This is a genomic window from Planotetraspora sp. GP83 (genome assembly GCF_041262585.1).
Taxonomy (GTDB): Bacteria; Actinomycetota; Actinomycetes; order Streptosporangiales; family Streptosporangiaceae; genus JAOEGB01.
The window spans coordinates 170,535-393,583 of sequence record NZ_JBGCBZ010000004.1 but is presented as its reverse complement, the minus strand read 5'-3'; the positions used below and the strand labels follow the sequence as shown (position 1 = coordinate 393,583).

Genomic DNA, 223,049 nt, shown 5'->3' with positions numbered 1-223,049 from the left:
ACGCCGAGCTCCGCTCTCGGTTGGAGGCGGCCGGTGCGGAGATCCGCCGTCGTGACGGACTGCGGGTCGCCGCCGACGCCATCGAGCGGATCGCCGTCAAGTGATCAAGGATGCAGCTCCCCGCGTTTTCTGGACCGACCAGCCCGGAGCCCCGGGGCCGTGGTCGCCGTTGCGCGGCCGTACGACCGCCGACCTGCTGATCGTCGGCGGCGGGTTCACCGGCCTGTGGGCCGCCGTCCTGGCCAAGGAGGAGAACCCGGCCTGCGACGTGGTCCTCGTCGAGGCCCACTCCATCGCGTACGGCGGGACCGGCCGCAACGGCGGCTTCATCTCCGACTCGCTCACCCACGGCCTGAGTCACGGGCTCAACCTGTGGCCCACCGAGATCGACACGCTGCTCGCGCTCGGCCGGGAGAACCTCGCGGCCATCGCCGCCTTCGCCGAGGCCCACGGCATCGACGCCGACCTCCATCTGGCCGGCAAGACCACGGTGGCGGTCGAGCCGTACCATGTCGAGGAGCTCAGACGGGCTGAGAAGCTGCACCGTGAGCACGGCGAGGACGCCGTGTTCCTCGACCTCGGCGAGATGCGGGCCGACGTCGACTCGCCCACCTACCTCGGCGGCCTCCGCGTCCGGGGGACGGGCGGCGTGCTCGACCCGGCCAAGCTCGCGTGGGGCCTCGCCCGGGTGGCAGACCGGCTCGGCGTGCGGGTCTTCGAGGGCACCAAGGTCACGGGCCTGCGGCGGGCCGGGTCCGCCGTCGAGGTCACGACCTCGGGAGCCGAGGGCGCCGCCGTGATCGGCGCCAAGCAGGTGCTGCTGGCGACCAACGCCTACCCGGCGCCCCTGCGCAGGCTGCGGAGCTTCGTGCTTCCGGTCTGGGACTACGTGCTCGTGACCGAGCCGCTGTCGCCGGGGCAGCGGGAGTCGATCCGCTGGCCGGAGGGCCAGGGGCTCACCGACGCGGGGAACCAGTTCCACTACTACCGGCTGACGGCCGACGGCCGCATCCTGTGGGGCGGATACGACGCGATCTACAACTTCGGCGGCTCCGGCGAGGAGCAGCGGGACGCCTCGCACAACCTGCTCGCCAGGCACTTCTTCGAAACGTTCCCGCAGCTCCACGGTCTGCGTTTCACCCACAGGTGGGGCGGGGCCATCGACTCGACCAGCCGGTTCACGCCGTTCTTCGGGACGGCGATGGGCGGCCGGGTCGCCTACGCCCTCGGGTACACCGGCCTCGGGGTCGGGGCCTCCCGGTTCGGCGCGCTGGCCGGCCTCGACCTGCTCGCCAGGCGATCCACCGAGCGGACGGGGCTCAGGATGGTCCGCCGCCACCCGGTGCCGTTCCCGCCGGAGCCGCTGCGCTGGCCGGTCGTGGAGTTCACTCGCCGGGCCCTGGCCCGCGCCGACGCCGACGAGGGACGTCGCGGTCCCTGGCTCCGCCTCCTCGACCGCTTCGGCATCGGCTTCGACAGCTGATCCGCCGTGATCATGCCCACAGAGAAAAGAGAACCCCATGGCAACTTTGATCAACCCCGCTGACGGGCGGCCCATCGGCGACGTGCCCGACACACCCGTGGAGGCCGTGGCGGCAGCCGTACGGACCGGGCGTGACGCCTTCGAGCAGTGGCGGGAGACGACGCCGGGGGACCGGGCGCGGGTGCTGCTGCGGCTCGCGGACCTGGTGGAGCGGGACGCGGAGGAGCTCACCCGGCTGGAGGTCGAGGAGACCGGCAAGCCCGCGGCCGTGTTCCGGGACGGCGAGCTGCCGTTCGCCGTGGACAACCTGCGGTTCTTCGCCGGAGCGGCCAGGTCGCTGGAGGGGACCGGAGCCGGGGTGCTCAGCGCCGGCTACACGTCGGTGCTGATCAGGCGGCCGCTCGGCGTCGTCGGATCGATCGCGCCGTGGAACTTCCCCTTCGTCATGGCGGTCTGGAAGGTCGGCCCGGCGCTCGCGGCCGGAAATGCGGTCGTCATCAAGCCGGCCCCGCAGACCCCGCGCACCACCCTGCGCCTCGCGGAGCTGTTCGCCAAGGCCGGGGCGCCGGACGGGCTGCTCCAGGTCGTGACGGGCGGAGCCGCCGTGGGCCAGGCGCTCGTCACCGACCCCGGCGTGGACATGGTCAGCGTCACGGGCTCCACCGAGACCGGCCGTGCCGTCATGCGGGGCGCGGTCGACGGCCTCAAGCGCGTCCACCTGGAACTGGGCGGCAAGGCCCCCGCTGTGGTGTTCGCCGACGCGGCCCTGGAGGACATGGCGGCCGGCGTCGTCATGGGCGCCACGTACAACACCGGCCAGGACTGCACGGCCGCGACCCGCGTCTACATCGAGCGGTCCCGCTACGCCGAGGCCGTCGAGGCGCTGCGCGACGCGCTCTCACGCGTACGGCCGGGCGACCCGTGGGCGGAGGGCTCCGACATCGGCCCGCTGATCTCGGCGGCCCACCGCGACCGGGTTCACGGCTTCGTGAGCAGGGCGTCCGGACGGGTCGTCACAGGCGGACAGCCCATCGACGGCCCCGGGTTCTACTACGCCCCGACGCTGATCGCCGACGCCGACCAGTCCAGCGAGATCGTGCAGGGCGAGATCTTCGGCCCGGTGCTGGTGGCCGTCCCGTTCGACGGCGAGGACGAGGCGGTGCGCCTCGCCAACGACACGCCGTACGGCCTGGCCTCCTCGGTGTGGTCCACCGACGTGTCCCGGGCGCTGCGCGTGTCGCACCGCCTGGACGTCGGCGTGACGTGGGTCAACGACCACCTGCCCATCGCGTCGGAGGCCCCGCACGGCGGCGTGAAGGGGAGCGGCTTCGGCAAGGACATGAGCCAGGAGGCCGTCCAGGAGTATTCGGCGACCAGGCACCTCATGATCAAGCACGCCGCGCCGCATGCCCGCGACTCCTTCCGTCCGGCCTGAGGACTGCGTTCGGCGGGGCGGGAGGGGCCGCATGATCACGCCGGGGGCGGGGTGGGGACGTTGCGCAGGGCCTCGCGCCGGGACAGGCCGGTGATGCCCTGGTGGTTCACGTAGCGGACGACCTCGGCGGGGTCGGTCTTGGCGTACTCGCGCAACGCCCAGCCGATGGCCTTGCGGGCGAAGAAGTCGATGTCCGACAGGCTCGGCTCGATGCACGCGTACAGCAGGCGGACGTCGGTGCGCTCCTTGAAGGCGTTCTGGCAGAGGATCGCCGTGCGACGCTTCCACAGGTCGGGATCGCGCGCCCACTTCAGCATCAGCGACCGCATCGTGTCGGGGTAGAGGCGCAGCAGGGTGCCGACGCGGTGCACGGCGATCTCGTCCACGAGGTCCCACCACGCGCCCGTGACGACCATCTCCTCGTACATCGGGAGCGTGTCGAGCGTCTGCCACGACCTGTAATGGCGGTGGCCGGACAGCTCGATCGCGGCGTACCGCTCCTCGCGGAACTCGGCCTCACGCCAGAGGTCGAGCACCGCCTCCCGCCACTCGGGAGCCGACTCCATGGGGTGCTCGGCGAACACCTGCCGCAGCGCGGCCCGCCGCGGCACGGCCGTCACCCCGAGGAACGGCATCTCGGACTTCATGTACGCCCGCATGGCGGGAGCGCGTGAGGGATCGGCGACCTCGGTCAGCGCGAGCCGTACCGCCTTGACGAGTGTCATGCCCGCTGGCTGGTCCGCTCGCCGGTCGCCAGGCCGTCGAACAGGACGGTGATGTAGTGCTCGGCGAGTCCCTCGGTGTTGAGCCGGCCGCCGGGGCGGAACCAGCGCACGGCCACCCAGATCGTGTCGCGGATCATACGGTAGGTCAGCTTGGGGTCCACGTCGGAGCGGAACTGGCCGGAGGCCTGGCCGCGCTTGATCTGCTCCACCCACATGCGCTCGACCTCGTCCTCGGCCCTGACGAGGTAGTCGAAGCGGTCGCCGGGGAGGGAGCGCAGGTAGTTCCAGTCGTTCTGCATGACCGTGATGGCCGCGCGGTGCGGCTCCAGCGTGCCGAAGCCGATCCGCACCATCTCCGACAGGATGGCGCGGGGCTCCCCGGCGTTCTCCAGCGCCACGCGGTAGCGGGCGATCAGATCCTCGAGGAAGGTGCGGAGCACCTCGTCGACGATCGTCTCCTTGGAGTCGAAATGATGGTAGAGACTTCCGGAGAGGATGCCGGCCTCGTCGGCGATCTCACGCACCGTCGTCGCCTGGAAGCCCTTGCGTGCGAAGAGTTCGGCGGCGAGCTTGACGAGGTGGTCGCGCCGCTCCGACGCCGCGCCCGTGGCGGCCGCGCGCTTGGCCTTCGCCGGGGCGGCGGTGGCGCCGGAGTTCTTTCGCTGGTTCACCTCTCCATTATGGGCCCACGAGCAAGGGCTTGTTCACATAACCGCTGCTCCGAACAACCTTCGGTATGCCTAACAAGCGCTTGGTACGATGCTGTTCATGGCTGAGGCATACATCGTGGGCGCGGTCCGCACACCCGTCGGCAGGCGGAACGGCGGCCTCGCCGCGGCGCACCCCGCCGACCTCGGGGCGCACGTGCTCCGCGCGCTCATGGACAGGACGGGCGTGGACCCGGCCGCGGTGGAGGACGTGGTGTTCGGCTGCGTCGACACCGTGGGCCCCCAGGCCGGCGACATCGCGAGGACGTGCTGGCTCGCCGCCGGGCTGCCCGAGGAGGTGCCCGGCGTCACTGTCGATCGGCAGTGCGGCTCGTCGCAGCAGGCCGTCCACTTCGCGGCGCAGGCCGTGCAGAGCGGAAACGCGGACCTCGTCGTGGCAGGGGGCGTGCAGAACATGAGCATGGTGCCGATCGCCTCCGCCATGACCGCCGGAGGCCACTCCGAAGGGCCGTTCAGCGGATCGCACGGCTGGCGGGCGAGGTACGGCACGCAGGAGGTGTCCCAGTTCCGCGGCGCGGAGATGATCGCCGCCCGGTGGGAGATCTCCCGAGAGGACATGGAGGCGTTCGCCTACGCCTCCCACCGGCGCGCGATCGCCGCCGCCGACGAGGGCCGGTTCGACCGCGAGATCGCCCCTTACCTGGGCGTGACGGCCGACGAGGGGCCCCGCCGGGACACGACCCCGGAGAAGATGGCCGCGCTCGGGACGCTGGTCGACGGGGGACGGCTCACGGCGGCCGTCTCCTCCCAGATCTCCGACGGCGCCGCAGCGCTCCTGATCGCCTCAGAGGAGGCGGTCCGCGTCCACGGCCTCACCCCGCGCGCCCGGATCCACCACATGTCCGCCCGGGGCGCCGATCCGATCATGATGCTTTCCGCGCCCATCCCGGCCACCGCGCACGCGCTGCGCAAGGCGGGGATGAAGATCGACGACATCGACGGCGTGGAGATCAACGAGGCGTTCGCGCCGGTGGTGCTCGCCTGGCTCAAGGAGACGGGCGCCGACCCGGCCACCGTCAACCCGAACGGCGGGGCGATCGCGCTCGGCCACCCGCTGGGCGCGACCGGGGCCCGGCTGATGACCTCCCTGCTGCACGAGCTCGAACGCACCGGAGGCCGGTACGGCCTGCAGACGATGTGCGAGGGCGGCGGCCAGGCCAACGTCACGATCCTCGAATCCCTCACATAGGCCGTGATCATGTAAGGCCGTGATCATGCGCAAAACAGCCGCCACAGGGCCGCGTTCTTGGGCAGGATCGAAGCTATGGCGAAATTGGGCTATCCGTTTACTTTGGGGGTGGCCTCGGGGGAACCGTTACCCGACGGCGTGATCCTGTGGACCCGTCTGGCCCCCGAGCCGCTCCACCCCACCCGGCCCGGCGGCATGCCCAACCAGGCGATGGCCGTACAGTGGCAGCTCGCCGAGGACGAGGCGTTCGCCCGGGGGGTCCAGTCCGGTACGGCGTCCGCGCAGCCCGACTGGGCCCACAGCGTGCACGTCCGCGTGACGGGCCTGCGACCGGGCGCCGAGTATTTCTACCGGTTCTCCATCGACGGCCACACCAGCCAGGTGGGCCGCACCAAGACCGCCCCCGACCCGGCCTCGACGGCCCCCGTCCGGTTCGGCGTCGTCTCGTGCCAGCGCTACGAGCACGGGTTCTTCACCGCTCTGCGCCATCTGGCCGACGAGCGTCCCGACGTGATCCTGCACCTCGGCGACTACATCTACGAGTACGGCAAGCCGGCCCACCCCAAGGCCGGCCGGTACGTGCGGCCGCTGGAGTCCGAGGCCGAGTGCAGGACGCTCGGCGACTACCGCAACCGCTACGCCCGCTACCGCATGGACGCCGATCTCCAGGCGGCGCACGCCGCCGCGCCGTGGATCGCGATGCCGGACGACCACGAGGTCCGGGACAACTACTCCGGCGCGCTGCCCGGCGACGGCACCAGCCCCGCCGCGTTCCTCAAGCGGAGGGCCGCCGCCTTCAAGGCGTACTACGAGCACCTGCCGCTGCGCGTCCGGCCCAGCGGCTCCAGCCTGCAGAACCACCGCTGGCGGCCGTACGGGCGGGTCGTCGACTTCGTGCTCGTGGACGCCAGGCAGCATCGCGAGGGCCGCGACATGCTCGGCCCCGAGCAGGAGCAGTGGCTCGCCGCGCGGCTGAAGGGCGCGACCGCCCGGTGGAAGGTCCTCGCGCAGGCGGTCTTCTTCGCCCCGCGCAAGTTCCCCCTGGAGCCTCCCAGCACCGACGCCTGGGACGGGTTCCCCGAGTCCCGCGCGCGCGTGCTGGCCGAGGCCCCCGACGGCCTCGTCGTGCTGAGCGGAGACGTCCACAACGGCTGGGCCTGCGACCTGCGCGCCGACTGGGCCGACCCGGCGTCCAAGGCGCTCGGCGTGGAGTTCGTCGGGACGTCCGTGACCAGCATGCCCGCGATGACGGACGCGAGCGCCATCCTGCCGCTGAACCCGCACATCGCCTTCTTCGACAACCGCAGGGGCTATCTGTCCTGTACGGCGAGCATGGAGGACTTCCAGACCGACTACAGAGTGGTGGATTTCGTCGACCGGCCGGGGGCACCGGTCTCGACGGCGGCGGGCTTCCGGGTCAAGGGCAACAAGCTCCAACGAACTGATCTGTAAAATCCAAGGTCAACCCTCTGGCGAATAGGAAAGTTTCCTATTAGATTTCGGGCATGCCTGACCGCTGCCCTGTGTGGCCTGCCCACCCCACCACAGCATGAAGCGAAGCCCTGGCCTGCTCCGGCTGGCCGACACGGTCCTCCTTCCCGGCTTCGTGGGGACGAACGCTCCCGACTGGGTGCGACGCCGGCTCGCCGACGGCCTCGCCGGTGTGGTGCTCTTCTCCAGGAACGTCGACACCCCGGCCCAGCTCGCGGGCCTCACCGCGGCCCTGCGCGCCGAGAACCCGGACATCCTCGTCGGCATCGACGAGGAGGCCGGGGAGGTCACCCGCCTGGAGGCCCGCACGGGCAGCTCCCGGCCTGGGAACTACGCGCTCGGCGTGGTGGACGACGAGGAGCTGACCGAGCAGGTCGGCCGTGACATCGGCCGGGACCTCCGCGCCGCCGGGGTCAACATCGACTTCGCCCCCGCCGCCGACGTGAACAGCAACCCGGACAACCCGGTGATCGGCCTGCGGTCGTTCGGCGCCGACCCCTTACTGGTCGCCCGGCACACCGCCGCCTGGATCCGCGGCCTGCAGTCGGCCGGAGTGGCCGCCTGCGCCAAACACTTCCCCGGGCACGGCGACACGTCGGTGGACTCGCACCACAGCGTCCCCCGCGTCACAGTCTCCAGGGAGGAGCTGGCCGAGGTCGAGCTGTGGCCGTTCCGGTCCGCCATCCGGGAGGGCGTACGCGCGATCATGACGGGCCATCTGCTCGTCACGGCGTACGACTCCGACCTGCCCGCGACGCTCAGCCCGCGCATCCTCACCGACCTCCTCAGGACCGAGCTCGGCTTCGACGGCCTCGTCGTCACCGATGGCATCGAGATGGCCGCCGTGGCCGGGGTCTACGGCCTGGGCGGCGCGAGCGCGCTCGCCATCGCGGCCGGGGCCGACTCCATCTGCGTCGGCGGGGAGAACTCCGACGAGGCCACGGTGGAGCTCATCCGCAACACCATCGTGGACGCCGTGGCGGAGGGCAAGCTGACCGAGGACCGGCTCGCCGAAGCCGCCGTCCGGGTGCGGGCGCTCGCCTCCTGGCAGGCCGGGGCGGCCGACGCCGCCGGCTCACGGGAGATCGGCCTCGCCGCCGCCCGCCGTGCCGTACGGGTCACCCGCCACCCCGGCGCGGCGGCCGTGCTTCCCCTGGCGGCGGCCCCGCACGTGGTAGAGCTCGCCCCCGAGACGAACCTGGCCATCGACAAGGGCATGCCGTGGGGCACCGGAGAGCCGCTGAGCAAGCTGCTGCCCGGCACGACGGTTACCCGCCTGCGCGAGCCCGAGGCCATGGACGGCGCCCCCGACCGCGCGCTCGGCGACGCGGCGGACCGGCCGCTGGTCATCGTCGTGCGGGACGCCCACCGCCATCCGTGGCAGATGCACGTCCTCGAACGCATGCTCTCCGTCCGGCCGGACGGCGTCGTCGTGGAGATGGGCCTGCCGGGCCGTACGGACCTGGGCGCCGTCCACATCGCCACCCACGGCTCCGCCCGAGTGTGCGGCCAAGCCGCAGCCGAGATCCTCACCGGCCTCCAGGAGGAATGACCCCCCGTCGGGCTGGGGCAGGTGCCGTTTCACAGACGGGCGAGCCCGTTGAGTACGGCTGTCGCCTCCGCCATGATCCGGTCGATCAGCTCCGCGCAGGTGGGCAGGTCGTCGATGACCCCGACCACCTGCCCGGAGGCCAGCACACCGAGGTCCGCCCGGCCGTCCACCATGGCGGCTTTGAGCAGCATGGGCGTGTTGGCCGCCTGGAGCACCTGCGCCCACCCGAGGTCTCGCCCGCGCCTCATGCGGCGGCCTTCCCGTAGCATGCCGGCCCACGACATGCCGCTGAGCCGTCTGAACCGGGCGGCGTTGAGGACCGCGCGGAGCAGCCGCAGCCGCGACCGCTCCAGCGACTCCACGAACGGCGTGCGCAGCACCCGGTGCGGCACGCCGTCCACCCGGGTCGTGACCAGCGTGTCCGCCGTGCCCAGGTAGAGCTTCTTGACCTCGTCGGGCACGGGCGAGTCCGAGGTCAGCAGGAACCGGGTGCCCATCGCGATCCCGGCGGCGCCGTACGCGAGGGCGGCCGCCAACCCCCGCCCGTCGAAGAAGCCGCCGGCCGCGACGACCGGGATATCGACGGCATCGACGACCTGTGGCAGCAGCAGCGTGGTGGGAATCGCGCCGGTGTGCCCGCCGCCCTCTCCGCCCTGCACGATCACCGCGTCCACGCCCCAGGCGGCGACTTTCTCCGCGTGCCTGCGCGCCCCGACCGAGGGGATCGTCACCACCCCCGCGTCCCTGAGGCGGCTGATCAGGTCGCGGCGGGGGGCCAGAGCGAAAGACGCGACCCGGACGCCTTCGCGGATCATCACGTCGACCCGTTCGGCGGCGTCGTCCGCGTCCGACCTGATGTTCACTCCGAACGGCGCGTCCGTACGCTCCTTCACCGCCCGGATGGCGGCGGTCATCTGGTCGACCGGCATCGTGGCCGCCGCGATGACGCCCAGTCCGCCCGCCCTGGAGGTGGCGGCCGCCAGCCGGGCGCCCGCGACGTATCCCATCCCGGTCTGCACGATCGGGTGCCGGCACCCCGCGAGATCGGTCAGCGCCGTCCTCACGCCCGGACCTCTCGCTCGCGCAGGTCGCCGGGGTCGAGGATGTCGCGGATGATGTGGAGCTCTTCCGTGGTGGGCAGGCGGGTCTCGGGCACCTGGTCCGGGACGATGAGCGGGAATCCGGTGTTGCCGGCGACGTCCGCCACGCTTACTCCGGGATGGACCGAGACCAGCCGCATGAGGCCCCCGTCGAAGTCGAGCACGCACAGGTTCGTCACGACGCGCCGCAGCTCGTGGTGGCGCAGCTTGTGGTGGCGTAGCTCGTGGTGGCGCAGCGAGCCCGCCCGGTCGTGACCCACGCCGCTCACCATGTCGACCTTGGGCACGAAGACGCGGGTCGAGTGCCTGGGGATCCAGTAGCTCGTCGGGTTGCACACCGTGTTGCCGGGCGCTCCGCGCACGCCGAGGAGTTGCGACGTCGGCCGCGCCCAGTCGCCGATGCAGGAGATGTTGGTGTTCCCGTGCCGGTCGATCTGCGAGGCGCCGAGCATGACGTGGCGTCGCCCGTGTAGCACCAGCCACAGATGGTCGCGGAACGGCAGCCAGCCCTCGATCACCTCGGGGTCGGCCCCGAGCGGCGGGACGTCGCCGGTCAGCAGGCACGTCCCGTCCGTGGTGATCAGGTCGGGCTCGAAGGTCAGCCGGGCCAGCCGGGCGGCGAGCACCGTCACCGCGCCTCCGACCCCCGCCGCGAGGATCTCCCCGTCGCCCCGGAACGCCTCCGCGCAGGCGACCACGCACACTTCCGCCCTGGAGGCGTTCACCTGGCCACCCACCGCGTGAACTCGCGCCAGGACTCGCGCCAGGACTCGGGGGAGGCCGCCGCGGCCACGTAGGCCCTCTGGAACTCCTCGTCACGGCCGTAGTCGGGCTCGCAGGACGTGAAGTGGGCTCCGCCGGGCGCCTCGACGACGCCCGTGACCATCGACCGGCTCACCAGCAACGACTGCACCGGACCCTCCTTCAGCAGGTCGGCCGTGTCCACAAGCCGCTCGCACGAGACGTAGCACCGGTCCGCGGCCTTGGCGTACAGGTCGTCGAAGTACGGGTCGGGGCCGAGATATTGGGCGTTTCCCCGCCGGTCGGCCCGGTTCAGATGGATGAGCGCCACGTCCATGGTGAGAGCCGGCACGGCCACCAGCTCCTCCCCGTCCTCGTAGGGCGAGCGCACGGTCCGCAGTGACGGGTTGACCCGCATCACGTCGGAGCCGAGGCCGGCCCTCGTCGGCAGGAACGGCAGCCGATGGGCCGCCGCCAGCAGCCCGAACATGAACATGCCCTCGTCGTACTCCACGAACTCGATCGCCCCCGCCTGCCGCGCGGCGCGGAAGTGCGGCTCCAGGGGGATCGAGTCGAGCGTCACGAACGGCGCGACGACCTTGCGCGCCTTGCCGTACGCGCAGAGCAGGCCCACGTCGGCTCCGCCGTACGAGATGATCGTGAGATCCGTCAGCCCGGACCGGAGGATGCCCTTGACCAGCGCCATCGGCTTGCGCCTCGACCCCCAGCCGCCGATGCCGATGGTCATGCCGCTCTCCAGCGAGCCGACGACCTCCTCCACCGACATGACCTTGGACATGGGGTTTGTCATCGGTCTCCCTTCACGAAGGCGTCCCTGTGCCTGTCGCCCGCGCCCATCAGGTTGAGCTCGAAGGTCAGGCCCTGCTCGAACCGGTAACTGCGCTTCACGTCGATCGGGTCGATGCCGTTGAGCGACTCCTTGGCCCTGCGGATGACGTAGGGATCCTTGGCGGCTATCCCCTCGGCGATCTCGAGCGCGGTGTCCCTGAGCCGGTCGCGGGGGACCACGCTGAGCACCGAGCCGTGTTTGTGGAGCTCCGCGGCCGTCGCCGTCCGGCACGTGTACACCATCGCGCGCACCAGATGCGGCGGCACCAACCTGGCGAGGTGGGTCGCCGCACCCAGCGCGCCCCGGTCGACTTCCGGCAGCCCGAAGTACGCGTCGTCGCTCGCCACCACGATGTCCGCGTTGCCGGCCAGGCCGACGCCACCGCCGAGGCAGAACCCGTGGACGGCCGCGATCACCGGCACCTCGCATTCGTAGACCGCCGCGAACGCCGCGTAGCAGCCCCGGTTGGCCGCGACGAGCGTCTCGAAGCCGTCGGCGCGCTGCATCTCCTTGATGTCCACGCCCGCGTTGAAGCCGCGGCCCTCGCCGCGCAGCACGACGACCCGCGTCGCCGCGTCGCGCCCGGCCCGCTGTACGGCTTCCGCCAGCTCGAACCAGCCGCGAGCGGTCAACGCGTTGACCGGTGGGACGTCCATGACGATCTCGACGACCCCGGCAGTCCCCGCTTCTCCGACGACTGAGATGCCCATCGCGCCCTTTCCTTCTAACCTAACGCTTGCTTGGTACGGTAGCATGGGCGAGTGGTGACGTACGACTACACCGGCCGCGTAGTGCTCGTGACAGGCGGCACGAAAGGCATCGGCGCCGGGATCGCCGCGGCCTTCCGCGACGCCGGAGCCGAGGTCGTCGTCTGCGCCCGTAAACAGCCCCCGGCGAGCGCGCCCCCGGGCGGCTCACTGAAGACCCCTCCGGACGTTTCCCCGGACACTCCCTCTGACGGCCGGCCAGTCGGTCTCTCTGGGGGCCTGTCGGCTGGTCCCCTGAATGGCTCCCCGCGCGGTCCCCGGTTCGTCGCGGCTGACGTCCGCGACCCCGCCGACGTCGACCGGCTCATCGGTGCCATCGAGGAGGCGTACGGCAGGCTCGACGTGGTGGTCAACAACGCGGGCGGCTCGCCGTACGCACCGGTTGCGGACACCTCCTCGCGGCTGCACGCGCGCGTCATCGAGCTCAACCTGACCGCGCCGCTGCTGGTCTCACAGCGCGCCCACCCCCTGCTCGCCGCGAGCGGCGGGGCCGTCGTCATGATCGGCAGCGCCAGTGGGGTCCGGCCGTCACCCGGGACCTCCGCGTACGGCGCGGCCAAGGCCGGCCTGCACCATCTGGCGGCCTGCCTCGCGGCGGAGTGGGCACCCCAGGTTCGGGTGAACACCGTGGTCGTCGGGCTGGCCGAGACCGAGAACGCGGCCGAGCACTACGGCGGCGCGGCAGGGATGGCTCGGACCGGCGCCGCCATCCCCGCCGGCCGGATGGCCCGCCCGGAGGACGTCGCGGCGGCCTGCCTCTGGCTCGGTGTGCCGTCCTATGTGACAGGTGCCCAGGTTCTCCTACACGGAGGTGGCGAGATCCCCGCATGGCGAGTGGACGCCTGAGTTAGGCCTGACGACTGGTTCCTTGATCATCTCCTCGGTTTGCGGGCCGCAACTGGCCGGGCCGGGTCCGGGCGGCCGTCGCGCCGACCAGGTTGACTCCCCTGACCGCCTCAGCGATGACATGTCCGTAGCATTGTTCGCTGATGACAGGAGATGGGAGCTCGATGAAGGTCGCGTACGTCACGTCCGCCGATCCGGTTACCCGGTTCGACAACGAGCGGGAGATCGCCCTGGCCGCCTGGCTCGGGGCCGGCATCGAGGGCACACCGGTGGTGTGGGACGACCCGCGGGTCGACTGGGCGTCGTTCGACGCGGCCGTCGTCCGTTCGGCCTGGAACTACATCGATCGCCGAGATGATTTCGTGGCATGGGCGCACCGGGTCGAGACGGTCACGCGGCTGTTCAACCCGGCGTCCGTGATCGCGACGAACACTGACAAGACCTACCTGCGCGAGCTCGGTGTGCCGATCGTCCCGACCCATTGGGCCGAACCTGGAGCCGGAGAGGGAGCGGTTAAGGAGCTTCCCGTCTGGGACGAGTACGTCGTCAAACCGACGATCTCGGCGGGGGCGCGCGACACAGTCAGGACCGCTGACCGTGAGATCGCGGAGGCCCACGCGGCCAAGCTCCTCGACGCCGGCCGGGCGGTCATGGTGCAGCCCTACATCGAGGCGGTCGAGCACGAGGGGGAATTGTCCCTGCTCTACTTCGGCGGCCAGTTCAGCCACGCGGTGCGGCGGCACCCGATGCTGAGCGGTACCGAGATCACCGCGGAAAACCAGGCTTCCCTGCGCGATCCGGACGACGACCAGTTCGCGGTCGCCGAACTTGTGCTGAGCAAGGTGCCGGAGAATCTCCTGTACGCCCGGGTCGATCTAGTCCGGATGCCTGACGGCGAGCCCGTGCTGATGGAGTTGGAGCTGACCGAGCCGTATCTGTTCCTCCGTTACGAACTGGATGCCCCCAACCTCTTCGCCCGCGCATTGGCCGACAGTCTCTGACCTATAGGGCTGATGGCGCCAATTCGTTTGGCATTACTGTTTCGGCTGCTACGGCAGCCGCGCGGATTCGCGAATCTGGCCGCCGTAGGTTGATTCCTGCGATGTCCCGGCAGGAGGAGCAAATGGACGACCACCGCCGTGATCTGTCAGGTGTGCAGAAAGCTGACAATCACGCGGTGGCCGCGTTGGTAAGAGTAGAGCACATGGCTCCTCCCTGTCTGCGCTCTCGGCTAGATGACGCGATCGGCCGATAGTCGGCAGGTTCGAAGATGCATTAACCGTGCTTATGCAAAGAACGGCATCGAGAGCAGAAAATAGCCTCCTGAGCGGGCAGGCACACGCAACACAGGGCATCCCAGTCGGAGATGGTGGATTTAGAAACCATGCTCAACAACGGTCGCGCTCGTAACCGAGGAATCGGTGGAGTGGGGTCGCGTTCCAACGGGACACCGTGCCCAGGCGTAGGGGGTGCATGGAGAAGTGGCGAGTGGACCCAGATCGGGCAATCCACGGTCAGAAGAGGGTCAGCGGCTCGGTCGGCATGGGGTCGGGCAGCGGCTCGATCTCTGGCAACAAGCGGTTGAGCGTGAGTACCATGCGGCATCATGACCGAAACGCAGCCCGTGATCCGGCAGGTCTCTTCCCGCATCGTCTACAACAACGCGTGGATGACGGTACGAGAGGACAGGATCGAGCATCCTGATGGCTCGCCCGGCCTGTACGGGTACGTGGTAAGGCCCGACTTCGTCCTGGTCATTCCACAAGAGGACGACGGCTTTCACATCGTGGAGGAATACCGGTATCCGATCGGCCGCCGTTCCTGGAGTTTCCCGCAAGGTACGGCGGAGGCCGACACGCGCGAGGACGAGGCCCGGCGCGAGCTGAGGGAGGAGACCGGACTCCGTGCGGCGCGGCTGTGCCTTCTAGGCCGGATGGACAACGCCCACGGGATGACCGATCAAGGGCTTCACGTGTATCTGGCCACAGGGCTCACCCACGGGCAGGCCAACCGCGAACACAGCGAGCAGGACATGCGCCAGCGCTGGGTGCACCGCACGGAGTTCGAGCAGATGATTCTCAGCGGTTCGATCACCGACTCGTCTTCCATCGCCGCCTACATGCTCTGGCTGCTCCAGCGAAGCTAACCGCGTCGTCTCTGTGCCTGGATTCCATGCTGGCGGCTCCCCCGAGCACCTGCACGCCCTCCGCGAATACATCGACGTCATGCGCGGCCACCCGGCAGCGCTCGGGCTCGGCGGTCCACGAACGCGGGATGTACAACTCCCGGTCCACCGCCGCGTGGCCGCGACGGCCCGCGTAGACGAGGTAGACGGCGACCTGCGAGTTCTCGATCCTGCCGCGGTGCCGGTGTACTGGCACTGGACGCCGACCGTGTGCGTGCCCTTCTTCACGTCCCCGGTCACACACCGATGATCAACGGTGGCCGCAGCCGTCTCCTCACCGGCCCCCGCCAGCAAGATCACGATTTATGGCTGGAGTATTAGGCAAGCGCCCGCCGTACGGCGTCGGCCGGGTCGGCGGCCTGAACCGGGCCGGGAACAGGGTTCCCGGCGGCGTCGAGGATGCGCCAGCCACCGAGTGTGATCAATGGGATGCCGCCGCGCTGGGCGAGGGCCAGCTCGGAAAGCGTTCCCCACGAGCCGCCGACGACGATGACCGCGTCCGCGGCGCGGACGATTAGGGCGTTACGCGCCTCGCCCATGCCGGTGGGGATCGCGACCGTGAGATCAGGGCTCGAACCGACGCGGTCGCGGCCGGACAGGATGCCGACCACTATCCCTCCGGCCTCGCGGGCGCCCGCCGCTACGGCGGCCATCACCCCGCCGTAGCCGCCGCACAGAACGACGGCGCCGTGCTCGGCGAGAAGGCGGCCGACCGTCCGGGCCGTCGCTGCCTCCTCCGGCGTGCAATCGCCCGGCCCGCACACCGCGACCTGCGTCATGGCGGGATTCTAGGCATGACTCGGCGGCCCAGCCGCCAAGCTCTCCACGATCAGAGGGGAGAAGCCGCGTCAGCCGGCACCGCGCCGGCACCGGCGGTCCGGCAAGCGCGAGCTCACTGAAGGAGCACCCTGTCACATGATCAGGGAACTCACCCTAATGCGCTCGGCGGCGTCGGGAGCCTGCCTGACGCCGGCTTGATACGCGGGGGCCCAGGCGCCGCGGTTGGTGATGTCCGGACCGAACGCCTCGATCGCCTCGGCGTCCGGAACCAGCCGTACGACCATCCTCTCGCCTGCCGCGACGCCGTTCGTGCCAGACATGTGCGCCATCGGCTCGGCGACGATCAACACACCCGCGTCACCCGCCAGATCGACGTTGATCCCGGCTCTGAGAGCACCGTCGATGTAACGACGCCCGTCGATGGTGATCGGGGGAGCGGTCCCGGGGAAGGCGATGCCGGCGGCCACGGCCTCGGGCAGCGATGCGGCGCCGTACCGGTCCCAGATCACCGCCTCGCCGGTCTCGGCGTCCACCGACGGGATCAGCAGCGGCCGGTCCGGCCATTCCACTCCGCCGACCAGGAACCGCATGCGGGCGATGGCCGCCTCCTCGCCGCCGGTCAAGGCGGTGACGGCGAGCCGGCCGATCCGGCGAAGGGCTTCGGCTCGCTCAAGCCCGGTATCGCCGAGCGTCGCGAACACTTCCGCGAGTCTCTCCGGATCAGTCCGGACGCCGTCCTCGGGATCGGTCGGCTCGGGCAGCGTGGCGAGCCGGTCGAGGTCTCCGCCACTGGCCAGGATCGCCCCCACGATCGCGCCCGCCGACGTTCCCACGATCAGATCGGCCGCGCCCAGGTCCACCCCCTCGCGGCGCAGCCCCGCCGCCAGTCCGGCCAGCCACGCCGTACCGACCGGGCCGCCAGGACCAAGGACGACTGCGCTCTCCACCGTCACTGGCCGGCCTCCTCAAGTGGGATCTCCTCAAGTGCGATCTCCTCAAGTGCGATGTCCCGAGCGTAGAAGCCCGGCTGGTCCGGGTGGATGTTGTAGGCGACGATCCGGCGCGGGTGGATGCGGATGAAGCCGCCGCTCACCTGCTCGCCCGGTGGTGCGGCCGGCGACGCCGACGCCGCCTCCGCCCGACCCCGGATCTCCAGGAAGCGCACGCCAGAGGCCCCTTCGCCGACCACGTCGTCGACCACGAAGGACACATCCGGGTGGACCTTGATGTTGCGGAACTTCGCCGACGACTCCATCCCGAAGCCGTAGATATCGATCGTGCCGAGCTCGGTGTTGTGGTGGAATCCGACGGGCTTGTTCTGCGGGGTGCCGCCGGGCGCGACAGTCGCCAGCCGTCCGCGTTGCTGAGAGGCCAGATACGTTTCTTCAGCAGTGTTGAAAGCCATGGCCAGACCCTAGAAAGGATCACCTCCACTCGCATCGGCCTTAAGCCCGACCGTCTTCGGGACGACAGACCTAGGGCTCGCAGCCGGCCCCGAAAGCGGACCGGTCAGCCGTGGGTGGTGATGCCGCCGTCTACGGGGATCAACGCGCCGGTGAGATAGGCGCCGGCGCGGGAGGCCAGGTAGATGGCCGCGCCGGCCATGTCGTCGGGCCTGCCGATCCTGCCGAGGGGGATGCCGCTCTCGATCGCGCCGCGCATGTCCGGGTCGTCCAGGGCGAAGGCCATCATCTTGGACTCGAACGGGCCGGGCGCGATGGCGTTGACCGTGATCGACTCTCGGGCGAGCTGGTGGGCCAGATGCCGGGTGAGCATGTGCACCGCTGCCTTGGCCGCCGAGTACGCGTAGTTCTCCATGAAGGGGACGCGGATCCCGTCGACGGAGCCGATGTTGATCACTCGGGCCGGGTCGTCGGCCGACGCGGCGGCGCGCAGCAGAGGCAGGAACCGGCGCGTGAGGAAGAAGACGCCCTTGACGTTGATGTCCCAGAGCTTGTCGAAGGCGTGCTCGGGATACTCCTCCAGTGGCGCGCCCCAGCTCGCCCCGGCGTTGTTGACCAGGACGTCGAGCCGGGTCTCCCGTGCCGCCACGGCCTCGACCAGGGCCTGGACCCCTTCAGGGGTGGACAGATCGGCCTGTACGGCGTGGCAGCCCAGCTCGGCGGCCGTGGCCTCCAGCTCGTCCTTCTTGCGTGAGGAGATGTAGACCGTGGCGCCCGCGTCGAGGAATCCGGTCGCGATCATCCGGCCGATTCCGCGCGAGCCGCCCGTGACGACGACCGTCTTGCCTTCCACCGAGAACAGAGTCATGCCCAGAGCATACCGACCGGTCGGTTCCTGGATCTCCCGGAGCGTCTCTCAGGGATGCTGGCTGGACACGGAGACGACCTCGCCGGTCATGTACGACGAGTAGTCGCTGGCCAGGAAGACGATCACGTTCGCCACCTCCCACGGCTCGGCGCCCCTGCCGAACGCCTCTCTGGAGGTCAGCTCGTTGAGCAGTTCGTCGCTCGTCACCTTGGCCAGGAAGGGATGCATCGCCAGCGACGGGGCCACCGCGTTGACCCGGACGCCATGGGGAGCGGCCTCCAGTGCCACGCATCTGGTCAGCGCCATCACGCCGGCCTTGGCCGCCGCGTAGTGCGCCTGGCCCTTCTGGGCCCGCCAGCCGATGACGGAGGCGTTGTTCACGATCACGCCGTGTCCTTGCGGGATCATCTGCCGCAGGGCCGCCCTGGTGCAGCGCATCGTGCCGTTCAGAGTTACGTCGATGACGGCGTGCCACTGCTCGTCGGTCATCTCGGCCAGCTCAGCCGTACCGCCCAGGCCCGCGTTGTTGACCACCACGTCGATCCGGCCGTGGGCCTCGGCGACGGCGTCGAACAGGGCGAGCACCTGAGCCTCCGAGGTCACGTCGCACGGCACGGCGAGTGGCTTGACGCCGGTGAGGCCGGTCAGCGACTCGGCGGCCTCCTCCAGCCGCCGCTGATGCCGGTCGGAGATCACGATCGTGGCGCCCTCCTCGGCGCATCGCCTGGCGGTGGCATAGCCGATTCCCGCGCCCGCCGCGGCCGTCACCAGCGTGACCCTCCCGTCCAGCAGCCCATGTCCTCGCGGGTAACCCGGTGTCATGTCGCCTCCTAGGCTCTGGGCAGGCCGAGGGTGCGTTCGGCGATGACGGTGCGCTGGATCTCGCTCGACCCGGCGTAGATCGTGTCGGCCCGGCTGAACAGGTAGAGCCGTTGCAGGGCGTTCAGGTCGTACGGCTCGCCACGCGCCACCAAACCCTCCCTGCCCTGGACGGCCTGGGCCAGCTCGCCAAGCGTGCGGTGCCACTCCGACCAGTACAGCTTGGCCACGGACGTGACGCCCCGCAGGGCGTTCAGCCGCATGATCTCCAGCTCCAGCCAGCACCGGACCAGCCGGTCCCTGAACACGGGGTCGTCGATCGCGCCCGTCCGCCGGGCGGTGTCGATGACCGCCGCGAGTTCCCGCGTGAAGCCGATCTGCTGGCCCAGGGTGGAGACGCCTCGTTCGTAGCCGAGGGTGGCCATCGCGACCCGCCAGCCTTCGCCCGGCCTGCCGAGGATGTTGGCGGCCGCCGTACGGGCGCCGTCGAAGAAGACCTCGTTGAACTCGCTCGTCCCGGTCATCTGGACGATCGGCCGGACCTCGACGCCGGGTTGCCGCATGGGGACGAGCAGGTAGGACAGGCCCGCGTGCCGCTGAGACCCCGCCTCGGTACGGCAGAGCACGAAGCACCAGCCGGCCACATGGGCGAGCGAGGTCCACACCTTCTGGCCGGTGACCACCCACTCGCCGCCGTCGAGGACGGCCCGGGTCCGGACGCCCGCGAGATCGGAGCCCGCGTCCGGCTCCGAGTAGCCCTGGCACCACAGCTCCTCGCCCCGCTGGATGGGCGGAAGAAAACGGTCCTTCTGCTCCTCGGTGCCGAAATCCAGAATGGTGGGGCCGATCAGGGTCTCGCCGATGTGGCCGACCCGGGCGGGGGCGTCCGCCCTGGCGTACTCCTCGTGGAAGACGACCTGCTCGTCGAGGCCCGCGTCGCGCCCGCCGTACCGCTTGGGCCAGCCGAGGCAGGTCCAGCCCGCGGCGCCGAGGTGACGCTCCCACGCGAGCCGGAGCTCGTGGCCCTCGTGTTCGCGGCCGGGCCCGCCGAGGCCCCTCGCGTCGGCGAACCTTCCGGTCAGGTTGGCCTCCAGCCACTCCCGGACCTCGTCGCGGAAGCTCTGAAGGGTCATGCGTGGAAACGCCCGTATCCGCCGCGGAAGAAGACGAGGGGCCCGCCGTCCTCGTGTTTGTCGAGCTGGTGGACCTTGGCCACGACGATCACGTGGTCGCCCGCGACGTGCTCGTTCTCCACGGTGCAGTCGAGCCAGGCCAGGGCGCCGTCGAGGACGGGGCCGCCGCCGGGGGAGCGGGTCCAGGACAGGCCGGCGAACTTGTCGCCGCCGATCGTGGCGAGCTGCGCGCAGACCTGCTGCTGGTGCTCCGCGAGCACGTTGACGCACAACGAGCCGGCCGCCTTGAGACGCGGCCAGCTCGTGCTGGTGTGGGCGACGCAGAACGCGACCAGGGGAGGATCGAGGCTGACCGACGTGAACGAGTTCGCGGCGAGCCCGCACGCCTTCCCGGTCTCCGGGTCGATCGCGGTGATGGCCACCACGCCCGTGGCGAACCTGCCGAGGATGTTCCTGAAGTGGTGTCCGTGCACGGTTGGGATCCTCTTGGCGCCGTCATGGCCGCGCAGCCGGGCCACCGGGGTGCTCATCGTGCGCTCGCCTCCTCAGTCGGTCCGTCCCGCCATACTAACAAGCGCTTGCTTGGACGGTAGAGGGATCCCCCAAATATCTTCCAAGGCGGTGTCGTAGGTCTCGCATTCCCCAATGCTGAGTAATGCGGCCATTGACACGCATCCGCACCAGTGCCCTAGCGTGGGGTTATGACCAAGCGATTGCTGGGTATCCGGGATCGCGCGGCCGTCGCCGGCGTGGGCTACACCGCCTTCTCCAAGGACTCCGGGGTCAGCACGCTGACTCTGGCCTGCGAAGCCGTCCTGGCCGCGCTCGGCGACGCGGGCCTGGAGGCCGGCGACGTGGACGGCCTCGCCACTCACCGCGTCGGCGACTCGGCGCCGCCGTCACTGGTCGGCCCGGCGCTCGGCCTCCGCCCGCCCGCGTGGTACCTCGACCAGTTCGGCGGCGGCAGCGTCTCGCACTCCGTCGTCGGCCAGGCCGCGCTCGCCGTCGCGTCGGGGGTCGCCGAGACCGTCGTCTGCTACCGCGCCATCAACGCCCGCTCGGAGTTCCGGATGGGCGGCACCGGACGGCCGCTCCCCACCAGTCCCGAGGTCCAGTACCAGGCGCCGTACGGCTACGTCGCCCCGCCGCAGATGTACGCGATGTACGCCCGCGCCCACATGACGAAATATGGCACTAAGGCCGAGCATTTCGGGGAGCTCGCGGTCGCCCAGCGGGCCAACGCGGTCAAGAACCCCCGCGCGCTGATGCGCACCCCCATCACCCTCGACGACTACCTGGGCAGCCGATGGATCGCCGAGCCGTTCCGGCTGCTCGACTGCTGCCTGGAGACCGACGGCGCGTGCGCGCTCATCGTCACCACCGCCGAGCGGGCGCGAGACCTGCGCAGGCCGCCCGTCCTCATCTCCGCCGCCGCCTGGGGCGGCGGCCACTCCGCGCTCTCCGGCGAATCCACCGACGTCACCGTGACCAGCGCCGCCGAGCTCGCCCCCCGCCTGTACGGCATGGCCGGGGTGGGGCCGCGCGACATCGACGTCGCCCAGATCTACGACTGCTTCACCTACTCGGTGATCGTGCAGCTCGAGGACTACGGCTTCTGCGCCAAGGGGGAGGGCGGGCCGTACGTCGCGGAAGGGCACACGGCGCTCGGCGGCCGGCTGCCGGTCAACACCCACGGCGGGTTCCTCTCGGAGGGCTATGTCCACGGGATCAACCACATCGCCGAGGCCGTCTCCCAGCTCCGGGGCGACGCGGGCGACCGGCAGGCGCCCGGCGCGGAGGTGGCCCTGTCCACCGCGCAGCCGGGTTACGTCCTCGCGGCGACCTCCGCCCTGATCCTCAGAAAGGGGTGACGGCATGAGCATCATCCGTCCGATCCCGGACCGCGACTCGGCCGCCTGGTGGGCGCGGGCCGCCCGGCACGAGTTCGTCCTGCAGGGCTGCGACGCCTGCGGCACGCTCCGCTTCCCGGCCCGCGCCTACTGCCATGCCTGCCGTTCGAAGGACTGGAGCTGGCGGCCGGTGGAGCCCACCGGGACGATCGAGAGCTGGATCGTCACCCACCAGGCGTTCACCCCCGGAGCCGCGACGCCGTACGTCGTGGTGATGGTCCGGCTCACCGCCGCCCCGGACTGCGTGATGTACGGCAACTGGTGCCGCGGCCGGGAGCCCCATCCCGGGGAGCTCGTCCAGGCGTCGTTCACGTACGTCGACGAGGAGCTGTCCCTGATCAACTGGCGGCCGGGGACAGAGTGAGGCCCGCGAAGCCGGGGGCGATTACGGTGCGGCGTCCTGGCGGGCGTGGGGGACCCGCCAGGACGCGCACCGCCCCGGCGTGAGGCTTCGACCCCGGCGAGGGTTGGGGTCGAAGCCTCGTCTAATCGCGCGGAGTCTCGGGGGACCAGCCGTCATCCTCGGACGGCTGCTCCGGCGTGCGGTAATGCCGCATGATCAGGCGGGTCGCGCCATCGGGGTCGTCGGCCGGATGGGTGACCACCAGGTCGCCCTCGTTCCAGACGAAAGACCCGTGCTTGCACCAGACAGTCAGCTCGGTCGATACCGACAGCACTGACATGCCATTCCCGTTGCTCTGGTAGGTGTGGGTGAATCCCTGCCGGTGCAGGGCGTAGCGGAGCATGCGCGTCGCCTCGCAGGGATCGCGCCATGGCAGGTACGGCGTGCCCGCACGGACCGCTAGCACCGACTCTCACCGCCCATTGGATGGATTTGTACCAACGTTTGGATAATGCGCGGCCCGAGCCGGTCGGGTCAAGAGGTTGTTCCTTGCCAGACCGAGATCCTCTAGATTTGTTGGAACAAAAGGGTAGATTGAGGAAAGATGGCACGATCATCGCTCTACCAGCAGGTGGCCGCCGAGGTGCGGAGAGCCATCTACACGGGGGCGCTCGGGCCAGGCGACCAGATCCCGACCGAGACCGACCTCATGGAGGCGCACGGCGTCAGCCGCAACACGGTACGGCTGGCACTGGGCGAGCTGGAGAACGAAGGTCTCATCCTCCGGATGCGCCGGCGCGGGACGTTCGTCCGTGAGCGCCGCCCCCTCCTCATGCGCCCCCAGGACGAGTTCCGCCCGCTGGACGAGGTGCATCCGCTGAACGCGGGCGAGCCCCGCTTCGACTCTTTCGTGCACGCGGTCACCTCGGAGGGCCGCCGGGCCGACCAGAACATCCAGGTCTCGATCGTCGAGCCGCCGGAGGACGTCGCGACCCGGCTCGCGCTCACCGACAAGGCGCTCGCCGTCGTCCGCCGCAGGCTGCGGTTCGTGGACGGCCAGCCGTACAACACCTATGACTCGTACTTCCCGTTGGATCTCGTCGGAGACTCAGAGATCGCCCGGCCGGGGGACATCAAACGCGGGGCCAACCGCGTGCTGGAGGAGCTCGGACATCCGCAGGTCAGAGTAATTGACGATATTTCGGCACGTATGCCAACTCCTGATGAAACGTTGCAACTTCAGCTGGAACCAGGTACGCCAGTTGTCGTTTATGTCCGAGTTGGGTACGACCGGGACGACACGCCGGTGCGTGTCGCCGTGTCGGTGCTCCCCGCCGACAAGCACTTGATCAGATACGAGCTGGAACGTCATTGACCGAACACGGATAACCCCTCTCCGGAGGGGTCGTCTCTGGCTGTGTATCCGCCGCGAGCGATCACCATGCCACGCTCGGGCGCCCTAGTGCTGCTTTCCCCGCTGTCTGACGTGTAGGCCCGTGCGCCATCGCGTCGTCACTCTCCGTGTTCACATCGACTCCCTTTGCTCTCGCTCGGATCGAAAGGACTCTCCCGTGCCCGTGAACAGCCTCACGCTTCGCTCCGCCACATCAGGCGACCTGCCCACCGTGCTCACCCTGCTCGCCGAGGCGGCCAAATGGCTGAACTCCCTCGGCGTACGGCAGTGGCCGGCCGGCGGCTTCCCCGCCGAGCGCATCGAGCCGCTCATCCAGGAAGGCGTGCTGTACCTGCTGGACGACGGAACCGACCCCGTCCCGGCCGCCACCGTGGCGCTGGACGGCCACGCCGACCCCGAGTTCTGGACCGGGTCCGACCAGCCCGGTGACGCGTTGTACGTTCACAAGCTCGCCGTCAGCAGGGCCTACTCCGGACAGGGTCTCGGCGAGGCCCTGCTCGACTGGGCCGGGCTGCGCGCCGCGGCCGAAGGGCGGCGCTGGCTGCGCCTGGACTGCTCGAAGGACAACGACCGCCTCCAGGCGTACTACCGCACGCTCGGGTTCCGGCACGTCCGCACGGTCGACCTTCCGCACCGCGCCTCGGGGGCCCTCTTCGAGCGCGGCGCGTCTGGGGCGCTCATCACGTCAGAGGCGCTTCTCGACCGCCCGGCCGGAGCGCGTACGCATGGCCGCGTTCTTGACATCATTCCCGACAAGGAGTTGATCGAGGCCTGAACAGGGCGGATGCCGCACGGCGTCGCAAACGGACCCGATACTGTTCACTTCATGACCGGATCTCTCCTTGAAGTGATCGCTCTGGACGTTCGCGACGCCGTGGCCGCCGAGGAGGGTGGGGCGGATCGCCTGGAGGTCGTATCGGACATCGGCTCAGACGGCCTCACCCCCTCGGCGGAGCTCGTCGCGGCTATCTCGAAGGAGTGCGGGCTGCCGCAGATGGTCATGTTGCGCCGCAACGCCGGGTTCACCGTCACGCCTGAGGAACTGGACCGGCTGCGCAAGGAGGTCAAGGAGCTGTCCGAGGCCGGCGCGGCCGGTTTCGTCTTCGGGTTCCTCTCCGCGGACGGCTCGGTCGACCGGGACGCGACCGACGCGCTCATCCACGCCGTCTCGCCCCTCCCGTGGACGTTCCACCGGGCCGTGGACCACGCTGCCGACGTCCAGGCGGGCTGGCGTGCCGTACGGCTCCTGCCGAACCTCGCCACCGTGCTCACGGCGGGCTCGGCGGAGGGGGTCGGCAGCGGCCTGGCCGTGTTACGCGCCCGGGCGGAGGCGGGAGACGCCCCGCTGGTGCTGGCCGGGGGAGGTCTCAAGCGGGAGCACGTCCCCGTCCTGCTCGACTACGGCGTCCGGGCCTTCCACGTAGGCAGTGCCGTACGGGAGTCGTGGAGCGACCCCGTGGACCCGGCACGCGTCCGCGAATGGCGCCGCCTCGTCGACCTCGCCTGACTCAGGCCAGCGCCTGACTCAGCACAGCGCTTGACTCAGCACAGCGCTTGACTCAGCACAGCGCCTGACTCAGCACAGCGCCTGACTCAGCACAGCGCCTGACTCAGCACAGCGCTTGACTCAGCACAGGGCGTGGTCGGCTCGGGCGAGGGCCGCGACGAGCGTCTTGATGGTGGCGGGTTCGTCCAGGACGCCGCCCACCCCCTCGCGCTGCTCCTCCCAGGCGCGGACCCGCTCCAGATAGTCCTCGTAGAGGGCGAGGTGGAAGGCGTAGACCGTCGCGTAACGGCTGATGAGATGCGACGGGTGCATGTCCCAGCCCTGGTAGTAGCCATTCGAGAGGGAGTGGCGGACCAGGGCGGAGTGCCGCCGCAGCAGGCCGTTCACGTCCTCGGCCGATTCGGAGGCGGGCGCGGCGGCCAGCGAGCCGTCCGACAGCTCCACGCCCGTGCCGGCGAAGACCGTCTGCATGACGTTCCGCGCGTAGTCGCACGCGGGGTGGTCGAGCCGCTGCTCGTGCGGCGGCAGCCCGATCGCCGCGGTGTAGTCGAACACCCCGAAGTGCGCCGCGGCCAGCCGTCCCCCGAGTGACGCGACCAGGTCGGCCGACCGCTGGAGCATCAGCACGGTCTGCGGCGCCTCGACCTGCATCTCGAACCTGAGCGTGCGCGGTTCGAAGCCCAGCGCCGTCTCCAGAGCCTCCAGGCAGCGCACGAACTGCCCGAGATGGGCCTCGACGAGCACCTTGGGAAAGGTCACCGTGAAGCCCCTCGGCAGCTCTCCGGCTCGCTTGACCACGGCGGTGAGGAAGCCGTCCAGGGCCCGGACCGACCGTTGCGGGTCTCCGTCCGCGAACGACTTGACCCGCAGCCCCCATCGCCGGGGCAGGGTCTGCGCCGCGCGCATCGCCGCGATGGCCGCCGCCGCGCTCTCGACGTGCCCGTCTTCCTCGCTCTGATCGCGAACGCCGTACCCGTCCTCGAAGTCGACCCGCAGGTCCTCGATCGGCTCGACCGCGAGCTTCTTCCTGAGCCGGTCGTGCACGGGTGTCGCCAGGTCGGCGTCGAGTTCGAACAGCGCGGCCAGCTCCGTGGGCGTGAACAGGTGCTTGTGCAGCAGCTCCGTGGCCGCGTGCCCCCAGTCCGAGACGACGCGCTCCGTCACCTTGTCGGCGGGGACGTAGACCGTGTGCACCGGCTGCCAGGCGATCTCGCGAGGCGGGCCCGGCTCCAGTTGGTCGAGTCGTGCCTCCCGATCGAGGAGCCTGTCCAGTCCCGTCAGAGTCGTCTCCATGCCGACGATCCTCGCAGACCCCACCTGCCTACGACAAAGCAGCACATTACTCATTGTGCTCGCGCGATAACGCCAGGTTGGCTAACCTGTGCATCGAACATAGTGGCGAAAAGAAACGGCCCCCTCGCGGGGGCCGTAGAGCCAGAGGGCGTAGCCCCTGGCGCGGTAACACCATGTTAGGACGTGATCACCCTGAGAACCAAGCAGAGTTCGAAGAGAGCTACACATGGCTACGATGTAGCCATGTCACCCACTCCGCGGTCCGTTCGCTTCGATGAGGCAGTGCTCGAGAAGCTCACCAAGTTCGTCGCCGAGCATCCGGGACTGTCGGTCTCGGCTGCGGTCAACTTGCTGATCACGGAGGCTCTGAGAATGGAAGAGCACCCAGGGGTGCTCTTCCGCACCGGTCCATCCGGCCGCCGGGCCGTGATCGTCGGAGGGCCGGATGTCTGGGAGATCATCCGGGCCGTCAAGGTGACCCGCGCGGCGGAGCCGGATGCCCAGCCGGACGATGTTGTCCGAATGGTCGCCGAATACTCCGGGATCCCGCAGCATCAGGTGCGAACCGCGATCCGGTACTGGTCAGCCCACTCTGACGAAGTCGACGCTCAGATCGAGGCGGCCGACATCGCGGCGCGGGAAGCCGAGAAGCGCTGGTGCCGCGAGCAAGACCTGCTCGCATCATGAGCGGACTGCTCACCGATGAGATGTTTCCCCCGCTGCTGGCCGTGACCCTGCGGGAGCGCGGTCACGATGTCGTGGCGATCCACGAGCGCCAAGGAGGGGCCGGCCTTCCCGATGAGCAGGTTCTGGAGATCGCGCTCGCTGAGCGGAGGTCTCTGCTGACGGAGAATGTGCGGGACTTCGAGGTGCTGAGGGCACAGCGGCTCACTGACGGACGGCGTTGCCCAGGCCTGCTCTACACCAACGCTGTGCGTTTCCCCCGGACCAAGCAGGCACTGGGAAAGCTGGTCCAGGCCTTGGACGAGATCCTGACGGAGCAGCGACTGCCGGAAGCAGGCAGGGTGCACTGGCTTCGGTAGTCACTGCTGGGGGTGGGTGGTGGGGTGGGGGAGGCGGCCGCAGGCGGCGAACATGGCGGGCCGGCCGACCAGCTTGACCCGCTCTCCCCGCTTGAGCTTCGTGGCGAGCTCCGTCTCGGCGGCCTCGATGGCGAGCCAGTCCTGGTAGGTCACCGGGGTGACGCCACGGGCGTCCAGGAGGTCGTCGAGCCTCGCCTTGGCCACGCCGGCAGTGGCCTCCGCGAGCAGGGTCCGGACGGTCTCGGCGGCGTCGGACTTGTTGGTGCCGATGACCCCGGTCGGGCCGCGCTTGAGCCAGCCCGCGACGAACTGCCGGTCCGACACCTTGCCGGCCACGTTCGGCACGGTCATCGACGCGGGGTCGAACGGCACTCCGGCGAGTGCCACGCTCTGGTAGCCGACCGACCGCATCACCATGTCGGCCGGGATCGTCTCGAACTCGCCGGTGCCCACGACGCGCCCGTCCTCCAGGCGAGTGCGCTCCAGCCGGATGCCCTCGACATGGGAGACGCCGAGGATCTCCACCGGGCGCAGCCAGAAGCGCACCTCCAGCCGCCGGGGCCGGTCCGCGGGCACCCGCTCCGACCAGGACTGGAGCACATCCACGTTGCCGCGGATCTGGCGGGAGAGCGCGGCGAGGTCCTCGACCTTGACCTCATCAGGAAATGTCAGGATGTCGGCGTTCAGCAGCTCGCCGAGCTCGCGCAGCTCCTTGAGGGTGAACTTGGCGTGTTCCGCGCCCCGGCGGCCGATCATGTGGATCCGCCTGACCCGTGAGGAGGCCAGCCGTTCGAGGACCTCCTCCGGCACGTCCGTCTCGCGCAGCTCGTCAGCGGTCTTGGCGAGGATGCGCACCACGTCGACCGCCACGTTGCCGACCCCGATGACGACGACCTCCTCGGCGTCGAGCGTGAACGCGTCGGCGGGGACGTCAGGATGGCCGCAGTACCAGTTCACGAAGTCGGTGGCGGCGACGCTGCCGGGCAGGTCCTCGCCGGGTATGCCCAGGTGCCTGTCCACCATCGCCCCGGTGCAGTAGACGACCGCGTCGTAGCAGGACAGCAGGTCGTCCACGGACACGTCCGAGCCGAGCTCGATCCCGCCGAGGAAGCGCACCCCTGGGGACTCCAGGACACGGCGGAGATAACCGGCGATCGACTTGATCGACGTGTGGTCGGGGGCGACGCCGTACCGGACGAGTCCGTACGGCGTGGGCAGGCGCTCCAGCACGTCCACCTCGACCGGCCCCTGGGCCTGCTTTATCAGCGCCTCGGCTGTGTAGATCCCGGCCGGGCCCGATCCCACGATCGCGACGCGCAGTGTCACCATGGCCTCCACAGAGCGGGGCGTCCTATCAGTGATTCTTTATCATCGGCCCCCCGCACCGCCAGGACCCTCGACCAGCGAGGCGCGTGAACGGATCGCTCGTTTGTCGATCTTGCCGTTGGCGTTGACCGGCAGGGCGTCGACGACGATCACGCGGCGGGGGACCTTGTGGCTGGACATGTTCTCCCTGGCCCACGCGATGACGTCCTCCGGGTCGACCGTGGCGCCCGGCCGCGGCACGACGTAGGCCCATCCGGCCTCGCCGGCCCGCGCGTCCGGCACGCCGACGACCGCGGCCTGCCCGATGTCCGCGTGGCGCAGCAGCAGCCCCTCGACCTCGGCCGGGGAGACGTTGAAGCCGTTGACGATGTACAGCTCCTTCTTCCGGTCCACGATCGCGAGGTTGCCCGATGGGTCGAGCGTGCCGACGTCGCCGGTGTACAGCCAGCCGTCCCTGACGACCTCGGCGGTCCTGGCGGGCTCTCCCCAGTAGCCCCGCATGACGCCGTAGCCGCGCACCAGGATCTCGCCGCGTTCGCCGGTCGGCGCCTCCTCGCCCTCGTCGCCGGCGATCCGTACTTCCATGCCCGGCACGGCCTGGCCGGTGGAGGAGGCGATCACCTCGACCGGGTCTCCGGCCCTGGTCATCGACACGACCGTGCCCTCCATCAGGCCGTACGCGTTGATCATCCGGTTGATCCCGACGCGGTCGACGAGCCGCCTGATCAGCGCCTCGGGCACGGCCGCCGCCCCGCAGATGGCGACCCGGAGCGAGGACACGTCCCATGGGCGGCGGTCGAGCTCGTCCAGGAGCCGATAGAACATCGGCGGAGCGCCCGCCAGGATGCTCACCTTGCTCGACTCGATGAGCTCCATCAGCCCGTCCGGGGAGAACGCCTTGAGCGGCATCATCGTAGCCCCGCGCATCACCGAGGCCAGCAGCCCCGCGTTGAGCCCGAACCCGTGCGTGAAGGGCGCGATGATCGGGTAGCGGTCGCCTTTCCGTAGTGTCACGATCTCCGCCCAGTCCCAGTAGCCCCGCAGGATCTGGGCGTGGTCGAGCATCACGCCTTTGGGCGCGCCGGTGGTCCCGGAGGTGGAGATGATCTCGCACAGGTCGCCGGGCCGCACGGCCGCCGCCCGTGCCTCGGCCTCGTCCTCGCCCACCCCGTCACCCAAGGGGGCGCGAGGAGTGATCACATGGCGAAGCTCCGGCAGGTCCGGTGCGCCGAGCACGTCGGCGAACGGGGGAGCGCCCGCCAGGTTCTGGCCCGTGATGAGCGCCGAGGTTCCGGTCTTCCGGAGCAGGCCGGCCGCCTCGATGCCCTTGTAGCGGGACGACAGCGGCACGAGCACCGCGCCCGCGTTCCAGACGCCGAAGGCGTTCACGACCCACGGGAGATCGTTGAGCCCCCAGAGCGCGACCCGATCGCCTCGCTCGACGCCGAGCCCGATGAGCCCCCTCGCCACCGTGGAGGCTCTCTCCCGCAGCTCCGCGAGCGACAGCCGTACGCCGTCTTCGAGGACCGCGGTCATGTCCGGATGCCGCCCGGCCCGGTCGCGCAGCATGCGGGGGATCGTGCCCCAGTCCGGAACGTGCTCCATGGAGCCCCCTAGTGAGCGATGGCCGTGCGGTCCCTGCCGAGATGCTGGCCTCTCAGGTCGTTCACGGTCCCGGGCCGCGCCGCCTCGGCGATGCCGTGGGCGACCTCGACGGTGATCGCGACAGGGGTGATGGCTTTCAGCGACTCCCGGATTCGCGCCTTCCACATCGGGTTGCCGACGAGGGCGGCCCGGTTGAAGGTCACCGTCAGCGTCGCGGCGTCGAGGGTGCCGGGCCGGGAGATCGTCAGCTCCCACGTCGCCACGCCGTCGATCTTGGCGAGGGCCTTCTCCAGCCGGGACAGCGCCAGCCAGACGCCCCTGATCAGAACGTGGTCGCCGACCGTGTGCTCGGGCGCCGGGACGAGGTCCGGGGCCGTGACCCGGCCGACCCGGGCGACCTGGCCCGTCCGCAGAACGCTGTCGCCGCGCCTGACGACCAGCTCGGCGGGCCCCTCCGGACAGGGGCCGTCGAAGATCTCGTCCTTGTCGAGAGAGGCCAGGCGGAGACTCCCGGACGGGGTCAGCGGTGCCGTCTCCGACGCCCGCCAGCCCAGCGCCGCGCCACTGAACGGCGACGCGAGGATCTCGGAGACCGACGCGTCGAACTCGCCGGCGAGCTGCCCCGGCGTGCCCCTCGACGCGATCTCGCCGGTCAGCACGATGTGCCGCAGTCCCAGGTCGAGGGGATCGAGCAGGAACTCCAGATGAAGGCGGGCGAGGAAGTCCATCGCCCCCGTCGGCGTGATCACCAGCGTGGTGGCTCCGACCGACATGAGCGCTTGATGCAGCCGCAGCCGCCCCCGGGGGCCAACCGGCGCCGCGGCCTCGGCGACCTCCGCCGCCGCCGAGGCCCACAAGGCCCCGTACGGCTCGGCCAGCGCGACCACCACCCGATCGCGCTCCGCCACCCCGGCGGCGCGCAGGGCCGAGGCGGTGGTCGTACGGTCGTCGGGGTCGAGTGGAACGGCGCTCGACCCGTCGGGGGAGACGAGCAGCAGGCCGGTCGCGTCATGCCCGGTCAGGTCACCTCGGGTCAGCCAGCGCTCGCCGCTCACCGCGCCACCTCCGTCATGAAGCGCCGCATCGAGTCGCACACGTGCCCGTGGGCGAGACCGCCGACCTGTGCCTGGAGGATCAGGTCGGTGGCCCCCGCCTCGGCGATCCTGGCGACGGCTTTACGAGAGCCGGCGACGTCGTCCACGACCACCATCAGATGCTCCCGGAGCGTCGCCATCGCCTCGTCGGGTGGCAGCCCGGCCGCGAGCTGGCCGAGCACTCTGTGCGTCGCGTGCCGGGCGTCGTAGTAGTCGGGCGGGGTCACGAGGTTGACCTGGCGGCGGATGTACCAGAGCACGGGATCGGCGGCGACCGCGATGGCCTCGTCACGGGTCGGGCCCACGAACCAGGGGATCATCAGGGCGATCCGGCGGGTGTCCGGGTCGAAGCCGCTGTCGGCGAGGCATTCCTTGTATTCGGCGATGTCCGCCGCGACGTCGCCGATGCCCTTCAGCATGGTCATGCCGAGCAGGTTGTACCCCTTCCTGGCCGCCGCCAGGTAGCCGTCAAGGGAGGTGGAGGCCACCCATACGGGCGGGTGCGGCCGCTGGACCGGGCGCGGGTAGACGCCCACGCCGGGGATCTCGAAGAACTCGTTGGACCGGCTGACCGGCTCCCCGTCGGCGTTCCAGATCGCGAGCACGGCCTCGAGAGAGTCCTCCCAGAGCGCCCGGGACTGCTCGAACGGCCGCTGGAAAGCCTGGTACTCCAGTGGAGAGGCTCCCCTTCCCGTGCCGAACTCCACCCGGCCGTCGCTCACGATGTCGAGCGTGGCGACGCGCTCCGCCGTACGGATCGGGGACTGGAACGGCAAGAGCACGACGCCGAGCCCGAGGTGGATCCGGGCCGTCCGCTGGGACGCGGCCGCCAGCACGAGGTCCGGGGCGGAGGAGTGGGAGAAACCGCGGGTGAAGTGGTGCTCCACGAACCACGCGGTGTCGAAGCCCAGCTCGTCCCCGAGCACCACCTGTTCGATCACGTTGTGGAACGCCTGCCGTTCGACCTCGCGGGTCCGGCCGCGCACCTCCAGCTCGTAGCCCAGGCTGATCCTCATGGCCCCGTCCCTCACATCGTTAACCAAGCGCTCGCTTGGCCGAGATTACACGCGAACCCGCCGCACGGGCAACGAGGGCTTGCGGGAGGGCGGTCGCCGCGATCAAAGTTGATGCTCGTGGGCTCTGGGGCTAAAAGACGGGGAAACCCGAGGACGAGACGGCCGATCGGTGGGACCCTCCCAGACATGAGGGGATTCCGCGGGGGGCGGGAGGAGCCCGGGCTTCTGCCGGGGCCGGAAGAGCACGACGAGGCGCGCACGCCTAACGCCCGGCGTTACGAGGCTCTCGGCAGGGTGATGGCCGCGCTGGCCGGCGAGGCCGAGATGCTGGAGGCCTGCCGCGACCTGGCCTGGTGGCGAGGGAGCGACCACTCCTGGCACGTGGAGTGGCGGGACGGGCCGCATGCCTCGGAGGTCGCGGCGCTGCTCGTCGAACGTGTCCACGAGCCCGGACACCCGGGGCCGCTGGCCGGGGCGGCCGGGCCCGCCACCGCCTCCACCGCGTCGCTGGACGTCATGGGGGTGAGCTTCGTGCTGCGGGCCATCGATCCGCTCGGCATGGGACGGCTGCGGGCCCGACCGGGGCTGTGGCGCATGTCCGCGACCCTGGACAGGACCGTGGCCGCGGCCAGGCGGCCCGCCTCCCGGCAGCACTGGGAGGAACTGCTCGGCGGCTGAAGAGACCCGGACGGCGAGGGCGCCGTCCGGGTCGTCATCGCAGGGCGTCGGGAACCGGCTTCTCAGCTCGTGGCGAGGGTGCCGGGGAAGCCGGAGTAGGCGTCCCAGATGTCGGTGAAGTACTCGATGCAGGGGTCGAAGGCGCCGCCCCAGTGGTCGGATCCGCCACCGGCCGCTCCGTTGTGGATCCCCTTGGCGACGCTCCTGCAAGGCCAGTCGATCCCCGCGGTGCTGTCGCTTCAGCTGTGGCTTCAGGGTCTGTTCACCCGCGAGAGCGGTGAATGCTGCGTGGCGGTCGAATGGGGCTATCCCTGGCAGGACTGGGCGGGCCTGGCTCTGGCCCTGGTGCTCGTGCTGCTCCTGCGGCCCACGCCACCGGCGCGGCTTCGGTCCTCGCCGTCACGGTCGCGCTGACGGCGCTGCTGGCCGGTCTGGGAAGGCTTCAAGGCCTCCTGTGAACACGGCCCGCGCCAGCCGGGCACGATGCGCCTCGGGCGGCCCGAAGAGCTGAGCGTCCGACGTCGCCCGCTTGAAGTAGCGATGGGCGTCGTGCTCCCACGTCACCCCGATGCCGCCGTGCACCTGGATGTTCTCGCCCGCCGTGCTCAGGTATGCCTCGGTGCAGTACGAGCCCGCCATCGCGGCGTAGACGGACAGCTCCTCCGCGCTCGCCTCGGCGGCGGCATAGGCGGCCGAGCGGGCGGACTCGACCCTGAGCAGCATGTCCGCCAGCTTGTGCTTGATCGCCTGGAACGAGCCGATGGGCCGCCCGAACTGGTAGCGCCTCTTGGCGTATTCGGTCGCCGACTCGAGGCAGCGGGCCGCCCCGCCCGCCTGCTCCGCGGCCAGCCCGGCGATGCCGAGGTCCCGCACCCGGGCGGCCGCCCGCGCGTCGCCGATCCCCCGTACGGGCACCGCGTCGAAGGTCAGCTCGGCCAGCGGCCGGGTCGTGTCCAAGGTGACGTACGGCCTGCGCGCCGACGGCTCGGCCTCCACCAGAGCTCCGTCGACATAGGCGAGCACGAGCTCGCCCTCCATGACGTACGGCGCGAGCCCGCTGAGCCGGTCGCCGTCCAGCGAGAGGTCCGCGTCGTCGGGGAAGATCACTGTGGCCGTGATGGCCCCTTCGGCGATCGCCGGCAGCAGCCGCCCCCGCGCCTCGCGGTCGCCCGACTCCAGGATCGCGGAGGCCGCCAGCACGACCGTTGACAGGTAGGGGAGGGGCGACAGGGCCCGGCCGATCTCCTCGCAGACGATCGCCACCTCAGGGAACCCGCATGCGGCTCCGCCGTACTCCTCGGGGACGGCCAGCCCGGCGGCGCCGAGCTCCCCGGCGAACCGCCGCCACGTGACCCCGGTGGCCTCTCCGAGGAAGGCCCGGACGGCTTCGCGCAGTTCCTTTCGCTCGTCCACGCCGCGAGGATACCAAGCGGTCACTTGTTGATGATAAGCATGGCCGTTATTGGGGTTATTTGACGTCCATATAGACTGCTCGTGACTGGTGCAGTAATTGAAGATCGGATCGCAGTCGATGAACATCCCGTCCTGCTTCGCCGAGGAGGAGACCTCGGAGGGAGACTTCGCCACCCTGGACCGGTGCGCACGTCGCATTCAGGGCCACATCCTCGTCGCGCTTCTCGCCGGCGTCCCGGTGGGCGTGGCCGGGACGCTGCTGTCCGGCGTCGCCTCCAGTCCTGTGCTCAGGATCGCGATGTCCGCTCTGCTGGTGAGCGTCGTCGCCGTGAGCGGCTACCTTTCCGCGGGATTGGGATGGGCCCTGCTCAACGCCGCCCTCACGACCTTCGGCGCGGTCTTCCCTGGCCTGATCATGAGCGTGGGCGGCACGGACTTCATCGAATTCCCCGGCGGCGGAGTCGCCGTGGACGGCATCCTCTTCCGGATGGTCGCCATAGGGGCGCTCGCGTATCTCGCCCGTTCACGCTCCCCCTGGGGCGACGTGGCCGCGGGCGTGCTCGCGCTGCTGTTCCTCACCGACATGGCCGAGAGCGCAAGCTTCAACGGAACGGTCAAATGGCACGGCATGGTGACCTGGGACAGGGGCCCCGCCCTGCCGTGGCTCGCCGGTACGGCGCTCGTGCTCGGGCTGCTCTGTGTGGTCCTGTCGCGGCGGTCGTGGGCGGGCCGTACCCGCGCCGCGGGCGTCGCCGCGGTCCTCACCGCCGTGTACGCGCTGTAGAAGGTGTACAGCCTATAGAGGAGGCGAGACGCGTCCGCGAGTCGATAACCTTGGCTCACGTCGTCTCTCTCGCGGTCTCTGTCGCGAGATCTCCAACGAGCAAGGAGTAGCCGTGCTGCTGCGTATGTCGACCCTGTTCCTGCGCACGCTGCGTGAGGATCCGGCGGACGCGGAAGTGCCGAGCCACAAGCTGCTCGTCCGCGCCGGATACGTCCGCCGTGTCGCCCCCGGCATCTACTCGTGGCTGCCGCTCGGCAAGATCGTCCTGGAGAACATCACGCGGGTGGTCCGCGAGGAGATGGACCGGATGGGCGCCCAGGAGGTGCTGTTCCCCGCGCTGCTGCCCCGCGACTACTACGAGGCCACCGGCCGGTGGACGGAGTACGGCGACACGCTCTTCCGCCTCAAGGACCGCAAGGGCGCCGACTACCTGCTCGGGCCCACCCATGAGGAGATGTTCACCGACATGGTCAAGGGGGAGTACTCCTCCTACAAGGACTACCCGGTGACCCTCTACCAGATCCAGACGAAGTACCGCGACGAGGCGCGCCCCCGGGCGGGCATCCTGCGCGGCCGGGAGTTCGTCATGAAGGACTCCTACTCCTTCGACCTCGACGACGACGGCCTGAAGCACTCCTACGAGACGCACCGAGAGGCCTACATCCGGATCTTCGACCGGCTCGGCATCGACTACCGCGTCGTCTTCGCCATGTCCGGCGCGATGGGCGGCTCGGCGTCGGAGGAGTTCCTGGCTCCCTGCGCCACCGGTGAGGACACCTTCGTGGCCTGCCACAACTGTGGCTACGCGGCCAACGCCGAGGCCGTCGTCACGCCCGCGCCGCCCGCCGTCACGACCGGGCACCCCGCGCTCGAAGTGCTCGACACGCCGGACACGCCCACCATCGAGTCGCTGGTCGGCTACGTCAACGAGCACCACGGCCTGGGGATCACCGCCGCCGACACGCTGAAGAACGTCGTGGTCAAGGTCCGCACGCCGGGATCCGACAAGGCCGAAACGCTCATCATCGGCGTGCCCGGCGACCGGGAGGTCGACTTCAAGCGCCTGGAGGCGGCGGTCTCACCCGGCGTCCCCGAGATCTTCGAGGCGGAGGACTTCGTCCGGTATCCCGGCCTGGTTCGCGGTTACATCGGCCCGCAGGTCCTCAAGTCGCTCGGCATCCGCTATCTCGTGGACCCCCGCGTGGTCGACGGCTCGGCCTGGGTGACCGGGGCGAACGAGCCCGGCAAGCACGCCGCGCACGTGGTCGCGGGCCGCGACTTCGAGGCCGACGGGACGATCGAGGCGGCCGACGTCCGGGCCGGGGACTCCTGCCCCCGCTGCGGCCACCCGCTGTCGATCGACCGCGGCATCGAGATCGGTCACATCTTCCAGCTCGGCCGCAAGTACGCCGACGCCGCCGGGCTCGACGCGCTCGGGCCGGACGGCAAGCCGATCCGGATCACGATGGGCTCCTACGGCGTCGGCGTCTCACGCGCGGTCGCCGTGCTGGCCGAGCAGCGCCACGACGAGCTGGGCCTGGTCTGGCCGCGCGAGGTGGCCCCGGCCGACGTGCACCTCGTCGGCACCGGCAAGGAGAACCAGATCGAGGTGGCCACCCAGCTCGCCGAGGAGCTGGAGTCGCGCGGCCTGCGCGTCCTGGTGGACGACCGCGCGGGCGTGTCCCCCGGTGTGAAGTTCAAGGACTCCGAGCTGCTCGGCCTGCCCACTGTGCTGATCGTCGGCCGCGGGCTCGCCCAGGGCGTCGTTGAGCTGCGCGACCGCGTGACCGGGACCAAGGAGGAGATCCCGCTCTCCGAGGCCGTGGACCGGGTCCTGGCGGCCTGCCAGGCCTGATCGCCGCCGCGTCGGCAAGTAGCCGGGCCCGGTCGACCGGGCCCGGCTCATTGCGTGTCGGCGGGCTCCTCGACCAGCGATGAAGGGTCGAGCGGCGGAGTGGGGTCGAGGGACGGCGTGGGGCCGGCGGTCGCCGTGGGTGACGCCCCCAGCCCGGGCATGCCGGGGAACGCGGTGATCGCGGGCCGCCAGCCGTACGCGCGGGTCGCGCACTCCTGGGCGGCGAGCGCGGCGAGGCGCCGCAGCGACGCGTCCGGGTCGGCGGCCAGCTCCAGATAGGCGGTGGTGAGCCGCTCCTCGACCAGCACGGCGAGGCGGACGGCGTCAGAGGCCGTCGTGATCTCGAACGGCAACTGGTAGGTCGGCCCGGGTTCCGACGGCGTGCCGCCCCGCTGCGCGATCAGCGTGCGGAGCTGGTCACGCCGAGCCCGATGGGCGTCGAACCCGATCGAGGCGCGGGCGCGGAGCCTGCCCGTGGTCTTCCCGCCGACCACCCCGTAGGCGTACACGGCGGCATGCTCGGCGGCCAGGGCCTTGGCGAGCGCGTCAGTCACAGTCAATCACGCAGCCTCCCCAGCGCGATCACGTGTACGGCCTCGCAGGCGCCGATGCCGGCCAGGAGCTGGGCGAGCGCGGGGGAGACGCCCGCCGTCTGAGCCGGCCGCCCGGCCGCCGCCCGGCGCTCCGCGTCGCGCAGCCGGCCGGCGGACACCGCCGATCCGGATGCTTGCGAAGGGGAACCGGATGCTTGCGAAGGGGAACCGGAGGCTTCCGAAGGGGAAGGGGAGGGCGAGGGGGTCGGCGCGGCGTCCCGGGGAAGCAGCTTGCGCAGTGCGGCGAGATGGGCGACATGACGCTGGCGGAACTGCTCCAGCGTGCCGGCCCGCTTGGCGTCCGACAGCGCCGCCCGCTGGTAGAGCGCGATCATCTGCTCCTTGGCCGCGATCAGGGAGATCAGCAGCACGGTCTGAGGATCCGGCGGCTTGTGGGCACCGGTCTTCCCGGAGCCTTGACCCGTGCGGAACGAGCAGCCGGAAACGGCCAGCCCGGCCGCGGCCGTGCCAAGCAGGGCACGCCTAGTCATCCGGGCCCCGCTCGTCTGTTCCACGACATAGCATCGTACGGCGCGCCACCCAGTGGTCATCGCTTCTCGCGATCATCGCGCCCGTGTCGGCTCGCCGCCCGGGTGTGGCGCTATTTCCGTCCCGCGTTGTCGATAGGCTGTTGGCACATCGGGCGAGGTACGCCAGTGAATGGGAGGTCGGCATGGGCAACGACGCTCGACGCGACCGCCTCGTGGAGCTTCTCGGCCCGGTGGTCGACGCCGAGGGGCTCGACCTGGAGGATGTGACGATCACTCCGGCGGGCAAGCGGCGGCTGGTGCGTGTTGTAGTGGACCGCGACGGCGGGGTGAGCCTCGACGACGTGGCCGACGTCAGCCAGTCGATCTCCAAGGAGCTCGACAACACCGACGTTCTGGGCGGCAGTCCGTACGTCCTGGAGGTCAGCTCGCCGGGAGTCGACCGGCCGCTGACCGAGCCGCGCCACTGGAGGCGTGCCAAGGGCAGGCTGGTCAAGGCCGAGCTGCGGGACGGCACCTCGGCGGAGGGGCGGGTGACCGGCGCGGACGAGTCCGGCGTGGAGCTGGACGGGTCGCGCCGCCTCGCGCTCGCCGAGCTGCTCCGAGGCAGGGTGCAGGTCGAGTTCAACCGAGCGGACGGCGACCTTGAAGACGGCCTTGAAGACGGCTCCGAAGAAGACTCAGACGATGTCTTCGACGGCCACCCAGCCAGCCATGCTGGTGACGCGGACATCGACGGCCGCACCGACGACATTGACGACGAGGGCTAAGGGGGAGCCTTGTGGACATTGACATGAGCGTCCTGCGCAGCCTGGAGCGGGAGAAGGACATCTCCTTCGACCTGGTCGTCAAGGCGATCGAGGACGCACTACTGATCGCGTACTTCCGCACCGAGGGCGCGGCGCAGAAGGCCCGCGCCGAGCTGGACCGGCTGTCGGGGCACGTGAGCATCTGGGCGGCCGAGCTCGACGAGAGCGGCGAGGTCGTCAGGGAGTACGACGACACCCCGGGCAACTTCAGCAGGATCGCGGCCACGACGGCCAAGCAGGTCATCCTTCAGCAGTTGCGCGACGCGGAAGACGAGATCAACTTCGGCGAGTTCGCCAGTCGCGAGGGCGAGCTGGTGGCCGGGATCATCCAGCAGGGCAAGGACCCGAGGGTCGTGCTGGTCGACCTCGGCAAGATCGAGGCGATCCTCCCGCACAACGAGCAGGTCCCCGGCGAGGACTACGTCCACGGCGAGCGCATCCGCTGCTACGTCGTGCAGGTGAAGAAGGGGCCGAAGGGCCCCTCCGTGACGCTGTCGCGCACGCATCCCAACCTGGTGAAGAAGCTGTTCGCGCTGGAGGTGCCCGAGATCGCCGACGGCACCGTGGAGATCGCCGCCATCGCCCGCGAGGCGGGGCACCGCACGAAGATCGCCGTCAGGTCCCGCAAGCCGGGGGTCAACGCCAAGGGCGCATGCATCGGGCCCATGGGCTCCCGCGTGCGTAACGTGATGACCGAGTTGCACGGCGAGAAGATCGACATTATCGACTGGTCGGAGGATCCGGCCGAATTCGTCGGGAATGCGCTTTCGCCGGCGCGTGTTTCCCGTGTTGAGGTGATCGATCCGGACGGCCGTGTCGCCCGGGTCACCGTGCCCGATTACCAGTTGTCCCTGGCCATCGGCAAAGAGGGGCAGAATGCCCGGCTTGCCGCGCGTCTGACCGGATGGCGCATTGACATCCGGCCGGACACTCAGGAGGCACCGGCCGATCCCGCAGATGCGTCGGCAAGGTAAGCTGGAACACGGTGGCCAGGCAGCCCCGCTCAGAACGTGTGTGGGCTGTCGGGTTCGCACGGTAAAGTCCGAGTTGCTCCGCCTGGTAGTGATCGAGGGCGTCATCGTTCCCGACCTGCGAGGACGGCTCCCGGGGCGTGGTGCGTCACTGCATCCGTCCCTGCGCTGTCTGGAGCTCGCCGAACGCCGCCGGGCGTTTCCTCGCGCGTTTCGCGCTGAGGGGGCGCTCGACGTCGCGTGTCTGCGGGCTCACCTGGAGGGGCTTGACTCGGAGTAAGTCCGGGTGAATGGTTACCACTGCTGTTCTCACAGCCGGTATCGGCATGGGATCAGGCAGCATTGGCCCCAGTATTCGGCCTGGGGCCGCGCACGAAGAAAAACTGTCATGTAGGACGCCGAGTTGATGGGCGGAGTCAGATTGCTATGAGCGCCTGATGAGCACGCGGCGATGAGTACGTCCAGGTAGCGACGGTCCGGCGGCACTGCTAGCCTCCCGGGCCGAGTTAGGGAGTGCAGTGGCGAAGGTCCGGGTATACGAACTCGCCAAGGAGTTCGGAGTTGAGAGCAAGGTCGTGATGGCCAAGCTCACCGAAATGGGCGAGTTCGTGAGGTCGGCGTCTTCAACGATAGAGGCGCCGGTCGTCCGCAAACTTACAGAGGCGTTCGGCAAGGGCGACGCCTCCAGGGGCGGCGGTAAGCCGTCTCCCCGTCCGGCGCAGCCGAGGCCTGCGCCGAGGCCGGCAGAGAGCCTGGCCAGTGGTGGCGCCGCACCGGCGCCCGTTTCCCCGTCCGCCGACGCGGCCAGGCCGGCCCCGAAGCCGGGTCCGCGGCCCGCTCCGCGTCCGGTTCCGATGCCGCACCCGGCCCCGCCGGTCGCCCAGCCCGAGGCGGCGCCCGAGGCCGTCCGTCCGCAGGCTCCGCGTCCGGAGGCGGCCCGTCCCGAGCCCCGTCAGGAGGCTCCGCGTCCCGACGTGGCCCGTCCCGCGGCGTCCGGCCCCCGTCCGGGGCCAGGCGCGCCGAAGCCCGGCCCTCGGCCGGCTCCGGCCCCGCGTCCGGCGTCCGCGCCCGGCGCGTCCGCCGGCCCCTCTGGTGGGGCTCCGCGTCCGGGTGCTCCCAAGCCGGGTCCCCGTGGCCCGCGTCCGGGTAACAACCCGTTCTCTTCCAACGCCAGCGGCATGGGACAGCGCCCGGCGCGTCCCGGCAGCCGTGACGGCGCCGAGCGCCCGGACCGTGGCGACCGGCCCGACCGCGGCGATCGTGGTGACCGTGGTGATCGTGGTCCCCGCGAGCCGCGCCGCGACGGCGCGCGTGACGGCGCCATGCCGCGTCCGCCGGGCGCCCGCGCGGGTGCTCCGGGTGCGGGTGGTCCGCGTCCCGGCCCAGGCGGCCCGCGTCCCGGCCCCGGTGCGGGCGGTCCTCGCCCGGGTCCCGGCGCCGGTGGTCCGCGTCCCGGTGGTCCGCGTCCCAACCCGATGATGATGCCGCAGGGCCGGCCGGCCGGCCCGGGTGGCGGCGCCGGCGGTGGCGGTCGTCCCGGTGGCGGTGGCGGCGGTGGCGGTCGTCCCGGCGGTGGCGGCGGTGGCCGTCCCGGTGGTGGCGGCGGCGGTCGTCCCGGTGGCGGTGGCGGCTTCGGCGGTCCCCGCACGGGTGCCGCGGGCACCGGTCGTCCGGGTGGCGCCGGTGGCGGTCCCGGTGCGGGCGGCGGCGGCGGTTTCGCCGGTCGTCCGGGCGGCGGCGGCCGCGGCCGTGGCGGCGGTACGGCGGGAGCCTTCGGGCGTCCCGGTGGCCGTCCGACTCGTGGCCGCAAGTCGAAGCGTCAGAGGCGCCAGGAGTTCGACAACATGCAGGCGCCGGCGATCGGCGGCGTGCAGGCTCCGCGTGGCGGCGGCCAGACGATCCGCCTCCCGCGCGGCGCGTCCCTGTCGGACTTCGCCGACCGGATCGGCGCGAACCCCGCCTCGCTCGTGCAGATCATGCTGCACCTCGGCGAGATGGTGACCGCGACCCAGTCGGTCAACGAGGAGACGCTGCAGCTGCTCGGCGCCGAGCTCGACTACGTCATCCAGGTCGTCAGCCCGGAGGAGGAGGACCGCGAGCTTCTCGAGTCCTTCAAGATCGAGTTTGGCGAGGACGAGGGTGACGAGGCCGACCTCGCGCCGCGTCCGCCGGTCGTGACCGTCATGGGTCACGTCGACCACGGTAAGACGAAGCTGCTCGACGCGATCCGGCACACCAACGTCGTGGCGCGTGAGGCCGGCGGCATCACCCAGCACATCGGCGCCTACCAGGTGTCGACCGTGCACGAGGGTGAGCAGCGCAAGATCACCTTCATCGACACCCCGGGTCACGAGGCGTTCACCGCCATGCGTGCCCGTGGCGCCCAGGCGACCGACATCGCGGTGCTCGTGGTGGCGGCCGACGACGGTGTGAAGCCGCAGACCATCGAGGCGCTCAACCACGCCCAGGCGGCCGACGTGCCGATCGTGGTCGCGGTCAACAAGATCGACAAGGAGGGTGCGGACCCGACCAAGGTCCGGGCCCAGCTGACCGAGTACGGCCTGGTGGCCGAGGAGTTCGGTGGGTCCACGATGTTCGTGGACATCTCCGCCAAGCAGGGCATGGGCATCGACGATCTGCTCGAGGCCATCCTGCTCACGGCGGACGCCGAGCTCGACCTCCGGGCGAACCCGGACATGGACGCCCAGGGCCTGGCCATCGAGGCGCATCTCGACAAGGGCCGTGGCCCGGTGGCGACCGTGCTCGTGCAGCGCGGCACCCTGCGGGTCGGCGACTCGATCGTCTGTGGCGAGGCCTTCGGCCGAGTCCGGGCGATGCTGGACGACAACGGCGACACGGTCGACGAGGCCGACCCGTCGCGTCCGGTCCTGGTCCTGGGCCTGACCGCCGTCCCGCGCGCCGGTGACAACTTCATCGTCGTCTCCGACGACCGGATGGCGCGTCAGATCGCCCAGCAGCGGGCGGCCCGGCAGCGCATCGCCGACATGGCCAAGTCCGGCCGCAGGCGCACGCTCGAGGAACTGTTCAAGGACCTCGAGAAGGGCCAGGTCGACGAGCTCAAGCTCATCATCAAGGGTGACGTCTCCGGTTCGGTGGAAGCCCTGGAGGACGCGCTGCTCAAGATCGACGTGGGCGAGGAGGTCAACCTCCGGGTTCTGCACCGCGCCGTCGGTGCGATCACCGAGTACGACGTCAACCTGGCGATCGCGGACGACAACGCCGTCATCATCGGCTTCAACGTGCGCCCGGAGGTCCGGGCCCGCGACCTGGCCGAGCGCGAGGGCGTCGACATCCGCTACTACTCGGTCATCTACCAGGCGATCGAGGAGATCGAGGCGGCCCTCAAGGGCATGCTCAAGCCGGAGTTCGAGGAGGTCCGGACCGGCACCGCCGAGGTCCGCGAGGTCTTCAAGGTCCCGAAGATCGGCAACATCGCCGGTGCTCTGGTCCGCTCGGGCACGATCACCCGCAACAGCAAGGCCCGCATCATCCGCGACGGTGTCGTCGTGGCCGACAACCTGACCGTCTCGTCGCTGCGCCGCTTCAAGGACGACGCGACCGAGGTCCGCGAGGGCTTCGAGTGCGGTATCGGTGTCGGGTACAACGACATCAAGATCGACGACGTCATCGAGACGTTCGAGATGCAGGAGAAGCCGCGCGCCTGACGTGTCGCGCCGCCGCCCCCGCCCGGGGGCGGCGGCCGCACGTCGGCATCGTGGTGACACTGCCATGTATGTCGGTGCCCTTACTTTGGACATCCTGCTCGGCGACGTGCATTCGCTGAAGCAGAAGCGCTCCGTGGTCCGCCCGCTCATCGCCGAGGTGCAGCGGCGGTTCCCCGGTATCGCCGTGGCCGAGACCGGCCACCTTGATCTGCACCGCCGCGCGGAGATCGGCGTGGCCGTGGTGTCGGCCTCGGCGGCCAACTGCGACGAGGTGCTCGACGCGTGCGAGCGAGTGGTCGCCCACCACCCCGAGATCGAGCTGCTGTCCGCGCGGCAGCGGATCTTCAACGACCACGAGGAATAGACGGCCAGGCCGGCGCGTCAGCCGTACATCGAACGAGGGAGCGTGAGCATGGACGCAGCGCGCGCCAGGAAGCTGGCCGACCGCATCCAGCAGGTGGTCGCCGAGATGCTCGAGCGGCGGATCAAGGATCCGCGGCTCGGGTTCGTGACGGTGACCGACGCCAGGATCACCGCCGATCTGGGTGACGCGACGGTGTTCTACACCGTCTTCGGCTCCGAGGCAGAGCGGGCGGACACCGCCGCCGCGCTGGAGAGTGCCAAGGGGATCATCCGGTCCGAGGTGGGACGGCAGACCGGCCTGCGGCACACGCCCACGCTCACGTTCGTCCACGACCCGCTGCCCGACAGCGCCCGCCACCTCGACGACCTGTTCGCCGTGGCCAGGGCCAAGGACGAGGAGATCGCCAAGAAGGCCGAGGGTGCGCAGTTCGCCGGGGACGCCGATCCCTACCGGTTCGAGGAGGACCTTGAGGGCGACGCGGCCGACCAGGACGGCGAGGACGAGACGTCCGGCCGTGCGGGTCATCGCACGACGTGACCACGCACGCTAAGGGGCACGGTACGGCTGTCGCCGAGGCCGACTGGGAACGGGCCGCCGAGCTGGTCCGCCGCGCGGGCTCGGTCGCGCTCGCCTGCCATGTGTCTCCCGACGGGGACGCGCTCGGGTCGATGCTGGGCTTCGGCCTGGCCCTCCGGGAGACCGGGAAGAAGGTCGTCGCGTCCTTCGGGGACCGCGGTTTCGCCGTGCCCCGGCTGCTGCGGTTCCTGCCCGGCCAGGAGCTGCTGGTGGAGCCCTCCGCCTACCCGGCCGAGCCGCCCTTGATGATCACGTTCGACGCGTCCACGATGGACCGGCTGGGCCTGCTCATCCCCAACGCGGGCAAGGCCGGAGAGCTCCTTGTGCTGGACCACCACGTGTCCAACACGGGGTTCGGATCGCTCCATCTCGTGGATCCCGGGGCCGCGTCGACCACGATGGTGACCGAGGAGCTGATCAACCGGCTCGGGCTCGCGGTCGGCGAAGACGTCGCCACCTGCCTCTACACCGGGCTGGTGACCGACACCGGGTCGTTCCGCTACTCGGCTACCACACCGGCCGCACACGCCATGGCCGGACGGCTGATCGCCGCCGGGCTCAAGCCGGACGAGATCGCCCGCGAGCTGTGGGACCGGTCGCCGTTCGCCTATCTGCGGGTGCTCGGCGCCGCCCTCGACCGGGTCACGCTGGAGCCGTCGGAGGCCGGTGGCCTGGGGCTCGTGTGGACCTACGTCACCCGTGCGGACCGGGCCGCCAACGCCCTGCCGTACGACGAGGTGGAAGGCGTGATCGACGTCGTCCGCCGGGTCGACGAGGCGGACGTGGCGGTGGTGCTGAAGGAGGGCGACGACGGCGTGTGGAACGTCTCGACGCGCTCCAAGGGCGCCGTCGACGTGGGCCGGGCCTGCACCGCCCTCGGCGGCGGCGGCCACCGCAGCGCGGCCGGCTTCTCGTCCCGGACCTCTCCCGACGAGACGATGGCGTCCCTCCTCCCACTCCTGGGGCCGTGATCATGCACGGGTTCCCCGGGACACCGCATGACCTGCCGAGACCTACGGCGTGATCATGCGCGTATTCCTCGGAAACCTGTGTGACCTGCGTATCCTCGTTTCGTGACCATGCATTGGACCTGTCATGAGTACGGCTAGGCCCCGGCGGACCCCTCCGCCGAGCGGGCTCATCATCGTGGACAAGCCCGCCGACTGGACGTCGCACGACGTGGTCGGCAAGATGCGCGGCATCGCCGGGACGCGCAAGGTCGGCCACGCCGGCACGCTCGACCCGATGGCCACCGGCGTCCTCGTCATCGGCGTGGAGAAGGCCACCCGCCTCCTTGGGCATCTCGCGCTTACCGAGAAGGTCTACGAGGCCACGATCCGTCTCGGCGTCACGACCAACACCGACGACGCCGAGGGCGAGGTCACCGCGACCACCCCCGCGGGGCACGTCGCGGACGAGGACGTGCACAAGGGGATCGCCGCGCTCACCGGTCCGATCATGCAGGTTCCACCGCAGGTCAGCGCCATCAAGGTGAACGGCGAGCGGGCCTACAAGCGGGCCCGCGCCGGCGAGGAGGTGGAGCTCGCGGCCCGTCCCGTCACGATCCACGCCTTCGAGGTCACGGGCATCCGCCGCCCGGGGGTCGCTGGGGATGCCGCCGGGGATGTTCTGGACGTCGTGGACATCGACGCGACGATCACCTGCTCCAGCGGCACCTACATCCGGGCACTGGCCCGCGACCTCGGCGCCGCGCTCGGCGTCGGCGGCCACCTCACCGCCCTGCGCCGCACCAGGGTCGGGCCGTACGGCATCGAGTCGGCCCGCACGATCGAGGAGCTCGCCCGCGAGTGCGTGATCCTTCCCATGGCCGGCGCCGTCGCCGCCGCGTTCCCGCGCAGGGACGTGACGGAGGAGGAGGCGCGTCTGGTCGCGCACGGCGGCCGGCTCCCCGCGACCGGGCTCGGCCCCGGGCCGGTCGGCGTGTTCGCCCCCGACGGGACGCTGCTCGCGCTTGTCGAGGAACGCGGAGGCGCGGCCAGGCCCCTCGCGGTGTTCGTGTCATAAAGACCGCATGTCCGGAGACCACTGTCCGGGGGCTGGCTCCCGCGATGGCGGCCGGGCATGGGAGGCTTGTCTACTGCTGGCAAGCCGTACAGGAATCGAGGTCGAGGTGCAGGGCTGGCACGGACTGGACGACGTGCCCGAGGACTGGGGCAGGTCCGTCGTCACGATCGGCGTCTTCGACGGGGTGCACCACGGTCACCAGCAGATGGTGGCCCGCGCGGTCGAGCTGGCCCGCGAACTCGGGGTTCCCTCAGTCGCCGTCACCTTCGATCCCCATCCCGACGAGGTCGTGCGGCCGGGGAGCCATCCGCCGCAGCTGACGAGCCCGCGCCGCCGGACCGAGCTGCTCTCGGCGCTGGGCGTGGACGCGGTGTGCGTGCTGCCGTTCACGCTGGAGTTCTCCCGGATGTCGCCGGACGAGTTCGTGCAGATGGCGCTGGTCGACCGGCTGCACGCGGTCAGGGTCGTGGTGGGGGAGAACTTCCGGTTCGGCCACAAGGCCTCCGGCGATCTGGAGACGTTGCGGAAGCTGGGCGAGAAGTACGACTTCGTGGCGGTGGGCGTTCCGCTGGTGAGCAACGGCGAGGCGATCTCGTCCACGCTGATCCGGGAGCGGCTGGCCGCCGGCGACGTCGCGGGGGCCGCCGACGCGCTGGGCCGCCCGCACCGCGTCGAGGGCGTGGTGGTCCGCGGCCACCAGCGCGGCCGCGCGCTGGGGTTCCCCACGGCCAACGTCGAGTCGCCGCAGCACACCGCGATCCCCGCCGACGGCGTCTACGCCGGGTGGCTGCACTGCACTCAGGCGCCTTCGCCGTACGAGGGGCAGCGGTGGCCCGCGGCCATCTCCATCGGGACGAACCCGACCTTCGAGGGGGTGGAGCGCACGGTCGAGGCGTACGCCCTGGACCGGGACGACCTCGATCTCTACGGGGCGCACGTGGCGGTCGACTTCTTCGAGCGGCTCCGCGACACGCTCAAGTTCGACTCGATCGACGCGTTGATCGAGCAGATGCACACGGACGTGGCCGAGGCCCGCCGTCTCACGGCCGAAGGCGGGCCCGCCGCCTGACGGAATTGTGCGGGTCGCTGAGCTGCGGTGGTAGCCTTGCATGTCGGCCATATTCAGGTGGCGCTCAGCGCCATCCGGCTGGCCTGTCACGGCGACTGTAGGCACGCACGGTCGTTCGCGGGCTGGAAGTGTTCCGCGTGCCTCCCATGAGAAGGAGAAGCAGTGTCGCTCGACACCGCCACCACGAAGGCCATCGTCACCGAGTACGGCACCACCGAGGGTGACACCGGATCCCCGGAGGTCCAGATCGCGCTGCTCAGCAAGCGCATCAGCGACCTCACGGAGCACCTGAAGACCCACAAGCACGACCACCACAGCCGTCGTGGTCTGCTCCTGCTGGTCGGCCGCCGTCGCCGGCTGCTGAAGTACCTGCAGGCGAAGGACATCACGCGCTACCGGTCGCTGATCGAGCGGCTCGGCCTGCGCCGATAGTGCGAAAGGAGCGGCGGTCCTCGCCGCTCCTTTCTCTTGGCCCGGCGAGTCGCCGATCAAGCGGCCCCGGTGCCGAGCAAACTGAATAGCCGACAACTGAATAGCCGACAGGGAGAGGAAGCCGGAAGGCCGACTCGACCCGACAGACAAGTGCCCCGCGTCCGCAAGCAAGCAGCACGCGCGATCCCGCGGCGTGAGAGGGCCGGTCCTCGGTAGTGGCCCCCGGTCAGCACGGCGACAGCCGTACAGACGGAACCGGGCGCTTCGATCGAAGACCGGCACTGCACCTGAACGGGGAGCCCGGCAGACGAGGACGCGGGAGACCGACCCGAGAAGGAGGTCCCCCGTGGAGGGTGTCCACAACACGGAAGCCGTGATCGACAACGGCTCCTTCGGCACGCGCACGATCCGGTTCGAGACCGGTCGCCTCGCGCGGCAGGCGGCGGGAAGCGCCGTCGTCTACCTGGACGACGAGACGATGGTCCTGTCCGCCACCACAGCGTCCAAGCATCCCAAGGAGAGCCTGGACTTCTTCCCGCTCACCGTTGACGTCGAGGAGCGGATGTACGCCGCGGGCCGGATCCCCGGCTCGTTCTTCCGCCGTGAGGGCCGGCCGTCGGAGGACGCGATCCTCACCTGCCGCCTGATCGACCGTCCGCTGCGCCCCTCTTTCGTCAAGGGCCTGCGCAACGAGATCCAGGTCGTCGCGACCGTCATGTCGCTGCACCCGGAGCACCTGTACGACGTGGTCGCGATCAACGCGGCCAGCCTGTCGACCCAGCTCGCCGGGCTGCCGTTCTCCGGCCCGATCGGCGGCGTCCGCGTCGCGCTGATCGAGGGCCAGTGGGTGGCGTTCCCGACCCACTCCGAGCTGGAGAACGCGACGTTCGACATGGTCGTAGCGGGCCGCGTCCTGGCCGACGGCGACGTCGCGATCATGATGGTCGAGGCCGAGTCGACCCGTGACACGCTCAAGCTCGTCGCCGAGGGGGCCGTCGCGCCCACCGAGGAGACCGTGGCGCAGGGCCTCGAGGCCGCCAAGCCGTTCATCAAGGTGCTCTGCGAGGCGCAGGCCAAGGTCGCTCAGGTCGCCGCCAAGGAGACCGCCGAGTATCCGATCTTCCTCGACTACCAGGACGACGCCCTGGAGGCGATCACCGCCGCGGTCAAGAGCGAGCTCGCGTCGGCGCTGACCATCGCGGGCAAGCAGGAGCGGGAGCTCGAGATCGAGCGGGTCAAGGCGCTGGCCGCCGAGAAGCTGCTCCCCGACTTCGAGGGCCGCGAGAAGGAGATCGGCGCGGCGTTCCGGTCGCTGACCAAGAAGCTGATGCGCGAGCGCGTCATCAGCGAGGGCGTCCGCATCGACGGCCGTGGCCCCAAGGACATCCGGCAGCTCAACGCCGAGGTCCACGTGGTGCCGCGGGTGCACGGCTCTGCCCTGTTCGAGCGCGGCGAGACCCAGATCCTGGGCATCACCACGCTGAACATGCTGCGCATGGAGCAGATGATCGACACGCTCAACCCCGAGCGGACCAAGCGCTACATGCACAACTACAACTTCCCGCCGTACTCCACCGGTGAGACGGGCCGTGTGGGCTCGCCGAAGCGGCGCGAGATCGGCCACGGCGCGCTGGCGGAGCGGGCGCTCATTCCCGTGCTGCCGTCGCGCGAGGAGTTCCCGTACGCCATCCGCCAGGTGTCGGAGGCGCTCGGCTCGAACGGCTCGACCTCGATGGGGTCGGTCTGCGCCTCCACCATGGCGCTGCTCGACGCTGGCGTCCCGCTCAAGGAGATGGTGGCCGGCATCGCGATGGGCCTCATCGGCGAGGGCGACCAGTACGTCACGCTGACCGATATCCTCGGCGCCGAGGACGCCATGGGCGACATGGACTTCAAGGTCGCCGGCACCAAGGACGTCATCACGGCCCTGCAGCTCGACACGAAGCTGGACGGCATCCCGGCCAGCGTGCTCGCCGCCGCGCTCAAGCAGGCGAGGGGCGCCCGGCTGGCGATCCTCGACGTCATGCAGGAGGCCATCGACTCCCCGGCGGAGATGAACCCGACGGCGCCGCGCATCATCACGATCAAGGTCCCGGTGGACAAGATCGGCGAGGTCATCGGCCCGAAGGGCAAGATGATCAACCAGATCCAGGACGACACCGGCGCCGAGATCACCATCGAGGACGACGGCACGATCTACATCGGCGCGACCGACGGCCCCTCCGCCGAGGCGGCCCGGTCCCTGATCAACGGCATCGCGAACCCGCACATGCCGGAGGTCGGCGAGCGCTACCTGGGCACGGTCGTCAAGATCGCCGCCTTTGGCGCGTTCGTGTCGCTGCTGCCCGGCAAGGACGGCCTGCTGCACGTCTCCCAGATCCGCAAGCTGCACGGCGGCAAGCGGATCGAGAACGTCGAGGACGTCATGAACGTCGGCGAGAAGATCCAGGTGGAGATCGCCGAGATCGACTCGCGCGGCAAGCTCTCCCTGGTCCCGGTCGAGGTCGTGGAGAAGGAGGCGGCAGAGAGGGCCGCCGCCGGTGACGGCGAGGGGTCGCCTGCCCCGGCCGCCTCGTCTGACGAGGCGTCCGAGCCCAAGGAGGAGCAGCGGTCCGAGAGGCCGCGCCGCAGCCGCACCCGCGGCGGACGGGATGACCGCAACTCGTGACGACCACGACTCTGTACCCCGGCAAGGACGGCGCGGGGGTCATCCGCCGCACCGTCCTCCCCGGCGGACTCCGGGTGGTGACCGAAACCATGCCGACCGTGCGCAGTGTCGCGGTCGGCATGTGGGTCGGCATCGGATCTCGTGACGAGGCCCCCGAGCACATGGGGGCCACCCACTTCCTCGAGCACCTGCTCTTCAAGGGCACGCCGACGAGAGACGCCATGGAGATCTCGGCGTCCATCGAGGGCATCGGCGGGGAGATCAACGCCTTCACCGCCAAGGAGTACACCTGCTACTACGCGCGGGTGCTCGACGAGGACCTGCCGCTCGCCATCGACGTGCTCGCCGACGTGGTGACCTCCTCCCTGATCACCGCCGAGGACGTGGAGTCCGAGCGCGGCGTGATCCTCGAGGAGATCGCCATGCACGACGACGACCCGTCCGACGTGGTGCACGAGCAGTTCTCGGCCGAGCTGTACGGCGACACGCCGATAGGGCGGCCGATCCTCGGCAACGAGGACTCGATCAACGCGCTCACCCGCGACCGGATCCTCGAGTACTACCAGCGCTACTACCAGCCGCCGCAGACCGTGGTGTCCGTGGCCGGCAACGTGAACCACGAGCGGGTGGTCGAGCTGGTGGCCACGGCGTACGAGCGGGCGGGCGCCCTCGGCGGCTCCGCGCAGCCGGCGCCGCCGCGTCTCGACGGGCCTGGGGTCGACGAACGCTCCGGCGTCCGGGTCGTCGACCGGCCCACCGAGCAGGCCAACCTGGTGCTCGGCACGACCGGCGTCTCCCGCACCGACGAGCGCCGTTTCGCGCTGGGCGTCCTGAACGCGGCACTCGGCGGCGGCATGTCGTCGCGGCTGTTCCAGGAGATCCGGGAGAAGCGCGGCCTGGCCTACAGCGCCTACAGCTACACCTCTCAGTACGCCGACACCGGCCAGTTCGGGATCTACGTCGGCTGCCTGCCGTCGAAGATCGACGACGTGCTGAAGATCTGCCGCGACGAGGTCGCCAGGGTCGTCGCCGAGGGCATCACCCCCGACGAGATCGCCCGTGGCAAGGGCCAGATGCGCGGCGGGCTCGTCCTCGGCCTGGAGGACACCGGCTCGCGCATGTCCAGGATCGGCAAGAGCGAGCTCGTCTACGAGCAGCTCATGTCGGTCGACGAGGTGCTCGCCCGGATCGAGGCCGTCACGGCTGACGACCTCGCCGTGGTCGCCGCCGACATCCTCAATCGGCCGATGACGCTCGCCGTGATCGGTCCGTACGCGGACAAGGACTTCCGCTTCGCCATCGCCTGAGCGCGTGTGAGAAGCCGCGCGGCACCCCTGTGGGCCGCGCGGCTTCGCTGTTACGGCTGTCGCCGGGTGGGGCCTCACCGCCGCCGTGGCGTCCCTCTCCGGCTCCGCTCCACGTCGCGCCCGCCGCCCGCCGTCACGCCATCCCGTCGGTATGGCTATAGCCTTGGGCCGTGATTAAGGTCGGTGTTCTGGGCGCTCGCGGGCGCGTTGGCGTGGAAGTCTGCAAGGCCGTGCACGCGGCTGAGGATCTGGAGCTGGTGGCGGCCGTCGACAAGGACGACCCTCTCGACTCACTGGCGAACGCCGAGGTCGTGGTGGACTTCACCCACCCGGATGTGGTCATGGCCAACCTGGAGTGGTGCATCGGCCACGGCATCCACACGGTCGTCGGGACGACGGGGTTCGACGCGGAGCGGCTGGAGACCGTGCGGGGCTGGCTGGCCGCCAACCCCGGGACCAACTCGCTCATCGCCCCCAACTTCGGGATCGCGGCCGTGCTGATGATGCACTTCGCCCAGCAGGCGGCCAAATATTTCGAGTCGGTCGAGATCGTCGAGCTGCACCACCCCCACAAGGCCGACGCGCCCTCAGGCACGGCTCGCCGTACGGCGGAGCTCGTCGCGGAGGCGCGCAGAAAGGCGGGTCTGGGGGCCTCACCCGACGCCACCACGTCGGAGCTGGAGGGCGCTCGCGGCGCGTCGGTCGACGGCGTTCATGTGCATGCCGTACGGCTGGCGGGGCTGATCGCCCACCAGGAGGTGATCCTCGGGGGTGAGGGCGAGATCCTGACAATTCGTCATGACACGATGAACCGGTCATCCTTCACTCCGGGCGTTCTTCTCGGCGTTCGCCGAGTTCGGGAGCTCGACGGCCTGACGGTGGGGCTTGACCGCCTCCTGGATCTATAAGCCTCATCCGCCGGGTGCGCGTGTCTTCACCACGCCCGAAGCGGCCTGTGGAAAACGCCTGCGAATAGCCGTGCGGGCCTCGCCATCCTTCGCCAAACTGTGGCGAGGCCGCCGGTCGGCGGCTTTCCGAGCGAACTCTCCAGGAGAAAGGCATGACCACCATGGTTGGCGAGGACTTCGAGGACCGCATCACCGGCCTCGAGATCGACGTGCAATCCATCAAGATCCTCATCGGCGGTGTCGACAACAAGGTCGAGCGCGTGCGGCTGGACGTGCAGCACGCGCAGGGCGCCAACGTGCGCATGATCCAGGCGCTCCGTGATGACATGACGGAGTTCCGTGACAGCGTCGAGGCGCGTTTGGCCGAGGTCAACCTCCGCTTCAACGCCATGGACCGCCGCTTCGACGCGGTGGACGATCGGCTCGACGCGGTGGACGACCGGTTCAACAAGGTGGACGACCGGTTCGACAAGGTGGAGGACCGGTTCGACGCGGTGAACCGCCGGTTCGATGAGGTGGACGCGCGGTTCGATGAGGTGATCGCGCTCATCAAGGAGATGGCGGGCGGGCCGGCTCAGTCCGCAAGCTAACTGACGATCGCGAAGGCCCTACCGCGAAGGGCGAACGGCTGCCGACCCGCGAGCGGCAGCCGTTGTTCATGTCTGGCGTCAAAGCGTCGCCCGAGCTGCTGCTCAGCGCGATGGGCCGGGTTTGGGCCGAGGAGGAGCCCAAGGCGACGCCCTGAAGGTCATCTTCAGAAGCTGAGGCCGAGGGCGAAGAGGGCGCCGAAGACGAGTTGGAGGCGCCCGGTGTGCTGCAGCGTGGCGATGAGCGCCGGACCGGTCGCCCCAGAGCGGACGGCCTTGACCGGCGCCACCGCGAGAGGAAGCGCCAGCACGGTCAGCACGCTGAACGGCCGCACCGGCACGAGGCCGAGCGCGACCACGAACGGCAGGATCAGAGCGGCCGAATAGAGGACCCGGGTGCGGGTGTCGCCGAGGACGACGGCGAGCGTGCGCTTGCCCGTCAACCCGTCGGTCCCGAGGTCGCGAAGGTTGTTGACCACCAGAAGCGCGCAGGCCAGGAGCCCTACGGGAACGGCGGCGGCGAGGGACAGCCAGCTCAGGCGCTCGAGTTGGACGTAGGTCGTCCCCGCCACCGCCACCAGGCCGAAGAACGCGAAGACCGAGATCTCGCCCATGGCGCGGTAGCCGTACGGGCGCGAACCTCCGGTGTAGAACCAGGCGGCCAGGATCGAGGCGAGGCCGATGAGCAGGAGCCACCACGCGCCGGTGGCTACGACGAGGGCGAGGCCGGCGACCGCGGCGGCGAGGAAGCAGCCCAGCGCGGCGGCGAGCACCGCTTTCGGCGTGGCCGCCTCCGAGCCGACCAGCCGCATCGGGCCCACCCGGTCCTTGTCGGTGCCCTTCACTCCGTCGCTGTAGTCGTTGGCGTAGTTCACCCCGACTTGGAGCGCGAGCGCCACGAAGAGCGCGGTGAGGGCCCGCCACCAGACGGCGCCGCCTTCCGAGATCGCCACCCCGGTGCCGACGGCAACCGGGACGACCGCGGCGGGGAGCGTGCGTGGGCGTGCGCCCGCCAACCACTGAGCCGGTGTGGCCACTTTTCTACCTGCCTTTCGGGGGCGTGCGCACATGCATGATCACGGACGGGGTGACCGCAGGTCACCGCGGTGATGTGGGAACTTGCGCATGATCACGCCCAGGATATGCGCACGTCAGAGAGCATCCGCCGGAAGGGGTGCATGATCACGGCGAGGGGGTGGGGGGTTAGCTGATGTCGGTGCTGAGGCGGACCATCCGGATGGGGCGGCCCATGTCGAGCACCCTCTCAGCCTCGTCCTCGCCCCAGCCGGCCGACTCCAGGAAGCCGAGCATTGGATGGTTGTCGGCGAAGACCCAGGTCACGACCGTGCTGTAGCCGTCCTCGCGGAGGTGGTCCACGGTGGCGTTGAGCAGGCGGCTGCCATGGCCGCGCCGGATGTGGTTGGGGTCGACCAGCAGCGTCAGCAGCTCCGCCGTCCTGGCGGGACGCAGGTCGGGGTCCTCCGCCGGACCGTGCGAGGCCAGCCCCACGACCCTGTCGGACGCGCGGGACGCCGCGCTGGCCAGGATGCCGCCCGGCCCGAGAGCGGCGAAGGCGTCGGTGTCGGGGACGACGCGCTCGACGGCCACGAGAACGCGGTGGCGCGGAGTGGGCGGCGAGAGGATCGCCTCGTCCCACTGGCGGCGCCACATCTTCTCGGCCGCGGGCCCGGTCATCTGCTCCAGGGGGCCGGGAGGCAGGAAGTCGCGATAGGCGGCTTTCCACGCCCGGATCTGGGTGCTCGTCACCGCGTCGACGTCTTCGAGACGGGCAGTTCTAACACCCATTCGGCCGGCTCCTTTCTGTGCCTGTAACACCGTACTGGTCAGGATGGCCTGGCCGTACCTTCAGACTGGCGTCGTGCCCGATATGCCCGTGTTTTTGTTCGGTTTCCGCACACTCGCATGGAGCACCAGGAGCGTGAACGGTTCTTTGACGAGTCGATGAACGCCCACTGACAGGTGCTCTCGACGCACACCTTGAGGCGGCGCCAGGTTCCGTCGGCGTGGGCGGCGGGGATCAGCGCCGCGATCCTCGCCAGCCCGGCCGCCACCCCGCACACGGTCGGCTCCAGCGTGGGCGCCCCTCCGGCGAGCGTCACCCGCATCGGAAGCGCCGCCAGAGCCGAGTCCAGCTCATCGGGGGTCTCGTACGGCACGCCGTCGTGGTTGTGGCGCAGGGCGCCGCGCAGCCCCTCGCGGAGGTGGGTGGCGACGGTGAGGTCGCGGTCGACGGCGCGGTCGGCCTCGCCGATCAGGCCCCGCTCGCGCAGCCAGACGGTGAGCTCGGCCGGCGAGGCGAGGTCGTCCGCGTCGCCCTCGACGTCGTAGGTGTTCACGAAGTCGCGGAGCAGCTCCGCTGGGCCCGTCATGTGCTCCATCACCCCTGCTCGCATCACTCCTGATCGCCCACCCTGTGACCACTGTACGGCAGTAGCGGGTTGCGAAATAACGACACCTGTGTAAGCCTTTTGAGGGTGTCTTAACTTCCCTTGGAGGAGCCATGCGCGTGAGCTACCTCGCCTACCTGGCGATGCGGGAGCGCGACCGCCGCGAGCGGCAGCGTGCCAGGGCGGCCAGCGACAAGAAACGCCGATAACCCTCTCTCAGCAGTCTTCGAGGGCGCGGGCGAGGCGGCGGACGCCGTCGTCGAGCTCCGCGAGGCCGGCCGCGGCGGTGTGCGTGAGCCGCAGCCGCGGCCCGGGAGGCTCGGACGGGTAGTAGATCCGTCCTGGGCTCACCAGGACGCCCCTGAGCCGGGCCGCCTCGACAACGGATTTCTCGTCCATGCCGGGCGGCAGCCGTACCCACACGTGGAGCCCGCCGCGGGGGACGAGGTGGATCTCCACGGCGGGGGCGTGCCGCGCGAGCCCCGCCAGCAGAGCCTCCTGGCGGGCGGCGATCTCCTGCCGGACCGTGCCGAGGTGACGCCGCCACGCCGGTGACGTGACGAACTCCAGCGCAGTCTCCTGCAGCGGCCGGGCGACGAAGAACGACTCCACGACCTGACTGGCCCGCAGGCGGTGCGCGGCCGGACCACGCGCTATCAGGCCCGCCACGCGAAGGCTGGGCGAGGAGATCTTGCTGAGCGACAGCACGTGGACGACCGTGCCGTGGGAGTCCATGGCCACCATCGGTGGTGGGACCGCCCCGGGGGTGAGATCGGGGGCCCCCAGATAGCGGGCCCCCAGGTAGCGGGCATAGTCGTCCTCGATCACGAAGGCTCCGGCCGCCCGCGCGACCGCCAGGACCTGATCCCTCCGTTCGCGGGTGAGCGTCGCGCCGGTCGGGTTGTGCAGCGTCGGCTGGCAGTAGAAGACCCGGGCGCCGGTCACCGCGAACGCCTCCGCCAGCAGGTCGGGCCGCACCCCGTCATGGTCCATCGGTACGGCTGTCGCCCGCAGGCCGGCGGCCTTGGCGGCGGCGAGCGCCCCCGGATACGTCGGAGTCTCCACGAGTACCGGCTCGCCGGGAGCCGCCAGCGCCCGGAAGGCGTGCGTGAGCGCGGACTGGCCGCCGCTGACCACGAGCACGTCGTTCTGCGTCACCGCGCCACCCGCGCCACCCGCCTCACCGGCGAACCACCTGCGCAGGTCCGCCAGGCCGTTCAACGGCGGCAGGGCCCAGGCGTCCGGTCTCCGTACGGCTCTCGCCGCCGCCGCCGACAGCGCCTTCACCGGCCGGAGCTCGGGGTTGAGGTAGCCGCCGGTCAGCGGGATCACTCCCTCGCCGGGCTGGGCGAGCAGGCCGGCCACGTCGGCGTCGTCCACCACCCGGTCTCCGAGGGCGACCGTCTGCCATGACGGGTCAGGCGCCTCGGCCACTGGGCGCCGGACGGGGGCGACGAAGGCGCCGCTGCCCGGCCGGGTCACGATCCGCCCCTCGGCGGCGAGCTGCGCGATGGCGCGGGAGACCGTCACGGGGCTCACGCCGTGGCGGCGCATGAGCTCCCTGCTCGACGGCAGCCGGTCACCGGGTCGCCCCCGATCCGCCTCTTCGCGAAGGATCCCGGCAAGACGGACGATACTGCTATCGTCATTCATGAAAGCCGACAATAGCGCTATCGTCACGGGGTCGATAGCGGCACCTCCCCTCACGCGCCGGCCCGCCTGGCGGGGCACCCTGCTCGCCGGAGTCGGCGTGCTGTCGTTCTCCGGCTCGTTTCCGGCCACCGTCTTCGCGATGCGCGGCTTCGATCCCTACCTGGTGGCCATCGGCCGGGCCGCGCTCGCGGCGCTCGCGGCCGTCGTCTGCCTCAAAGCCGCCGGAGCGCCGCTGCTGCCGCCACGGGCTCACCTCCGGTCGTACGCCCTGATCGCGCTCGGGGTGGTCTTCGGCTTCCCGCTGTTCAGCGGGCTCGCCCTGCACAGCGGCGCGAGCACGGCGCACTCGGCCGTCGTCATCGGCCTGCTCCCCGCCGCGACGGCGGCCTTCGCCGTACTGCGGGCGGGAGAACGGCCGAGGCCCCTCTTCTGGCTCGCGTGCGCGGCCGGGGCCCTGTCCATCACGGTCTTCACCCTCACGCGGGGGAGCGGGCACCTCGCCGGGGCGGACCTGCTTCTCGTGCTGGCGCTGCTGTCGGCGGCCGTCGGCTACACCGAGGGCGGCCGGCTCGCCCGGGAGACCCCCGGCTGGCGGGTCATCTCGTACGCGCTGGTCGTCGCGGCCCCAGTGACCGTGCCCGCGACGGCCGTACTGGCCCTGGTGACGGACCCTCGGCCGAGCGGCGTGGCGGTGGCCGGGTTCGCGTACGTCGGCCTGATCTCGATGTTCCTCGGGTTCATCCCCTGGTATGCCGGGCTCGCGATGGGCGGCATCGCCCGAGCCGGGCAGGTCCAGCTCACCCAGCCGCTGCTCACGCTGGCGTGGGCGTGGCTGCTGATGGGGGAGCGCTTCGGAGCCGCCACCATCGCGGCCGCCCTGGCCGTACTCGTGTGCGTAGCCGCCACCCAGTCCACCCGCCCCAGGGGGTGATCATGCACAGGCTCCTCGGTGTGGCCTCTGACCGGCGACAACCCCGCACGTGATCATGCGCCCGCCGTACCGTGCCCGGTTACCGGTGTGGGCGACGCGCGAGGGGACCCAACGTGCTTGCCCTGAACACGTGCTCGCTCTGAACCCCAACGATTCTTTGGCCCTGCTCGTCTTTAGAGAGTGACGCCGAGCGCGAGAGGTGACCGTGGCGACCTGGGATCAAGTCTTGGAGGTCTTGATCGTTGAACGCGGCTGGGCCTTGAAGCGGCATGCCGTCCTGTTGTGCGGGAACGAGTCCGAAGCCGAGGACTTGGTCCAGGACGCGTGCGTTCGGGTGCTGGGGCGCCCCCTCACGAGCGGGGACGTCTCGCAACTCGAACAGTACGTTCGCAAGACGATGGTCAATTTGGCCATAGACAGGCACCGACGGCTGTCTCTGTGGCGGAAGGCGATACCGAAGCTGTCAAGTCAGGGCGAGGTGCCAGATCCCTCCATTGACATCGCGGTCACACAGGATCTGCGCACTGCCCTCCAGCAGTTGTCCCCGCGTCAGCGGGCATGCGTGGTTCTCCGCTACTACGACGATCTGGCCGTGGGGCAGATCGCGGCTGTTCTGGGCTGTGGCGAGGGCACGGTGAAGCGGCATCTCAGCGAGGGATTGGCAAGGTTGGGGCTCGTTTACCGATCATCAGGAAAGGACGCCTCGTGTCCATCGACCCACGAGAACTGAGAGACGGTCTTCGTGACATCGTCGCGGAGACGCCGCCGCTGAGTTTCACCGCGGAACAACTGGGTCATCGGGTCGGGCGTCGCCGCCGTGCCTGGACGGTGTCGGCGGCGACGGCCGGGCTACTCGTCGCGACCGCGATCCTTGTGCCAGGCCTGGCTTCGAACCGAGGAGGCGATGAACGTGTAACCTCGCTCAGCCCGGCTTCCGCGCCCTTTCAGGGGCCCACTGGGGTGGGTCCGCAGGCGCTCAATGACTGGCGAGCGTTTCCCGTTCACCGCACGCCACGGCCCATCCTGCTGCTCGATGAACTGCCCAAGGTGGAGGGCGAGGCCGCCGGAAATGCGAAGACGGCACTGCTCGCGCGCCGGTTCGAGCTCGCGGGGACCTTGCCCGAGCACGCCGGCGGTAAGGTCACGGTGCTCCTTTCTGACGGAAGCGCGTCGTTGGACTCGATCACCGCCGCCGAGGCGTTCGAGGCCATGAACGCGCTCAAAGGCCCGGTCGAGGGCACGCCGTCACCGCCGCTGCGCATCACGGGAGCCACGTTGGGGTCGGCGCTGTTCAGCACCGATCGGGGCCCCAGAACCCTGCCCGCGTGGCTGTTCCACTCCCCGGCCGTCAGCGGGGACATCGCCTGGCCCGCGCTGACACCCGAGGTGTTCTGGCGGTTCGACAGGCTTCATCACCCGTCGGCCACCGTAGGCTTCGCCCGTCTCGGCGCTGACGGGCGGGCGCTCACTGTCACCATGCCCGCTCCGCCCACTGCGTGTCCCGGCGAACCGATCCTGCAGTACGACCCAGTTTTCAGGGAATCTGAAACCGCTGTCGCCATCGGGCTCACGACCAGGACCGTCGGCACCGCCCCGGGAACCGTCAAGGAGCACTGCACCACGCCGGCAGTGTTCCGTACACTGCCCTACCGGATCCGGTTGGCCGAGCCGCTCGGCGGCCGAGTTCTCGTGGACGCCGCTGGCGCACCCGCGACGGTGTCATCGGAGTGACCATGCAGGGCCTCGCTGTCGGCGCTAGCGGGTGGGTGTCGCCGTCGTAGTCGAGCACGGTCACACGGTACGCAGCGCCACTGACATCACCAGGCGTCCACCGGCCTCGTGTGGACGCGGTTCAGTTCAGTCGCGTGGCCACTTCTCCGGTGGTGAGACGTAGGTTCCGCGATAGGGAACGGTGAACACCCATCCCTTCTCGCGGAGAGCCGCGACGGCCTGGCGAGCGGTGACCTTGGCCACGCCGTACTGCTGCATCAGGGCCTTTTCGCTGGGGATGGGCCGATTGGGCTTGAACTCCCTGCGCCGGATGCGTTCGGCGATCTCCTCGGCGATCTGCTGGTAGAGGGCGATCTTGCGGCGAGCGCGTGGCGCTGAGTCGTCACCGACGAACGTGCCCTCGCCCTGAACCGTATAGACGAGGCCCTGCTCGCGCAGCTCACGCGCGACGCGGCGGGCCGTCGTCCTGGCGATGCCGTACTCCGCCTCAAGCTCGGCCTCGCTGGGCATGGGGTTGCCCGGCGGGAGCTCCCCGTTGTCGATGCGATCGCGGATGATGTCCGCGATCTGCTTGTAGACCGGTATGGGTCCGTCTCGGTCAAGCACAGTCGAACGATAGACCAAACCGTACATGTTTGCATAAAGCAGACACTCACTAACACCGAGTCATACGGGCTTATAGACCAGTAGTATCGAGAGGACTTAGAGTCAACTCTGCAATCCTGCGTCTGGAATCCGGCGCCAGGCGGTGTCGGTGACGATCACGTGGTCGAGGAGGCGGAGGCCGACGGTGTCGGCGGCCTCGTGGAGGCGGGCGGTGACTTGGAGGTCGGCGGTGCTCGGGTCCAGGGATCCGCTGGGGTGGTTGTGGGCGAGGCCGAAGGCGGCCCCGCCGGAGACGAGGACGGTGGTGATGATGTCGCGGACGGGCGCGGGAGTGTGGTCGCTTCCGCCTTCGCTGATGACGACACGGCGGATCACGGCGCCACGGGGGTCGCAGATCACCACGACGAGCCGCTCCCGCGGATATCCGTGGAGGAGGGGCGCCGCGGCGGCCGCGATGTCGGCCGAGCAGGTGATGCGGCTGCGCTCCGGCTCGGCCTGTGCCCGCCGTACGAGATGGAAGGCCGCGGCGACGCGCGCCGCCTTGGCGGGCCCGACTCCCGGCACGGCGAGCAGCCGGTGCGCCTCGGACCGGGAGAGCTCGCCCAGGTCGCCGCAGTGGGCGATGACCTGGGACGCGAGCTCGACGGCGCTGACGCCCCTGCTGCCCGAGCCGAGCAGCAGGGCGAGCAACTCCCGGTCGGCCAGCGCCGACGCCCCCGATGTCAGGAGCCGCTCACGGGGCTGGTCGGTCGGGGGCAGGTCCTTGACGCGCATCGGCACCTCCGGATGGGGAATCCGGGATGGTTGTACCAGTGGCCACCGACAGTCAGAGGTGGACGGGAATCCCGTAGACAAGGCGGAACCTGTCACCCGGGATCACGATGTCACTGGTCTCCACCGGGCGCTCTCCGGCCCAGTAGGTGCGCTCGACATGCAGGACCTGAACGCCGGCGGGGAGCACCAGCAGGTCGCTCTCGGTCGGCTGGGGCACCCGGACGTGGACCGTCTCGCCGATCTCGGTGACCGGGGTGCCGTTGGCCGCCATCCGGGACACCGCGCTCCGGCGCTCGTTCGTCCCCTCCTCCGGGGCCTGGCTCTGGCCGAACTCGACCAGCTCGTACGACGTGGCGAGCTGCATCGGCTTGCCGTCGCCGCGGAAGACGGAGCGGATTCTGATCACCGGGCTCCACTCGCTGAGCTGCAGACGCTGAGCGATCTCCGGTGGTGCCTCGGAGAGCTCGCTCCGCCAGGTCCACGTGGGATGCCGGCTGCTCGCCTGCATGTCCATCGCGAACGGCGTGTGGGGCTCGGGGACGCGGCTCCGATAGAGGGGGAGCAGCGTCGGTTTCTCGCGCACCCGGTGCCCGGATCCGACGCGGCCGACGATCAGGCCCTCCTGGGCGAGGACGCGGAGCGCGTGGCGGGCGGCGGTCTCGCCGACGCTGTACTTCCTGGTGATCTGGTGCCGGGAGGGGATCGGCGCCCCCGGTGGGAGCGTGCCATCGACGATCTGACGGCGGAGGTCCTCGACTACGCGCAGGTAAACCGGATCAGAGTTGGCCATCAATCCATCCCTCGGGGGCTGAACGGATTCCCAATGGTGGCGTATTCGACAAGCAACCCAGAGTAATGGACCCCGCCTGTGATTCCAACTTTGCCAGCCGAAAGGCCACAAATGGGCGCATCTGGTACTCCGCCGTCAAATCCGGCAAGTCCTAGAGTTTCCGCTGATCAACGGCGGACTCCTCGCGCCGCGAAGTCGTCCTCGGTGAACGTGCCCCCGCCGTACCACGGGATCCATGTCGCGCCGCTTCAGTCCGGCCACGAGCGAATCAACTGGATGGTGCCGACGCACCGGAGCGACCGGATCCGGGTCCGCAGGCACACGTGCGACTGCAAGGCGACGATCTATGAGTTGTGCCACGCCGGCGGGGTGCTGTTCATCCGGCGGACGATCCGCAGGGACGAGGGCAACCGCGTCCATGAGACGGAGCGGCTCATCACCGTGCGCATGGAGGACCTCTGGACCAGGCTGATCTTGGGGCAGGCGCGCTGACCGCAGGGGCGCATACGGCGGATCCGAAAAATTCTCACCAGGAGCGTGTAACGCGGCCGTAAGACGCGGCGATTCTCCGGTAGAGGCCGCTGATGTGTGTACCCCCGAGCACATATCGGCGGCCTCTTTCGCCGCCCCCGGTCCCGCGCTCCCATCCCGGAAGCCGCGACGCCGCTGGTGACTTGGGCACAACGGGGTGGCGGCGTCCACGGGCCTCCCCGGATCCAGGTAGCGTTCGCTCTATGGCATCGCCAACTGGAACCTCCGACGCCCCCTTCGGCCGCATGCTGACCGCGATGGTCACGCCGTTCACCTCCGACGGCGCGGTCGACTACGAGGGTGTCCAGCGCATCGCCGCCTATCTTGTGGACGAGCAGCGCAACGACGGCCTGGTCGTCAGCGGCACGACAGGGGAGTCTCCCACCACGACCGACGAGGAGAAGGACCGCATCCTGCGGGCCGTCCTCGAGGCCGTGGGGGACCGGGCCGTCGTCATCGCCGGGGCCGGGAGCAACGACACCCATCACAGTGTCGAGCTGGCCCGCGCCGCCGAGCGTGCGGGGGCGCACGCCCTGTTGGTCGTCACGCCGTACTACAACAAACCGCCGCAGGAAGGTCTCTACCGCCACTTCACCGCTGTCGCGGACGCGACCGGCCTTCCGGTGATGCTCTATGACATCCCCGGCCGCACTGGCGTGCCGATCCGGACCGAGACGCTGATACGGCTCGGACGGCACCCGCGCATCGTCGCGGTCAAGGACGCCAAGGCCGACCTTTTCGCGGGTTCCCAGGTCATGGCGGCGACCGACCTGGTCTTCTACTCCGGCGACGACACGCTCAACCTGCCGTGGCTGTCGGTCGGCGCGGCCGGGCTCGTGAGCGTCGTCGGCCACGTGGCGGGCGCGGAGCTCGCCTCCATGATCGATCGCTATCGCTCCGGCGACGTGGCGGGCGCCCTCGCGCTCCACCGCCAGTTGCTGCCGGTGGTCACGGGCATCATGACCCGCACCCAGGGCGCGATCATGTCGAAGGCGGCGCTGAAGCTGGCCGGGCAGGACGGCGGATCCGTACGGCTTCCGCTCGTCGACGCCACTGAGGAGCAGGTCGCGCTGCTGCGTGAGGACCTCATCGCGGGCGGTCTCAAACTTGTCGATAGCTAACAACAAAAATGGAGCCGAATGAGCGAGCGAAATACCGGAAGCCGTAGCCGTCACGCCGGGTGCGGAGGAGCTCGCATGAGCGAGCGTAGCGAGCGAATCAATCAACGCAGCGCCTGGCGAATGCCACTCCGAGCCGAAGGCGAGGAGACGGCATGAGCCACCCGCATCCCGAGCTGGGGCCGCCCCCGCCGCTGGCGGACAACGGCCTGCGCATCGTCGCCCTCGGCGGCCTGGGCGAGATCGGCCGCAACATGGCGGTCTTCGAGTACGACGGCCGCCTTCTCGTCGTCGACTGCGGCGTGCTGTTCCCCGAGCCGGACCAGCCCGGCGTGGACCTGATCCTGCCGGACTTCGACTACATCCGCGGCCGCCTGGACGACATCGAGGCGGTCGTCCTCACGCACGCGCACGAGGACCACATCGGCGCCGTGCCGTACCTGCTGCGCGAGCGGACGGCCATCCCGCTGGTCGGCTCGCGGCTCACGCTGGGGCTGATCGAGAGCAAGCTGTCCGAGCACCGGATCCAGCCGGTCAAGGTCGAGGTGGTCGAGGGCGAGCGGCGCAGGTTCGGGCCGTTCGAGTGCGAGTTCTTCGCCGTCAACCACTCCATCCCGGACGCGCTGGCCGTGGCGATCAGGACGCCGGCCGGCATCGTGCTGCACACCGGCGACTTCAAGATGGACCAGCTCCCGCTCGACGGGCGGCTGACCGACCTCGGCGGCTTCGCCCGGCTGGGGGCGGAGGGCGTCGACCTGCTGATGTCGGACTCCACGAACTCCGAGGTGCCCGGTTTCGTCACCAGTGAGCGGGACATCGCGCCGGTCATCGACGACGTGTTCCGCGCGGCCGACAAGCGGATCATCGTCGCCAGCTTCGCCTCGCACATCCACCGGGTGCAGCAGATCATGGACGCCGCGGACAAGCACGGCCGCAAGGTCGCGCTGATCGGCAGGTCCATGGTCCGGAACATGGGCGTGGCCCGTGATCTCGGTTACCTGAAGGTGCCGCCGGGCCTGCTGGTCGACTCCCGCGAGATCGAGGAGTGGCCGCCGGAGGACGTGGTGCTGATCTGCACCGGATCCCAGGGCGAGCCGATGGCGGCGCTGTCCCGCATGGCGAACCGCGACCATCCGATCCGGATCGCGGCGGGCGACACGGTCCTGCTGGCGTCCTCGCTGGTGCCGGGCAACGAGACGGCGGTCAACAAGGTCATCAACGGCCTCACCCGCTGGGGCGCGCGAGTCGTCCACAAGGGCAACGCCCGCGTGCACGTCTCGGGTCACGCCGCCGCCGGGGAGCTGCTGTACGTCCTGAACCTGACCAAGCCGTCCAACTTCATGCCGGTCCACGGCGAGTGGCGGCATCTGCGGGCGCATGCTCGTCTCGCCGCCCTCACGGGTGTGCCGGAGGAGAACATCGTGATCGCCGAGGACGGCGTCGTCGTGGACCTGGTCGACGGCCACGCCGCGATCGTCGGCGCGGTGCCGTGCGGGTACGTCTTCGTGGACGGCACGTCGGTCGGCGACGTCACGGACGTGGCGCTCAAGGACCGGCGCATCCTGGGCGACGAGGGGTTCATCTCGATCGTCGTGGTGGTCGACTCCACCACCGGCAAGCTCACCGGCGGCCCGGAGATCACCGCGCGTGGCTCCGGCATCGACCCGGAGGCGTTCGACGCGGTCATCCCGCAGATCGAGATCGCGCTCCAGGAGGTCGCCGCGGCGGGCGTGGCCGACGTCCTGCAGATCCGCCGCACCCTCCGCCGTACGGTCGGACGCTGGGTCAGCGACACCTACCGCCGCCGCCCGATGGTCATCCCGGTGGTCGTCGAGGTCTGAAATCCGTACGAACACGCACCGAGGCCGGCCGTCGTCGCCGGCCTCCGGTGAATATGCCGTTGCGTTCGGGGATGGGCGTGGCATAGCGTCCCGCCCGTGTCCGAGGTGAGGGTCGTCTACCGCAAATACGGCGGATCGTTGCACTGGAACCATCCGGGGAGGCTCCTGGGTGAGGACGAGCACGGCTCGTGGGTCGGCTGCAGCGCCGGCACCGTCGGCCAGAGGGGACATGAGCCCCCGGTCGTCTGGGAGATGCCGTTCGTCATGCTTTTCCCGCGCGACCAGTGGTGGACGGCCACGTTCAACGCGGACGGGCACGAGACGGCGATCTACTGCGACGTCACCACCGTGCCGGTGTGGCAGGGTGGCGAGGTCACCATGGTCGATCTGGATCTCGACGTGCTCAGGTTCAAGGACGGTCGCCTGCACCTGGACGACGAGGACGAGTTCGCCGAGCACCAGGTGCTCTACGCGTACCCGGACGAGGTGATCAGCCAGGCGGAGCGGTCGGCCGCCTGGCTGATGGACGCCGTGGGCCGGGCGTCCGGCCCGTTCGGCGGCGCGCACGACCACTGGCTGTCGCTGGTCAGCTGACCGCGGGGACGCCCTCGGCGGGGTCCTCGGAGAGATCCTGCCCAGTGCTCTCGTATTCCGGGATCACCTTGGGGACGCCGCGCAGCGCGAACAGGGCGGCGACCGCCAGGCAGAGGAGGATCGCCGCGCCGGTCAGAACGGTGGCGTGGAGGCCCTCGACGAACGCCTGCTTCGCCGCGCCCGTGACGGCCCCGGCCACGTCACGGGGCAGGGTGGCGGCGGCTCGCAGAGCGCCTCCGAGCGTGTCGCGGATCTGGGCCTCGGCCGCGGCGGGCAGCCCCGCCGGGAGGTCGAGGCCGTTGCGGTAGGCGCTGTTCAGCACGCTGCCGAGGACGGCGATGCCGAGCGCGCCGCCCATCTCGTGAGCGGTCTCGGAGATGGCCCCGGCCGCCCCCGCTCGCTCCTTCGGCGCCGTGGCGAGCAGCGTGTCGTTCGTCACGGCGAACGTGAACCCCGTGCCGACGCCTTGGATGATCATGGCGACGAGCAGATAGGGGTAGCTCAGGTCGGTGCCGATCCGGCTGAACAGCGCGAACCCGGCCGCGGTCATGACGAGGCCGAGCGTGACCACCGGTCCCCGGCCCCACTTGTGGACCAGCGTGCCGGCGAGCGCCCCGCCTCCGCCGGCCGCGAAGCCCCCGGGCATCCCGGCGAGGCCCGCGATCAACGGCGACCAGCCCAGGACGAGCTGGAAGTACTGTGCGAAGACCAGCGACATGGCCAGCATGGCGAACATCGCGATCAGTTCGGCGCCCACCGACGCGGCGAAGGCCCGGCGGCGGAACAGCCGGACGTCGATGAGCGGCTCGGCCAGCCGGGTCTGCCGCCAGACGAACACGACCAGGGCAGCCACTCCGATGGCGGCGGTCGCGATGACGGATCCCTGGGCGGCTCCGCCGCGCGCGGCCTCCTTGAGGGCGTAAATCAGCCCGAGCACGCCGACGACCGAGAGCGGGACGCTCGGCAGGTCGATCCGGCCGGGACGGGGGTTGCCTGACTCGGGGAGCACGATGAAGCCCGTGACCAGTATGAGCGCGACCACCGGCAGGTTGATCAGGAAGACCGAGCCCCACCAGAAGTGGTCGAGCAGCACGCCCCCGACAAGGGGGCCGAGGGCGAAGCCCGCCGCGGAGACGCTGCTCCAGATGCCGACCGCGCTGGTCCGCTCCTTCGGGTCGGTGAAGACGTTGCGGACCAGCGAGAGCGTCGAGGGCATGATGATCGCGCCGGCGACGCCGAGCAGCGCGCGAGCGGCGATGAGGAGCTCGGGATTGGGCGCGTAGGCGGTTATCGCCGAGGCCGCGCCGAACGCGGCAGTGCCGATGAGCAGCAGCCGCTTGCGGCCGATCCGGTCGCCCACGTTGCCCATCGTCACGAGCAGCCCGGCGAGCGCGAAGCCGTAGATGTCGGCGATCCAGAGGAACTGGGTGGCCGACGGGTTCAGGTCGGCGGCCAGCTTGGGGCTGGCGAGGTGCAGGACGGTCAGGTCGATGGACAGCAGCAGCACAGCCAGGCACGCGATCACCAGCGTGCCCCACTTGCGGGAGTTCGTCATGCACGCAGGGTCGGCGGTCGCGCTGACGAGCCACTCACCGAACGCTGACGAGTCACCCACCGAAGCTGACGGGTCACCCGTCCGATCTGACGAGTCACCCGCCCAGCGCTGACAGGTGCCCTTCGATGACGGTCAGCGCGGGGGCGGACGCGTCGCCGGTGGCGAGCATCCGCTCGCGGGTGGCGGCCGTGGCATGCGCGTACACGCTGTCGTAGGCCGCGTCTCCGATCAGTGCGCGGCACCCCGCGGCGACCCGGTCGGTGTCGGGACTGCCCACGCCGGGTGAGCCGCGCAAAGCCGTGCCGACGCCGAGCAGGAGGGCCGCCCGCTCGCCGTCCCCTTCGAGCAGTGCGACTCCGGCGAGCCCTTCGGCCACCTTGGCGGCCATGGAGAGGTTCCGGTCGCCCAGCCCTGTCGAGAGTGCCCGCCGATGCCAGGCGAGGGCTTCGGCGGCGTTGCCCTCCCGCTCGGCGGTCCAGCCCAGCGAGAGGTACACCCGAGAGCGCGTCTCCTCGGCGCTGAACCAGTCCGCCCTGCATTCGGCGAGCGCCGTCTCGCACAGCGAGCGGGCCTCGATGAGATCGCCGCGCAGCCGGGCCAGCTCGCCGAGCCCGAGGTGGGCGGCGGCGAGCAGGTCCGGAACGCCGGCACTCCGGGCCAGCTCGGCGGCGCGCTCGTAGTCGGCACGGGCTTCCGCCTCGTCGCCCGCGCGCATCCGTCCACCGGCCCGGCGGCACAGCGTCTCCGCCATGTCGGCCGTGGCTCCGAGGCGCTCGGTGAGGTCGAGCGCCTCGTCGGCCAGGGCCACCACCCTCGCGTAGTCGCCCCGCCAGTCCGCGAGGTCGGCGAGGGCGGACAGCGCCATCGACATCAGCCAGCGGTCACCGACCGACCGGATGTCGTCGAGCGCTCTCGTGATCTCCTGCTCGGCTTCCGCCAGGTGCCCGCCGAACATCCTCATGTATCCCCGGCCGAAGTCGTTGAGCGCGCGCGTCCACGGGTCCTCGTCCAGCAGCCCGCGCTTGCGCTCCAGCTCGCGGTAGACGCCATGGTCGGGCGGGCCGCCGACCATGGCGCGCAGCACGACCACGAACGGCTGGCGGGGCAGGGCCGTCAGGCCGTCGATCACCCGGATGGCGTTGGGCAGGCGCGGCCCGAGTTCGGCGCCGTGGCCGCTGCCGGCCGCCGCGGTGAGCGTGCACAGCGCGTGCTCCTGCTCCAGACCCGTCGGCGGCTCTGGGCCCGTCCTCCTCAGCAGCTCGCGCGCCAGTCCGGAGGCCTCGCCGCGCAGGCCGCGCAGCAACCAGTAGCCCGTCGCCGCCGAAAGCAGTCTCAGCGCGTCCCTGACGTCAGGGGCCCTGTGCTTGTCGGCGGCACGGTGCAGGGCGGCGTGAAGGTTGTCGCGCTCGGAGTCCAGCCGCCGCAGCCACTCCAGCTGCTCCGGCCCGCGCAGGTGGGGGTCGGCGGTCTCGGCGAGATCCAGGAAGTACGCCAGGTGGGCCCGGCGGAGCCGTTCCTCCTCGCCCGCCTCGGCCAGCCGTTCCGCGCAGAAGGCCCGGATGGTCTCCAGCATCCGGTAGCGGTCGCCCGCACCCCCTGCTACGGCCTCGACCAGGGACTTCTCCACGAGGGAGGCCAGCACGCCGTCCGTGTCCGGCACCCCGCACACCCGCTCGGCCGCCTCCAGCGTCGCGCCGCCCGCGAAGACCGTGAGCCGCCTCGCCAGCGCGCGCTCGGCCTCGTCGAGCAGGTCCCAGCTCCACTCGACCACCGCGCGGAGCGTGCGGTGCCTCGGCTGCGCCGTACGGCTGCCGCGCGACAGCAGCGAGAAGCGGTCGGTCAGGCGGGCGGCGAGCTCGGCGGCCGTCAGCGACCGCATCCGGGCGGCGGCGAGCTCGATCGCCAGCGGCAGCCCGTCGAGCGCCCGGCAGATCCGCACGATGTCCTCCGCACCGGGCTCGACATCGGGCCGTACGGCGGAGGCACGCTCGGCGAACAGCCGCACCGCCGGATAGGCGAGCGCCTCCGCCGCTGGCGTGCCGGGCGGCGGCAGATCGAGGGGAGGAACGGGATAGAGCCGCTCGCCGGTGATGCCGAGCGCCTCCCTGCTGGTGGCCAGGACCCGCAGCGCCGGGCACGCGCTGAGCAGGCGGTCGGCGAGCCGGGCGGCGGCCTCCACGACGTGCTCGCAGTTGTCCAGCACGAGCAGCGCGGGCCGGTCGGCGAGGGCCGCGACCAGCCTCGCGACGGGATCCGGCGCCGGCCCGGAGCGAGGCGGCGCCGGGGTGGCCAGCAGCCCGGTCTCGCGGAGCCCGAGCGCGGCGAGCACCGCCTGCGGCACGTCGGCCCCGTCACCGAGAGGCGCGAGCTCGACGAAGCAGACGTTGCCGGGCTCCCGGCCCGCGGCCTCCGTCGCGAGCCGCGTCTTGCCGGTGCCCCCGGGACCGGTGAGCGTCACCAGCCGCGCCTCGCCGAGCAGCGCGCCGATCCGCTCCAGGTCCTCCGCCCGGCCCACCAGGGTGGTGAGCTGGGCGGGCAGCGCGTGCCGTACGGCGGGGCCGGGGGAGAGGGACGGGTCGGAGCGGAGCACGGCCAGGTGGATCGCGGCCAGCTCGGCGGAGGGGTCGGCGCCCAGCTCGTCGGCGAGCCTCCGCCGGGCGTCCTCGAACGCCGCCAGCGCCTCGGCCTGGCGGCCGGCCGCGTAGAGCGCGCGCATGAGCTGGCCGAGGGTCCGCTCGCGCAGCGGGTGGGCGGCCGCCCGGTCCCGCAGCTCGGCGACGAGGTCCCCGTGCTGACCGTGGTGACTGGGCTCACCGTGGTGACCGTGCTCGCCGAGCGCGAGCCTGGCCTCCGCGAGGTCCTCGGCCGCGGTCAGGCGCAGCTCCTCCAGCCGGGTCGCCTGCGCGGCCGCGAACGGCGCGTCGAGGACGTCGGCGAGAGCGGGCCCGCGCCAGAGATCGAGGGCCTGCCGCAGCGACGCGGCCGCCGCCCGGTGGTTCCCCGATGAGAGGGCCCGCCGCCCCTCGGCCGCGAGCCGCTCGAACCGGAACGCGTCCACATCGTCAGGATCGACGGCGAGGCGATATCCGGCGGGATGGCCCTCCACCAGGTCGCCGAGCTGCCGGCGCAGCCGCGAGACCTGGGCCTGAAGGGCGTTGACGGCGTTGGCGGGCGGCTCGGCGCCGTAGAGGCCGCCGATCAGGCGCTCGCCGCTGACCACCCGGCCCGCCCCCAGAAGCAGCAGCGCGAGCAGCGCCCGGAGCCCCGGCCCGCCGACCGGGACCCGGCCCTCATCCGCGCCGTCATCCGGGCCGTCATCCGGGCCGTCATCTGGGCGCCTATCGCCGAGCCGGGCCTCCGTGGGGCCGAGAATGCCGAACCGCATGCATGAGATTGTGGCTTACCGTCTGATCGCGTGAGCGATCGCTTCCAGGCGGGCGGCGGAGGCGAGGCCGCCGTGGTACCAGTGAATCTCCTGGGCGCCGGCGGCGGTGTAGGTTTCGGCCAGCCAGGCCAGGGCCTCTCCGTCCGCGGGACGCGGCGGGAGGGCGAGGAGGTAGGCCCCGACGCGCGGGCCGAGCCGCCCGAGCCCGCGCAGCCCGGCCTCGTCGACCTCGGGGGCGTTCCAGCAGTTGCCGATCAGGACGTCCACGTCCACGCCGGCGGGCACGGTGGCGAAGGGGCCGGTCGCCCAGGGGTCGGCGTTCGCGTGCAGGCCGATCGGGATGCCGGGCCGCACCGAGCGGGCCTCCGCGAGCAGCAGCGCGCGCAGCTCGCCCGCGAGCCCCGTCCTCAGGTCGCGTATGGCTTCCGCCAGGTCGCCCAGCGCCGACTCGACCGACTCGGCCGGCTGGTCGACGGCGGCGCGCACCCGGGACCGGAGCTCGGCCACGTCGATCCCGGCCGACTCGTAGCGGGAGACGCACGCCGTGCAGAAACAGAGGGACAGCAGCGCGATCACCGCGGCGTTCCAGTCAGTGCCGTCGGTCTTCTCGTGGTGGCCGCCGTGGCGGAACCCGAGCGCGCCGCACGCCTCCAGGATCAGCGCGTCCGGGTCGCCCAGCTCGACGACCTCGTGGACGAGAGTCCGGCAGTATTCCCGGACGTCGGCGGAGGCTGGGCAGAGCGCGTACGAGTACCGTTCGCCGAAGGCGTTAGTGACGACCAGGTCGGGGTTGGCGGAGCCGAGCAGCGTGTTGTGGGTGAGGACGGTCCAGGCGTGGACGGGCAGGCCCTCGGCGCGCAACGTGTCGCGGGCCTCGCCGAACGGGTCGTCGGACGCCACCCACGCCGGCGCGGCGGGGGCGAGACGGCTTCCCTTCCACGCCTCCTCCCGGATCGGGACGTAACACGCGGCGTGCCGGGCGTCGACGAGCCGGTGCTCCGGATGGAGCGGGGTGGCCGCGCGGGTCGTGTGGTAGGACGCGGCCAGCGCCACGGCGTCCGCGCCGAGAGACCTGAGGCGTCCGGCGGCCGCCGGGTCGCCGACGATGTCCCAGGGATAGGCGTAGATGACGTTCACCAGCGTGGCCTCCGGGCCGAGAAGGACGGGTCGAAGCTCTGCATGTACGTCGTGTCGTCGCGGGAGCGGACGCCACACTTCTCATACTGCTCGTTCATGACGGCAAGGGCGTCGCGGTCGAGTTCGACGCCGAGACCGGGCCCGTCGGGCACCGGGACGGCGCCGTCCACGAACCGCAGCGCACCCGGCGCGATCACGTCCTGCCCGTCCTGCCACGGCGTGTGGGTGTCGCAGTCGTGGGTGATGGCCGGTGTGGCGGCCGCCAGGTGCGTCATCGCGGCCAGGCTGATGCCGAGGTGGGAGTTGGAGTGCATCGACAGCTCGATGCCGAAGGTCGAGCACAGCGTCGCGATGTGCGAGGACTTGAGCAGCCCGCCCCAGTAGTGGTGGTCGAGGAGCAGCACGCCGATGGCGCTCTCCTGGATGGCCGAAGGGAGGTGCTCGGGGGTCACCACGCACATGTTCGTCGCCAGCGGCATGGGGACCAGCGGCGCGACGCTCGCCATGTTCTCGATGCCCGGTGTCGGGTCCTCCAGGTATTCGAGGACGCCGTCGAGCGCGCGGCCGACCTCGATCGAGGTGTCCACGGTCCACGCGGCGTTGGGGTCGAGCCGGAGCGGGTGCTCGGGGAACGCCTCCCGCAGCGCGTGGATCGCCTTGATCTCCTCGACCGGCGGGTACACCCCGCCCTTGAGCTTGATCGAGCGGAAGCCGTACCTGTCGATGAACATGCGAGCCTGCTCGACGAGCCCGGCGGGGTCGAGCGCGGCCCCGAAGGAGTCCTCCGGCTCGCCCGGATGCCCGGCCCACTTGTAGAACAGATAGGCGCTGTACGGCACGGCGTCCCTGACCTTGCCGCCCAGCAGTTCCACGACGGGCCGCCCGGCCGCCTTGCCCTTGATGTCGAGGCACGCCACCTCGAACGGCGAGAACACCCGGTCGACGGTCTTCTCGTGCGTGGCCGCGCCGGTCAGCCCGTGCCTGTCCACGACGACGTCGGCCCCGACGGAGGCGATCACCGCCGCGTAGACCGCGTTGTGGTGGTAGACGTCGAGCCCGATCAGCGAGCGGGCCGCGTCGCGGACCTTGCCGAGGTGGTCGAGGTCGCCGTAGGTCTCGCCGAGCCCGGTGAGCCCCTCGTCGGTCACCACCTCGACGATCGTGCGCAGCGCCCACGGCTCGTGCACGCCGGCCGCGTTGAGCAGCGGGGGGTCCCGGAAGGCGACCGGGGTGACGTGGACCTCCCGGATCAGCATCCGACGATCTCCGATCCTCGCGCGATGAGCCTTTCGAGCTGTGCGATGTGCTCCGGCGCGGCGTCGATCAGCGGCGGGCGCACCACCCCCGCGTTCAGGCCCCGCAGCGTCACGCCGGCCTTGACCAGGGAGACGGCGTAGCCCGGGACGAGGTCGCGGAGCTCGACCAGCGGGCGGTAGAACTCGGCGAGCAGCCGCCTGGCCAGGTCGTCGTCGCCGGCGGTGACCGCCTTGTAGAAGCCGAGGGCCACCTCGGGCGCGAAGCAGAAGACGGCCGACGAGTACAGGTTCACGCCGATGCCCCGGTAGGCCATGACGGTCATCTCGGCGGTGGGCAGCCCGTTGAAGAAGGCGAACTCGCGGTCGGTGGCGTCCCGTACGGCCAGGACGATCCGCTGGAGCTGGTCGAGGTCGCCGAGCCCGTCCTTGAACCCCATGATGTTCGGCAGCCCGGCGAGCTCGACGACGGCGTCCGGCGTGAACCGGGCGTTGCCGCGCTGGTAGACGATCGAGGGCAGGTCCGTCGCGGAGCTCACGTCGCGGATGTACCGCACCAGCCCACTCACCGGAGCCGTGACCAGGTAGGGCGGCAGCAGGAGGAGGCCGTCGGCCCCGGCCCCGGCGGCGGTCTCCGCGCAGGCCCGGGCGAACGGCAGCGCGCCGCCCGCGCCGGAGAGGACGGGGACGCGCCCGGCCACCGTCTCCACGGAGACGCGCACCACCCGCTCGTACTCGTCGAGACCCAGGGCGTTGTACTCGCCCGTTCCGCACGCGGCGAACACTCCGCCCGCGCCCGCCCTCACGCCCTCATCGACGTGTCGTCGGAGAGCCTCCTCGTCGAGCCGGCCATCCGCGGTGAACGGGGTGACCGGAAAGAACAGAATGCCGTCGAGATGCATGTATCAACCCTTCACCTCGTCCACATATGTGGACGGCGTCCTTCATGCTGGGCGGTATCCAGAAACTAACTGGGCATTCTCATAGAAGTCAACACGCCCGGGGATGACCTATAAGGAAGGGGACGCCGAGGTCAGCGGATTCCCTCGCGCCGCAGGGTCGCGGCGAGCTTGCGGGTGTGCCGGACCAGAGCGTCGATGATCTTCTCGATCTGGTCCTCGGGCAGCCCGGCGGGCATCGAGCAGCTGATGGCGTCCGTGGCCGGAATGCGGTAGTCGACGGCGCAGGCCACGCAGGCGACCCCGGCCGTGCCCTGCTCACGCTCGTACGCCCAGCCGCGCACGCGCACCCGGTCCAGCTCCGCGATGAGGGCGGCCCGGTCGGTGTAGCTGTGCGCGGTGATGCCCTCGAGCCGTTCAGGCAGGGTCGCCGCTATCTCGTTGTCGGTCAGCTCGGCCAGCAAGGCCTGGCCGAGCGCGGTCACGTGCGCGGGCAGCCGCCGCCCGACCCGGGAGATGACCCTGAGCTCCTCCCGGGACTCCCGGCTGGCCAGGTAGAGCACGTGCGCGTCGTCGCGGCGGGCGTAGTGCACGGTGTGCCCGACCTCGGCGCGCAGGTCCTCCAGGGTCTCGTGGGCGAGCGGCAGCGCCGGGTCCTTGTCCAGGTAGGCGGTGCCGGTGAGCAGGGCGTGCGGGCCGATGCCGTACGCCAGGCGGGTCTCGTCGGATTCGATCCACTTCAGCTCGGCGAGAGTGCGGAGCAGGGCGTGCAGGCTGCTGCGCGGGTATCCCACGCGCTGCTGGAGCTCGGACAGGCTGAGCTTCTGCGGCGAGGCCGCCAATGCCTCCAGAATGCGGACGGTCCGCTCCGCGGACTTGACCAGAGAGGGCTCCACGGCTGTCCCATCTGCCGAGAGTGGTGCAATGGTTGTCAGAGTATCGTCCGCCGTTCATATATGTGACACGGCTATCCCTTGACGGCGCCGCTGGTCAGGCCGCGCATGAACTGGCGCTGGAAGGCCAGGAACGCGATGACCGATGGCAGGAGGGCCAGCAGCGACGCCGCGAGCAGCACCCCGATGCCGACCTCCTCGTCCGACCTCAGCGTCCGGAGCGCGATCGGCAGGGTCCACTGGTCCGAGTCCGTGGCCACGATGAGCGGCAGCAGGTACTGGTCCCAGATCATGGTGAAGCCGAACACGCCGATGACACCGAGCGCGGGGCGGCAGAGCGGCAGGATGATGGTGAAGAACGTGCGGAACTCGCCCGCGCCGTCGATCCGCGCGGCCTCCTCGATCTCGACGGGGACCTCCTTCATGAACTCGGTCATGACCAGGATCGAGAAGCCCCAGGCGCCGACCGGCAGGATCATGCCGGCGTACGACCCGAGCAGGTTGGTGTGGAGCACCGGCAGATCGCCGAGCACGACCGAGAGCGGGATCGCGATGATCTCCTCGGGGATCATCATCGTGGTCAGCATGAGCAGCAGGACGACGGCCATGCCGCGGAACTTCTTGCGGGCGAGCGCGTAGGCGGCGAACACGCTGACCACCATCTGCAGCAGCAGCCCGAACCCGACCACGACGAAGGAGTTGACCAGGTAGAGGTAGACCTTCCGCTCGCCCGCCTTGGTGAAGTTCTCCAGCGTGAGCTGTTCCGGAAGCGAGAAGTGGGTCGGATCGACCACGTGATTGAACGCGCTGACCAGCAGCCCCACCAGCGGTCCGGTGAAGATGATCACGATGCCCGCGTAGAGCACGAACTTGAGCACGGTGGCGACCGGGCCCTTGCGGGATTCGAGCCCCAGCGTGGTGTCGAATCTCATGACGACCTCCTGCGCACCAGCTGCACCACGACAGTCAGGAACAACGTGGCCAGGAACAGTACGAGCGACCCCGCGGAGGCCAGGCCCAGGTCGTTGTTCTGCAGGCCTTCCTTGTAGATGAGGGTCATCAGCACCTCGGAGGACCCGTTGGGCCCGCCGTTCGTCATCACATAGACCTCGACGAAGATCCGCAGCCCGCGGATCGCCGCCAGCGTGAACAGGATCCAGAACACCGGCCGCAGCGCGGGCAGCGTGACCTTGGTGAACCGCTGCCACAGGGTCGCCCCGTCAACGGCGGCCGCCTCGTAGAGCGTGCGGTCCACGCCGACCAGACCGGCCACGAAGATCATCATGTCGTACGGCGCGCCACGCCAGATCCCCATGCCCATGATCGACAGAAGGGAGGAGTGCTCGCTCGCCAGGAAGGGCTCCGGCCCGAGCCCGACCCAGCCGATGATGCTGTTGAGGAGGCCGTCGCCAGCGGGGTGGTACATGATGCGCCAGACCTCGGCGACCGCGGCGATCGTGGTCACCACCGGGAGGAACGCCGCGGTCCTGACGAACCACAGATACCTGGCCGGTCCCTCCACGAGAAGGGCGAGCAACAGGCCGAGCAGGATCGACCCGGCCGTGGTGCCCGCCGCCAGCAGGACGGTGTGCCACATGGCCGAGGTGAAGGCGCTGTCGGTCAGGATCGTCCGGTAGTTGTCGAGGCCGACCCACCGGTCACCCAGGTAGGGACGGACCTCGTAGAAGCTCATCCGCAGGCCCTCGAACATGGGGATGAACTTGAAGTAGAGGAACAGCAGCAGCGCGGGGGTGAGATACAGCCACGCGACCAGCGGCCCGCGCCGCCACCTCGACTTGGGGCGGCGGCGCGGGGTCACCTGGTCCCTGGGGGGTGACAGAGTGACGGTCATGATGCTTTCTGGGTCGCCAGTTCCTGGGTGAAGGTGTTGGCCAGAGTGTCCATCGACGCCTTGACGTCGGTCGAGCAGTCGGCCCAGGCCGCGTTGATCGCGTCGGCCGACTTCTGCCGGAACGGCGTCCAGTCAGGCACCGGCGGGGCGTAGACGGCGTACTGGTAGGAGTCCTGGAAGACCTTCCAGCGCGGGTCCTGGCGCTCGGCGGAGAGGTCCACTCCCTTGTTGACCGGGAGGCGGACGATCGGCCCCTCGTTGTCGCCGTTCATGCCGACCTTCTGGCCGTCTACGGAGATCGCGTACTCGGCGAACTTCTGCTGCTCGGCCTCGTGCTTGGAGCCGGCCATCTCGTACACGTTCTCGCCCTCGCCGAGCGTGCCGGGACCGCCGGACGGGCCCTTGGGCACCGGCACGACCTCGATCTTGTCGCTGCCGATGCTCTTCACGAACCGGGCGAGCACGTAGGGGCCGACCAGGTAGATGCCGCCCTGGCCCTTCTCGAACACGGTGTGCGTGACGGTGGTGTCGTTGCTCACCGCGCCCGGGTTGACCGTCTTCGCGGTGCAGAACTGGTCCTGCAGCCACTTCACGGCCTCGACGGTCTTGGGGTCGTTGACCGCGGGGGCGAACTTGCCGGGGCCGGTGGCCTTGAGGAAGTCGCCGCCGTTGGCGAAGATCAGCGAGGAGGCGTACCAGGACGCGTAACCGCGCTTGGTGCCCGCCGGGGCGACGAACCCGGCCGTGTCGTTGGCGCCGTTGCCGTCGGGGTCCTTGTCGGTGAACGCCTTGGCCAGCTTGGCCAGGTCGTCCCAGGTCTGCGGGGGCTGCATGCCGACCTTCTCGCGCCAGTCCTTACGGATGATCAGCGCGAACGACTGCGCGGAGAACGGGGCCCCGTAGTACTTGCCGTCACCGGCCTGGGCGGCCTTCCACGCGATGTCGGAGAGCTGGTCGCTGCCCTTGAGCTTGGCCTTGTCGATCTCGCGCAGCCATCCCTGGTGCTCCATGTTGCCGAGCCGCGCCGTGTCGTTGATGACGATGTCCGGCAGATCCTTGGCCGCGGCCTGCTGCTGCAGCTTGGTCTCGAAGTCGTCGAAGAGCGCGACGAGCTTCGTCTTGACACCGGTGGCCTTCTCGAACGCCGCCACGAACTTCTTGGCGGTGTTGTGCGAGGGCGAGTTGGGTACCTGGCGTATCCAGATCTCCAGTGCGTCGTCGGAGCTGGATCCTCCGGAGCCGCAGGCTGAGAGCGGTACGGCCAGGACCAGTGCAACTGCGACCCCGAGCAGACGACGTGGCATCAGACCGCCTCCTGTTCACATACTTGGATTGATTCGCAAATGTGGCGCTTGTTCAGGTGAACGTAACGGGGCCATGTAGCACAGTCAACGGTTTGACGCCGAGTCATACATGTGAACTTTGATCGGTATTGTGAACGCCGGAGGGGCGCTGCAACACTTGCGGCGTCCAACGAAAGGACTTCGGATGGAAATGCGGGCTCCGGTCAAATCGGCTGACCGGACCGTGGAGCTGCTGGAAGCGCTGGCCCGTGCGCAGCGCAGGCTCACACTCGCGGAGCTTCAGACCGAGCTCGGCTACCCCAAGTCGAGCCTGTACATGCTCCTGCAGACCCTGCTCGGCCGCGGCTGGGTGGAGGCCGACCCCAGCGGCCTCGCTTACGGCATCGGCGTGCGCGCCCTGCTGGTCGGCACGTCCTACCTCGACCGCGACCCGGTGGTCCGCGCCGCGGCGACGGTCCTCGAACACGTCCGCGCGGAGACCAACGAGACGGTCCACCTCGCCAGGCTCGACGGGACGGACATGGTCTACCTCGCCAGCCGCGAATCGGAGCACCACCTGCGCTTCACGTCGCGGGTCGGCCGCCGCCAGCCGGCGTACGCCACAGCGCTCGGCCGGGCGATCCTGGCCACCCGCCCGCCGTACGAGGTGGAGTCACTGCTCCCCGGGACCCTCGTGGCGTTGACGCCGTACACGATCACTGACAGGGACGCCCTGCGCGACGAGCTGGACCGCGCGAGGCTCAACGGCTACGCCAGCGAGCGCGAGCAGAACGTCCCCGGTCTCGGGTGCTTCGCCGTCGCCCTGCCGTACGGCATGCCGGTGACGGACGCGCTCAGCGTCTCGATCCCGCTGGCGCGTCTGGACGAGACCCATCAGAAGCACATCGTCGACACCCTCTTCGACGCCGCCCGGCGCATCACCGATCTGCTGCGCACGGGGGCGATCTGACCGGCGCCGAGTCCGCGCCCAGCCAACCGGCGCCGAGTCCGCGCCGACCTAACCCGGCGCCGAGTCCGCGCCGATCCACGAAGGAGGCACATGCGAATTCTCATGACGGGCGCCGCGGGCGGCGTCGGCACCCACCTCCGGCCCCGCCTGGCCCGGGAGGGGCGGGTGCTGCGCCTGCTCGACATCGTCCCTGTCGAACCGGGCCCCGGGGAGGAGGCGATGACGGCCGACGTCACGGACCCGGACGCGATGACCAAGGCGATGGACGGCGTAGACGCGGTGCTCCATCTCGGCGGCCACAGCCTGGAACAGCCCTGGGCGGACATCCTCCAGGTCAACATCAACGGCACCTACGTGCTGCTGGAGGCGGCCAGGAAGGCCGGGGTGCGGCACGTCGTGATGGCGAGCAGCAACCACGCCGTCGGGTTCCACCCCCGGATGGCGGAGGCGCCCGACTACCTGTTCCCGCGTCCGGACACCTTCTACGGCGTCAGCAAGGTCACGCTGGAGGCGCTCGGCTCGCTTTACCATGACCGGTACGGCCTGGCCGTCACGTGCCTGCGCATCGGCTCCTGCTTCGAGCGGCCGAAGGACACCCGGATGCTGTCGACCTGGCTGTCCCCAGACGACTGCGCCCGGCTCGTGGAGGCGGCGCTGGTGGCGGACGGGTTCCACATCGTCTGGGGGATCTCCGCCAACACCCGCCGCTGGTGGTCCCTCGATGAGGCCCGGGCCATCGGCTACGAGCCCAAGGATGACTCCGAGGTCTACGCGGAGGAGGTCATCGCCCGGTACGGCGAGCTCGACCCCGGCGACATCGCGTACTCCCTGCTGGGCGGCACCTTCTGCCGTCCGGAGCTCCACGTCGACAACCTGGGACGGTGATCATGGCTTCGAGTGTGAACCCCGCCGTGACAGAGGCGGTGGAACGGGCTGCGGCGGCGGGCGCGAGGTGGCGCGCCACTCCGGCTGAGGAGCGGGCCCAGGTGCTGGAGGCCGTGGCCGACGTGCTGCTGAAGCACGCCGACGAGCTGTGGCCGGTGGCCCATGCGGAGACGCACCTCGGGGAGGTGCGGCTGCGCGGCGAGATCGCCCGCACGGCGTCGCAGTTCCGGCTGTTCGCCGACGTGATCCGCGACGGCGGCCACGTGGAGGCGGTGATCGACCATTCCGATCCCGGGGCGACCCCGCCTCGGCCGGACGTGCGCCGGATGTACCACCCGATCGGGGTCGTCGCGGTCTTCTCCGCCAGCAACTTCCCGTTCGCGTTCTCCGTTGCGGGCGGCGACACGGTCTCGGCGCTCGCCGCGGGCTGCCCGGTCGTGGTCAAGGCCCACGAGGGCCACCCCGAGACGTCCGACCTGACCGCCTCCGTCGTACGGCAGGCCCTGCCGGACCCCGGCCTGCTCGGCCTCGTGCACGGCTTCGAGGCGGGCGCGCCGCTGGTCCAGCACCCGCTGGTGACGGCGGTGGGCTTCACCGGGTCGCTGGCGGGCGGCAAGGCCATCCAGGGCCTCATCGACGAGCGGCCCGACCCCATCCCGTTCTACGGGGAGCTGGGCAGCGTCAACCCGGTCGTCGTGCTGCCCTCCGCCGACCCGTCGGCGGTCGCGTCCGGCTTCGCGGCGTCGCTGACACTGGGCGTCGGCCAGTTCTGCACCAATCCCGGCCTCGTCTTCGTGCCGGACGGGTTCGAGGAGCCCATCCGCGACGCGGTCGCCGCGACCAGCGGCGGCCTGATGCTCACCGCCAAGATCCGCGACGGCTACCTGCGATCGGTCGGACGGCTGGCCGGGCGGGCCGAGTCCGGCGGCGGGCTGTCCGTCCTAGCCACCGGGAGCGCGCCGGTGGACAGTCCGGAGGCAGGGGCGGGAGCGGTGACGCCCCAGGTCTTCACGGCCGAGCTGGAGGTCTTCGCCGACGGGCTTCCGGAGCTCGGAGAGGAGTGTTTCGGCCCCGCCGCAATTATCGTGAAATATCGGGATCCATCAGATCTTCCGGCGGTGCTGCGACGGCTCCCGGGATCGCTGACGGCGACCATTCACTCGACCGACCCGCGTGAGGCTCACGACCTCGCCCCGGTGCTGGAGCGGATCGCCGGACGCCTGATCTGGAACGGCTGGCCGACCGGTGTCGCGGTCTGCTGGGCCATGCACCACGGTGGCCCCTGGCCGGCGACGACCAACGCCGCCCACACCTCGGTGGGCGCCGCCTCGATCAAGCGGTGGCTCACCCCGGTGGCCTACCAGGACTGGCCCGTGGAGCTGCTTCCGCCGGAGGTGCGGGACGACAACCCGCTCGGAGTGCCCCAGCGGGTGGACGGTCGCCTGCGCGTCTGAGGTGTCATCGGATGTCCGGGGAGTGGGAAGCCGTTCATGGATGTAAACAAACATTCACATATTTGACCGGCTTTGTTAAGGAGCCTACGTTTCACGGCACCGCGGTCACACCCCCCGTACCCGAGTCCCGGAGTGTTCGATGGCGTCGCTCCGGGGCGCGGGCCATCCCCTGAAGGGCCGCGACACCATGCGCGGACTCGGATGGACGGCCGGCGTGGCGGCCGTCGCCCTCACCACGGCCTCCGTGATCGTCGCCATGACGGCGACGGGCGCGGCAGCCGTGCCCGCTCCCTCCGACCTGACCAGCGCCAACCGGCGCGCCCCGATCGCCGGTCTGCCCGACTGGAGCAAGGCCGGATATCGCGCCGGCGCCCCGCTTCCGGGCTCCGGCCAGATCAACCCGGACCCCACCTGCCAGATCACGCCCGCCGAGCTCGCCTCGTCCTACGGCGTCAGGCCCGACGACGGAGCCGACGACTCCACCGGGCTCCGGCAGGCGGTCGACTTCATCAGGACCACCTGCTCGCCTTCGGCTGGCTGTACGAAGCTCTCGCTGATCACCCTGCCCGCGGGGCGCGTCGATGTCAGCCGCCATCGGCCTCGACGCCGACTACCTGCTGGTCAAAGGCGCCGGAGCCGAAGATCGTCTTCCGGCCTGACGCGAACACCCGCTACGACGCCCTCACCTCGGACGGCAGCGACTGGGACGAGGACGGCATGACGTACGGCAGCGGCAAGGGGGGCTGGATCTGGCCCCGGCCGCGGCCTGTTCCGCGTCCAGACCCGCGAGGTCGCGGCCAAGTACGCGAGCGACCACGCCTCCGCCCCGGCCAACGGGAAGGACCTGTTCGAGGGCAACCTCCCCGTCACGCCCTAACACGATCGGTGTCCTTGACCTCCGGAGGGCATTGAGTGTTCGATGTAGCAGCAGATTGTTTCATGTAGCGAAACCAAATGGAGGGCGCGATGGAGGTACGGCACGCGACGGCGCCGGACCAGGTCCCCGGGATGACGACCGAACGGCTCCGCGAGCGGTTCGCCGTGCCAGGGCTGTTCGGCTCCGGCGAGGTGCGGCTCGTCTACTCCATGGAGGACAGGATCGTCCTCGGCGGGGTGCGGGCGAGCGGCCCGGTCGCGCTGCCCTCTCCCGACCCGCTCCGGTCGGACTACTTCCTGGAGCGCCGCGAGCTCGGCGTCGTCAACATCGGCTCCCCGGGCACCGTGACCGTCGACGGACGGTTGTACGAGCTGGGGAACAAGGAGTGCCTCTACGTGGGGCGGGGCTCTCGCGACGTGGTCTTCGAGGGGGGGACCTACTACCTGGTCTCCACCCCGGCCCACGCCGAACACCCGACTGTGAAGGCAGGTCTCGACGACGCCGAGCCGACCCGACTGGGTTCCCAGGAGGGGTCGAACGAGCGCACCATCTACAAATACATCCACGCCAAGGGAATCCAGAGCTGCCAGCTCGTCCTCGGCGTCACGGTCCTCCAGCCGGGCAGCATGTGGAACACCATGCCGTGCCACACCCACGAGCGCCGGACCGAGGTCTACCTCTACTTCGACCTTCCCGAGGACCACCGGGTGTTCCACCTGATGGGGCGGCCGGAGGAGACCCGCAACCTGGTGCTCGCCAACGAGCAGGCCGTCATCTCGCCCTGCTGGTCGGTGCACTGCGGGTTCGGCACCCGGAGCTACTCGTTCGTCTGGGCCATGGGCGGCGAGAACCAGGCCTTCGAGGACATGGAGCACGTGGCGATCGAGGCCATGCGGTGATGTTCTCCCTGGAAGGCAAGACGGCGCTCGTCACCGGATCCCGCACGGGAATCGGCCGGGCGCTCGCGGTCGGCCTCGCCCGCGCGGGCGCCGACCTCATCCTCCACGGTCACCGCGACGACCTGGAGGACGCCGAGGCCGAGGTCAAGGCGGCGGGCGGCAAGGCCCACCGCTGGGTGCTCGACCTGTCCGACCCGTTCCGCGTCCCCGGCGCCGCGGCGGAGCTGCTCGACGCCCACCAGATCGACGTGCTCGTCAACAACGCCGGGATCATCAGGCGCGGTCCCGCGCTCGACCAGTCCTACGACGACTGGCGGGCGGTGATGGACGTGAACCTGGACTCGGTGTTCCAGCTCACCCGCGTCGTCGGCGCCCCCATGGTGGAGCGCGGCTCCGGCAAGGTCATCATGATCGCCTCGCTGCTGTCGTTCCAGGGCGGGCTCAACGTGGCCGGGTACACGGCGGCCAAGCACGCGGTCGCGGGGCTGACGCGCTCGCTCGCGGTCGAATGGGCCCCGAGCGGGGTGCAGGTCAACGCGATCGCCCCCGGCTACATCGAGACCAACAACACGTCAGCGCTGCGCGACGACCCCGAAAGGGAGCCGGCGATCCGTACCCGCATACCGGCGGGACGGTGGGGGACGCCCGAGGACATCGTGGGCGCGGCCGTGTTCCTGGCCTCTCCCGCCTCGGACTACGTCAACGGCCACCTGCTCGCGGTCGACGGCGGTTGGCTGGCCCGCTAGTAGGCTCCCATACGTGGTCCGCGAAGGAAGTTCCATTGACAAGGCACTCGCGGTGCTGGAGGCGATCGCCGACCACCACCGCGTCACGGACATCGCGGCGGCGACCGGGGTGTCCAAGTCCACCGTCCACCGGATCCTGCAGTCCCTGGTGGAGTGGGGCTTCGTGCGGGCCGACGGCAGCGGTGGTTACGAGCCCGGCCCGCGCATCCTCACCCTCGCGGGGCGGGTGATGACCAGGTTCGACCCCGCCAGACAGGCGGGGGCGGCGCTGCGCTCCCTCCACGAGCGCACGGGCTACACCACCCACTTCGCCATCCGCAACGGTGACGAGGCTGTCTACGTCGAGAAGCTGGAGGGCCGCAGGCCGTACCAGATGCCCTCGCGGGTCGGGATGAGCCTGCGCCTCCACAGCACCGCGATCGGCAAGGCGATCCTGGCCGAGCTGCCGGACGCGGAGGTTCGCGAGATCGCCGGGCACACCGGGCTGGTACGGCTCACGCCCAACACGATCATCGACGTGGAGGCGCTGGTGGCGCACCTGGCCGAGGTCCGGGCGGTGGGTTACGCCATCGACGACGAGGAGAACGTGCCGGGCCTGCGATGCGTCGCCGCGCCCGTGTTCGACCACACGGGCCGGGTGCTCGGCGGGATCTCGATCTCGGCCCTGGTGATGGACATGGACCGAGACGACCTGGAGGGCTTCGCCGCCGAGGTCGTCACCGCGGCCCGGGAGGTCTCCGTCGCCCTCGGCGCGTCGAGTCCCCTCGTGCGGGGGTGATCGGGCCGCCGGCGCGGCCAGTTACCCAGGAGGGCGTGGATTTCGTGAGGGGGCTTGACGAGATCGCGGGCTCGTTGTTCCTTTACATGGAACATCATTCGGCTCTATAGAACAGGAGGCCGGTCGTGCCCGCAGGCTCCTTCGATCGCCGCCGTTTCCTTCACGCAGCCGCCATCGGCGCCGTCTCGGTTCCGATCCTCGGTGGCTTCCCCCGCGAAGCCCGCGCGAGCACTGAGACGTCCCCGCTCTGGGCGGAGTTCCTCCGCGAGCCCTTCAGACATCCGCAGATCCCGAACATCGCCTGGGCGGGCTACCGCGGGGGAGAGAAGAAGCCGCATCCGCCGGTCCGTGCGAACGTTCTCCGCTACGGAGCGCCCAACGACGGCTCGGCGGACGCCGCCCCCGCCATCAACCGGGCCATCGAGGATGTCGGCCGCAGGGGTGGGGGCACCGTGCTGCTGCCACCTGGCGTCTACCGCACGGACGACGTGATCCTCGTCGGGTACGACGGCGTCGTCCTGCGCGGGGCCGGGAACTCGCAGACCGTCATCCAGCCGACCCGGCATCTCGAGGACGTGATCGGCGTCCACCGCAGCCGGTTCGGCCCGATCACCCGCGACGACTCCGCCTGGAGCTGGACCGGCGGCCTGGTCTGGGTGAGCCACCGGGACCGCTACCGCGCGCTGGTGGACGAGATCCGGGCGACGATGCGGGCTCCCGAGATCTGGACCGGCGACGAGACCCTCGCCACTGTCACCGCCACCGCCTCGCGCGGCGACTTCACCCTGACGGTGGACGATCCCTGCCGTCTTCAGCGCGGGATGCGGGTGCTCCTGAAGATCGACGACGACGACCAGTACGGCCTGCTCAAGCACATGTGCGGTGACGTCCCCGGCACGGCGGACTACGTCTGGACCGACAAGACCAAACTGGTCTCCTACCGCCCCTACGTCTGGCCCGTGCTCATCACCCGGATCCGCGGCAACAGGATCGAGCTCGAACAGCCCCTGCCGCTGGACATCCGGGCGGGCTGGCGGACCCGGCTCACCACGACCGGGCCGGTGATCTACGAGGCCGGCGTCGAGGGGATCACCATCCGGCTGCCACTCGTCCCGCAGCAGAAACATCTCAAGGACAAGGGGTTCAACGGCCTGCTGTTCCAGTGCGCGTGGAACTGCTGGGCCGACGACGTGGTCGTGGAGAACAGCGACAACGGGATCATCCTCACGTGCGCCAAGAACACGACCGTGCGCGGCACACGGGTCGGCGGGCGGATGCGCCACCATTCCCACGCCTGCCGGGAGCAGTCACACGACAACCTCTTCGAGGACTTCGCCATCGACGAGGCGACCGTGCCGCTCGCCGCGGGCGCCAACCATCACGGCATCAACGTCGAGGGCCTGTCCAGCGGCAACGTCTGGTCGAACGGCCGCATGGACAACGGCACGTTCGATACCCACCGCGGCCTGCCGTTCGGCAACGTGCGCACGCAGATCACCGTCGACAACGACGCCTCCCACGGCGGCAGCGCCGACGCGGGACCGCTGTACGGCGCCCGCTTCACGCACTGGAACGTCACCGTGGTCAACCAGCGGGCCGGAGGCGTCAAGATCGACGGGGTCGCGCCGTACTCGGCGACCGTCGGCATCTCCGAGGTCACCGACTTCGGCCAGATCGACAAGCCGGACTTCGCCGGACCGCTCAATAGCCGGCTGGAGAGTTACGGCGACACCTCAGTGGTGCCGCCCAACCTTTACCAGGCCCAGCGCAAGGCCCGCCGCAAGGGCTGGTGCTGATCACTGTCTCCTCGCCGCGGTCGGGCCGTTCACGCCGAGTAGGGCGCAGATCTCCGCCGGGGTGGCGACGCGGCCCGTCCCGCCCCGGCCCTGAAGAGAGATCGAGGCGGCGGCCGTGCCGGCCTGGACGGCCTGGAGCAGGTCTCCGTCGCGGGCCAGCCATCCGGCGAGCGTGCCGGCGAAGGCGTCCCCCGCGCCGGTCTGGTCGACGATGTCCTTGGCCGGGATCGCGGGGACCGGTTGGGGCGTGCTGTCCCCCGTTGCGAGCAGCACGCCCTCCGGTCCCCGCGTCACCGCGACCGCCCGCGCCCCCAGATCCAGGCAGGCGCGGATGACCTGCTCGGGATCGTCGGTGCCGAACAGGGGTCCGCTGTCCCCGGGGCACGAGGGAACGAGCAGGGCCGCGTGCGGCGCCACCGCCTCCAGGACGGCGCGCGCGGCCTCGGGAGTGGTCAGCCGGGAGCGGAAGTTCGGGTCGTAGACGACCTTCCCGGTGGCCGCCTTCGCCGCGTGCCGTACGGCTTGCGCGCACGACTCGGAGAGGGCGGCCGTGATGCCGGACAGCAGGACGACGCCGGCCTCGGAGACGGGGGAGCGGTCGACGTCGGCCGGGCCCATGCGGGAGGCGGCGCTTCCCGCGCGCATGTAGGCGAACGCCCGCTGGCCCGAGGGATCGGCGCCCACGGCGTAGGCCCCGGTGGATCCCTCGCCTCTGGCCATCCAGCCGGTCTGCACGCCGCGGGCGGCGGCGAATCGGATCAGGCGCTCCCCGAACTCGTCGGCCCCCACGCGGGTCACCAGGGCGACTCGGGCGCCCGTCGCGGCGGCGGCGACGGACGCGTTGAGCGCGTCGCCGGAGAACGAGAGATCGAAGACGTCCGCCACATCCAGGGCCGCCGCCGCGGAGAACTCCACCAGAGGCTCCCCCATAATCACGACGTCCACGACCACTCCCTCTTTGTCCACTTCATGCGTTCTATGTAATGAAATGTCGTCACGCTGTATGCAACGACGAGTGTAGACGCACCGGCTTCGGCGAGTCTTCCCGATATCTCCCGGCCTCCCAGGTACCTTCGGCATCATGGCCACCCGTACGTCCGGACCCGGTTCAGGGAAGCGCCCGACTCCAGGGAAGCGCCCGGCACCGCGCACCACGAAGCGTCCCGCGGCCCGCGGCAAGGGCGCCACCCGGCCGGCGCCGAAGCGGCCGGTGGCGACCGGCCAGGACCCGATCAGCTGGGTCTTCCTGATGATCGGCAAGCTCGTCATCGGCCTTTGGCTGCTACTCGCCCACGGTATGGGGGCGGCGGCGCGGGCCCTCGGGCAGGGGGCACGTGACCTCGACCCGGTGCACCGTCGTGACGGAGCGGGCCTCGCGGTCCTGGCGGGCGCGATCGTGCTGGCGACGATGACCTGGCGGGACACCAAGACCGGCGTCGCCCAGGTGGTCGACGCGGTCGTGCGCGGCACCGTCGGGTCGCTGACCTGGTGCGTTCCGGTCCTGCTCACGCTGCTGGCCTGGAGGCTCCTGCGCCATCCCGACCAGAACGCCGAGACCGGCCGGATGGGGATCGGGTGGACGGCGCTGCTCGCCGGCATCCTCGGCATCGTCCACGTGGCGCACGGCACGCCGTACCCGTCGGGCGGGCCGAACGACGGCATGGACAAGGTGTCGGCGGCCGGCGGCATGCTCGGCTTCATCGTGTCGGCTCCGCCGTCGAGCATCCTGCCCGCCTTCATCACGATCCCGCTGCTGCTCCTGCTCTCCGGGTTCGGCGTGCTGGTGATCACGGCGACCCCGGTCCATCGCATCCCGGAGCGGCTGGCCGAGATCCAGCACATGCTGTTCCACCAGGAGGGCGGCGAGCCGAAGCCGGAGGGCGCGCCGAAGAAGCGGTCGAAGAAGCCGGCGGGGGACGGCAAGCGCGAGGTCGGCGACAACGTCAAGCCCTACGACACTCCGGTGCTCAAGGAGCACTCGCCCGAGATCGTCCCCGGCCTGACCGACGACGAGCCCCTGCCGGACCTGCCGGAGCCGGAGGAGGCGAAGGCCCCGCTCCAGCCGCCGCTGCCCACTCCCGCGCCGCGCAAGGTCGAGCAGCTCGTGTTGTCCCCGCAGGCCGGGCCGTACACGCTGCCGGACGCGAAGCTGCTGCGGTCCGGCACGGCGCCCAAGCCGCAGACGAAGGCCAACACGGTCGTCGTGAACGCGCTGACCAGCGTGCTGGAGCAGTTCGCCATCGACGCCCAGGTGATCGGCTTCACCCGTGGCCCGACGGTCACCCGCTACGAGATCGAGCTGGGCCCGGCGGTCAAGGTGGAGAAGGTCACGGCTCTCACCAAGAACATCGCTTATGCCGTCAAATCCGCTGACGTCCGGATTTTGTCGCCGATTCCCGGCAAGTCGGCGATCGGGGTGGAGATCCCGAACACGGACAAGGACCTCGTGTCGCTGGGCGACGTGCTTCGCTCCCAGGTGGCGCAGGCCGACCACCACCCGATGATCGTGGGCCTGGGCAAGGACGTCGAAGGCCGCACGATCGTGGCCAACCTCGCCAAGATGCCGCACATCCTCATCGCGGGCGCGACCGGCGCGGGCAAGTCGACCTGCATCAACGGGCTGATCTCGTCGATCCTCATGCGGTCCACGCCCGACGAGGTCCGGATGGTGCTCGTCGACCCCAAGCGGGTCGAGCTCAACACCTACGAGGGCATCCCCCACCTCATCACGCCGATCATCACCAACCCGAAGAAGGCCGCCGAGGCCCTCGAATGGGTCGTGGGTGAAATGGACCGGCGGTACGACGACCTGGCGGCCAGCGGCTTCCGCCACGTGGACGACTTCAACAAGGCCGTCCGGGCGGGCAAGCTGGTGCCGCCGCCGGGCAGCGAGCGGGTCTACCAGCCCTACCCGTACCTGCTGGTGATCGTCGACGAGCTGGCCGACCTCATGATGGTCGCTCCCCGCGACGTGGAGGACTCGATCGTCCGCATCACGCAGCTCGCCCGCGCCGCCGGCATCCACCTGGTGATCGCCACCCAGCGGCCGTCCGTCGACGTCGTCACCGGCCTGATCAAGGCGAACGTGCCGTCCCGGCTGGCCTTCGCCACCTCGTCCCTGGCCGACTCCCGGGTCATCCTCGACCAGCCGGGGGCGGAGAAGCTGGTCGGCCAGGGTGACGCGCTGTTCCTGCCGATGGGCGCGAGCAAGCCGATGCGGCTCCAGAACGCGTTCATCTCGGAGAAGGAGATCGCCGACCTCGTCACGCACTGCAAGGCCCAGATGCAGGTGGAGTACCGCGACGACGTGGCCGCCCCGGCCGCCGCGAAGCGGGAGATCGACGAGGAGATCGGCGACGACCTCGACCTGCTGGTGCAGGCGGCCGAGCTGATCGTCTCAACGCAGTTCGGCTCCACCTCGATGCTCCAGCGCAAGCTCCGGGTCGGCTTCGCCAAGGCGGGGCGGCTGATGGACCTGCTGGAGAGCCGGAACGTCGTGGGGCCGAGCGAGGGCTCCAAGGCGCGGGAGGTGCTGGTCAAGCCCGACGATCTCCCAGGGCTATTGGCGGATTTGCGCGGTCAGTAGACCCTCAAGGCACGGTGCGTAGTCAACTACTGATTGAATGTGACTAACTACGCAACGTGGGACGAGCGCAGGCTCGGGCAGGGGGGCGTGACCATATGAGCGTTGGCGCTGCTTTGTCGGAAGCGCGGCAGCAGGCGAGGCTGACGGTGGGTCAGCTGAGCAACCGCACGCACATCCGTGAAGCGATCATCCACGGAATCGAGCGCGACGACTTCTCCGCCTGCGGCGGCGACTTCTACGCGCGTGGCCACATCCGTGCCATAGCGTCCTACCTCGGGATGGAGCCCGAGGACATCATCCGGGAGTACGACGAGGTCCACGGCGGCGCTCCACCGCCGGTACGGGCGGCCACCGTGTTCAAGGTTGACGACGCCCACCGGGGCAACCACATGCGCCGCGTCCCGGGCTGGACGGTGGCCTTGGCGGTCGCGCTGGCAGTCATCGTGGTCTTCGTGCTCGTACGGCTCCTCGGCGGGTCAGGTGGGAAGGGCCAGGCGGCCGAGTTGCGGGTCGCCGCGCCGGGGGCGGCGGCGCAGCACGCCGGGGTGCCGGCCCCGGCCGCCCGGGAGCGCGTCGTGCTCAAGGTCTTCGCGGTCAAGCCGACCTGGATCAACGTCAAGGACGCCAAGGGCCACCGGCTCTTCCAGGGCGCCCTGGAGCAGGGGAAGAGCTCCACGTGGTCGGCCGAGGAGCGGCTGCGGGTCACCATCGGCGACGCTGGAGCGGTCCGGCTGGAGGTCAACGGGAAGGACCTCGGAACTCCGGGCAAAGACGGCCAAACGGTGAAGCGCTCGTTCGGGCCGGGCATCCCGAGTGCCCGCTAGGCGCGAACTGCCGATACCGTAGTTTCATCATGTCTTCTCGCCGCACCGTATCGCTGGTCACATTGGGCTGCGCCCGCAACGAGGTCGACTCCGAGGAGCTGGCCGCCCGGCTGGAGGCCGCCGGTTGGCGCATGGGCGACGACGACCCGGACGTCGTCGTCGTCAACACGTGCGGATTCATCGACTCGGCGAAGAAGGACTCCATCGACACGCTGCTCGCGGCGGCCGACTCCGGTGCCAAGGTCGTCGCGGCGGGCTGCATGGCCGAGCGGTACGGCGAGCAGCTCGCCGACGCGCTGCCCGAGGCCGCCGTGATCTCCTTCGACGACTACACGGACATCGGGGCGCGTCTCGACGACGTGCTGGCCGGTAAGACGCTGACGCCGCACGCGCCGCGCGACCGCCGGACGCTGCTGCCCATCACCCCGGTGAACCGTTCGGCCGCGCAGGCGCACATCCCCGGCCACGGCGCTCTGCCTCTGCCGGACGGCGTCGCGCCCGCCAGCGGCCCGAGAATGCTCAGGAAGCGGCTGACCGGGGGTCCGGTGGCCTCGCTGAAGCTCGCGTCCGGCTGCGACCGCCGCTGCACGTTCTGCGCGATCCCGGCGTTCCGAGGGTCGTACGTCTCCAGGAGCCCCGAGGACCTGCTCGCCGAGGCGCGCTGGCTGGCGGAGGAGGGCGTCAAGGAGCTCGTGCTCGTCAGCGAGAACTCGACCTCCTACGGCAAGGACCTCGGCGACCTGAGGGCCCTGGAGAAGCTGCTGCCCCAGCTCGCCGGGACCGACGGCATCGAGCGGGTCCGGGTCAGCTACCTCCAGCCGGCCGAGCTCCGCCCCGGCCTGCTCGACGTCATCGCCTCCACCGAGGGTGTCGCGGCGTACTTCGACCTGTCCTTCCAGCACGCGAGCGGCCCGGTGCTGCGCCGCATGCGGCGCTTCGGCGACCCCCGGCGCTTCCTCGACCTGCTGGAGCAGATCCGCGAGAAGGCCCCCGAGGCGGGCGTGCGGTCCAATTTCATCGTCGGCTTCCCCGGCGAGACCCAGGACCACTTCGACGAGCTGGTGGGCTTCCTGGAGGAGGCCAGGCTCGACGTCGTCGGCGTCTTCGGCTACTCCGACGAGGACGGCACCGAGGCGTTCTCCTTCGACGGCAAGCTCGACCAGGAGACCATCGACGAGCGGGTCGCCGTCCTCACCGAGCTCGCCGAGGAGCTCACGGCCCAGCGGGCCGAGGAGCGCATCGGCGCCGACCTGGAGGTGCTCATCGAGGAGGATCTGGGCGACGGCGGCTACGAGGGGCGTGCGGCGCACCAGGGCCCCGAGGTGGACGGCGCGGTCACCGTGCAGGGGATCGGCCTGGTCCCCGGGCAGATCGTCCAGGCGGTCGCCGTCGACTCCGAGGGGGTTGACCTGATCGCCCGCATCAAGGCAGGCGCATGACGGAGCGCATCGAGCCACCGGTCGGCGCGCCGCCGAGCACCCCGGACACGGTGCCGGGACCGCCCGCGCCGCCGGTCGTCGACGCGCGGCGGGTGAGCACCTGGAACATCGCGAACGCGCTGACCATCGCGCGGCTGGCCATCGTGCCGGTCTTCACGGTGTTCCTCTTCTTCGAGGGGCCGGGCTGGCGGATCGCCGCCCTGGGGGTCTTCCTCCTCGCGTCCCTCACCGACCAGCTCGACGGCTGGCTCGCCCGCAAGTACGCCCTGATCACCGACTTCGGGAAGATCGCCGACCCGATCGCGGACAAGGCGCTGATCGGCGCGGCGCTGGTCAGCCTGTCGATCCTCGGCGAGATCCCGTGGTGGGTCACCATCGCGATCATCGCCAGGGAGGCGGGGGTGACCCTGCTGCGCTTCATGGTGATCCGGCACGGCGTCATCCCGGCGAGCTACGGCGGCAAGGTCAAGACCGTGCTGCAGATCGTGGCCATCGCGCTCTACATCGTGCCTGGAATCCCGGGCCTGGTGAGATGGGTCGCCATGGGCCTGGCGCTGGCCGTGACCCTGGGCACGGGCGTCGACTACGTGATCCGGGCGATCCGGCTCAGGCAGGTGGCGAGGAGCGCGAGAGCCGAATGATGGGGACGGCGGCGCAGATCCTCTCCCTGCTGGTCCGGCAGGGCGCCACGGTGTCCGTGGCCGAGTCGCTGACCGGCGGGCTGATCGGCGCGACGCTGACGGGGCCCATGGGCGCCTCGGCGGCCTTCCGCGGCGGCGTCATCGCGTACGCGACCGAGCTCAAGTCGTCTCTGCTCGATGTGCCCTGTGACCTGCTGGACAAGGAGGGCGCGGTCCATCCCGACGTGGCCGAGGCGATGGCCGGGGGAGTGCGCGATCTCACAAAGTCCGACTACGGCCTCGCGGTGACCGGGGTCGCCGGTCCCGACCCGCAGGACGGCAAGCCGGTGGGCACGGTCCACATCGCCCTGTGCGGCCCCGATGGGCGCGTCTGGCACCGGGACGTACGCCTCAACGGGGACCGCGACGCGATCAGAAAGACGACATGTACGGAGGCTTTGGACCTGCTTAGAGGTGTGCTAGAGGCAAATTTGGGGGAACATTCCGGGTGATTACCGCGTTACGTCCCCAGCGAACATGCTCACCACGGTCTGCCGCGGTGTTGCTCTCTACAGGTACGGTGGAGCTGTGAGTGAGGTCCGTGAGCCATCGGCGACGAGCAAGTCAGGCGCACGCCCGGCGAAGGGGCCGAGCGAACCAATGATGACGGCGAGGAGTATGTACGAAGGGCGTTCGAAGAACGGGCGAAATGAGCCCACCGCGCGAGGCGTCGTGAAGGCGCCCCCGCTGGGGAGGGAGCGACAGATGATCCTGCTGCGTCAGCTGCTCGGTGACGTGCTGCGGCGGCTGAGGGTGCGGCAGAATCGCACCCTTCGCGAGGTGTCGACTCTGGCCCGTGTCTCACTCGGCTACCTGTCCGAGGTGGAGCGCGGTCAGAAGGAGGCGTCCTCGGAGCTGCTCGCCTCGATCTGCGGCGCGCTCGGCGTGCCGCTTTCCCAGGTGCTGCGCGAGGTGTCCGACCAGTTCGCGCTCGCCGAGCTTCAGGCCGCCCCGGTTCTGGCCGATGTGCCGGAGCACGAGCGGCTGCCCATTCCGGAGACCGTCCCGGCCGGTCCGGACTTCGGTGGCTTCCCCGAAGTCAAGGACATGGTCGCCGCTTGATCAGCCTGGCTGGCACGCCGGGCACCAGTAGATCAGCCGTTCGTACGGCTGTGCGCCCATCTCTCCGCGGCTGACCGGATTGCCGCAACGACGGCAAGGGCGGCGTGCCCTGCCGTACACGAACAGTGAGCGCCCCGGTCGAAGGTCGCCCGTCGTGACGGGCAGCGGAGCGTCCTTGCTCGCGTCCATGAGCTCCTGCGCGAGCGTCACCAGCGACTCCAGATCACCGGGTGGGATCGCCCCCACCGTGCGCCACGGCCACAGACGAGCCCCGAACAGCGTCTCGGCCCGCCAGATCGTGCCGATCCCCGCCAGGGCGCTCTGGTCCAGGAGCGCCTCCCCGATCGTGCGGCCGGGGTCCTCCAGCAGGTTCCGTACGGCTGTCGCGGCGTCCCAGTCCGGCCCGAGCAGATCCGGCCCGAGATGGCCGACGACCCGGTCCTCCCGGTCCGTGGGAACCAGGTCCACCATTCCGAGCTTGATCCCCATGGCCTGCCATTGGGCGTTGGCCAGGATCAGCCGGACGACGTCGCCCCTGGGCGCCGGGCGTCCGGCCGGGGACACCCGCCAGCTTCCGTCCATCCGCAGATGGGTGTGGACCGTCAGGCCGCCCTCCACCCGCGTGAGGATGTGCTTTCCGCGCGGGACGGTCGTGAGGACGGACCGGCCGCGCAGGTCGGCGGTGGCGTGCCGGGGCACCCGGAAGTCGGACCGGGTCAGCGTCCGGCCGTCGAGCGCCTCCCTGAGCCGTTTCGCCGTCCGGTAGACGGCGTCACCTTCGGGCATGCGTCACCTTCGGGCATGTCAGACCGGCGTGTGCGAGTCCCACGCGGAGGGGTCGGACGACAGCTCGGTCACCCGCGGCGGCAGCTCGCCCTTGGCGATCTGCTCCAGCGTGACCGCTTCGAGGATCGCCCGCTCGCTGGCCCGCAGCGCGATCCACACCTGCTGGAGGGCCTGGGCGGCGCCGAGGTAGCCGACATGCTCGGGACGCTCCCCGCGGACGTTGGCCAGCGGGCCGTCCACCGCGCGGATCACGTCGGCCAGGGAGATCTGGCTGGCCGGGCGGGCCAGGACGTAGCCCCCCTCGGGGCCTCGCTGGCCACGGACCAGGCCGGCGCGGCGCATCTGGAGCAGGATGTTCTCCAGGTACTTGGGGGGCATCTCCTGCCCCTTGGCCAGCTCGCCCACCGTGGTGGGTCCCTCGCCCGCGGCGGCGAGCTCGGCGGCGGCACGGAGTGCGTAGTCGACACGGGCAGAAAGTCGCATGTAGTCGATTATCCCGCCTGGTTGGCACTGGTTAGACGGCAACCTGACAAGTGGCCCCATCAATATCGTCAACCGGCACGGTCGTAGCCTGAAGTATGGGGAAAGCGACCAGGCGATGGCTGTTCGCCGACCAGCTCGGGGACCACTTCCTGGACTCTCTCGACCAGCCGGTGCTGCTGGTCGAGGCCCGGTCGGTGCTGCGGAGAAGGCGCTTCCACCGGCAGAAGGCCCACCTGGTGCTCTCCGCCCTCCGCCACCGCGCCGCCGAGCTCGGCGACCGGGCCGTCTTCGCCAGAACCCATACGTACGGCGAGGCGCTCGACCGGGTCAAGGGCGAGCTGAGCGTCTGCCAGCCGACCAGCCATGCGGCGCTCGCCTTCGTCTCCGGCCTGGAGCGGGTGGCCGTCCTGCCCGCGCGGGGTTTCACCACACCCCAGGAGGACTTCGCCGCCTGGGCGGCCGGGCGCGGCCGCCACAGACTGCTCATGGAGGACTTCTACCGCGACGCCCGGCGGCGGCTCGACGTGCTGATGGAGGGCGACGAACCCGTGGGCGGGCGGTGGAACTTCGACGCCGACAACCGGGAGCCTCCGCCGCCGCACGGCCTGGGCATCCCCGGGCCATGGTGCCCGCAGGAGGACGAGATCGACGCGGAGGTGCGCCGCGACCTCGACCGCTGGGAACGCGACGGCGAGGTGTCCTTCGTCGGCCGGGACGCGCCGCGCGCCTTCCCCGCCACCCTGGCCGAGGCGGCCGAGGCGCTGGCGCACTTCGTCGCCCACCGGCTGGCGGCCTTCGGGCCCTACCAGGACGCCATGCTCTCCAGCGACGGGGTGATGGCCCACAGCATGCTGTCGCCCGCGCTCAACCTGGGTCTGCTCGACCCGATGGAGTGCGTCCGGGCGGCCGAGACGGCCTACAGGCGGGGCAGGGCGCCGCTGGCCGGCGTCGAGGGCTACGTGCGGCAGCTCATCGGCTGGCGTGACTACATCTGGCACCTCTACTGGCACCTCGGGCCGGACTACCGTGACGAGAACCTGCTGGCCGCCCACACCCCGCTGCCCGAGTGGTTCGCGGAGCTCGACGCCGACGCGGTGGAGGCCCGCTGCCTGTCGTGGGCGCTCGCGCAGGTCCGCGACCACGGGTTCACCCACCACATCGTCCGCCTGATGGTGCTGGGCAACTACGCGCTCCAGCGCGGGTTCGACCCGCGTCAGCTCAGCGACTGGTTCCACCGCTGTTTCGTCGACGGCTACGACTGGGTGATGACGCCCAACGTCGTCGGCATGTCGCAGCACGCCGACGGCGGCGTGCTCGCCACCAAGCCGTACGCCGCCGGCGGCGCCTACATCAACCGGATGAGCGACTTCTGCGGGGAGTGCCGCTACCGCCCCAACCGGCGGACCGGAGACGACGCCTGCCCGTATACCACGGGCTACTGGTCGTTCATCGCGCGCAATGAGGACCGGCTGGCGGCCAACCCTCGCATGGCCCGCAGCGTGTACGGCATGCGCAAGCTGGCCGACATCGACGAGGTGCGCGAGCACGAGGCCGCCCGGGGGGACGCGCCACCCTGACCTTCCCATCCGCTCCGGTGGCGTCTCGCCCGCTCTGCCGTACAACGTGATGAGAGAGGGTAGGAAAACTCTTAACGCATCGAATACGGCACGCCTAAAACCAAGGCCCGGTGCTTCTTCCACATGAGCCTTCCTCGTGTCTGGTCAGAGAGGCATGAAGAGCCGGTCCACAGCGTTCCACATGCTTGTTCGCTCGCTAAGCTTGCAGGAAACTTTGTTGACGATTTGCCAGCGCAGATTGTTTGAGCGCGACGGGGGCCACCATAGAAAGCAGGAGCATGGAGCGACGACCTGGTGTGCCCAGGCTGCTCCGGGAGATCAACGACCGGGCCGCCCTGGAGCTGCTGCTGACCTCGGGACCGCTGACGCGGGGCCAGATCGGCGAGCTGACAGGGCTGTCCAAGGTCACCGCATCCCAGACGCTGGCCCGCCTCGAAGAGCGCGGCCTGGTCGAGGTCGTCGGTGAGCAGGCCGGGAACCGCGGACCCAACGCCGCCCTCTACGGCGTCATCCCGTCATGCGCGTACGTCGCCGGGCTGGACGTGGGCCCCGACTCGGTCACCGCGGCGATCGCCGACATCAACGGCGACGTGGTCGCCGAGGTCACGGCCTCGCCGAACGGCCACGACGACCCGGTGTCGATCGTCCACAACGCGGTCGTGAAGGCCTGCCGGTCGGCCAAGGTGGCGCTGTCGCGGCTGCGTGGGGTCGTGATCGGCACGCCCGGCGTCGTGGACCCGCGCACCGGCGACGTGCGGTTCTCCTTCGACCTGCCGCACTGGCACGAGGGCATCCACGAGGCGCTCGCCAGGGACCTACGCCGTGATGTGACGATCGAGAACGACGTGAACCTGGTCGCGATCGCCGAGCGGGCCAAGGGCGCCGCTCAGGAGGTCGACGACTTCGTCCTCCTGTGGGTCGGCCGGGGCATCGGCCTGGCGGTCGTGCTCGGCGGGCGGCTCCACCGTGGCCGCTCCGGCAGCGCGGGCGAGATCGGCTATCTGCCGGTTCCCGGCGTCCCGCTGGCCGAGGACGTCAAGGCGACGCCTGGGCGGTTGCCGTCGCTCGCCGGCGGTCTCCAGTCCCTCATCAGCGCCGAGGCGGTGACCGAGCTCGCCGAGGAGTACGGCTTCGGCGAGGGCGGCGCGGCCGACCGGGTGACCGCGGCCGTGTCCGCGGGGACGGACGGCGACCTGATGCTGGACGAGATCGCCTCCCGGCTCGCCCTGGGCGTCGCGTCGGTGTGCGTGGTGCTCGACCCGGGTCTCGTGGTGCTGGCCGGCGAGATCGGCCTCGCGGGGGGCGCGAGCCTGACCACCCGGGTGGAGGAGGCGGTCGCCCGGATCTGCCCCATCCGCCCCCAGGTGGTCACGAGCGAGGTGGACGGCAACCCCGTGCTCCGGGGCGCCGTCCTCGCCGCGCTCGAACAGGCCCGCGAGGAGATCTTCGTTTCGTAGGCCGTTTCCGCCTAGGCGGTCAGCAGCTCGACGGCCGCCTGGGCGTTGGCGCGGGCCGCGCCGTACGTCGCGATGTAGGCGGCGGCCTTGGGGCGCCAGATCGGCAGGCCCATCTCGACCACGATCGCGTCGGAGCGGGCCCCGAGCAGCGCGGAGACGAACCCCTGGCTCTGCGGGTACCGATGGGCGTCCTTGACGACGATGATCAGCGAGCGGCCGGTCGCGCGCTCCAGCAGCGCGGCGGGGTCGGCCTCGTCAGGCTTGACCCGGACGATCTCGGCCTCGGGCAGCCAGGGCGCGACACCCCAGGGCACGTCGCCGACGGCGATGGTCGGCGGCGTGTCGACCTCGATCACGAAGGGGTCGACCAGGGGCGACGCCGAGCCCGAGAGCGAGACGGCGCGGCGGGCCGCGTCGAGGCCGATGACGTTGTTCTCGGCCGTGTCCGGGCGGGGTGAGGCGAACCACTCCCGAAGGCTCGCCACACGCTCGTTGGCCTCCTCCAGCCGCGAGACCGGCAGCCAGCCGGACTCGGCGGCGTCGACGATCTCGGCCAGCATCCGCTCGATCTCGTCCGGCGTGGGAAGCGGCCCGAGGCAGAGCAGGTCGGATCCCGCGGCCAGGGAGCGTACGGCGCCGCCGCCGAGGCCGACGCTCTTGGTGATCGCGTGCATGTCCAGGGCGTCGGTGACCACGACGCCGTCGTAGCCCATCTCCTGGCGCAGCAGGGTCGTCAGCGCCTCGCTGCTGAGCGTGGCGGGAGCCGTTCCGGTCAGGTGCGGGACGGCCACATGGGCTGTCATGATCGACTTGGTGCCCGCGTCGATGGCCGCGCGGAACGGGACCAGCTCCCGCTCCCACAGCAGCTCCCTCGACGCGTCCACGAGCGGGATCTCCAGGTGGGAGTCCTGCCGGGTGGCGCCGTGGCCGGGGAAGTGCTTGACGCAGGCGGCGACCCTCAGGGACTGCAGGCCGCGGATGGCGGCGACCGTGTGCCGGGCGACCAGCTCCGTGGAGGAGCCGAACGACCGGGTGCCGATGACCGGGTTGTCGTCGGCGGTGTTGACGTCGGCGACCGGCCCCATGTCGAGGTTCACTCCGCAGCGCGCCAGGTCGGAGCCGATGGAGCGGTAGACCCGCTCGGTGAGGTCCACGTCGTCGACGGCTCCCAGCGCCGCGTTCCCCGGGTAGGGGCTCCCGGTGTGGTAGGCCAGCCGGGTGACGTCGCCGCCCTCCTCGTCGAGCGAGATGACGGGACGGCCCGCGCCGTTCAGCTCTCCGGTGAGGGCCGCGAGCTGATCCGCGCCGCGCACGTTGAAGCCGAAGAGGGTGACGCCACCGAGGCCGCCCTCCAGACCTCGCAGAACCCAGTCGGGGGCGGTCGTGCCCTGGAAGGCCACGAGTAGCGTGCCGGCCGCGAGACGATGCAGCTCGCTGGGCACGCGGGAAAAGGCAGACATGCTGTCCTTACCTAGAGGTGTTGGTATGGGGTCGCGGGCACGACCGGCACGGCCACGCCCTCGTGGGGCGGCGGCCGCACCGGTGCCCGGAGAGGGATTATCCCTTTACTGCGCCTGCGACCAGGCCGGAGACCATGCGCCGCTGGACAAGCAGGAAGAAAATGAGGACCGGGATGGTCATCAGAGTCGAGGCGGCCATGATCCCGCCCCAGTCGGTCGACCGTTGGCCGACGAAGAACTGCAACGCGATCGGCATGGTGTACTTGCCCTGGTCACCGATCAGCGTGAGGGCGTAGACGAACTCGTTCCAGGTGGTGATGAACGAGAAGATGCTCGTGGCCACCAGTCCGGGAGCGACCAGCGGGAACAGGACCTTCCAGAAGGTCGTGAACCGGCTGGCGCCGTCGATCCAGGACGCCTCCTCCAGCTCCTTCGGCACCGCGGCGACGAACGTGCGCAGCATCCAGACGGAGAAGGGCAGGGTCAGGCCGACGTTGATCACGACGAGGCCGACGAGCTGGTCGTACATGCCGAGCCGCCTGACCATGGTGAACAGCGGGATCAGCAGTGCCTCGGCCGGAACCATCTGCACGATCAGCAGCAGGATAAGGAACGAGGTGCGGAACCGGAACCGGAACCGTGCCACCGCGGTCGCCGCGAGCAGGGCGAAGACGGCGCCGATCACGACGGCGCTGAGCGCCACGATCGCGCTGTTGGAGAGGTAGAGCCAGACGGAATGCCCGGCGACGCCCTTGGTGAGGACCCGCGAGACGTGGTCCAGCGAGGGCGGGCTCGGGAACGGGATGAAGCTGGTGGTGAAGATCTGGTCGTTCGGCTTGAACGCCGTGGCCACCATCCAGTAGACGGGGAAGACCGCGAACAGGAACACCGCGACCCCGGCCGCGTTCAGTGCGGCCTGACTGAGCTTCTTGCGGGCGAGCGGGTTCATCGGACGTCCTCCGTCTTCACGATCTGGCGGACGTACACGAAGGTGATGACCATCAGGATGGCCGTCAGCACGACCGCGATGGCGGCGCCCAGACCCATCTTCGGGGGACTGCTGAACGCCTCGGCGTAGCTCCACAGCGAGAGGTTGAAAGCGTCACGGTTGACCGTGCCGCCGTTCAGCAGGTAGAGCTCGGTGAAGACCTTGAAGTCCCAGATGATGGACAGCACGGTCAGAACCGAGAACACCGGCTTCAGCAGCGGGAAGGTGACCTTCCTGAACGTGGTGAATCCGGTCGAGCCGTCCATCTTCGCCGCCTCGTACAGCTCGGCGGAGATGCTCTTGAGCCCGGCGAGGACCGACACCGCGATGAACGGGAACGACGCCCACACCACCGCGATGGTCAGCACGAGGTAGAGCGTGAAGGTGTCGTTGAACCAGGGGTGCTCGCTCCAGTCCGACCGTCCGAAGACCAGGCTGGACAGCCAGTCGGGGAGCAGATTCAGCGCCCAGTTGACGATGCCCGAGGAGGAGTCGAACAGCCACTTCCAGATGATGGCCCGCGCGGTGGGCGGCGTCGCCCACGCCGCCATGATGCCGATGATGACGAAGGTCGACATCTTCTTGCCGAGTTTGTTGAGCAGGAGGCCGACGAGGGTCCCGAGGATGAGCGTCAGCGCCACGGTGACGACCGCGAAGACCACCGTGTTGCGCAGCGACGACCAGAACAGGTCCGACTCGAAGATCTTCTGGTAGTTCTCCAGCCCCAGGAACTCGGCGGGCTGGGGGTTCGTGACCTTGATCTGCCGGAGCCCCACCTTGTGGAAGGACATGTCGACCATCTGGTACAGCGGGTAGAGCAGCAGAGCCCCGATGATCAGCAGGCCGGGCAGGAGCAGGACATAGGGCACCACCCAGTCGGGCAGGCCGGATCCGCGCGGCGGCACTCCTTTGCGCCGCCGCGACGGGGCGGAGGGGTTGCCTCCGCCCCGCGCGATGGTTGACGTCTGGGTCATGATCCCTACTGGTTGAGGATCGTCTCAAGCTCGGTGTTGGCGTCCGCCAGAGCCTGGTCGACGGTCTTCTTGCCGTCGATCACCGCGCGGGCCGCGTTCTGCAGCACCGCCTTGGTGTCGTTGGCCTCGGCCCAGTTCGGGCTGGCCGGGAAGCCCTTGGCCACCTTGAAGGTGTCCGTGAACGGCTTCTGCGCGGCGTCGTTGCCCATCTCCTCGAGCGCGTCCGGGTAGAGCGGGAGCAGGCCGCCCTCCTTGGCGTACCGGACGCCGAACTCCTTGCCCGCGGCGAGCTTCAGGTACTCGGTGGCGAGCTCGGCTTTCTTGGTGTCCTTCCAGATGGCGATGTCGTTGCCGCCCTGGAAGGCCGGAGCCGGGCCGCTGCCGTCCTTGGCCGGGAGCGAGAAGAAGGCCATCTTCGACTCGTCGACCTTGCCCTTGCTCTGCTCCTTGATGGACGCGATGTCCCAGCCGCCCGTGACGTACATGCCGACCTTGCCGGCGGCGAAGCGCTGGGCGATGTCCACGGAGTTCTGCGTCAGGCGGCCCTTGCCGGAGACGCCGTCCTTGGCGACCAGGTCCGTGTAGAACTGGAAGCCCTCCTTGAAGGCCGGGTCGGTGAGCTTGCCGACCCACTTGCCGCCCTCGAAGGCGGCGAAGTCGCCACCGGCGGACCAGACGAACGGCGACAGGGACATGTTCGCGTCGGAACCGCCGTTGAAGGCGAAGCCGTCGACGTCCTTGCCCTGCTTGGCCACGATCTTCTTGGCCGCGGCGACGAGCTCGTCCCAGGTCTTGGGCGCGGCGATGCCGAGCTTGTCGAACCAGTCCTTGCGGTAGAGGACGGCGCGGGTGCCGCCGCCCCAGGGAGCCGCGTAGACCTTGCCGTCGATCGTCTCGTAGCTCCACAGGTTCTGCGGGATCTGCTGGAGCTCGGGGTCGTTCTTCACCACGTCCGTGATGTCGGACAGCGCGTCCTGCTGCACCCAGGCGGAGACCTGGTCGTTGCCGAACTCGGTGACGTCGGGGCCTTCACCGCCGGCGAGCGCGGCGGTCCACTTCTTCTGCGCGTCGGGCCAGGGGATCCACTGGACCTTGGCGTCGGCGCCCGTCTTCTCCTTGAACTTGGCGCCCAGGTCGTCCATGTACTTCTGGAAGACGTCGGTGGGAGCACCGAGGCGCCAGACGGTGAGAGTCTGGCCGGCGAACTTCGGGCCGGTGGCCGCTGACGCGGCGGCGGTCGGCTTGGTGTCCGTGGAGTCGCCGCTTCCGCAGGCGGCGAGACCGAGGGCCAGGGCAGCGGTCGCAGTAGTTGCCGCCGCGATCTTCGCGATTTTCACGTTGGGTTTCTCCCTTTCGCGTCCGGGATGCGCATATTTGGGGGAGTCGGCGGGCCGCTCTCCTCTTGATCGCTTGCCTCCGGAGTGGCTGCGGCTAAACTAACAAGAAACTTTCTTAAAAAAAACCTGTGTTAGCGGATCGTGACGAGAGGGGAGCCAGGCAGTGGCTCTACGACCGGGTACGCCTCGGCTTCTACGCCAGCTCAACGACCGGGCGGCGCTGGAACTGCTCCTCTCGAAAGGCCCCCTGACCAGGGCCGAGCTGGGAGAGCTCACCGGGCTTTCGAAGGTCACCTCCGGCCAGCTCCTGTCGAGGCTGGAGACCCGCGGCCTCGTGACGGCGGCCGGAGAGCGGCCGGGAGGTCGCGGCCCCAACGCCGCCCTTTACGGAGTGAATCCGGCGAGCGCCTACGTCGCGGGCCTGGAGGTCCTGCCGGACAGTGTCACCGCGGGCGTGGCCGACATCACCGGGACGATCGTCGCCGAGATAACGGTCGATCCCACGGACGCGGGCGACCCGGTGAAGATGGTGCACGGCGCCGTCCTCCGGGCGTGCGAGACGGCCGGCGTCGAGCTCTCCCAGCTCCGCTGCCTCGTCATCGGCACCCGCGGCGTCGTGGACCCCTCGACCGGCGATGTCCGCTATTCCTTCGACCTGCCTGCCTGGCACGTGGGGATCCTCGGGGGCCTGTGGGCCCTCCTCGGCAAGCCGGTGATCATAGAGAACGACGTCAACCTGGCCGCCCTCGCCGAGCAGGCGTACGGCGCGGCCGAGGACGTGGACGACTTCGCCATCCTGTGGGCGGGCGTCGGCCAGGGCCTCGGCGTCATGCTGGGCGGCCGCCTGCATCGCGGCATCACCGGCGGCGCGGGCGAGATCGGCTGGCTGCCCGTCCCCGGGGAGCCGCTCCCGACCGACGTGACCGCGCCGCAGTCCGGCTCGTTCCAGCGCCTCATCGGCGGAGAGGCGCTCGCCGGCCTCGCCGCGGCCCACGGCGTGAGCCGGGACGACGGCGTGGCCGCCCTGGTCCGTACGGCTCTCGCCACCGGCAACTGGGCCTTCATCGACGAGCTGGCCGGACGGCTCGCCGTCGGCGTCGCCGCGGTGTCCGTCGTGCTCGACCCGACCCTCGTCGTCCTCAGCGGCGACGTCGGCCGGGCCGGAGGACACGAGCTCGCCGCCCGCGTCGAGGAGTGTGTCGCGCGGCTGTGCCCCAGTCGGCCGGCCGTCGCGTGCACCCAGGTCGAGGGCAACCCGGTGCTCCGGGGCGCCGTCGTCGCGGCGCTGGAGTGGGCCCGCGAAGAGGTCTTCTCGGACACTGTGTGACGGTAGGTTGCTTTCCATGCCCATTCTGATCTCCGATCCCCGCGTGACCTCGATTCCCGTCGAGGAGTGCGGGGAGCCTCTGTGCGACGTCCGGGGGCGGCTCCGGCTCGACGGACGGCTCGCCGACCCCGAAGGGGCCTACGCCCACCTGCGGGAAGGCGTGCTGGCCCGGCTGGAGGACGCACAGAGCCGCCTTCCCGGCGGGTGCCACATCGTCGTGGTCGAGGGCTACCGGCCGATCTCCCTGCAGACCCGGTACTTCGAGGAGTACAGGGCCGAGTTGGGCGCGCTGCATCCGGACATGTCGGCCGCGGAGTTGCACAGCGCGGCCAGCCGGTACGTCTCTCCGGTCGAGGTGGCCCCCCACACGGCCGGAGCGGCCGTGGATCTCACCCTCTGTGACGACGACGGCACGGAGCTCGACATGGGCACGGCCGTCAACGACAACCCCGAGCAGAGCGACGGCGCCTGCTACACCGCCGCGCCCAACATCAGCGCGGACGCCCGGCAGAACCGCAAGGTCCTCGGCGTCGCCCTGGAGGCCGCGGGCCTCGTCAACTACCCCACCGAGTGGTGGCACTGGTCCTACGGCGACCGCTACTGGGCCATGACCCGCCGGGCCCGCGCCGCCATCTACGGCCCGGTCACGCTCTGACGCCGGTCACGGTCCACGCCCGTCAGCCTTTGATGGTCCGCCATCGCAGGGGCTGCCCGCCGCCCGCCGTCACCAGGCGGCCCGCGTGGGCGGCCAGCACGGCGGCGTCCGGCGCCTCGCAGAGGTCCGACCATCCCGCCGGGCCGTTCACCGGCAGCCGGGTCCGGACCCGGTGGTCGTCCCCGACGGCGTAGAGCCGTCCGTTGCTCCCGCTGAGGCAGACGGCTCCGCCTGAGTCGCCCACGTCACGCCAGGGCGGCGACCCGCCCATCTCCATGAAGGTCACGGCCCATAGGCGGCCGGCGGAGGTCGCGGCGAAGAAGGTGCAGTCGCTCACCCCCAGGGCCGTCGTCCCCGGCGGGACGCGCCCCACGTCGATCCAGTCCGCCGGCTCCGGGCGCGCCTCGCGGTAGCGGAGCACGCCGCGGGCGGTCACACCGTACAGACCGGCGGCGACGGCGCCCGCGGCCTCACGAGGGCAGTCGAGGCACAGCACGCCGCCCGCCGAGCCGATCGGGAGCCACCGCAGGTTCTGCCCGCACAGCTCCCGGGTGAGCAGGGTGCCGTCGGGGCTCACCGCGTACAGGTCCGGTCCGCACGCCGCGAGGGCGCGCAGGTCGCTGACCGGGCCGATCACCTCCCAGGCCGGTACGGCGGGCCGGGACAGCCGGTCGATCACGTTCCTCGTGATCCGCTCGACGACCGGGTCGTGGAGGGTGTTGCCCCAGTTGATCGTGGCGGCGTTGAAGACCGTGCCCCGGCCGGAGGTGAAGACGCCCATCGTCGCCCAGCCGCCCTGGCCGCCGGAGCTCCAGTGCCGCAGGTCGGCCGTCGCCAGCATGACGAAAGACGGCGGTGTGCCGTCCCGGCAGGTGACCCGGGGCACGCCCAGGACCTCGGTGAACTCCGCCGCGTCGGTCTCGTAGCCGAGCGCGCCCTGGCCGAACTTGTCCCCGTCGGTCAGCCCCGTGCCCTCAAACACCCAGTGCCCGGCGAACCTCGCGGTGTAGGACTCCTCACGCATCAGCGCCATGTCCGGCCCCCAGATGCCCGCGCCGTTGCGGAAGCTCACGCCGGTCAGCGAGTTCTCCGGGCGGGAGACCGGCGCGCTCGACCACTCGACGGTCGTCAGGCTCGGGTCCTCCACCGGGTCGGTCGCCGGATCACGGTGGCAGACCATGGTCCGCCCCTCCATCCGGATCTGCCACCAGCAGGTGTTGCCGGCGAAGAACGCGATGTTCCCGCCGCGCCGGACGAACTCCTCGCACGCGTCGCGCATCTGGGCCGACCAGTACTCGTCGTGCCCGTTGACGATCAGCAGCCGGTAGGCGGACAGGAGGTCGAGGTCGAGATCGAGCCCGGAGCAGTATTCGACCGCGTAGCCGGCCGGGCCCAGCCAGCGGAGCATGCCGTCCTCCCACCGCTCGGGCGGCGGGCCGCCACCGGGCCGGTCGAACGTCACGCGCGCCGCGCGGTCGGGCTGCTCGTTCCAGTAGACGCTCTCGCCGGGGATCCCCGCCCGGTTGTACGCCTGCCACGTGGCGAACGGGATGGACACCAGGATGGGGGAGGTCTCGCCGGGCGTGGCCTGCCGTACGACGAAATAGACCTCGTTGTCGGGAGACGCGCCTGAACCGGGAAGGTCGCCCGACGTGCGAGAGACGAGCACGTCGGGCTCGGGAGGTCCGATGACGAATCGCGCCCGGTAGAGCGAGCTGGGCCAGTCCGGCGGCACCTCGAGGACCCACGACGGCCCGCGCACGGACGCCGTGAGCATCAGTCTGTCGTTCGTGGCGTCGTGCACGGCGACACCGGCCGGGCCGGCCCCTTCCAGGCGGAACTCCAGCGCCTCGCCCTGCGCGCACGAGGTCGCGGTGGCGTGGGCGCTCACCCCAGTCGTCGGAGGAGTTGCCGGAGAGGTCATCGGAGGGCCGCCTCGACGAGCAGCCTCTCCAGCCCGAACAGGAACCGTTCGATGTCCTGCTTGGACAGCCAGCGGGTGTCGGCGGTGAGCGAGACCTGCATCGCGCCCGACAGGTGCACGCAGAACCGGCAGTTGAGCTGCTCCTGGCTGAGCGGCCAGGTCAGCGACGACTCCGGCAGCGCCCGCCGGATCAGCGCCTCGTCGCGGTAGACGGCCTGCTCGGTGAAGCGCATGTCGTTGAAGCAGCAGTATGGATGGATCGGCGTGCCGCGGTCCCGGCTGGTCTCGGCGACGATCCGCTCCCGGTCGGCCGGGTCGTGGTAGGCGCTCCGGTAGGCGCGCAGCACCGCCGGACGGGCGGCGGACAGCAGATCGGCGAACCGGGACTTCTCCACGTCGAGGACGAACAGCCCCTCCTGCGACAGGGTGGTCACCGCGGTGCGGGTGTCGGCGCGGAAGCGGTTGCTCACGATCGGCAGCACGGCCACGGTCTCGTGACCGGTGACCTCCGCGACCAGCGCGCTCACCGCTGTGAGCAGCACCGTCGAGGTGCTCATGCCGTGCCGTACGGCGAGGCGCTGGGCGGCGAGGTCGATCGCCGGGGAGTTGAGCGTGCCCCGCCAGATCGGCGGCAGCTCGCCCCCGCCCGACGACACGTGGAACATCGTGGGCGGCATCCTGCGGTGCTCGCGCTCCCAGTAGGACGCGGCGCTCCCCGCCTGCCGCCGTCCGGCGGGCGACTCCTGCCACAGGGCCAGGTCGAACGGCTGCGGGGGAGCGCCGCCGTGTAGACCATGGGTGAGCCTGCCGCGCAGGAGCAGCAACCGGAGGTCCCGGACGACCTCCTCCGCGCCGAGGCCGTCGGACGCCAGGTGGCAGAAGGCGAGCACCACGTGGGTGACCTCGTCGCCGCGGGTCACGAGCGCGACCCGGAGCGGCCATTCGGACGCGTAGGCGAAGGCGGTCGCGGTCAGTTCGGCCAGGATCTCGGCGGGGTCCGCGTCCGCGACGATCCGGACCGGGAGCTCGCCGCGGTCGCGCAGGTCCTGGCACGGTCCCGGCCCGACGAGCGTGCGCAGGGACTCGTGCCGCTCCACCACCAGGCCGATCCCGCGCGCCGCGCGGGCGACCGAGGCGGGCCGCGCGCCGCGCGGGACCTCCAGCACCCGGCCGAAGTTGAAGTAGTGGTCGTCGGGCGCGGTCCGCTGGATGGTGTCCCAGATCGCCCGCTGCCCCCAGGTGAGCGGGGCCGTGCCGGACCGCGCGCCCGAGAAGGCGATCACCGGGCCGCCGACACCCAGGCGGCCAGCCCCTCGACGCTGTCGAGGAAGGAGACGTCCCCGCCCAGGTCGATCTCCACGTCGTACTCCCGCTCGACCGCGTCGATCAGCCGCATCTGGGCCAGGGAGGTGACGCCGAGGTAGGACAGCGGGACCGACGCCTCCAGTACCTCGGCCGCCGAGATCTGCCCGTCACACGACTCCGACACCAGCTCGGCCAGTCTTTCCTTGAGCATTGCGTACCTTTCTGTGCTGGAGACCCACGAGGTCGCCGGGGGTCTCGGGCAGGGCGGCGCGGTCGACCTTGCCGTGCCCCTTCAGCGGCAGCTCGCCGAGCCAGACGTAGCGTGTGGGAATCATGTATTCGGGCAGCCGCGCGCCGAGCCTGCCGAGGTAGCCGCGGGCCGGCCGGTCGCCGCCGATGTACACCTCGCCGGCCACGCCGGCGGCGAGCTCGCGGGTCCACTCCCAGCTCGACCCCTCGCCGCCCCGGATCAGCAGCCGGGACGCGTCGCTGGGATCGAGCTCGTGCAGGAACCAGAGCCGTTCCTGTCCGAGGGAAAGCGGGATCTCTGAGATGGCAAGCATCTCCACCGGCGCGAGCCCCCAAGTGGTCGGATGAATGCAGCCCAAATAGCCGGGGGTAGGCGCCCCGGCAAGACTAACTGGAAAGAATCTTTGCAATTAGAGGTCGTCGCTAGTCTGGCACTTCCCGGCCCGGCTCACAACCCCTGCCGATCAACGGGAGTGCCTACCGCCGACTGACCGCAACCCCTTGTCCGCGGTCCGCCCGGCATGCCAGACTGGCCTCGACCTAACTGGAAAGAATCTTTTCAGTAAGCCGGGTCCCGGCCCGCTGGCCGGGCGCAATTCGTCCGATCTATCGGGGACATAATGAGAACCGCGCTCGAGGTGCCGACGCTTCCCGACCTCCTGGCGGCCCGTGCCGCCGCCGAGCCGGGTGGCGTCGCCGTGATCGTGCACGGGTCCGGGGAGCTCACCTTCGGAGAGTGGGACGAGCGGTCGAACGCCGTCGCCAACGCGCTGCTCGCCCGCGGCGTCGGCCATGGCGACCGGGTGGGGCTGGTCTTCCCCGGCGCGGCCTGGATGGACTACGCCGTCGCGTTCCTCGGCGTGCTCAAGGCCGGCGCGGTGGCCGTGCCGCTCTCCGACCGGATGCCACCCGCGGAGATCGGCCAGATCGCCTCGCACTGCTCGACGTCTCTCATCCTCACCGACCTGCACGAGCTTGTGAGAGGTTCATCGGAGGCGCCCGGGGTGGCGCTCGGTCCGGGCGACGTGGCACAGATCCTCTACACCTCCGGGACCACCGGCAGGGCCAAGGGCGTCGCCGCCACGCACGCCAACCTGGCCTTCGGCGCGCAGCGGCAGCCGCGGCGCAGGGCGTTCGCCCACTCCCGGCACCTCGTGCACGCCTTCCCGATCGGCACCAACGCCGGGCAGATGATGCTGTTCAACGCGCTGAACGCGCATCCGGCCGTGGTGACGTTGCCCCGCTTCACGCCCGGCCGTTTCGCCGGACTCATCGAGAAATATCAGGCTGGAACGGTCTTCGTCGTGCCGGCGATGGCCATCGAGCTGCTCGGCAACCGGGTGAGCTACGACCTGTCCAGCGTGTTGCTGCTCGGCTCGGCCGCCGCGCCGCTGCCGTCGGCGGTCGCGACGGGGCTCACCGAGATGTTCCCCAACGCGACGATCACCAACTACTACACCTCGACCGAGGCGGCCCCGGCGCAGACGATCATGATCTTCGATCCGGACCGTCCCGGATCCGTGGGCAGGGCCGCGGCGGGCGGCGGCGTCCGGATCTGGTCGTCCGAGCGCGAGGCCGTCCCTCCCGGTGAGATCGGCGAGGTCTGGATGCGCTCTCCGGCCGCGCCCCGCTCCTACTACAACGACCCCGGATCCGACGTCTTCCGGGAGGGCTGGATCCGGATGGGCGACCTCGGCTACCTCGACGAGGACGGCTACCTCTACCTGGTCGACCGGGAGAGCGACGTCGTGAAGTCGGGCGCGTTCAAGGTCTCCACGCTGAAGGTCGAGGACGCGCTGCACCGGCATCCCGCCGTGATCGAGGCGGCGGCCTACGGCGTTCCGCACCCCGTGCTCGGCACGGCTGTCGCGGCGGCCGTCGTGCTGCGGGCCGAGGTGTCCCACGCGGAGCTCAGGGCCTTCCTGGGCGACCTGCTGGCCCGGCACGAGATCCCCGCCGAGATCGTCACGATGGACGTTCTTCCGAGGAACCACGGCGGCAAGGTGGACAAGCGCGCGCTGCGGGCAGGCTCGGGAGCACGGACGGGAGCACAGTCATGAGCGCCGGGCCCCAGGCCGGCCCCGCTCAGGTGTCGTTCGCCCAGGTGGGGATGTGGATCACCGAGCGGATGGGCCGCGCGGGCTCCGCGTACCACATGCCGTTGCTCATCACCCTCGACGGCCCGCTCGACCCCTGCGCGCTGATCCAGGCGTGCGAGGCGCTGATCCGGCGGCATCCCGTCCTGTCGAGCGCGATCGAGGAGCGCGACGGCATCCTGGTCGAGGTCCCCGGCGCCCGCCCGCCGATCAGGGTGACGGTCGCCGGCGACCTCGACGAGCTGGTGCGCGAGGAGACCCTGCGGCCGTTCGACGTCGAGCGGGGACCGCTCGCCCGGATCACGCTGGTCCGCGTCTCGCCCACCCGTCACGTTCTGATCTTCGTGGCCCATCACCTCGTCTTCGACGGCGAGTCGAAAGACGTGCTGGTCCGGGACCTGGCCGCCTTCTACAACGGCGTCCCGATCGTCCGCCTGCCCGTCTCGTACGCCGCGCACGCCGAGGCGGAGCGCGACCGGGTGGCCGCCGACCTCGACGCGGCCCGTGACTACTGGCGCGAGCACTGGCGGGAGCCGGGCGAGGTCGCGCTGCCGGGACTGTCCGGCGCCCCCTCGCGCGGAGCCGCCGAGGGGTTCGTGCACACCTACCGGGCGGAGCTGCCCGACGTGCCCGGCGCCTCCCGTTTCGAGGTGTTCCTGGCGTCCGTCCACGCGCTTCTGTTCGCATACGGCAACGCCGAGCCGGTCTGCGCGATCGACGTGTCCACCCGGACGCCCGAGGTCCGCGACCACATCGGGCTGTTCGTCAACGAGCTTCCCGTGTCGTCCACGCCCTGTCCCGGCATGACGGTCGCCGCCCTAGCCGTCCGGCTCCATGGGGACCTCCGGGAGATGTACCGGTTCCGCCCGGTGCCGCTCGCCCGCGCCGTCCGGGGACTCCGGCCTCGTACGGCACTGGCCCCCGTCTCGGTGAGCTACCGCAAGCGGCGGGCGGATCCCGGGTTCGCCGAGCTGGACGCCACCGTGGACTGGACGGTCTTCAACCACGCGGTCCGAAGTGCTCTGCACCTCCAAGCGGTCGACGGCCCCGACGGCCTCACCGTGATCATGCAGTACAGCTCAAGCGTCCTTGTGACCCAAATAGCGAAGGACCTCACCGCAATCATGAAAAATCCGGACACCGTGCTCGGCGAGATCGCGGCAGGCCGTACGGAACCGGCGAGCCTCGCCGACGAGATCAGGGCCATCTGGCAGGAGGTGCTCGGCATCGACGAGATCGGTGACGAGGAGGACCTCTTCGACCTGGGCGGTCACTCGCTGACCATCACGCAGATCATCGCCCGCATGCGCAAGCGCCTCGGCATCGAGGTGCCGCTCGACGTGTTCTTCGACACCCCCACGATCGCCGGGGTCCTCGAGTCGATCGGCGACTCGGCGGAGGCCGGACGGCCCGATGTGGCGGGCAGCCGCCGGTGACGGAGCCGGCCGCTACACTCGTCCGGCCCCCTCGGGCGGCCGACGACGACCTCGACCTGCTGCTCCTGATCAGGCACTTCGAGCTCGCGCTGCTCGACCTCTTCGGCCGGGGCGAGCTCAACGGCACGACCCACACCTGCGTGGGCCAGGAGTACATCCCCGTCGCGCTCCGGCGGCTGCTCGGGGAGACGGACTACGTGTTCAGCAACCACCGTGGGCACGGCCACTACCTCGCGAGGTTCGACGACCCGGAGGGGCTGCTCGCCGAGATCATGGGGCGGGAGGGGGCCGTCTGCCGCGGGGTGGGCGGCAGCCAGCACATCCTCCGGGACCGCTATGTGTCCACCGGCGTCCAGGGCGAGAGCCTGCCCGTGGCCACCGGAGCCGCGCTGCACCTGAAGCGCACCGCGCCCGGCGCCCTGGCCTGCGTCTACATCGGCGACGGCACCTGGGGGGAGGGCGCCGTCTACGAGGCGCTGAACCTGGCCTCGCTCTGGCGGCTGCCACTGCTGGTCGTCGTCGAGCACAACGGGATCGCGCAGTCCACGCCCACCGCTCGCCAGATGGCCGGGACCGTGCGCTCCCGCGCCCAGGCGTTCGGCGTGCGTCACCACGGCATCGAGACCTCCGATGTCAACGCGATCAGGCACGAGCTCGCGCCGCTCGTGGCGGAGGTGCGGTTCGAAGGCCGGCCGCTGGTCGTCGAGTTCGTCACCCATCGGCTGGGGCCGCACAGCAAGGGTGACGACACCCGTCCTCCCGAGGTCGTCGAGCACGCGCGGGCCCGCGACTGGTACGGCCTCTACGCCGTGGCCCATCCCGAGCAGTTCGCCCGCGCGGACGAGGCCCAGCGCGCCCGCGTCGCGGCGATCGTCCAGGACGTCTCCGCGCGTCCCCCATCGAGGTGGGACCCGTGCGCGTAGCGGAGAACCTCAACGCCGCCCTGCACGGTCTGCTGGAGGCCGACCCGTCGGCGTACGTGATCGGCGAGGACATCCTCGACCCCTACGGCGGCGCCTTCAAGATCACCAAGGGGTTGTCCAGCAGGTTTCCCGACCGGGTGCTCGGCACGCCCATCAGCGAGTCGGGCATCACCGGCCTCGCAGCCGGGCTCGCCCTGTGCGGGGACGCCGCCGTCGTCGAGATCATGTTCGGCGACTTCGTGGCGCTCGCCTTCGACCAGATCGTCAACTTCGCCGCCAAGTCGGTCTCGATGTACGGCTCGCACGTCCCGATGCGGATGGTCGTCCGGTGCCCCACCGGGGGTGGCCGCGGCTACGGCCCGACCCACAGTCAGAGCATGCAGAAGCACTTCATCGGCGTGCCGGGGCTGTCGGTCTACGAGATGTCGCCGCTCCACGACAACCAGGCCGTGCTCGCCGCCATGCTGGCGTCGGGCGGGCCGTCCGTGTTCTTCGAGGACAAGGTCCTCTACACCCGGCGCATGCACGACGTCGGCGACCTGTTCCGGCACGACTTCGTGCCGGAGACCGATGTCGCCCGGGTCTTCCTCGACGAACCGTCGGCGGCCGACTGCGTGATCATCGCCCCCGGCGGGATGGTCGACCGGGCGGTCCGGGCCATGCGGACGCTCCTTCTGGAGCAAGAGGTGACGTGCTGCCTGCTCGTCCCCTCGCGGCTCTACCCATTCGACGCCGAGCCGCTGCTGCCCGCTCTCCGGGGAGCGAGAGCCGTACTGGTCGCGGAGGAGGGGACCGCGGGCGGCACCTGGGGGAGCGAGGTGGCCCAGCGGATCCACCGGCTCATGTGGAAGGACCTCCGGCGGCCGGTGACGCTCGTCCACTCCGCCGACAGCGTGATCCCCACCGCCGCTCATCTGGAGCGGCGGGTGCTCGTGCAGGAGTCCACGATTCATGACGCGGTGCTGGAGGCCCTGCGTGACTGATATCCGGGTGCCGAAGCTCAACAACAACGACACCTCATATGTTCTGATCGAATGGCTCGTCGAGGACGGCCAGCAGATCAAGGCCGGCGACCCCGTCGCGGTGCTGGAGACGTCCAAGGCGACGGAGGAGCTGGTCAGCGAGGAGGACGGCTTTCTCTGGCAGGCCCTCCCGCTGAACGCCGACTGCCCGCCCGGCGCGCTCATCGCCCGCCTGACGAGCGACGAGGCCCGGCCCGGCACGAGCGAGGAGGCCCGGCCCGGTTCGCAGGCCGGGGCTCGGGATGGTGCGGCGGGGGACGGCGCGTCCGGCGCTGAGCCGCTGATCACCGCGCCCGCGCAGGCGTTGATCGACGAGCTGGGCATCGACCTGGCGGAGGTGCGCGCCCTCGGCGTGTCCGTCGTCCGCCGCGCGGACATCGAACGGCTCGCCGCGGGCCGTTCCGAAGCGAGCACGCGCCCGGAGGGCTCGGTCGAGGGGGCCACGCCCGCCCCCGGCCTGCTGTACGAGCTGTCCCGAGTGCAGCGCGCGGTGGCGAGGGCCGTGCGCACCTCGCATGAGATCATCCCGACGGCGTACACGGTGGTGAAGACGGACGTCGGCGCTGCGCTGGAGCTGGCGGGGCGGCTGACCCGGGAGGTCAGGCGGCCGGTCGGCCTGCCGGAGCTCGTGACGCACGCGGTGGCGCGGATGCACGAGGAGTTCCCGCTGTTCTACGCCACACTGGTGGACCAGGAGTCGGCCAGGCTGGCGGAGGCTCCCCACGTCGGCGTGACGATCGACACCGGAGCGGGCCTCTACGTCCCGGTCATCCACGACGCCGGGCGGAGGTCGATCAAGGAGATCGCGAGCCGCCTGATGGAGTATCGGCTGGCCGCCCTCACCGGGGACTTCCGCGAGGACGACCTGGCCGGGGCCAACATCGCCGTCACCCTGCACCACGACGGCGACGTGACGCTCGCCATCCCGCTGATCTTCCCGGGCCACGTGTGCGCCCTCGCGGTGACCTCGCCGCAGGCGGTGCTCCAGCTCGAAGGGGGCCAGGTGGTCAGCCGGAGCGTGGCCAACATCGGCCTGAGCTACGACCACCGCCTCATCAACGGGCGGGACGCGGGCCTGTTCCTCCGGGCACTCAAGACCAGGCTGGAGTCCCCAGCCGAGGTCTTCAGCGCGTAGTCGTCATGCCGGGAAGGCGTACCGGACTCCGGTGAGCCTTTCGGAGACGTCCCAGAGACGGCGGGCGACGTCCTCGTCGCGGGCGGCGGCCGCCGTGTCGACGATCGTGGGATAGCCCCGCTGCTCCAGGAAGCCGTCCGGGCCGACATAGCTCGCGCGACGGATGCCGGGCACCGTCGCCGCGTAGAGGAGGGGCAGGGCGCCCATCTCGGCGCTCTGGGCCAGCAGGACGTTCCCCAGCCGGTTGACCAGCCCCTCCAGCTTGTTCTCGGTCATCGCGGGGCCGGCGCTCGTGAGGTTCGTGGCCGCGTAGCCGGGATGCGCGGCCACGCTGACCAGGGACGTGCCCGAGGCCCGGCGGTCGAGCTCGTACATGAACAGCAGGTTGGCCAGCTTCGACTGGGCATAGGCCCGCCATTTCCGGTAGCGGCGGTGACCCTGCAGGTCGTCGAAGTCGATCCGCCCTGCTTTGTGCAGGTTGCTGCCCACCGTCACCACGCGCGGTGCGGGGCTCCGCAGCAGGGCGGGCAGGAGCAGCCCGGTCAACGCGAAGTGGCCCAGATGGTTCGTGCCGAACTGCATCTCGAACCCGTCCGCCGTCACCCGGTACGGCAGGGCCATCACGCCCGCATTGTTCACGAGAATGTCGACGGCGTTCTCGGAGTCCCCGGAGAACGTCGCGGCGAACTCCCGCACGGAGGAGAGATCGGCGAGGTCGAGCCGGACCACCCGGATGTCGGCCGAGGGCGCGGCCTTGCGCATCCGCGCCGCCGCGTCGTTCCCCTTGGCCGTGTCGCGGCAGGCGACGACCACGCGGGCGCCCCGCCTGGCCAGCTCTCCAGCCGTGATCATGCCGATGCCGCTGTTGGCTCCGGTCACGATCGCGGTCTTGCCGGATTGATCAGGAATGTTGGCGGCCATCCAGCCCATGCCTGCCTCCTGTGCGCTCGGACTCCACCATAGATCGTCTCAAGGCCGTGGCGGTGCTTCCATTGGTCCGCTTTCATGATTCAACGACCTCACGCAGGATCTCCACCAGGCCCTCCGGCGCGTCCCGCATGAGGTTGTGCCCGCCGGCCAGCGCGTGCGTCGTCCAGGAGGGGTCCTCGCGCAGCCGTTCGTAGACTGGGGTGAACGGGGACGGGCCGACCCACCCCGCCGCGTACACGTAGTCCCTGCGGCGGATGTGCGCGAGGTCGCCGGTGAGCCGGAGCGGCTGGAGCAGCGAGGCCAGCGGGTGGGGCGTGGCCCGCGCGTCGAAGAACGGCAGCGTCCGCACCGCGTAGCCGGTCTCCACCACGTCCACGTACCATCGCCGCTCCTGATCCGAGACCAGGGTCCAGCAGGAGTCGCCGTGCTCCGGCACCACCGCGTCCAGGTACACCAGGGAGTCCACCCGTCCGGGCGCGCGGTCGGCGACCCCGGTGATCACCATGCCCCCATAGCTGTGGCCGACCAGCACCGCGTTCTGGATGTTCTCGGCCGCGAGCACGCCGGTCACGTCCTGGATGTGCGTGTCGAGGTTCACTCCGCCGTGCAGCAGATGGCTGCGCTCGCTGAGCCCGGTCAACGTCAGCGGGTAGGCGCGGTGCCCCTGGTCGCGTAGCCGCTGGGTGAGCTCCTCGAAACACCAGCCGCCATGACACATGCCGGGGATGAGGACAAAAGTCGCCACAATCGTGCTCCCTATCGTTGCTGGGCTTGTATCTGGTCCGCGTCCTGGTCCGCGTCCTGGTCCGAGGCAGAGGGGCGAGTACGGCCGGCCGTCGCGGCGACCACAGCCGCCACGGCGCACAGGGCCGCGGTCCACACCAGCGTGGCCTCGGTCGAGGTCTCATCGGCGACGATGCCGGCGATCCACGGGCCGACGGTCTGGCCGGCCGCGAACAGCGTGGTGAAGGCCGCCAGTGTGGCGGTCCAGTCCGCCGGCGGGGTGTTGCCCTTGATGAGGGCGGTGACGGCGGCGGGAACGCCCATGAACGTCGCCCCGTAGACGAGCGCTGAGGCGAGGATGACCGGTGGTGCCGGCGCCGCCAGTGCCAGGGCCGCGCCGCCGCCGAGGACGGCGAGCAGGGTGGACAGGGTGCGGGTGCCGGGCCACTCGGCGGTCGGGCGGTTCCACAGCGCGGGCGCCGCCACGACGGCCAGGCCCAGCGCCGTCCAGGTGAGCACCACCTGCGCGGGCGGCGCGTGCCGGTCGTCGAGGTAGGCGGACAGGAACGTGATGTAGGTGATGTATCCGGCGGCGAACAGTAGGTAGGCCACGGCGGTTCCCCAGAGCGGGCGCACGCGGACCCGGCCGGCCGTCGCGGCCTGAGCGTCCCTGTCCGTATGCGCGGCGGTCCAGCTCGCCACCGTTGCCAGCGCGGCGGCGACGGCCAGGCCGACCCAGGCCAGACGCCAGTGCTCTCCCAGTGCCGGGATGGTCGCGCCGCTGAAGACGATCCCCAGCCCGGTGCCCGCGAAGTACACCGTGATGGGCGCGCCTGAGGCGGCGCGGGCGGCGACACGCGAGGCGATCACCCCGCCGGCGACGAACACCGCCGCCCCCGCCGACCCGGCAGCGGCCCGCGCGGCCAGCAGCGCCGGATAATCGTCGCTCACGGCGGTGGCGGCCAGCGACACGGCCGTGAGCGCCATCCCCCCGCGGAAGACGGAGGCCGTGCCCCAGCGGCGGACGAGCACGGCTGTCACCAGCGCGCCGAGGAGGTAGCCCATCCCGTTGGCGGCGCTCATCGCCCCGGCCTCGGTCAGGGTCCAGTGCAGGTCGTCGCGCATGGCCGGCAGGAGCAGCCCGTAGGCGAAGCGCGCGAGCCCGAGCGCCGAAGCGGTGCCGAGCGCCAGCGGGGCCGCCTGCCATCCCGCCTGCCATGCCGTCCGGGGTGCCGTCCGCGTCATCGGTCCCGCCACTGGGAGCCGCCGCGGCCAGCCGCATTCCGGACCGGGACACCCCGGTCGCGCGGCGAGGCGACGAAGTCTGGCATGGCAGCCCCCAAAGGTCGAACCGATCGGTACGAACTCGGATGCTAGCAGCAGAACGAACCGAACGGTACGATCTGTGGCATGCCAGTTCCCAAGGGCTCGACGATCGACCCGGAGCGCACTCGCGCCGCCATGATGGAGGCGGTCACCCCGGTGCTGTACGAGCGCGGGCTCGACGGCATCGGCGTCGCCGAGCTGTGCGCCTCCATCGGGGTGTCCAAGGAGACGCTCTACCGGCACTTCGGCAGCAAGGACGGCCTCGTGGAGGCCATGCTGGAAGCGCGCAGCGAGCGGGTGACGAGCTGGCTGGCAGAGGCCGCCGCGGCCGCCGGTGACGACCCCCGCGACCAGCTCGCAGCGCTGTTCGACGCCCTCCAGCAGTGGTACGACGACCCGGTCTTCCGCGGCTGCGCGATGCTGAACGCGGCCGCCCAGCACCATGTCGACCCCGTGCGCGCGATCACCGCGCGGCACCTGGACCGCTACCTCGAACTGCTGACCGGCATCGCCCGCCGCGCCGGAGCCGCCGATCCGCACGTTCTGGGTCGGCAGCTGCTCATGCTGGTCGAGGGGGCGACCGTCGTCGCCGCACATCACGACCCGGCCGCCGCGGGTGAGCACGCCCGCCAGGCCGCGCTCACCCTGCTGTCCGCCGCCCCCCGAACCGGCCCTCAAGACTGACGCGCCGGGTCAGCTGCTCAGCGCTCTGCTTAGGCCCTGCTAGGCGCGGATGCGGAGGCCGCGCGGGGTGGGGTGGAAGCCGGCGGCTTCGAGGGCCACGGCGAGCGGGGAGTTCGCGATGGAGGCCCCATCGGCGCGTTCGACGGTGAGCTTGCCCAGCGCGCCTTCCCGTACGGCGAGTGCCAGGGCGTCCACAGCGGGCCGCAGGTCCTCCTCGGCCCCGAAGGACAGCAGGGTCCTGCCGCCACGTTCGACGTAGAGCACGAGGCGGCCCTCCACCAGCACCACGAGCGCCCCGGCCTTGCGGCCCGGCTTGTGGGTGACGTCGTCGGCCCGGTCCGGCCACGGCAGGGCCGCGCCGTACGGGTTGGCGGGATCTGCGGCGGCCAGGACGATGGTTCGCCGGGGCGAGGGGGCCGATGGGGTCGATGGGGTCGTCCACAGGTCCTCCTCGGGCGCCGGGGTGGTCGACGACGCCGATGACATGGCGCGCATCCGGTCGACCGCCCCCGGCAGGGCGAACTGGGCTCCTCCGAGGCCCTCCACGAAGTAGCCACGGCGGCAGCGGCCGCTCTCCTCGTAGGCCCGCAGCACCTGGTAGACCGAGGAGAAGCCACCGGGAAGCCGCTCGGCGGTGACGCCGCCCCTGGTCAGCACGCCGTGCCGTTCGAGCAGCACCTCCGCCTGAGCGTGGGCCCGCTGCGTGCCGTCCTCGGCCGGAGAGGGCAGCAGCCACCATCGCCCGCTCACCGTCGGCGGGCCGCTCCTCGTCGGCAATACGGCACGGCGGCGCCGGGTCGCGGGAGCCCGATGGGCGGGACGCCCGGTGCCCAGGGTGGACCGGAGGGGAGCGAGGGTGTCGCCGGTGATCCGGCCCGACCAGACCAGATCCCACAAGGCCGCCGCCAGCACCGTGTCGTCCAGCATGGCGAGCCGGTTGGACAGCTCCCGGAAGAACAGCGCCCCGCCTCCGCTCAGGATCTCCAGCACCTGCTCGTGCAGCGGTGTCATGGTGATCTCGGCCGGCGGGTGCATCAGCAGGGGAGCGGTGTCGGCGAAGTAGAGCGAGACCCAGCCGTCCCCGCCCGGCAGCGATCCCTGGCCCGCCCAGATGACCTCGCCCGACGCCGTGAGCTCGTCGAGCAGCGCGGGGGAGTAGCCGGGCACCCGGCTCGGCAGCACCAGGGTTTCGAGCGCCGAAGCCGGGATCGCCGCCCCCTGAAGCCGCTCGATCGCGCTGATCAGGGCGTCCATCGACCGCGCGGACCCGCCGCCGGACGCACGGCCCCCCGGCGCGATGCCGTGCCACACCGGGAGGAAGGCGGCCAGCACCTCGGGCGGGACGGGCTCGACCTCCTTGCGGAGCCGGGCCAGCGACCTGCGGCGGAGCAGGCGGAGCACGCCCGCGTCGCACCACTCCTCGCCGCGCCCGCCGGGCCGGAACTCGCCGGAGACGACCCTCCCGGAGGCGGCCAGGCGGCGGAGCGCGTCGTCGATCACGGCGACGCCCATGCCGAAGCGGGCCGCGGCCGTACCGGACGAGAACGGCCCGCGCGTGCGCGCGTGGCGGGCCACGAGGTCACCCAGCGGATCGGGCGCGGGCACCTGCCGCGCGGAGCCACCCGTGCTACTCGTGCCACCCCTGCTACTCATGCCGCCGGTGGGCGGGGCCTCCAGGAACTCCTGGGGAACGCCCACCGGGAGCGGCGCTCCCAGGGCGTCGCGGAGCCGCCAGGCGTCCTCGACCGCCGCCCACTGCTCGTGGCCGGCGACGCGCACCCGGATCGCCCGGCGGGCTCTCTCCAGATCGGCGAGCCAGGCCGGGTCGCCCTCGCGGATCGAGACGTCCTCGGCCAGTAAGGGGCCGTGGGAACGGAGCAGGTCGGCGAGGTCCTCGGCGTCGCGGAGCGGCCGGTCCAGCCGGGCGAGCTCCCGCTCGGCCTCCGCGATCACGTCGGGGTCGAGCAGCTCGCGCAGGTCCGCCTGGCCGAGCAGCTCGGCGAGGAGCGCCGTGTCGAGGGTCAGGGCCTGCGCCCTGCGCTCCGCCAGCGGCGCGTCGCCCTCGTACATGAATGCGCCGATGTAGTTGAACAGCAGCGAGGCCGCGAACGGGGACGCCTGGGAGGTCTCCACCTCGACGACGCGCACCCGGCGGGCCGAGATGTCCCGCATGAGCTGGACCAGGCCCGGCACGTCGAAGACGTCCTGCAGGCACTCGCGCATGGTCTCCAGGACGACGGGGAACGCGGCGTACTTGCTGGCCACGCCGAGCAGGTGGGCGGCACGCTGGCGCTGCTGCCACAGCGGGGTCCGCTTCCCGGGGGTGCGGCGTGGGAGCAGGAGGGAGCGGCCGGCGCACTCGCGGAAGCGCGCCGCGAACATCGCCGACCCTCCGAGCTCTTCGGTGACGATCTGCTCGATCTCCTCCGCGTCGAAGGCCGCCACGTCGGTCGGCGCCTCGTCGAGCGTGTCGGGGATGCGCAGCACGATGCCGTCGTCGGAGTGGACGGCCTGCACGTCCACGCCGTACCGCTCGCGCAGCCGCCGGCCGATCGCCAGCGCCCACGGGGCGTGCACCCGCGCGCCGTACGGCGAGTGGATCACCACGCGCCAGTCGCCCAGCTCGTCGTGGAAGCGCTCCACGACGAGCGTGCGGTCGTCCGGCACGTAACCCGTCGCCTCCCGCTGTTCGGCCAGGTAGGAGACGAGGTTGCCGGTGGCGAACTCGTCGAGCCCCGCCGCGCGGAGGGCGTCCGTCGTGCCCGAGGTGGACAGCTCGCGGAGGAACGCCCCGATGGCGCGGCCCAGCTCCGCGGGCCGGCCCGGAGCGTCGCCGTGCCAGAACGGCAGCTTGCCCGGCTGCCCGGGGGCGGGGGAGACGAGCACGCGGTCGGCGGTGATGTCCTCGATCCGCCAGGACGAGGCGCCCAGCACGAACACGTCGCCCACCCGCGACTCGTAGACCATCTCCTCGTCCAGCTCGCCGACCCGCGATGACTTGTCTCCCACGAGGAAGACGCCGAACAGGCCGCGGTCGGGGATCGTGCCGCCGTTGGTCACCGCCAGCCGCTGCGCGCCGGGGCGGCCCTGGAGCGTGCCCGTCACCCGGTCCCACACGATCCGCGGCCGTAGCTCGGCGAACTCCTCGCTCGGGTATCGCCCGGCGAGCATGTCCAGCGTCGCCTCCAGGGCGGTGCGCGGCAGCGCGGCGTACGGCGCGGCCTTCCGGACGACGGCCTCCAGGGAGTCGACGGTCCACTCGTCGAGCGCGGTCATCGCCACGATCTGCTGCGCGAGCACGTCGAGGGGGTTGCGAGGGTAGCGGAGCTCCTCGATCTGGCCGGTCTTCATGCGTTCGGCCACGACGGCGGTCTGGACGAGGTCGCCGCGATACTTGGGGAAGATCACGCCGCGGGAGACGGCGCCGACCTGGTGCCCCGCCCGGCCGATGCGCTGGAGCCCGCTCGCCACGCTCGGCGGCGCCTCGACGCAGGCCACCAGATCGACCATGCCCATGTCGATGCCCAGCTCCAGGCTTGACGTGGCGACCACGGCGGGGAGGCGGCCCGACTTCAGCGCCTCCTCGATGTGGGACCGCTCCTCCTTGGAGACCGACCCGTGGTGCGCCCGCACGATCTCCGGTAGCGCTCCGCCCGAGGCCCCTGCCTGCGCCATCGTCTCGGCCGGCATCCGCGGCGGCCCCTCCGTGCCGCTCCGGCCGCCGGACCACTGGTCGCGCAGGTCGTCGAGGGCCGCCGACCAGTGCGCAGGGTCGGCCTCGGGAGTGGCGGGGCCCGCGCCGGGGGCCGAGCGGCGCTCCCAGGCGAGCTCGTTGAGGCGTGTGCACAGCCGTTCCGACAGACGGCGGGAGTTGGCGAAGACGATGGTGGACCGGTGCGCCTCGATGAGGTCGAGCAGGTGCTCCTCCACATGCGGCCAGATGCTCCGCCGGTGCTCGGAGGGCTCGCCGTCCGAACCGGGGGCGGGCGGGGCCAGCTCGGTCATGTCCTCCACCGGGACGACGACGTCGACCTCGATGACCTTCTCCGACGGAGGCTGCACCACGGTGGCCGGGCGGGAGCCGCCGAGGAAGGTGGCCACCTCGCTGACCGGCCGGACCGTGGCGGACAGCCCGATGCGCTGGGCCGGCTCCGGCAGCAGGGCGTCGAGCCGCTCCAGGCTCAGCGCCAGGTGGGCGCCCCGTTTGGTGGCGGCGACCGCGTGGACCTCGTCGATGATCACCGTCTCGACGCCGCGGAGCGCCTCCCGCGCCTGGGACGTGAGAATCAGGAACAGCGACTCGGGCGTGGTGATCAGGATGTCGGACGGCCTGGCGGCGAATCGGCGGCGGTCCTCGGCCGTGGTGTCGCCGGACCGGATGGCCACCGAGATCTCCGGCGCGGGCAGGCCCATCCGCCGCGCGGTCTGCTTGATGCCGGTGAGCGGCGCGCGCAGGTTGCGCTCGACGTCGACCGCCAGCGCCTTGAGGGGGGAGACGTACAGCACCCGGCACAGCCGCTCGCGCTCCGCGGCCTTCCGCCCGCCCCTCCCCGCCGGGCCGCCGGCCACGACAGGAGACGCGGCGTGCTCGACGGCCAGGCGGTCGATCGCCCACAGGAAGGCGGCCAGGGTCTTGCCCGAACCGGTGGGAGCGACCACCAGCGTGTTCTCGCCGCGGGCGATGGACGACCACGCGCCCTCCTGCGCGGCCGTGGGCGCGGCGAAGGCGCCGGTGAACCACTCCCCGGTCACTGGGCTGAAGCTGTCGAGCGCGCTCACCCGCCCATCATGCATCGGGCCACCGACAGAAAGCGCCGCGTCCATACGGCCTGCCACGTGCCCCAGTGGGGCTATTTACCGGTTTTGCCCGTTTTCTACCCATACTTGGCCGGTGCACGACTACGACGAGCGGCTCACCGATCTGGTCTTCTCCTACATGAGGGACCGGCTGGCCATGGATCCCGTCCCGCTGGACCACCCCGGCGTCAAGGACAAGCTGGACATAGCGCTCGCCGGCCTGATCAACGCCGAGGGGAACGATCCGGCCAAGGTGCTTCGGTCATCTCGGCCGACAGCCCGCGGTTCCTGTCGTTCATCCCCGCCGCGCCGACCAAGGCCGCGCTGCTCTTCGACATGGTCGTCTCCTGCGCCTCGTTGCAGGGCATCTCCTGGCTGGAGGCCTCCGGGGCGATCGCCGCGGAGAACCAGGTGCTGCGCCTGATCGCCGACAAGGCGGGCATGCCCGGCACGGCGGGCGGCTGCTTCGTCTCCGGCGGGAGCGCCGCCGACCTGTCCGCCCTGGTCGTCGCGCGTGACACGGCCCGCCATACGGCGCGGAGGCCGCGCGTCGCGGTGAGCGACCAGGCGCACTCCTCGATCACGAACACGCTCAGCATCATCGGCGTGGACCCGCTGGTCGTGAAGACGAGCGATCACCGCCCCACCGGCGAGGCCCTCCGCGCGGCGCTGGAGGGCGACGAGGCGGGCGGCGTGATCGCCCGACGTGCGGCACCACGAACGCGGGCATCATCGACGACCTGGCCGGCGTCGCCGAGGTCGCCCGGGAGCGCGACCTGTGGTTCCACGTGGACGGCGCGTACGGCGGAGCCGGGTTGTTCGCCCCTTCGGTGCGGGGGCTGTACGACGGCGTCGAGCACGCGGACTCCTTCGTCGTCGACCCGCACAAGTGGCTGTTCGCGCCCTTCGACTGCGCGGCCCTGCTGTACCGGAACCCGCGCCTCGCCAAGGCGGTGCACACGCAGGACGCGTCCTACCTCGACGTCCTGCACACCGGTGAGGGGGAGGACTGGAATCCCACCGAGCTGTCTAGTCCTTAGCCACATCTCAGTCCATACTGATGGGTACGGCCTTCCCCGGGACCTTCTCGCCCTGCTGTACGCCCGCAAATCCAGCTACCGCGGCAAGCGACTGCGCGCCGGCCGGTCCATCGCCGAGCAGCTCGCCGAAGAGGAAGCCTGGTGCGACCGCGAGCGCGCCATCATCGTCGATCGGTACGTCGACGACGACCGGTCAGCGAGCCGCTTCGCCACGAAGGAGCGGGAGGAGTTCGAGCGGCTCATCGCCGATATCGAGGCCCGTCGGGGAAACATCGTCGTGGCGTGGGAGTCGTCCCGCCTCCAGCGTGACCTCGCGGTGTACGTGCGGCTGAGGGACGCGTGCTGGAAGGCCGGCGTCCTGTGGTGCATCAACGGCCGCGTGTATGACCTGTCCAACCGTGAAGATCGCCAAGCCACGGCCTACGACGCGATCCGCGACGAGGACGACGCCGAGGCCATCTCCGAACGGGTGCAGCGCACGCTGCGATTCAACGCCCTCGACGGGCGGCCCCATAGGACACCCCTGTACGGCTACCGCCGGGTCTACGACGAGCGCGGCCATCTTGAGCGGGTCGAGATCGACGAGGCTCAGGCCGACATCGTGCGGGAGATCGTCACCTCGATAGCCAAGGCCACGGGCGTCCTCACGCTGACGCGGTCCTTGAACGACCGCGGCGTCCCGTCGCCGACCGGAGGACAGTGGACTCGGGCCACGATTCGGACCATCGCCACCAACCCCGCATACGTCGGCAAGCGGGTCCACCGCGGCGAGGTGATCGGGGGCGCGATCTGGCCGACCCTGTTCGAGACCAACGAGGACGCGTTCCACGCGGCCGGGGCGATCCTGCGAGATCCGGCTCGGCGGACGCAGCGCGATAGCGCGGTCAAGCACCTCCTCTCCGGCCTGGCCCGGTGCCGCGTGTGCACAGGGCCCACCTGGGCAGGCAGACATCCCAGGGGACACTTCCGGTACGTATGCGAGGCGAGCGGCCATTTCGGCCTGCGGAAAGATCCGATCGACGACTACATCGAGGGCCTCCTGATCGCAGCGCTGGCCGCCCCCGACGCCGCAGAGTTCTTCGCCGTGAAGCGCGACGACAGCCGACTTGCGGAAGAGCGCGCGCAGATAGCCCGATGGAAGACCGAACTCGAAGAAGGCGAAGAGCTCGTAGAGACGGGGGAAATGACGGTCCACCGCCTGGCGAAGCTGGAGCAGCGCCTTCTCCCGAAAATCGAGGCGAGCGAGGCGAAGATTCGCCAGGCCGTGGTCAATCCGCTGTTGGTCTCCCTGATCCGTACTGACCCCGAAGAAGTCTGGATGGAATGGCAGGCGCTTGAGATGGGCAGAAGCGGACCGTGATCCGGTCCGCCTTCAGCCACATCGGAATCTCGCCTACGGGCGCCGGCCGTCGGCCGCCAGTTCGTGAGTACGTTGAGCATCGGTGGTTGCCGGAGGAGCGGGCGCTAGCCCGTGGAGCGGCCTATGCCATCGGGCGGGCGGATCGCCGCGAGTGCGGCACGGAGGGCGACCCGGGCGTAGTGGTGGGGCAGGGCCGCGTTGACAACGACCACAACCAGGCTGCCGGTCTGCCACACCTGGTAGGGGAGGCCGGCGACGCGCAGACCCGTCGCGCCAGGGACGGCCGGCTCGGTGCGGACCTGGCGGTGGATCTCGACGTGGGTCCGCCAGGCGCGGGCCTCGGTGAGCGGGTTGGGTTCCCCCGTGCCGCTGCAGGGCAGGCCGATGACGACGGGCGCGCTGGTGCGTCCACGGGTCGTGGTCGAAGGTCGGGTGTGATACCAGCCGTCCGCGGAGTCCAGATGTGCGGGCAGGCTCCGCTGGTCAGGCGGCAGCTTTCGCAGGTCGACGTCGATCCGGACGGCCGCCGTCTTCGGTCCGGTCCGGATCTGTGTGCGGATTGCGCCCGCGATCGTCCGTCGGAGCCCGGCGCCGCGCCGGGCCTTCTCGCGGCGCCGCTCTTCGTCCTTGACCTTGGACCGCGCGTAGGCGTGGGCCTGGCGGGCGGACCGGCCGCCTCTGCGGGAGTTCGTGACCGGGATCGTCAGCACGGCCCTTTTGGCGGCGGCCACCGCGGGCTTGGTCCCGGTCCGGATGCCCTTGCGGAGCTCGGTCACCAGCTTCCGCTCGCCGGCCTCCTTGAGACGCCGGTTGAGCTCGTAAAGCTGGTGGGCGCCGGTGACTCGGACGTCGATGGTCACAGCGTCGTGTCAGCGCTGATGACCATGACCTGAATTGGGGCGTTGACCTCGTCGTCGTAGGCCTCGAACTCGACGTCCATGGCGACGACGTCGGGACCGTCCACGGTGGGCGTCGCGGTCTTGATCTTGGCCGCCGGGAGGATGAACGACAGGGTGTCGTTGAACCCGGACGCGCCGATCGCCGCGCCGGCCAGGACCAGCTCGATCGCGATCGAGCTGCCCGCTTTTGAACGGGTCGTACAGCTCCGTCTTGGCGAACTCGGCGGAGAACTTCCCAGTCAGAGTGGGGATGTTGTTCTCCAGCTGCTCGCGCTTGATCCCGTTGTTGCCGATGCCGTACCGGTCGGTCGCGAGCGGCGTCGACATCTTGATCGACATGTCCTTGACGACCGTCGCCACCGCCGTGCCGCCCGTGACGGACATCACGCCGCTCGTGGTCGAGGCGGTGCCGCCCAGCTTCAGCGTCGTCGAGGCGAAGCTGAACAGGTTCGCCTAGGTGTAGGAGGCGGCGCCAGCGCTGTCGCCGTCGACTCATCCCACCCGTCCGCGCTGAGCTTGAGCATCCCGACGTCGCCGTCGCTGATGCTGAACTCCCACTCGCTGACCTTGATGCCAGTGAAGGTGAACGGCCGGACCGTGCCCGTCCCCGGCTCCGGCCGGCCGACCTGCACCGTCAGGCCAAGCCCGAACTTGCCGATCGGGATGTGCGTCTGCCGGTACGCGGTCGTGGTGGAGATCTGCAGCGGGGTCGCGGTGCTGCCGATGGCGTGCTTCCACAGCACACCCATCCCCCGGGAGGAGACCGGCAGCTCGATGTCACCCGACACGCTCTTGCGGGTCTGCGTCACCCGGGAGTTCCGCTTGAACACGCGCCCGGCCCGCAGCGTCGTGGGCTCCAGGAACCCGGGGTCGAACTTGATCCCTTCCTTCGCGAACTCCAGGAACTTCGTCACGGTGACCGGGGTGCCCACGGTCGTCTCCTGGGCGAACCCGAACTGCGCATCAAGACCTGATCCGGTGGACATCGGCTACTCCTTCTTCTGCTTGGCGTCGGCGATCAGCTCCCACGTGGCCTTGGGCCAGGCCCTCGCCCCGCCACCGAACCCGGGCTGGCCGGTCTCGGGATCGACGAGCACGTCATCGGCGGTCCCGATCACGTAGGCGTCGGCGAGCTCGGCGATCAGGTCGCCGTCGACCCGCAGGACGTCGCCCGCGGCCACCATGGGCCCGTCCGTCCGGCCTAGGTACAGGTCGTCGCCGGAGATGTGCTTCAGCCTCGCCACGTGCTCCTCCTAGATGCGGGTCTTGACGCCGACGCTGAAGACGACGCGGACCTCGGCGCCCTTGTCGGTCTGGTTCTGGAAGCAGTTGCCGACGTTTAGCGCGGCCACGGTCGGCGCGGCAACCCGAGGCTCTTGTTGGCCCGCAGCTGGTTCTCCACCGCGGCGAGCAGCACCCGGTAACAGGTGTCGCGGGCGGCCTTGATGTCGGTGTCACCACGGGCAGCGATCGCCGCGCAAGTGACCGTGAGGACCTCGTCCTTGGCTCCCGCGCCCAGGCCCGCCCAGTCCTGGGTGGCGTCCACCGCCTGGCCTTCGCTGTCGTCGACGCCGTCCCAGCCGACGACCACGAGCTCCCGCATCTGTTTGGCCGTGACTGTCGGCCCGTCGAGGACCTTCCCGGCCAGGATCGGGGCGGCGTTGAACAGGCTCACGAGTGCGTCGATGACGTCAGGAGCCCTCGATGGGGTCACACAGCCCTCCGGCATTCGGTTCGTGGATTGGGGGTCAGGTTGAACCTGACCACAGCCCTGGTCAGGTTCAACCTGACCCCGAACCGGCGATGGCGGCCCGGTCAGCCGACCAGCGGGTCGGGGTCGCCGAGGAGCTCCTGGGCGCGCCGAGGGCCCGCGAGGGTCTGGTCCTGGAGCTCGTGCGCCGGCACGAGGGATGGCGCGTGATCGGCGTGTGGGACTGACCCAGATACGCGAAACCCGGCACGAGACCGGGTTTTGACATACTTCTACCGCGAATTATGCGGCCCGAAATCGTGCAAGGTCAACGCGGGCGTTGTTCGAGCCGCTCGGCCCGCTGTCACAGAGGCGATCAGCAAGAGATCACTAAGCGTGATCAAGCGAGAACATAACCCGCTTAACTTTCGAGACCCCGCGTATGGCACGCTCGGTTTGCTGTTTGTTTACGAAGAATTTTTCTTGACAAAACCGTGCGAAATCTACTGATGATCAGTTGTATTCGAATCGAACGATTAGCCAGACCCAAAGCACTCCTCGTTGTGTGTATTGCAACACTACTATCATGCATGGGAGTGACAACCGCTGCCTACGCGGCCACCCACTACCTTCTGGGTTACAGTTCTGTCGACTGTGGCGAAATCTCTGGCAGGGACAATACCGTTTACAACGCAACCATGGCTCACGCGCATACAGTCTGGGATCGTGGCTGCGTCGCGATTGCTCAAGACGGCCCTTTCACGAGCGCGGATGTCCTCTGGGCTGACGAGACAAACAGTGCGGTGAGCTGGGACGGTGAATACCGTCACCACGCGATCTCGACGGACGAGATCATTTCAATCGGTACTACATGGATCCGTACAGTGAGTTCGACAAGCGAGTTAGTAGCGGCCCATGAGTTCGGACATGCGTTGGGTCTCGCGCATAGTTACAGCGGCCAACTCATGGCAGCCAGTGGATTCGCAACCAATACGCCGGTCAGCCAAGAAAATCTCCGACTACAACTATCTCTGGTGTAACTGATGATCACGAATCGAATTGCAATCACGCTGAGCGTGGCATCGCTGTTCGTCGGTGCAATCGTGGGAGTTCTGGTGATGCAGCTCCTTCATCGCGATCCCGCTTTCTTGGTAACCTACGCCGACCCTCGGCATGCCTTTGACGTGGGTGATGATCGCGTCCTTGCTGGTTGGGCGGACAATGTGTTCACGGGTAAGGTAGTGGCCAAGGCGGGTCAAGAAGCCATCAGTACTTCCAGTAAGTTTCCGATCACCCTATGGTCTGTTGAGGTGACATCCAATATCAAGGGAAACCTCACGGGTGCAATTACGGTTGTCCAGCAGGGTGGTTACCTTGAGGATGCGAACACGCTAACACTCATGGAAGGTGATGCCCTCCTGGCACCCGACCATGAGTACCTATTCGTGTCGCGGGGTCGTCAGGGCAGACACTGGGTTGTTCCGGCGTATGGGGACATTCCCTTTATGGATGGGTCTGTCGAGGGGAACGCAAGCCTCCGCGACCGCTGGCAGACGGCGGTTAAGAACCAACTTCCAGATGCATGGAAGAAACATCTCGAATACACGCCAAATCGAGACTAGTGCTGTGACCGGAAATGATCACCGGGTTCGCGCGTAGCCGTCCGCGCCGGTTGGATGTGCAGGACATGTCCGATCGGCGCGAGGAGGCACGGTGGCAGAACCGGTCAGGGTCCGCAGGCTGACCGATCAGGAGGGCAGAAGCTGCAGGAGATCGTGCGGCGGGGCAGCACCGGCTCGGTGCGGTATCGGCGGGCGATGATGCTGCTAGCCTCGGCTGGTGGCCGCTGATGAAGATACCATCGCAGCTGGCCACCGCGAGCGCCCTGCCTGGGATGTGTTCCCATCCGGTGAAGTGCGTCTCGCCCCCGCTCACCCTCGCTCTCGCGATAAGGCACGGCTGACACAGGTCGTCTCGCGCGAAGGCCGATTTGCGGCGGCTGGCTGAGCGGTGGCCGGACGCCTACGCCGACTGCGTGACCGACACGACCTCGCGCCGCATGGCCACCACGCGGTCTGCTCGCCTGATCAGGCGCGGGGGTCGTCGAGCAGCGTGAAGCCGTCCGCGTCGTCTCGGGTGAGGCTGGCGACGGTGAAGCGGCGGCCGGGCAGCTCGTTCACGGGCAGCCCGGCTTGCTCGGCGATCCGCGCCGCGGGCACGCGCAGCGGGGCGTCCGCGGTGTAGAGCGCGGTGACGAGCTCGGCCTGGTCTCCGAAGGTGAGGAGCACGCGGGCCTGGCCGTGCGGGATGTCGTTGCGGGTCATGGGTTGGTCCTTCCCAGTCATGCTCGCGGGGCGCTAGGGATCGCAGGCGGCTCCTGACCTCTGATCGAGAAGATCTGGTCACCGTGCTCTTGCTTGATCTGCTCAAATTCGTCGCGGAATTCTTTAAATCGGCGCCGCAACTCCCATTCGCTAAGTTCGCCAGCATCGGTGAGAAAGATCCTCAGGCACTTCTGGAGAGCTACCGCTTCGCGATGGCCGACAAGGGCCTGTTCGCGGAAACGAGTGAGTGCCTGTAAGAACTGTCCGAAGGCTGCGATGGATGCAAGCACGGCGGGTACCCAAGTCGGTGCTTGCAGGGCCAAAGCCGACGTGACTGCTAGAGCGGCTACTCCGGAACTTGATGCCAGGAGCATAAATCCGATCTGTCGGTTCCTGGCCTTCCGGATCACCCACTTGATCAGTACGTTCGCACCGTCAATGTAATTCTTTTCGTGTGGCAGTAAGTTGCCAGGCGGCTCGTGTGGTCTGAAAGCCTGCGGGTCGAATGAGTTCTGCTCGGCTAATAGCGTCTTCGGCAGTATGGCGACCGCTATCAGGTGGAGCGTGATCCACGATGTCGTCCAGTTCAGGAGGCGACGGCCCATGATTGTCCCCTTCGGCTTTCCGGATGGGTCAGAGAGGGCAAAGGCGCACCGGGGCAGATGGAAGAGTCCACTCCTCGCCGTCGGTGCGAGCTTCGCGGTCCCTGATCACTTCTTCGATCACGGCCAAGGTCTCGGCCACATCCCGTCTCACTGCGCGTCCCTTCTCATTGTCACCTGTCAGTTGTTGTGAGAAGCCTGGATACCTCATCTTTCACGATCCTTCGATGGCATGGCGCCTTGCTTGGCCACTGATAAACGTCGCGGTGGCGCGTGCGGATGAGGGTGAGAGAGCGATTGAAGGCTTGCCGTCCTCCCAGTCGATGATCCACTCCGGCTTCTCCTGCATGCCGGCACTGCCCAGCGTGTGACCGATAGCTCGGTTTTTGAATCCCTGGGCCTCAAGGTCGGCCACGCGGCGTATGAGGTCCTGGTCTTCCATGGGGCACGTCCTTCAGTAAGGGGCGAGGGTACGGCAATGATCGCATGAGGAGCGGTCGTGCCGTCGTCCTGGGGGCCTGCAGCCTGGTCGCGGACTTCGATTACCCCGATCGAGTGCGCCGCTGGCGCGGCTTCGGCCATGGGGATCACCATAAGGCCCCCGCCCTTTTCGGAGGGCGGGGGCGTCTTTCACTCTGTTTCCTTCTTGGTCCTGGACTCTTCCCAGTGCTCGCCGAGGCTGCGGTACGAGGACGCTCTCTCGAAAGAAGTGCGCCCCGTCAGATGGCCATAGGCGCTCAGCAGGGCATCCTGTTCCTTACGGCTGAGGAATGGATCCCGCAGAATGGCTGCCTCGGTCGCTGTGAACAGCTCCGCAATGTGGGCCACGAAATCCTCGGGCCGGATATCCAGGATCTGGGCGAGGTGCTCCATGTACTGGTGCGGCACCTTTTCGCCGTTCTCGTACTGCGATATGCGCGACTGATTGATGCCCAACTTGTCGGCGAGTTGCGTCTGCGTGATACCGCGCTCCTTGCGGCGGACGGCGATCAGCTGGCCTAGTGTCTTAGCGCTCATATGCGCATATTAGCATATTGCTGATACCACATCCACAGGCGAGAGGCCGTTGTGCATGCGCCCCCCGGGCCTACCCCTTCCGACAGGCCGGGGGATCCTCAGGTTCACACGCGGGCGGGAGCCGTACCGGGCGGTCGAGGCCCTGGGACGCCAAGACGTACGGCTATTGCGTGGGCAGCTGCACGACCTCGACGAGGTCCGCTAGATCGACATGCCGCGCGACCTTCCCGACGCTCCGGCAATAGGCGATGTGATAGCCGAGATGGCGGACGCGCAAGAGCTGGCGGCCGTTTAGCACGATCGGCTCGACCTCCCACCCGTCCACGCCGATCCACCTGGGCATGGCCGCATGATAGAAACCCGCAGGTCAAGCGACGACAAACGGCCCCGAGGTGCGCGCCGTCAACCTCGGGGCCGGTCTGGAGCCCTGCCAGCCCGCGAGGGCTGAGCTGGCAGGGCGCCCCGCCTGCCGATTGACGGCCAGATCGCCGGCAGGCGGGGCGGTCTAACGGGCCTGTCCGGCGAGCAGGCGCGCCCACCACTGATAGACCTCCGGGCGACGCGACCCACTGGTGTACGAGATCGGCGGCACATCAGTCCGGGGCGCGGTATGGCGGCAGATCCGGTAGACGCCGCCGTACGACAACAGCTCGTAGTGCGTCATCACGCAGGCACAGGTGAACTCCACCACCCGCCCGGAGCCGGGATCGCACTCGAACCAGCGCAGCTCCACCCTGCCGGACAGGGGCGGGCCCGGATGAGTCGCGCCGGGACAGTAGTCGTCGTTCTCGGGTGGGTCGAGGACGATCGCGGCGAGCACCGGATGGGTGGCCGTCAACTCGTCGGAGACGGCGCGCACGTCAGCGCGGTCGAGCTTCAGCTCACCCTTCACCCGCTCGATGGGCTCCGCTCTGAGCAGTCGGGCCAGGGCCTCCCGACGTCGCGCGGCAGTGGTGCCCGCCACAGTTCGGAGATGCTCCACCACCAGACGCTCGTCGGCGTCATCGAGGCGCAGTCGATTCCTGACCCTGACCATGGACTGGCCGGCGAGGAGCAGCCGGACGGCCTGGTCGCAGCGCTCGGCGGTCTGTGTTCCCGGCCGCCAGGGAGGGGCGACGCTCATGATGTGGTGGCGCGGCGGCGAACGCCTGGGAAGCGGTCACGCCGCCGCGCCGGCTCAGGGGCAATTCGATGTTCTAGACGTTCCATACGTCTAGGACGTCCAAAACGTAGATGATGTCGGGGGCGTCTAGCTGGTGCCATACGTTCACCCGCGTGACCGTTGATCACCACGACCCGACGCCGATCTACCTGCAACTCGCCGCGATCCTCCGCGAGGAAATCAGTCGCGGCGTCTACCAGCCGCGGCAGGTCCTGCCGTCGGAATCCCAGCTGGTGCAGCAACACGGCGTGGCCCGGGCGACCGTACGGCACGCGATCGAGGTCCTCCGCGAGGAAGGGCTGGTCTACACGCTGCCGCAACGGGGAACCTACCTCTCCCCGGACGCGGCCGGACGTCGTGAGTAGTTGCCGGATCATCAGCGCTGTGCCCCCTCGCGCGAGGGCGTGATGACTTCACGCCGGGCGACCATCGCCATCTCCTGCTCGTACATCAGCGCCTCCAGCTCGGCCGCCGTACGGGCCTCCACGATCAGGGGCTCAGGAACCGGCCAGGCGGCCATCGCGTAGAACCGCCGGCTACCCGCGCCGTACATGACCGTCCAGCCCTGCGACCGCTGGTCGAGCCAGCGGGCCATGCCGCGTGCCTGGCAGTCCCAGAACCGGCGGCGGTACTCGGGCGGCTTGACGCCGTCGCGGTGGCGGCCTCCGGAACGGCTCATCGCGACACCGCCTCGGCGCGAGCCTCTTGGGCGGCAACCGCGGCTACGAGCTCGTCCACGTCGTCGCCGTCGACCGTGCGTTCAGCACCCGCCTTCATCTGCGGCGTGGTGAACGGCCGCTCTCGGGTGGCCCACAGTCGCCCGGCGTCGCTCGTCAGGATCCGCCAGCCGGGGATCGTCATCGGGGGTGGGATGGCTCTATCGTGTTTCACGGGTCAGGACCTCAATTCCTGATCAAGGCCCCGGAGCACCGGTGTTCGCGCACCGGCCGGGGCCGTTGAAGCCTTCGGGTGCCATGGAAGCAACCGAGCGGTTACGGTGGGAGATGTTGACCTGTTGCCCGTTTCGGCTCGTCAACATGGTCAACAGGTCAACGCCGGCTAATCCCCCAGGACGGGTCATGACCTTTGGCGAGCGGATGCGCGCGCTCATGGATGAGCGCGGCCAGTCCCTGCGCGGGCTCGCGAAACAGATCAATTACGATGTCGGGTACCTGTCGAAGATCGTCAACGGCCGAAAGCCCCCCTCGCGGTCGGCCGCCGAGCGGATCGACGCCGCGTTGGACGCGGGCGGCAGCCTTGTCGCTCTCCTCCCACGCCACACGCTCCCGGACAACAGCGCAGGCAACGAGGCGGACTCGGCCCTGCCGTGGGTGTGGGATCCCAACGCAACGTCCGCCGCGATATACGAGACGACTATGCGCGACCTCACCCTCGATCGGCGTCAAGCGGTCAAAGCCCTCACCGTCACCGCCGGCCTCCCCCTGATCGACCCTGTGCAGCGCTGGCTGTCGGTAGCGGCGGGCATGGTGCCTGACTCGCCGAGCGCGGGTCGCATCGGCATGGAGGAGGTCGCCCAGCTTGAGACTGCGGTCGACGTGTTCCGCACGTGGGAGCACTCTTACGGCGGCGGCCTGGCCCGTAAAGCGGTCATCGGCCAGCTCGCCGAAGTCTCCGAACTACTGAAAGATGGTCTGCCCGGGCCTATTGCGCTGCGTGTGTTCGGCGTGATGGCCAGGCTGGCGAAGATCGCGGCGAATATGTCGTGGGACTCCGGCCTGCAGGGGGTGGCTCAGCATTACTACGTTCTGGGTCTCCAAGCTGCGCAACCGACGAAGGACCGGCGCTTCGGAGCCGGCATTCTCGCCTCGATGGCGCGGCAACTGCTGTACCTCGATCGGCCCGGCGACGCTCTCGAACTCGTCCGGCTTGCCCTCGACGGCACCCGCACCAAGGGGGCTGGGCGCCTGCGCGCCATGCTCCACACCCGCGAGGCATGGGCCTACGCCGGCCTTGGCCGCGTCGAGGCGTTCCGGCGCGCTACCGGAACCGCCGAAGAGGCGCTCACCGGGGCCAGTGACGACGAGGGCGGTTCTTTCGACGAAGCCGAACTGGCGGGAGTCACCGGCGGCCGGTACCTCGACCTGGCCCGGAACGACGTCCGGTTCGCCGACGAGGCCGTGACCTACATCCAGCGTGCGATCGACCTGCGGGCCCGCTCTGCCGGTCGAAGTCTCGCTCTGGACTACACCGGGCTGGCACATGCTCACATGATCCGGGGCGACGTCGACGCCGCCGTGATCGCGGGGGGCGCTGCGGCGGCCGCGGCCGGGCGGGTTACATCCGACCGTGTGCGAGCTCAGCTGCGTCATCTGGATCAGGCTCTGGCCGAACGGCCGGCGGCGGGAGTCGCTGATCTCCGGGCGCGGCTGCAGTCAGCCACGGCAAACTGAGCCCGATTCGAGAGGGACATTATGCGTATCGGCGTCACGGGCCACACGAACATCACCAACGACACGCAGCGGCTTGTGTTCGACGCCCTGTGCGATCTCCTGCGTGAGCAGGTGGACGAGCAACTCGTGGGTGTGTCGTGCATCGCTCGGGGCGCGGATTCGGTGTTCGCCGAGGCGGTTCTCTCGGTCGGTGGCGCCCTGGAGGTCGTCCTTCCGTCGCAGGACTACCGGGAGGCGAAGGTCAAGCCAGATCATGCTGACCAGTTCGACGCGCTCATCGCCCGGGCCTCACAGGTGCGGGTGATGAACCACCCTTACGCCAATCGCGATGCGTACGAGTCGGCCAACGAAGCCGTGTTGGGTAGCGTCGACAAGCTGGTCGCGGTGTGGGATGGGCAGCCAGGGGGCCGGTCAGGGACCGCCGATGTGGTGGCCGAGGCGCGACGGCGCGGGTTGCCCATCACGGTGGTGTGGCCTGATGGGGCATGCCGCGAGGCTTGATGCCCTGACCTTACGGCTCGACCTGCAGATCGCATCGGTCGATGATCGTGTTCGCGGTCATTTCGCGGACGACCGCCCCGTCGACCGTGATCCGGCACTTGATGCCGCTGGACAGTCCGGACGCCTGCGCCTGCAAGCTCAGCCGCGGGACCACGCCGAGCACCTTGACGGACTGGGCGTACGGCAGCGTCACTCCACGCTGCTCCTTGGTGTCGAGGCCGACCCCGTAGGTGAGGTCTGCCGCCTTGGCGGTAGCCCCGCCGGTGGCGGCCACCTCGAACACCACCGTGTGGGTTATCGCGACGGTGCCGGAGTGGCCGGACGCGTTGACGATGATGGCGCAGCCGCCGAACAGCAGGATGAGGACTGCGGCGATGATGGCCAGGATGAGCCCGACGTTGGTTTTCTTCGGCGGCTGTGGCGGGTAGCCGTACCCCGGCGGCGGGCCGTAGGGCTGCTGGCCCGGCTGGGTTTGCCACTGGCGCGGATCCTGGGGGCCGTGCTGGTATGCCATCGAGGGGACTCCGGGGCTGGGGGCGCGTGTCGGGCCGATGGACGAATGTTGCTTCCAGAGACCCGCGGAGTCGCTACGAAAGGCCAGAATTCACCAGTACGCCACTGTTTCGTCAGTGGTTGGCCGCGCGCCGCTCCCCGATACCGGCCTCGTCCAGGCGCCGACGGCGCCGCTCGCGGAGGTCGACCACGCCGAGGCGGGCGCGCTGCACCGCGAGCAGCGTCTGGCCCTTGCGCATGAGCTCGTGCACGGACTGCTTGGTGATGCCGAGTATCCGGGTGATGTCGCCGAGGGTGTAGTCGCCGCCCTCGTCGGCCGCCCGGGCGGCGCGGGCGATCGCGCGGAGCTTGCAGTCGCGCAGGTAGGCGGTGAGCTCGTCGGCGAGCACGAGGTTGGCCGGGTCGTCGGCCATGTGGTCTTCCAGCCGGTTGAAGAACCGGGCGAGGTTCGCGGCGAGCTCGGCGGGCTCGGTGACGCGCTTCTCGCGAGCCGGAGCGGCCGGCGTGGGGGAGGAGTCGGCCGCTGCGCTGGTCGTCGTTCCGGGGTCAGGTTGAACCTGACCTGTGCGGAAGTCAGGGCGAACCTGACCAGAGGCGTCGTATCGTGCGGGGGTGGACATCGGGGTCCTCTCGTGTGGGTACGAGAGTCATGGTTAACGAAATGCAACCGACTACGCCTACCACCTGACCAGGCGAGCCCGCGGCCTGCCGCTGTGGTTCTCCCTCGCCGTCCACGGCGTCGGCGCGTACACGGAGGCGATCGAGAAGGCCCTGTCCCTCGCCCGGCGCGGCGCGGACCTGATCAGGGAGAACGCGAAGCTCGAACTGATCCGGGAGCCGACGCTGTCGGCCGTGCTGTTCCGGGAGCCGACGCTGTCGGCCGTGCTGTTCCGGCGGAGGGGCTGGACGCGCGACGACTACCTGAGCTGGTCGGAGCGCCTGCTCGCGGGGCAGATCGGCTTCGTCACGCCCACCGGCTGGGAGGGCGAGACCGTGGCCAGGTTCGCCTTCTCCACCCCAACACCACGATCGACATCGTGGAGGAGATCCTTGCGACCATGTAGGCATGGACATTGACTACGCGGCCATCGAGGCGGAGCGCGAGCGCATCCGCGGGCGCTACCTGAGCGAGCGCCGTGGCCCGAGCAGCGCGAGGGGTCTGCACCACTTCGCGCTGATCTCGTCCGACGTCGAGCGCACGATCCGCTTCTATGACGAGCTCCTGGAGTTCCCTCTCACGGAGATCTTCGAGAACCGGGACTACCGGGGCTCCAACCACTTCTTCTTTGACATCGGCAACGGCAACCTGCTGGCCTTCTTCGACCTCCCGGGGCTCGACCTGGGGCCGTACAAGGAGGTCCTGGGCGGGCTGCACCACATCGCGATCTCGGTGGAGCCGTCCACCTGGGAGCGGCTGAGGGGCAAGCTCGACGCCGCCGGCGTGCCGTACCAGGAGGAGAGCGGCACCTCGATCTACTTCCGCGATCCGGACGGCGCGCGCCTCGAACTGCTCGCCGACCCTCTCGGCGAGATGTACGGCACGCGAGTGCTCTGAACGGGCGGCCATACTGGAACTCATGCGCCTCACTGACTTCTGGAACCGGATGCACCGCCATTTCGGCGAGGCATACGCGGAGTCGTGGGCCAGGGACTACGTCATCGCCGGTCTGGGCGGGCGGACGGTCGAGCAGGCCCTCGCCGACGGCGTGGCGGCCAAGCAGGTCTGGCACGCCGTCTGCCAGGTCGTCGACGTGGACGCCAAGCTCCACTGACTCCCGTTCCCCGCTTGCGGTCATCCTTCCTCGCGCTCATCTACTTGAATGGTAGTTGAGTGCTTGTTATCGTGTTTAATACATGAGCCAGGAGGAAGCGAATGAACGCTGAAGAACTCTCCCCTGACCAGGCACTGCAGGAGATCGGCCGGGTGGACCAGCGGGTCCGGCATTCCGCGCGCGGCGGCGGCTGGATGTTCCTGATCATGGGGGTCGCCACAGTGGCCTACTGGCCCGCCATGTTCCTCGGCCGCGGCCTGGTGCCGCTCGCCGGGGGCGTGGGCTGGGTCGCGCTGACGATCGCGTTGTGTGTCTACTGCACGCGAAGGCGGGTGCACGACCGGCTTTTCAACCGGACCAGCCGCTCGGTGACGGCGGCATACGCCGTGACCACGTTTCTGGTGTTCGTCTTCGGCACGTTCCTCATGCCGGAACGGCCCTCGCCCGGCTGGATCACCACTCTCGTCGCGATATCCCTGATCGCGGGACTGCCCCCGATGTACGCCGGGTGGCGGATTCTGGGGAAGGGATGACGACGCACCCGCGGCACGAGCTGGACGAGGTCATCCACGCGCCGGTCCGGCTGTCGATCATGGCGGCCCTGGCGGCGGCGGAGAAGGCCGACTTCCGCTTCCTGCGCGACACGATCGAGGTCAGCGACTCCCTGCTCTCCAAGCACATCCTCACTCTCGAAGAGGCCGGATACGTCCGCGTGGAGAAGACCTTCGTCGGAAAGCGGGCGCGCACGTGGCTCTCGCTGACCGACCGCGGACGGGGCGCGTTCACCGCCTACACCGACGTGCTCCGACGGATCACTGAAGGGATCCCCCGTGCTTGAAATCCAGGAACTGCGCAAACGCTACGGAGACACGACCGCGCTCGACGGGGTGGGCTTCGCCGTACGGCCGGGCGAGATGTTCGGCTTCGTCGGTGCGAACGGCGCAGGCAAGACGACCACCATGCGGATCATCATGGGGGTGCTCCAGGCGGACTCGGGCGAGGTGCGCCATTCCGGTCGTGCCCTGACATACGAGGACCGCCGCCGGTTCGGCTACATGCCCGAGGAGCGCGGGCTCTACCAGAAGATGAAGGTGGCCGACCAGGTCGAATACTTCGGCAGGCTACGCGGGCTCGGCCAGGCCGCCGCCCGCCAGGCCACCGGCGAACTGCTCGAGCGGCTCGGGCTGGCCGGGCGGCGCGACGACGCGGTGGAGGCGCTGTCCCTGGGCAACCAGCAGCGCGTCCAGCTCGCGGTCGCGCTCGTGCACGCCCCTTCGGTCCTGGTGCTCGACGAGCCGTTCTCGGGCCTGGACCCGCTCGCGGTGGACGCGCTGGCCGGCGTGCTCAAGGACAGGGCCGCGTCCGGAGTGCCGGTGATCTTCTCCAGCCACCAGCTCGACCTGGTCGAACGGCTCTGCGACTCGGTCGGCATCATCTCGCACGGGTGGATGGTGGCCTCCGGGTCTGTCGCCGCTCTCCGCGAAAGGGAGGGCCGCATAAAGGTCATCGTCCGGGGTGCGTCCCCCGGCTGGGCCGACGGGCTGCCGGGCAGCGTCACGGCCGAAGGCGATCGCCAGGTGCTCATCAGCGAGGGCGGGGACGATCAGGAGATCCTCCGCACCGCCGTACAGGCTGGAACGGTCGAGCATTTCGGGTGGCAGCGGCCCACGCTCGCGGAGATCTTCAGGGAGGCTGTCGCATGAACGGGCTGTTGCTGGTCGCGCGGCGGGAGATCCGCACGCGCATCAGGACGAAGGGTTTCCTCATCAGCCTCGCGATCAGCGCGTCGCTGGTGGTCGCGGCGGCGTTCGTGCCGAAGTGGTTCTCCGGCCCCGACACTTACACGGTCGGTGTGGTGGGCGCCGTCCCCGCCGCCGTCGGCCAGGTCAAGTTCACGAAATATCCGGATGAGGCGGCCGCACGCAAGGCGGTGACCGACGGTGACGCCGACGCCGCCCTGATCGACGACCAGAAGGTCCTGGCCGACGGCGAGCTCGGCCGGGGACTCGGGCTGATCCTGGAGAGCGCGCATCGCGAGGCTCGGATCAAGGCGGCCGGCCTCGAGATCACGCCGCTGCGCGTGGAGTCCATGGGGACCGGCAACGGCGTGCGCACCGGCATCGCGACACTGCTGGTGCTGGTGCTGTTCTTCCTGCTCATCTATTCGGCCATGTACGTCGCGATGGGCGTCGTCGAGGAGAAGGGCAACCGGATCGTGGAGATCCTTCTCACCTCGGTACGGCCGTGGGAGCTGCTCGGCGGGAAGATCGTCGGCCTGGGCGCGCTGGGCTTGATCAACCTTGGGGTCGTCATCGGCGCCGGCCTGGGCGCGTCCGCCGCCACCGGGCTCGCCGCCGATCTCCCGCCGGACATGGCCGGCATCGTGATCGGCGCGGTTTTGTGGTTCGTGCTCGGCTACGCCTTCTTCTCCGCGCTCGCCGCCGCGTTCGGCTCGCTGGTCTCCCGCCAGGAGGAGCTCAACACCGTGCTGACGCCGATGACGATGCTGATGACTCTCACCTACCTGGTGGCGTATCTCGCCGCCGTCCAGCCCACGGGCACGGTCGCCCGCATCCTGTCGCTGGTGCCGCCGTTCTCCTCGATGGTCATGCCGGTGCGTACGGCGGCGGCCGAGGTGCCGGTCGGGGAGGTCGCCCTGTCGGCGGCCCTCATGGTGGTGGCCGTGGTCGTCATGCTGCTGGTCGGGGCCCGGATCTACCAGAGGGCCGTCCTCCGCACCGGCGCCCGCGTCAAGCTGACAGAAGTCGTGCGGCAAGGCGGCCAAGGGTTACGTCGATGATCTGGACCTTGCCGGGCAGCGATTCGCGGCCGTCCCACCACGTGAGGTCGGCGATCTCGTCGTTCGGGATGAACCCGTCCCGCGGCGCGGCCTGGGCGGTGTAGATGGCGCTGTACTCGGCGCGCCCGCCGAGAAGGAACTCGGCATACCCGGCGAAGGCCAAGCCGGAGTCGGTCACCTCGTGACCGGTCTCCTCGCGCAACTCGCGCACGGCCGCCTCGCGCGGTGTCTCCCCGGGATCGATCCTGCCGCCGGGCAGCTCCCACTGCCCGCGGAACCGGTCGAACACGAGCAGGAGCCGGTCACCGCACCAGAGGGCGACCAAGGACGACGGCAGCGGGGCGTCGTCGAGACGGACATCCTCCAAGACGCGATGGAACGCCACCAGCGCGTTGCCCGCCGCCTCGTCAACGGCGAGAGGCTCGCTCATCGGGCGCATCAGCCGGTGCCGGAGAGGAGCTTCTTGATGGTTTCGGCCGCGAGGCCGGGATCCTCGGCGTTCTCCTGGCCGTCCGGCGACCACAGGAAGAGCCAGCCGTCCTTCGCGGGCGAGGCGAAGACGATCGTCTGCTTGCCGGTCCGGGGATGCCAGACCCACAGCATGGGGTCGTCCCCGCCGAGCAGCCGGCCGACGAGGCCGTGGTCGGGGAGTTGCCCCGCGAGCGCCTCCAGGAAGGTACGGCGCTGCGGACCGTACGCGCTGGTGCTCGTCACATGGCCGCCTTGGGGAGGAGATCCGGCTTTCCTCTAAGGGTCGCCGCAGGTCAGTAGGCAAACAACCACGGGGAGGTAATGCCCGGGAATGTAACGGCGGAGTTGGGGTCCCGGGTGATGGCGTGTTCGGTAGGTGATCGAACAGCCGTTCGGCTATATTGAAGGGGTCGCCGCCGGGGTGCGGCAGACTGCGGCGAGCTTCTGAGGCGCGAATGCGGGAAGCTCAAGAAAATGTCGGTGGCACCCCGTAGCTTTCCGGTGACCGAGCAGACGACAACCCTTCCAGGGGGCACCCAATGGCAATCAACGACCGCGAGAAGGCCCTTGAGACCGCCCTCGCGCAAATCGAGCGGCAGTTCGGCAAGGGCTCCGTCATGCGTCTCGGCGACGACGCGCGTGCCCCGATCGAGGTCATCCCGACCGGCGCGATCGCTCTCGACGTCGCCCTCGGCATCGGCGGCTTCCCCCGCGGCCGGATCGTGGAGGTCTACGGTCCGGAGTCCTCGGGTAAGACGACCGTGGCGCTGCACGCCGTGGCCAACGCGCAGAAGGGCGGCGGGATCGCCGCGTTCATCGACGCCGAGCACGCCCTCGACCCGGAGTACGCGAAGAAGCTCGGCGTCGACGTGGACGCGCTGCTCGTCTCCCAGCCGGACACCGGTGAGCAGGCCCTCGAAATCGCCGACATGCTGATCCGCTCCGGCGCGGTGGACGTCATCGTCATCGACTCGGTGGCGGCGCTGGTGCCGAAGGCCGAGATCGAGGGCGAGATGGGCGACAGCCACGTCGGCCTCCAGGCCCGCCTCATGTCCCAGGCTCTCCGCAAGGTCGCCGGCGCCCTGAACCAAACCCGAACAACTGCTATCTTTATCAACCAATTGAGGGAAAAAATAGGTGTAATGTTCGGCTCGCCCGAAACCACCACGGGTGGTAAGGCGCTGAAGTTCTACGCGTCGGTGCGGCTGGACGTCCGGAGGATCGAGACGCTCAAGGACGGCACCGAGCCCGTCGGCAACCGGACGCGGGTGAAGGTCGTCAAGAACAAGATGGCCCCGCCCTTCCGGCAGGCCGACTTCGACATCCTGTACGGCTTCGGCATCTCCCGCGAGGGCGGCCTCATCGACATGGGCGTCGAGCACGGGTTCGTGCGCAAGGCCGGCGCCTGGTACACCTACGAGGGCGAGCAGTTGGGGCAGGGCAAGGAGAACGCCCGCAACTTCCTGAAGAACAACCCCGACATCGCCAACGAGATCGAGAAGAAGATCAAGGAGAAGCTCGGGGTCGGGCCACGCCTGGACACCCCGGCAGAGGCGGCCGCCGCTGCTCCCGCCGCCCCGGCCGCTCCCGCGTCCGGGCGTGGCGCGAAGGCCGCCGCGCCCAAGCCGGGTGACGTCTGATCCCAGCCATGAGGCGCGACGACACCCCGGGCCCGTCCGATGAGATCGGGCCGGGGGACTGGACCTCCGGCCCCTGGGATCTCCCTGACTCCCGGAAAGCGCGAGAACCTTCCGCTGCGCTCGACGATCTCCGTGAGCAGATCCGGCGTCGCGAGGGCGGCCGCCCTGACGGCCTTCCCGGTGGCGCGGGCGGAGTCGGCGGAGAGCGGGCCAGTGAGGGATCGGGCGAGAGGGCGTCGCGCGCCAAGGGCCGGCGGCGGCGCGAAAGCTCTGAAGGGAGCCGAAGCCGCGGGCGGGGCAAGCGGTCAGGATGGTCGCCTGAAGGGCCGGAGGAGGGCTCCCTCGCGAGCCCGGGGCCGGATGCCGATCCGCAGGCGGTGGCGAGAGCGATCTGCCTGCGGCTGCTGACGATGGCCCCGCGGACGCGGGCCCAGTTGGCCGAGGCACTGCGTAAGCGGGAGGTGCCCGAGGAGGCGGCGGAAGCCGTACTGGAACGGTTCTCCGAGGTCGGGCTCATCGACGACGAGGCGTTCGCGGCGGCGTGGGTGAGCTCCCGGCATCACGGACGGGGGCTCGCGCGCCGGGCCCTCGCCCAGGAGTTGCGACATCGCGGGGTCGACGAGGAGACCGTCAAGGACGCGGTGGAGCAGCTCGATCCGGATCAGGAGGTCGAGACCGCCCGCACGCTGGTGGCCCGGAAACTGGCCGCCACGCGCGGCATGGATCCGAAGGCGCGGACCCGCCGGCTGGTCGGGATGCTCGCCCGGAAGGGATACTCGCCCGGCCTGGCGTTCCGCGTGGTCAGGGAGGCGCTGGAAGCCGAGGGCGTGGAGGCGGAGGACCTACCCGAAGAGTTCGAATGAGCAAGGATGCCAGGCCAAATGTCGCTTGGCAGTCCGTCTTTGCTTGCTCGTTACCTCTCCGACGCTTAATCTCGACCGCAGTGAGGAGTTACTCCGCGCAGCGCGGATTGCCATAACGGTGAACGACGACGGACGAGATGCCGGGTGCCCGGCTATCGCGCGACGATATTTGTCCTGGTGACGCCACCGGGCCCTGCTGTGCTGCGTGTGTGACCCCTTGCTTGCGGATAGTCGCGAGGCGAGAGGGGCGGGCGCGCATGGAACCGATCGTGATCGTTCTGGCGGTTGCGGTGGTGCTGCTGGCTCTCGTGGCGACGGCCGCACTCGCCATCGTCATGCGCCGCACCTCGGGCGTCGTCACGCCGGCCGGGCCGTCTACGGAGCAGTTGGCCGAGGTCAAGGCCGAGATCATGGAGCAGGCGAGGCAGGAGGCGGAGGAGATCCGCGCCAAGGCCGAGCTGGACGCGGTCAAGAAGTCCGAGTCCCTGGTGGAGAGCGCCGCCGCGATGCGCAAGGAGGTCGAGGAGGAGTCGCGCATCTTCAAGAACGAGCTCAAGGAGCTCCGCTCCGACCTCGAGCGCCGGGAGAACCGGCTGGCCGAGCGTGAGCAGCGGCTCGATGAGGAGGCCAGGCGGCAGTCCGAGCGGGCCAGGAAGCTCGCCGAGACCGAGACCGAGCTGGCCGACCGCCGCGAGGAGCTCGACCAGGTGGCGGAGCGGCGCAGGGAGATCCTGGAGCGGGTCGCCGCGCTCACCGCCGACCAGGCCAAGGGCGAGTTGGTCAAGGAGATCGAGAACCAGGCCAAGCGCGAGGCCGCGCTGATCGTCCGGGAGATCGAGAGCGAGGCGCGCAAGGAGGGCGAGAAGCGGGCCTGCAAGATCGTGACGCTGGCCGTCCAGCGGGTCGCGACGGAGCAGACCGCCGAATCCGTGGTCAGCGTGCTGCACCTGCCGGGCGACGAGATGAAGGGCCGCATCATCGGCCGGGAGGGTCGCAACATCCGGGCCTTCGAGTCCACGACGGGCGTCAATCTGATCATCGACGACACACCGGAAGCGGTGCTGCTGTCGTGCTTCGACCCCGTGCGTCGGGAGACCGCCCGGCTCACGCTGGAACGGCTCGTCCTCGACGGCCGGATCCACCCCCAGCGCATCGAGGAGGCCTACGAGCGCAGCAAGGCCGAGGTCCAGGACCTGTGCGTCCGGGCCGGTGAGGACGCCCTGGTCGAGCTCGGCATCACCGAGATGCATCCGGAGCTGACCACGCTGCTCGGCCAGCTCCGCTACCGCACCTCCTATGGGCAAAACGTCCTCAAGCACCTGATCGAGTCGGCGCACATCGCCGGGATCATGGCGTCCGAGCTGCGGCTCGACCGCGATCTGGTGAAGCGGTGCGCCCTGCTGCACGACATCGGCAAGGCGCTCACCCACGAGGTCGAGGGCAGCCACGCGCTGATCGGAGCGGAGATCGCCCGCCGGTACGGCGAGCACGAGGACGTCGTCCACGCGATCGAGGCCCACCACAACGAGGTCGAGGTCCGGACGGTCGAGGCCGTGCTGACCCAGGCCGCCGACGCGATCAGCGGCAGCCGTCCCGGCGCCCGGCGCGAGTCGCTGGAGGCCTACGTGAAGCGCCTGGAGCGGCTGGAGGAGATCGCCCAGTCGTATGAGGGCGTGGAAAAGGTGTTCGCCATGCAGGCGGGCCGCGAGATCCGCGTGATGGTGCGGCCCGACAACGTGGACGACATCCAGGCCCAGGTGATCGCGCGAGACGTCGCCAAGCAGGTCGAGGAGGAGCTGACCTACCCCGGCCAGATCCGGATCACCGTGGTCCGCGAGTCCCGCGCCACCGAGTTCGCCCGTTAGAAGATCTGCAGGTAGAACGACAGCTCGGCGGCCAGGGCGGCGGTCTTGCTCTCCAGCCGCCGGAACCCGTGGGCCTCACCCTCGAACGTGAGGTAGGTGCAGGGCACGCCCCGGGCCGTCAGCCGGTCGGCGAAGGTCTCCGACTGCGACGGGGGCACGACGGGATCCGCGAGCCCCTGCATCAGCAGCATCGGGCAGGTCACCTGGTCGGCGCGGGCCAGCGGCTCGCGGGAGCCGTACGCCGACTCGGGGCCGACCAGCCACTCCACGTAGCGCGACTCGAAGTCGTGCGTCCCGGCCACGAGCGGCGCGAGCGCGCTGACCCCCGCGACGGAGACGCCACCCGCGAAGACGCCGGACGCGCAGCACGCGGCCATGACCGTCCAGCCTCCCGCGCTTCTCCCGCGGATGGCGATGCGCGCGGGGTCGGCCAGTCCCTCGGCTGCGAGCCACTGGGCCGCCGCGACGGCGTCCTCCACGTCGGTGACGCCCCACTGGCCGCGCAGGCGCTCCCGGTAGGCCCGGCCGTACCCGCTGGAGCCTCCGTAGTTGACGTCGAGCACGCCGATCCCGCGGCTGGTGAAGAACGCCTTCTCCAGGCTGAGCTCGGTGATGGCGTGGGAGGTCGGCCCGCCGTGCACGAAGACGACGTACGGCGAGGCGCCCTCGTCGGCGTGCTCCGGATTGGCCGGCGGGTAGAGGTAGGCGTGCACCCGGCGGCCCAGCCCGCCCTCGATGTCGACGGACCGGGGCGTGGGCAGGTAGGCGACGTCGGGCAGCTCGGCGACGTCCCGCCGGAGCCCCTCGACCCGGCCCGTCACGGTGTCGACCCGGACAACTGAGCGTGGCACGTGAGGGCCGTACGCGATCCCGGCGAGGGTCGTGCCGTCGGTGGCGAGCTCCTGCACCCATCCCTCGTACGGAACGTCGAGGTCGGTGAGAACTCCAGTGTCCGGGTCGAGGATGCCGAGGCGCAGGTCTCCCTGTCCGTGCAGGACCACGAGCCTCCCGTCGCCGAGCACGACGTACGGCCGGCCCCCGAGCTGCCACAGCGGCCCGGCGAACTCCTCCTCGGCCGGATAGAGGGCCTGGGACGAGGTGCCGAAGATCCCGATCTGGTAGAGGTTCCACCAGCCGGACCAGTCGGAGATGAGGTAGAGGTGCCGGTCGTCCCGCCACGACGGGGCCAGCACCGACTCGGAGATGCCGCCCTTGATGGTCCACGACCTGCCGTCGGCGACGCTGGTGATCCGCAGCTCCGTGCCGGTCCACGGCATCCGGGGGTGGTTCCAGCAGATGTAGGCGAGGTGCTCCCCATCGGGGGAGATCGCCGGGGAGGCGTAGAAGTCGCTGCCGGAGGCCCGCTCGACGATGTCGCCCGACGACAACGAGATGGAGACGATCGACCGGGTGACCTTGGCGTCCTGGTGGTGGCGCTCCTGGACGCACCACACCTCGGGTCCGCCCGGCCCCTCGTGGACCAGCAGGTCGGCGTAGCGCAGGCCGCACGGCTGGTCGGGCTCGGGGGTGAGCGGCCGGGGCTCCCCGGATCCGTCGAGGAGGTAGAGCCGCTGGTCGGCATGGTGGGCGAAGACGATGCCTCTTCCGGGGCCTCTTCCGGGGCCTTCTCCGGGGCCTGTTCGGGGGCCTTCTCCGGGGCCCTTTTCGGGGCCCCGCCCGGGGACGACGGCGTACGACCGCCCGCCGTACTCGTGGACCCGGGTCCGGGCGTCCCAGGGTGCGGGAAGCAGCTCGCGGCGGGTCCCGTCGGCGGCGCGGTGGACCACGGTCCGGCGGCCGGCTTCGGCCGGCCGGTCCTCCTCCCACCACACCTCGTCACCGAGCACCGTGGGAAAACCCAGGCGCAACCCGGAGCGGGCGACATCGGCGGTGGAGATCGGCGACTCCCAAGGGGGCATGACGGCATCCTGCCGGAAACGGGGGCCGCGCGGGCGCGATTATCCCTTTTCCAGGGCCGGGGGAGAGGTGTAACGCGTGGCGAGGACTCCAAGGTAATCGATGACCGCCTGGTTCCAGGTGCCGTCGTCGAACATGTGCCGCAGCGCCTCGCCGACCTGGTCGCGCAGCGAGGCCGATCCGGCGGCTATGCCGTACTTCTCGGTGGACAGCGGCTTGCCGCTGAACCGGAAGCGGCCGGGGTACTGCCCCTCCAGCCCGGCGAGGACGGGGGCATCGGCCACGATGGCGTCGGTCCTGCCGTCGGCGAGCAGCGGCGCGCAGGCGGCCGGGACGTTGGCCTCCGCGAGGAAGGCGCTCTTCCACTTCACTCCGAACCTGCCGACGAGCCGCCTGGAGGAGGCCTCGGTGGCGCAGACCCGCTTGCGCGCGAGGTCCCGGATCCCGCGGATGGACAGGTCTCCGGCGCGGACCAGGATGTCGGTGCTGGTCACGAGGTAGGGGCCGGCGACGAATCGGGGGCCGCCGGAGCCGACGACGAGGTCCGCCCCGGAGACGTCGTTGGTGTACACGATCTGGTCGTCGCGGTAGCCGAGCCGGCGAGCGACGTCGTGCGCGATCGCTATGTCGAAGCCGGTGAACCCCCCGTCCGGGAGGCGGGTGACCAGCCCGGGATATCCCGTCCGCACGCCGACGACCAGGGTGCCGGCGTTCCCGCAACCCGCGAGGAACGCGGCCCCGATGCTGGTCACCAGGCTGGTCAACACGGCAACGCCACGCCACACCCGCTCAATATCGAGGCGCCGTACGGCGGGCTCCAAGCAGCGACACGGCAAATCTTCACCTCATGGCGACCTCTCGCACGACCGGCGCGGCCGGGACCTTGCGGCTGCGCCGGGTCCGCCGTTCGAGCCGGTTGGCCAGATATCCCAGAGCGAGGTTGATCAGGATGTAGATCGCCGCGATGACGATCACCGACGGGATGAGGTTGCCGAAGTTCGCCGGGACGACCCGGGCCCCCGCGTTGAGCAGGTCGGCGTAGGCGACGATGAACCCCAGCGCGGTGTCCTTGAGCAGCACGACGAGCTGGCTGACGATCGCCGGCATCATCGAGGTCACCGCCTGCGGCAGCAGGATCAGCCGCATGAGCTGGTTCTTCCGGAGGCCCATCGCGTAGCCCGCCTCCGACTGGCCGCGCGGGACCGCCCGGATCCCGGCCCGCACGATCTCGGCCAGCACCGACCCGTTGTAGAGCGTCAGGCCGAAGACCACGGCCGTGAACTCGTTGACGACCAGGCCGGCGAGGCTCCCGCCGTACTGCGCGAAGAAGATCAGCATGAGGAGCGGGATCGCGCGGAAGAGCTCGACGACGACGCCCGCCGGCGCCCTGACCCACCGGTGGTCCGACAGCCGGGCGATGCCGAAGACGGCCCCGAAGACGAGGGCGAGGACGGCGGCCGCCGCGGCGGCGGCGAGGGTGTTCCAGAGGCCGGGGAGGATCAGCTCGGTCCAGGTGTCCGCCTGGAGGAACGGCCTCCAGAGCTTGCCGTCCCACTGGCCCTTCTCCTCGAACTTCGCCCAGGCGAAGTAGGCCAGCAGGAGCAGAACCACGCAGAAGACCAGCGTGAGGACGTTGTTGCGCAGCCGCGACCGGGGACCCGGGGCGTCGTAGAGCAGGGTCGCCTGGCTCATCGCGCCACCGCCATGCGCCTGGCCAGCCGGCTGAACAGCAGGCCGACGGGCAGCGTCAGCACCACGAAGCCCGCCGCGAACCCGAGGAAGATCGGGATGACGGCGTCTCCGTGGGCGTCGAACAGGTTCTTCATGAGCAGCGCCGCCTCCGCCACGCCGATGGCGGCGGCCACCGTCGTGTTCTTGGTGAGCGCGATGAGCAGGCTGCCGAGCGGCGCGATGACCGCCCGGAAGGCCTGGGGCAAAATGATCAGCCGCAGCGTCTGGAGGAACGTCAGGCCGATCGACCGGGCCGCCTCCGCCTGGCCGAGCGGCACCGTGTTGACGCCGGCCCGGATGATCTCGCAGACGAAAGCCGCCGTGTACGCCGACAGCCCGATCGTGGACAGCCAGAAGTTGTTGATCGACAGGTCGTCCGCGGAGAACTGGACGTCCATCACCGTGCCGAGGCCGAGGCCGCAGAAGACGATGACGAGGGTCAGCGGGGTGTTGCGCAGGATGTTGACGTACACCGCGCCCGCCCCCCGCAGCACCGGCAGAGGGCTGACCCGCATGGCCGCCAGCATGGTGCCCCACACGAGCGAGATCACCCCGCTGACCACCGTGAGCTTCACCGTCAGCCAGAACGCCTGGAGGATGACGGGAAGCTCTTCGATGAGGGCCTCCACCTCAGTAACGCTCGACGGGGGGCGGGGAGGTGAAGAACTTGCCGAACTCGCCGAGGTTGGCGTCGATGGCCTTCCGCCAGCTTCCGTCCTTGAACATCTTCTCCAGCGCGTTGTTGATCGCGTCCCGGCCGGACTTGTCATCCTTCTTGATGCCGATGCCGTACTTCTCGGTCGAGAACGGCTTGCCGATCAGCTTGAACTGGCCGGGGAACTGCGTGGCGAACCCGGCCAGGATCGTCGCGTCCGTGGAGATGGCGTCGACCTGCTTGTTCTGCAGCAACGGCAGGCAGGCCGCGTAGCCCTGCTGCTGGGTGAGGTTCTTCGACTCCCACTCGGGGCCGAACTTCTCGGCCAGCCGCTTCGGCGAGGACGAGCCCTGCGCGCCGCAGACCTTCTTGTCCTTGAGCGACTCGACGTCCGTGATGGTCGCGTCGTCCGCCCGGACCAGGATGTCCTGCCCGGTGATGAGGTACGGCCCGGCGAAGGAGATCTTCTTCTTCCGGTCGTCGGTGATGGAGTAGGTGGCCACGACCATGTCCACCTGGCCCTGCTGGATGAACGGCTCGCGGTTGGCCGACTGGGCCTCCTTGAACGTGATGCCGCTCTCGGGGACGCCCAGCTCCTTGGCGACGTACCTGGCGACGTCCACGTCGAGCCCGGCGTAGGTGCCGTCGGGCTTCTTCAGCCCGAGGCCGGGCTGGTCGACCTTGATGCCGATGACGAGCTTCTTGTCGTCCTTGGCCTTGTCGACGATCGAGCTCGCTCCCGACTTGCCGCACGCGGTGAGGCTGGTGGCCAGGGCCGCGAGCGCCAGTAGGCAGGCTCCGAATCGCATCTGCGTCACCTTTCGGGGGGTTAGTGCGTGAGGATCTTGGAGAGGAAGTCCCGGGCTCGTTCGGTGCTGGGCTTGGTGAAGAAGTCGGCGGGCGCGCCCTGCTCGACGATCTGGCCGTCGGCCATGAAGACGACCCGGTGGGCGGCCCGCCGGGCGAAGCCCATCTCGTGGGTGACGACCATCATCGTCATGCCGTCACGGGCGAGGCCGACCATGACGTCGAGCACCTCCTGGACCATCTCGGGGTCGAGGGCCGAGGTCGGCTCGTCGAAGAGGATCATCTTGGGGTCCATCGCCAGCGCGCGGGCGATGGCGGTGCGCTGCTGCTGGCCGCCGGAGAGCTGGGCGGGATACTTGCCCGCCTGGGACGCGATGCCGACCCGTTCGAGCAGCTCCATGCCGCGCTGCTCCGCCTGCCGCCGCGGCACTCCGCGCACCCTGGTCGGGCCGAGGGTGACGTTTTCCAGGATCGTCTTGTGGGAGAAGAGGTTGAAGGACTGGAACACCATCCCGACCTCGGACCTGAGCTTCGCGAGCGCCTTGCCCTCCGCCGGGAGTCGCCTGCCGTCGAAGGTGATGGTCCCCGAGTCGATGGTCTCCAGCCGGTTGATCACCCGGCACAGCGTGGACTTGCCGCCACCGGAGGGACCGATGACGACGACCACCTCGCCGCGGGCGACACTCAGGTCGATGTCCTTCAGCACATGGAGATCGCCGAAGTGCTTGTTGACGGTCGCGAGGTTGACAAGTGGGGGAGAACCACTGGTCTCGGTCATGGTCAACAACGTACGGGTGTCAATATCGCCAAGTCACTAACCGCACGGTACCGATCGGATCACAGCCCGTTCATACCTGCGTATCGGGACATTTTCCGGCCTGTCCCGCCCGGCCACCCGGGACAATGTCCCGGGCGTTCAGAGCTCGGCGAGCGCGGCGGGGTCGAGCGTGAGTTTGAACGGCTCTGTGAGCGTGATGGTGGTGCCCGCGCCGACACGGTGGGTGAGCTGGTACCGGCCCTCTTCGTCGAGCCGATAGTTGAAGATCACCGGTAGCCGGTCGGTGGCGGTCCGGTCTCATTCTCGCACCCGTTAGCGGACGGCGGCCTGGGCCGTACTGGAGGGAGTGGGGGAGCGCCTAACCTTGTATTGCGATGACTGTGACCACTCAGGGCACCGAGGGCGCGACCCGGACGTACGAGGTGCGCACCTACGGCTGTCAGATGAACGTGCACGACTCCGAGCGGCTGTCCGGGCTGCTGGAGGACGCCGGATACGTCCGCGCCCCGGAGGGGGAGACGGCGGACGTCGTCGTGTTCAACACGTGCGCCGTGCGGGAGAACGCCGACAACCGGCTCTACGGCAACCTCGGTCACCTCCGGCCGATCAAGCTCGCCCGCGAGGGCATGCAGATCGCCGTGGGCGGCTGCCTGGCGCAGAAGGACCAGGGCGAGATCGTCCGCAGGGCCCCCTGGGTGGACGTCGTCTTCGGCACGCACAACATCGGCTCCCTGCCGGTGCTGCTGGAGCGAGCGCGCATCGCCGAAGAGGCCCAGGTCGAGATCAAGGAATCCCTGGAGACCTTCCCGTCCACGCTGCCGACCAAGCGCGAGTCGGCGTACGCCGCGTGGGTGGCGATCTCGGTCGGGTGCAACAACACCTGCACGTTCTGCATCGTGCCGTCCCTGCGCGGCAAGGAGAAGGACCGCCGCCCCGGCGACATCCTCAACGAGATCCGGACCCTGGTGGACCAGGGCGTCCTGGAGATCACGCTGCTCGGGCAGAACGTCAACACCTACGGCGTCGAGTTCGGCGACCGGCTCGCCTTCGGCAAGCTGCTGCGGGCCTGCGGCGACGTCGACGGGCTGGAGCGCGTCCGGTTCACCTCGCCGCACCCGGCCGCCTTCACCGACGACGTCATCGCCGCCATGGCCGAGACGCCGAACGTCATGCACCAGCTCCACATGCCGCTCCAGTCGGGCTCCGACCGGGTGCTGAAGGCCATGCGGCGGTCGTACCGTTCCGACCGCTACCTCGGCATCATCGAGCGGGTCCGCGCCGCCATGCCGGACGCCGCCATCTCGACCGACATCATCGTGGGCTTCCCCGGCGAGACCGAGGAGGACTTCCAGCAGACCCTCGACGTCGTGCGGCAGTCACGCTTCGCCAACGCCTTCACGTTCCAGTACTCCATCCGTCCCGGCACCCCCGCCGCCACGATGGACGGCCAGGTGCCCAAGGCCGTCGTGCAGGAGCGGTACGAGCGGCTGGTCGCCCTCCAGGAAGAGATCGCCTGGGAGGAGAACAAGACGCAGACCGGCCGCACCGTCGAGGTCCTGATCGCCGAGGGGGAGGGGCGCAAGGACGAGGCCACCCACCGCCTGTCCGGCCGCGCCCCGGACAACCGCCTCGTGCACCTGGCCGCCGTGGACGCCCGCCCTGGGGACATGGTGACCGTCGAGGTGACCTACGCGGCGCCGCACCACCTCGTGGCCGACAAGGTGCTGTCGGTCCGCCGTACGCGTGCGGGCGACGCCTGGGAGTCCCGCCAGGGACGACCCGGCTCAGGGCAGTCCGCGGGTACGGCCGGCACGGTCAGCCTCGGCATGCCCGCCATCGGCCGCCCGGCTGCCGCTCCCGAGCCCACGGCCGCCTGCGCCGCCCCCGCGCCGCTCGCGCACTAGCGCCCGGTGAGGCCGTCGAGCACCTGGTAGCAGTAGTCCCTGCGCAGGCCGTCGTAGGTCGCGCAGGGATCCGGGAGCCGCCCGGGCCCAGGGTGAGGTCCGTCGTGTCGTGGCGGGTCCTGCCTCGGCGCGTCTGGGGGCTGAGCCATCCGTTTCGGCTGTTCCGGCTTGGGCTGCGGCTTCGGGTTCGGGCGGGGTTTCGGGATCTTCAACGTCTTGGACGTCTTCGGTGGCGCGGCGGCGGGCCTGTGCGGCTCCGTACGGCCGGCCGGAGCCGGCTTCGGGCGGTCCGGCAGTCGGCGCGCGGAGGGCGAGAGCATCGGGGGCGGCGCGCTCAAGAGGTTCCCCGGGGACGAGAGGTCTCCCGGGGACGAGAGGGTCCCCGGCGTCGGAGGGCTTTCACGGCCTGAGAGGCCCGGTGCCGAGGGGCTCGCCGGGCTTGCGAGGCTCGGTGCCGGGGGATTCGGCGGGGGCGGGGGACTCGGCGGACCGGACGGGGACGGCTCCGCGCCGAGCGCGCCTCCGGCCATGGCTCCGACGGCTCCGGTAGGCCGGGGAGTCAGCTGGACGGGCTCCGTGGTGACCGGAAACACGCCTCGTTGGGGCGCCCAGGAGCGTTCTGCTTCACGGGTGGTGTCGTGACGTGTCACGGCGGCCATGGTGATCCCGAGACCGGCGATGGCGACGACGCTGGTGACACCTGCCACGGCGAGACCCGTACGGGCCCGCCGGTGCCGCGGTGAGGGGGAAAAGTCCGACAATGCCGTAATTCTTCCGTGATTGTTCCGCGTCTATTTCGTTATCGCCACCAGTGTGGGTCCCCGCAGCCGCATGACGACCGCGTTTCCCGAAATAAGGTGGTGGGGTGCTGGTCGCCGCCGCTGTATGTCCCCATCCCCCGCTCATCCTGCCGGAGCTCGCCGGAGCCGCCGCCTTCGAGCTCGACGATCTTCGCGCGGCATGTGACTCCGCCATCAGGTCGCTGGTCGAGGCGCGGCCGGATCTCCTGGTGGTCGTCGGAGGCGCGGAGAAGTCCGCACGCCATCCGGCGGACGCCGCCGGGACCATGCGACCGTGGGGTGCGGATGTCCGCGTGGGCACGGGCGAACCCGTCCTCCCGCTGTCGTTGACCATCGGCCGCTGGCTCATCGAGCGAGCGCTTGCGGGCGCCCTGCCGGACCTTCGGTTCGAGGCGATCGCGGCCGACGCGTCTCCTGGTGAATGCGCGGCGCTCGGCCGGGAGATCGCTCGATCCGCCGACCGGGTCGCGCTGCTCGCCATGGGAGACGGGTCGGCCAGGCTCACCGAGAAATCCCCCGGATATCTGCACCCGCTGGCGGCGCCGTACAACCAGATGCTCGGCGACGCGATCGCCGGCGCCGAGGCCGGCTGGCTCTTGGAGATCGATCCGGCGGTGGCCGAGAAGTTGTGGGTGGGCGGCAGGGCCGCGTTCCAGACCCTGGCCGGCGCCGCGGAACCCGCCGCGGAACCCGCGAAGGGCATCCGCCGGGCGACACGCCGCCTCAGCGAGTCGCTCTACGACGCCGCGCCCTACGGTGTCGGCTACTTCGTCGCGCGATGGCTGGTCGAGGAGCGCGCGCGGTGAGGACGGGATGTATCAAATAGTAAGACGATACTTCTTGATATATGGGACACCCCACTAGGCTGGCCTTGTCAGCCGTAGGAGGTCACATGTCTGGATCGTCTGCCGTCTACACGCACGGCCACCACGAGTCGGTGCTCCGCTCGCATGCCTGGCGTACGGCCGCCAACTCGGCCGCGTACCTGCTGCCTCACCTGCGATCGGGCATGTCGCTGCTCGACGTCGGCTGCGGCCCCGGCACCATCACCGCCGATCTCGCCGAACTGGTCGCCCCGGGAGCGGTCACCGGCCTCGACCCCGACGGCGGCGTCATCGCCCAGGCCGCCGAGGCGGGAGCCGTACGGCACCTGGCGAACGTCACGTGGGAGGTCGGTGATGTCTACCACCTGGCCTATCCCGAGCGCTCGTTCGACGTCGTCCACGCGCACCAGGTGCTCCAGCATGTCGCCGACCCGGTGGGCGCGCTGACCGCGATGCGCCGCGTGTGCAGCCCGGGTGGGATCGTCGCCGCGCGCGACTCGGACTACGCGGCGTTCACCTGGTATCCCCAGGTGCCCGCCCTGGACGAATGGCTGGCCCTGTACCGCCGGGTGGCCCGCGCCAACGGCGGCGAACCCGACGCGGGGCGCCGCCTGCTGTCCTGGGCACGGCAGGCCGGATTCACCGAGGTGACCGCCGGCGGTTCGGTCTGGTGCTTCGCCACCCCCGGCGATCGCGCCTGGTGGAGCGGAATGTGGGCCAGCCGCGTCACCGACTCGGCCATCGCCGGCCAGGCGCTCGACTACGGGTACGCCACTCGGGCCGACCTGGAGAGGATGGCCGACGGCTGGCGGAAGTGGGGGGCGGCTGAGGACGGCTGGTTCGCCGTCCTGCACGGGGAGATCCTCTGCCGCGTCTGAGCCGGCTCGGCCCACGAGGTCAGGGGAGCCGTTTCGGGACGGGAACCCGCATGAGGTCGCGGGCCGCGACGATCTCCCCGCCGAACGCCTTGCCGGCCTCCTCCACGAAGCGAGGCTCGTCGGCGTGGGAATATCGCTCCGAGAAGTGTGTCAGGACGAGCCGCCGGACGCCGCAGGCCGCGGCGACCTGCCCGGCCTGGGCGGCTGTCAGATGGCCGTAGTCGGCGGCCAGCGTGGACTCCTCCGACAGGAACGTGGACTCGATCACCAGGAGGTCCACTCGGTCGGCGAGCGTGTACACGCCGTCGCAGAGGCGGGTGTCCATGACGAAGGCCGCGCTCTGGCCGGGGCGGGGCACGCTGCAGTCCTCCAGCGCGACCACGGAACCGTCCTCCACGATGACCGAGCCGTGCCGCTGCAGTTCGCCGATCAACGGGCCATGGACTCCCCGTTCGGCCAGTTCGCCCGGCAGCATCCGGCGCCCCCCGGGCTCGTCGACGCGGTAGCCGTACGACTCGATGGAGTGGGAGAGCGGGCGGGCGGTGAGCGTCACGGGTCCGGCGGGCCACTGGACGAGGTCGCCGGAGATCGGCCGCGGGCTGATCACATCGGTGTCGGCGAAGGCGGTGGCGTGCCGCAGCCGCTGCCAGTAGGCCTCGCCGCTCGCCGGGTACGCCGCCTGGACGGGGTGGCTCACCTTGTCGCGGGCGACGCGCTGCACCACGCCGGGCACGCCGAGACAGTGATCGCCATGGAAGTGGGTGACACAGATCCAGGTCAGGTCGTGCGCGCTCACCCCGGCATGCGCCATCTGCCGCTGGGTCCCCTCGCCCGGATCGAACAGGAAGCCCTCGCCATCCCAGCGCAGCAGGTAACCGTTGTGGTTCCGGTGGCGGGTCGGCACCGCGCTTGCCGTGCCCAGAACGACGAGCTCGCGTAGCACGGATGCCAACCTACCGCGAGGGCCGTTCGCGGAGCCGAGGCGGGACAATGGGGGAATGGTGGACACCGTCGCTTTTGGCAGCGTGCCGACGAAGCTGGGGGACGTGCTCGCGGCCGTCACGGAGGAGGGGGTCGCGGCCACCGCCTTCCAGGACGACCCGGCCGTCCGGGCGCGCATCGCATCCCGGCTCGGGCTTGCCGTCGCCGACGATCCGGTCCGTACGGCCGCCGCCCGCGCGGAGCTGGAGGCGTACTTCGACGGAGACCTCAAGGAGTTCGGCGTCGCGGTCGACTGGCGGCTCATGTCGCCGATCCAGCGACAGGTCCTCGGCACGCTGTTCACCACCGTGCCGTACGGACAAGTCGTGACTTATGGGGAGCTGGCGGCCAGGAGCGGGACCGGCGTCCCGGCTCGGGGCATCGGGTCGATCATGGGGAGCAACCCGATCCCGATCATTGTGCCGTGTCATCGGGTGGTCGCGGGCAACGGGCTCGGCGGGTTCAGCGGCGGCGAAGGCGTGGAGTCCAAGCGTTGGCTGCTCACCCTCGAAGGCCACCTTCCCCCCACGCTGGACTGGGACATGTGAAACCCGGGACATGTGAAACCCGGGACATGTGAACTCGGGCCTGTGAACTTCCGGGACACTTGAGGGTGTGGGGCAGCTACCAGTCATAGCCGTCGTGGGTGCCACGGCGGCCGGGAAGTCCGACCTGGCCGTCGAGCTGGCGCTGCGGCTCGGCGGCGAGGTCGTCAACACCGATTCCATGCAGCTCTATCGGGGGATGGACATCGGCACCGCCAAGCTGTCCCTCGACGAGCGACGGGGCGTGCCGCATCACCTGCTCGACATCTGGCCGGTGACCCGGACGGCCAGCGTCGCCGAATACCAGCGCCTGGCCCGGCCGCTGATCGAGGATCTCCGGGCCCGCGACCGGGTGCCGATCCTCACCGGCGGGTCCGGGCTCTACGTGCGGGCGGCCCTCGACGACCTGGAGTTTCCCGGCACGGACCCCGGCATCCGGGAGCGGCTGGAGAAGGAACTGGCCGAGACCGGCCCTGCCCCGCTGTACGAGCGGCTCCTGATCCGTGATCCGGTGGCCGCCGAGAAGATCCTGCCGAGCAACGGCCGCAGGATCGTGCGGGCACTGGAGGTCATCGAGCTGTCGGGGCGGCCGTTCTCCGCGACCATGCCGTCGTACGACGCCGTCTACGACAGCGTGCAGATCGGCGTCGAGGTGCCGAGGCCGCTGCTGGACGAGCGGATCGAGCTGCGGGTCGACCGCATGTGGGAGTCGGGGCTGGTCGACGAGGTCCGCGCGCTGGCCGCGGAGGGGCTGGCCGAGGGCAGGACGGCGAGCCGGGCGCTCGGGTACGCCCAGGTCCTCCGCTTCCTCGACGGCGAGTGGACCGAGGACCAGGCGCGAGAGGAGACCGTGCGGGCGACCCGCCGGTTCGCCAGGCGGCAGGAGTCGTGGTTCCGCCGCGACCCCCGCGTGGTGTGGATTCCGTTCGACGCCCCCGACCTGGCCGAACGGGCCCTCTCGGAGGTGAGCGCCTAGAATGCGGTGGCATGCGGTTCGTTAAGGGGCACGGCACCGAGAACGACTTCGTCATCCTGCCGGACGCCGACGCCCGGCTGGACCTGACGCCCGCCACCGTCGCGGCGCTGTGCGACCGGCGCGCGGGCATCGGCGGCGACGGCGTCCTGCGGGTCGTCCGCGCCAAGCTGTGCCCCGAGGTGGCAGACCAGTCCTCCGAGGCCGAGTGGTTCATGGACTACCGCAACGCCGACGGCAGCGTCGCGGAGATGTGCGGCAACGGCGTGCGGGTGTTCGCCCGCTACCTCGTCGATTCCGGGCTGGCCGCGCCCGGCGAGTTCGGCGTCGCGACCCGCGCCGGGATCAAGCGCGTACGGCTCGGCCCCACCGGCGACGTCACCGTGGACATGGGCAGGCCCCGCGTCCTGGGCGAGAGCCGTACGACCGTGAACGGACGGGAATATCACGGCCTCAACGTCAACATGGGCAACCCCCACCTGGCCTGCGTCATCGCGGACCCGGTCGCCGGGCTGGACCTGAGCCGGGAGCCGGAGTTCGATCGGGCGATCTTCCCCCAGGGCGTGAACATCGAGCTGATCAACCCGGTCGCGGACCACGCCGTCTCCATGCGCGTCCACGAGCGCGGCTCCGGAGAGACGCGGTCCTGCGGCACGGGAGCCGTCGCCACCGCCGTCGCCGCGGCGCACGCGATCGGCGAGTCCACCGGGACGTGGAGCGTCCGCGTGCTGGGCGGCACCGTGACAGTCACGCTCGACCAGGACACCAGTTACCTGTCCGGCCCCGCCGTGCTCGTGGCCTCGGGAGAGTATCCGCCCATGATTTAGGCAGGCCGTCGTCCAGGGCCCCGCGCTGTTTGGGACATGGTCGCTGAACTGGCAGACTTGCTGCCCATGGACGTGGACATCTGGGCCTGGGTCGCCGGCACCCAGCGGGAACTGCACGAAGCCGGCAACGCCGGCCTGGCGATGGCGCTGGGCGACGTGCCCGCGCAGGCGCTGGAAGGCCGGTACGCGCAGCTTGACGTCGTGGCGCCCGCCGTGGCCCAGCACGCGGAGACGCTCGGCCAGCCCTGGCTGGAGCTGTTCGCGCGCTACTGGCACGTGCTCGGCCGCGTCGGCGACCGGGCCAACGGCGCCGTCGCGCTGGAGGACGCCGCGGCGCTGGTGGAGTTCGCCGCGCGTGACGACGTCCGCGACTGCCCCTCCGCGCCCGCCGCGGTGGAGGCGCTGGCCATCACTCAGGCGAACACCGACGGCCCCGGCTACGCGGAGGCCCGGCTCGCCGCCGTGGGCGCCGCCCTCGACGGCGTCGGGCCCGAGTCGCTCGCGTTCTCCGGGCTGGTCACGCAGTACGTCGCCGCGCTCATCGACGCGGGCCAGGCGGGCGAGGCCGTCGCTTACGCCGAGGCCGCGGTCGAACGGCTGAGCGGAGCCGGCCGGGAGGCGAGCTGGGAGCTTGGCGCGGCCGCCGCCCGCGCGCTGCTCGCCGTGGGCCGCGCGGAAGACGCCCTGACCGCGCTGGACGCGGCGACCGGTTTCAAGCCGGACGACCCCGTCGCGAAGGGCCGCCGCGAGGCGCTGCTCAAGTCGCTCATCCTGGCCACCCTCGGCCGCACGGAAGAGGCCGTGGACGCGCTGCCCGACCTCGACATGGTCGGAGACCACCCCCGCGACTGGGTGGAGTGGGGCCGCGCGGTCGCCCTGCTGGCCGGGAGCGGCTCCATCGCCAACACCTGGCAGCTCGGCCGCATCCTGCGCCAGTGGATCACCTACTTCCAGACGATGGGCGGCCACCGCGCCCGGTTCGAGCTGGCGCTGACGGCGGGCCGCCTCGCCATCGCCCGGCAGGGCCTGTGGCAGGCCCGGCTGCTCGCCGACGAGGCGGAAGCCGTTCTGGCCGACCTGAAGAACACCGACGGCCTTCCCGAGCGGATCGCCGAGCTGCGCGCCGCCGCGGACCGGGCTCCCGAGCTGCCGCCGCCCGGCCCGCAGGAGGAGCTGGTCGCCTACTTTGAGGCCGCCGACGGCCGCACGGCCGATCCCGAGCGCTGGGTCGGCTGGCTGTGGCCGCTGTCCGGCACGGACCTGGAGGCCACCCGCCGCCACACCACCACGCTGGGCTTCCTCGGCTACGCCGCCGCCGGCGCCGACATCTACTGGACCATGGTGGACGGCGACCCGGCCGCCGCGGACCCGGAGGACATCGCCTACCTGACGGGCCTGCTCATCGACGCCGGGCAGGACGAGCGGGTCGAGCGGCTCGCGGAACGCCTGCCGGAGAGCCAGTCCCACCTCGCCCTCGCCCGCCTCTACCGGGCCCGCGAGCGCTGGGAGGAGACCGCGGCCGAGGCCGAGCTGGCCGTGGCGGCGGGCGCCCTGGTGGAGGGCAGCCGTCTGTGGTCCGGCGCGGTTCAGCAGCTCGGTGACAACGCCAAGGCCGCCGACATCCTGCGCCCCCTGCTCGAGCTGGAGGATCGCGAGGAGGAAGACGTCTGGCGGTTGATCGTCCTGGCGACCGCCGCCGAGGACTGGGCGACCGTCCGGGCCGCCGCCGCGACGCTCGGCATGCCGCTCCAGTCCGAGGAGGGGCCCATTGAGGAGGAATGGCACCTCATCCGCGCCATCCTCCCGGCTCCGGACGGCAGCCGGCGCGAGGTGCTGGCCGTACGGACCGGTCCGGCGACCGCCCGCCTCGCCATCCCGCAGCCGCGCGGCATGGAGTACAACGCCGGCGACGTGGTCGTGGTGGACCCCCGGCCGCTGGAGCCGATCCCCGAGGACGGGCAGGAGCGCGAGAGCTTCGTCATCCCGTTCGCCGGGGTGTCGATGCTGCGGCCCGGCGGCTACACGAGCTGGTTCTTCGACGGGGCCGCCCCCTCGGAGGAGGAGTGGGCCGAGTTCAACGAGCTGCTGGCCGAGCGCGGCTGGCCGATGTGGGTCTACAGCGACGAGGGCTACCACGTCACCCATCCGGCCACCGGGGAGCGCCTGCCGGGCGTGTTCGGCTGGATCGCCGTGCCGCCGACCGTGACCCCGGCCGAGCTCGACGCGGTGCTCGACGACGCCACGGAGCAGTGGGTCCACCCGCTGTCCTGGCTCGACCTGGCCCGCGAGGTCGGGGTCGAGACGGAGCGGCACGAGCGGATCGTCAAGGAGTACGGCCTCTGATTCACCGCCAGGACGGAGCGGTCTAGAATCACGTTCGGCTTAGGAGGTCGGCGTGGTGCTGGAGCGGTTCAGGTTGGATGGCAGGGTGGCCATCGTCACGGGGGCGTCGTCGGGGCTCGGCGTCGCCTTCGCCCGAGGGCTCGCCGAGGCGGGCGCCGACATCGCGATCGGCGCCCGTCGTAAGGACAGGCTGGAGGAGACCCGGCGGCTGGTCGAGGAGACCGGGCGCCGGTGTCTCGCCGTCGCGACGGACGTCACCGTCCCGGAGGAGTGTCAGGCCCTCGTCGACGCCACCGTCGCCGAGTTCGGTCAGGTGGACATCCTGATCAACAACGCCGGGGTCGGCACGGCCGTACCGGCTCTGCGGGAGACGCCCGAGCAGTTCCGCCAGGTGGTCGACATCAACCTGCACGGGACCTACTGGATGGCGCAGGCGTGCGCGCGGGTCATGCGGCCGGGGTCCTCGATCGTGAACGTCGGGAGCGTGCTCGGGGAGACGACCGCCGGCCTGCCGCAGGCGGCGTACAGCGCGTCCAAGGCCGCCGTCACCGGGCTCACCCGCGACCTCGCCCAGCAGTGGACCCCGCGCCTGGGCATCCGGGTCAACTGCCTGGAGCCCGGGTTCTTCGGCTCCGAGATGACGGAGCAGTACCCCGACGGCTACCTCGACCGGATGGGCGAGCAGCGCGTCCTGATGAGGCGGCCGGGAGATCCCGCCGAACTGGTCGCCGCCGCCGTCTTCCTCGCCTCGGACGCGGGCTCGTACGTCACCGGAGTGGTCCTTCCGGTCGACGGGGGCATCCTGGTCACCTGAAGATCACAATATGGCGCTGTGGCTCCCCAGGTGATCTGGCATTCTGGTCGCGGCCCGCACTGGTCGCGACCAGACGGGCACCCTCTGTAGTCGATCCGTGGAATACTCGGCCGGTGGGAGGTCACATGATGAGGGTCCGTCTCCTCGCCGGAGTGCTCACCGCCGCGCTGACCCTGACCGCCTGCGGCGGAGGGGGCGCGGCCGAGCCGGACGCGGCCCCCGCCGGGACGGTACGGCTCGCTCTCAACCGGTGGGTCGGGTACGAGGCCGGCGCCGCCGTGGTGGCCTACCTCCTCAAGCACGAGCTCGGCTACACGGTCGAACTGGTGAAGAGCGACGAGGCCGACGCCTGGAAGGGCTTCGAGACCGGGACCGTCGACGTGGTCATCGAGAACTGGGCGCACCCCGAGCTCAAGAAGGAGTACATCGAGCAGAAGAAGGTCGCCGTCACGGCGGGGGAGACCGGGAACAAGGGTGTCATCGGGTGGTACGTCCCCGAGTGGATGGCGCAGAAGTACCCCGACATCACGGATTATCGGAACCTGGCGAAGTATCGCGGCGTGTTCAGGACCGGCAAGAGCGGCGACCTGGGCCAGTTCCTGGCGGGTGACCCGTCGTTCGTGACCAACGACGAGGCGCTGATCAAGAACCTCGGCCTGCCGTACAAGGTGGTCTACTCGGGCAGCGAGGACGCGCTGATCGCCGAGGCGCGGAGGGCCACCGAGGAGCGCACGCCGCTGCTCATGTACTTCTACGAGCCCCAGTGGCTGTTCAACCAGCTCAAGCTAGTCAAGATCAACCTTCCGCCGTACGCCATCGGGTGTGACGCCGACCCGAAGAAGATCGCCTGCGACTACCCGCCCTACCTGCTGGACAAGATCGTCAGCCGGAGGTTCGCGAGCATCGGAGGCAAGGCGTACGAGCTGGTGAAGAACTTCGTGTGGACCAACGACGACCAGAACGCCGTGGCGTACGACATCGCCGTGAACAAGCTGCCCGCTGAGGCGGCGGCGCAGAAGTGGGCCGAGACCAACAAGATCGTCTGGCAGGACTGGATTCCGAGCTAGAAGATCCCGCTCTACCCGTTTTGCGAATTTGTTGCCATCCCTTGGGAATTGCTATACCTAGGAGCGATACCTAAGGGGTGGCATTTGGGCGGCGGGCGTGGATCGCGGCTGTTTGTCGGCGTCTCGGTGACGGTGGCCGTATTAGCCGGATGTGGTCCGGCGGGGGACCTCCGCATCGACAAGCCGGGACAGGCCGGAAGCGACAAGGGGGGCGACGGCAGCGGCCGGGGCGCCAACCCGCTGGACAATCCCGAGGGGACCAAGCCGGGGCTCGCGCCGATCACGTCGGACAAGGACCGGGCCGCGGCCCGGAAGCTGATCGACAAGGTGCCGACGAAGGGCCGCGGCCCGAAGACCGGCTACGACCGCGACGAGTTCGGCTATGCCTGGGCCGACAACGCCGACGGCATCCCGTTGGCCCACAACGGCTGCGACACCCGCAACGACCTGCTCAAACGGGACGGCGTGGAGGTCAAGTTCCGGAGCGGCTCCGACTGCGTCGTGGTCTCCATGACGCTGTACGACCCGTACACCGGCAAGACGATCGAGTGGCGCAAGCAGGACGCGGCCGAGGTCCAGATCGACCACGTGATGCCGCTGTCCTACGACTGGCAGATGGGCGCGTCCCGCTGGAGCGACGGTAAGCGCAAGCAGATCGCCAACGACCCGCTTAACCTGCTTCCGGTGGACGGCTCGACCAACTCCTCCAAGGGCGACTCCGGCCCCGCGTCGTGGCTGCCGCCAGTCAAGGGCATCCGCTGCTCCTACGCCGTCCGGTTCGCCCAGGTCGCCCTCAAATATGACCTTCCGGTGACCACGGCCGACAAGGCGGCGATGCTGGAGCAGTGCTAGACGGCCCGGCTCCGGCCGATGAACAAGCCGGAGCCGGCCCCTGCGGCCCGCCTAGGAGGAGGGTGCCTCGCGGTCCGCGGTCCGCGGTCCGCGGTCAGAGGTCAGAGGCAGCCGGCAGCCGGGTCGTCCACCGGGGGAGCGTTGTCGTCGACCGACACCTCAAGCTGGGCCGTGGACGCGACCAGGCTGCCGACCGGCGACTTGGCCTCCTTCTCGTCGACCACGACGCCCCGCTCACCGAGCAGTTCGTAGGTCTTCGGGTCGAAGATGATGTCCTCCCGGATGCCGGCTGACACCCGTCCGACGCCGATGCCCGTGCGACCGGCGGCGTCCTCGGCGTTCTCGCTCACCGTGACACCGGGGATCGTGGCGGCCGCCTTGAAGAGGGCGGCACGCTGGGCGGCCGGCATGTAGGTCTCCCTCAGCAGGTCGCCCACGGCCGTCCACGCGCCCACGTGAGGCGGGTTCTCGCCGCCGTCCCTGGCGTACAGGTAGGCCCGCATGCCGTCCACGTCGGCAGGGAGCTTCTTGAGCTCGGTGTAGGCGGTGTCCGGCACCGTGGGGCAGGCCGGAAGCCTGTTCCACTCGGTGCCGGTCTGCTTGTGGGCCTCCGGCGGGATCGGCCAGCCCGGGTACGCGCGCGGCTCCAGGTAGTCGATCTTGAGGGAGCCGTCCTTCTTCCCGTCGGCCGAGAGCCAGATCGTCCGCTTGGTCCGGTAGAGGTAGCGGGTCCCCTCGCTCGTCTGACCCATGTCGGTGTTGACGGCCCCGCCCCCGAACGCGCCGTACATCGTCTGCGAGCTGACCTTGATGAACTGGTCGTCGCGTGGGGTGAGATCGGTGACCGCCCGCGCGGCCCTGCCGAGCACCTCCTCAGCGGACATCTTCGAGATCTTCGGCAGCGCGACGACGGCCGAGCCGGAGCCGCCCGTGCCCAGAGTGCCCGTGCCCTGAGTGCCCGTGCTCTGGCTGCCCGCGCCGTTCGTGCCGGTGTGCTGGGCCGGGGCCAGCACACCGACCGCGACGACGCTCGCCGCGGCGACCGTCGCCACGCCCGCGAAGGCGATGCCGTACGGCCTGCGCTTCGGTGAGGCGGTGGTCAGCCTGCGCCTGGCGTCCATCTTGGCCGTCATGGAGTAGGGCCCGGCCTCCGGCCGGGCCTGGGCGATCATCTCGATTTCGTCGCTCATGGGGTGGTCTCCTCGGGGAGATGGCGGCGGAGTTTCGCGCGAATGCGGTGCAGCCGGGAGCGGACCGTCCCGACGGGGATCTTCAGGGCTTCGGCGGCCTGCTCATAGGTGAGATCGGCCCAGGCGACGAGCAGCAGCAGGTCGCGCTCGGACGCCGACAGCCGCGCGAGCGCGGCCGCCAGCGCCGGACGCAGGGCGGCCGCGCTGGCCCGCTCGGCGTTGCGCTCCTCCTCGTGGAGGTCGCCGTCGTGCGGTGCCCGGGCCAGCGCCTTCAGCCTGCGAACCTCCGACCTGCGATGGCCGGAGATCAGGTTGCCGGCGATGCCGTACAGCCACGGCCGGGCGTCGGGCCTGCTCAGGTCGTACCGGTGCCGCTTGCGAAACGCGACGAGGAACGTCTCGGCGGTCACGTCGTCGGCGTGGCCCTGGTTGTTGGCGGAGTCCGCGCCGAGCCGGCGGCTCGCGTAGCCGTGGATCTCGTCGGCATGCCGGTCGAAGACCCCGGCGAACTGGTCCGGGTCGGTCAGCGACGCGCGGATCAGACCCGCGTCGCTGGGCTCCGCCGCGCTGGCCGCCGGCTGGGCAGAGGCCGGATCGCCGGGTATCGCGAGCCCTCGGGTTCGCGGAACGACGAGCCGGTCCCAGGGCTGCGTGTCCTGTTCGGTGGCCGCCGTCCTCACCACCCGTTATGTCCGTTCATAGGGGTAATCCTCTCTTCGTCTCACCCCTACTCCGCCGGACAGGCTCAGGCGGTTCCCTCCCGCAGGATGAATCCCCAGGGGCCCGTCAGCTGCGGGCGCCGCGGACCTGCAGGGAGGCGAGCAGCGTCGTGCTGGCCTCGGTTATCGCCTCCACGGCGCGCTCGAACGCCTCCGCGTTGTGCGACGCGGGGGCGCGGAAACCGGAGATCTTCCGGACGTACTGCAGGGCCGCCGCGTGGATGTCCTCCTCCGTGACCTCGTCGGTGAAGGGGGGCCGCAACGTCTTGATGCTTCGACACATACGGCCATCTTCCCCGGCGAGGCCCCCTCCGCGGAACTCAGGAGCCGAAGACCGCAGCACCGAAGTCGTCGGCCACCTTCCGCAGCGCCCCCGCCAGCTCGTCGCGGTCGATCGCGTCGATGCGCTCGGCGGGGCCGGACACCGACATCGCGGCGAAGGCGCGCCCCCCGTCCAGGACCGGCACGGCCATGCAGTGCACGCCGTTCTCCTCCTCGCCCAGGTCCAGCGCGTACCCCTGCGTGCGGACCCGCCCCAGCTCCTCCAGCATCGCGCGGACCGTGGTGATCGTCTGGTCCGTACGGCGGGGCAGCCCGGTCCGTTCGAACACCGCCGCCGCGTCTCCGCGCTCGGCCAGCAGCACCTTGCCGACGGCCGTGCTGTGGGGGAGCACCCGCCGGCCCACCTCGGCGAACATCCGCAGGCGGCGCGGCGACGGCACCTGGGCCACGTAGACGACGAAGTCGCCTTCCAGCACCGCCAGGTTGGCCGTCTCGCCGGACAGCTCGACCAGCTTGGCGAGGTACGGCTCGGCCCACACGGCGACCATGCGCTCGGCCGCGCCCCCGAGCCGGACCAGCGCCCCGCCCAGGGCGTACCGCCGGTCGGACTCCTGCCGGACGTACCCCCGCGCGAGCAGCGTCTGGAGCAGCCGGTGGATCGTCCCGTACGGCAGGCCGGTCCTGGCGGCGAGCTCCGACACTCCGGCCTGGCCGCCCTGCTCCGCGAGGGCCTCCAGCACGTCGAGCGCCCGGTCGACGCTCTGCACGCTCACAGCCCTCCCCTCCCGCGCAGGGAGGCGTCGAGCACCTCGGCGGTGTGCGCGACCCTGATCTCGCCCTTGCCGGTCCGCCGCAGGGACGCCGCGATCTGCATGGTGCATCCCGGGTTGGCGGACACGAGCAGGTCGGCGCCGGTGGCGAGGACCCGCTCCGCCTTGCGGTCGCCCAGATCCCTGGCGGGCTCCGGCTGGAACAGGTTGTAGGTCCCGGCCGACCCGCAGCAGATGGCCGACTCCGCGATCTCCCGCAGCTCCAGCCCGGGGATCGCCCTGAGCAGTTCGCGGGGCTGGGAGCGCACCCCCTGGGCGTGGGCGAGATGGCAGGCGTCGTGGTAGGCCACGGACATCGGCAGCGGATGGCGCTCGGCGACCGGCCCCAGCTCGATCAGGAACTCCGCGAGGTCGCGGACCCGTAACGCCCCGGCCCGCTCGGGCCACCCGGGATCGTCCCGCAACACCTCGGCGTACTCCTTCATGCTCGACCCGCATCCGGCGGCGTTGACCACGACCGTGTCGACGCCGGCCCGCTCGAATGTCGCGATCGTCCGCTTGGCGAACTTCCTGGCCTCGGCCTCCCGGCCCGCGTGCAGCGACAGCGCGCCGCAGCAGCCCTGTCGCCGGGGGATGACCACGTCACAGCCCTCCAGCGCGAGCACGCGGGCCGTCGCGGCGTTGACCTGGGGGAAGAACTCGCCCTGCACGCAGCCCGTCAGCAGCCCCACCGTGGCCCTGCGCCGGCTCCTCGCCCTGACGACGGGCGGGAGCCTCACCGGGCGTGCGGGCGGGGGAGCCAGCTCGGCCATCGCGCCCAGCGAGGGGTTCACCCGCTCCAGGAACGGCTGGAGCCGCTTGCTCAGCGCCATCGGGAGGCGCATGGCGCGCAGCCTCCGCCGGTAGGGGAAGAGCGCGAAGACCAGGCCCCTGATCGCCCGGTCGTCGGGGGTCCGCACGTGCTCCTTCTCGACCACGGCCCTCGTCCGCTCGATCAGCCGGTCGTACTGGACCCCGGAGGGGCAGGCCGTCACGCAGGCCATGCAGCCGAGGCAGGCGTCGAAGTGGCCCGCCATCTCGCCGGTGACCGGCGTGCCCTCGACATGCTGCCCCATCAGATGGATCCGCCCGCGAGGTGAGTCCATCTCCTCGCCCCACAGGACGTACGTCGGGCACGTGGGCAGGCAGAAGCCGCAGTGCACGCAGTCCTTGATCAGCTCGGGGTCCATCAGATCCCTCCCACGAACCGGCCGGGGGACATCCGGCGATGGGGATCGAAGCGGGCCTTGACGCTGCGCATCAGACCCAGCGCGCCGGTGCCGCCCCAGAAGTCCATTTCCGAGGGCCCGGTCAGGACGACCAGCCGTCCGCCGTCAGGCCGGATCTCGTCCCGCACCGCGGAGACGAAGGAGGCCACCTTCCCGGGATCCGACTCCGGGGGAAGCGTCACGTGCAGGTCGGCCGTGCCGGCCGAGCCGCGGACGTGCGGCGTGAGGTTCAGGCAGGCGGCGTGCGCGGCGACCGTGTGCAGCGTCCCCGCGAGCGCGGCGGGCAGCACCCGCAGGGCCAGCAGGAGGTCGTCGCCGGGAAGGCGTCCCCACCACGCGGGCGGCTCCTCGCCGATGTGGGCGTCCCCGCCCATCAGGTCCTGTACGGCTTTCGCCCGCTCGGCCGCCGCCACGCCCTCGACCAGAGTGGACAGGACGACGGGGCCGTGCGGATCGGGCCGGTCGAGCTCGATCGCGGCCGGTTCGAGCGGAGACGCGGCCAGCGTCCCCACCAGGCCGAGATCGGCCGACGAGGTCGTCACCCACCGGCTGTCGGCGGGCAGCGGGTGGAGGCGGAACGTGGCCTCCGCGATGACGCCCAGCGTGCCGTACGAGCCGGTGAACAGCTTGCCCAGGTCGTAGCCCGCGACGTTCTTGACCACCTTGCCGCCCGCCTTGGCGATCGTGCCGTCGGCCAGCACGACGGTGATGCCGATGAGCAGGTCTCGGGCCGTGCCGTACCGGAACCTGAGAGGCCCGGCGACGCCGGTGGCGAGCGTCCCGCCCACCGTGGCGCCCTCGCCCGGTGAGTCGAGGGCGAGCCGCTGCCCGGCGGCGGCCAGCGTCCCGGCCAGCGCGTCGAGGGTCACCCCCGCCTGGACCTTGACGACGAGATCGCCGGCGGCGTGTTCCAGCACCTCGTTGAGGCAGCAGGTGTCGATCAGGAGGTCGCAGCGTTCGGGCGGCGGCCCCCAGTGCAGCGTGGTCCCGCCGCCGGCGGGGACCACGGCGAGGTCGTTCTCGGCGGCGACGCGGAGCACCGCCGCGATCTCCTCCGTCGTCTCCGGCAGCGCCACCCAGCGCGGCCGGACGCCCGCCACCGCGTCGCCCTCGTCCGCCGCGCGGACCGTCACGCCCGAAACGATCATCAGAACTGCTCCGCCAGGCCGGACTCCACCAGCGGGTGGACGCCCTTGCGCACCCCCGGTACCTCGCCGCACAGCCTCGGCGTGGGGAAGACCTTGCCGGGGTTGGACAGGCCCTTCGGGTCGAAGGCGCACCGCACGAGTTGCATGGTGTCGAGGTCCTCCTCGCTGAACATTCGCGGCATATAGCGGGATTTATCCACACCTACGCCATGTTCACCAGTGATCGAGCCGCCATGGTCGATGCACAGGTCGAGGATGCGCCCGCTGACGACCTCGGCGCGTTCGCCCTGGCCGGGCACGGCGTCGTCGAACAGGACCAGCGGATGGAGGTTGCCGTCGCCGGCGTGGAAGACGTTGGCCACCCGGATGCCGAACTCCTCCTGGAGCCGGTCGATCCCGGCCAGCACCTCGGGTAGGGCCGTGCGGGGGACCACGCCGTCCTGCACGATGTAGGCGGGGCTGATCCGGCCCACGGCGGCGAACGCCGACTTGCGGCCCTTCCAGATCGCGATCCGCTCCTCGGCGGAGGCGGCCACCCGGATCTCGAATGCGCCGCTCTCGCGGCAGATCCTCTCCACGGCCGCGAACTGGTGCTCCACCTCGGCGTGCGGCCCGTCCAGCTCCACGATGAGCACGGCTCCCGCCCCGGCGGGGTAGCCGCAGCGGACCGCCGCCTCCGCCGCCTCGATGGCGAGGGCGTCCATCATCTCGACGGCGGCGGGGACGACGCCCGCCGCGATGATCGCCGACACGGCCTGGCCGCCGCCCTCGATGCTGGAGAAGGCCGCCAGCAGGGTCGTGACCGACTCCGGCAGCGGCGACAGCCGTACGGTGACCTTGGTGGCGATGCCGAGCGTGCCCTCCGAGCCGATGAACGCGCCGAGCAGGTCGTAGCCGGGATCTCGGTCGGAGAGCTCGACGATCTCCCCGTCCGGCGTGACCAGCTCGATCCCGAGGACGTGGTTGACCGTGAAGCCGTACTTCAGGCAGTGCGCGCCGCCCGAGTTCTCCGCGACGTTGCCGCCGATCGAGCAGATCTGCTGGCTGGACGGGTCGGGGGCGTAGTAGTAGCCCTGGTCTCTGACGGCCTCGGTGATCGCCAGGTTGGTCACTCCCGGCTCCACGACGGCCCGCCGGTTCGGGATGTCGATCTCCAGAATGCGGCGCATGCGGGAGGTGACGATGAGCACGCCGTCGGCCCGGGGGAGGGCGCCGCCGGACAGCCCCGTCCCCGACCCTCGTGCGACGAACGGCACGCCGAACTCGTCGCACAGCCGTACGACGGCCGCGACCTGCTCGGCCGTCTCCGGAAGCACGACCACCCCGGGAGTGGCCCGGTGATAGGTCAGCCCGTCGCACTCGTACGTCCGCAACCGCACCGGATCCGTGATCACCGCCTCAGGCGCGATGATCGATTCGAGTCCGGCCACCAGATCTGGAAGCCCGCTCATGGATTTCCCTCGCGCTGTGGGTCGCTAGTCCTCGTCTTCGTCCACTCCTTCGAGCAACAGGTCAAGGATTTCGGGGTCGACGGACTCCTGAAACGCCTTGATCTCCCTGATGATGTCCGAGAGCAGCTCGCTGTAGCCCTCCGGCATGTCGTCGGTAGCCGTGTCCACATCACGGGGCTCATTCATCTCGGTCACCTTCTCTTGGCGCCTCGACTTTGACCCCGGCTCTCCGCGCGGCGTCCGCCAGCCGGCGGTCGTAGGTGACCAGAGTGGACAGAGCCCGGCCCAGGTACAGGGCGGACGCGAGATGGATGGCGTCCAGAGTCCGCAAACCGAACGGTGTGATGGATGCCGCATTCCTGCGGATCTCAGCGTCCATCTCTATAAGCGTAAGTCCGCTCAGCAGAACGGGGACGTTGACGAGGGACTCGGGGTCGGCGCGGCCCGCCGCGCGAGGAAGCTCTACTTCTGTGAGAGTGGAGGTCGCCCAGCCGACTCCCTGTTGCGCCTCATCTCGCAGCCACGCCTCCAGCATGACCGATTCGTCTTCGCGAACCGCCAGCTTGAGGAGAGCGGAGGTGTCCAGATAGATGGTCATGGCAGCCGCTCCTCCCGTAGCTCCTCGAGAGCCTTCGAAGCCTTGGCCCCATGGTCGATGGGCTCCGTCGCGAAACGGCGGTCCAGCCAGTCGAGGAGGCGCTGGCGGTCCGCTGTCGCGGGCTTGGCGCGGCCCTGCGCCACCAGTTGCGCGAGCACGTCCTCGCCGGAGTCCACAGGGACGACCCTGGCTACCAGGGTGCCGTTGTCGGTGATGTCCAGCGTCTCTCCCGCCTTGACCCGGCGGATGCACGCGCTGGTGTGCTGGTTCAACTCGCGAATCGAGACGGTTCCCATGTCTTTCACTGTAGGACAGCGCTGTTCTACAGAGGCGATCACGAACGGGGGGTGTCTGGTCATATCCGCAGCGTAACGGAAGCTCGCGACGGAAAGTCGAACGGGCGTGCGGCTCCGCGATAGGGAATCGTCCCCTCCGGGAGACGATTCCCTACCGGCAGATCCGTCATGTCACGGCATACGGGCATAGGCGGGGAGGGTGAGGAACTCCGCGAAGTCGTCGTCGAGGGCGACTTCCTTGAACAGCGCGGTGGCCTGGGCGTACAGCTCCTCGTCGTAACCCGGCTCGGTGGCGATCTTGGAGAGCTCCTCCCCGATGATCCGCTCGACCAGCTCGCGGGTCACCACGGCTTCCGTGTCGGCCAGCTCGATGTCGTTGTGGATCCACTGCCAGATCTGCGACCGGGAGATCTCGGCGGTCGCGGCGTCCTCCATCAGGTTGTGGATGGCCACCGCGCCCAGGCCGCCCATCCAGGCCGCCAGGTAGCGCAGCGCCACATCGACGTTGTTGCGCAGACCCGTCTCGGTGATCTGGCCCGGCGTCTCGGACACCGACAGCAGGTCCTCGGCGGTGACGTGGACGTCCTCGCGGAGCCGGTCGAGCTGGTTCGGCCGCTCGCCGAGCACGCCGTCGAAGACCTCGCGGCAGATCGGCACCAGGTCGGGGTGGGCCACCCAGGACCCGTCGAAGCCGTCGCCCGACTCGCGGGTCTTGTCGGCCCGCACCTTCTCCAGGGCGACCTTGTTGACCTCGGGGTCGCGCCGGGAGGGGATGAAGGCCGCCATGCCGCCGATCGCGTGCGCGCCGCGCTTGTGGCACGTGCGGACGAGCAGCTCGGTGTAGGCGCGCATGAAGGGCGCGGTCATCGTCACGGCGTTCCGCTCCGGCAGCAGGAACTCGCGGCCGCGGGTGCGGAACTTCTTGATCACGCTGAACAGGTAGTCCCACCGGCCGGCGTTGAGACCGGCGGAGTGGTCCCGCAGTTCGTAGAGAATCTCCTCCATCTCGAACGCCGCCGGGTAGGTCTCGATCAGCACGGTCGCCCGGATGGTCCCGTGCGGGACGCCGAGCAGCTCCTGGGCCCGGACGAACACGTCGTTCCAGAGCCGCGCTTCCAGGTGCGACTCCATCTTCGGCAGGTAGAAGTACGGCCCGCGGCCCTTGGCGATCTGCGGCTGGGCGCAGTGGAAGAAGTAGAGCCCGAAGTCGAGCAGCGAGCCCGACATCTCGGACCCGTCGACCTGGATGTGCTTCTCCGGCAGGTGCCAGCCGCGCGGGCGGACCACCACAGTGGCGAGCTCCTCGTCCGGCTTCAGGGCGTAGGTCTTGCCTCCGGCGGAGAAGTCGATGGCGCGGTCGAGGGCGTCGCGCAGGTTGAGCTGCCCGTTGATCGTGTTCTCCCATGTGGGAGCGTTGGCGTCCTCGAAGTCGGCCAGCCACACCTTGGCGCCGGAGTTCAGGGCGTTGATCGTCATCTTGCGGTCGACCGGACCGGTGATCTCCACGCGGCGGTCCTCCAGGCCGGGAGCGGGGGGCGCGACGCGCCATTCCGACTCGCGCACGTGCTTGGTCTCCGGAAGGAAGTCGAGCGTGCCGCCCGCGGAGAGCTCGGCCTGCCGGTCCTGCCGCGCCGCGAGCAGCTCCCGGCGCCTGGCGTCGAACTCGCGCTGGAGGGTAGCCACGAAGGCGAGGGCCTCGGGCGTGAGGATCTCGTCGAAGCGATCGAGCGGAGGACCTGTGATCTCAACGCCTTCCATCGAGGCTCCTTTCCATTATGCGGAAATATGGTTCTGAATAGTGGAATCGACGCTACTCCACCCGTTCCCGGAGGGTCAACGCGGGGTGCGGCCTCAGGGGGTGCCCCGGGAGTCCTCGGGGAGTCCTCGGGGGCTTCCCCGATGGGCGGGAGCCGTACGGGACCGAAGAATCGAGGCATGAGAAAGCAGACGCTGATCGTCGCCGGAACCGTCCTGGGCGCGGGCCTGGCCCTGAGCGCGTGCGACCTGAATGTGGACTTGGGCCGGGAGCAGGCCGTGCAGTCCTACGACGTGCCCGGCAAGGTCACGGTCCTCGACGCCCACACCGGGTCCGGTGAGTTCGTGGTGAACGAGTCCGACAGGACCGGCGTCCATGTCACGGAGACCATGCACTGGCGCGGTGAGAAGCCGCGGAACGGGCACGGCGTCAGCGCCGGCACGCTGACGCTGGACTACAAGTGCGGTGACTGCTCGATCGACTACCAGGTCGAGGTCCCGCGCGGCCTGGACGTGAAGATCGACACAGGATCGGGGACGGTCACGCTGCGCCAGCTGACCGGTCCGGTGACCGTCACCACGGGGTCTGGCGACGTCGAGGCCAGGGGGCTGGCCGGAAAGGACGTCTCGGTGAACACCGGGTCAGGTGACGTCAAACTGAGGTTCGCCGCCGTGCCCGACCAGGTGCACGCCGAGACCGGCTCGGGAGACGGCCTGGTGTGGGTGCCCTCCGGGACCTACAACGTGACCACCGAGACCGGCTCGGGCGACCGGGACGTGCAGGTCACCCAGGATCCGTCCGCCCCGCGCACGATCGTGGTGAAGACCGGGTCCGGCGCCGCCAGGGTCTACAAGACGGGATAGTTGCCGCGGAAGACCCCGTTCGGGTCGCGGCGGCGCTTGATCGCGACCTGGCCCGCGACCACGCCCGCCGGGCGCACGAGACCTACACGCGCCTCGGCCTGGACCACTGGGCCGCCGAGAGCGCGCGACTCCTCGCCGAGCTGGGCACATAACGGGATGCGGTTTTCGCAGGCGTCGTGTCACCATCGATGGGAAGACACCAACGGGAAGACACCGCAGGTGTCGGATTGTTCGTCTAGTAGAGATGACATATATGCGCAACGAGCCCGAAGACCTGGCCATGGGCGACTACGAGCTGGAAGAGCGCCAGGCGCTCCGCCGCGTGGCGGGTCTGTCGACAGAGCTCGAAGACATCACCGAGGTCGAGTATCGGCAGCTCCGGCTGGAGCGGGTCGTCCTCGTCGGCGTGTGGACCAGCGGCACGCTCTTCGACGCGGAGAACTCCCTGCAGGAGCTCAAGCTCCTCGCCGAGACGGCGGGGTCCGAAATCCTCGAAGGCCTCATCCAGCGGCGGGACAGGCCCGATCCCGCCACCTACATCGGTTCGGGCAAGGCGAGCGAGCTGCGGGACATCGTGGCCGCCACCGGCGCCGACACCGTGATCTGCGACGGTGAGCTCACTCCCGGCCAGCTGCGGCAGCTGGAGGAGGTCGTCAAGGTCAAGGTGATCGACCGGACCGCCCTGATCCTGGACATCTTCGCCCAGCACGCCAAGAGCCGCGAGGGCAAGGCCCAGGTCGAGCTGGCCCAGCTCCAGTACCTCCTGCCCCGCCTGCGAGGCTGGGGCGGCAATCTGTCCCGTCAGGTCGGCGGACGCGCCGCGGGCGGCGTCGGCATCGGCGGCCGCGGCCCCGGTGAGACCAAGATCGAGCTGGACCGGCGGCGGATCCGTGAGCGGATGGCCAAGCTCCGGCGGCAGATCAAGGAGATGTACACGGCCCGCGAGACCAAGCGGCACCGCAGGCAGATCCGCGAGGTGCCCGCCGTGGCGATCGCCGGCTACACCAACGCCGGCAAGTCGTCGCTGCTCAACCGGCTGACCGGCGCCGGCGTGCTGGTGGAGGACGCGCTGTTCGCCACCCTCGACCCGACGGTCCGCAGGGCGCGCACGCCCGAGGGCCGCGTGTTCACGCTCGCCGACACGGTCGGGTTCGTCCGGCACCTGCCCCACCAGCTCGTCGAGGCGTTCCGCTCGACGCTGGAGGAGGTCGCCGACGCCGACCTGATCCTGCACGTGGTCGACGGCTCGCACCCCGACCCCGAGTCGCAGCTCGCCGCCGTCCGCGAGGTGCTGGCCGAGATCGACGGCACCGGCGAGATCCCGGAGATCGTGGTCGTCAACAAGGCCGACGCCGCCGACCCGGTGGTGCTGGCCAGGCTGACGATGAAGGAGCGGCACAGCGTGGTCGTGTCCGCCCGCACCGGCTCCGGCATGGGCGAGCTCATGGCGATGATCGAGCAGGAGCTGCCCCGCCTGGACCACGAGGTCCGCATGCTGGTGCCGTACGACAGGGGAGACCTGGTCGCGCGGGCGCACAGCGAGGGCGAGGTGCTGTCGCTCGAGCACACGGGCGACGGGACGATCCTGCACGCCCGGGTCCTCGCCGGGCTGTTCGCCGAGCTTGACAAGGTGTCCAAGCCCGTCGAAACGGTCTGAAATCGCCCGAAGTTGACTGATTTACCCGCCCGTGCGTGGTAGCAGCATGTCATTGGTGGCTCTGCGTCTTTACCCTTGCTACGATAAGGGAAGCCTAACGAGACCTTATGGCGCGGGTAACAAGATGACACCACTGAGTGCTGTTACACGTGGGGGGCGTGCGCGGGCATCGGCCACGAGCTGCGGGGACAGCCGCCGGTGCCACTGGGGAGACGGAAGTGACCCCACGATGTCGGTGAGGCGGTCCGGCGTTCTTCTCAATAACCCTGTACATCAAGCCGACCTGTGAAATAACGTAACTGAACTGAAATCGCCCGGGTTGACGATCCTGGCGGTAGGGTCATCGCACAACACCGGTGCGCGATGAGGCAGGAGACCCCCCAATGACGTCCGGACACGAAGCGGACCCAGTGGGCGCGGCGCCCACAAGCTGGGCCCATTCGGCGTCCACGGATGCCGGGCAGGTGGTCGGATGACTGTTCGCCTTCTCACCAACATCGGTCGGCTCTGGACCGGGCACGATGTGTGCAGCAACGCTGCCATCCTCGTGCACAACGACCGGATCGCCTGGGTCGGCCGCGCGGCCGACCTGCCGCAGAGCGTCCCGGGCGTCGTCGACGACATCGTCGACGTCGACCACGTGGAGAACCTGGGTGGCGCGCTCGTCACGCCCGGTCTCATCGACGCGCACACCCACCCCGTCTACGCGGGCAACCGGTACGCCGAGATGGCGATGCGGTCCGGCGGGTCCACGGCCTCCGCGATCAACGCGGCGGGCGGCGGCATCGGCTCGACCGTCACCGTGACCCGCGGCACCGACCCCTGGACGCTGTGCAACGGCGTCCGCGAGCGGCTGCGTGACTGGCTGCTGAGCGGCACCACGACCGTCGAGGCCAAGACGGGCTACCACCTCACCCGCGACGGCGAGCTGGCCGACGTGCGGCTGCTGCGCGAGCTCGAGAAAGAGCCGATGATGCCGCGGGTGCACGTCACGTTCCTGGCGGCCCACGTCGTGCCGCCGGAGTACTTCGGCCGCCAGCGGGACTACGTCGAGGCCGTCGCCGCCTGGTGCGCGGACGCCGCCGGCGCCGGAGCCGACAGCGTGGACGTCTACTGCGACGACGGCCACTTCAGCGCCGACGAGGCCCGCTGGGTGCTGGCCTCCGGGCGCAACGTCGGGCTCATGCCGCGCATCCACGCGGGCGCGTACAACCGCCGCGGGGCGGTCCAGCTCGCCGCCGAGATGGGCTGCGCCTCGGCCGACCTGCTGCACCACACGTCCGACGAGGACATCGCCATGATGGCGAGGTACGGCGTGCCGGCGGTCGTCTGCCCGGGGACCGCTCTGCAGCACGGCGCCCTCCCGCCGGTCCGCCGGATGCTCGCCCAGGGCATCACGGTGGCGCTGGGCAGCGACCACAACCCCGGCCACTGCGGCATCACCTCGATGTCCCTGGTGATCAGCCTCGCGGTGGCCGCGTTCGGGATGAGCGTGGGCGACGCGCTGCGCGCGGCCACGCTGGGCGGCGCGCAGGTGCTGGGCGCTCCCGACCGGGGCATCCTCGCGCCGGGACGGCTGGCCGACATCGTCCAGTGGGACGCCGACCACGAGGGCGCGTTCGCCTGGTCCTTCGGCCTCAAGCCCCGCCGAGTCTGGCGCGGCGGCACCCCCGTCCAATAACCCACCCCACTCCACCCTCGCACGTGATCACGCACGCGCCCCCTGCACGTGATCATGCAGGGATTCCCGTGCATCCCGTCTGACCAGCCCCACCGCTGCACGTGATCATGCATGGATTCCTTGTGCGCCTGTGTGACCTGCGGAGATTCGTTGCGTGATCAGGCAGGCCGGCCGCGAGCGGGTAATCTCTCGATATGTCGCCGTCTGTCGCCGTTGTAACGGATTCCACCGCGTACCTGGACGAGTCCGAAACGGCCAGATGGGGCATCACCGTGGTGCCACTCCAGGCGATTGTCGGCGAGCGGACTTTCGACGACATGACGCCGATCGACGCCGCCGCGTTGGCGAGCGCCCTTCGTGACCGGTCGTCGATCACCACGTCGCGGCCCGCCCCAGGCCATTTCGCCGGCGCGTACGAAACGGCCGCCGCTCGCGGGGCCTCAGGTGTCGTCTCCATCCATCTTTCGGGAGAGATGTCCGGCACCGTGGACTCCGCCCGCATCGCCGCCCGAGACGCGCCCGTCCCCGTCGAGGTGATCGACAGCAGGTCCATCGCCATGGGCCTCGGGTTTCCCGTGCTCGCCGCCGCCCAGGCCGCCCGTACGGGAGCGCCGCTCGCGGACGTGGCGTCGGCGGCGAGGAGGCGCGCCGACGCGGCCCGCACCTTCTTCTACGTCGACACGCTCGAATACCTCCGCCGGGGCGGCCGGATCGGAGCCATCAGGAACCTGGTCGGATCCGCACTGGCGATCAAGCCGCTGATACACCTGGGCGACGGCACGATCACCCTTCTGGAGAAGGTCCGTACGGCGAGCCGCGCGATCGCCCGCCTGGAGGGCCTGGCAGTCGAGGCGGCCGGGGAGGAGCCGGTCAACGTGGCGGTGCAGCACCTCATGGCCGCCGGGCGGGCCGAAGCCCTCGCGGAAAGCCTGACCCTGCGGCTGCCCAAGCTGGTCCGCATGACGGTCGTCGAGGTGGGCCCGGTCCTCGGCGTCCACACCGGGCCAGGAACGCTCGGCGTGACCATCTCCCCGCCCGTACGGTAAACCGCCCGGCCATTTCGCCATCCCGTGCGGCTTTCCGGCCTATTCGCGCCCGGCCTTCCGGCGCGGGTTCCCACCGCGTACCGGGTCGCCGTCGCTTGGCGCGGGCCTCGCCCGCGAGCGAATCCGGCTCGCCAGGCGACGAGATGGGAGCCGGTCTTGTCCCGTCCGAGTAGCGGCTACGGGCTGGGCCGGGCCTGTGGAGAACCTGCGTTATCCCCAGAGCCGCGTTCTGGCCGAAAGCGGGTCCGGCCGTATCCCTACTTTCTCTGGCGTGCGAACAACGCAGCAGCCGGCACATCAGGCCGTCGCCGAGGCCCGTCTTCGCTGCTTGATGGCACCCATGGGCGTCGACCCGCCCGCCGCTCGCATCCGCTCGTCGCCCGCCGCGCCTGGACCGCCGCCGTCGTTCGGCGCGCCCTACGAGCTCAGTACGGCTGTCGCCACCCCTCAGCCGAACGACGAAGAGGAGGAGCCAGCCGTGCATATCCCGGCCGATGGGTTGTCCGAGCGGGTGCGCGCGAAGCTCGGCTCTGCCGCGCCTCTGCTGGATCCGGGAACGCCCGGGCTCCGGGTACTGGTGCTCCTCGGCCTGCTCGCGGCGGTGGTCGCGGGCATCTTCGCCTGGCGGTCGCAGCCCGTCGCGGAGCCGGTCGGGCCGCCGATGGCGCCGCCGAGCCCGGTGAGCGCCGCAGGATTCGCCGCGTCGTCGCCGTCCCCGGCGAGCAGCGTGACCGTGTACGTCACGGGCAAGGTCCGCAGACCTGGCGTACTGGCGCTGAGGACCGGGTCGAGAGTCGTCGACGCGATCGAGGCCGCCGGAGGGGTGCGGAAAGGGGCGACCCCGGGTGCCGTCAACCTCGCGAGACGCCTGGTCGACGGAGAGCAGATCGTGGTGGGAGCGCCCGCGACGAGCACGCCGGGCGGCGGGCAGGTGGCCGGTCCTGTGGAGGGTGGCGTGCTCAACCTCAACACGGCCACCGCCGAGCAGCTCAACGGGCTCCCCGGCGTGGGCGACGTCCTGGCTCAGCGCATCGTCGAGTTCCGGGAGGCCCACGGCGGCTTCCGGAGCGTCGACCAGCTCCGTGAGGTCTCCGGCATCGGCCAACGCAAGTTTGCTGAGCTGAAAGACAGGGTCGCCGCATGACCGGCGACACCCGCCCGGCACCTGATGCGCGGGGCTCCGGTGCGGGCCTTCACGACCGGGGGGCGGATACGACTTCCCGGGAGGTTCCGGAGGGACGGGAGGTGCGGGAGGGGCGGCTGGGCGGCGTTCCGTCGGTGGTGCTCGTGGCTCCGGCGCTCGCTTCGTGGACGACCGCGCTGGTCCTGCTGGGATGCGCGGCCGTCGTCGCCGCGCTCGTGTCCGGGGTTTCCGTCACAGGCGCGGCGGTGGTGTACGCCAGGGGCAGGCGGAGGTCGCGCCGCGAGGTCATCTCGCCCGGTGCCGGTGCCGTGGCCAAGCTGGGGCTTGCCGTCCTGGCCTGCGTGGCGGCGACGGCGGCTGTCGTGGCATTCAAGGTCCACACGGTCAGCAGCGGTCCGGTGGCGGAGCTCTCGGCACGCGGAGCCACGGTCACGGCGGAGGTGGTGATCACCGATGACCCCAGAGTGCGGCCGCACCACGGTGGCGTGACCCGCCGGGACAGCGCCGTAATGGAGGCACAGATGGTCGTGGTCGCCACCACGCGGACGCGCTTCGTCGTGGATGTCCCAGTCGTCCTCCTCGGGCCGGGTGACGGGTGGAGGGGGCTGCTGCCCAGCCAGCGGGTACGGGTGCGGGGGCGGTTGGGGCCCGCCGAGCCCGGTGAGCTGACCGCCGCCGTGCTTCTCGTCCGCGGTCCGCCCGAGCCGCTCTCCGGTCCTTCGAGCCTCCAGAGCGCCGCTGGAGCGTTGCGCGCGGGGCTGCGGGAAGCGAGTGACGTGCTCCCGCCCGACGAGCGCGGCCTTCTGCCGGGCCTCGTCGTGGGCGACGTGTCCCGGATGGACGACCAGGTCAAGCAGGACTTCAAGACCGCCGGGCTCAGCCATCTGACGGCTGTCAGCGGGGCCAACCTCGCTTTCGTGGCGGGAGCCGTGCTCCTGATCGCGAGACTCGCCGGGCTGCCTCTCCCGGTCCGAGCGGTCGTGGCGGTCGCCGCGATGCTGGGGTTCGCGGTGGTCGCACGGCCGTCCCCGAGTGTGCTGCGGGCCCTGGTGATGGGCACCGTGGCCGCGATCGCGCTCGGCAGTGGCCGATCGAGGGACGGCCTCGCCGCGCTGTCGGCCACCGTGCTCGGCCTCATGCTGTTCGACCCGGGGCTCGCCAGGCAGTACGGCTTCGCGCTATCGGTCTTCGCCACCGGTGGCATCCTGCTCATCGCGCCCCGATGGCGTGATCGTCTCGCGATGAGAATGCCCGCGTTGCTCGCCGAGGCGATAGCCGTACCCGCCGCGGCGCAGGTGGCGGTGACGCCGATCCTCGTCCTGATGTCCGGCCGGCTCGACCTGGTGGCGATCCCGGCGAACCTGCTGGCCGGTCCCGCCGTGGCACCCGCCACCGTGCTCGGCTTCGCCGCGGCGCTGCTGGCGCCGCTGAGCATGGGAATGGCGCAGATTCTGGTGCGCCCCGCGGGGCTGGCGGTCGGCTGGATCATCGCCGTCGCCGAGCGCGCCGCGGATCTGCCCGTCGCGACCGCTGACTGGCCGGGCGGGATGCCGGGGCTCGGACTACTGGTCGCAGCCGCTGTCGTGGGCTGGGTCATCCTGCGCGGGCGCGGGCGCAGGCGGGTCGTCGCCGCTTTGGTGATCGGCGGCCTGCTGGCCGCCCTCATCGCCGGGCCCGTCGCCTCGCCCTGGCCCCCACCGGGATGGCTGATGGTGGTCTGCGACGTGGGACAGGGAGACGCCATGGCGCTGTCCGCGGGCGAGGGGAAGGCGGTGGTGGTCGACACTGGTCCCGAGCCCGGACCGGTCGACCGCTGCCTGCACGACCTCGACGTCCGTAAGGTGCCTCTGATGGTCCTGACCCACCCGCACCTCGACCACGTCGGCGGCCTCACGGGGGTCCTCCGTGGCCGGCCGGTCGGCGCGGTGGTCGTGAGCCCGGGACGCGTCCCAGAACGGGAGAGCGCCCGTGTCTCATGGGAACTGCGGGCGAGACGGATCCCTGAGTGGGTGACGCCCCCGGGAACGCGGTGGCGGTTCGGGGCGGCCGAGCTGACCGTCGAGCTGACCGTGCTGGCCCCGGCTCCCGGAGCCGCCCGAGAGGGGCCGGGGGAGGGAGCGATCGCGAACAACGGCAGCGTCGTGCTGCTCGTGCGCTGGTCCGGGGCGACCGGGGCGCCGATCGGATCGGCGTTGCTCGCCGGGGACCTCGAAACAGAGGCGCAGGCCGCCCTGCTACACGTCGGAGTGCCTCAGGTCGACTTGCTCAAGGTTCCGCATCACGGGTCGTCTCGACAGGATCCGGCGTTTCTCGCGGCCACACGGGCACGAGTGGCGCTGATCAGCGTGGGCGCGGTCAACGACTACGGCCATCCCTCGCCCCTGACACTGCGCCGCCTTAGCTGGCTCGGTATGCGCCCATACCGGACCGACCTTTCCGGAGACCTCGCAGTCGTCGCACACTCCGTCCATCTGGCCGTCGTCCCCAGAGGCAAGGCGGCGGGTTGACGACAAGCGGAGCCGCCGATCAGATCTGCGGCTGTTGGTCTGTCGTGGGCATGGCCGAAGAAGCTTCACCATCTCGGCTTCCACGCCGATATCTCTGTTTCTTTCTCCTCAGGTCTCGAGGCGACCCACGAGGTCGCGGGCTGGGTGTGCCCTGGCCCGGCCGGCGTGGCATGCTGCCAGGCATGGCGAACCCAGCACCTGTGACCCTGGTCGTCGGCGACGAGGAACTTCTGGCCGATCGGGCTGTCGGCTCCATCGTGGCGGCGGTGCGCGCGGACGATCCCGAGGCGGAGGTCCACGATCTTCTGGGTGCGAAGGTGGAGCCGGGGGAGCTGACGCGGCTTTCGTCCCCGTCGCTGTTCGGGGGCAGGTCGGTCGTCGTGGTCCGCTCGGCGCAGGACCTGCCGAAGGACGTCATCACCGAGATGGTGAAGTACACGGCCCGTCCGGCGGACGACACCGTCCTGGTGCTGGCACACCCCGGCGGCGTGAAGGGCAAGGCGCTCGTCGATGGGGTGAAGAAGGCGGGTGCCGAGGTCGTCACGGTCGTGAAGCCGACGAAACCGGGCGAACGGCTGGACTTCATCAAGGCCGAGGTCAGGCGCGAGGGCCGGACGATCTCTCCTGCCGCCGCCCAGGCTCTGCTCGACGCGGTGGGGAGTGACCTCAGGGAACTCGCGGCGGCGTGCAGCCAGCTCGCGTTCGACACCCCGGGCAAGAACATCGACGAGGCGGCCGTCGCCCGTTATCACCGGGGCCGGGCGGAGGTGAGCGGGTTCACCATCGCCGACCTGGCCATCGAGGGCCGGCTCGGTGAGGCGCTCGAACAGCTCCGCTGGGCCCTTGCCACCGGCGTCGCCCCGGTGCTGATCGTGAGCGCGCTCGCAGGCGGCCTCCGGTCACTGGCGAAGATCGGCGGCGCGCCCCGCAATCTGAGGGGAGGCCAGCTCGCCAGCCATGTCGGGATGCCCCCATGGAAGATCGACAGGGTGAAACGCCAGCTCAACGGGTGGGGACCGGAGGGCATCTCGGCAGCTGTGCAGGCCGTGGCCTCCGCCGACGAGCAGGTCAAGGGTGGCGGCACCGATCCGGCGTACGCCCTCGAAAAGACGGTCCAGGTCATCGTCGCCAGCCGTACCGGGCGCTGAGCGGAGTCGTTCGCTCGGGAGCCATGGCGCGGCTTCTCGGGGTGGCGGGGGCGAGGGGCGCTGATCACTCGGTTCGGTGGGGCTGCTGTCGAGCCGCCCCGGGCTCGCCGTGGCGTTCGGCGTTCCCGCCGTGTCACCGCTCGTCGCCGCCGTCGTTCCGGCGGAGGACAGGCGGCATCGGCACGGCGCCCCACCGAGCGGCGCTGAGCGACTTCCTCGCCGATCTCCGGGACGGGTGGGGGAGGCCAGGAGAGGCACCGATGGTTCCTGGCCAGCGTGGCCGGGCACGGCGTCCGGCACCTCGCGGCGGGCGTCCTGCTGACACTGGGCCCGGTCATCGCGGTGCGGGGGCTGGCCGGCGAGTCCGCATGGGTGGTCATCGCGCACATCCCGCTCGGGGACACCGCGGTGCAACGTCCCCATACGCGCCAGAGTTGCAGGCTTCCCAGGACGGCCACTCTAGGGAGTCCGTACGGGATCTCGAAACGGTGGGTTATGGAGCGGATGCGCTGCGGCGATGCCGCCGTGATATCGAAATCATGATAATCACCCGCCGTGCATGCCAAAACGCCGCATCCCCGCTATGGGGATGCGGCGCCGGAAGTCCGGGTGGACTACTTGGCGGCCTGCAGAGCGGCGGCGCGCTTGGCGATCGCCGACTTGCGGTTGGCGGCCTGGTTCTTGTGAATGACGCCCTTGCTGACGGCCTTGTCGAGCTGGCGTGAGGCGGCCTTGAGGGCCACCACGGCCTCGTCGACGTTGCCGCCGTCAGCGGCCTCGCGGAATTTGCGGACCGCCGTCTTCAGGGACGACTTGACCGCCTTGTTACGCAGCCGGGCCTTCTCGTTCTGCCGGTTGCGCTTGATCTGGGACTTGATGTTCGCCACGAAGAAAGCCTCAGTGTAAGTCTTGGTCGGATGGGGCGCGCGGGCTCGTGAGAGGGCGCGCCACACGCAGTTGAACAGGATACCAACAGGCCGGGTCGCCGCTCAAATCACGCCAACCGGCCATCGCCTGTGACCCCATGCTAGCGCGGATGGACCCAGCCGGTTCGATATTCCGCCCAGTCGTCCTCGGTGGCGGCGAAGTCCACATAGAGGGCGAGGCCGAGGTTGGTCCGAGGGCCGTGCTCGGTCAGGGCGAGCCGGGTGCCGTCCGCGGCCGCCGCGACGCTCTCGGCATAGTCGCTCAGGGCCAGCATGTGGTCGTGGTAGGCGGGCGCGCCGATGAGCACGGTCTTGTGCTCGGGAACGATCTCCATGGCCAGCTTCGCCTGCCGTACGACGTATCCGCCGTAGAGGGTCTGCAGCGGTGTCCACGAGTCGTAGGTCATGATGGCGACCTGGTCGGTGAGGTCCGCGACCTGCCGGAAGTAGCCCGGCGTCCAGTATTTGTCGTGGCCGCCGATCAGCCGGAACGGATACCGCACGCCGGGGAAAGGCTCGATCTGCTGGGTCGCCACCGTCAGGAGCCGGGGGCCGATGGCCTGCCGCGTCTCCCGCAGCACGCTGAGAAACGCCGGATCCCCGTCGGACACGGGCTCGAAGTCGTAGTGGACGCCGTCGAATCCCAGCTCCGTCAGCGCCTTGGCGCCCGCGACGATCCTCCCCCGAGCCTCCGGATCGGCCAGGTCGAGATGCTTCTTCCCGTTGTCGTTGACGCTCTGGCCGAGCCAGGCGGACACGCGCACCCCTGGCAGCCTTTCGCGCCACCATTTCAGGAAATTTCCGGCGTTGAGGTATCTGTCCGGCCGTAAGGTGCCGTCGTAGCCCAGGGGGCCGCTGTGGACGTACACGTCCCGGATCCCGCTGTCGCGGAGCCGTACGGCCAGGGCGTCCACGTCGGCCGCGGTGCGCCTGCCGTCCACCCAGGCGTGTCCCATCCACAGGGCGTCGTGCCCGGTCGTCTTGGCCCAGGCGGCGGGGGAGCCGGTGAACTGCAGCCGCAGGGCGGCCGCCGCCGCGAGTCCGAGCGCGAGCGGCACGGCCAGCGCCACGGCCGTCCATCGAATCACGCGTTTGGCGGTCCGTCTGTTGGTCCGTCTGGTGGTCGAGGCAAGCATCGGGACATGCCACCATGGAGGGTGGCTGGTCCGCCAGCCCTTGACGGGAGAGCCCGCGGACCGCGAGGCGACCCGGCTCGACCGATCGGCACTCACCCACCCTGTTGAAACGGACCTCGGTGCGCACTCAGCCTGGCCAGACCGACCCCGCGTTGATCCGCAACTTCTGCATCATCGCGCACATCGACCATGGCAAGTCGACCCTCGCCGACCGGATGCTCCAGCTCACCGGCGTGGTGGACGACAGGTCCATGCGCGCGCAGTACCTGGACCGGATGGACATCGAGCGCGAGCGCGGCATCACGATCAAGTCGCAGGCCGTGCGGCTCCCATGGAACGGCCACGTCCTCAACATGATCGACACCCCCGGGCACGTCGACTTCTCCTACGAGGTGTCGCGGTCGCTGGAGGCGTGCGAGGGCGCGATCCTGCTCGTGGACGCCGCCCAGGGCATCGAGGCGCAGACGCTGGCCAACCTCTACCTGGCCATGAACGCCGACCTGCACATCATCCCGGTGCTCAACAAGATCGACCTGCCGGCCGCCCAGCCGGACAAATACGCCGAGGAGATCGCCGGCCTCATCGGCTGCGACCCGGCGGATGTCCTGCGCGTGTCCGGAAAGACGGGGATGGGCGTCAAGGAGCTGCTGGACCACGTTGTGGAGAACGTGCCGGCCCCCGTGGGGGACGCCGGAGCGCCGGCCCGCGCTCTGATCTTCGACTCGGTGTACGACACCTACCGCGGCGTCGTGACGTACGTGAGGGTCATCGACGGGCACCTGTCCAAGCGGGAGCGGGTGCTGATGATGTCGACCACGGCGCAGCACGAGCTCCTGGAGATCGGCGTCATCTCTCCCGAGTCGGTGCCGTCCGAGATGGGCCTCGGCGTCGGCGAGGTGGGATACCTGATCACCGGCGTCAAGGACGTCCGCCAGTCGCGGGTGGGCGACACGGTCACCAGCACGGCCAAGCCCGCCACCGAGGCGCTGGGCGGCTACGAGCACCCCAAGCCGATGGTGTACTCCGGCCTCTACCCGATCGACGGCGACGACTACCCCGAGCTCCGCGAGGCGCTCGACAAGCTCCGGCTGAACGATGCCGCGCTGGTCTACGAGCCGGAGACGTCGGCCGCGCTGGGCTTCGGCTTCCGCTGCGGGTTCCTCGGCCTGCTCCACATGGAGATCGTCCGGGAGCGGCTGGAGCGGGAGTTCAACCTGTCGCTGATCTCCACCTCGCCGAACGTGATCTACCGTGTGGTGATGGAGGACAAGCGGGAGCTGATCGTCACCAACCCGTCGGAGTTCCCCGAGGGGAAGATCGCCGAGATCTACGAGCCCATGGTGAAGGCCACGCTGCTGGCGCCGGCCGAGTTCATCGGGGCCATCATGGAGCTCTGCCAGGGCCGCCGGGGCCAGCTCCAGGGGATGGACTACCTCTCGGAGGACCGGGTCGAGATCCGCTACACGCTCCCGCTCGGCGAGATCATCTTCGACTTCTTCGACCAGCTCAAGTCGAAGACCCGCGGTTACGCCTCGCTCGACTACGAGCCGTCGGGCGAGCAGGACGCCGACCTCGTGAAGGTGGACATCCTCCTGCAGGGCGAGGCGGTGGACGCGTTCAGCGCCATCGTCCACCGCGAGAAGGCGTACGCCTACGGCGTCGAGATGGCCAAGAAGCTCAAGGACCTCATCCCGAGGCAGCAGTTCGAGGTGCCCATCCAGGCCGCCATCGGCGCCCGCGTGATCGCCAGGGAGAACATCCGGGCCATCCGCAAGGACGTCCTCGCCAAGTGCTACGGCGGTGACATCAGCCGCAAGCGCAAGCTGCTGGAGAAGCAGAAGGAAGGCAAGAAGCGGATGAAGATGGTCGGCCGGGTGGAGGTCCCCCAGGAGGCCTTCGTCGCCGCCCTGTCCACCGAGAGCTCCACCGACAAGAGCAAGAAGTAGATCGGGAGAAATCGGCTCGCCCCGTTATGTAGGGGCGGGTTAGCGTCGGTTCATGCGCATCCTCTCAGTGAACGTGGGCCGGGCCGTGGACGCGGAGTGGGCGGGCGACCTCAAGCGGACCGCCATCGACAAGCGGGCCGTCGAGGGGCGGGTCGCCGTACGCGAGAACGGGCTGGCGGGGGACGAGCGCGCCGACGTCGCCCATCACGGGCATCCCGACCAGGCGGTCTACGCGTACGCCAGGGAGGACTACGACTGGTGGGAGCCCCAGATGGGCCGGAAGCTTCGCGACGGCCAGTTCGGGGAGAACCTCACCACCATTGGGGCCGATGTGACCGGCGCGCTGCTGGGAGAGCGGTGGCGGGTCGGGAGCGCCGTCATCGAGGTGACGGGCCCGCGCGTGCCATGCGTGGTGTTCCGCAACTGGCTCGACGAGCGCGGCTGGGTCAGGCGTTTCACGGAGGCAGGCCGCCCGGGAGCGTACTTTCGCGTGATCGAGCAGGGCGACCTGGGCGCGGGCGACGAGATCGAGGTCCTGGTACGGCCGGCCGGCAGCGTGACGATCGCCGAGTCGTTCCTGGCCTACAACGGGGACAAGGACCTGATGCGCAAACTGCTCGCCTACCCGGGGCACGGTGAGAAGTGGGACCGCGCCGCCGGCAGAGTGCTGAAAGGCTAGGGGGCCGGAGCCAACCAGGTGCTCCGGCCCCCAGCGACCCGCCCGCGTGCTGCGGAGGGCGGGGTCAATGGGACGTCAGCGCAGAATGGAATAGAGCGCCGACGTGAGGGACGCCTTGGCGTCGTCCCCGTCGATCGACCACATCATCGAGCCGCCGAGGCCCTTGAGCCGGATGTAGGCGGCCTTCTGGAGCAGGACGGCCGGGTCGTCGTAGGACCAGAACTCGTTGCCGTCGTACAGCCACTGGGTGCCCGTCCGCAGGTCGCGGTAGCGCTTGCCGGGCTTGCCCGCCAGGACCTTGTAGTCCTCGGTGCCGGGACCCCAGGCGCCGGGGGCGGCGCCGGTGGCCGGGGCGTAGAGGCCGTTGCCGCTGGACTTCACGCCCGTCCAGCCCTGGCCGTACGCCGGGACGCCGACGACGATCTTCCGCTTGGGCGCGCCACGGCTGACGTAGTCGCGCACGGTCTGGTCGACGCTGTACTTCACCGGGTTGGGGTCGCGCCGGTCGGTCAGCAGGTTGCCGTTGTGACCGGTCTGAGGCTCCCAGGTGCCGTGCAGGTCGTAGCCCTGGACGGTGGCGAAGTCGAGCGAGTTGAAGATCCTGCTCACCTCGAAGCCCGAGTCGATCTTGGCGGCGGCGGCCGGCAGGAACGCCGTCAGCTCGGAGCGCCGGTCGAAGGCCTTCGCCTGGCGGCGCAGCTCGGCCAGGAACAGCGTGAAGTTCTGCTTGTCCTCGGGCCGGATGACGTTGCCGTCGTTGCCGGACGAGCCGGGCCACTCCCAGTCGAGGTCGATGCCGTCGAACACGCCCGCCCCGGCGCCGGCGGGCAGGCCGGGCAGGTTGCCCTTGAGCCAGAGGTCCACGCAGGACGCGGCCAGCTTGGCCCGGGACTCGGGGGTGAGCACGGCGTCGGAGAAGTACCTGGACCCGGTCCAGCCGCCGATCGAGATCAGCACCTTCAGCCCGGGGTGCTTGGCATTGAGCTTCTTGAGCTGGTTGAGGTTGCCCTTCAGCGGCTGGTCGCCGGTGTCGGCGACGCCGTCGACGCTCTCCTCGGCGGAGACGCCGCGCTGCCAGTCCGCCCAGGGGTCGGCGGAGTAGCACGTGCCCTCGGGGCCCACGAACCCGAACGCGTAGTTGATGTGGGTCAGCTTGGCCGCGGCGCCGCTGGTGTCCACGTCCTTGACGTGGAAGTTGCGCCCGTAGATGCCCCACTGGATGAAGTAGGCGACGCGCTTGTAGCCGTCGGGGTGTGCCTGGGCCGGTGACGACGGCACGGCGACGGCCGCGAGGCCGACGGCCGCCGCTACGAGGGTGTGCTTGAGGAGTCGGCGCACGTGGTCTCCTTGGCGCGCGATTTTATTAGGAAACTTTCTTTTAAATTCTGCAGGATCGTAGACCCGGGGTGATCAGCGCGTCAATGGCATCGGGAGAATGGCGGCAGACTGGAGACGTGCCTTCCGTGCTTCCCGACGGCGACCCCGTCCCCGCCTCCGGCGAGTTGCCGCTGAGCGCGCTCGACGGGCTGGGATCACGCCCGTTCGGTTTCTATGTCCATGTCCCGTTCTGCGCCAGCCGCTGCGGCTACTGCGACTTCAACACCTACACGGCCGCCGAGCTCGGCCCCGGCGCCTCGCAGAGGGACTACGCGGAGACCGCCATCGAGGAGGTACGGCTGGCCCGGCGCGTGCTGGGGGACATGGGGAATGCGGCCCTGCCCGTCGAGACCGTGTTCTTCGGCGGCGGCACGCCGACCCTGCTGCCGGCGGCCGATCTGGTGCGGATCCTGGAGGCGATCGACAAGGAGTTCGGCCTGCGCCCGGACGCCGAGGTGACCACGGAGGCCAATCCCGAGTCCGTCGACCCGGCATATCTGGAAATCCTGCGAAACGGCGGGTTCAACCGGATGAGCTTCGGCATGCAGAGCGCCAGGGAACACGTGCTGAAGGTCCTCGACCGCCACCACACCCCCGGCCGGGCCGCGCAGGCCGTACGGGAGGCGAAGGGCGCCGGGTTCCAGCACGTCAACCTGGATCTGATCTACAGCACGCCGGGGGAGACCGACGACGACTGGCGGGCCTCCCTGGGGGCGGCCCTGGCGGCCGGGCCCGACCACGTCTCGGCGTACTCGCTGATCGTCGAGGACGGCACCCGGCTCGCCGCGCGGATCCGGCGGGGCGAGTTGCCGATGCCCGACGACGACGTGGCCGCCGACCGCTACCTCATCGCCGACGAGATGCTCTCGGCGGCCGGGCTGCGGTGGTACGAGATCTCCAACTGGGCCACCGGCGACGAGGCCCGCTGCCGGCACAACCTGCTCTACTGGACCGGCGGAGACTGGTGGGGCGTCGGTCCCGGCGCGCACAGCCACGTCGGCGGCACCCGCTGGTGGAACGTCAAGCATCCGGCCGCGTACGCGGGCCGCCTCGCCTCCGGCGCCTCGCCCGCGCACGCCCGCGAGGTGCTGTCCGCCGAGGACCGGGCCGTCGAGCGGCTGATGCTGGAGCTCCGCCTGGCCTCCGGCTTCCCGCTGGCCGACCTTCACCCACGGGCCCGTACGGCATGCGACAGAGCCGTGTCCGAGGGGTTGCTGGAGGTCGGAGACGGGCGGATCGTGCTGACGCTGCGGGGCAGGCTTCTCGCCGACGGGCTCGTCCTCGACCTGACGTAGGCCGGGACCGTCAGGTCACGAGCCGGATCGTCGCCGGATAGCGGTAGTTCTCGCCACGGCTGGCGGCCACCGCCGCGAGGATGCCCGTGATCAGCGCGTACAGCCAGAGGACGGGGAGCAGCAGGAAGCCCAGGGCCCCGATGAGCACCACCATCAAGAGGACGGACGCGACGCACACGGCCATGAAGGCGATCGTGAGGGTGATCCAGAAGTTCAGCGCCTCGGCCGCCTGGTCACGCGCGTAGGGCGACTTGTCCTTGTGTGTGATGTAAATCACCAGCGACCCGACTATGCCGAGCGGCCACATGAAGAGGTTCGCGAGCCCGGAGAGATGGGCCAGGATCGCCATGGTCGTGTCGTCGCTGCCGGGCCGCGGGCCGTACTGTCCCGGCACGTACGGCCGGCCCGCCCCGAAGCCATACCCCGGCGCCCCGTATCCGGACGGTCCGTATCCAGGTGCCCCGTAACCGGATGGTCCGTATCCGGGCGCCCCGTAACCGGGCTGGCCATAGGAGTGGCCGGAGCTGCCGTACCCGGGTGCGCCGCCGTAGCCGGGCGTGCCCGGCTGTCCGTATCCTGGCTGTCCGTATCCCGGCTCCTGCGCTCGCGGCTCGAATGGGTCCGGCTCGTGCTGGTGCGGGCTCTCACTCATCGGAAGCCTCCTGGCCTTTCCGTATGTCATTCGAGGCTAGCTGGCGGCACGCCGCACCGGGCGGGGGGAGTGGGAACGCCGGCACGGGGCTCACTCGGGTTCGGTGACGAAGTCGATCAGCTCTTCGACCCGGCCGAGGAGTTCGGGCTCCAAATCGGTGAATGTCCGCACCCGCCCGAGAATGTGGCGCCATGCCTCCTGGGGATCCATCCGCCAGCCGAGGGCGGCGATCACGCCCTCCTTCCAGGGAACCCCGCGCGGCACGCTCGGCCACGCCGGGATGCCGAGCGCGGACGGCTTGACCGCCTGCCAGATGTCCACGTAGGGGTGGCCGACGACCAGCACATGGTCTCCGGAGACCTGGGCGGCGATGCGGCTCTCCTTGGACCCCGGCACGAGGTGGTCGACGAGCACGCCCAGACGACGGCCGCGTTCCGGGGCGAACTCCGCCACGATGGCGGGCAGGTCGTCGACGCCCTCCAGAAACTCGACCACGACGCCCTCGACCCGGAGGTCGTGACCCCAGATCTTCTCGACGAGGGACGCGTCGTGGACGCCCTCGACGTAGATCCGGCTCTCCTTGGCGACCTGGGCCCGCAGCCCGCCGACCGCGATCGACCCCGAGGCGCTCCGCTTGGGGCCCTGGGGCGCGGCGGCCGGCCGTACGAGTGTCACGGGCTTGCCGTCCAGCAGGAACCCGGCGGGCGCGAGGGGGAAGACCCGCCGCCGCCCGAACCGGTCCTCCAGCGTGACGGCCTCCTTGTCGCAGGCCACCACCGCGCCGCAGAACCGGCCTTCCGCGTCCTCGACCACGAGATCCGGCTCGGCCGGGACCGTGGGGATCTGGCCCCGCTTGGGGCGCCGCCAGTCTCCGGAAAGCACGTCCCGCCCATACATGCCGCGAACGCTAGCAAAACAGCGACCGGGGCGGCGGCGAACCCGCCGCCCGTGTCCGCGTCCGCCGTCCCGGACAGGGCGCCCCGCATGATCACGTGGAGATTTGCCCTGCGTGACGAGGCCGACCGGGAACCCGTGCATGATCCCGCCTGGGGTTTGCCGAGGTCGGAGGCCAAGCGTGGGACTCTGTGCATGATCACGGCGAGTGGGTGGGTGGGCGCCGCCGGTTGGCGCTCCGCCGCACCAGCACGACGATGGTCACGATCACGGCGGCCAGGAAGCCGAGGAACGGGAGCGCCAGGAGCGCGATCGCGCCGCCGAGCTTTCCGCCGCTCGCGGTGAGCTCCTTGCCGATGCCGAACGTGACGCCTTCGCCGTCGCAGCTCACCTGGTAGGTCCCCGCCGACGGGACGCCGACGGTGAAGAGCAGCTCCCACTTCCTGTCGCCGATGGCGACCGTCTGGGACGTCTTCGGCTGGGTGAGGGTGACCTTCTCGTCCTGGTCGCCCCGCACCTCGCATGAGACGTTGGTGGGCTGGTCGGCGGCGGCGTAGATGGCCGGCTTGTCCTTCGGGTCGAGCCTGGCGCTGACCGCCTGGCCGCCGGCGAAGGTCTTGGCCGGCGCGACGTCGCTGATCGTGGAGAACAGGCCGCCCGCGAAGCCGCCGACCCCCACGATCAGCAGGACCACGAAGAGCGCCCAGGCCAGGAAGACCCACAGAAGGCGGGGGCGGACCGGGCCCGCCGCGCGAGGCGGGGGAGGCGTGCCGTAGGAGGGGGGCGGGTACTGGCCGCCGGAGGCATATGCGGGGCCCGGCGGGTAGGAAGCGCCGTACGGCTCGCCGGGCGCGGGAGGGTGCGGCAACCGGACGGTGGCGTCCGCGGGGCCCGGGTTGGGATTTTCGGTCATGGGTGGGAGTTTGGCGAATGCCGCTTGTAAGCCATTTGCAGTCGGCTTGTCCTTGTAGTCGATCGTGTTATCGCACCCCGGGGGCGCTGGCCGTACACTTGGCACTCGGGAACACAGAGTGCCAGAGTTCGTGTTTCCCACGCACAGGGAGGTGACACATTGCTCGACGACCGCAAGCTGGCCGTGCTGCGCGCCATCGTCGAGGACTACGTGTCCACCAACGAGCCGGTGGGCTCCAAGGCCCTCGCCGACAGGCATAATCTCGGCGTTTCTCCTGCGACGATCCGCAACGACATGGCCGCGCTTGAGGAGCAGGGGTACATTCACCAGCCGCACACGAGTGCCGGGAGGGTTCCGACGGACAAGGGATATCGCCTGTTCGTCGACCGGCTCTCGCAGGTCAAGCCGCTTTCCGCCGCCGAGCGCAGAGCGATCGAGACGTTCCTCGCCGGGGTCGTGGACCTCGACGAGATCGTCATGCGGACGGTGCGGTTGCTGGCCCAGCTCACCAGGCAGGTCGCGGTCGTTCAGTATCCCTCGCTGACCAGGTCGTCGGTCCGGCACGTCGAGATCGTGCCGCTGGCCGAGCGGCGGGTCATGCTCGTGCTGATCACCAACACCGGCCGGGTCGAGCAGCGGGTGGTCGACCTGCCCGAGGAGGTTACGGACGACCGGATCGCGCACCTGCGCGCCGTGCTCAACGCCTGCCTGGACGGCTGCGGCCTCTCCAGCGTGCCGGAGACCGTCGCCGATGTGCCGGAGCGGCTTCCCGCCGAGGATCGTCCCGTGGCGGCGACGATCCTGTCGGTGCTTCTTGAGACACTTGTCGAGCGGCACGAGGAAAAGATCGTTTTTGCTGGAACCGCCAATCTCGCGGCGGCCGACTTCAGCGTCGGCCTGCGCGACGTGCTGGAGGCGCTGGAGGAGCAGGTCGTCCTGATGCGCCTGCTCGGCGAGACCGGCGGCCTGTCCGAGCTGACCGTCCGGATCGGCTCGGAGAACCCGTACACCGGACTTCGCGGCACCTCGATCGTGGCCGCGGGATACGGTTCGGGCGACAAGGAACTGGCCCGGCTAGGAGTGCTGGGCCCGACGCGAATGGACTATCCGGTGACGATGGGTGCGGTGCGCGCGGTGGCGCGCTACGTCGGCCAGATCCTGGCGGGGTCATAAGTGTCCAAGGACTACTACGCGACCCTCGGGGTGCGCCGTGACGCCAGCCAGGAAGAGATCAAGAAGGCGTACCGCCGTCTCGCCCGAGAGCTGCACCCGGACGTCAATCCTGATCCGGAGACCCAGGAGCGGTTCAAGGACATCACTCAGGCCTACGAGGTGCTGTCCGACGCGAACAAGCGGCAGATGTACGACCTCGGCGCCGACCCGTTCAGCAGCGGGGCGGGGGCCGGAGCCGGCGGGTTCGGGGCGGGCTTCCCGTTCAGCGACATCATGGACGCCTTCTTCGGCTCGGCCGGCGGGGCCCGGGGGCCGCGCTCCCGCGCCAGGCGGGGCCGCAACGCGACGATCCGGGTCGAGCTCGACCTGGCCGAGTCCGGGTTCGGCACCACGCGGGAACTGGTCGTCGACACGGCCGTGCTGTGCGAGGTCTGCCACGGCTCCGGCGCGGCGGCGGGCACCCACCCCGACACCTGTGACATGTGCCACGGCCGTGGCGAGGTGTCCCAGGTCACCCGGTCGTTCCTCGGCCAGGTCATGACCTCGCGGCCGTGCCCCCAGTGCGGCGGGTACGGCAGCGTGATCCGCCACCCCTGCATGGAGTGCTCCGGCGAGGGCCGGGTCCGCACCCGCAGGACCATCAAGGTCAGGATCCCGGCCGGCGTCGAGGACGGCACCCACATCCAGCTCGCGGGCGAGGGTGAGATCGGCCCCGGCGGCGGCCCTCCCGGCGACCTCTTCCTGGAGATCGTCGAGCGGCCCCACCAGATCTTCGAGCGGCGGGGAGACGACCTCCACTGCACGGTCCAGATCCCGATGACCGCCGCCGCCCTCGGCACCTCGCTCACCGTCGAGACCCTCGACGGCGCCGAGGGGATCGACGTACGGCCCGGCACCCAGGCCGGCCAGATCATCCCCCTGTACGGCAGGGGCGTCCAGCGGCTGAACGAGACCGGCAGGGGCGACCTGCTGATCCACGTCACCGTCGAGACCCCGACCAAGCTGGACCCGGCGCAGGAGGAGCTGCTGCGGGAGCTGTCCAAGCTGCGCGGGGAGGAGCGGCCGCCGGGCAAGTTCTCCCCCGGCCAGCAGGGCTTCTTCTCGCGCCTGAGAGACGCGTTCAACGGCCGCTGAGGCGGGTTCATGAGCGTTCCCGTCTTCCTGGCGGACACCACTGATCTCGAAGCCGGTCCCGGGGCCGGCCGGGTCGTCCTCGGCGGCCCGGAGGGACGCCACGCGGCGGCCGTGCGGAGGCTCCGACCCGGCGAGCGGATCGACCTGACGGACGGCCTGGGCCGGGTCGCCGAGTGCGTCGTCTCCGACGTGGGCAAGGACACGCTCACGGCCGAGGTGCTCAGGCGCTACGACCTCGACCCGCCCGTGCCGCGTCTCGTCGTCGTCCAGGGGCTCCCGAAGGGGGACCGGGGGGAGCTGGCGGTCGAGATGATGACCGAGGCGGGCGTCGATGTGATCGTGCCCTGGGCCGCCGCCCGCTGCGTCACCCAGTGGAAGGGCGACCGCGCGGGCAAGGCCCTGGCCCGCTGGCGGAGCACCGCGCGCGAGGCCGGCAAGCAGGCCCGCCGCTTCCACCTTCCCGAGGTGGCCGAGCAGGCCACGACGGCCGGGGTGGCCTCGCTCATCTCCGGGGCGGCGCTCGCGATCGTGCTGCACGAGGAGGCCGCCGAACCGCTGAGCGGTCTGACACCGCCGGAGAAGGGTGACATCGTGGTCGTGGTCGGCCCCGAGGGCGGCATCATCGATGACGAGATCGCCCGATTCCGGGCGGCCGGCGCCGTACCGGCCCTGCTGGGGCCGACGGTGCTGCGGACCTCGACGGCCGGAGTGGCGGCGGCCGCCGTGCTGCTGTCCCGTTGCGGGCGCTGGTGAAGTCGTCGGTGAAGTCGTCGGTGAGGGGAGCGCGATGTTAGAGAACAGCAGGGCGTTCAGCGGATTCTCCGTGGACGACATCCCCGAGGCCAGGCGGTTCTACGGCGAGACGCTCGGTCTGCGGGTCTCCGAGGAGCACGGGATGCTCACGCTGCACCTCGCGGGCGACCGGGACACGCTGGTCTACCCAAAGCCCGATCACACGCCGGCGACGTTCACGATCCTCAACTTCCCGGTCGACGACATCGAAGCCGCCGTGGCCGAGCTCGCGGCGCGCGGAATCCGCTTCGAGACCTACGAGGGCGTCGACGAGAAGGGGATCTTCCGCGCGCGCGGACCGGCCATCGCCTGGTTCAAGGACCCGGCCGGCAACATCCTCTCGGTGCTCCAGAAAGAGTGATCCCTACGGCGCCGGCGTCTCCGAGGCGGAGTTGACCGTGACCGCGTCGGTCGGCGAAGGCGTAGGCGTAGGCGTCGGGGTCGGTGAAGGCGTCGGCGCCGGGGGCGGCGTGGTGGCCGTCGAGGGCGTGGGCGCCGGAGGTGGCGGGGTCTCGCTCGGAGGGCACGAGGGCGAGGCCGTGGAGTCCGGCTCGACGACTCCCGTCGTGGCGTCGGGAGACGCGCAGGGGTTCGGCGTCGAAGACGGCGCCGGCTTGGAGGTCGAGCCCGCCTTGTGCGTCGGGGCGGGCGGCGCCTGACCGCGCGCGGTCCCGTTGGTGGTGATCAACAGGCTGGGTGCGGGCGTCGCGGGCGGACGCTGGGTGAACGACGTGTCGGGAAGCCCATGGTCGTTGTCGACCTGGAAGATGCCCGCGCTCTGGCCCACCTGCGTGCGCAGGCCGGGAACGAGCATGATCACCGTGCCCGCCACCAGGACGGCCCCGGCCACGGAGGCTCCGACCCGCCACCAAAACAGGCCCCGCAGGCCGCGTCTCTCGATGCGGCCGCGGATGATGTTCAGTCCTTCGGGAGACGGCACGACCGAGTCCGCCTCCGCGCGCATGGCACGGCGCAGCAGCTCGCCGTACTCGTCGTCGGGGGGGAAGGTCATGAGAACTGCTCCAGTGCCATCCGTAGTGCGGCCATGCCGCGGGCCGTGTGACTCTTCACCGCGCCCTTGCTGATTCCCATCGCGTTGGCGATCTCCGCCTCCGACAGGTCACCGTAGTAGCGCAGCACCAGCGCCTCGCGCTGCCGGGTGGGCAGGCCGCGAAGCGCCTCGATGACCGCCGAGCGCTCCAGCTCGCCGATCGCGCCGTTCTCCGCGCTGGGCGCGTCGGGAAGCCCCTTCGGGGCGTACTTCTCGACGACCGCGCGGTGGCGCAGCACGGAGCGCGAGCGGTTGACGACCGATTGGCGTAGGTAGGCCAGTGCCTTGTCGGTGTCCCGCAGCCGACGCCACGCCCCATGAATGGCGACGAACGCGTCCTGCACGACCTCTTCCGCGCTGGCCACATCACGGACCAGCAACACCGCGAGACGCACCAGTGACCGATAGTGGGCGCTGTAAAGCGCCGTAACGGCCATGTCGGCATCCCACCCGACGGGCACCGTCCCCAACGACCTGTCGGCCACGAGGGTCTCGGTGGTCACCTCAGTAGGACGCTCGTCATCCCCGGGGGGTTTACGTTCTTCCGAATGATTAGGGGGCATGACCCTGTGGTGTCCTCGCCCGACACTAGGGGGGTTTTCGGTAGGGAGTTTTTCGCTGCAGTGTCGCACACCAACATTACTTGCGGGGATCTTTCAACGTCATCACTGATTGGCAACGGCTACGCTTTCGCTCGTGACCGACTGCCTGTTCTGCAAGATCGTGGCCAAGGAGATCCCCGCGGAGATCGTCCTGGAGGCCGACCGGGCGCTGGCGTTCCGCGACATCAACCCGCAGGCGCCCACGCACGTCCTGGTCGTCTCGAAGGCCCACCACGAGAACGCGGCGGCGCTGGCCGAGGCCGACGACGGCCTCGCGGACGACCTGCTCAAGGCGTGTCACGCCGTTGCCGTCCAGGAGGGCGTGGCCGGCTCGGGCTACCGGGTGGTGTTCAACACCGGGCCGGGCGCCGGGCAGACCGTCTCCCACGTCCACGCGCACGTTCTGGGCGGCAGAGACCTCGCGTGGCCACCGGGGTGAGCGGCTAGCATGATGGGGAACTAGGGAGGCGAGCAGGCCGTAAGGGCCGCCCATGTCCGAGTCACACGAATTCAACAAGACCCAGGCCAAGGTGGTCATCCCCGAGGGGCAGCCGATGGTGAGCCTGCTCGGGTCGCGCGATGAGCTGCTGCGGGTCATCGAGAAGTCGTTCCGCGCCGACATCCACGTGCGCGGCAACGAGATCACCATCACGGGCAGCCCCGAGGAGAGCGGCGTCGTCGTGCGCCTCTTCGAGGAGCTCGTGGAGCTGGTCACGTCGGGCGCGGAGCTGACGCCCGACTCCGTCGAGCGCAGCATCGGCATGCTGCGCATGAAGACCGACCGCCCGGCCGAGGTGCTGTCCCTCGACATCCTCTCCGCGCGCGGACGGACCATCCGCCCGAAGACCGTCAACCAGAAGCGGTACGTCGACGCGATCGACAAGCACACCGTGGTCTTCGGCATCGGGCCCGCGGGCACCGGCAAGACCTATCTGGCGATGGCCAAGGCCGTGAAGGCCCTGCAGAACAAGCACGTCAATCGGATCATCCTGACCCGGCCCGCCGTCGAGGCGGGGGAACGGCTGGGCTTCCTGCCGGGCACCCTCTACGAGAAGATCGATCCGTACCTTCGGCCGCTCTACGACGCGCTGCACGACATGCTGGACCCCGACTCGATCCCGCGCCTGATGGCCGCCGGGACGATCGAGGTCGCGCCGCTGGCGTACATGCGCGGGCGCACGCTGAACGACGCGTTCATCATCCTCGACGAGGCGCAGAACACATCGCCCGAGCAGATGAAGATGTTCCTGACGCGCCTCGGGTTCAACTCCAAGATCGTCGTGACGGGTGACGTGACCCAGATCGACCTTCCCGGAGGCCAGGAGAGCGGGCTCAAGGTCGTCCAGGGCATCCTCGAAGGCATCGACGACATCCATTTCAGCATGCTGACCAGCGCAGACGTGGTCCGCCACAAGCTGGTGAGCGACATCGTCGACGCCTACGGGCGATACGACGCGGCGATGGCGTCGGAGCCGCGGGCGATCGCCAAGCGCTCCAGGAGCAGACGGTGAGCGAGCGCTCAGGTAAGGAGATCCGGTGAGCATCGAGGTGGCCAACGAGTCCGGCGTGGAGGTCGACGAGTCGGCCCTCGTGGAGCTGGCCGGTCACGTCCTCGGCCGGATGGGTATCAACCCGCTGGCCGAGCTGTCGATCCTGGTGATCGACGAGGCGGCGATGGCCGAGCTGCACGAGCAGTGGATGGGCGAGCCGGGCCCGACCGACGTGCTGGCCTTCCCGATGGACGAGCTGCGGCCCAACTCCGGCGGCGGCCGCGAGGAGGACTCCTCTCCCGACCCGGCCCTGCTCGGCGACGTGGTGCTCTGCCCACAGGTGGCCGCCAAGCAGGCCGCCGAGGCCGGCCACAGCGCTCAGGACGAGCTGGAGATGCTCTGCACCCACGGCATCCTCCACCTGCTCGGCTACGACCACGCGGAACCCGAGGAACACGCCGAGATGTTCGGCCTGCAGGGCGAGCTGCTCGAGGCGTGGCGGGAGGTGCGGCGGAAGCCGTGAACAACGGCTGGCTGTTCTCGGCCGTCATCCTCATCGTGATCGGCGGCCTGCTGGCGAGTGCCGAGACGGCGCTGACCCGCATCTCCCGGGTGCGGGCCGAGGAGTTCGTCAAGGAGAGGCGCCGCGGCGCCCTGCGGCTGCGGGCGATCGTCGCCGACCCCCCTCGCTACCTCAACCTCCTGCTGCTGCTCAGGCTGAGCTGCGAGCTGATCGCCACAGTGATCGCCACGCTGCTGTTCATCGACTGGCTCGGCGACCGCGGCCAGGCCTACGCCGTGGCCGCCGGGGTCATGATCCTGGTGAGCTACGTCATCGTGGGCGTCTCGCCGCGCACGCTGGGCCGCCAGCACGCCGAGCCCGTCGCGCTCGCCAGCGCGCCCATCGTGTACGGCCTGACCCGCATCTTCGGCCCGCTGCCGAAGCTGCTGATCCTGCTCGGCAACGCGCTGACCCCGGGCCGCGGCTTCCGGGAGGGGCCGTTCACCTCCGAGGCCGAGCTGCGCGACCTGGTCGACCTGGCCGAGCAGCGCCGCGTGATCGAGCCGGACGAGCGCGAGATGATCCACTCGGTCTTCGAGCTGGGTGACACGCTCGTCCGCGAGGTCATGGTGCCGCGCACGGACATCATCTTCATCGAGCGCGGCAAGAGCCTGAGCCAGGCGCTCTCGCTGGCCCTGCGCAGCGGCTTCTCCCGCATTCCGGTGGTCGGGGAGAACGAGGACGACGTCGTCGGCATCGCCTACCTCAAGGACATCGTCCGCCGCATGCAGGACACCGGCGACACGGGCGGCAGGGTCGACGAGCTCATGCGCCCGGCGACCTACGTCCCGGACAGCAAGCCGATCGACGAGCTGCTCCGCGAGATGCAGGCCCGGCAGATCCACCTGGCCATCGTCATCGACGAGTACGGCGGCACCGCCGGCCTCGTGACGATCGAGGACGTGCTTGAGGAGATCGTCGGGGAGATCGCCGACGAGTACGACCAGGAGGCCCCCCGGGTCGAGTGGCTCGACGACGGCGCGGTCCGGGTGACGGCCCGCCTTCCCGTCGACGAACTGGCGGAGCTGTTCGGCACCGAGATCGAGGTCGACGACGTGGATACCGTGGGCGGCCTGCTGGCCCACGCGCTCGGCCGTGTGCCCATCGCCGGTTCCGAGGCCATGGTCGGCGGGCTCCGCCTGACGGCGGAGAATCTCGCGGGCCGCCGCAACCAGATCAGCACCGTGGTGGTGCGGCGGGCCGATCCCTCCGAGGCGGAGGAAGAGGCCGTCGCCGGGGCCGCCGAGCAGGAGTAGCGGCAGGCCTCCCTTGCCGCGAAACAGCCCTACGCCCGCCTGTTCATCGTCGTCCAGGGGCTGTTCGGGGTGGCGATCGGTGACAAGGGGCGAGCTGCATGAGCGCGCCCCTGGCCGACGTATTCGCCCAGCCGCCGCTCGAGCTCGGTGGTCACCGCACCAGGGTGGGCCACGCCGCTTGTAAGCCCCTAGGTCTAGGTGGGCGGGCGCGGCAAGCGTACTTTAAGCGTTCTGCAAGTCGTCTCGGCCACTGTTGTCTCCAGACGCCCGGGAGGGGTTCGGGGCGTCTGGAAGGGGAGGTCCGGCGCGCCGGGAGGGGTTCGCGGCGCACCGGCACCCCCCTTGGGGGTCGTAAGGGCTCTCACCCGTGCCGACCGGGTGAGAGCCCTTGCCGTTACGCTAGGTGGTCGAATGTTTGCCGATTGCGACCCACTCCTTGGGGGAAGGAACACCGGGGCCCCCGACCACGGGAGACGGGTATGCGGATCTTCCATGCGACCGTCATCGTCGGCGTGAGCGCGCTGGGCCTGACCGCGGTGGGGGCCTGTGGGGCCGGTAGGACGATCCACATCCGCGGGACGTCCACCGCGGCGGCGGCCGGGCCGCGTGCCGTTCTCGGATCCATGGACGACCTGCCCGAGGGGTTCTCGGACCGGGCGCGGAGCGGTTGGAGGCCGCCCTTCCGGCCGCGCGTCCGGGCCTGCCGCACGCTCTTCGACGCGGCGGGGGGAAAGCCGCCCCGGGACGGCCTCATCGGCACGACCTCGGCGACCTACGAGGGCGAGCACGTCGGGGAGCTGGCCGGGGTCGGGCTCGCGGTGTACGCGGGCGACGGGGCCGCCGCCCATCTCGGTGAGCTCCGCGAGGCGATGGCGAAGTGCGTCACGGCGGACGGCGGAGCTCCGGGGGCGGGCAGCCGCCTGTCGGCCTCCGGCCTGGCCCTCGGATACGTCGGGCAGGATGCCGAGGCCCGCCGCCTCGCCGGACGAGTCGCGGGATATCCGTACGAGATGCACCTGGTGGTCCTGAGCGCCGGGCACACGCTCATCGCGCTCGTCCACGCGGGGCTGAACCCGCCGGACGCGGGCCGGACGGCGGAGCTGACCAGGGTGCTGGCCCGTAAGGTCGGTAACCTTGAGCCGTGACAGACACGCTGGACCCTGAGGACATCAAGATCATCACGCTGGCCCGTTCGGCCCGCGCCCGCAACGGCTCACCCGAGGGGGCCGCCGTGCGCGACGAGACCGGGCGGACGTACGCCGCGACCGGCGTCGCGCTGCCCTCGCTCCAGCTCTCGGCAATCCAGGTCGCGGTCGCAATGGCCGTGTCGAGCGGGGCGCGGTCGCTGGAGGCCGCCGCGCTGGTCACCGACGCCGACGATCCGGCCGAGGACGACCTAGCCGTCATCGAGGACCTCGGCAACGGCACGCTGTTCCTGGCGGGCCCGGACGGCTCCCTGAAGGGCCGGTACATCTAACGTGAACGCCGATCCCCGCCGGGACGCTGATTTCCGAGCCGGATTCGCCTGCTTCGTCGGCAGGCCCAACGTCGGCAAGTCAACCCTCATGAACGCCCTCGTCGGCACCAAGGTCGCCATCACCTCGTCGAAGCCGCAGACGACCCGGCGGGCCATCCGCGGGATCGTGCACCGGCCCGACGCCCAGCTCGTGATCGTGGACACTCCCGGTTTCCACCGGCCCCGCACGCTTCTCGGCGAACGGCTGGACAGCCTCGTGCTCTCCACGCTGACCGAGGTCGACGTGATCGGCTTCTGCGTCCCGGCCAACGAGCCGATCGGCAAGGGCGACCGGTTCATCGTCGAGAAGCTCGCGGCGGTCAAGAAGACCCCGGTCGTCGCCGTCGTGACCAAGTGCGACCTGGCGTCCCGCGAGCAGATCGCCGGGCAGCTCCTCGCGGTGTCGGCTCTGACGGACTTCGAGGAGATCATCCCGGTGTCGGCCGAGAGCGGCGAGCAGCTCGACGTGCTGGCCGACCAGCTCATCGCGCGCCTGCCCGAGTCGCCTCCGCTGTACGCCGGGGGCGAGCTGACCGACGAGCCCGAGCAGATCCTGGTGGCCGAGCTGATCAGGGAGGCCGCGCTCGAAGGGGTCCGCGACGAGCTGCCCCACTCCATCGCGGTGGTCGTCGAGGAGATGGCCCCCCGGGAAGGCCGTGACGACCTGCTCGACGTCTACGCGTTCATGTACGTGGAGCGGCCGTCGCAGAAGGCGATCGTCATCGGCCCCGGTGGCGCCCGGCTGAAGGACGTGGGCACTCGCGCCCGCCGGCAGATCGAGGCGCTCCTCGGCACCCGGGTCTACCTGGACCTCCGGATCAAGGTCGCCAAGGAATGGCAGCGCGACCCCAAACAACTCCGCCGCCTCGGTTTCTACGACTGATCACAACTGATCACAAGGCGAGATGGGTGCGCAGCGCCTCGTCGAGCTTCTTGAGCACGGGCGTGGGCAGATGGCCGATCCGCTCGCGCAGCCGGCCCGGCGCGATCGACCTGACCTGCTCCGCCTGGGCCTTGGAGTCTTTCGCGAGCCCGCATTCCTTGGCAGGCAGCAGCACTTGGAACGGCAGGACCCGTGCGATGTTCGTCGTAACGGGCACCACGGTCACAACGCCCCGGCCGCTCCGTTCGACGGCGCGGTTGGCGGCGTCATTGCTGACCACCACGCCGGGACGGGTCTTGTTGGCCTCGGAGCCCTGCGACGGCTCGAAGTCCATCCAATAGACGTCACCTCGGCGCATCGGAGATTCCATCGCCTGAGGTGGCGTCCCAGACAGAGGCGTCCTCGCCGGCGTCCCACTCCTCAAAGGCCGCCACGTACTCCTCTTCGAGGGACACGGCGCGGAGGAGCCTGATGGCATCGTGCAGGGCGGCGGACCGCGACAGAGCTTCATGGCGCGTGACGTATTCGTCGAGGAACGCCACATCCTCTTCGGGGAGGCTGACACTGAGCTTCATACCAGGGATCCTACCCAGGGTGCTACCGACCAGGCTACCCGGCGCGGCAGGCGATCAGCGTGATTACCTTGGCTGCCGACATCGCGAGGGCTCGCGTCGTTGCGGACGAGCCGACCCCTTCGAGCGGCCCTGTTGCTTGGTCGCTGCTGATCTTCGACGCTCTCACCCTTGCGCCACGGCGTGGACCCGGACACCGCGAGACGGCTCACCCGGGTTCATCTACGAGAGCCCAGAAGATTCGGACGGTGATGTCGAGAACCCGTGACCGGCTCCGTCCCCGCAATGAACGCGACCACAATGGGTCGCACCAGCACCGAGGAGAAACACGACGGCCAAGTACTTGCTGCTCAAGCACTACCGCGGCGCCTCTGGGCGAGTTCCAGGCCCAGGCCGCCATCGCGGCACTCCACGCTGACGCGCTCACCGCCGAGGAGACTGACTGGGTCTCAAAGTGACACCAAGCGTGCCGCGGCCGACGCCCGCTTTTCCAGACAACGAGCCCGGTGGTACGGGGCCAGATCCTCCGAATAAAGGTCCGCGGCCGCCCCGTACCGTGTCACCGCCTCCGCGAGGCGGCCGAGCCCACTCAACGCTTCGCCCGCCTGCTCCTCGAACGAGGCCTCGCCCGCGGGGTACCCGAACATTCGCACAAGCTCCCGGCCTCGCCCGGCGAGTGCCAGAGCTTCCTCGAAGTCCCCGGCGGCGAGCCGTACAAGGATGAGCAGGCGCATCGTGTACGCCTCGTAGGCCCGCTGCCCGGTGCGCGCGCCGATCCCGGCGGCCATGCCCAGCGACTCCTCGCACAGGCTGGTCGCCTGAGCGAAATCTCCCCGGCAGGCATGCATCAGTCCGAGGGACCGCACGCACGCCAGCTCGGTGTAGGCGTCGCCCGCCGTCCGAGCCGCTTCAAGCCCGCGAACCGAATCCGCGACACCCCGCTCAAGCAAGGCGCCACTGTGCGGGCTCGCACGGTTCTCGGTGGTGAGAATCCAGATGGAGAACACCCGGGCAGCCAACGACCGGGCCAGGGCCTGCCCGTCCCCCAGGTCATCGAACACCTGCACGCACTTGTCGAACATGGACATCGAACGCTTCGCCCCGCCCGGCAACCGGCTGATCAGTGTCGCCATCCGCAGACGCGCCTCCGCCGCCAACCCCGCATGCCCGCCGGCGGTGGCGGCCTCGATGATGGCCCGCCACATGTCTTCCGCGTCCCCGTCCCGCCGTGCCCAGAACAGGTAGGAGTTGACCGTGAGGGCGAGCCCTACCGCCCGATCTACTTGCCCCTCCTGGCCTGCGAGCCGGATCACGGCCAGGATGTTGTTGATCTCGATGTCGAACCAGCCGCGCGCGTCGGCGTCGATCAGGGCGGACGCCGCGGCCGGGGCGTACAGCGACGTGCCGTGCCGCTGGGTGGGCGGGTGGTGAGGCTCAGGCTGAATGTGGGAGTCGGCACGGTCAGCCAGCTCGAGCCAGCCCAGCTCCAGCCGCCGCGTGGCCGCGTCCCGTTCACCGACGTCGCTGGCGATTCTCGCCGCGCCGTAGGAGCGGAGCAGGTCATGCTGCCGGTAGCGCGGCTGCCCCATCCCGTCCACACCGGCGGGCGCGATCAGGCTGTGGGCGCTGAGCAACTCCACCAGCCTCTCACCGTCACCGTCACCGTCACCGTCACCGCCGCCGCCGCCGAGGAGCATGGCCACGACCCAGCTCGGCCAGTCCCCCTGACCGACCAAGGACACTGCGCGGAACGCCCGCTGCGCGTCCCCGCCCAACGCCCCGTAGCTGTCCGCCGCGACTCTCGTACTGAGCTCAACACCGTCCGCGTCTGCGACCCTCTCGCCCATCAGGCCGGAAAAGTAGGCCATGCTCCAGTACGGCTGGGCCGACAGCCGCGCCCCCGCGACCCGGATCGCCAGCGGGAATCCTCCGCACGCCTCCACGACGGAGGCGGCGGCGTCCGGTTCGGCCGCGACCCGGTCAGGGCCGACGATTTCACCAAGGAGATCCACGGCTTCCTGGTGCGGCAGCGGGTGCAGCCGTACGTGGCGCGACGCCGCGTCCGCGGCGTGAATCCTCGAGGTGATGATGACCGCGCACCCGGCCGTCCCCGGCAGCAGGTGCTGCACCTGGTGCATCGGCCCCGCGTCGTCGAGTAGCAGCAGGACGCGCCGCCCGGCCAGCAAAGACCGCAACAGCGCAGACCGCTCCCACGCCGTGCGGGGCATCAGACCGCGGACACCGAGCGAATGCAGGAATTCGGCCAGCACATCACCCACCTGCCGCGGCTGGCCCGACATGCCGGCGAGGTGGGCGTACAGCTGCCCGTCCGGGTAGGAGGCGCGGACTTTGTGCGCGACGTGCGCCGCAAGCGCGGACTTACCGATGCCCCCAGGCCCGGAGACAGCCACGACCGGCAGTGCGGTCGTGTCGGAGGCGGGGGTGAGCCACTCCACCAGGACCGCCGTGTCGGCCTCGCGGCCGGTGAAGTCGAAAAGGGCCGGCGGCAACTGGGCAGGCACTATCTGTACGGCAGGCGAGGCCGGTGTCGTGCCGTCCACGTCGTCGTCGGCGTCGATCGCATCCCGCAGCCGCCGCAGCTTCCCGCCCGGCCGGCTTCCCGTTTCCCGTTTGAACAGCTCCTCGGCGGCGGCGTAGTGCTGGAGCGCCTCGATGCGCTGCCCGGACCGGAACAGGCCGAGCATGACCAGCCGGTGCAACGCCTCCGACAGCGGGTCGTCGGCCAACTCGCCACGGACCTCCCTCACCACATCCCGGTTCTCGCCCAGGTGCAGACGGGCTTCCCACAGTGCCAGCTGCGCATCCCGCCGCTCACCCAGCAGGTCCTGCCGCGCGTCCCACAGGACCCCGTAGTGATCCGGCAGGTCCGGCAGAGGCGGGACACCCCACAGTTTCACCGCCTGCCCCAGCAGCTTCGCCGCGGCGGCGTGCTCCTCGGCCGTCACCAGTCGCGCGCCCTCACGGGTCAGGGCGCGGAACTCCTCCAGGTCGAGGCGGTCGTCGAGGTCGAGGGCGATCCGATACCTGCTCGACGAGCCGAGCGGGATCCGTTCTCGTCCCAGAGTCTTCCGGAGCATCGACATGATCGCTTTCAGCGGCCCCCCATGGGCATGGACGTCGTCGTCGCCCCACACCGCCTCAGCCAACGCTTCAACGGACAACCCGTTCTCACCGGCGACCAGCAGCGCACACAGCACCCGCCTCCTGATAGGGGGCAGTGGTACGGGGCTGCCATCCGGGGTTGTTACCTTCACCTGCCCCAAGAGTGAGAAGTGCACGTGCCGGTGAAACTCCTTGAATTGAAACGGTGAGACAGCTACAGGGCGGCATGTTACTCCTGGGTCGTGCCGCGTGATGACCAGTCGCTAATTCTCGCAATCTTTTGAGTAGCGTGTTCAACGAACAGAACGCACGCGTCGCAGGCGGGGCAAAAGATGGCAGGCGACACGACAATCACCATCGTGTGCAACTTCGTCGACGACCCGGAGCTGCGACTCACCCCCACAGGGCAAGCCGTGGCCCGCTTCCGCGTCGCGTCCACCCCGCGCTGCCTCGGCAAGCCCTGCCGAGAACGAATTCCGCATGTTCGCGCCGGGACGGCCCGCTGGCGCCAGCCGTCGTGATTCAGATTTCTGCCGTTCGCGTTCTGGTGGTACGCCCCCTGTCGGTCTCGTTCACGCCTGCCAATTGTTCCATCCTGCTCGACCATTAACGTCGCTTCCAGAAGTCGGTCGGGCACGCTCCAGGCTGGAATTCGCGGGACTCGGCCATCGCACTCGCCTCCGAAAAGCCGCGGGCCAACGAGGATGGATCGTGCGCGTCAAGGGCGAAGGTGATGGCCTGACCGCCCTCCTGACGCCACCAGTGCACGACCAGCGGATGCAGGGGCGCCTTGGTCCCTCGCCGAGTGAGCTGAGACGCCGGGCGAGTCAGAGCGTGATCTGGGTCAGCGGCGGCGGAGGAGGGCGGCGGCGGCGAAGGCCGCCACGAGGACGGAGGCGAGGAGCGCGGCGAACCAGCCGTACTGGATGGACGGATGCACGTCCACCAGTCCGGGGATCCGGAAGTCCAGCCGGTCAGCCAGGCCCTGCGGATCCGTCAGGAACATCGCCAGGGAGAAGGCGGCCACCGCACCGGGAAGGATGGCGAACCCGGTGAACAGCCAGTTACGCACCACGCCCAGGACTCCGAGCAGCATGGAGATCACGCCCGCGCCCGCGACGAACCAGCCGCTGCCGTCGTCGACCCCGCGCACCGCGTGAGTGAGCTCCGTGTTCAGGACGCCGAACTCGGCCGTGACCCCCGCCCACGGCAGCAGCGCGGCGACGGCCAGCGCGAGACCGGCGACGATCACTCCGACGGCGAGCAGCAGGCTGGCGGCGGTCCTGCCCGGCCCGCCATCGGCCGGAGCGGTGGGTTCAGACACGATCACCAGGCTACGCCCGCCGCCGCCCGCCGCCGCGTGGGGATGGGTGGAGGGCGGCCGGGATTTCGGCCCGCTACGGCGCGGGGGACGGGTAGAGGGCGGCCAGGCTTTCCGCCCGTTCGAGGCGCGCGCGCAACTCGACGGTGTCCGAGGCGAGCGCGGAGGCCAGCACGCCGGGCCCGGCGAGCGGAAGGGCCGCCCAGCCGTCTCCCACCGCGGCACGGCGTTCTGCCTTCTTCCCGTCCGGTACGGCCGGCGAGGTCCAGGCCGGACCCGCCACCAGCGTGGAGCCGACGCAGCGGGCGTCGCCGTACACGGCGGGGCTGCCGTCGGTGGATGGGTCTCCGACGACGAGCTCCTGCCTGAGCAGCGGCCGGCCGGCGACGGTCGCGTCGAACCGGGAGCGGCACCGCCCCGGCCGTTCCCCGTGCCTCCCGAAGACGATCTCTTCCCGCCAGAACACCGAGGCGCTCTCCTCGAGCGAGAGCCGTACCGCCATGCGGTGCGAACACCCGGCGGCGAGCACGGTCGGCTCCGGCGAGAAGCGCAGGGAGGCTCCCGCGCCGACCTGGGCGTCGATCACCATCCAGGAGTCGCCGGGGGAGGAGCCCGGCAGCACGAGCGTGGACGCGACCGAGCGGACCTCCAAGGAGGTGCCGGGGGCGACCTCGATCCGCAGCTCCAGCCGGTCCCCGCCGAGGGGACCGGCCGCCGTGGACACCAGATGCACCAGGCCCGGACCCGTCTGCCGCAGCGTGAGCGGGGGATCCGACCGCAGCGTCTCCAGCCGGGTGACCCCGCCGGGACCGGCCGCCGTCCTGATCACAGCCTGTGCCTTGACCGACGCCGGACCGGGGCGTGCCGTGGGGGCGTCCATCGCGGCCGGGCCGGTCGGCCGGGTCTGGCTGGTCGGGACGGTCACGGTGGTCACGGTGGTCACGGCGATCAGGGCGTCACGGTCGGGGCCGCGTGGTCGGGGTCGTGGTCGGGGTCGTGGTCGTGGTCGTGGTCATGGTCGTGGGTGTGCGTGTGGGCATGCTTCTGGTCACGCTGGTGCCGCCAGGCGCCCACGATGCCCGAGACCCATTCGGCGACCGAGTGCGCGCCCTTGTCCTCCCTGATCGAGGTGAACAGCACCGGCCTGCCGTCCCGTACGGCTGCCGCGTCGCGGGACATCACGGTCAGGTCGGCCCCCACGAGCGGGGCCAGATCGGTCTTGTTGACGACGAGAAGGTCGGCCGTGGTCACTCCGGGGCCGCCCTTGCGTGGGACCTTGTCGCCGCCGGAGACGTCCAGCACGAAGATCTGCCGGTCGGCCAGCCCCCGGCTGAAGGTGGCGGTCAGGTTGTCGCCGCCGCTCTCCACGATCACCAGGTCGAGCTCCCCGAAACGCTCTTCGAGCGTCTCCACCGCGTCGAGGTTGGCGGCGATGTCGTCGCGGATCGCGGTGTGCGGACAGCAGCCGGTCTGCACGGCGAGGATCCGTTCCGGGTCGATGACGCCCGCGCGGCGCAGGAAATCGGCGTCCTCGGTCGTGTAGATATCGTTCGTCACGACCCCCAGGCGCAGCGATGGACCGAGGCTGCGGCACAGGGCCGCCACCAGGGCGGTCTTGCCGCTGCCGACAGGGCCGCCGATGCCGAGGCGCAGCGCGCGCCCGCGCGGATCCGCCGCGTCGTGGTGGTCGTCGTGGTGAGCGCCCATGGTGAGGACCTGTCCTTCCGCTTCAAGCCAGTACGGCTTCGCTGGGCATCGCTTCGGTCGCCGTCAGGAGCTTCGGTCGCCGTCAGGAGACGAAGAGCTTCATCGGGTTGTTCTGGTGGCCTTCCGCGAGCAGGTCGAGCGCCGGGGCGCAGTGCCCCGGCAACGCCTGCCAGCCCGCTCCCCGCGGCGTCGCGAAGTCCCTGGCCGCGGAGTCGCCGGCCGTGGAGTCCCGGGCCGCGGCCTCGCCAGGGACGGGCTCCGTCACCACCGCGTCCATGAGCGACGCGCAGGCGGCGTGGGCGGCGTCGTTGAGCGCGGGGGCCAGGTCGGCGAGCAGGCGGTGCACGGTCACCGGGTCGAGCCCGAGGAGCCGCACGGCCGCCGTCGCGGGTCCGGTCACCGCGTTGTAGGCCGCCGCCAGGGCCGCCTGGTAGGGGTCGCAGCCCGCCGACGCCGCCGCCGCGCCCACCGCGACGGGATGGTGGGCCCCCTCCGGTATGGCCTCCGCCAGCGTGTCGAGGAGGGCCGACGGCCAGATGCCGCGTGCCGTGCGGATGAGGAGGCGGCCCTGGGTGCGGCTCGCCTCCCGCTGAGCGGGGGAGGCGGTGCGGGCGTCGGCTTCGGCGTCGAGCTGCCGCCACCGCTGGACCCACTCGCCGCCGTCCGCGGCGAGTCCGTGACCGTGTGGCCGGCCGGCGCGTGGCGCCTCCCCGCCGATTCCGTCGGCACGCGGTCGGCTCGCGCCTGATCGGCCCGTGCCTTGTCCGTCCACGACTGATCGGCCCGCGGCTGATCGGTCCACGTCTGGCCCATCCGTGCCCGGTGGGGCCGGGTTGGGTCCGGGCTCGTTCCGGGCGGTTCGGGGGGCGGTGGCGGTGCCGAGTTCGCAGGCGGCGGCGGCCAGGGCGGCGGTGACGAGCCCGGCGGTGGCGAGCCGGCCCCGGAGGAACCGCGCCAGATCGTCCGGGCCGGTGATCGTGCCGAGCCGTACGGCCTCCTCGGCGCCCCCCGAATGGGCGTGGCCCCCGGCGGGGAGCCGCGAGTCGGCCAGCAGGAGCATCGCCGCGTCGCCGGGTGACCTACCGTGCATCTCGCATCTCTCCTCCTGTCCGCGCGAATGTCCCTGTCCTTCACAACCCGTGCCTGAGAAACCCATGCCTGAGAACCCGTGCCTCAGAAGAGGAAATAGCGCTGGGCCATGGGCAACTCCTCGGCGGGGGCGGGCTCGATTGCCTCTCCGTTGACGCGCACCTCGAACGTGTCGGGGTTCACCTCGATCGACGGCAGCGCGTCGTTGAGCGGCATCGCGTCCTTGCGGCGGGCCCGCACGTCGGCCACGGGGACCAGGCGGCGGCGGACGTCCAGCCGGTCGGCCAGGCCGTCCTCGATGGCCAGTGGGGCCACGAAGTGCAGCGACGTGGCGGCGGCCGTGACCGGGGCGGCGCCGAACATCGGCCGCGGGAACACGGGCTGAGGAGTCGGGATGGACGCGTTGGCGTCGCCCATCTGGGCGTAGGCGATCACGCCGCCTTTGACGACCAGGTCCGGCTTCACGCCGAAGAAGGCCGGGCTCCACAGGACGAGGTCCGCCAGCTTGCCGACCTCGACCGACCCGATCTCGCCGTCGAGCCCGTGGGCGATGGCCGGATTGATCGTGTATTTGGCGACGTAGCGGCGGGCGCGCAGATTGTCGGCCGGGCCGGACAGAGCGCCCCGCCGTTTCTTCATGACATGGGCGGTCTGCCAGGTACGGATGATCGTCTCGCCGACCCGCCCCATCGCCTGCGAGTCGGACCCGATCATCGAGATCGCGCCGATGTCGTGCAGGACGTCCTCCGCCGCCATCGTCGTCGGCCGGATCCGCGACTCGGCGAAGGCCAGGTCCTCCGGGATGGACGGGTTGAGGTGGTGGCAGACCATGAGCATGTCCAGGTGCTCGTGGTGCGTGTTGATCGTGTGCGGCCGGGTCGGGTTGGTGGACGACGGCAGGACGTTGGCGTGCGAGGCGACCTTGATGATGTCGGGCGCGTGGCCGCCCCCCGCGCCTTCGGTGTGGTAGGCGTGGATGCCCCGGCCGGCGATGGCATCGAGCGTCGACTCGACGAACCCCGCCTCGTTCAGCGTGTCGGTGTGGATGGCCACCTGGACGCCGGTCGCGTCGCACACTCTCAGGCAGGCGTCGATGGCGGCGGGGGTCGTGCCCCAGTCCTCGTGCAGCTTGAAGCCCGACGCCCCGGCGCGGAGCTGCTCCATGAGGCCCTCGGCACTGACCGTGTTGCCCTTGCCGAGCAGCGCCACGTTGACCGGGTAGGAGTCGAGGGACTCCAGCATGCGGGCCAGATACCACGCGCCGGTGACCGTGGTCGCCTTCGTGCCCTCGGCCGGTCCCGTGCCGCCGCCGATGATCGTGGTGACGCCCGAGGCGAGCGCCTCGTCGAGGATCTGCGGGCAGATGAGATGCACGTGGGAGTCGACCGCCCCCGCTGTGACGATCTTGCCGTTGCCCGCCAGGATCTCGGTCGACGGGCCGATGACCAGGCCGGGGTGCACGCCGTCCATGGTGTCCGGGTTGCCGGCCTTGCCGATCGCGACGATCCGCCCGTCGCGCACGCCGATGTCGGCCTTGACGACGCCCCAGTGGTCGAGGATCACCGCGCCGGTGATGACGAGATCGGCGGCGCCCTCGGCGCGGGTCGTCCGGGCCTGGCCCATCGACTCGCGGATCACCTTGCCGCCGCCGAAGACCGCCTCGTCGCCCGCTCCGGCGGGCCCCATGGAAAGGTCCTCGGTGACCTCGATGAAGAGGTCGGTGTCCGCCAGCCTCACCTTGTCCCCGGCGGTCGGGCCGTACAGGGCGGCGTAGCGTGAGCGCTCGATGCGGGTCATTGGCCGTCTCCGTCTCTGGCAGCGCCGTCCGGGCGACCGGCGTCGAGCGGCCCCGCCCACTCCGGACGCAGGCCCGGGACGATCCGGCCGCCGCTCAACGGCACCAGCGTCACGTCGCGCTCGACGCCCGGCTCGAACCTGACGGCCGTGCCGGCCGGGATGTCGAGGCGAGTCCCCCAGGCGGCCTCCCGGTCGAACTCCAGGCCCGGGTTGGCCGCCGCGAAGTGATAGTGCGACCCCACCTGGACCGGACGGTCGGCGGTGTTGACCACCCGCAGCGTGATCCGCTCCCTGCCCGGGTTCAGCTCGATGGGCGCCTCGCCGTACAGGATCTCGCCGGGCGCGCCCGGTGTGCTCGCCGTACTCATGGGATCGGGTTGTGGACGGTGACGAGCTTGGTGCCGTCGGGGAAGGTGGCCTCTATCTGGACGGACTCCAGCATCTCGGGGACGCCGTCCATGACGTCCTCCCGGCGGAGCACCTTGCGGCCGGCGTCCATGAGCTCCGCCACGGTGTGGCCGTCGCGGGCGCCCTCCAGCAGGAAGGACGCGATGATCGCGGTCGCCTCGGGATGGTTGAGCCGCAGGCCGCGCTCCTTGCGGTCGCGCGCCACGCCCGCGGCGACGTGGATGAGGAGGCGTTCCTGTTCGTGTGGAGTGAGCCGCATGGCGGGACGATAGGTAAGCGCCGTTTCCCTTGCGTTACCTGCTCATTTCGTGCGTGTATCGGGATGGCCGTGAGCCTTCCCTAATGAGTTGTTAACGTTCCGGTTTTATCGGGAAATCTCACCCATTCACCTTGTCGGCAGACGGGTCGGTGTGGGGGCCGTATCGACAAGGAGGAGCAATTGCGGAATTCAGCCTGGCGTATCGGAGCCGCGGCCGCGGTTTCTCGTTACGGCGCTCGCTATCTGAAGGAACAGGGAAAGAAGAAGCTTTTCCTCGTCGGCAGCGACTATTTGTTCCCCAACCCCAGAACGGCCAACAAAATCATCAAGGCGTACGCCGCGGCCAACGGGATGGAGATTCTTGGAGAGGAATACACCCCGCTCGGTCACACGGAATACAGCACGCTCGTCAGAAAAAATCGCCGAGGCGAAGCCGGACGCCGTTTTCAACACGCTCAACGGTGACAGTAACATCGCGTTCTTCAAGCAGTTGAAGAGCACAGGAATCACCGCCGAGCAGATGCCCGTCATGTCGGTGTCGGTGGCCGAGGAGGAGGTCAAGGGCATCGGCGTCGACAACATCGCCGGCCAGCGAGGCCCGCCGGATATCTCTCCGGCGGCCAGCAGCTCGCGATGGCCCGCGCGCTGGTGACCCGGCCCCGGCTGCTCATCCTGGACGAGCCGGCCGAGGGCATCCAGCCGTCGATCATCATCGAGATCGAGGAGGCCATCGAACGGCGGCACGCCTCCGGGCTCGGTGTGCTGCTGGTCGAGCAGTACCTGGATCTGGCGCTCCGGCCGGCCGACAACTTCGTCACCCTCGACGCCGGGCGGCTCGTCCACTCGGGCACCGCCGAGGACCTCCGAGGGGACGACGTCCATCGCCTGCTCGCCGCCTGAGGAGGAATACCCTCTTTACGGGTAGGGATTAGCGAATTTATGCTGCGGGTGTCGCGTTCACCCCCCATTCAAGGAGCACCCCTTGTCTGCGACGACACCCCCGCCCGAGGAGCCCGCCGTCCTGCGGGATCCGCCCGAGGAGCCCCGGCCCGGCGAGCACTTCGCCGAGGAGGCCGCGGCGTCCGATCCGCGCCGCGACCGGACACCGCTGCTCGACTGGATCTCCGTCGGCGTCGCCGCCCTGATCGTGCTGGCGGCCGTCGCCGGCGTTCTCCCGGAGGTGGGCTGGTGACCACGCACGCCGCCACCCCCTCCGCCGTACCCGCGTCCTCCTCCGGCTTCGCCCGCAAGGCCGTGGGCCTCGTTCCCGGACTGGTCCTGCTGGCCGTCATCGGGTATGCGGGCAAGCTGGCCGAGACCTGGTTCACCGAGATCGGCACCTCGAACGGCTGGTCGTTCCCGAAGATCGAGTACGTCCTGTGGGCGATCGTCTTCGGCCTGATCATCACCAACACCGTCGGCATCCACCCGATCCTCAAAGCGGGGATCGCCACTTACGAGTTCTGGCTCAAGCTGGGCATCGTCCTGCTCGGGGCCCGCTTCCTGCTGGGCGACGTGCTCAAGCTCGGCGGCGTCAGCCTGGCCCTCGTCGTCGTCGAGCTGTTCGTCGCCATCGGCGTGGTCGTGCTGATCGGCCGCTGGTTCGGGCTCGGCCCCAAGCTGATCTCGCTGCTGGCGATCGGCTCGTCGATCTGCGGGGTGTCCGCGATCATCGCCGGAAAGGGAGCGATCGACGCCGACGACGAGGACGCGTCCTTCGCCATCGCCGCGATCCTGGCGCTCGGAGCCTTCGGCCTGTTCGCCTACCCCGCGATCGGGCACCTCATCGGCCTGTCGGCGCACGAGTTCGGCCTGTGGGCCGGTCTCGCGGTGGACAACACGGCCGAGGCCACGGCCGCGGGCGCGCTGTACTCCGACGAGGCCGCGAAGGTCGCCGTGCTGGCCAAATCAACCCGGAACGCCACGATCGGCTTCGTCGTGCTCGGCTTCGCCCTCTTCTGGGCGGCGAGGGGCCAGGCGCAGGCGGTCGGCAACCGGGCCGCGTTCCTGTGGGCGAAGTTCCCCAAGTTCGTGCTGGGCTTCCTCGTCGTGTCGGCGCTCGCGACGGCGGGGGCCATCGCCAAGGCCGACCTGACCTCGCTGGGCAACCTCTCGCGCTGGGCGTTCCTGCTCACGTTCGCGGGCGTCGGCCTCAGCACGGACTTCCGCGCGATCCGCCGCCAGGGGCTCCGGCCGTTCGCCGTCGGCGCCCTCGCGGAGCTCACCGTCACCGTCGTGACGCTGGGCCTGGTCGTGGCCGCAAGCGCCTGGATCGGCCTGTAGGGGAGCTCGGTTACCATCGGAAGAGAGGAAGCGATCGAACGCCTGAACGCCTCTGGCCTCGCCGGACTCCTCCCGGAGCAGCCCTCCGGCGGAGGAGTCCATGGACCTGGCCCTGCGCATGGCCGACTCGCTTCCTCGCCGTGTGTGCACGGCTCCGGCTAGGTCGCTCGCGGCTCTATGGAGATCCTCAAACGAGGGGCTCGGACGCACGGCGGGCGTCCCCGTGGGAAGTCAGAGGCGAAGCTGCCACTCGTTCCAGATGTCGAGCACCCGGAAGCCCATCTGCTCGTTGATGGCGATCATGTGCGGGTTCGACGTGGAGTTCCACGTGGCCACCTGCTCGATGGACGGCTCGCAGGCGTGGAACCAGGTCAGGTTCGCCAGCTTGAGGATCAGGCCGAGCCGCCGGCCCCGGTGCGGGCGCAGCACGCAGGTGTCGAACTGCCGGGCCCAGCCGCGCGGCTCGTGGGCGTCGACGGCGAGCCGGGTGAAGCCCGCCGGCTCGCCGGTCGCCGTGTGCCGGGCCATCATCGTGTAGACGGTGAGCCCCGCGCCGGCCAGCACCTCGTCGTGTTTCCGGAACCGCTCGGCGTCCCAGCGCTCGTCCTGGATGTCCAGGTCCTCAAGGGGCGCGTCGTTCATCCCGTTCATCAACTGGGCCATGTCGTCGAGCAGTTCGTCGCCCGCCGGTCCGATCCACCGTTCGACCGAGTAGTCCCGCGCGTGCCGTACGGCATCGGCCCGCATGAGCTCCAGGCTGGACCAATCGGCCGTGCGGAGGTCGAGCACCCGCCGCGCCTCCGTGGCGGCGGGGGAGAATCCGTGCGCCTTCGCGAAGGCCGCGCCGGGCCGGTCGGCGGCGGCCGAGCCGACCAGCACCCCTCTGCCTTCGGCCTTGACCCGGGTCATTGCGTGATCGAGCAGCGCGCCGCCGAGGCCGCGCCGCCTGTGGCCGGGATGGACCTTGAGCAGGTGGAGCAGCGCCAGGTGGGTGTTGTCCGCCTCCGGGAAGTGGAGGGTGTAGCCGCCGATGACCTGACCTTCGCGGCCGGCCACCCAGGTCTCACCGCGCTCCCGGGACCAGCCACCCTCGATCGTCGCCTGAAAGTGGCGCAGGGTCATCTTCGGCCCCGGAAGGTCGTCGGCCTGCGTGACGGCGTACAGCCCGGTCAGGCGATCACCGGGGGCGGTGAAGTCCAGGCGCTCGATCTGCATGCCAACAAGCCAACAGCACCGGAGCCGCGGATCGCCAACGGTTTTCCGCCCCCGCCCCCGGTCGCGCGCATGCGGCCGCGGCGCTGTTGTACCGGGGGTCGGCCTCGTACCGGCATGCCGGTACTGCGAAGTCAGGTCCGGCGACCCACGTGAGTTGATCGTCGGCGTTCACGCGGTCGCCGAGAACGGCGCGGGCAACGAGCGATTGGTCCGAGGTCCACATCGGGGCAACCGGGCGATCAACGGCCAATGTGACGGCGTGTCAGCGGTCACGGACGTCAGTCGGATCGGAGATGAGACGCCCGTGCCGCCCGGGGCCGCGATAGCCGTTAGGTCACGATCGTTCTCACTCAGAACTGCAGTTCCGACCAGTCGATCACAAAGGGATTGGGTTGCTGACGCTGGGAGCGGCGCCCGACTCGTCCTTCAAACGTGCCGATGTGCTTGTAGAGCATCGTTGCCTTGTCCAGTCGGTAGCGTTCGACGATCGGCACGCCGGTGCTGCCGAGCCTCACGATCCAGGCGATCGTGCACAGGGACGCCGGGGTCACGCGCGAAGGCAGGAGCCCCTCTCAGGTCACCCACCTTGACGCCCGTGCCTCCGATACCGCAGTAGCCGTTGGGGACTTGTGCGGGTATTGCTGAGTGGAGCCCTACTGCAGGTAGTTCTCGACCTCGCTCACCGGTCGCGGGGCGGCGTTGTCGGGGTCCTCTCCCACGTTCCGGTGGGCCCGGCGCTGACGGAGCAGATCCCAGCAGCGGTCGAGGTCCTCCTCCAGTGACTTGATCCGCGCGTGCTCCTCCTCGGTGGTCACCTCGCCCGCCGCCAGTCGCTGGCGCAGGGCGTGCTCCTCGTCGATGAGCTCGTTGATCTGCCCGAGGATCTCGTTGTCCTTCATGTTCAACCCCCTTCGTCTGGAGCCACCCTAGCGTGATAAGAATCAAGACCTATGGGAGGAATCGCACTGGTCAGGCGGCCGGGGCCACGGCTGGCCGAGGGCATCGTCACGAACATCCAGCGTGAGGCGGTGGACGCCGGACTGGCCGCCGCCCAGCACGCCGCCTACGTGGCGGCCCTCCGTGACAACGGCTGGCGTCCGGTCGAGGTCGAGCCCGCCGACGACCTTCCCGACGGTCCTTTCATCGAGGACACGGTCGTCGTCTGCGACCGCCTCGCCGTACTGACCCGGCCGGGCGCGCCCGAGCGGCGGGCCGAGGTGGCCTCGGCGGCGAGAGCCGTACGCGACCTGGGCCTGGACACGGTCGTGATCACCGAGCCGGGGACCCTCGACGGCGGCGACGTGCTGCAGGTAGGGGGACAGGCGGGGGACACCGCAGCGTGCTGATCCCTGACTGACCTTCCAGAATGCTCCCGGCGGGCTCGGAAGGTTCCGTCGCGTTTCCGGCGTCTGCTAGTCTGCAAGGCATGCTGCGCGGACTCCTTCTTATCCGCCGCGGCGAGGGCCTGTAAGAGGCCGGCTCCCTCGCCGCGGTGCAAGTCGTGCGCGTCGGCCGCCCCTGGTTCTCCACTGGCGACCTATTTCTCAACGATCCGGGCAGTGGCCCTGTGTCCTTCCCCCCGTGTCGTTCCCGTGTCGCCGGGCGTCCGACGAGGAGCATGATGAATTCGCAGCAGCAGCCCAGCCCCATGCCGTTCCACCGATACACCCCCTTCGAGCCGATCCGGCTGACGGACCGCACCTGGCCGGACAAGGTCATAACCAAGGCACCGCAGTGGTGCGCGGTGGACCTGCGTGACGGCAACCAGGCACTGATCGACCCCATGGACGCCCACCGCAAGCTGAAGATGTTCGAACTGCTGGTGCGGATGGGCTATAAGGAGATCGAGGTCGGCTTCCCCGCCGCGTCGCAGACCGAATTCGACTTCATCCGGCAGATCATCGAAGAGGACCGGATCCCCTCCGACGTGGTCATCCAGGTCCTGACCCAGGCCAGGCCCGAGCTGATCGAGCGGACCTTCGAGTCCCTGCGCGGCGCGCGGCAGGCCATCGTCCACCTGTACAACTCGACCTCTACGCTGCAGCGGCGGGTCGTCTTCGGCCAGGACAAGGACGGCATCACCGCCATCGCCGTCGAGGGCGCCAAGCTGTGCAAGAAGCTGGCCGCCGAGACCGACACCGAAATCTCCTTCCAGTACTCGCCGGAGTCCTTCACCGGCACCGAGCTGGAGTACGCGGTGGAGGTGTGCAACGCCGTCAACGACGTCTGGCAGCCCACCCCCGACCACAAGGTGATCATCAACCTGCCGGCGACCGTGGAGATGGCCACGCCGAACGTGTACGCCGACCAGATCGAGTGGATGCACCGCAACCTGGCCTACCGGGACTCCATCGTGCTGTCCCTGCACCCCCACAACGACCGGGGCACGGCCGTCGCCGCCGCCGAGCTGGGATACATGGCGGGTGCCGACCGCATCGAGGGCTGCCTGTTCGGCAACGGCGAGCGCACCGGCAACGTCTGCCTGATCACGCTGGGCATGAACCTGTTCTCCCAGGGCATCGACCCCGAGGTCGATGTTTCGGATATCGACGAGATCCGCCGCGTCGTCGAGTACTGCAACCAGTTGCCCGTCCACCCGCGCCACCCGTGGGGCGGCGAGCTGGTCTACACCGCCTTCTCCGGCTCCCACCAGGACGCCATCAAGAAGGGCTTCGAGCACCTGGAGCGGGACGCGGCCGCCGCCGGGGTCCCGGTGGACGAGTTCACCTGGGCCGTGCCGTACCTGCCGATCGACCCCAAGGACATCGGCCGCACCTACGAGGCCGTGATCCGGGTAAACAGCCAGTCGGGCAAGGGCGGCGTGGCCTACATCATGAAGGCCGACCACCAGCTCGACCTGCCGCGACGCCTGCAGATCGAGTTCTCCCGCGTCGTCCAGGCCCGCACCGACGCCGAGGGCGGCGAGGTGACGGCCGCGGCGATGTGGGAGTCCTTCACCGACGAGTACCTGCCCAACCCGGCCAGGCCGTGGGGCCGCCTGGGTCTGCTGGCCCACCGCAACTCCTCGACGGTCGACGACAAGGACGCGATCAGCGCCGACATCCGGGTCGACGGCCAGATCCGTGAGGTGGAGGGCGTCGGCAACGGCCCGATCTCGGCCTTCTGCGACGCGCTGGCCGGAGTCGGGATCGGCGTACGCGTCCT

At 70.2% G+C, this 223,049-nt stretch carries 225 protein-coding genes and 9 pseudogenes (1 of these 234 only partly in view); 123 read left to right on the top strand and 111 right to left on the bottom strand.

Annotated elements, in window-relative coordinates; all coding sequences use genetic code 11:
* The first annotated feature begins 100 nt into the window (after positions 1-100).
* Entirely contained in the window at positions 101-1,483 is a 1,383-nt protein-coding gene (locus ABH927_RS08630; protein ID WP_370019674.1) for an NAD(P)/FAD-dependent oxidoreductase, read from the top strand.
* Positions 1,484-1,520: 37 nt separating this feature from the next.
* Positions 1,521-2,918 (top strand): aminobutyraldehyde dehydrogenase, encoded by a 1,398-nt coding sequence (locus ABH927_RS08625; protein WP_370019673.1) that lies wholly within the window; start codon positions 1,521-1,523, stop codon positions 2,916-2,918.
* 35 nt (positions 2,919-2,953) lie between these two features.
* On the opposite strand, the gene ABH927_RS08620 is transcribed toward ABH927_RS08625, so the two are convergent.
* Positions 2,954-3,643 (bottom strand): DNA alkylation repair protein, encoded by a 690-nt coding sequence (locus ABH927_RS08620; protein WP_370019671.1) that lies wholly within the window; start codon positions 3,641-3,643, stop codon positions 2,954-2,956.
* Positions 3,640-4,314: a TetR/AcrR family transcriptional regulator gene (locus tag ABH927_RS08615; protein ID WP_370019669.1), complete on the bottom strand. Its 675-nt coding sequence runs from the start codon at positions 4,312-4,314 to the stop codon at positions 3,640-3,642. The genes ABH927_RS08620 and ABH927_RS08615 overlap by 4 nt, the downstream gene beginning before the upstream one ends.
* 97 nt (positions 4,315-4,411) lie before the next feature.
* Between ABH927_RS08615 and ABH927_RS08610 the strand changes: the two genes are divergently transcribed.
* From ABH927_RS08610 to ABH927_RS08600, 3 genes are all read left to right on the top strand, one after another.
* Complete coding sequence (locus tag ABH927_RS08610; RefSeq protein ID WP_370019667.1) at positions 4,412-5,560, top strand: acetyl-CoA C-acetyltransferase; 1,149 nt, start codon at positions 4,412-4,414, stop codon at positions 5,558-5,560.
* 108 nt (positions 5,561-5,668) lie between these two features.
* A complete protein-coding gene (locus tag ABH927_RS08605; RefSeq protein WP_370019665.1) occupies positions 5,669-7,012 on the top strand; it encodes an alkaline phosphatase in 1,344 nt (447 codons plus the stop codon).
* A gap of 97 nt (positions 7,013-7,109) precedes the next feature.
* Entirely contained in the window at positions 7,110-8,603 is a 1,494-nt protein-coding gene (locus ABH927_RS08600) for a glycoside hydrolase family 3 protein (RefSeq protein WP_370019664.1), read from the top strand.
* Between the two features lie 29 nt (positions 8,604-8,632).
* On the opposite strand, the gene ABH927_RS08595 is transcribed toward ABH927_RS08600, so the two are convergent.
* Genes ABH927_RS08595 through ABH927_RS08580 form a run of 4 tightly spaced genes read right to left on the bottom strand, consistent with a single transcriptional unit; the run spans position 8,633 to position 12,004 of the window.
* Entirely contained in the window at positions 8,633-9,667 is a 1,035-nt protein-coding gene (locus ABH927_RS08595; protein ID WP_370019662.1) for an NAD(P)H-dependent flavin oxidoreductase, read from the bottom strand.
* Positions 9,664-10,428, bottom strand: coding sequence for a CoA-transferase subunit beta (locus ABH927_RS08590; protein WP_370019660.1), 765 nt, complete (start codon positions 10,426-10,428; stop codon positions 9,664-9,666). Before ABH927_RS08590 ends, ABH927_RS08595 begins: the two co-directional genes overlap by 4 nt.
* Complete coding sequence (locus ABH927_RS08585; protein WP_370019659.1) at positions 10,425-11,255, bottom strand: CoA transferase subunit A; 831 nt, start codon at positions 11,253-11,255, stop codon at positions 10,425-10,427. Before ABH927_RS08585 ends, ABH927_RS08590 begins: the two co-directional genes overlap by 4 nt.
* Positions 11,252-12,004 carry an enoyl-CoA hydratase family protein gene (locus ABH927_RS08580; protein WP_370019657.1) on the bottom strand — a complete coding sequence of 251 codons (753 nt, stop codon included), beginning with the start codon at positions 12,002-12,004 and terminating at the stop codon, positions 11,252-11,254. The genes ABH927_RS08585 and ABH927_RS08580 overlap by 4 nt, the downstream gene beginning before the upstream one ends.
* Positions 12,005-12,055: 51 nt before the next feature.
* Here ABH927_RS08580 and ABH927_RS08575 point away from each other — a divergent pair, with 51 nt between their 5' ends.
* The 3 genes from ABH927_RS08575 to ABH927_RS08565 all read left to right on the top strand — a co-directional run bounded on the left by ABH927_RS08575 (position 12,056) and on the right by ABH927_RS08565 (position 15,053).
* A complete protein-coding gene (locus ABH927_RS08575) occupies positions 12,056-12,907 on the top strand; it encodes an SDR family oxidoreductase (RefSeq protein WP_370019655.1) in 852 nt (283 codons plus the stop codon).
* A gap of 164 nt (positions 12,908-13,071) precedes the next feature.
* Positions 13,072-13,908 (top strand): RimK family alpha-L-glutamate ligase, encoded by an 837-nt coding sequence (locus tag ABH927_RS08570; protein ID WP_370019654.1) that lies wholly within the window; start codon positions 13,072-13,074, stop codon positions 13,906-13,908.
* Between the two features lie 605 nt (positions 13,909-14,513).
* On the top strand, positions 14,514-15,053 hold the full coding sequence (locus tag ABH927_RS08565; RefSeq protein ID WP_370019653.1) for an NUDIX domain-containing protein: 540 nt from the start codon (positions 14,514-14,516) through the stop codon (positions 15,051-15,053).
* A gap of 85 nt (positions 15,054-15,138) precedes the next feature.
* On the opposite strand, the pseudogene ABH927_RS08560 reads toward ABH927_RS08565, so the two are convergent.
* The 8 genes and pseudogenes from ABH927_RS08560 to ABH927_RS08525 form a co-directional block, all read right to left on the bottom strand.
* A pseudogene (locus ABH927_RS08560) lies at positions 15,139-15,329 on the bottom strand (transposase); the annotation flags it as partial.
* Positions 15,330-15,409: 80 nt separating this feature from the next.
* The gene (locus ABH927_RS08555; protein ID WP_370019651.1) at positions 15,410-15,871 is read right to left on the bottom strand and encodes a TIGR00725 family protein; all 462 of its coding nucleotides are present in this window, start codon (positions 15,869-15,871) and stop codon (positions 15,410-15,412) included.
* Positions 15,872-16,003: 132 nt separating this feature from the next.
* Positions 16,004-16,825: a patatin-like phospholipase family protein gene (locus ABH927_RS08550; protein WP_370019650.1), complete on the bottom strand. Its 822-nt coding sequence runs from the start codon at positions 16,823-16,825 to the stop codon at positions 16,004-16,006.
* The gene (locus ABH927_RS08545) at positions 16,822-17,277 is read right to left on the bottom strand and encodes a PPOX class F420-dependent oxidoreductase (RefSeq protein WP_370019648.1); all 456 of its coding nucleotides are present in this window, start codon (positions 17,275-17,277) and stop codon (positions 16,822-16,824) included. The genes ABH927_RS08550 and ABH927_RS08545 overlap by 4 nt, the downstream gene beginning before the upstream one ends.
* A gap of 104 nt (positions 17,278-17,381) precedes the next feature.
* A complete protein-coding gene (locus ABH927_RS08540; RefSeq protein ID WP_370019647.1) occupies positions 17,382-18,143 on the bottom strand; it encodes an SDR family oxidoreductase in 762 nt (253 codons plus the stop codon).
* A gap of 48 nt (positions 18,144-18,191) precedes the next feature.
* Positions 18,192-18,965, bottom strand: coding sequence for an SDR family oxidoreductase (locus ABH927_RS08535; RefSeq protein ID WP_370019645.1), 774 nt, complete (start codon positions 18,963-18,965; stop codon positions 18,192-18,194).
* A gap of 8 nt (positions 18,966-18,973) precedes the next feature.
* The gene (locus ABH927_RS08530) at positions 18,974-20,095 is read right to left on the bottom strand and encodes an acyl-CoA dehydrogenase family protein (RefSeq protein ID WP_370019644.1); all 1,122 of its coding nucleotides are present in this window, start codon (positions 20,093-20,095) and stop codon (positions 18,974-18,976) included.
* Positions 20,092-20,625, bottom strand: a complete 534-nt coding sequence (locus ABH927_RS08525; RefSeq protein ID WP_370019643.1) for a flavin reductase family protein — start codon at positions 20,623-20,625, stop codon at positions 20,092-20,094. Before ABH927_RS08525 ends, ABH927_RS08530 begins: the two co-directional genes overlap by 4 nt.
* A 171-nt stretch (positions 20,626-20,796) precedes the next feature.
* On the opposite strand from ABH927_RS08525, the gene ABH927_RS08520 reads away from it, so the two are divergent.
* The gene (locus ABH927_RS08520) at positions 20,797-21,966 is read left to right on the top strand and encodes a thiolase C-terminal domain-containing protein (protein WP_370019642.1); all 1,170 of its coding nucleotides are present in this window, start codon (positions 20,797-20,799) and stop codon (positions 21,964-21,966) included.
* 4 nt (positions 21,967-21,970) lie between these two features.
* Entirely contained in the window at positions 21,971-22,369 is a 399-nt protein-coding gene (locus tag ABH927_RS08515) for a Zn-ribbon domain-containing OB-fold protein (RefSeq protein WP_370019641.1), read from the top strand.
* 121 nt (positions 22,370-22,490) lie between these two features.
* Here ABH927_RS08515 and ABH927_RS08510 read toward each other — a convergent pair whose 3' ends face one another.
* A complete protein-coding gene (locus ABH927_RS08510; protein WP_370019639.1) occupies positions 22,491-22,814 on the bottom strand; it encodes a hypothetical protein in 324 nt (107 codons plus the stop codon).
* A 138-nt stretch (positions 22,815-22,952) separates the two neighbouring features.
* On the opposite strand from ABH927_RS08510, the gene ABH927_RS08505 reads away from it, so the two are divergent.
* The 4 genes and pseudogenes from ABH927_RS08505 to ABH927_RS08490 form a co-directional block, all read left to right on the top strand.
* Positions 22,953-23,723: a GntR family transcriptional regulator gene (locus ABH927_RS08505; RefSeq protein ID WP_370019638.1), complete on the top strand. Its 771-nt coding sequence runs from the start codon at positions 22,953-22,955 to the stop codon at positions 23,721-23,723.
* Between the two features lie 196 nt (positions 23,724-23,919).
* Positions 23,920-24,537: a GNAT family N-acetyltransferase gene (locus ABH927_RS08500; RefSeq protein ID WP_370019637.1), complete on the top strand. Its 618-nt coding sequence runs from the start codon at positions 23,920-23,922 to the stop codon at positions 24,535-24,537.
* 51 nt (positions 24,538-24,588) lie between these two features.
* Positions 24,589-25,269, top strand: a complete 681-nt coding sequence (locus ABH927_RS08495; protein ID WP_370019636.1) for a copper homeostasis protein CutC — start codon at positions 24,589-24,591, stop codon at positions 25,267-25,269.
* A 3-nt stretch (positions 25,270-25,272) separates the two neighbouring features.
* A pseudogene (locus ABH927_RS08490) lies at positions 25,273-25,320 on the top strand (EspF repeat-containing protein); the annotation flags it as partial.
* Between the two features lie 69 nt (positions 25,321-25,389).
* On the opposite strand, the gene ABH927_RS08485 reads toward ABH927_RS08490, so the two are convergent.
* Positions 25,390-26,562, bottom strand: a complete 1,173-nt coding sequence (locus tag ABH927_RS08485) for a DUF6986 family protein (protein ID WP_370019635.1) — start codon at positions 26,560-26,562, stop codon at positions 25,390-25,392.
* 282 nt (positions 26,563-26,844) lie between these two features.
* Between ABH927_RS08485 and ABH927_RS08480 the strand changes: the two genes are divergently transcribed.
* Together ABH927_RS08480 and ABH927_RS08475 are read left to right on the top strand one after the other, a co-directional pair.
* The gene (locus tag ABH927_RS08480) at positions 26,845-27,249 is read left to right on the top strand and encodes a hypothetical protein (protein WP_370019634.1); all 405 of its coding nucleotides are present in this window, start codon (positions 26,845-26,847) and stop codon (positions 27,247-27,249) included.
* Positions 27,246-27,605, top strand: a complete 360-nt coding sequence (locus ABH927_RS08475) for a DUF5615 family PIN-like protein (protein ID WP_370019633.1) — start codon at positions 27,246-27,248, stop codon at positions 27,603-27,605. The genes ABH927_RS08480 and ABH927_RS08475 overlap by 4 nt, the downstream gene beginning before the upstream one ends.
* Here the strand turns inward: ABH927_RS08475 and ABH927_RS08470 are convergent, their stop codons facing one another.
* Genes ABH927_RS08470 through ABH927_RS08455 form a run of 4 tightly spaced genes read right to left on the bottom strand, consistent with a single transcriptional unit; the run spans position 27,606 to position 32,646 of the window.
* Positions 27,606-28,934: an FAD-dependent oxidoreductase gene (locus ABH927_RS08470; protein WP_370019632.1), complete on the bottom strand. Its 1,329-nt coding sequence runs from the start codon at positions 28,932-28,934 to the stop codon at positions 27,606-27,608.
* 39 nt (positions 28,935-28,973) lie between these two features.
* The gene (locus ABH927_RS08465) at positions 28,974-30,536 is read right to left on the bottom strand and encodes an AMP-binding protein (RefSeq protein WP_370019631.1); all 1,563 of its coding nucleotides are present in this window, start codon (positions 30,534-30,536) and stop codon (positions 28,974-28,976) included.
* Positions 30,537-30,544: 8 nt separating this feature from the next.
* On the bottom strand, positions 30,545-31,591 hold the full coding sequence (locus ABH927_RS08460) for a hypothetical protein (RefSeq protein ID WP_370019630.1): 1,047 nt from the start codon (positions 31,589-31,591) through the stop codon (positions 30,545-30,547).
* Complete coding sequence (locus ABH927_RS08455) at positions 31,588-32,646, bottom strand: LLM class flavin-dependent oxidoreductase (RefSeq protein WP_370019629.1); 1,059 nt, start codon at positions 32,644-32,646, stop codon at positions 31,588-31,590. Before ABH927_RS08455 ends, ABH927_RS08460 begins: the two co-directional genes overlap by 4 nt.
* 186 nt (positions 32,647-32,832) lie before the next feature.
* Between ABH927_RS08455 and ABH927_RS08450 the strand changes: the two genes are divergently transcribed.
* Together ABH927_RS08450 and ABH927_RS08445 are read left to right on the top strand one after the other, a co-directional pair.
* Positions 32,833-33,324 carry a hypothetical protein gene (locus ABH927_RS08450; RefSeq protein WP_370019628.1) on the top strand — a complete coding sequence of 164 codons (492 nt, stop codon included), beginning with the start codon at positions 32,833-32,835 and terminating at the stop codon, positions 33,322-33,324.
* Between the two features lie 108 nt (positions 33,325-33,432).
* On the top strand, positions 33,433-33,738 hold the full coding sequence (locus tag ABH927_RS08445; protein ID WP_370019627.1) for a hypothetical protein: 306 nt from the start codon (positions 33,433-33,435) through the stop codon (positions 33,736-33,738).
* On the opposite strand, the gene ABH927_RS08440 is transcribed toward ABH927_RS08445, so the two are convergent.
* Positions 33,724-34,737: an acyl-CoA dehydrogenase family protein gene (locus ABH927_RS08440; protein WP_370019626.1), complete on the bottom strand. Its 1,014-nt coding sequence runs from the start codon at positions 34,735-34,737 to the stop codon at positions 33,724-33,726. The genes ABH927_RS08445 and ABH927_RS08440 overlap by 15 nt on opposite strands.
* A gap of 97 nt (positions 34,738-34,834) precedes the next feature.
* Between ABH927_RS08440 and ABH927_RS08435 the strand changes: the two genes are divergently transcribed.
* Positions 34,835-35,521: a hypothetical protein gene (locus ABH927_RS08435; RefSeq protein WP_370019625.1), complete on the top strand. Its 687-nt coding sequence runs from the start codon at positions 34,835-34,837 to the stop codon at positions 35,519-35,521.
* 112 nt (positions 35,522-35,633) lie between these two features.
* The gene (locus ABH927_RS08430; protein WP_370019624.1) at positions 35,634-37,376 is read left to right on the top strand and encodes a proline--tRNA ligase; all 1,743 of its coding nucleotides are present in this window, start codon (positions 35,634-35,636) and stop codon (positions 37,374-37,376) included.
* 47 nt (positions 37,377-37,423) lie between these two features.
* Here ABH927_RS08430 and ABH927_RS08425 read toward each other — a convergent pair whose 3' ends face one another.
* Both ABH927_RS08425 and ABH927_RS08420 read right to left on the bottom strand, forming a co-directional pair.
* Complete coding sequence (locus ABH927_RS08425; RefSeq protein ID WP_370019685.1) at positions 37,424-37,930, bottom strand: ferritin-like domain-containing protein; 507 nt, start codon at positions 37,928-37,930, stop codon at positions 37,424-37,426.
* Between the two features lie 2 nt (positions 37,931-37,932).
* Complete coding sequence (locus ABH927_RS08420; protein WP_370019623.1) at positions 37,933-38,460, bottom strand: hypothetical protein; 528 nt, start codon at positions 38,458-38,460, stop codon at positions 37,933-37,935.
* Between the two features lie 182 nt (positions 38,461-38,642).
* Here ABH927_RS08420 and rimP point away from each other — a divergent pair.
* The 14 genes and pseudogenes from rimP to ABH927_RS08350 form a co-directional block, all read left to right on the top strand.
* Positions 38,643-39,095 (top strand): annotated as a pseudogene (rimP, locus tag ABH927_RS08415) (ribosome maturation factor RimP); the annotation flags it as partial.
* Between the two features lie 143 nt (positions 39,096-39,238).
* Complete coding sequence (nusA, locus tag ABH927_RS08410; RefSeq protein WP_370019622.1) at positions 39,239-40,240, top strand: transcription termination factor NusA; 1,002 nt, start codon at positions 39,239-39,241, stop codon at positions 40,238-40,240.
* A complete protein-coding gene (locus ABH927_RS08405; RefSeq protein WP_261587111.1) occupies positions 40,224-40,517 on the top strand; it encodes a YlxR family protein in 294 nt (97 codons plus the stop codon). The genes nusA and ABH927_RS08405 overlap by 17 nt, the downstream gene beginning before the upstream one ends.
* 238 nt (positions 40,518-40,755) lie before the next feature.
* Positions 40,756-43,923: a translation initiation factor IF-2 gene (infB, locus tag ABH927_RS08400; protein ID WP_370019621.1), complete on the top strand. Its 3,168-nt coding sequence runs from the start codon at positions 40,756-40,758 to the stop codon at positions 43,921-43,923.
* A gap of 64 nt (positions 43,924-43,987) precedes the next feature.
* Positions 43,988-44,287 carry a DUF503 domain-containing protein gene (locus tag ABH927_RS08395; protein ID WP_370019620.1) on the top strand — a complete coding sequence of 100 codons (300 nt, stop codon included), beginning with the start codon at positions 43,988-43,990 and terminating at the stop codon, positions 44,285-44,287.
* A gap of 48 nt (positions 44,288-44,335) precedes the next feature.
* Positions 44,336-44,824, top strand: coding sequence for a 30S ribosome-binding factor RbfA (gene rbfA, locus ABH927_RS08390; RefSeq protein WP_370019618.1), 489 nt, complete (start codon positions 44,336-44,338; stop codon positions 44,822-44,824).
* Entirely contained in the window at positions 44,821-45,834 is a 1,014-nt protein-coding gene (locus tag ABH927_RS08385; RefSeq protein WP_370019617.1) for a bifunctional oligoribonuclease/PAP phosphatase NrnA, read from the top strand. The genes rbfA and ABH927_RS08385 overlap by 4 nt, the downstream gene beginning before the upstream one ends.
* A 124-nt stretch (positions 45,835-45,958) precedes the next feature.
* Complete coding sequence (truB, locus tag ABH927_RS08380; protein ID WP_370019615.1) at positions 45,959-46,888, top strand: tRNA pseudouridine(55) synthase TruB; 930 nt, start codon at positions 45,959-45,961, stop codon at positions 46,886-46,888.
* A gap of 106 nt (positions 46,889-46,994) precedes the next feature.
* Positions 46,995-47,957, top strand: coding sequence for a bifunctional riboflavin kinase/FAD synthetase (locus ABH927_RS08375; RefSeq protein ID WP_370019613.1), 963 nt, complete (start codon positions 46,995-46,997; stop codon positions 47,955-47,957).
* A gap of 162 nt (positions 47,958-48,119) precedes the next feature.
* On the top strand, positions 48,120-48,389 hold the full coding sequence (gene rpsO / locus ABH927_RS08370) for a 30S ribosomal protein S15 (RefSeq protein WP_370019611.1): 270 nt from the start codon (positions 48,120-48,122) through the stop codon (positions 48,387-48,389).
* Between the two features lie 346 nt (positions 48,390-48,735).
* A complete protein-coding gene (locus tag ABH927_RS08365) occupies positions 48,736-51,057 on the top strand; it encodes a polyribonucleotide nucleotidyltransferase (RefSeq protein ID WP_370019610.1) in 2,322 nt (773 codons plus the stop codon).
* A complete protein-coding gene (locus ABH927_RS08360) occupies positions 51,054-52,364 on the top strand; it encodes a M16 family metallopeptidase (RefSeq protein WP_370019609.1) in 1,311 nt (436 codons plus the stop codon). Before ABH927_RS08365 ends, ABH927_RS08360 begins: the two co-directional genes overlap by 4 nt.
* Positions 52,365-52,534: 170 nt before the next feature.
* A complete protein-coding gene (gene dapB, locus ABH927_RS08355) occupies positions 52,535-53,272 on the top strand; it encodes a 4-hydroxy-tetrahydrodipicolinate reductase (protein WP_370019607.1) in 738 nt (245 codons plus the stop codon).
* 152 nt (positions 53,273-53,424) lie between these two features.
* Complete coding sequence (locus ABH927_RS08350; protein ID WP_370019605.1) at positions 53,425-53,862, top strand: hypothetical protein; 438 nt, start codon at positions 53,425-53,427, stop codon at positions 53,860-53,862.
* A 164-nt stretch (positions 53,863-54,026) separates the two neighbouring features.
* Here ABH927_RS08350 and ABH927_RS08345 read toward each other — a convergent pair whose 3' ends face one another.
* The 4 genes from ABH927_RS08345 to ABH927_RS08330 all read right to left on the bottom strand — a co-directional run bounded on the left by ABH927_RS08345 (position 54,027) and on the right by ABH927_RS08330 (position 57,920).
* Entirely contained in the window at positions 54,027-54,896 is an 870-nt protein-coding gene (locus tag ABH927_RS08345; RefSeq protein ID WP_370019604.1) for a 1,4-dihydroxy-2-naphthoate polyprenyltransferase, read from the bottom strand.
* Between the two features lie 166 nt (positions 54,897-55,062).
* Complete coding sequence (locus ABH927_RS08340) at positions 55,063-55,665, bottom strand: N-acetyltransferase family protein (RefSeq protein WP_370019602.1); 603 nt, start codon at positions 55,663-55,665, stop codon at positions 55,063-55,065.
* A 38-nt stretch (positions 55,666-55,703) separates the two neighbouring features.
* A complete protein-coding gene (locus tag ABH927_RS08335) occupies positions 55,704-56,249 on the bottom strand; it encodes a CGNR zinc finger domain-containing protein (RefSeq protein WP_370019600.1) in 546 nt (181 codons plus the stop codon).
* 234 nt (positions 56,250-56,483) lie between these two features.
* The gene (locus ABH927_RS08330; protein ID WP_370019599.1) at positions 56,484-57,920 is read right to left on the bottom strand and encodes a PLP-dependent aminotransferase family protein; all 1,437 of its coding nucleotides are present in this window, start codon (positions 57,918-57,920) and stop codon (positions 56,484-56,486) included.
* Between ABH927_RS08330 and ABH927_RS08325 the strand changes: the two genes are divergently transcribed.
* The 3 genes from ABH927_RS08325 to ABH927_RS08315 all read left to right on the top strand — a co-directional run bounded on the left by ABH927_RS08325 (position 57,919) and on the right by ABH927_RS08315 (position 60,582).
* Positions 57,919-58,851: a DMT family transporter gene (locus ABH927_RS08325; RefSeq protein WP_370019597.1), complete on the top strand. Its 933-nt coding sequence runs from the start codon at positions 57,919-57,921 to the stop codon at positions 58,849-58,851. The genes ABH927_RS08330 and ABH927_RS08325 overlap by 2 nt on opposite strands.
* Positions 58,852-59,077: 226 nt before the next feature.
* Positions 59,078-59,581, top strand: coding sequence for a SigE family RNA polymerase sigma factor (locus ABH927_RS08320; RefSeq protein WP_370019595.1), 504 nt, complete (start codon positions 59,078-59,080; stop codon positions 59,579-59,581).
* A gap of 230 nt (positions 59,582-59,811) precedes the next feature.
* On the top strand, positions 59,812-60,582 hold the full coding sequence (locus ABH927_RS08315; RefSeq protein WP_370019593.1) for a hypothetical protein: 771 nt from the start codon (positions 59,812-59,814) through the stop codon (positions 60,580-60,582).
* A 126-nt stretch (positions 60,583-60,708) separates the two neighbouring features.
* Here the strand turns inward: ABH927_RS08315 and ABH927_RS08310 are convergent, their stop codons facing one another.
* From ABH927_RS08310 to ABH927_RS08300, 3 genes are all read right to left on the bottom strand, one after another.
* The gene (locus ABH927_RS08310; RefSeq protein WP_370019592.1) at positions 60,709-61,188 is read right to left on the bottom strand and encodes a GntR family transcriptional regulator; all 480 of its coding nucleotides are present in this window, start codon (positions 61,186-61,188) and stop codon (positions 60,709-60,711) included.
* A gap of 102 nt (positions 61,189-61,290) precedes the next feature.
* A complete protein-coding gene (locus tag ABH927_RS08305; RefSeq protein WP_370019590.1) occupies positions 61,291-61,962 on the bottom strand; it encodes a RadC family protein in 672 nt (223 codons plus the stop codon).
* Positions 61,963-62,014: 52 nt separating this feature from the next.
* On the bottom strand, positions 62,015-62,752 hold the full coding sequence (locus ABH927_RS08300; RefSeq protein ID WP_370019588.1) for a GntR family transcriptional regulator: 738 nt from the start codon (positions 62,750-62,752) through the stop codon (positions 62,015-62,017).
* Positions 62,753-62,956: 204 nt separating this feature from the next.
* Here ABH927_RS08300 and ABH927_RS08295 point away from each other — a divergent pair, with 204 nt between their 5' ends.
* From ABH927_RS08295 to ABH927_RS08280, 4 genes are all read left to right on the top strand, one after another.
* Complete coding sequence (locus ABH927_RS08295; protein WP_370019586.1) at positions 62,957-63,244, top strand: hypothetical protein; 288 nt, start codon at positions 62,957-62,959, stop codon at positions 63,242-63,244.
* A 242-nt stretch (positions 63,245-63,486) separates the two neighbouring features.
* The gene (gene dapA / locus ABH927_RS08290; protein ID WP_370019585.1) at positions 63,487-64,404 is read left to right on the top strand and encodes a 4-hydroxy-tetrahydrodipicolinate synthase; all 918 of its coding nucleotides are present in this window, start codon (positions 63,487-63,489) and stop codon (positions 64,402-64,404) included.
* Positions 64,405-64,556: 152 nt separating this feature from the next.
* Entirely contained in the window at positions 64,557-66,242 is a 1,686-nt protein-coding gene (locus ABH927_RS08285; RefSeq protein WP_370019584.1) for a ribonuclease J, read from the top strand.
* A 96-nt stretch (positions 66,243-66,338) separates the two neighbouring features.
* Positions 66,339-66,836, top strand: a complete 498-nt coding sequence (locus ABH927_RS08280) for a DUF402 domain-containing protein (RefSeq protein ID WP_370019583.1) — start codon at positions 66,339-66,341, stop codon at positions 66,834-66,836.
* Here the strand turns inward: ABH927_RS08280 and ABH927_RS08275 are convergent.
* The 9 genes from ABH927_RS08275 to ABH927_RS08235 all read right to left on the bottom strand — a co-directional run bounded on the left by ABH927_RS08275 (position 66,829) and on the right by ABH927_RS08235 (position 79,114).
* On the bottom strand, positions 66,829-68,391 hold the full coding sequence (locus ABH927_RS08275) for an MFS transporter (RefSeq protein WP_370019581.1): 1,563 nt from the start codon (positions 68,389-68,391) through the stop codon (positions 66,829-66,831). The two genes, ABH927_RS08280 and ABH927_RS08275, sit on opposite strands and share 8 nt — an antisense overlap.
* Positions 68,392-68,485: 94 nt before the next feature.
* On the bottom strand, positions 68,486-71,776 hold the full coding sequence (locus ABH927_RS08270; RefSeq protein WP_370019579.1) for a BTAD domain-containing putative transcriptional regulator: 3,291 nt from the start codon (positions 71,774-71,776) through the stop codon (positions 68,486-68,488).
* A 15-nt stretch (positions 71,777-71,791) separates the two neighbouring features.
* Positions 71,792-72,913, bottom strand: coding sequence for a hypothetical protein (locus ABH927_RS08265; protein WP_370019577.1), 1,122 nt, complete (start codon positions 72,911-72,913; stop codon positions 71,792-71,794).
* Positions 72,910-74,169: a glucarate dehydratase family protein gene (locus ABH927_RS08260; RefSeq protein ID WP_370019576.1), complete on the bottom strand. Its 1,260-nt coding sequence runs from the start codon at positions 74,167-74,169 to the stop codon at positions 72,910-72,912. The genes ABH927_RS08265 and ABH927_RS08260 overlap by 4 nt, the downstream gene beginning before the upstream one ends.
* Positions 74,163-75,068, bottom strand: coding sequence for a 5-dehydro-4-deoxyglucarate dehydratase (locus ABH927_RS08255; RefSeq protein ID WP_370019575.1), 906 nt, complete (start codon positions 75,066-75,068; stop codon positions 74,163-74,165). The genes ABH927_RS08260 and ABH927_RS08255 overlap by 7 nt, the downstream gene beginning before the upstream one ends.
* A 131-nt stretch (positions 75,069-75,199) precedes the next feature.
* On the bottom strand, positions 75,200-75,961 hold the full coding sequence (locus ABH927_RS08250) for an IclR family transcriptional regulator (protein WP_370019573.1): 762 nt from the start codon (positions 75,959-75,961) through the stop codon (positions 75,200-75,202).
* A 71-nt stretch (positions 75,962-76,032) separates the two neighbouring features.
* Positions 76,033-76,890: a carbohydrate ABC transporter permease gene (locus tag ABH927_RS08245; protein ID WP_370019571.1), complete on the bottom strand. Its 858-nt coding sequence runs from the start codon at positions 76,888-76,890 to the stop codon at positions 76,033-76,035.
* Positions 76,887-77,810: a carbohydrate ABC transporter permease gene (locus ABH927_RS08240; protein ID WP_370019569.1), complete on the bottom strand. Its 924-nt coding sequence runs from the start codon at positions 77,808-77,810 to the stop codon at positions 76,887-76,889. Before ABH927_RS08240 ends, ABH927_RS08245 begins: the two co-directional genes overlap by 4 nt.
* The gene (locus ABH927_RS08235) at positions 77,807-79,114 is read right to left on the bottom strand and encodes an extracellular solute-binding protein (protein ID WP_370019567.1); all 1,308 of its coding nucleotides are present in this window, start codon (positions 79,112-79,114) and stop codon (positions 77,807-77,809) included. Before ABH927_RS08235 ends, ABH927_RS08240 begins: the two co-directional genes overlap by 4 nt.
* A 184-nt stretch (positions 79,115-79,298) precedes the next feature.
* Here ABH927_RS08235 and ABH927_RS08230 point away from each other — a divergent pair, with 184 nt between their 5' ends.
* The 8 genes from ABH927_RS08230 (at position 79,299) to ABH927_RS08195 (ending at position 87,498) form a co-directional block, all read left to right on the top strand.
* On the top strand, positions 79,299-80,063 hold the full coding sequence (locus ABH927_RS08230) for an IclR family transcriptional regulator (protein WP_370019565.1): 765 nt from the start codon (positions 79,299-79,301) through the stop codon (positions 80,061-80,063).
* A 90-nt stretch (positions 80,064-80,153) separates the two neighbouring features.
* The gene (locus tag ABH927_RS08225) at positions 80,154-80,948 is read left to right on the top strand and encodes an NAD-dependent epimerase/dehydratase family protein (protein ID WP_370019563.1); all 795 of its coding nucleotides are present in this window, start codon (positions 80,154-80,156) and stop codon (positions 80,946-80,948) included.
* Between the two features lie 2 nt (positions 80,949-80,950).
* Entirely contained in the window at positions 80,951-82,402 is a 1,452-nt protein-coding gene (locus ABH927_RS08220; RefSeq protein ID WP_370019562.1) for an aldehyde dehydrogenase (NADP(+)), read from the top strand.
* A 139-nt stretch (positions 82,403-82,541) separates the two neighbouring features.
* The gene (locus tag ABH927_RS08215; RefSeq protein WP_370019560.1) at positions 82,542-83,123 is read left to right on the top strand and encodes a hypothetical protein; all 582 of its coding nucleotides are present in this window, start codon (positions 82,542-82,544) and stop codon (positions 83,121-83,123) included.
* A 245-nt stretch (positions 83,124-83,368) separates the two neighbouring features.
* Positions 83,369-84,178, top strand: coding sequence for a 5-dehydro-4-deoxy-D-glucuronate isomerase (kduI, locus tag ABH927_RS08210; RefSeq protein ID WP_370019558.1), 810 nt, complete (start codon positions 83,369-83,371; stop codon positions 84,176-84,178).
* On the top strand, positions 84,178-84,924 hold the full coding sequence (locus ABH927_RS08205) for an SDR family oxidoreductase (RefSeq protein WP_370019557.1): 747 nt from the start codon (positions 84,178-84,180) through the stop codon (positions 84,922-84,924). Before kduI ends, ABH927_RS08205 begins: the two co-directional genes overlap by 1 nt.
* A 13-nt stretch (positions 84,925-84,937) precedes the next feature.
* Entirely contained in the window at positions 84,938-85,702 is a 765-nt protein-coding gene (locus ABH927_RS08200; protein ID WP_370019555.1) for an IclR family transcriptional regulator, read from the top strand.
* Between the two features lie 125 nt (positions 85,703-85,827).
* A complete protein-coding gene (locus ABH927_RS08195) occupies positions 85,828-87,498 on the top strand; it encodes a glycosyl hydrolase family 28-related protein (RefSeq protein ID WP_370019553.1) in 1,671 nt (556 codons plus the stop codon).
* Here the strand turns inward: ABH927_RS08195 and ABH927_RS08190 are convergent, their stop codons facing one another.
* Positions 87,499-88,443, bottom strand: coding sequence for a sugar kinase (locus ABH927_RS08190; protein WP_370019551.1), 945 nt, complete (start codon positions 88,441-88,443; stop codon positions 87,499-87,501). It lies immediately after the preceding gene.
* 136 nt (positions 88,444-88,579) lie between these two features.
* Between ABH927_RS08190 and ABH927_RS08185 the strand changes: the two genes are divergently transcribed.
* The 6 genes from ABH927_RS08185 (at position 88,580) to ABH927_RS08160 (ending at position 95,089) form a co-directional block, all read left to right on the top strand.
* The gene (locus tag ABH927_RS08185; protein WP_370019549.1) at positions 88,580-91,084 is read left to right on the top strand and encodes a DNA translocase FtsK; all 2,505 of its coding nucleotides are present in this window, start codon (positions 88,580-88,582) and stop codon (positions 91,082-91,084) included.
* Positions 91,085-91,179: 95 nt separating this feature from the next.
* A complete protein-coding gene (locus tag ABH927_RS08180; RefSeq protein WP_370019548.1) occupies positions 91,180-91,908 on the top strand; it encodes a helix-turn-helix domain-containing protein in 729 nt (242 codons plus the stop codon).
* Positions 91,909-91,937: 29 nt separating this feature from the next.
* The gene (gene rimO, locus ABH927_RS08175; RefSeq protein WP_370019546.1) at positions 91,938-93,347 is read left to right on the top strand and encodes a 30S ribosomal protein S12 methylthiotransferase RimO; all 1,410 of its coding nucleotides are present in this window, start codon (positions 91,938-91,940) and stop codon (positions 93,345-93,347) included.
* On the top strand, positions 93,344-93,988 hold the full coding sequence (gene pgsA, locus ABH927_RS08170) for a CDP-diacylglycerol--glycerol-3-phosphate 3-phosphatidyltransferase (protein ID WP_370019545.1): 645 nt from the start codon (positions 93,344-93,346) through the stop codon (positions 93,986-93,988). Before rimO ends, pgsA begins: the two co-directional genes overlap by 4 nt.
* Entirely contained in the window at positions 93,985-94,479 is a 495-nt protein-coding gene (locus ABH927_RS08165; RefSeq protein ID WP_370019543.1) for a CinA family protein, read from the top strand. Before pgsA ends, ABH927_RS08165 begins: the two co-directional genes overlap by 4 nt.
* Positions 94,480-94,732: 253 nt before the next feature.
* Entirely contained in the window at positions 94,733-95,089 is a 357-nt protein-coding gene (locus tag ABH927_RS08160; protein ID WP_261585846.1) for a helix-turn-helix domain-containing protein, read from the top strand.
* On the opposite strand, the gene ABH927_RS08155 is transcribed toward ABH927_RS08160, so the two are convergent.
* Together ABH927_RS08155 and ABH927_RS08150 are read right to left on the bottom strand one after the other, a co-directional pair.
* Positions 95,090-95,875 (bottom strand): DNA-formamidopyrimidine glycosylase family protein, encoded by a 786-nt coding sequence (locus ABH927_RS08155; protein WP_370019540.1) that lies wholly within the window; start codon positions 95,873-95,875, stop codon positions 95,090-95,092.
* Positions 95,876-95,893: 18 nt separating this feature from the next.
* On the bottom strand, positions 95,894-96,358 hold the full coding sequence (locus ABH927_RS08150; protein WP_370019538.1) for an Rrf2 family transcriptional regulator: 465 nt from the start codon (positions 96,356-96,358) through the stop codon (positions 95,894-95,896).
* A gap of 95 nt (positions 96,359-96,453) precedes the next feature.
* Here ABH927_RS08150 and ABH927_RS08145 point away from each other — a divergent pair, with 95 nt between their 5' ends.
* Positions 96,454-97,935 carry a cryptochrome/photolyase family protein gene (locus ABH927_RS08145; RefSeq protein WP_370019536.1) on the top strand — a complete coding sequence of 494 codons (1,482 nt, stop codon included), beginning with the start codon at positions 96,454-96,456 and terminating at the stop codon, positions 97,933-97,935.
* A gap of 278 nt (positions 97,936-98,213) precedes the next feature.
* Positions 98,214-99,392 carry an ROK family protein gene (locus tag ABH927_RS08140; protein ID WP_370019534.1) on the top strand — a complete coding sequence of 393 codons (1,179 nt, stop codon included), beginning with the start codon at positions 98,214-98,216 and terminating at the stop codon, positions 99,390-99,392.
* 11 nt (positions 99,393-99,403) lie between these two features.
* Here ABH927_RS08140 and ABH927_RS08135 read toward each other — a convergent pair whose 3' ends face one another.
* The 4 genes from ABH927_RS08135 to ABH927_RS08120 all read right to left on the bottom strand — a co-directional run bounded on the left by ABH927_RS08135 (position 99,404) and on the right by ABH927_RS08120 (position 104,151).
* Entirely contained in the window at positions 99,404-100,852 is a 1,449-nt protein-coding gene (locus tag ABH927_RS08135; protein WP_370019532.1) for a glycoside hydrolase family 3 protein, read from the bottom strand.
* 97 nt (positions 100,853-100,949) lie between these two features.
* The gene (locus ABH927_RS08130; protein ID WP_370019530.1) at positions 100,950-101,801 is read right to left on the bottom strand and encodes a carbohydrate ABC transporter permease; all 852 of its coding nucleotides are present in this window, start codon (positions 101,799-101,801) and stop codon (positions 100,950-100,952) included.
* On the bottom strand, positions 101,798-102,814 hold the full coding sequence (locus ABH927_RS08125) for a carbohydrate ABC transporter permease (protein ID WP_370019528.1): 1,017 nt from the start codon (positions 102,812-102,814) through the stop codon (positions 101,798-101,800). The genes ABH927_RS08130 and ABH927_RS08125 overlap by 4 nt, the downstream gene beginning before the upstream one ends.
* Positions 102,815-102,819: 5 nt before the next feature.
* Positions 102,820-104,151, bottom strand: coding sequence for an extracellular solute-binding protein (locus ABH927_RS08120; protein WP_370019526.1), 1,332 nt, complete (start codon positions 104,149-104,151; stop codon positions 102,820-102,822).
* Between the two features lie 163 nt (positions 104,152-104,314).
* On the opposite strand from ABH927_RS08120, the gene ABH927_RS08115 reads away from it, so the two are divergent.
* Together ABH927_RS08115 and ABH927_RS08110 are read left to right on the top strand one after the other, a co-directional pair.
* A complete protein-coding gene (locus ABH927_RS08115) occupies positions 104,315-105,478 on the top strand; it encodes an ROK family protein (RefSeq protein ID WP_370019525.1) in 1,164 nt (387 codons plus the stop codon).
* 16 nt (positions 105,479-105,494) lie between these two features.
* Positions 105,495-106,133 (top strand): M15 family metallopeptidase, encoded by a 639-nt coding sequence (locus ABH927_RS08110; RefSeq protein ID WP_370019523.1) that lies wholly within the window; start codon positions 105,495-105,497, stop codon positions 106,131-106,133.
* A 22-nt stretch (positions 106,134-106,155) separates the two neighbouring features.
* Here ABH927_RS08110 and ABH927_RS08105 read toward each other — a convergent pair whose 3' ends face one another.
* From ABH927_RS08105 to ABH927_RS08090, 4 genes are read right to left on the bottom strand one after another with little or no spacing between them, the layout of a single operon-like run.
* Positions 106,156-108,057 (bottom strand): N,N-dimethylformamidase beta subunit family domain-containing protein, encoded by a 1,902-nt coding sequence (locus tag ABH927_RS08105; protein WP_370019522.1) that lies wholly within the window; start codon positions 108,055-108,057, stop codon positions 106,156-106,158.
* Complete coding sequence (locus ABH927_RS08100; RefSeq protein ID WP_370019520.1) at positions 108,054-109,340, bottom strand: condensation domain-containing protein; 1,287 nt, start codon at positions 109,338-109,340, stop codon at positions 108,054-108,056. The genes ABH927_RS08105 and ABH927_RS08100 overlap by 4 nt, the downstream gene beginning before the upstream one ends.
* Positions 109,337-109,573: an acyl carrier protein gene (locus ABH927_RS08095; protein WP_370019519.1), complete on the bottom strand. Its 237-nt coding sequence runs from the start codon at positions 109,571-109,573 to the stop codon at positions 109,337-109,339. The genes ABH927_RS08100 and ABH927_RS08095 overlap by 4 nt, the downstream gene beginning before the upstream one ends.
* Positions 109,530-109,925 carry a hypothetical protein gene (locus ABH927_RS08090; protein WP_370019518.1) on the bottom strand — a complete coding sequence of 132 codons (396 nt, stop codon included), beginning with the start codon at positions 109,923-109,925 and terminating at the stop codon, positions 109,530-109,532. The genes ABH927_RS08095 and ABH927_RS08090 overlap by 44 nt, the downstream gene beginning before the upstream one ends.
* Before the next feature lie 306 nt (positions 109,926-110,231).
* Between ABH927_RS08090 and ABH927_RS08085 the strand changes: the two genes are divergently transcribed.
* The 5 genes from ABH927_RS08085 to ABH927_RS08065 are packed head-to-tail and all read left to right on the top strand — an operon-like array spanning position 110,232 to position 116,223.
* Entirely contained in the window at positions 110,232-111,671 is a 1,440-nt protein-coding gene (locus ABH927_RS08085; protein ID WP_370019517.1) for a class I adenylate-forming enzyme family protein, read from the top strand.
* Positions 111,668-113,143: a condensation domain-containing protein gene (locus tag ABH927_RS08080; protein ID WP_370019515.1), complete on the top strand. Its 1,476-nt coding sequence runs from the start codon at positions 111,668-111,670 to the stop codon at positions 113,141-113,143. Before ABH927_RS08085 ends, ABH927_RS08080 begins: the two co-directional genes overlap by 4 nt.
* Positions 113,140-114,066: a thiamine pyrophosphate-dependent dehydrogenase E1 component subunit alpha gene (locus ABH927_RS08075; protein WP_370019514.1), complete on the top strand. Its 927-nt coding sequence runs from the start codon at positions 113,140-113,142 to the stop codon at positions 114,064-114,066. Before ABH927_RS08080 ends, ABH927_RS08075 begins: the two co-directional genes overlap by 4 nt.
* Positions 114,057-115,049 (top strand): alpha-ketoacid dehydrogenase subunit beta, encoded by a 993-nt coding sequence (locus tag ABH927_RS08070; protein WP_370019512.1) that lies wholly within the window; start codon positions 114,057-114,059, stop codon positions 115,047-115,049. Before ABH927_RS08075 ends, ABH927_RS08070 begins: the two co-directional genes overlap by 10 nt.
* On the top strand, positions 115,042-116,223 hold the full coding sequence (locus ABH927_RS08065; RefSeq protein ID WP_370019510.1) for a 2-oxo acid dehydrogenase subunit E2: 1,182 nt from the start codon (positions 115,042-115,044) through the stop codon (positions 116,221-116,223). Before ABH927_RS08070 ends, ABH927_RS08065 begins: the two co-directional genes overlap by 8 nt.
* A 3-nt stretch (positions 116,224-116,226) precedes the next feature.
* Here ABH927_RS08065 and ABH927_RS08060 read toward each other — a convergent pair whose 3' ends face one another.
* The 3 genes from ABH927_RS08060 to ABH927_RS08050 all read right to left on the bottom strand — a co-directional run bounded on the left by ABH927_RS08060 (position 116,227) and on the right by ABH927_RS08050 (position 119,121).
* Entirely contained in the window at positions 116,227-117,153 is a 927-nt protein-coding gene (locus ABH927_RS08060; RefSeq protein WP_370019508.1) for an oxidoreductase, read from the bottom strand.
* A gap of 73 nt (positions 117,154-117,226) precedes the next feature.
* A complete protein-coding gene (locus ABH927_RS08055) occupies positions 117,227-117,898 on the bottom strand; it encodes an alpha/beta fold hydrolase (RefSeq protein WP_370019506.1) in 672 nt (223 codons plus the stop codon).
* Positions 117,899-117,909: 11 nt separating this feature from the next.
* A complete protein-coding gene (locus tag ABH927_RS08050; protein ID WP_370019504.1) occupies positions 117,910-119,121 on the bottom strand; it encodes a YbfB/YjiJ family MFS transporter in 1,212 nt (403 codons plus the stop codon).
* 165 nt (positions 119,122-119,286) lie between these two features.
* Here ABH927_RS08050 and ABH927_RS08045 point away from each other — a divergent pair, with 165 nt between their 5' ends.
* Positions 119,287-119,886: a TetR/AcrR family transcriptional regulator gene (locus ABH927_RS08045; protein ID WP_370019503.1), complete on the top strand. Its 600-nt coding sequence runs from the start codon at positions 119,287-119,289 to the stop codon at positions 119,884-119,886.
* 39 nt (positions 119,887-119,925) lie between these two features.
* Here ABH927_RS08045 and ABH927_RS08040 read toward each other — a convergent pair whose 3' ends face one another.
* On the bottom strand, positions 119,926-124,680 hold the full coding sequence (locus tag ABH927_RS08040; RefSeq protein WP_370019501.1) for an ATP-dependent helicase: 4,755 nt from the start codon (positions 124,678-124,680) through the stop codon (positions 119,926-119,928).
* On the opposite strand from ABH927_RS08040, the pseudogene ABH927_RS08035 reads away from it, so the two are divergent.
* The 3 genes and pseudogenes from ABH927_RS08035 to ABH927_RS08025 form a co-directional block, all read left to right on the top strand.
* Positions 124,675-125,322: pseudogene (locus ABH927_RS08035) on the top strand (pyridoxal-dependent decarboxylase); the annotation flags it as partial. The gene ABH927_RS08040 and the pseudogene ABH927_RS08035 overlap by 6 nt on opposite strands.
* A gap of 74 nt (positions 125,323-125,396) precedes the next feature.
* Positions 125,397-125,723 (top strand): annotated as a pseudogene (locus ABH927_RS08030) (pyridoxal-dependent decarboxylase); the annotation flags it as partial.
* Positions 125,680-127,083: a recombinase family protein gene (locus tag ABH927_RS08025; RefSeq protein ID WP_370019684.1), complete on the top strand. Its 1,404-nt coding sequence runs from the start codon at positions 125,680-125,682 to the stop codon at positions 127,081-127,083. The pseudogene ABH927_RS08030 and the gene ABH927_RS08025, both read left to right, overlap by 44 nt.
* Before the next feature lie 104 nt (positions 127,084-127,187).
* Here ABH927_RS08025 and ABH927_RS08020 read toward each other — a convergent pair whose 3' ends face one another.
* Positions 127,188-127,943 (bottom strand): hypothetical protein, encoded by a 756-nt coding sequence (locus tag ABH927_RS08020; protein ID WP_370019499.1) that lies wholly within the window; start codon positions 127,941-127,943, stop codon positions 127,188-127,190.
* A gap of 313 nt (positions 127,944-128,256) precedes the next feature.
* On the opposite strand from ABH927_RS08020, the gene ABH927_RS08010 reads away from it, so the two are divergent.
* On the top strand, positions 128,257-128,439 hold the full coding sequence (locus ABH927_RS08010; protein ID WP_370019690.1) for a hypothetical protein: 183 nt from the start codon (positions 128,257-128,259) through the stop codon (positions 128,437-128,439).
* Here the strand turns inward: ABH927_RS08010 and ABH927_RS08005 are convergent.
* The 3 genes from ABH927_RS08005 to ABH927_RS07995 all read right to left on the bottom strand — a co-directional run bounded on the left by ABH927_RS08005 (position 128,402) and on the right by ABH927_RS07995 (position 129,696).
* Entirely contained in the window at positions 128,402-128,968 is a 567-nt protein-coding gene (locus ABH927_RS08005; RefSeq protein WP_370019495.1) for a phage tail tube protein, read from the bottom strand. The genes ABH927_RS08010 and ABH927_RS08005 overlap by 38 nt on opposite strands.
* Positions 128,969-128,971: 3 nt before the next feature.
* Positions 128,972-129,226 carry a hypothetical protein gene (locus ABH927_RS08000; RefSeq protein ID WP_370019493.1) on the bottom strand — a complete coding sequence of 85 codons (255 nt, stop codon included), beginning with the start codon at positions 129,224-129,226 and terminating at the stop codon, positions 128,972-128,974.
* Positions 129,227-129,321: 95 nt separating this feature from the next.
* A complete protein-coding gene (locus ABH927_RS07995) occupies positions 129,322-129,696 on the bottom strand; it encodes a hypothetical protein (RefSeq protein WP_370019492.1) in 375 nt (124 codons plus the stop codon).
* An 89-nt stretch (positions 129,697-129,785) separates the two neighbouring features.
* Between ABH927_RS07995 and ABH927_RS07990 the strand changes: the two genes are divergently transcribed.
* From ABH927_RS07990 to ABH927_RS07975, 4 genes and pseudogenes are all read left to right on the top strand, one after another.
* Positions 129,786-129,920 carry a hypothetical protein gene (locus ABH927_RS07990; RefSeq protein WP_370019490.1) on the top strand — a complete coding sequence of 45 codons (135 nt, stop codon included), beginning with the start codon at positions 129,786-129,788 and terminating at the stop codon, positions 129,918-129,920.
* Positions 129,921-130,181: 261 nt separating this feature from the next.
* Positions 130,182-130,712, top strand: coding sequence for a matrixin family metalloprotease (locus tag ABH927_RS07985; protein WP_370019682.1), 531 nt, complete (start codon positions 130,182-130,184; stop codon positions 130,710-130,712).
* Positions 130,713-130,715: 3 nt separating this feature from the next.
* Positions 130,716-131,294 carry a hypothetical protein gene (locus tag ABH927_RS07980; RefSeq protein WP_370019488.1) on the top strand — a complete coding sequence of 193 codons (579 nt, stop codon included), beginning with the start codon at positions 130,716-130,718 and terminating at the stop codon, positions 131,292-131,294.
* Between the two features lie 91 nt (positions 131,295-131,385).
* Positions 131,386-131,516: pseudogene (locus ABH927_RS07975) on the top strand (IS630 family transposase); the annotation flags it as partial.
* Between the two features lie 243 nt (positions 131,517-131,759).
* Here ABH927_RS07975 and ABH927_RS07970 read toward each other — a convergent pair.
* The 6 genes from ABH927_RS07970 to ABH927_RS07945 form a co-directional block, all read right to left on the bottom strand.
* Positions 131,760-131,996: a hypothetical protein gene (locus tag ABH927_RS07970; RefSeq protein ID WP_370019486.1), complete on the bottom strand. Its 237-nt coding sequence runs from the start codon at positions 131,994-131,996 to the stop codon at positions 131,760-131,762.
* A gap of 17 nt (positions 131,997-132,013) precedes the next feature.
* Positions 132,014-132,601, bottom strand: coding sequence for a hypothetical protein (locus ABH927_RS07965; RefSeq protein WP_370019484.1), 588 nt, complete (start codon positions 132,599-132,601; stop codon positions 132,014-132,016).
* Between the two features lie 211 nt (positions 132,602-132,812).
* Entirely contained in the window at positions 132,813-133,040 is a 228-nt protein-coding gene (locus ABH927_RS07960; protein ID WP_370019482.1) for a hypothetical protein, read from the bottom strand.
* Positions 133,041-133,228: 188 nt separating this feature from the next.
* The gene (locus ABH927_RS07955) at positions 133,229-133,615 is read right to left on the bottom strand and encodes a helix-turn-helix domain-containing protein (protein ID WP_370019480.1); all 387 of its coding nucleotides are present in this window, start codon (positions 133,613-133,615) and stop codon (positions 133,229-133,231) included.
* A gap of 163 nt (positions 133,616-133,778) precedes the next feature.
* Positions 133,779-133,958, bottom strand: a complete 180-nt coding sequence (locus tag ABH927_RS07950) for a transposase (RefSeq protein ID WP_370019478.1) — start codon at positions 133,956-133,958, stop codon at positions 133,779-133,781.
* A 162-nt stretch (positions 133,959-134,120) separates the two neighbouring features.
* Entirely contained in the window at positions 134,121-134,738 is a 618-nt protein-coding gene (locus ABH927_RS07945; RefSeq protein ID WP_370019477.1) for a hypothetical protein, read from the bottom strand.
* Positions 134,739-134,890: 152 nt separating this feature from the next.
* Between ABH927_RS07945 and ABH927_RS07940 the strand changes: the two genes are divergently transcribed.
* Positions 134,891-135,142: a GntR family transcriptional regulator gene (locus ABH927_RS07940; protein WP_370019475.1), complete on the top strand. Its 252-nt coding sequence runs from the start codon at positions 134,891-134,893 to the stop codon at positions 135,140-135,142.
* Between the two features lie 11 nt (positions 135,143-135,153).
* On the opposite strand, the gene ABH927_RS07935 is transcribed toward ABH927_RS07940, so the two are convergent.
* Together ABH927_RS07935 and ABH927_RS07930 are read right to left on the bottom strand one after the other, a co-directional pair.
* Complete coding sequence (locus ABH927_RS07935) at positions 135,154-135,456, bottom strand: hypothetical protein (protein WP_370019473.1); 303 nt, start codon at positions 135,454-135,456, stop codon at positions 135,154-135,156.
* Positions 135,453-135,668 carry a hypothetical protein gene (locus ABH927_RS07930; RefSeq protein WP_370019471.1) on the bottom strand — a complete coding sequence of 72 codons (216 nt, stop codon included), beginning with the start codon at positions 135,666-135,668 and terminating at the stop codon, positions 135,453-135,455. Before ABH927_RS07930 ends, ABH927_RS07935 begins: the two co-directional genes overlap by 4 nt.
* Positions 135,669-135,856: 188 nt before the next feature.
* Between ABH927_RS07930 and ABH927_RS07925 the strand changes: the two genes are divergently transcribed.
* Both ABH927_RS07925 and ABH927_RS07920 read left to right on the top strand, forming a co-directional pair.
* Complete coding sequence (locus ABH927_RS07925) at positions 135,857-137,188, top strand: helix-turn-helix domain-containing protein (RefSeq protein WP_370019469.1); 1,332 nt, start codon at positions 135,857-135,859, stop codon at positions 137,186-137,188.
* A 21-nt stretch (positions 137,189-137,209) separates the two neighbouring features.
* Positions 137,210-137,689: a hypothetical protein gene (locus ABH927_RS07920; protein ID WP_370019467.1), complete on the top strand. Its 480-nt coding sequence runs from the start codon at positions 137,210-137,212 to the stop codon at positions 137,687-137,689.
* Positions 137,690-137,699: 10 nt separating this feature from the next.
* Here ABH927_RS07920 and ABH927_RS07915 read toward each other — a convergent pair whose 3' ends face one another.
* Positions 137,700-138,203: an MmpS family transport accessory protein gene (locus ABH927_RS07915; RefSeq protein WP_370019465.1), complete on the bottom strand. Its 504-nt coding sequence runs from the start codon at positions 138,201-138,203 to the stop codon at positions 137,700-137,702.
* A gap of 112 nt (positions 138,204-138,315) precedes the next feature.
* Positions 138,316-138,822 (bottom strand): hypothetical protein, encoded by a 507-nt coding sequence (locus tag ABH927_RS07910; protein ID WP_370019464.1) that lies wholly within the window; start codon positions 138,820-138,822, stop codon positions 138,316-138,318.
* A 446-nt stretch (positions 138,823-139,268) separates the two neighbouring features.
* Between ABH927_RS07910 and ABH927_RS07905 the strand changes: the two genes are divergently transcribed.
* The 6 genes from ABH927_RS07905 to ABH927_RS07880 all read left to right on the top strand — a co-directional run bounded on the left by ABH927_RS07905 (position 139,269) and on the right by ABH927_RS07880 (position 142,774).
* Positions 139,269-139,757: a VOC family protein gene (locus ABH927_RS07905; protein ID WP_370019462.1), complete on the top strand. Its 489-nt coding sequence runs from the start codon at positions 139,269-139,271 to the stop codon at positions 139,755-139,757.
* Between the two features lie 22 nt (positions 139,758-139,779).
* Positions 139,780-139,974, top strand: coding sequence for a DUF3046 domain-containing protein (locus ABH927_RS07900; RefSeq protein ID WP_370019460.1), 195 nt, complete (start codon positions 139,780-139,782; stop codon positions 139,972-139,974).
* Between the two features lie 101 nt (positions 139,975-140,075).
* Positions 140,076-140,507 (top strand): hypothetical protein, encoded by a 432-nt coding sequence (locus ABH927_RS07895; protein ID WP_370019458.1) that lies wholly within the window; start codon positions 140,076-140,078, stop codon positions 140,505-140,507.
* Complete coding sequence (locus ABH927_RS07890) at positions 140,504-140,812, top strand: winged helix-turn-helix domain-containing protein (RefSeq protein WP_370019456.1); 309 nt, start codon at positions 140,504-140,506, stop codon at positions 140,810-140,812. The genes ABH927_RS07895 and ABH927_RS07890 overlap by 4 nt, the downstream gene beginning before the upstream one ends.
* The gene (locus ABH927_RS07885; RefSeq protein WP_370019454.1) at positions 140,805-141,677 is read left to right on the top strand and encodes an ABC transporter ATP-binding protein; all 873 of its coding nucleotides are present in this window, start codon (positions 140,805-140,807) and stop codon (positions 141,675-141,677) included. Before ABH927_RS07890 ends, ABH927_RS07885 begins: the two co-directional genes overlap by 8 nt.
* A complete protein-coding gene (locus ABH927_RS07880) occupies positions 141,674-142,774 on the top strand; it encodes an ABC transporter permease (RefSeq protein ID WP_370019452.1) in 1,101 nt (366 codons plus the stop codon). The genes ABH927_RS07885 and ABH927_RS07880 overlap by 4 nt, the downstream gene beginning before the upstream one ends.
* Here the strand turns inward: ABH927_RS07880 and ABH927_RS07875 are convergent.
* Positions 142,725-143,204, bottom strand: coding sequence for an NUDIX hydrolase (locus ABH927_RS07875; protein ID WP_370019451.1), 480 nt, complete (start codon positions 143,202-143,204; stop codon positions 142,725-142,727). The two genes, ABH927_RS07880 and ABH927_RS07875, sit on opposite strands and share 50 nt — an antisense overlap.
* Before the next feature lie 8 nt (positions 143,205-143,212).
* Positions 143,213-143,488 carry a hypothetical protein gene (locus ABH927_RS07870; RefSeq protein ID WP_370019449.1) on the bottom strand — a complete coding sequence of 92 codons (276 nt, stop codon included), beginning with the start codon at positions 143,486-143,488 and terminating at the stop codon, positions 143,213-143,215.
* A 296-nt stretch (positions 143,489-143,784) separates the two neighbouring features.
* On the opposite strand from ABH927_RS07870, the gene recA reads away from it, so the two are divergent.
* The 3 genes from recA to rny all read left to right on the top strand — a co-directional run bounded on the left by recA (position 143,785) and on the right by rny (position 147,613).
* Positions 143,785-144,885, top strand: a complete 1,101-nt coding sequence (gene recA / locus ABH927_RS07865; protein WP_370019447.1) for a recombinase RecA — start codon at positions 143,785-143,787, stop codon at positions 144,883-144,885.
* Between the two features lie 8 nt (positions 144,886-144,893).
* Positions 144,894-145,748: a recombination regulator RecX gene (recX, locus tag ABH927_RS07860; RefSeq protein ID WP_370019445.1), complete on the top strand. Its 855-nt coding sequence runs from the start codon at positions 144,894-144,896 to the stop codon at positions 145,746-145,748.
* A gap of 257 nt (positions 145,749-146,005) precedes the next feature.
* On the top strand, positions 146,006-147,613 hold the full coding sequence (gene rny / locus ABH927_RS07855) for a ribonuclease Y (protein ID WP_370019443.1): 1,608 nt from the start codon (positions 146,006-146,008) through the stop codon (positions 147,611-147,613).
* Here the strand turns inward: rny and ABH927_RS07850 are convergent.
* The 7 genes from ABH927_RS07850 to ABH927_RS07820 all read right to left on the bottom strand — a co-directional run bounded on the left by ABH927_RS07850 (position 147,610) and on the right by ABH927_RS07820 (position 153,771).
* On the bottom strand, positions 147,610-149,532 hold the full coding sequence (locus ABH927_RS07850; RefSeq protein WP_370019441.1) for a prolyl oligopeptidase family serine peptidase: 1,923 nt from the start codon (positions 149,530-149,532) through the stop codon (positions 147,610-147,612). The genes rny and ABH927_RS07850 overlap by 4 nt on opposite strands.
* A gap of 39 nt (positions 149,533-149,571) precedes the next feature.
* Positions 149,572-150,294, bottom strand: coding sequence for a transporter substrate-binding domain-containing protein (locus ABH927_RS07845; protein ID WP_370019439.1), 723 nt, complete (start codon positions 150,292-150,294; stop codon positions 149,572-149,574).
* Positions 150,295-150,370: 76 nt separating this feature from the next.
* On the bottom strand, positions 150,371-151,222 hold the full coding sequence (locus ABH927_RS07840) for an amino acid ABC transporter permease (RefSeq protein ID WP_370019437.1): 852 nt from the start codon (positions 151,220-151,222) through the stop codon (positions 150,371-150,373).
* Positions 151,219-151,890, bottom strand: a complete 672-nt coding sequence (locus ABH927_RS07835; RefSeq protein WP_370019435.1) for an amino acid ABC transporter permease — start codon at positions 151,888-151,890, stop codon at positions 151,219-151,221. Before ABH927_RS07835 ends, ABH927_RS07840 begins: the two co-directional genes overlap by 4 nt.
* A 1-nt stretch (position 151,891) precedes the next feature.
* Positions 151,892-152,725, bottom strand: coding sequence for a glutamate ABC transporter substrate-binding protein (locus tag ABH927_RS07830; protein WP_370019433.1), 834 nt, complete (start codon positions 152,723-152,725; stop codon positions 151,892-151,894).
* A 20-nt stretch (positions 152,726-152,745) separates the two neighbouring features.
* Positions 152,746-153,501, bottom strand: a complete 756-nt coding sequence (locus ABH927_RS07825; protein ID WP_370019431.1) for an amino acid ABC transporter ATP-binding protein — start codon at positions 153,499-153,501, stop codon at positions 152,746-152,748.
* Positions 153,502-153,639: 138 nt separating this feature from the next.
* Positions 153,640-153,771: a hypothetical protein gene (locus ABH927_RS07820; protein ID WP_370019429.1), complete on the bottom strand. Its 132-nt coding sequence runs from the start codon at positions 153,769-153,771 to the stop codon at positions 153,640-153,642.
* A gap of 104 nt (positions 153,772-153,875) precedes the next feature.
* Here ABH927_RS07820 and miaB point away from each other — a divergent pair, with 104 nt between their 5' ends.
* Positions 153,876-155,405 (top strand): tRNA (N6-isopentenyl adenosine(37)-C2)-methylthiotransferase MiaB, encoded by a 1,530-nt coding sequence (gene miaB, locus ABH927_RS07815; RefSeq protein WP_370019427.1) that lies wholly within the window; start codon positions 153,876-153,878, stop codon positions 155,403-155,405.
* On the opposite strand, the gene ABH927_RS07810 is transcribed toward miaB, so the two are convergent.
* Positions 155,402-155,554, bottom strand: a complete 153-nt coding sequence (locus tag ABH927_RS07810) for a hypothetical protein (RefSeq protein ID WP_370019425.1) — start codon at positions 155,552-155,554, stop codon at positions 155,402-155,404. The two genes, miaB and ABH927_RS07810, sit on opposite strands and share 4 nt — an antisense overlap.
* Positions 155,555-156,270: 716 nt before the next feature.
* Between ABH927_RS07810 and ABH927_RS07805 the strand changes: the two genes are divergently transcribed.
* Both ABH927_RS07805 and ABH927_RS07800 read left to right on the top strand, forming a co-directional pair.
* On the top strand, positions 156,271-157,011 hold the full coding sequence (locus tag ABH927_RS07805) for a class III extradiol dioxygenase subunit B-like domain-containing protein (RefSeq protein ID WP_370019423.1): 741 nt from the start codon (positions 156,271-156,273) through the stop codon (positions 157,009-157,011).
* Between the two features lie 86 nt (positions 157,012-157,097).
* Complete coding sequence (locus ABH927_RS07800) at positions 157,098-157,907, top strand: methyltransferase domain-containing protein (RefSeq protein WP_370019422.1); 810 nt, start codon at positions 157,098-157,100, stop codon at positions 157,905-157,907.
* 19 nt (positions 157,908-157,926) lie between these two features.
* Here the strand turns inward: ABH927_RS07800 and ABH927_RS07795 are convergent, their stop codons facing one another.
* Positions 157,927-158,850 carry a ribonuclease Z gene (locus tag ABH927_RS07795; RefSeq protein ID WP_370019420.1) on the bottom strand — a complete coding sequence of 308 codons (924 nt, stop codon included), beginning with the start codon at positions 158,848-158,850 and terminating at the stop codon, positions 157,927-157,929.
* Positions 158,851-158,905: 55 nt separating this feature from the next.
* Here ABH927_RS07795 and ABH927_RS07790 point away from each other — a divergent pair, with 55 nt between their 5' ends.
* From ABH927_RS07790 to ABH927_RS07760, 7 genes are all read left to right on the top strand, one after another.
* Positions 158,906-159,436 carry a methylated-DNA--[protein]-cysteine S-methyltransferase gene (locus ABH927_RS07790; RefSeq protein WP_370019418.1) on the top strand — a complete coding sequence of 177 codons (531 nt, stop codon included), beginning with the start codon at positions 158,906-158,908 and terminating at the stop codon, positions 159,434-159,436.
* Positions 159,437-159,503: 67 nt separating this feature from the next.
* Positions 159,504-160,409, top strand: coding sequence for a tRNA (adenosine(37)-N6)-dimethylallyltransferase MiaA (gene miaA, locus ABH927_RS07785; protein WP_370019416.1), 906 nt, complete (start codon positions 159,504-159,506; stop codon positions 160,407-160,409).
* 11 nt (positions 160,410-160,420) lie between these two features.
* The gene (gene dapF, locus ABH927_RS07780; protein ID WP_370019414.1) at positions 160,421-161,233 is read left to right on the top strand and encodes a diaminopimelate epimerase; all 813 of its coding nucleotides are present in this window, start codon (positions 160,421-160,423) and stop codon (positions 161,231-161,233) included.
* Positions 161,234-161,299: 66 nt separating this feature from the next.
* Positions 161,300-163,576: a tetratricopeptide repeat protein gene (locus ABH927_RS07775; protein ID WP_370019412.1), complete on the top strand. Its 2,277-nt coding sequence runs from the start codon at positions 161,300-161,302 to the stop codon at positions 163,574-163,576.
* A 52-nt stretch (positions 163,577-163,628) separates the two neighbouring features.
* Positions 163,629-164,390 (top strand): SDR family NAD(P)-dependent oxidoreductase, encoded by a 762-nt coding sequence (locus tag ABH927_RS07770; protein ID WP_370019410.1) that lies wholly within the window; start codon positions 163,629-163,631, stop codon positions 164,388-164,390.
* A gap of 125 nt (positions 164,391-164,515) precedes the next feature.
* Positions 164,516-165,457 (top strand): ABC transporter substrate-binding protein, encoded by a 942-nt coding sequence (locus ABH927_RS07765; protein WP_370019409.1) that lies wholly within the window; start codon positions 164,516-164,518, stop codon positions 165,455-165,457.
* A gap of 84 nt (positions 165,458-165,541) precedes the next feature.
* Positions 165,542-166,309, top strand: coding sequence for an HNH endonuclease family protein (locus ABH927_RS07760; protein ID WP_370019408.1), 768 nt, complete (start codon positions 165,542-165,544; stop codon positions 166,307-166,309).
* Positions 166,310-166,410: 101 nt separating this feature from the next.
* Here the strand turns inward: ABH927_RS07760 and ABH927_RS07755 are convergent, their stop codons facing one another.
* From ABH927_RS07755 to aceB, 11 genes are all read right to left on the bottom strand, one after another.
* Entirely contained in the window at positions 166,411-167,499 is a 1,089-nt protein-coding gene (locus tag ABH927_RS07755; RefSeq protein WP_370019406.1) for a CU044_5270 family protein, read from the bottom strand.
* A complete protein-coding gene (locus ABH927_RS07750) occupies positions 167,496-168,182 on the bottom strand; it encodes an RNA polymerase sigma factor (RefSeq protein WP_370019404.1) in 687 nt (228 codons plus the stop codon). Before ABH927_RS07750 ends, ABH927_RS07755 begins: the two co-directional genes overlap by 4 nt.
* A gap of 103 nt (positions 168,183-168,285) precedes the next feature.
* Positions 168,286-168,501, bottom strand: coding sequence for a DUF2277 domain-containing protein (locus tag ABH927_RS07745; protein ID WP_261585910.1), 216 nt, complete (start codon positions 168,499-168,501; stop codon positions 168,286-168,288).
* Positions 168,502-168,538: 37 nt separating this feature from the next.
* Positions 168,539-169,273 (bottom strand): IclR family transcriptional regulator, encoded by a 735-nt coding sequence (locus ABH927_RS07740; RefSeq protein ID WP_370019402.1) that lies wholly within the window; start codon positions 169,271-169,273, stop codon positions 168,539-168,541.
* The gene (locus ABH927_RS07735) at positions 169,270-170,499 is read right to left on the bottom strand and encodes a (Fe-S)-binding protein (protein ID WP_370019400.1); all 1,230 of its coding nucleotides are present in this window, start codon (positions 170,497-170,499) and stop codon (positions 169,270-169,272) included. Before ABH927_RS07735 ends, ABH927_RS07740 begins: the two co-directional genes overlap by 4 nt.
* Positions 170,499-171,686 (bottom strand): FAD-binding oxidoreductase, encoded by a 1,188-nt coding sequence (locus ABH927_RS07730; protein WP_370019398.1) that lies wholly within the window; start codon positions 171,684-171,686, stop codon positions 170,499-170,501. The genes ABH927_RS07735 and ABH927_RS07730 overlap by 1 nt, the downstream gene beginning before the upstream one ends.
* Positions 171,686-173,137 carry an FAD-binding oxidoreductase gene (locus ABH927_RS07725; RefSeq protein ID WP_370019396.1) on the bottom strand — a complete coding sequence of 484 codons (1,452 nt, stop codon included), beginning with the start codon at positions 173,135-173,137 and terminating at the stop codon, positions 171,686-171,688. The genes ABH927_RS07730 and ABH927_RS07725 overlap by 1 nt, the downstream gene beginning before the upstream one ends.
* Positions 173,138-173,161: 24 nt before the next feature.
* Positions 173,162-173,323 carry a hypothetical protein gene (locus ABH927_RS07720; RefSeq protein ID WP_370019394.1) on the bottom strand — a complete coding sequence of 54 codons (162 nt, stop codon included), beginning with the start codon at positions 173,321-173,323 and terminating at the stop codon, positions 173,162-173,164.
* Positions 173,316-173,735 (bottom strand): type II toxin-antitoxin system VapC family toxin, encoded by a 420-nt coding sequence (locus ABH927_RS07715; RefSeq protein ID WP_370019393.1) that lies wholly within the window; start codon positions 173,733-173,735, stop codon positions 173,316-173,318. The genes ABH927_RS07720 and ABH927_RS07715 overlap by 8 nt, the downstream gene beginning before the upstream one ends.
* Entirely contained in the window at positions 173,732-174,031 is a 300-nt protein-coding gene (locus ABH927_RS07710; RefSeq protein WP_370019391.1) for a type II toxin-antitoxin system Phd/YefM family antitoxin, read from the bottom strand. Before ABH927_RS07710 ends, ABH927_RS07715 begins: the two co-directional genes overlap by 4 nt.
* A 171-nt stretch (positions 174,032-174,202) precedes the next feature.
* The gene (gene aceB, locus ABH927_RS07705; protein WP_370019389.1) at positions 174,203-175,789 is read right to left on the bottom strand and encodes a malate synthase A; all 1,587 of its coding nucleotides are present in this window, start codon (positions 175,787-175,789) and stop codon (positions 174,203-174,205) included.
* Between the two features lie 177 nt (positions 175,790-175,966).
* Here aceB and ABH927_RS07700 point away from each other — a divergent pair, with 177 nt between their 5' ends.
* The 7 genes from ABH927_RS07700 to holA all read left to right on the top strand — a co-directional run bounded on the left by ABH927_RS07700 (position 175,967) and on the right by holA (position 185,833).
* Entirely contained in the window at positions 175,967-176,650 is a 684-nt protein-coding gene (locus tag ABH927_RS07700) for a DUF4097 family beta strand repeat-containing protein (RefSeq protein ID WP_370019387.1), read from the top strand.
* A gap of 244 nt (positions 176,651-176,894) precedes the next feature.
* Entirely contained in the window at positions 176,895-178,307 is a 1,413-nt protein-coding gene (gene hflX, locus ABH927_RS07695; RefSeq protein WP_370019385.1) for a GTPase HflX, read from the top strand.
* A 472-nt stretch (positions 178,308-178,779) separates the two neighbouring features.
* Positions 178,780-179,988 carry an imidazolonepropionase gene (hutI, locus tag ABH927_RS07690; RefSeq protein WP_370019384.1) on the top strand — a complete coding sequence of 403 codons (1,209 nt, stop codon included), beginning with the start codon at positions 178,780-178,782 and terminating at the stop codon, positions 179,986-179,988.
* A 194-nt stretch (positions 179,989-180,182) separates the two neighbouring features.
* Positions 180,183-181,034: a DegV family protein gene (locus tag ABH927_RS07685; protein WP_370019382.1), complete on the top strand. Its 852-nt coding sequence runs from the start codon at positions 180,183-180,185 to the stop codon at positions 181,032-181,034.
* 340 nt (positions 181,035-181,374) lie between these two features.
* A complete protein-coding gene (locus ABH927_RS07680; protein WP_370019381.1) occupies positions 181,375-182,178 on the top strand; it encodes a helix-hairpin-helix domain-containing protein in 804 nt (267 codons plus the stop codon).
* A 101-nt stretch (positions 182,179-182,279) separates the two neighbouring features.
* Positions 182,280-184,685, top strand: coding sequence for a ComEC/Rec2 family competence protein (locus ABH927_RS07675; protein WP_370019380.1), 2,406 nt, complete (start codon positions 182,280-182,282; stop codon positions 184,683-184,685).
* Positions 184,686-184,867: 182 nt separating this feature from the next.
* Entirely contained in the window at positions 184,868-185,833 is a 966-nt protein-coding gene (gene holA / locus ABH927_RS07670) for a DNA polymerase III subunit delta (protein ID WP_370019378.1), read from the top strand.
* Positions 185,834-186,447: 614 nt separating this feature from the next.
* On the opposite strand, the gene rpsT is transcribed toward holA, so the two are convergent.
* Both rpsT and ABH927_RS07660 read right to left on the bottom strand, forming a co-directional pair.
* Positions 186,448-186,720 (bottom strand): 30S ribosomal protein S20, encoded by a 273-nt coding sequence (rpsT, locus tag ABH927_RS07665; protein ID WP_261585928.1) that lies wholly within the window; start codon positions 186,718-186,720, stop codon positions 186,448-186,450.
* Between the two features lie 140 nt (positions 186,721-186,860).
* Entirely contained in the window at positions 186,861-187,847 is a 987-nt protein-coding gene (locus ABH927_RS07660; protein WP_370019376.1) for a hypothetical protein, read from the bottom strand.
* Between the two features lie 167 nt (positions 187,848-188,014).
* On the opposite strand from ABH927_RS07660, the gene lepA reads away from it, so the two are divergent.
* Together lepA and ABH927_RS07650 are read left to right on the top strand one after the other, a co-directional pair.
* Complete coding sequence (lepA, locus tag ABH927_RS07655; protein WP_370019374.1) at positions 188,015-189,841, top strand: translation elongation factor 4; 1,827 nt, start codon at positions 188,015-188,017, stop codon at positions 189,839-189,841.
* A 52-nt stretch (positions 189,842-189,893) separates the two neighbouring features.
* Positions 189,894-190,520 (top strand): MOSC domain-containing protein, encoded by a 627-nt coding sequence (locus ABH927_RS07650; RefSeq protein WP_370019372.1) that lies wholly within the window; start codon positions 189,894-189,896, stop codon positions 190,518-190,520.
* A gap of 75 nt (positions 190,521-190,595) precedes the next feature.
* Here the strand turns inward: ABH927_RS07650 and ABH927_RS07645 are convergent, their stop codons facing one another.
* A complete protein-coding gene (locus tag ABH927_RS07645) occupies positions 190,596-191,858 on the bottom strand; it encodes a glycoside hydrolase family 18 protein (RefSeq protein ID WP_370019370.1) in 1,263 nt (420 codons plus the stop codon).
* 116 nt (positions 191,859-191,974) lie between these two features.
* On the opposite strand from ABH927_RS07645, the gene hemW reads away from it, so the two are divergent.
* Complete coding sequence (gene hemW / locus ABH927_RS07640) at positions 191,975-193,192, top strand: radical SAM family heme chaperone HemW (RefSeq protein WP_370019368.1); 1,218 nt, start codon at positions 191,975-191,977, stop codon at positions 193,190-193,192.
* A 10-nt stretch (positions 193,193-193,202) separates the two neighbouring features.
* On the opposite strand, the gene ABH927_RS07635 is transcribed toward hemW, so the two are convergent.
* The 3 genes from ABH927_RS07635 to ABH927_RS07625 all read right to left on the bottom strand — a co-directional run bounded on the left by ABH927_RS07635 (position 193,203) and on the right by ABH927_RS07625 (position 195,651).
* A complete protein-coding gene (locus ABH927_RS07635; protein WP_370019366.1) occupies positions 193,203-193,844 on the bottom strand; it encodes a DUF4870 domain-containing protein in 642 nt (213 codons plus the stop codon).
* A 90-nt stretch (positions 193,845-193,934) separates the two neighbouring features.
* Complete coding sequence (locus ABH927_RS07630; RefSeq protein ID WP_370019364.1) at positions 193,935-194,741, bottom strand: DUF3097 domain-containing protein; 807 nt, start codon at positions 194,739-194,741, stop codon at positions 193,935-193,937.
* A gap of 196 nt (positions 194,742-194,937) precedes the next feature.
* Positions 194,938-195,651 carry a hypothetical protein gene (locus tag ABH927_RS07625; RefSeq protein ID WP_370019363.1) on the bottom strand — a complete coding sequence of 238 codons (714 nt, stop codon included), beginning with the start codon at positions 195,649-195,651 and terminating at the stop codon, positions 194,938-194,940.
* 159 nt (positions 195,652-195,810) lie between these two features.
* On the opposite strand from ABH927_RS07625, the gene hrcA reads away from it, so the two are divergent.
* Genes hrcA through ABH927_RS07605 form a run of 4 tightly spaced genes read left to right on the top strand, consistent with a single transcriptional unit; the run spans position 195,811 to position 199,111 of the window.
* Positions 195,811-196,824, top strand: a complete 1,014-nt coding sequence (gene hrcA, locus ABH927_RS07620; RefSeq protein WP_370019361.1) for a heat-inducible transcriptional repressor HrcA — start codon at positions 195,811-195,813, stop codon at positions 196,822-196,824.
* A complete protein-coding gene (gene dnaJ / locus ABH927_RS07615) occupies positions 196,825-197,958 on the top strand; it encodes a molecular chaperone DnaJ (RefSeq protein ID WP_370019359.1) in 1,134 nt (377 codons plus the stop codon). It abuts the gene before it with no gap.
* 9 nt (positions 197,959-197,967) lie between these two features.
* Positions 197,968-198,711 carry a 16S rRNA (uracil(1498)-N(3))-methyltransferase gene (locus tag ABH927_RS07610; RefSeq protein ID WP_370019357.1) on the top strand — a complete coding sequence of 248 codons (744 nt, stop codon included), beginning with the start codon at positions 197,968-197,970 and terminating at the stop codon, positions 198,709-198,711.
* 34 nt (positions 198,712-198,745) lie between these two features.
* Entirely contained in the window at positions 198,746-199,111 is a 366-nt protein-coding gene (locus ABH927_RS07605) for a VOC family protein (protein ID WP_370019355.1), read from the top strand.
* 3 nt (positions 199,112-199,114) lie between these two features.
* Here the strand turns inward: ABH927_RS07605 and ABH927_RS07600 are convergent, their stop codons facing one another.
* On the bottom strand, positions 199,115-199,762 hold the full coding sequence (locus ABH927_RS07600; protein ID WP_370019353.1) for a hypothetical protein: 648 nt from the start codon (positions 199,760-199,762) through the stop codon (positions 199,115-199,117).
* Positions 199,759-200,238: a SigE family RNA polymerase sigma factor gene (locus tag ABH927_RS07595; RefSeq protein ID WP_370019680.1), complete on the bottom strand. Its 480-nt coding sequence runs from the start codon at positions 200,236-200,238 to the stop codon at positions 199,759-199,761. The genes ABH927_RS07600 and ABH927_RS07595 overlap by 4 nt, the downstream gene beginning before the upstream one ends.
* A gap of 259 nt (positions 200,239-200,497) precedes the next feature.
* On the opposite strand from ABH927_RS07595, the gene ABH927_RS07590 reads away from it, so the two are divergent.
* From ABH927_RS07590 to era, 7 genes are all read left to right on the top strand, one after another.
* Entirely contained in the window at positions 200,498-200,842 is a 345-nt protein-coding gene (locus ABH927_RS07590) for a histidine triad nucleotide-binding protein (RefSeq protein ID WP_370019352.1), read from the top strand.
* Positions 200,843-200,894: 52 nt separating this feature from the next.
* Entirely contained in the window at positions 200,895-201,914 is a 1,020-nt protein-coding gene (locus tag ABH927_RS07585) for a PhoH family protein (RefSeq protein ID WP_370019350.1), read from the top strand.
* A gap of 25 nt (positions 201,915-201,939) precedes the next feature.
* The gene (gene ybeY / locus ABH927_RS07580; RefSeq protein ID WP_261585944.1) at positions 201,940-202,416 is read left to right on the top strand and encodes an rRNA maturation RNase YbeY; all 477 of its coding nucleotides are present in this window, start codon (positions 201,940-201,942) and stop codon (positions 202,414-202,416) included.
* On the top strand, positions 202,413-203,711 hold the full coding sequence (locus ABH927_RS07575; RefSeq protein ID WP_370019348.1) for a hemolysin family protein: 1,299 nt from the start codon (positions 202,413-202,415) through the stop codon (positions 203,709-203,711). Before ybeY ends, ABH927_RS07575 begins: the two co-directional genes overlap by 4 nt.
* A 479-nt stretch (positions 203,712-204,190) precedes the next feature.
* Positions 204,191-204,856, top strand: a complete 666-nt coding sequence (locus ABH927_RS07570; protein WP_370019346.1) for a hypothetical protein — start codon at positions 204,191-204,193, stop codon at positions 204,854-204,856.
* Entirely contained in the window at positions 204,853-205,188 is a 336-nt protein-coding gene (locus ABH927_RS07565; RefSeq protein ID WP_370019344.1) for a cytidine deaminase, read from the top strand. The genes ABH927_RS07570 and ABH927_RS07565 overlap by 4 nt, the downstream gene beginning before the upstream one ends.
* 1 nt (position 205,189) lies before the next feature.
* Positions 205,190-206,110, top strand: a complete 921-nt coding sequence (era, locus tag ABH927_RS07560; protein WP_370019343.1) for a GTPase Era — start codon at positions 205,190-205,192, stop codon at positions 206,108-206,110.
* Between the two features lie 10 nt (positions 206,111-206,120).
* Here the strand turns inward: era and ABH927_RS07555 are convergent, their stop codons facing one another.
* From ABH927_RS07555 to ABH927_RS07545, 3 genes are all read right to left on the bottom strand, one after another.
* Positions 206,121-206,444 carry a type II toxin-antitoxin system PemK/MazF family toxin gene (locus tag ABH927_RS07555; protein WP_370019341.1) on the bottom strand — a complete coding sequence of 108 codons (324 nt, stop codon included), beginning with the start codon at positions 206,442-206,444 and terminating at the stop codon, positions 206,121-206,123.
* 10 nt (positions 206,445-206,454) lie between these two features.
* The gene (locus ABH927_RS07550; protein ID WP_370019339.1) at positions 206,455-206,685 is read right to left on the bottom strand and encodes a ribbon-helix-helix domain-containing protein; all 231 of its coding nucleotides are present in this window, start codon (positions 206,683-206,685) and stop codon (positions 206,455-206,457) included.
* A gap of 446 nt (positions 206,686-207,131) precedes the next feature.
* The gene (locus ABH927_RS07545; protein WP_370019337.1) at positions 207,132-209,900 is read right to left on the bottom strand and encodes a BTAD domain-containing putative transcriptional regulator; all 2,769 of its coding nucleotides are present in this window, start codon (positions 209,898-209,900) and stop codon (positions 207,132-207,134) included.
* Between the two features lie 237 nt (positions 209,901-210,137).
* On the opposite strand from ABH927_RS07545, the pseudogene ABH927_RS07540 reads away from it, so the two are divergent.
* Positions 210,138-210,275 (top strand): annotated as a pseudogene (locus tag ABH927_RS07540) (single-stranded DNA-binding protein); the annotation flags it as partial.
* A gap of 374 nt (positions 210,276-210,649) precedes the next feature.
* Here the strand turns inward: ABH927_RS07540 and ABH927_RS07535 are convergent.
* The 7 genes from ABH927_RS07535 to ABH927_RS07505 all read right to left on the bottom strand — a co-directional run bounded on the left by ABH927_RS07535 (position 210,650) and on the right by ABH927_RS07505 (position 216,386).
* The gene (locus ABH927_RS07535; protein ID WP_370019335.1) at positions 210,650-211,129 is read right to left on the bottom strand and encodes a hypothetical protein; all 480 of its coding nucleotides are present in this window, start codon (positions 211,127-211,129) and stop codon (positions 210,650-210,652) included.
* A gap of 73 nt (positions 211,130-211,202) precedes the next feature.
* The gene (locus ABH927_RS07530) at positions 211,203-212,069 is read right to left on the bottom strand and encodes an urease accessory protein UreD (protein ID WP_370019332.1); all 867 of its coding nucleotides are present in this window, start codon (positions 212,067-212,069) and stop codon (positions 211,203-211,205) included.
* A gap of 5 nt (positions 212,070-212,074) precedes the next feature.
* The gene (gene ureG, locus ABH927_RS07525) at positions 212,075-212,833 is read right to left on the bottom strand and encodes an urease accessory protein UreG (RefSeq protein ID WP_370019330.1); all 759 of its coding nucleotides are present in this window, start codon (positions 212,831-212,833) and stop codon (positions 212,075-212,077) included.
* 82 nt (positions 212,834-212,915) lie between these two features.
* On the bottom strand, positions 212,916-213,923 hold the full coding sequence (locus ABH927_RS07520) for an urease accessory protein UreF (protein ID WP_370019328.1): 1,008 nt from the start codon (positions 213,921-213,923) through the stop codon (positions 212,916-212,918).
* 83 nt (positions 213,924-214,006) lie between these two features.
* The gene (locus tag ABH927_RS07515) at positions 214,007-215,719 is read right to left on the bottom strand and encodes an urease subunit alpha (RefSeq protein WP_370019326.1); all 1,713 of its coding nucleotides are present in this window, start codon (positions 215,717-215,719) and stop codon (positions 214,007-214,009) included.
* Positions 215,716-216,087: an urease subunit beta gene (locus tag ABH927_RS07510; protein WP_370019324.1), complete on the bottom strand. Its 372-nt coding sequence runs from the start codon at positions 216,085-216,087 to the stop codon at positions 215,716-215,718. The genes ABH927_RS07515 and ABH927_RS07510 overlap by 4 nt, the downstream gene beginning before the upstream one ends.
* Positions 216,084-216,386, bottom strand: coding sequence for an urease subunit gamma (locus ABH927_RS07505; protein ID WP_370019323.1), 303 nt, complete (start codon positions 216,384-216,386; stop codon positions 216,084-216,086). Before ABH927_RS07505 ends, ABH927_RS07510 begins: the two co-directional genes overlap by 4 nt.
* 231 nt (positions 216,387-216,617) lie before the next feature.
* Between ABH927_RS07505 and ABH927_RS07500 the strand changes: the two are divergent.
* The 4 genes and pseudogenes from ABH927_RS07500 to ABH927_RS07485 all read left to right on the top strand — a co-directional run.
* A pseudogene (locus ABH927_RS07500) lies at positions 216,618-216,975 on the top strand (transporter substrate-binding protein); the annotation flags it as partial.
* A gap of 38 nt (positions 216,976-217,013) precedes the next feature.
* A pseudogene (locus ABH927_RS07495) lies at positions 217,014-217,286 on the top strand (ABC transporter ATP-binding protein); the annotation flags it as partial.
* An 82-nt stretch (positions 217,287-217,368) separates the two neighbouring features.
* Positions 217,369-217,578: a hypothetical protein gene (locus tag ABH927_RS07490; RefSeq protein WP_370019321.1), complete on the top strand. Its 210-nt coding sequence runs from the start codon at positions 217,369-217,371 to the stop codon at positions 217,576-217,578.
* On the top strand, positions 217,575-218,669 hold the full coding sequence (locus ABH927_RS07485; RefSeq protein ID WP_370019320.1) for a YeiH family protein: 1,095 nt from the start codon (positions 217,575-217,577) through the stop codon (positions 218,667-218,669). Before ABH927_RS07490 ends, ABH927_RS07485 begins: the two co-directional genes overlap by 4 nt.
* Positions 218,670-218,900: 231 nt before the next feature.
* Here ABH927_RS07485 and ABH927_RS07480 read toward each other — a convergent pair whose 3' ends face one another.
* From ABH927_RS07480 to ABH927_RS07470, 3 genes are all read right to left on the bottom strand, one after another.
* Complete coding sequence (locus ABH927_RS07480) at positions 218,901-219,884, bottom strand: GNAT family N-acetyltransferase (RefSeq protein WP_370019317.1); 984 nt, start codon at positions 219,882-219,884, stop codon at positions 218,901-218,903.
* A 350-nt stretch (positions 219,885-220,234) separates the two neighbouring features.
* Positions 220,235-220,435: a hypothetical protein gene (locus tag ABH927_RS07475; protein WP_370019315.1), complete on the bottom strand. Its 201-nt coding sequence runs from the start codon at positions 220,433-220,435 to the stop codon at positions 220,235-220,237.
* A gap of 102 nt (positions 220,436-220,537) precedes the next feature.
* A complete protein-coding gene (locus tag ABH927_RS07470) occupies positions 220,538-220,783 on the bottom strand; it encodes a DUF2630 family protein (protein WP_370019313.1) in 246 nt (81 codons plus the stop codon).
* 51 nt (positions 220,784-220,834) lie between these two features.
* On the opposite strand from ABH927_RS07470, the gene ABH927_RS07465 reads away from it, so the two are divergent.
* Together ABH927_RS07465 and leuA are read left to right on the top strand one after the other, a co-directional pair.
* Positions 220,835-221,230 carry a hypothetical protein gene (locus ABH927_RS07465; RefSeq protein ID WP_370019310.1) on the top strand — a complete coding sequence of 132 codons (396 nt, stop codon included), beginning with the start codon at positions 220,835-220,837 and terminating at the stop codon, positions 221,228-221,230.
* A gap of 275 nt (positions 221,231-221,505) precedes the next feature.
* Positions 221,506-223,049, top strand: partial view of a 2-isopropylmalate synthase gene (leuA, locus tag ABH927_RS07460; RefSeq protein ID WP_370019308.1) — the 5' portion only. It continues 181 nt past the right edge of the window; 1,544 of the gene's 1,725 nt are visible here — the first part of the coding sequence; it begins with the start codon at positions 221,506-221,508; the stop codon falls past the right edge of the window.

Bases quoted from the DNA above. Each gene is read 5' to 3' on its own strand.
- ABH927_RS07800 (WP_370019422.1), top strand. From the start codon at position 157,098: ATGTCTGGATCGTCTGCCGTCTACACGCACGGCCACCACGAGTCGGTG.
- ABH927_RS08095 (WP_370019519.1), bottom strand. From the start codon at position 109,573: ATGCTCAAGGAAAGACTGGCCGAGCTGGTGTCGGAGTCGTGTGACGGG.
- truB (WP_370019615.1), top strand. From the start codon at position 45,959: ATGAGTACGGCTAGGCCCCGGCGGACCCCTCCGCCGAGCGGGCTCATC.
- ABH927_RS08340 (WP_370019602.1), bottom strand. From the start codon at position 55,665: ATGGGTGTTAGAACTGCCCGTCTCGAAGACGTCGACGCGGTGACGAGC.
- ABH927_RS07890 (WP_370019456.1), top strand. From the start codon at position 140,504: ATGACGACGCACCCGCGGCACGAGCTGGACGAGGTCATCCACGCGCCG.
- ABH927_RS07465 (WP_370019310.1), top strand. From the start codon at position 220,835: ATGGGAGGAATCGCACTGGTCAGGCGGCCGGGGCCACGGCTGGCCGAG.
- ABH927_RS07470 (WP_370019313.1), bottom strand. From the start codon at position 220,783: ATGAAGGACAACGAGATCCTCGGGCAGATCAACGAGCTCATCGACGAG.
- ABH927_RS08535 (WP_370019645.1), bottom strand. From the start codon at position 18,965: ATGACACCGGGTTACCCGCGAGGACATGGGCTGCTGGACGGGAGGGTC.
- ABH927_RS08455 (WP_370019629.1), bottom strand. From the start codon at position 32,646: ATGAGGATCAGCCTGGGCTACGAGCTGGAGGTGCGCGGCCGGACCCGC.
- ABH927_RS07910 (WP_370019464.1), bottom strand. From the start codon at position 138,822: ATGTCCACCCCCGCACGATACGACGCCTCTGGTCAGGTTCGCCCTGAC.
- hutI (WP_370019384.1), top strand. From the start codon at position 178,780: ATGACTGTTCGCCTTCTCACCAACATCGGTCGGCTCTGGACCGGGCAC.
- ABH927_RS08260 (WP_370019576.1), bottom strand. From the start codon at position 74,169: ATGCTGATCCGGGAGGTCCACGTCACCCCGGTCGCCTTCCGGGACCCC.
- ABH927_RS07915 (WP_370019465.1), bottom strand. From the start codon at position 138,203: ATGGCATACCAGCACGGCCCCCAGGATCCGCGCCAGTGGCAAACCCAG.
- ABH927_RS08270 (WP_370019579.1), bottom strand. From the start codon at position 71,776: ATGCGGTTCGGCATTCTCGGCCCCACGGAGGCCCGGCTCGGCGATAGG.
- ABH927_RS08130 (WP_370019530.1), bottom strand. From the start codon at position 101,801: ATGAACCCGCTCGCCCGCAAGAAGCTCAGTCAGGCCGCACTGAACGCG.
- ABH927_RS07595 (WP_370019680.1), bottom strand. From the start codon at position 200,238: ATGGCCGTTACGGCGCTTTACAGCGCCCACTATCGGTCACTGGTGCGT.
- ABH927_RS08515 (WP_370019641.1), top strand. From the start codon at position 21,971: ATGAGCATCATCCGTCCGATCCCGGACCGCGACTCGGCCGCCTGGTGG.
- ABH927_RS08450 (WP_370019628.1), top strand. From the start codon at position 32,833: ATGAGGGGATTCCGCGGGGGGCGGGAGGAGCCCGGGCTTCTGCCGGGG.
- ABH927_RS08060 (WP_370019508.1), bottom strand. From the start codon at position 117,153: ATGGGCTGGATGGCCGCCAACATTCCTGATCAATCCGGCAAGACCGCG.
- ABH927_RS08085 (WP_370019517.1), top strand. From the start codon at position 110,232: ATGAGAACCGCGCTCGAGGTGCCGACGCTTCCCGACCTCCTGGCGGCC.
- ABH927_RS07550 (WP_370019339.1), bottom strand. From the start codon at position 206,685: ATGAAGCTCAGTGTCAGCCTCCCCGAAGAGGATGTGGCGTTCCTCGAC.
- ABH927_RS07625 (WP_370019363.1), bottom strand. From the start codon at position 195,651: ATGACCGAAAATCCCAACCCGGGCCCCGCGGACGCCACCGTCCGGTTG.
- rbfA (WP_370019618.1), top strand. From the start codon at position 44,336: ATGGACGCAGCGCGCGCCAGGAAGCTGGCCGACCGCATCCAGCAGGTG.
- ABH927_RS08205 (WP_370019557.1), top strand. From the start codon at position 84,178: ATGTTCTCCCTGGAAGGCAAGACGGCGCTCGTCACCGGATCCCGCACG.
- rny (WP_370019443.1), top strand. From the start codon at position 146,006: ATGGAACCGATCGTGATCGTTCTGGCGGTTGCGGTGGTGCTGCTGGCT.
- ABH927_RS07905 (WP_370019462.1), top strand. From the start codon at position 139,269: ATGGACATTGACTACGCGGCCATCGAGGCGGAGCGCGAGCGCATCCGC.
- ABH927_RS07955 (WP_370019480.1), bottom strand. From the start codon at position 133,615: ATGAGCGCTAAGACACTAGGCCAGCTGATCGCCGTCCGCCGCAAGGAG.
- ABH927_RS08485 (WP_370019635.1), bottom strand. From the start codon at position 26,562: ATGGAGACGACTCTGACGGGACTGGACAGGCTCCTCGATCGGGAGGCA.
- ABH927_RS07605 (WP_370019355.1), top strand. From the start codon at position 198,746: ATGTTAGAGAACAGCAGGGCGTTCAGCGGATTCTCCGTGGACGACATC.
- miaB (WP_370019427.1), top strand. From the start codon at position 153,876: ATGACTGTGACCACTCAGGGCACCGAGGGCGCGACCCGGACGTACGAG.
- recA (WP_370019447.1), top strand. From the start codon at position 143,785: ATGGCAATCAACGACCGCGAGAAGGCCCTTGAGACCGCCCTCGCGCAA.
- ABH927_RS07840 (WP_370019437.1), bottom strand. From the start codon at position 151,222: ATGAGCCAGGCGACCCTGCTCTACGACGCCCCGGGTCCCCGGTCGCGG.
- ABH927_RS08145 (WP_370019536.1), top strand. From the start codon at position 96,454: ATGGGGAAAGCGACCAGGCGATGGCTGTTCGCCGACCAGCTCGGGGAC.
- ABH927_RS08520 (WP_370019642.1), top strand. From the start codon at position 20,797: ATGACCAAGCGATTGCTGGGTATCCGGGATCGCGCGGCCGTCGCCGGC.
- ABH927_RS07515 (WP_370019326.1), bottom strand. From the start codon at position 215,719: ATGACCCGCATCGAGCGCTCACGCTACGCCGCCCTGTACGGCCCGACC.
- ABH927_RS07730 (WP_370019398.1), bottom strand. From the start codon at position 171,686: ATGATCGTTTCGGGCGTGACGGTCCGCGCGGCGGACGAGGGCGACGCG.
- ABH927_RS08305 (WP_370019590.1), bottom strand. From the start codon at position 61,962: ATGCGCGTCAAGGACCTGCCCCCGACCGACCAGCCCCGTGAGCGGCTC.
- ABH927_RS07630 (WP_370019364.1), bottom strand. From the start codon at position 194,741: ATGTATGGGCGGGACGTGCTTTCCGGAGACTGGCGGCGCCCCAAGCGG.
- holA (WP_370019378.1), top strand. From the start codon at position 184,868: ATGGCGAACCCAGCACCTGTGACCCTGGTCGTCGGCGACGAGGAACTT.
- ABH927_RS08525 (WP_370019643.1), bottom strand. From the start codon at position 20,625: ATGAGCACCCCGGTGGCCCGGCTGCGCGGCCATGACGGCGCCAAGAGG.
- ABH927_RS08105 (WP_370019522.1), bottom strand. From the start codon at position 108,057: ATGACCTCTCCGGCAACTCCTCCGACGACTGGGGTGAGCGCCCACGCC.
- ABH927_RS08090 (WP_370019518.1), bottom strand. From the start codon at position 109,925: ATGCTTGCCATCTCAGAGATCCCGCTTTCCCTCGGACAGGAACGGCTC.
- ABH927_RS07600 (WP_370019353.1), bottom strand. From the start codon at position 199,762: ATGACCTTCCCCCCCGACGACGAGTACGGCGAGCTGCTGCGCCGTGCC.
- ABH927_RS07510 (WP_370019324.1), bottom strand. From the start codon at position 216,087: ATGAGTACGGCGAGCACACCGGGCGCGCCCGGCGAGATCCTGTACGGC.
- ABH927_RS07875 (WP_370019451.1), bottom strand. From the start codon at position 143,204: ATGAGCGAGCCTCTCGCCGTTGACGAGGCGGCGGGCAACGCGCTGGTG.
- ABH927_RS07480 (WP_370019317.1), bottom strand. From the start codon at position 219,884: ATGCAGATCGAGCGCCTGGACTTCACCGCCCCCGGTGATCGCCTGACC.
- ABH927_RS08495 (WP_370019636.1), top strand. From the start codon at position 24,589: ATGACCGGATCTCTCCTTGAAGTGATCGCTCTGGACGTTCGCGACGCC.
- ABH927_RS08285 (WP_370019584.1), top strand. From the start codon at position 64,557: ATGAGCCACCCGCATCCCGAGCTGGGGCCGCCCCCGCCGCTGGCGGAC.
- ABH927_RS08350 (WP_370019605.1), top strand. From the start codon at position 53,425: ATGACCACCATGGTTGGCGAGGACTTCGAGGACCGCATCACCGGCCTC.
- pgsA (WP_370019545.1), top strand. From the start codon at position 93,344: ATGACGGAGCGCATCGAGCCACCGGTCGGCGCGCCGCCGAGCACCCCG.
- ABH927_RS08330 (WP_370019599.1), bottom strand. From the start codon at position 57,920: ATGAATGACGATAGCAGTATCGTCCGTCTTGCCGGGATCCTTCGCGAA.
- ABH927_RS08540 (WP_370019647.1), bottom strand. From the start codon at position 18,143: ATGACTCTGTTCTCGGTGGAAGGCAAGACGGTCGTCGTCACGGGCGGC.
- ABH927_RS07945 (WP_370019477.1), bottom strand. From the start codon at position 134,738: ATGAGCGTCGCCCCTCCCTGGCGGCCGGGAACACAGACCGCCGAGCGC.
- ABH927_RS08325 (WP_370019597.1), top strand. From the start codon at position 57,919: ATGAAAGCCGACAATAGCGCTATCGTCACGGGGTCGATAGCGGCACCT.
- ABH927_RS07725 (WP_370019396.1), bottom strand. From the start codon at position 173,137: ATGAGCGGGCTTCCAGATCTGGTGGCCGGACTCGAATCGATCATCGCG.
- ABH927_RS07745 (WP_261585910.1), bottom strand. From the start codon at position 168,501: ATGTGTCGAAGCATCAAGACGTTGCGGCCCCCCTTCACCGACGAGGTC.
- ABH927_RS07850 (WP_370019441.1), bottom strand. From the start codon at position 149,532: ATGCCCCCTTGGGAGTCGCCGATCTCCACCGCCGATGTCGCCCGCTCC.
- ABH927_RS07610 (WP_370019357.1), top strand. From the start codon at position 197,968: ATGAGCGTTCCCGTCTTCCTGGCGGACACCACTGATCTCGAAGCCGGT.
- ABH927_RS08505 (WP_370019638.1), top strand. From the start codon at position 22,953: ATGGCACGATCATCGCTCTACCAGCAGGTGGCCGCCGAGGTGCGGAGA.
- ABH927_RS07950 (WP_370019478.1), bottom strand. From the start codon at position 133,958: ATGCCCAGGTGGATCGGCGTGGACGGGTGGGAGGTCGAGCCGATCGTG.
- ABH927_RS08215 (WP_370019560.1), top strand. From the start codon at position 82,542: ATGGCGTCGCTCCGGGGCGCGGGCCATCCCCTGAAGGGCCGCGACACC.
- ABH927_RS07735 (WP_370019400.1), bottom strand. From the start codon at position 170,499: ATGGACCCCGAGCTGATCAAGGACTGCGTGCACTGCGGCTTCTGCCTG.
- ABH927_RS08600 (WP_370019664.1), top strand. From the start codon at position 7,110: ATGAAGCGAAGCCCTGGCCTGCTCCGGCTGGCCGACACGGTCCTCCTT.
- ABH927_RS07570 (WP_370019346.1), top strand. From the start codon at position 204,191: ATGCGGATCTTCCATGCGACCGTCATCGTCGGCGTGAGCGCGCTGGGC.
- ABH927_RS07520 (WP_370019328.1), bottom strand. From the start codon at position 213,923: ATGCACGGTAGGTCACCCGGCGACGCGGCGATGCTCCTGCTGGCCGAC.
- ABH927_RS08135 (WP_370019532.1), bottom strand. From the start codon at position 100,852: ATGTCTGCCTTTTCCCGCGTGCCCAGCGAGCTGCATCGTCTCGCGGCC.
- ABH927_RS08045 (WP_370019503.1), top strand. From the start codon at position 119,287: ATGCCAGTTCCCAAGGGCTCGACGATCGACCCGGAGCGCACTCGCGCC.
- ABH927_RS07880 (WP_370019452.1), top strand. From the start codon at position 141,674: ATGAACGGGCTGTTGCTGGTCGCGCGGCGGGAGATCCGCACGCGCATC.
- ABH927_RS07715 (WP_370019393.1), bottom strand. From the start codon at position 173,735: ATGACCATCTATCTGGACACCTCCGCTCTCCTCAAGCTGGCGGTTCGC.
- ABH927_RS07505 (WP_370019323.1), bottom strand. From the start codon at position 216,386: ATGCGGCTCACTCCACACGAACAGGAACGCCTCCTCATCCACGTCGCC.
- ABH927_RS07970 (WP_370019486.1), bottom strand. From the start codon at position 131,996: ATGACCCGCAACGACATCCCGCACGGCCAGGCCCGCGTGCTCCTCACC.
- ABH927_RS08185 (WP_370019549.1), top strand. From the start codon at position 88,580: ATGGCCACCCGTACGTCCGGACCCGGTTCAGGGAAGCGCCCGACTCCA.
- ABH927_RS07920 (WP_370019467.1), top strand. From the start codon at position 137,210: ATGCGTATCGGCGTCACGGGCCACACGAACATCACCAACGACACGCAG.
- kduI (WP_370019558.1), top strand. From the start codon at position 83,369: ATGGAGGTACGGCACGCGACGGCGCCGGACCAGGTCCCCGGGATGACG.
- ABH927_RS07700 (WP_370019387.1), top strand. From the start codon at position 175,967: ATGAGAAAGCAGACGCTGATCGTCGCCGGAACCGTCCTGGGCGCGGGC.
- ABH927_RS07685 (WP_370019382.1), top strand. From the start codon at position 180,183: ATGTCGCCGTCTGTCGCCGTTGTAACGGATTCCACCGCGTACCTGGAC.
- ABH927_RS08585 (WP_370019659.1), bottom strand. From the start codon at position 11,255: ATGACAAACCCCATGTCCAAGGTCATGTCGGTGGAGGAGGTCGTCGGC.
- ABH927_RS08005 (WP_370019495.1), bottom strand. From the start codon at position 128,968: ATGTCCACCGGATCAGGTCTTGATGCGCAGTTCGGGTTCGCCCAGGAG.
- ABH927_RS07980 (WP_370019488.1), top strand. From the start codon at position 130,716: ATGATCACGAATCGAATTGCAATCACGCTGAGCGTGGCATCGCTGTTC.
- ABH927_RS08445 (WP_370019627.1), top strand. From the start codon at position 33,433: ATGTCGGTGAAGTACTCGATGCAGGGGTCGAAGGCGCCGCCCCAGTGG.
- ABH927_RS08050 (WP_370019504.1), bottom strand. From the start codon at position 119,121: ATGACGCGGACGGCACCCCGGACGGCATGGCAGGCGGGATGGCAGGCG.
- ABH927_RS08125 (WP_370019528.1), bottom strand. From the start codon at position 102,814: ATGACCCAGACGTCAACCATCGCGCGGGGCGGAGGCAACCCCTCCGCC.
- ABH927_RS07765 (WP_370019409.1), top strand. From the start codon at position 164,516: ATGATGAGGGTCCGTCTCCTCGCCGGAGTGCTCACCGCCGCGCTGACC.
- aceB (WP_370019389.1), bottom strand. From the start codon at position 175,789: ATGGAAGGCGTTGAGATCACAGGTCCTCCGCTCGATCGCTTCGACGAG.
- ABH927_RS08580 (WP_370019657.1), bottom strand. From the start codon at position 12,004: ATGGGCATCTCAGTCGTCGGAGAAGCGGGGACTGCCGGGGTCGTCGAG.
- ABH927_RS07935 (WP_370019473.1), bottom strand. From the start codon at position 135,456: ATGAGCCGTTCCGGAGGCCGCCACCGCGACGGCGTCAAGCCGCCCGAG.
- hflX (WP_370019385.1), top strand. From the start codon at position 176,895: ATGACATATATGCGCAACGAGCCCGAAGACCTGGCCATGGGCGACTAC.
- ABH927_RS08275 (WP_370019581.1), bottom strand. From the start codon at position 68,391: ATGACGAACTCCCGCAAGTGGGGCACGCTGGTGATCGCGTGCCTGGCT.
- ABH927_RS08420 (WP_370019623.1), bottom strand. From the start codon at position 38,460: ATGACTAGGCGTGCCCTGCTTGGCACGGCCGCGGCCGGGCTGGCCGTT.
- ABH927_RS07585 (WP_370019350.1), top strand. From the start codon at position 200,895: ATGTCCGAGTCACACGAATTCAACAAGACCCAGGCCAAGGTGGTCATC.
- ABH927_RS07650 (WP_370019372.1), top strand. From the start codon at position 189,894: ATGCGCATCCTCTCAGTGAACGTGGGCCGGGCCGTGGACGCGGAGTGG.
- ABH927_RS07755 (WP_370019406.1), bottom strand. From the start codon at position 167,499: ATGAGCGACGAAATCGAGATGATCGCCCAGGCCCGGCCGGAGGCCGGG.
- ABH927_RS08300 (WP_370019588.1), bottom strand. From the start codon at position 62,752: ATGGCCAACTCTGATCCGGTTTACCTGCGCGTAGTCGAGGACCTCCGC.
- ABH927_RS07960 (WP_370019482.1), bottom strand. From the start codon at position 133,040: ATGGAAGACCAGGACCTCATACGCCGCGTGGCCGACCTTGAGGCCCAG.
- ABH927_RS08160 (WP_261585846.1), top strand. From the start codon at position 94,733: ATGATCCTGCTGCGTCAGCTGCTCGGTGACGTGCTGCGGCGGCTGAGG.
- ABH927_RS07555 (WP_370019341.1), bottom strand. From the start codon at position 206,444: ATGGACTTCGAGCCGTCGCAGGGCTCCGAGGCCAACAAGACCCGTCCC.
- ABH927_RS07825 (WP_370019431.1), bottom strand. From the start codon at position 153,501: ATGACCGAGACCAGTGGTTCTCCCCCACTTGTCAACCTCGCGACCGTC.
- ABH927_RS08610 (WP_370019667.1), top strand. From the start codon at position 4,412: ATGGCTGAGGCATACATCGTGGGCGCGGTCCGCACACCCGTCGGCAGG.
- dapA (WP_370019585.1), top strand. From the start codon at position 63,487: ATGGCATCGCCAACTGGAACCTCCGACGCCCCCTTCGGCCGCATGCTG.
- ABH927_RS08140 (WP_370019534.1), top strand. From the start codon at position 98,214: ATGGAGCGACGACCTGGTGTGCCCAGGCTGCTCCGGGAGATCAACGAC.
- rimO (WP_370019546.1), top strand. From the start codon at position 91,938: ATGTCTTCTCGCCGCACCGTATCGCTGGTCACATTGGGCTGCGCCCGC.
- ABH927_RS08335 (WP_370019600.1), bottom strand. From the start codon at position 56,249: ATGACGGGCCCAGCGGAGCTGCTCCGCGACTTCGTGAACACCTACGAC.
- ABH927_RS08475 (WP_370019633.1), top strand. From the start codon at position 27,246: ATGAGCGGACTGCTCACCGATGAGATGTTTCCCCCGCTGCTGGCCGTG.
- ABH927_RS08235 (WP_370019567.1), bottom strand. From the start codon at position 79,114: ATGCCACGTCGTCTGCTCGGGGTCGCAGTTGCACTGGTCCTGGCCGTA.
- ABH927_RS07635 (WP_370019366.1), bottom strand. From the start codon at position 193,844: ATGAGTGAGAGCCCGCACCAGCACGAGCCGGACCCATTCGAGCCGCGA.
- ABH927_RS08245 (WP_370019571.1), bottom strand. From the start codon at position 76,890: ATGAGATTCGACACCACGCTGGGGCTCGAATCCCGCAAGGGCCCGGTC.
- ureG (WP_370019330.1), bottom strand. From the start codon at position 212,833: ATGGGCGCTCACCACGACGACCACCACGACGCGGCGGATCCGCGCGGG.
- ABH927_RS08150 (WP_370019538.1), bottom strand. From the start codon at position 96,358: ATGCGACTTTCTGCCCGTGTCGACTACGCACTCCGTGCCGCCGCCGAG.
- ABH927_RS07830 (WP_370019433.1), bottom strand. From the start codon at position 152,725: ATGCGATTCGGAGCCTGCCTACTGGCGCTCGCGGCCCTGGCCACCAGC.
- ABH927_RS07790 (WP_370019418.1), top strand. From the start codon at position 158,906: ATGGTGGACACCGTCGCTTTTGGCAGCGTGCCGACGAAGCTGGGGGAC.
- ABH927_RS07965 (WP_370019484.1), bottom strand. From the start codon at position 132,601: ATGGGCCGTCGCCTCCTGAACTGGACGACATCGTGGATCACGCTCCAC.
- ABH927_RS08040 (WP_370019501.1), bottom strand. From the start codon at position 124,680: ATGCATGATGGGCGGGTGAGCGCGCTCGACAGCTTCAGCCCAGTGACC.
- recX (WP_370019445.1), top strand. From the start codon at position 144,894: ATGAGGCGCGACGACACCCCGGGCCCGTCCGATGAGATCGGGCCGGGG.
- ABH927_RS08110 (WP_370019523.1), top strand. From the start codon at position 105,495: ATGCCCATTCTGATCTCCGATCCCCGCGTGACCTCGATTCCCGTCGAG.
- ABH927_RS08230 (WP_370019565.1), top strand. From the start codon at position 79,299: ATGGAAATGCGGGCTCCGGTCAAATCGGCTGACCGGACCGTGGAGCTG.
- ABH927_RS07895 (WP_370019458.1), top strand. From the start codon at position 140,076: ATGAACGCTGAAGAACTCTCCCCTGACCAGGCACTGCAGGAGATCGGC.
- ABH927_RS08080 (WP_370019515.1), top strand. From the start codon at position 111,668: ATGAGCGCCGGGCCCCAGGCCGGCCCCGCTCAGGTGTCGTTCGCCCAG.
- ABH927_RS07900 (WP_370019460.1), top strand. From the start codon at position 139,780: ATGCGCCTCACTGACTTCTGGAACCGGATGCACCGCCATTTCGGCGAG.
- ABH927_RS08465 (WP_370019631.1), bottom strand. From the start codon at position 30,536: ATGGAGCACGTTCCGGACTGGGGCACGATCCCCCGCATGCTGCGCGAC.
- ABH927_RS08155 (WP_370019540.1), bottom strand. From the start codon at position 95,875: ATGCCCGAAGGTGACGCCGTCTACCGGACGGCGAAACGGCTCAGGGAG.
- ABH927_RS08570 (WP_370019654.1), top strand. From the start codon at position 13,072: ATGAAGGTCGCGTACGTCACGTCCGCCGATCCGGTTACCCGGTTCGAC.
- ABH927_RS07775 (WP_370019412.1), top strand. From the start codon at position 161,300: ATGGACGTGGACATCTGGGCCTGGGTCGCCGGCACCCAGCGGGAACTG.
- ABH927_RS08555 (WP_370019651.1), bottom strand. From the start codon at position 15,871: ATGACGCAGGTCGCGGTGTGCGGGCCGGGCGATTGCACGCCGGAGGAG.
- ABH927_RS07925 (WP_370019469.1), top strand. From the start codon at position 135,857: ATGACCTTTGGCGAGCGGATGCGCGCGCTCATGGATGAGCGCGGCCAG.
- ABH927_RS08240 (WP_370019569.1), bottom strand. From the start codon at position 77,810: ATGACCGTCACTCTGTCACCCCCCAGGGACCAGGTGACCCCGCGCCGC.
- ABH927_RS08165 (WP_370019543.1), top strand. From the start codon at position 93,985: ATGATGGGGACGGCGGCGCAGATCCTCTCCCTGCTGGTCCGGCAGGGC.
- ABH927_RS07985 (WP_370019682.1), top strand. From the start codon at position 130,182: ATGATCAGTTGTATTCGAATCGAACGATTAGCCAGACCCAAAGCACTC.
- ABH927_RS07680 (WP_370019381.1), top strand. From the start codon at position 181,375: ATGGGCGTCGACCCGCCCGCCGCTCGCATCCGCTCGTCGCCCGCCGCG.
- ABH927_RS08625 (WP_370019673.1), top strand. From the start codon at position 1,521: ATGGCAACTTTGATCAACCCCGCTGACGGGCGGCCCATCGGCGACGTG.
- ABH927_RS07720 (WP_370019394.1), bottom strand. From the start codon at position 173,323: ATGAATGAGCCCCGTGATGTGGACACGGCTACCGACGACATGCCGGAG.
- ABH927_RS08395 (WP_370019620.1), top strand. From the start codon at position 43,988: ATGTATGTCGGTGCCCTTACTTTGGACATCCTGCTCGGCGACGTGCAT.
- ABH927_RS08220 (WP_370019562.1), top strand. From the start codon at position 80,951: ATGGCTTCGAGTGTGAACCCCGCCGTGACAGAGGCGGTGGAACGGGCT.
- ABH927_RS08470 (WP_370019632.1), bottom strand. From the start codon at position 28,934: ATGGTGACACTGCGCGTCGCGATCGTGGGATCGGGCCCGGCCGGGATC.
- ABH927_RS08530 (WP_370019644.1), bottom strand. From the start codon at position 20,095: ATGACCCTTCAGAGCTTCCGCGACGAGGTCCGGGAGTGGCTGGAGGCC.
- dapF (WP_370019414.1), top strand. From the start codon at position 160,421: ATGCGGTTCGTTAAGGGGCACGGCACCGAGAACGACTTCGTCATCCTG.
- ABH927_RS08405 (WP_261587111.1), top strand. From the start codon at position 40,224: ATGCGTCGGCAAGGTAAGCTGGAACACGGTGGCCAGGCAGCCCCGCTC.
- ABH927_RS08545 (WP_370019648.1), bottom strand. From the start codon at position 17,277: ATGGCTTTCAACACTGCTGAAGAAACGTATCTGGCCTCTCAGCAACGC.
- ABH927_RS08255 (WP_370019575.1), bottom strand. From the start codon at position 75,068: ATGCATCTCGACGGCATTCTGTTCTTTCCGGTCACCCCGTTCACCGCG.
- ABH927_RS08225 (WP_370019563.1), top strand. From the start codon at position 80,154: ATGCGAATTCTCATGACGGGCGCCGCGGGCGGCGTCGGCACCCACCTC.
- ABH927_RS08620 (WP_370019671.1), bottom strand. From the start codon at position 3,643: ATGACACTCGTCAAGGCGGTACGGCTCGCGCTGACCGAGGTCGCCGAT.
- ABH927_RS08565 (WP_370019653.1), top strand. From the start codon at position 14,514: ATGACCGAAACGCAGCCCGTGATCCGGCAGGTCTCTTCCCGCATCGTC.
- ABH927_RS08180 (WP_370019548.1), top strand. From the start codon at position 91,180: ATGAGCGTTGGCGCTGCTTTGTCGGAAGCGCGGCAGCAGGCGAGGCTG.
- ABH927_RS07990 (WP_370019490.1), top strand. From the start codon at position 129,786: ATGGCGGCCCGGTCAGCCGACCAGCGGGTCGGGGTCGCCGAGGAGCTC.
- ABH927_RS07710 (WP_370019391.1), bottom strand. From the start codon at position 174,031: ATGGGAACCGTCTCGATTCGCGAGTTGAACCAGCACACCAGCGCGTGC.
- ABH927_RS07810 (WP_370019425.1), bottom strand. From the start codon at position 155,554: ATGGCTCAGCCCCCAGACGCGCCGAGGCAGGACCCGCCACGACACGAC.